200 protein-coding genes and 1 pseudogene (1 of these 201 cut by a window edge) are annotated in these 230,686 nt (G+C 71.9%); 114 read left to right on the forward strand and 87 right to left on the reverse strand.

What is annotated here, in order from left to right; all coding sequences use genetic code 11:
* Window positions 1-212 (forward strand): ATP-binding protein (locus tag EG812_RS00005; protein ID WP_158632471.1); only part of this gene is annotated, 212 nt, incomplete at its 5' end.
* Between the two features lie 199 nt (window positions 213-411).
* The gene (locus EG812_RS00010) at window positions 412-810 is read left to right on the forward strand and encodes a hypothetical protein (protein ID WP_126710402.1); all 399 of its coding nucleotides are present in this window, start codon (window positions 412-414) and stop codon (window positions 808-810) included.
* Between the two features lie 513 nt (window positions 811-1,323).
* On the opposite strand, the gene EG812_RS00015 is transcribed toward EG812_RS00010, so the two are convergent.
* Window positions 1,324-1,677, reverse strand: coding sequence for a hypothetical protein (locus EG812_RS00015; RefSeq protein WP_126710403.1), 354 nt, complete (start codon window positions 1,675-1,677; stop codon window positions 1,324-1,326).
* A gap of 107 nt (window positions 1,678-1,784) precedes the next feature.
* Window positions 1,785-2,225 carry a hypothetical protein gene (locus EG812_RS00020; RefSeq protein WP_043721614.1) on the reverse strand — a complete coding sequence of 147 codons (441 nt, stop codon included), beginning with the start codon at window positions 2,223-2,225 and terminating at the stop codon, window positions 1,785-1,787.
* A gap of 200 nt (window positions 2,226-2,425) precedes the next feature.
* Between EG812_RS00020 and EG812_RS00025 the strand changes: the two genes are divergently transcribed.
* Window positions 2,426-4,270 carry a TIR domain-containing protein gene (locus tag EG812_RS00025; protein WP_081476189.1) on the forward strand — a complete coding sequence of 615 codons (1,845 nt, stop codon included), beginning with the start codon at window positions 2,426-2,428 and terminating at the stop codon, window positions 4,268-4,270.
* Window positions 4,271-4,369: 99 nt separating this feature from the next.
* Here EG812_RS00025 and EG812_RS00030 read toward each other — a convergent pair whose 3' ends face one another.
* Both EG812_RS00030 and EG812_RS00035 read right to left on the reverse strand, forming a co-directional pair.
* A complete protein-coding gene (locus EG812_RS00030; protein ID WP_233579323.1) occupies window positions 4,370-4,852 on the reverse strand; it encodes a roadblock/LC7 domain-containing protein in 483 nt (160 codons plus the stop codon).
* Entirely contained in the window at window positions 4,849-5,220 is a 372-nt protein-coding gene (locus EG812_RS00035; protein ID WP_013735237.1) for a roadblock/LC7 domain-containing protein, read from the reverse strand. The genes EG812_RS00030 and EG812_RS00035 overlap by 4 nt, the downstream gene beginning before the upstream one ends.
* A 384-nt stretch (window positions 5,221-5,604) precedes the next feature.
* Between EG812_RS00035 and EG812_RS00040 the strand changes: the two genes are divergently transcribed.
* Window positions 5,605-6,471: an AraC family transcriptional regulator gene (locus tag EG812_RS00040; protein ID WP_013735236.1), complete on the forward strand. Its 867-nt coding sequence runs from the start codon at window positions 5,605-5,607 to the stop codon at window positions 6,469-6,471.
* A gap of 17 nt (window positions 6,472-6,488) precedes the next feature.
* Here EG812_RS00040 and EG812_RS00045 read toward each other — a convergent pair whose 3' ends face one another.
* From EG812_RS00045 to EG812_RS29030, 3 genes are all read right to left on the reverse strand, one after another.
* Window positions 6,489-7,301: a nucleotidyltransferase domain-containing protein gene (locus EG812_RS00045; protein WP_233579324.1), complete on the reverse strand. Its 813-nt coding sequence runs from the start codon at window positions 7,299-7,301 to the stop codon at window positions 6,489-6,491.
* Window positions 7,282-7,791, reverse strand: coding sequence for an NUDIX hydrolase (locus EG812_RS00050; RefSeq protein WP_013735234.1), 510 nt, complete (start codon window positions 7,789-7,791; stop codon window positions 7,282-7,284). The genes EG812_RS00045 and EG812_RS00050 overlap by 20 nt, the downstream gene beginning before the upstream one ends.
* 299 nt (window positions 7,792-8,090) lie before the next feature.
* Window positions 8,091-9,248, reverse strand: coding sequence for a hypothetical protein (locus EG812_RS29030; protein WP_158632472.1), 1,158 nt, complete (start codon window positions 9,246-9,248; stop codon window positions 8,091-8,093).
* Between the two features lie 115 nt (window positions 9,249-9,363).
* Between EG812_RS29030 and EG812_RS00065 the strand changes: the two genes are divergently transcribed.
* On the forward strand, window positions 9,364-10,791 hold the full coding sequence (locus EG812_RS00065; protein WP_126710406.1) for an RNB domain-containing ribonuclease: 1,428 nt from the start codon (window positions 9,364-9,366) through the stop codon (window positions 10,789-10,791).
* 91 nt (window positions 10,792-10,882) lie between these two features.
* On the forward strand, window positions 10,883-11,581 hold the full coding sequence (npdG, locus tag EG812_RS00070) for an NADPH-dependent F420 reductase (RefSeq protein WP_126710407.1): 699 nt from the start codon (window positions 10,883-10,885) through the stop codon (window positions 11,579-11,581).
* Window positions 11,582-11,632: 51 nt separating this feature from the next.
* On the opposite strand, the gene EG812_RS00075 is transcribed toward npdG, so the two are convergent.
* The 3 genes from EG812_RS00075 to EG812_RS00085 form a co-directional block, all read right to left on the reverse strand.
* On the reverse strand, window positions 11,633-12,142 hold the full coding sequence (locus EG812_RS00075; protein WP_126710408.1) for a hypothetical protein: 510 nt from the start codon (window positions 12,140-12,142) through the stop codon (window positions 11,633-11,635).
* An 82-nt stretch (window positions 12,143-12,224) separates the two neighbouring features.
* Window positions 12,225-13,070: a 3-methyl-2-oxobutanoate hydroxymethyltransferase gene (panB, locus tag EG812_RS00080; protein ID WP_126710409.1), complete on the reverse strand. Its 846-nt coding sequence runs from the start codon at window positions 13,068-13,070 to the stop codon at window positions 12,225-12,227.
* Window positions 13,071-13,183: 113 nt separating this feature from the next.
* Entirely contained in the window at window positions 13,184-14,950 is a 1,767-nt protein-coding gene (locus tag EG812_RS00085) for an NAD+ synthase (RefSeq protein ID WP_013735228.1), read from the reverse strand.
* A gap of 212 nt (window positions 14,951-15,162) precedes the next feature.
* Between EG812_RS00085 and glnA (EG812_RS00090) the strand changes: the two genes are divergently transcribed.
* The 3 genes from glnA (EG812_RS00090) (at window position 15,163) to EG812_RS00100 (ending at window position 20,339) form a co-directional block, all read left to right on the forward strand.
* On the forward strand, window positions 15,163-16,512 hold the full coding sequence (gene glnA / locus EG812_RS00090; protein WP_013735227.1) for a type I glutamate--ammonia ligase: 1,350 nt from the start codon (window positions 15,163-15,165) through the stop codon (window positions 16,510-16,512).
* 97 nt (window positions 16,513-16,609) lie between these two features.
* Window positions 16,610-17,035 carry a DUF350 domain-containing protein gene (locus EG812_RS00095; protein ID WP_013735226.1) on the forward strand — a complete coding sequence of 142 codons (426 nt, stop codon included), beginning with the start codon at window positions 16,610-16,612 and terminating at the stop codon, window positions 17,033-17,035.
* A gap of 262 nt (window positions 17,036-17,297) precedes the next feature.
* Window positions 17,298-20,339 carry a carbohydrate binding domain-containing protein gene (locus EG812_RS00100; RefSeq protein WP_126710410.1) on the forward strand — a complete coding sequence of 1,014 codons (3,042 nt, stop codon included), beginning with the start codon at window positions 17,298-17,300 and terminating at the stop codon, window positions 20,337-20,339.
* A 100-nt stretch (window positions 20,340-20,439) separates the two neighbouring features.
* Here EG812_RS00100 and EG812_RS00105 read toward each other — a convergent pair whose 3' ends face one another.
* Both EG812_RS00105 and EG812_RS00110 read right to left on the reverse strand, forming a co-directional pair.
* Complete coding sequence (locus tag EG812_RS00105; protein ID WP_013735225.1) at window positions 20,440-20,973, reverse strand: hypothetical protein; 534 nt, start codon at window positions 20,971-20,973, stop codon at window positions 20,440-20,442.
* A gap of 150 nt (window positions 20,974-21,123) precedes the next feature.
* Window positions 21,124-21,999, reverse strand: a complete 876-nt coding sequence (locus EG812_RS00110; RefSeq protein ID WP_050814783.1) for a S66 peptidase family protein — start codon at window positions 21,997-21,999, stop codon at window positions 21,124-21,126.
* Window positions 22,000-22,125: 126 nt separating this feature from the next.
* Between EG812_RS00110 and EG812_RS00115 the strand changes: the two genes are divergently transcribed.
* Entirely contained in the window at window positions 22,126-22,893 is a 768-nt protein-coding gene (locus EG812_RS00115; RefSeq protein ID WP_126710411.1) for a type 1 glutamine amidotransferase, read from the forward strand.
* The gene (locus EG812_RS00120; RefSeq protein WP_126710412.1) at window positions 22,893-25,961 is read left to right on the forward strand and encodes a bifunctional [glutamine synthetase] adenylyltransferase/[glutamine synthetase]-adenylyl-L-tyrosine phosphorylase; all 3,069 of its coding nucleotides are present in this window, start codon (window positions 22,893-22,895) and stop codon (window positions 25,959-25,961) included. The genes EG812_RS00115 and EG812_RS00120 overlap by 1 nt, the downstream gene beginning before the upstream one ends.
* Window positions 25,962-26,042: 81 nt before the next feature.
* On the opposite strand, the gene EG812_RS00125 is transcribed toward EG812_RS00120, so the two are convergent.
* Window positions 26,043-27,710, reverse strand: a complete 1,668-nt coding sequence (locus tag EG812_RS00125) for a hypothetical protein (protein ID WP_126710413.1) — start codon at window positions 27,708-27,710, stop codon at window positions 26,043-26,045.
* 44 nt (window positions 27,711-27,754) lie between these two features.
* On the opposite strand from EG812_RS00125, the gene mptB (EG812_RS00130) reads away from it, so the two are divergent.
* Window positions 27,755-29,155: a polyprenol phosphomannose-dependent alpha 1,6 mannosyltransferase MptB gene (gene mptB / locus EG812_RS00130; RefSeq protein WP_193386268.1), complete on the forward strand. Its 1,401-nt coding sequence runs from the start codon at window positions 27,755-27,757 to the stop codon at window positions 29,153-29,155.
* A 50-nt stretch (window positions 29,156-29,205) separates the two neighbouring features.
* The gene (gene mptB, locus EG812_RS00135) at window positions 29,206-30,783 is read left to right on the forward strand and encodes a polyprenol phosphomannose-dependent alpha 1,6 mannosyltransferase MptB (RefSeq protein WP_502697176.1); all 1,578 of its coding nucleotides are present in this window, start codon (window positions 29,206-29,208) and stop codon (window positions 30,781-30,783) included.
* 7 nt (window positions 30,784-30,790) lie between these two features.
* Here mptB (EG812_RS00135) and EG812_RS00140 read toward each other — a convergent pair whose 3' ends face one another.
* The 4 genes from EG812_RS00140 to glnA (EG812_RS00155) form a co-directional block, all read right to left on the reverse strand.
* A complete protein-coding gene (locus EG812_RS00140) occupies window positions 30,791-31,774 on the reverse strand; it encodes a serine/threonine-protein kinase (RefSeq protein WP_126710414.1) in 984 nt (327 codons plus the stop codon).
* Window positions 31,771-32,130 (reverse strand): PadR family transcriptional regulator, encoded by a 360-nt coding sequence (locus EG812_RS00145; protein WP_126710415.1) that lies wholly within the window; start codon window positions 32,128-32,130, stop codon window positions 31,771-31,773. The genes EG812_RS00140 and EG812_RS00145 overlap by 4 nt, the downstream gene beginning before the upstream one ends.
* 34 nt (window positions 32,131-32,164) lie before the next feature.
* Window positions 32,165-32,719 (reverse strand): RDD family protein, encoded by a 555-nt coding sequence (locus EG812_RS00150; RefSeq protein WP_126710416.1) that lies wholly within the window; start codon window positions 32,717-32,719, stop codon window positions 32,165-32,167.
* A gap of 159 nt (window positions 32,720-32,878) precedes the next feature.
* Window positions 32,879-34,303 (reverse strand): type I glutamate--ammonia ligase, encoded by a 1,425-nt coding sequence (gene glnA / locus EG812_RS00155; RefSeq protein ID WP_013735215.1) that lies wholly within the window; start codon window positions 34,301-34,303, stop codon window positions 32,879-32,881.
* 322 nt (window positions 34,304-34,625) lie between these two features.
* On the opposite strand from glnA (EG812_RS00155), the gene EG812_RS00160 reads away from it, so the two are divergent.
* Window positions 34,626-34,961, forward strand: a complete 336-nt coding sequence (locus tag EG812_RS00160; protein ID WP_050814782.1) for an RDD family protein — start codon at window positions 34,626-34,628, stop codon at window positions 34,959-34,961.
* A 150-nt stretch (window positions 34,962-35,111) separates the two neighbouring features.
* On the opposite strand, the gene EG812_RS00165 is transcribed toward EG812_RS00160, so the two are convergent.
* From EG812_RS00165 to lipA, 3 genes are all read right to left on the reverse strand, one after another.
* Window positions 35,112-35,801: a DUF4191 domain-containing protein gene (locus tag EG812_RS00165; protein WP_013735213.1), complete on the reverse strand. Its 690-nt coding sequence runs from the start codon at window positions 35,799-35,801 to the stop codon at window positions 35,112-35,114.
* A gap of 96 nt (window positions 35,802-35,897) precedes the next feature.
* Window positions 35,898-37,565, reverse strand: a complete 1,668-nt coding sequence (locus EG812_RS00170) for a glycosyltransferase family protein (protein WP_126711050.1) — start codon at window positions 37,563-37,565, stop codon at window positions 35,898-35,900.
* 120 nt (window positions 37,566-37,685) lie between these two features.
* Window positions 37,686-38,732, reverse strand: coding sequence for a lipoyl synthase (gene lipA, locus EG812_RS00175; protein WP_126710417.1), 1,047 nt, complete (start codon window positions 38,730-38,732; stop codon window positions 37,686-37,688).
* Window positions 38,733-39,038: 306 nt separating this feature from the next.
* Between lipA and aspS the strand changes: the two genes are divergently transcribed.
* Window positions 39,039-40,325, forward strand: coding sequence for an aspartate--tRNA(Asn) ligase (gene aspS / locus EG812_RS00180; RefSeq protein WP_126710418.1), 1,287 nt, complete (start codon window positions 39,039-39,041; stop codon window positions 40,323-40,325).
* A gap of 87 nt (window positions 40,326-40,412) precedes the next feature.
* Here the strand turns inward: aspS and lipB are convergent, their stop codons facing one another.
* Window positions 40,413-41,051: a lipoyl(octanoyl) transferase LipB gene (gene lipB, locus EG812_RS00185; RefSeq protein WP_126710419.1), complete on the reverse strand. Its 639-nt coding sequence runs from the start codon at window positions 41,049-41,051 to the stop codon at window positions 40,413-40,415.
* A 58-nt stretch (window positions 41,052-41,109) separates the two neighbouring features.
* Window positions 41,110-42,927 (reverse strand): DUF6311 domain-containing protein, encoded by a 1,818-nt coding sequence (locus EG812_RS00190; protein WP_126710420.1) that lies wholly within the window; start codon window positions 42,925-42,927, stop codon window positions 41,110-41,112.
* Window positions 42,928-43,102: 175 nt separating this feature from the next.
* Between EG812_RS00190 and EG812_RS00195 the strand changes: the two genes are divergently transcribed.
* On the forward strand, window positions 43,103-44,341 hold the full coding sequence (locus EG812_RS00195) for an extracellular catalytic domain type 1 short-chain-length polyhydroxyalkanoate depolymerase (protein WP_126710421.1): 1,239 nt from the start codon (window positions 43,103-43,105) through the stop codon (window positions 44,339-44,341).
* A gap of 12 nt (window positions 44,342-44,353) precedes the next feature.
* Here the strand turns inward: EG812_RS00195 and EG812_RS00200 are convergent, their stop codons facing one another.
* A complete protein-coding gene (locus EG812_RS00200; protein ID WP_013735206.1) occupies window positions 44,354-45,253 on the reverse strand; it encodes a TIGR01777 family oxidoreductase in 900 nt (299 codons plus the stop codon).
* A 277-nt stretch (window positions 45,254-45,530) separates the two neighbouring features.
* Between EG812_RS00200 and EG812_RS00205 the strand changes: the two genes are divergently transcribed.
* Window positions 45,531-46,169 carry a DUF305 domain-containing protein gene (locus EG812_RS00205; RefSeq protein WP_158632473.1) on the forward strand — a complete coding sequence of 213 codons (639 nt, stop codon included), beginning with the start codon at window positions 45,531-45,533 and terminating at the stop codon, window positions 46,167-46,169.
* Window positions 46,170-46,319: 150 nt separating this feature from the next.
* Here EG812_RS00205 and EG812_RS00210 read toward each other — a convergent pair whose 3' ends face one another.
* From EG812_RS00210 to lpdA, 4 genes are all read right to left on the reverse strand, one after another.
* On the reverse strand, window positions 46,320-48,089 hold the full coding sequence (locus EG812_RS00210; protein WP_126710423.1) for an LVIVD repeat-containing protein: 1,770 nt from the start codon (window positions 48,087-48,089) through the stop codon (window positions 46,320-46,322).
* 252 nt (window positions 48,090-48,341) lie between these two features.
* Window positions 48,342-49,673: a low temperature requirement protein A gene (locus tag EG812_RS00215; protein WP_013735203.1), complete on the reverse strand. Its 1,332-nt coding sequence runs from the start codon at window positions 49,671-49,673 to the stop codon at window positions 48,342-48,344.
* A gap of 361 nt (window positions 49,674-50,034) precedes the next feature.
* Window positions 50,035-51,849: a 2-oxoglutarate dehydrogenase, E2 component, dihydrolipoamide succinyltransferase gene (sucB, locus tag EG812_RS00220; RefSeq protein WP_126710424.1), complete on the reverse strand. Its 1,815-nt coding sequence runs from the start codon at window positions 51,847-51,849 to the stop codon at window positions 50,035-50,037.
* Between the two features lie 73 nt (window positions 51,850-51,922).
* Window positions 51,923-53,314: a dihydrolipoyl dehydrogenase gene (gene lpdA, locus EG812_RS00225; RefSeq protein WP_013735201.1), complete on the reverse strand. Its 1,392-nt coding sequence runs from the start codon at window positions 53,312-53,314 to the stop codon at window positions 51,923-51,925.
* 180 nt (window positions 53,315-53,494) lie between these two features.
* Here lpdA and EG812_RS00230 point away from each other — a divergent pair, with 180 nt between their 5' ends.
* Entirely contained in the window at window positions 53,495-53,824 is a 330-nt protein-coding gene (locus EG812_RS00230; protein ID WP_013735200.1) for a hypothetical protein, read from the forward strand.
* A 64-nt stretch (window positions 53,825-53,888) separates the two neighbouring features.
* Here EG812_RS00230 and EG812_RS00235 read toward each other — a convergent pair whose 3' ends face one another.
* The gene (locus EG812_RS00235; RefSeq protein WP_126710425.1) at window positions 53,889-55,457 is read right to left on the reverse strand and encodes a leucyl aminopeptidase; all 1,569 of its coding nucleotides are present in this window, start codon (window positions 55,455-55,457) and stop codon (window positions 53,889-53,891) included.
* A 160-nt stretch (window positions 55,458-55,617) separates the two neighbouring features.
* Here EG812_RS00235 and gcvT point away from each other — a divergent pair, with 160 nt between their 5' ends.
* On the forward strand, window positions 55,618-56,742 hold the full coding sequence (gene gcvT, locus EG812_RS00240; protein WP_126710426.1) for a glycine cleavage system aminomethyltransferase GcvT: 1,125 nt from the start codon (window positions 55,618-55,620) through the stop codon (window positions 56,740-56,742).
* A gap of 65 nt (window positions 56,743-56,807) precedes the next feature.
* On the opposite strand, the gene EG812_RS00245 is transcribed toward gcvT, so the two are convergent.
* The 4 genes from EG812_RS00245 to EG812_RS00260 form a co-directional block, all read right to left on the reverse strand.
* Window positions 56,808-58,097 carry a DUF2314 domain-containing protein gene (locus EG812_RS00245; protein ID WP_013735197.1) on the reverse strand — a complete coding sequence of 430 codons (1,290 nt, stop codon included), beginning with the start codon at window positions 58,095-58,097 and terminating at the stop codon, window positions 56,808-56,810.
* A gap of 66 nt (window positions 58,098-58,163) precedes the next feature.
* Window positions 58,164-58,937, reverse strand: coding sequence for an adenosylcobinamide-GDP ribazoletransferase (locus EG812_RS00250; RefSeq protein ID WP_126710427.1), 774 nt, complete (start codon window positions 58,935-58,937; stop codon window positions 58,164-58,166).
* On the reverse strand, window positions 58,927-60,870 hold the full coding sequence (cobU, locus tag EG812_RS00255; protein ID WP_126710428.1) for a bifunctional adenosylcobinamide kinase/adenosylcobinamide-phosphate guanylyltransferase: 1,944 nt from the start codon (window positions 60,868-60,870) through the stop codon (window positions 58,927-58,929). Before cobU ends, EG812_RS00250 begins: the two co-directional genes overlap by 11 nt.
* Before the next feature lie 65 nt (window positions 60,871-60,935).
* A complete protein-coding gene (locus tag EG812_RS00260) occupies window positions 60,936-61,142 on the reverse strand; it encodes a hypothetical protein (protein ID WP_013735194.1) in 207 nt (68 codons plus the stop codon).
* Between the two features lie 189 nt (window positions 61,143-61,331).
* On the opposite strand from EG812_RS00260, the gene EG812_RS00265 reads away from it, so the two are divergent.
* The gene (locus tag EG812_RS00265; RefSeq protein WP_013735193.1) at window positions 61,332-61,532 is read left to right on the forward strand and encodes a hypothetical protein; all 201 of its coding nucleotides are present in this window, start codon (window positions 61,332-61,334) and stop codon (window positions 61,530-61,532) included.
* Window positions 61,532-62,320 (forward strand): site-2 protease family protein, encoded by a 789-nt coding sequence (locus EG812_RS00270; protein WP_043721586.1) that lies wholly within the window; start codon window positions 61,532-61,534, stop codon window positions 62,318-62,320. Before EG812_RS00265 ends, EG812_RS00270 begins: the two co-directional genes overlap by 1 nt.
* Window positions 62,321-62,378: 58 nt before the next feature.
* Here the strand turns inward: EG812_RS00270 and EG812_RS00275 are convergent, their stop codons facing one another.
* Together EG812_RS00275 and EG812_RS30215 are read right to left on the reverse strand one after the other, a co-directional pair.
* Window positions 62,379-63,377 carry an aldo/keto reductase family protein gene (locus EG812_RS00275; RefSeq protein WP_013735191.1) on the reverse strand — a complete coding sequence of 333 codons (999 nt, stop codon included), beginning with the start codon at window positions 63,375-63,377 and terminating at the stop codon, window positions 62,379-62,381.
* Between the two features lie 129 nt (window positions 63,378-63,506).
* Window positions 63,507-66,032, reverse strand: coding sequence for a WG repeat-containing protein (locus EG812_RS30215; protein WP_126711051.1), 2,526 nt, complete (start codon window positions 66,030-66,032; stop codon window positions 63,507-63,509).
* Between the two features lie 609 nt (window positions 66,033-66,641).
* On the opposite strand from EG812_RS30215, the gene EG812_RS29195 reads away from it, so the two are divergent.
* Window positions 66,642-67,796: a hypothetical protein gene (locus tag EG812_RS29195; RefSeq protein WP_199743826.1), complete on the forward strand. Its 1,155-nt coding sequence runs from the start codon at window positions 66,642-66,644 to the stop codon at window positions 67,794-67,796.
* A gap of 796 nt (window positions 67,797-68,592) precedes the next feature.
* Here EG812_RS29195 and EG812_RS00285 read toward each other — a convergent pair.
* On the reverse strand, window positions 68,593-69,153 hold the full coding sequence (locus EG812_RS00285) for a helix-turn-helix domain-containing protein (RefSeq protein WP_013735186.1): 561 nt from the start codon (window positions 69,151-69,153) through the stop codon (window positions 68,593-68,595).
* A 66-nt stretch (window positions 69,154-69,219) separates the two neighbouring features.
* On the opposite strand from EG812_RS00285, the gene EG812_RS00290 reads away from it, so the two are divergent.
* Window positions 69,220-69,978, forward strand: coding sequence for an AzlC family ABC transporter permease (locus tag EG812_RS00290; RefSeq protein ID WP_233579326.1), 759 nt, complete (start codon window positions 69,220-69,222; stop codon window positions 69,976-69,978).
* Window positions 69,972-70,280: an AzlD domain-containing protein gene (locus EG812_RS00295; protein ID WP_013735184.1), complete on the forward strand. Its 309-nt coding sequence runs from the start codon at window positions 69,972-69,974 to the stop codon at window positions 70,278-70,280. Before EG812_RS00290 ends, EG812_RS00295 begins: the two co-directional genes overlap by 7 nt.
* 29 nt (window positions 70,281-70,309) lie before the next feature.
* On the opposite strand, the gene EG812_RS00300 is transcribed toward EG812_RS00295, so the two are convergent.
* The 3 genes from EG812_RS00300 to nadA form a co-directional block, all read right to left on the reverse strand.
* Window positions 70,310-70,912: a DUF3043 domain-containing protein gene (locus EG812_RS00300; protein ID WP_013735183.1), complete on the reverse strand. Its 603-nt coding sequence runs from the start codon at window positions 70,910-70,912 to the stop codon at window positions 70,310-70,312.
* A gap of 85 nt (window positions 70,913-70,997) precedes the next feature.
* A complete protein-coding gene (gene murA, locus EG812_RS00305; protein ID WP_013735182.1) occupies window positions 70,998-72,353 on the reverse strand; it encodes a UDP-N-acetylglucosamine 1-carboxyvinyltransferase in 1,356 nt (451 codons plus the stop codon).
* Window positions 72,354-72,575: 222 nt separating this feature from the next.
* Window positions 72,576-73,751 carry a quinolinate synthase NadA gene (gene nadA, locus EG812_RS00310; protein WP_043721578.1) on the reverse strand — a complete coding sequence of 392 codons (1,176 nt, stop codon included), beginning with the start codon at window positions 73,749-73,751 and terminating at the stop codon, window positions 72,576-72,578.
* A 68-nt stretch (window positions 73,752-73,819) separates the two neighbouring features.
* Here nadA and EG812_RS00315 point away from each other — a divergent pair, with 68 nt between their 5' ends.
* The 3 genes from EG812_RS00315 to EG812_RS00325 all read left to right on the forward strand — a co-directional run bounded on the left by EG812_RS00315 (window position 73,820) and on the right by EG812_RS00325 (window position 76,715).
* Entirely contained in the window at window positions 73,820-74,959 is a 1,140-nt protein-coding gene (locus EG812_RS00315) for a glycerate kinase family protein (protein ID WP_126710429.1), read from the forward strand.
* A 183-nt stretch (window positions 74,960-75,142) separates the two neighbouring features.
* The gene (gene erpA / locus EG812_RS00320; RefSeq protein WP_013735179.1) at window positions 75,143-75,511 is read left to right on the forward strand and encodes an iron-sulfur cluster insertion protein ErpA; all 369 of its coding nucleotides are present in this window, start codon (window positions 75,143-75,145) and stop codon (window positions 75,509-75,511) included.
* Between the two features lie 226 nt (window positions 75,512-75,737).
* Window positions 75,738-76,715: a carbohydrate kinase family protein gene (locus tag EG812_RS00325; protein ID WP_013735178.1), complete on the forward strand. Its 978-nt coding sequence runs from the start codon at window positions 75,738-75,740 to the stop codon at window positions 76,713-76,715.
* A 336-nt stretch (window positions 76,716-77,051) separates the two neighbouring features.
* On the opposite strand, the gene EG812_RS00330 is transcribed toward EG812_RS00325, so the two are convergent.
* Both EG812_RS00330 and EG812_RS00335 read right to left on the reverse strand, forming a co-directional pair.
* Window positions 77,052-77,276: a sulfurtransferase TusA family protein gene (locus EG812_RS00330; protein ID WP_013735176.1), complete on the reverse strand. Its 225-nt coding sequence runs from the start codon at window positions 77,274-77,276 to the stop codon at window positions 77,052-77,054.
* Window positions 77,273-78,424, reverse strand: coding sequence for a cysteine desulfurase family protein (locus EG812_RS00335; RefSeq protein WP_126710430.1), 1,152 nt, complete (start codon window positions 78,422-78,424; stop codon window positions 77,273-77,275). Before EG812_RS00335 ends, EG812_RS00330 begins: the two co-directional genes overlap by 4 nt.
* A 193-nt stretch (window positions 78,425-78,617) precedes the next feature.
* Between EG812_RS00335 and ctaC the strand changes: the two genes are divergently transcribed.
* Window positions 78,618-79,589 carry an aa3-type cytochrome oxidase subunit II gene (ctaC, locus tag EG812_RS00340; RefSeq protein ID WP_013735174.1) on the forward strand — a complete coding sequence of 324 codons (972 nt, stop codon included), beginning with the start codon at window positions 78,618-78,620 and terminating at the stop codon, window positions 79,587-79,589.
* Between the two features lie 10 nt (window positions 79,590-79,599).
* Complete coding sequence (locus tag EG812_RS00345; RefSeq protein WP_126710431.1) at window positions 79,600-80,028, forward strand: cytochrome c oxidase subunit 4; 429 nt, start codon at window positions 79,600-79,602, stop codon at window positions 80,026-80,028.
* 256 nt (window positions 80,029-80,284) lie between these two features.
* Here EG812_RS00345 and EG812_RS00350 read toward each other — a convergent pair whose 3' ends face one another.
* The 4 genes from EG812_RS00350 to EG812_RS00365 all read right to left on the reverse strand — a co-directional run bounded on the left by EG812_RS00350 (window position 80,285) and on the right by EG812_RS00365 (window position 83,300).
* Window positions 80,285-80,473: a hypothetical protein gene (locus tag EG812_RS00350; RefSeq protein WP_013735172.1), complete on the reverse strand. Its 189-nt coding sequence runs from the start codon at window positions 80,471-80,473 to the stop codon at window positions 80,285-80,287.
* A gap of 203 nt (window positions 80,474-80,676) precedes the next feature.
* Window positions 80,677-81,732 (reverse strand): anthranilate phosphoribosyltransferase, encoded by a 1,056-nt coding sequence (gene trpD / locus EG812_RS00355; protein ID WP_126710432.1) that lies wholly within the window; start codon window positions 81,730-81,732, stop codon window positions 80,677-80,679.
* Between the two features lie 81 nt (window positions 81,733-81,813).
* Window positions 81,814-82,212 carry a response regulator gene (locus EG812_RS00360; RefSeq protein ID WP_013735170.1) on the reverse strand — a complete coding sequence of 133 codons (399 nt, stop codon included), beginning with the start codon at window positions 82,210-82,212 and terminating at the stop codon, window positions 81,814-81,816.
* A 164-nt stretch (window positions 82,213-82,376) separates the two neighbouring features.
* A complete protein-coding gene (locus EG812_RS00365; protein WP_050814780.1) occupies window positions 82,377-83,300 on the reverse strand; it encodes a cytochrome c oxidase assembly protein in 924 nt (307 codons plus the stop codon).
* Between the two features lie 167 nt (window positions 83,301-83,467).
* On the opposite strand from EG812_RS00365, the gene ctaE reads away from it, so the two are divergent.
* The 5 genes from ctaE (at window position 83,468) to EG812_RS00390 (ending at window position 88,603) form a co-directional block, all read left to right on the forward strand.
* On the forward strand, window positions 83,468-84,067 hold the full coding sequence (gene ctaE / locus EG812_RS00370) for an aa3-type cytochrome oxidase subunit III (protein WP_043721570.1): 600 nt from the start codon (window positions 83,468-83,470) through the stop codon (window positions 84,065-84,067).
* Between the two features lie 65 nt (window positions 84,068-84,132).
* Window positions 84,133-84,972: a cytochrome bc1 complex diheme cytochrome c subunit gene (gene qcrC / locus EG812_RS00375; protein WP_013735167.1), complete on the forward strand. Its 840-nt coding sequence runs from the start codon at window positions 84,133-84,135 to the stop codon at window positions 84,970-84,972.
* Window positions 84,973-85,042: 70 nt separating this feature from the next.
* Window positions 85,043-86,119, forward strand: a complete 1,077-nt coding sequence (qcrA, locus tag EG812_RS00380) for a cytochrome bc1 complex Rieske iron-sulfur subunit (protein WP_126710433.1) — start codon at window positions 85,043-85,045, stop codon at window positions 86,117-86,119.
* Window positions 86,116-87,735 carry a cytochrome bc1 complex cytochrome b subunit gene (gene qcrB / locus EG812_RS00385; RefSeq protein WP_043721568.1) on the forward strand — a complete coding sequence of 540 codons (1,620 nt, stop codon included), beginning with the start codon at window positions 86,116-86,118 and terminating at the stop codon, window positions 87,733-87,735. Before qcrA ends, qcrB begins: the two co-directional genes overlap by 4 nt.
* Before the next feature lie 169 nt (window positions 87,736-87,904).
* A complete protein-coding gene (locus tag EG812_RS00390) occupies window positions 87,905-88,603 on the forward strand; it encodes a DUF4142 domain-containing protein (protein WP_126710434.1) in 699 nt (232 codons plus the stop codon).
* A 287-nt stretch (window positions 88,604-88,890) separates the two neighbouring features.
* Here EG812_RS00390 and EG812_RS00395 read toward each other — a convergent pair whose 3' ends face one another.
* The 5 genes from EG812_RS00395 to EG812_RS00415 form a co-directional block, all read right to left on the reverse strand.
* Window positions 88,891-89,178 (reverse strand): Lrp/AsnC family transcriptional regulator, encoded by a 288-nt coding sequence (locus EG812_RS00395; RefSeq protein WP_013735163.1) that lies wholly within the window; start codon window positions 89,176-89,178, stop codon window positions 88,891-88,893.
* A gap of 99 nt (window positions 89,179-89,277) precedes the next feature.
* Entirely contained in the window at window positions 89,278-90,129 is an 852-nt protein-coding gene (locus tag EG812_RS00400) for a nucleotidyltransferase family protein (RefSeq protein WP_126710435.1), read from the reverse strand.
* A 50-nt stretch (window positions 90,130-90,179) separates the two neighbouring features.
* Window positions 90,180-90,722 carry an NUDIX hydrolase gene (locus EG812_RS00405; protein WP_013735161.1) on the reverse strand — a complete coding sequence of 181 codons (543 nt, stop codon included), beginning with the start codon at window positions 90,720-90,722 and terminating at the stop codon, window positions 90,180-90,182.
* Window positions 90,723-90,792: 70 nt separating this feature from the next.
* Window positions 90,793-92,583, reverse strand: a complete 1,791-nt coding sequence (locus EG812_RS00410) for a RelA/SpoT family protein (protein ID WP_013735160.1) — start codon at window positions 92,581-92,583, stop codon at window positions 90,793-90,795.
* 129 nt (window positions 92,584-92,712) lie between these two features.
* Entirely contained in the window at window positions 92,713-94,467 is a 1,755-nt protein-coding gene (locus tag EG812_RS00415) for a DEDD exonuclease domain-containing protein (RefSeq protein WP_126710436.1), read from the reverse strand.
* Between the two features lie 127 nt (window positions 94,468-94,594).
* On the opposite strand from EG812_RS00415, the gene EG812_RS00420 reads away from it, so the two are divergent.
* From EG812_RS00420 to EG812_RS00430, 3 genes are all read left to right on the forward strand, one after another.
* A complete protein-coding gene (locus EG812_RS00420; RefSeq protein WP_126710437.1) occupies window positions 94,595-96,097 on the forward strand; it encodes an NYN domain-containing protein in 1,503 nt (500 codons plus the stop codon).
* Window positions 96,098-96,253: 156 nt separating this feature from the next.
* On the forward strand, window positions 96,254-97,510 hold the full coding sequence (locus EG812_RS00425) for a M48 family metallopeptidase (protein WP_126710438.1): 1,257 nt from the start codon (window positions 96,254-96,256) through the stop codon (window positions 97,508-97,510).
* Window positions 97,510-98,634 carry a glycosyltransferase family 4 protein gene (locus tag EG812_RS00430; RefSeq protein ID WP_126710439.1) on the forward strand — a complete coding sequence of 375 codons (1,125 nt, stop codon included), beginning with the start codon at window positions 97,510-97,512 and terminating at the stop codon, window positions 98,632-98,634. Before EG812_RS00425 ends, EG812_RS00430 begins: the two co-directional genes overlap by 1 nt.
* 59 nt (window positions 98,635-98,693) lie before the next feature.
* Here the strand turns inward: EG812_RS00430 and EG812_RS00435 are convergent, their stop codons facing one another.
* The 5 genes from EG812_RS00435 to EG812_RS00455 form a co-directional block, all read right to left on the reverse strand.
* Window positions 98,694-100,346, reverse strand: coding sequence for a putative bifunctional diguanylate cyclase/phosphodiesterase (locus EG812_RS00435; RefSeq protein ID WP_233579399.1), 1,653 nt, complete (start codon window positions 100,344-100,346; stop codon window positions 98,694-98,696).
* 79 nt (window positions 100,347-100,425) lie between these two features.
* Window positions 100,426-101,235: an SAM-dependent methyltransferase gene (locus EG812_RS00440; RefSeq protein WP_013735150.1), complete on the reverse strand. Its 810-nt coding sequence runs from the start codon at window positions 101,233-101,235 to the stop codon at window positions 100,426-100,428.
* Window positions 101,236-101,397: 162 nt separating this feature from the next.
* The gene (locus tag EG812_RS00445) at window positions 101,398-102,066 is read right to left on the reverse strand and encodes a response regulator transcription factor (protein ID WP_007072219.1); all 669 of its coding nucleotides are present in this window, start codon (window positions 102,064-102,066) and stop codon (window positions 101,398-101,400) included.
* 7 nt (window positions 102,067-102,073) lie between these two features.
* Entirely contained in the window at window positions 102,074-103,768 is a 1,695-nt protein-coding gene (locus EG812_RS00450; protein ID WP_013735149.1) for a GAF domain-containing sensor histidine kinase, read from the reverse strand.
* A 14-nt stretch (window positions 103,769-103,782) separates the two neighbouring features.
* Complete coding sequence (locus EG812_RS00455; protein ID WP_126711053.1) at window positions 103,783-105,582, reverse strand: AMP-dependent synthetase/ligase; 1,800 nt, start codon at window positions 105,580-105,582, stop codon at window positions 103,783-103,785.
* A 146-nt stretch (window positions 105,583-105,728) separates the two neighbouring features.
* Between EG812_RS00455 and EG812_RS00460 the strand changes: the two genes are divergently transcribed.
* The 6 genes from EG812_RS00460 to EG812_RS00485 all read left to right on the forward strand — a co-directional run bounded on the left by EG812_RS00460 (window position 105,729) and on the right by EG812_RS00485 (window position 110,959).
* Window positions 105,729-106,184 carry an SRPBCC family protein gene (locus EG812_RS00460; RefSeq protein ID WP_102659485.1) on the forward strand — a complete coding sequence of 152 codons (456 nt, stop codon included), beginning with the start codon at window positions 105,729-105,731 and terminating at the stop codon, window positions 106,182-106,184.
* A gap of 40 nt (window positions 106,185-106,224) precedes the next feature.
* On the forward strand, window positions 106,225-106,899 hold the full coding sequence (locus EG812_RS00465) for a hypothetical protein (protein WP_126710441.1): 675 nt from the start codon (window positions 106,225-106,227) through the stop codon (window positions 106,897-106,899).
* 70 nt (window positions 106,900-106,969) lie between these two features.
* Window positions 106,970-107,917, forward strand: a complete 948-nt coding sequence (locus EG812_RS00470; protein ID WP_013735145.1) for an ROK family glucokinase — start codon at window positions 106,970-106,972, stop codon at window positions 107,915-107,917.
* A gap of 1 nt (window position 107,918) precedes the next feature.
* The gene (locus EG812_RS00475; RefSeq protein ID WP_013735144.1) at window positions 107,919-108,629 is read left to right on the forward strand and encodes an endonuclease/exonuclease/phosphatase family protein; all 711 of its coding nucleotides are present in this window, start codon (window positions 107,919-107,921) and stop codon (window positions 108,627-108,629) included.
* A 93-nt stretch (window positions 108,630-108,722) separates the two neighbouring features.
* Window positions 108,723-110,129 carry a flavin-containing monooxygenase gene (locus tag EG812_RS00480; protein ID WP_126710442.1) on the forward strand — a complete coding sequence of 469 codons (1,407 nt, stop codon included), beginning with the start codon at window positions 108,723-108,725 and terminating at the stop codon, window positions 110,127-110,129.
* A gap of 5 nt (window positions 110,130-110,134) precedes the next feature.
* Window positions 110,135-110,959, forward strand: a complete 825-nt coding sequence (locus tag EG812_RS00485; protein ID WP_126710443.1) for an alpha/beta hydrolase — start codon at window positions 110,135-110,137, stop codon at window positions 110,957-110,959.
* Window positions 110,960-111,031: 72 nt separating this feature from the next.
* Here the strand turns inward: EG812_RS00485 and EG812_RS00490 are convergent, their stop codons facing one another.
* The 4 genes from EG812_RS00490 to EG812_RS00505 all read right to left on the reverse strand — a co-directional run bounded on the left by EG812_RS00490 (window position 111,032) and on the right by EG812_RS00505 (window position 118,791).
* Window positions 111,032-112,444, reverse strand: a complete 1,413-nt coding sequence (locus EG812_RS00490; protein ID WP_043725346.1) for an alpha,alpha-trehalose-phosphate synthase (UDP-forming) — start codon at window positions 112,442-112,444, stop codon at window positions 111,032-111,034.
* A 177-nt stretch (window positions 112,445-112,621) separates the two neighbouring features.
* Complete coding sequence (locus EG812_RS00495) at window positions 112,622-113,470, reverse strand: DUF308 domain-containing protein (RefSeq protein WP_126710444.1); 849 nt, start codon at window positions 113,468-113,470, stop codon at window positions 112,622-112,624.
* A gap of 208 nt (window positions 113,471-113,678) precedes the next feature.
* Entirely contained in the window at window positions 113,679-115,100 is a 1,422-nt protein-coding gene (locus EG812_RS00500) for a serine hydrolase domain-containing protein (RefSeq protein ID WP_233579327.1), read from the reverse strand.
* A gap of 64 nt (window positions 115,101-115,164) precedes the next feature.
* The gene (locus EG812_RS00505; RefSeq protein WP_013735138.1) at window positions 115,165-118,791 is read right to left on the reverse strand and encodes an ATP-binding protein; all 3,627 of its coding nucleotides are present in this window, start codon (window positions 118,789-118,791) and stop codon (window positions 115,165-115,167) included.
* Window positions 118,792-118,968: 177 nt separating this feature from the next.
* Between EG812_RS00505 and EG812_RS00510 the strand changes: the two genes are divergently transcribed.
* Window positions 118,969-119,166 carry a hypothetical protein gene (locus tag EG812_RS00510; protein WP_162097625.1) on the forward strand — a complete coding sequence of 66 codons (198 nt, stop codon included), beginning with the start codon at window positions 118,969-118,971 and terminating at the stop codon, window positions 119,164-119,166.
* A gap of 87 nt (window positions 119,167-119,253) precedes the next feature.
* Here the strand turns inward: EG812_RS00510 and EG812_RS00515 are convergent, their stop codons facing one another.
* A complete protein-coding gene (locus tag EG812_RS00515; RefSeq protein WP_013735136.1) occupies window positions 119,254-119,946 on the reverse strand; it encodes a Crp/Fnr family transcriptional regulator in 693 nt (230 codons plus the stop codon).
* 259 nt (window positions 119,947-120,205) lie between these two features.
* Here EG812_RS00515 and EG812_RS00520 point away from each other — a divergent pair, with 259 nt between their 5' ends.
* The 8 genes from EG812_RS00520 (at window position 120,206) to EG812_RS00560 (ending at window position 126,917) form a co-directional block, all read left to right on the forward strand.
* Window positions 120,206-120,703, forward strand: coding sequence for a polyadenylate-specific 3'-exoribonuclease AS (locus tag EG812_RS00520; protein ID WP_013735135.1), 498 nt, complete (start codon window positions 120,206-120,208; stop codon window positions 120,701-120,703).
* An 81-nt stretch (window positions 120,704-120,784) separates the two neighbouring features.
* The gene (locus EG812_RS00525; RefSeq protein WP_013735134.1) at window positions 120,785-121,315 is read left to right on the forward strand and encodes a pyridoxamine 5'-phosphate oxidase family protein; all 531 of its coding nucleotides are present in this window, start codon (window positions 120,785-120,787) and stop codon (window positions 121,313-121,315) included.
* Between the two features lie 147 nt (window positions 121,316-121,462).
* A complete protein-coding gene (locus tag EG812_RS00530; protein WP_013735133.1) occupies window positions 121,463-122,491 on the forward strand; it encodes a 6-phosphofructokinase in 1,029 nt (342 codons plus the stop codon).
* Between the two features lie 69 nt (window positions 122,492-122,560).
* On the forward strand, window positions 122,561-123,379 hold the full coding sequence (proC, locus tag EG812_RS00535) for a pyrroline-5-carboxylate reductase (RefSeq protein ID WP_043721554.1): 819 nt from the start codon (window positions 122,561-122,563) through the stop codon (window positions 123,377-123,379).
* 156 nt (window positions 123,380-123,535) lie between these two features.
* Window positions 123,536-123,886, forward strand: coding sequence for a DUF2203 domain-containing protein (locus EG812_RS00540; protein WP_043721551.1), 351 nt, complete (start codon window positions 123,536-123,538; stop codon window positions 123,884-123,886).
* A gap of 113 nt (window positions 123,887-123,999) precedes the next feature.
* The gene (locus EG812_RS00545) at window positions 124,000-124,593 is read left to right on the forward strand and encodes a GNAT family N-acetyltransferase (protein ID WP_013735130.1); all 594 of its coding nucleotides are present in this window, start codon (window positions 124,000-124,002) and stop codon (window positions 124,591-124,593) included.
* 3 nt (window positions 124,594-124,596) lie between these two features.
* A complete protein-coding gene (locus tag EG812_RS29410; protein WP_232510844.1) occupies window positions 124,597-126,087 on the forward strand; it encodes a helix-turn-helix transcriptional regulator in 1,491 nt (496 codons plus the stop codon).
* Between the two features lie 95 nt (window positions 126,088-126,182).
* Window positions 126,183-126,917, forward strand: a complete 735-nt coding sequence (locus tag EG812_RS00560; RefSeq protein ID WP_013735128.1) for a hypothetical protein — start codon at window positions 126,183-126,185, stop codon at window positions 126,915-126,917.
* A 52-nt stretch (window positions 126,918-126,969) separates the two neighbouring features.
* Here EG812_RS00560 and EG812_RS00565 read toward each other — a convergent pair whose 3' ends face one another.
* Together EG812_RS00565 and EG812_RS00570 are read right to left on the reverse strand one after the other, a co-directional pair.
* Complete coding sequence (locus EG812_RS00565) at window positions 126,970-127,659, reverse strand: NADPH-dependent F420 reductase (protein ID WP_223165716.1); 690 nt, start codon at window positions 127,657-127,659, stop codon at window positions 126,970-126,972.
* 193 nt (window positions 127,660-127,852) lie between these two features.
* Entirely contained in the window at window positions 127,853-128,338 is a 486-nt protein-coding gene (locus EG812_RS00570; RefSeq protein WP_013735126.1) for a glutathione peroxidase, read from the reverse strand.
* 202 nt (window positions 128,339-128,540) lie between these two features.
* Here EG812_RS00570 and EG812_RS00575 point away from each other — a divergent pair, with 202 nt between their 5' ends.
* The 4 genes from EG812_RS00575 to EG812_RS00590 all read left to right on the forward strand — a co-directional run bounded on the left by EG812_RS00575 (window position 128,541) and on the right by EG812_RS00590 (window position 133,450).
* A complete protein-coding gene (locus EG812_RS00575) occupies window positions 128,541-130,148 on the forward strand; it encodes a glycosyl hydrolase family 18 protein (RefSeq protein WP_013735125.1) in 1,608 nt (535 codons plus the stop codon).
* 202 nt (window positions 130,149-130,350) lie between these two features.
* Window positions 130,351-130,830: a hypothetical protein gene (locus tag EG812_RS00580; RefSeq protein ID WP_013735124.1), complete on the forward strand. Its 480-nt coding sequence runs from the start codon at window positions 130,351-130,353 to the stop codon at window positions 130,828-130,830.
* Between the two features lie 86 nt (window positions 130,831-130,916).
* Window positions 130,917-132,323 carry a class II 3-deoxy-7-phosphoheptulonate synthase gene (locus EG812_RS00585; RefSeq protein WP_126710446.1) on the forward strand — a complete coding sequence of 469 codons (1,407 nt, stop codon included), beginning with the start codon at window positions 130,917-130,919 and terminating at the stop codon, window positions 132,321-132,323.
* Between the two features lie 104 nt (window positions 132,324-132,427).
* Window positions 132,428-133,450: a threonine aldolase family protein gene (locus tag EG812_RS00590; RefSeq protein ID WP_126710447.1), complete on the forward strand. Its 1,023-nt coding sequence runs from the start codon at window positions 132,428-132,430 to the stop codon at window positions 133,448-133,450.
* A gap of 274 nt (window positions 133,451-133,724) precedes the next feature.
* On the opposite strand, the gene EG812_RS00595 is transcribed toward EG812_RS00590, so the two are convergent.
* Both EG812_RS00595 and pknB read right to left on the reverse strand, forming a co-directional pair.
* Entirely contained in the window at window positions 133,725-134,597 is an 873-nt protein-coding gene (locus EG812_RS00595) for a deoxyribonuclease IV (RefSeq protein WP_013735121.1), read from the reverse strand.
* A complete protein-coding gene (pknB, locus tag EG812_RS00600) occupies window positions 134,597-136,585 on the reverse strand; it encodes a Stk1 family PASTA domain-containing Ser/Thr kinase (RefSeq protein WP_126710448.1) in 1,989 nt (662 codons plus the stop codon). The genes EG812_RS00595 and pknB overlap by 1 nt, the downstream gene beginning before the upstream one ends.
* Before the next feature lie 164 nt (window positions 136,586-136,749).
* On the opposite strand from pknB, the gene EG812_RS00605 reads away from it, so the two are divergent.
* Complete coding sequence (locus EG812_RS00605) at window positions 136,750-137,127, forward strand: Rv2175c family DNA-binding protein (RefSeq protein ID WP_013735119.1); 378 nt, start codon at window positions 136,750-136,752, stop codon at window positions 137,125-137,127.
* A gap of 221 nt (window positions 137,128-137,348) precedes the next feature.
* Here EG812_RS00605 and EG812_RS00610 read toward each other — a convergent pair whose 3' ends face one another.
* Window positions 137,349-138,431 carry a polyprenyl synthetase family protein gene (locus tag EG812_RS00610; protein WP_043721542.1) on the reverse strand — a complete coding sequence of 361 codons (1,083 nt, stop codon included), beginning with the start codon at window positions 138,429-138,431 and terminating at the stop codon, window positions 137,349-137,351.
* Window positions 138,432-139,185: 754 nt separating this feature from the next.
* On the opposite strand from EG812_RS00610, the gene metF reads away from it, so the two are divergent.
* Both metF and EG812_RS00625 read left to right on the forward strand, forming a co-directional pair.
* Window positions 139,186-140,103 (forward strand): methylenetetrahydrofolate reductase [NAD(P)H], encoded by a 918-nt coding sequence (gene metF / locus EG812_RS00620; RefSeq protein WP_013735117.1) that lies wholly within the window; start codon window positions 139,186-139,188, stop codon window positions 140,101-140,103.
* A 43-nt stretch (window positions 140,104-140,146) separates the two neighbouring features.
* Complete coding sequence (locus tag EG812_RS00625) at window positions 140,147-140,836, forward strand: CDP-alcohol phosphatidyltransferase family protein (protein WP_013735116.1); 690 nt, start codon at window positions 140,147-140,149, stop codon at window positions 140,834-140,836.
* An 84-nt stretch (window positions 140,837-140,920) separates the two neighbouring features.
* Here the strand turns inward: EG812_RS00625 and EG812_RS00630 are convergent, their stop codons facing one another.
* From EG812_RS00630 to EG812_RS00655, 6 genes are all read right to left on the reverse strand, one after another.
* A complete protein-coding gene (locus EG812_RS00630) occupies window positions 140,921-142,408 on the reverse strand; it encodes a phytoene desaturase family protein (protein ID WP_013735115.1) in 1,488 nt (495 codons plus the stop codon).
* A gap of 55 nt (window positions 142,409-142,463) precedes the next feature.
* Window positions 142,464-143,591 (reverse strand): glycosyltransferase family 2 protein, encoded by a 1,128-nt coding sequence (locus tag EG812_RS00635; RefSeq protein ID WP_013735114.1) that lies wholly within the window; start codon window positions 143,589-143,591, stop codon window positions 142,464-142,466.
* The gene (locus EG812_RS00640) at window positions 143,588-144,445 is read right to left on the reverse strand and encodes a carotenoid biosynthesis protein (protein ID WP_126710450.1); all 858 of its coding nucleotides are present in this window, start codon (window positions 144,443-144,445) and stop codon (window positions 143,588-143,590) included. Before EG812_RS00640 ends, EG812_RS00635 begins: the two co-directional genes overlap by 4 nt.
* Window positions 144,442-145,005, reverse strand: a complete 564-nt coding sequence (locus EG812_RS00645; RefSeq protein ID WP_013735112.1) for a GNAT family N-acetyltransferase — start codon at window positions 145,003-145,005, stop codon at window positions 144,442-144,444. Before EG812_RS00645 ends, EG812_RS00640 begins: the two co-directional genes overlap by 4 nt.
* Window positions 145,002-145,739: a monooxygenase gene (locus EG812_RS00650; RefSeq protein ID WP_126710451.1), complete on the reverse strand. Its 738-nt coding sequence runs from the start codon at window positions 145,737-145,739 to the stop codon at window positions 145,002-145,004. The genes EG812_RS00645 and EG812_RS00650 overlap by 4 nt, the downstream gene beginning before the upstream one ends.
* 76 nt (window positions 145,740-145,815) lie before the next feature.
* Window positions 145,816-146,304, reverse strand: coding sequence for a YbaK/EbsC family protein (locus EG812_RS00655; RefSeq protein WP_043725335.1), 489 nt, complete (start codon window positions 146,302-146,304; stop codon window positions 145,816-145,818).
* 532 nt (window positions 146,305-146,836) lie between these two features.
* Between EG812_RS00655 and EG812_RS00660 the strand changes: the two genes are divergently transcribed.
* The 8 genes from EG812_RS00660 (at window position 146,837) to EG812_RS00695 (ending at window position 157,245) form a co-directional block, all read left to right on the forward strand.
* Window positions 146,837-147,286, forward strand: a complete 450-nt coding sequence (locus EG812_RS00660) for an SAV_6107 family HEPN domain-containing protein (protein ID WP_013735109.1) — start codon at window positions 146,837-146,839, stop codon at window positions 147,284-147,286.
* Window positions 147,287-147,444: 158 nt separating this feature from the next.
* Window positions 147,445-148,167 (forward strand): DnaE2-dependent mutagenesis accessory factor ImuA', encoded by a 723-nt coding sequence (gene imuA', locus EG812_RS00665; RefSeq protein ID WP_126710452.1) that lies wholly within the window; start codon window positions 147,445-147,447, stop codon window positions 148,165-148,167.
* Window positions 148,168-148,225: 58 nt separating this feature from the next.
* A complete protein-coding gene (locus EG812_RS00670; protein WP_126710453.1) occupies window positions 148,226-149,893 on the forward strand; it encodes a DNA polymerase Y family protein in 1,668 nt (555 codons plus the stop codon).
* 72 nt (window positions 149,894-149,965) lie between these two features.
* Window positions 149,966-153,349, forward strand: a complete 3,384-nt coding sequence (locus EG812_RS00675) for an error-prone DNA polymerase (RefSeq protein ID WP_126710454.1) — start codon at window positions 149,966-149,968, stop codon at window positions 153,347-153,349.
* A 51-nt stretch (window positions 153,350-153,400) separates the two neighbouring features.
* Window positions 153,401-154,207, forward strand: a complete 807-nt coding sequence (locus EG812_RS00680; RefSeq protein WP_050814641.1) for a methyltransferase domain-containing protein — start codon at window positions 153,401-153,403, stop codon at window positions 154,205-154,207.
* An 83-nt stretch (window positions 154,208-154,290) separates the two neighbouring features.
* Window positions 154,291-155,421, forward strand: coding sequence for an alkaline phosphatase family protein (locus tag EG812_RS00685; protein WP_233579400.1), 1,131 nt, complete (start codon window positions 154,291-154,293; stop codon window positions 155,419-155,421).
* A 53-nt stretch (window positions 155,422-155,474) separates the two neighbouring features.
* Window positions 155,475-156,734, forward strand: a complete 1,260-nt coding sequence (locus tag EG812_RS00690; RefSeq protein ID WP_126710456.1) for a DNA polymerase IV — start codon at window positions 155,475-155,477, stop codon at window positions 156,732-156,734.
* Window positions 156,735-156,849: 115 nt separating this feature from the next.
* Entirely contained in the window at window positions 156,850-157,245 is a 396-nt protein-coding gene (locus tag EG812_RS00695; protein WP_013735102.1) for an SCO2097 family morphological protein, read from the forward strand.
* A gap of 607 nt (window positions 157,246-157,852) precedes the next feature.
* Here EG812_RS00695 and EG812_RS00705 read toward each other — a convergent pair.
* The 3 genes from EG812_RS00705 to EG812_RS00715 are packed head-to-tail and all read right to left on the reverse strand — an operon-like array spanning window position 157,853 to window position 162,690.
* Window positions 157,853-160,324 (reverse strand): transglutaminase TgpA family protein, encoded by a 2,472-nt coding sequence (locus EG812_RS00705; RefSeq protein WP_126710457.1) that lies wholly within the window; start codon window positions 160,322-160,324, stop codon window positions 157,853-157,855.
* Between the two features lie 16 nt (window positions 160,325-160,340).
* Window positions 160,341-161,636: a DUF58 domain-containing protein gene (locus EG812_RS00710; protein WP_126710458.1), complete on the reverse strand. Its 1,296-nt coding sequence runs from the start codon at window positions 161,634-161,636 to the stop codon at window positions 160,341-160,343.
* 1 nt (window position 161,637) lies between these two features.
* A complete protein-coding gene (locus EG812_RS00715; RefSeq protein ID WP_013735099.1) occupies window positions 161,638-162,690 on the reverse strand; it encodes an AAA family ATPase in 1,053 nt (350 codons plus the stop codon).
* A 456-nt stretch (window positions 162,691-163,146) separates the two neighbouring features.
* Between EG812_RS00715 and leuS the strand changes: the two genes are divergently transcribed.
* The gene (leuS, locus tag EG812_RS00720; protein WP_126710459.1) at window positions 163,147-166,005 is read left to right on the forward strand and encodes a leucine--tRNA ligase; all 2,859 of its coding nucleotides are present in this window, start codon (window positions 163,147-163,149) and stop codon (window positions 166,003-166,005) included.
* Between the two features lie 215 nt (window positions 166,006-166,220).
* On the opposite strand, the gene EG812_RS00725 is transcribed toward leuS, so the two are convergent.
* From EG812_RS00725 to EG812_RS00735, 3 genes are all read right to left on the reverse strand, one after another.
* A complete protein-coding gene (locus EG812_RS00725; protein WP_233579401.1) occupies window positions 166,221-166,856 on the reverse strand; it encodes a TVP38/TMEM64 family protein in 636 nt (211 codons plus the stop codon).
* A 149-nt stretch (window positions 166,857-167,005) separates the two neighbouring features.
* Window positions 167,006-167,728 (reverse strand): type 1 glutamine amidotransferase, encoded by a 723-nt coding sequence (locus EG812_RS00730; RefSeq protein ID WP_013735094.1) that lies wholly within the window; start codon window positions 167,726-167,728, stop codon window positions 167,006-167,008.
* The gene (locus EG812_RS00735; protein ID WP_043721531.1) at window positions 167,718-168,965 is read right to left on the reverse strand and encodes a Mur ligase family protein; all 1,248 of its coding nucleotides are present in this window, start codon (window positions 168,963-168,965) and stop codon (window positions 167,718-167,720) included. The genes EG812_RS00730 and EG812_RS00735 overlap by 11 nt, the downstream gene beginning before the upstream one ends.
* 345 nt (window positions 168,966-169,310) lie before the next feature.
* Between EG812_RS00735 and mraZ the strand changes: the two genes are divergently transcribed.
* The 24 genes from mraZ to EG812_RS30015 all read left to right on the forward strand — a co-directional run bounded on the left by mraZ (window position 169,311) and on the right by EG812_RS30015 (window position 194,682).
* Window positions 169,311-169,742: a division/cell wall cluster transcriptional repressor MraZ gene (mraZ, locus tag EG812_RS00740; protein WP_013735092.1), complete on the forward strand. Its 432-nt coding sequence runs from the start codon at window positions 169,311-169,313 to the stop codon at window positions 169,740-169,742.
* 209 nt (window positions 169,743-169,951) lie between these two features.
* Window positions 169,952-171,052: a 16S rRNA (cytosine(1402)-N(4))-methyltransferase RsmH gene (rsmH, locus tag EG812_RS00745; protein WP_126711054.1), complete on the forward strand. Its 1,101-nt coding sequence runs from the start codon at window positions 169,952-169,954 to the stop codon at window positions 171,050-171,052.
* The gene (gene ftsL / locus EG812_RS00750; RefSeq protein ID WP_126710461.1) at window positions 171,049-171,657 is read left to right on the forward strand and encodes a cell division protein FtsL; all 609 of its coding nucleotides are present in this window, start codon (window positions 171,049-171,051) and stop codon (window positions 171,655-171,657) included. The genes rsmH and ftsL overlap by 4 nt, the downstream gene beginning before the upstream one ends.
* A gap of 3 nt (window positions 171,658-171,660) precedes the next feature.
* Window positions 171,661-173,877: a peptidoglycan D,D-transpeptidase FtsI family protein gene (locus EG812_RS00755; RefSeq protein WP_126710462.1), complete on the forward strand. Its 2,217-nt coding sequence runs from the start codon at window positions 171,661-171,663 to the stop codon at window positions 173,875-173,877.
* Between the two features lie 159 nt (window positions 173,878-174,036).
* Window positions 174,037-175,557 (forward strand): UDP-N-acetylmuramoyl-L-alanyl-D-glutamate--2,6-diaminopimelate ligase, encoded by a 1,521-nt coding sequence (locus tag EG812_RS00760; RefSeq protein WP_126710463.1) that lies wholly within the window; start codon window positions 174,037-174,039, stop codon window positions 175,555-175,557.
* Window positions 175,554-176,978, forward strand: coding sequence for a UDP-N-acetylmuramoyl-tripeptide--D-alanyl-D-alanine ligase (locus EG812_RS00765; RefSeq protein ID WP_013735087.1), 1,425 nt, complete (start codon window positions 175,554-175,556; stop codon window positions 176,976-176,978). The genes EG812_RS00760 and EG812_RS00765 overlap by 4 nt, the downstream gene beginning before the upstream one ends.
* Window positions 176,975-178,108, forward strand: coding sequence for a phospho-N-acetylmuramoyl-pentapeptide-transferase (mraY, locus tag EG812_RS00770; protein ID WP_013735086.1), 1,134 nt, complete (start codon window positions 176,975-176,977; stop codon window positions 178,106-178,108). Before EG812_RS00765 ends, mraY begins: the two co-directional genes overlap by 4 nt.
* A 415-nt stretch (window positions 178,109-178,523) precedes the next feature.
* Window positions 178,524-179,936, forward strand: a complete 1,413-nt coding sequence (locus EG812_RS00775; protein ID WP_233579402.1) for an FtsW/RodA/SpoVE family cell cycle protein — start codon at window positions 178,524-178,526, stop codon at window positions 179,934-179,936.
* Complete coding sequence (gene murG, locus EG812_RS00780) at window positions 179,936-181,042, forward strand: undecaprenyldiphospho-muramoylpentapeptide beta-N-acetylglucosaminyltransferase (protein WP_013735084.1); 1,107 nt, start codon at window positions 179,936-179,938, stop codon at window positions 181,040-181,042. Before EG812_RS00775 ends, murG begins: the two co-directional genes overlap by 1 nt.
* A 241-nt stretch (window positions 181,043-181,283) precedes the next feature.
* Window positions 181,284-182,816 (forward strand): UDP-N-acetylmuramate--L-alanine ligase, encoded by a 1,533-nt coding sequence (gene murC, locus EG812_RS00785; protein ID WP_126710464.1) that lies wholly within the window; start codon window positions 181,284-181,286, stop codon window positions 182,814-182,816.
* A complete protein-coding gene (locus tag EG812_RS00790) occupies window positions 182,813-183,628 on the forward strand; it encodes a cell division protein FtsQ/DivIB (protein WP_013735082.1) in 816 nt (271 codons plus the stop codon). The genes murC and EG812_RS00790 overlap by 4 nt, the downstream gene beginning before the upstream one ends.
* A gap of 242 nt (window positions 183,629-183,870) precedes the next feature.
* The gene (ftsZ, locus tag EG812_RS00795) at window positions 183,871-184,986 is read left to right on the forward strand and encodes a cell division protein FtsZ (RefSeq protein WP_013735081.1); all 1,116 of its coding nucleotides are present in this window, start codon (window positions 183,871-183,873) and stop codon (window positions 184,984-184,986) included.
* A 9-nt stretch (window positions 184,987-184,995) separates the two neighbouring features.
* The gene (locus EG812_RS00800; protein WP_126710465.1) at window positions 184,996-185,742 is read left to right on the forward strand and encodes a YggS family pyridoxal phosphate-dependent enzyme; all 747 of its coding nucleotides are present in this window, start codon (window positions 184,996-184,998) and stop codon (window positions 185,740-185,742) included.
* A gap of 195 nt (window positions 185,743-185,937) precedes the next feature.
* On the forward strand, window positions 185,938-186,630 hold the full coding sequence (locus EG812_RS00805; RefSeq protein ID WP_013735079.1) for a cell division protein SepF: 693 nt from the start codon (window positions 185,938-185,940) through the stop codon (window positions 186,628-186,630).
* 29 nt (window positions 186,631-186,659) lie between these two features.
* Window positions 186,660-186,965: a YggT family protein gene (locus tag EG812_RS00810; protein ID WP_013735078.1), complete on the forward strand. Its 306-nt coding sequence runs from the start codon at window positions 186,660-186,662 to the stop codon at window positions 186,963-186,965.
* Window positions 186,966-187,009: 44 nt separating this feature from the next.
* Window positions 187,010-187,810 (forward strand): DivIVA domain-containing protein, encoded by an 801-nt coding sequence (locus tag EG812_RS00815; RefSeq protein ID WP_013735077.1) that lies wholly within the window; start codon window positions 187,010-187,012, stop codon window positions 187,808-187,810.
* Between the two features lie 68 nt (window positions 187,811-187,878).
* Window positions 187,879-188,433 carry a hypothetical protein gene (locus tag EG812_RS00820; RefSeq protein ID WP_013735076.1) on the forward strand — a complete coding sequence of 185 codons (555 nt, stop codon included), beginning with the start codon at window positions 187,879-187,881 and terminating at the stop codon, window positions 188,431-188,433.
* A gap of 9 nt (window positions 188,434-188,442) precedes the next feature.
* Entirely contained in the window at window positions 188,443-188,739 is a 297-nt protein-coding gene (locus EG812_RS00825; protein ID WP_126710466.1) for a DUF167 domain-containing protein, read from the forward strand.
* 331 nt (window positions 188,740-189,070) lie between these two features.
* Window positions 189,071-189,490 carry a TraR/DksA family transcriptional regulator gene (locus tag EG812_RS00830; protein ID WP_043725316.1) on the forward strand — a complete coding sequence of 140 codons (420 nt, stop codon included), beginning with the start codon at window positions 189,071-189,073 and terminating at the stop codon, window positions 189,488-189,490.
* Window positions 189,491-189,558: 68 nt separating this feature from the next.
* Window positions 189,559-190,194 carry a signal peptidase II gene (gene lspA, locus EG812_RS00835; protein WP_126710467.1) on the forward strand — a complete coding sequence of 212 codons (636 nt, stop codon included), beginning with the start codon at window positions 189,559-189,561 and terminating at the stop codon, window positions 190,192-190,194.
* Window positions 190,191-191,135, forward strand: coding sequence for an RluA family pseudouridine synthase (locus EG812_RS00840; RefSeq protein ID WP_013735072.1), 945 nt, complete (start codon window positions 190,191-190,193; stop codon window positions 191,133-191,135). Before lspA ends, EG812_RS00840 begins: the two co-directional genes overlap by 4 nt.
* Window positions 191,136-191,177: 42 nt before the next feature.
* The gene (locus EG812_RS00845; protein WP_126710468.1) at window positions 191,178-192,215 is read left to right on the forward strand and encodes a hypothetical protein; all 1,038 of its coding nucleotides are present in this window, start codon (window positions 191,178-191,180) and stop codon (window positions 192,213-192,215) included.
* 96 nt (window positions 192,216-192,311) lie between these two features.
* Window positions 192,312-193,742, forward strand: a complete 1,431-nt coding sequence (locus EG812_RS00850; protein WP_013735070.1) for a MinD/ParA family ATP-binding protein — start codon at window positions 192,312-192,314, stop codon at window positions 193,740-193,742.
* Window positions 193,743-193,791: 49 nt separating this feature from the next.
* Window positions 193,792-194,682, forward strand: a complete 891-nt coding sequence (locus EG812_RS30015; protein WP_013735069.1) for a DUF2567 domain-containing protein — start codon at window positions 193,792-193,794, stop codon at window positions 194,680-194,682.
* Here EG812_RS30015 and EG812_RS00860 read toward each other — a convergent pair.
* Complete coding sequence (locus EG812_RS00860) at window positions 194,594-195,295, reverse strand: LON peptidase substrate-binding domain-containing protein (protein ID WP_013735068.1); 702 nt, start codon at window positions 195,293-195,295, stop codon at window positions 194,594-194,596. The genes EG812_RS30015 and EG812_RS00860 overlap by 89 nt on opposite strands.
* Window positions 195,296-195,402: 107 nt before the next feature.
* Between EG812_RS00860 and hisD the strand changes: the two genes are divergently transcribed.
* Genes hisD through hisF form a run of 8 tightly spaced genes read left to right on the forward strand, consistent with a single transcriptional unit; the run spans window position 195,403 to window position 201,201 of the window.
* Window positions 195,403-196,722, forward strand: coding sequence for a histidinol dehydrogenase (gene hisD / locus EG812_RS00865; protein WP_126710469.1), 1,320 nt, complete (start codon window positions 195,403-195,405; stop codon window positions 196,720-196,722).
* Window positions 196,719-197,834: a histidinol-phosphate transaminase gene (locus EG812_RS00870; RefSeq protein WP_126710470.1), complete on the forward strand. Its 1,116-nt coding sequence runs from the start codon at window positions 196,719-196,721 to the stop codon at window positions 197,832-197,834. Before hisD ends, EG812_RS00870 begins: the two co-directional genes overlap by 4 nt.
* Window positions 197,834-198,445 carry an imidazoleglycerol-phosphate dehydratase HisB gene (gene hisB / locus EG812_RS00875; protein WP_013735065.1) on the forward strand — a complete coding sequence of 204 codons (612 nt, stop codon included), beginning with the start codon at window positions 197,834-197,836 and terminating at the stop codon, window positions 198,443-198,445. The genes EG812_RS00870 and hisB overlap by 1 nt, the downstream gene beginning before the upstream one ends.
* Before the next feature lie 34 nt (window positions 198,446-198,479).
* Window positions 198,480-198,653, forward strand: a complete 174-nt coding sequence (locus tag EG812_RS29205; protein ID WP_013735064.1) for a CG2302 family histidine operon protein — start codon at window positions 198,480-198,482, stop codon at window positions 198,651-198,653.
* On the forward strand, window positions 198,650-199,303 hold the full coding sequence (gene hisH / locus EG812_RS00880; RefSeq protein ID WP_013735063.1) for an imidazole glycerol phosphate synthase subunit HisH: 654 nt from the start codon (window positions 198,650-198,652) through the stop codon (window positions 199,301-199,303). Before EG812_RS29205 ends, hisH begins: the two co-directional genes overlap by 4 nt.
* 51 nt (window positions 199,304-199,354) lie before the next feature.
* Window positions 199,355-199,678 (forward strand): hypothetical protein, encoded by a 324-nt coding sequence (locus tag EG812_RS00885; RefSeq protein WP_102659150.1) that lies wholly within the window; start codon window positions 199,355-199,357, stop codon window positions 199,676-199,678.
* 19 nt (window positions 199,679-199,697) lie between these two features.
* On the forward strand, window positions 199,698-200,423 hold the full coding sequence (priA, locus tag EG812_RS00890) for a bifunctional 1-(5-phosphoribosyl)-5-((5-phosphoribosylamino)methylideneamino)imidazole-4-carboxamide isomerase/phosphoribosylanthranilate isomerase PriA (RefSeq protein WP_126710471.1): 726 nt from the start codon (window positions 199,698-199,700) through the stop codon (window positions 200,421-200,423).
* A gap of 10 nt (window positions 200,424-200,433) precedes the next feature.
* Window positions 200,434-201,201 carry an imidazole glycerol phosphate synthase subunit HisF gene (gene hisF / locus EG812_RS00895; RefSeq protein WP_013735060.1) on the forward strand — a complete coding sequence of 256 codons (768 nt, stop codon included), beginning with the start codon at window positions 200,434-200,436 and terminating at the stop codon, window positions 201,199-201,201.
* Window positions 201,202-201,213: 12 nt separating this feature from the next.
* On the opposite strand, the gene EG812_RS00900 is transcribed toward hisF, so the two are convergent.
* Together EG812_RS00900 and yczE are read right to left on the reverse strand one after the other, a co-directional pair.
* The gene (locus EG812_RS00900; protein WP_013735059.1) at window positions 201,214-201,675 is read right to left on the reverse strand and encodes a hypothetical protein; all 462 of its coding nucleotides are present in this window, start codon (window positions 201,673-201,675) and stop codon (window positions 201,214-201,216) included.
* 143 nt (window positions 201,676-201,818) lie between these two features.
* Window positions 201,819-202,475 carry a membrane protein YczE gene (yczE, locus tag EG812_RS00905; protein ID WP_126710472.1) on the reverse strand — a complete coding sequence of 219 codons (657 nt, stop codon included), beginning with the start codon at window positions 202,473-202,475 and terminating at the stop codon, window positions 201,819-201,821.
* Window positions 202,476-202,533: 58 nt separating this feature from the next.
* Between yczE and yczR the strand changes: the two genes are divergently transcribed.
* Together yczR and EG812_RS00915 are read left to right on the forward strand one after the other, a co-directional pair.
* Window positions 202,534-203,991, forward strand: coding sequence for a MocR-like transcription factor YczR (yczR, locus tag EG812_RS00910; protein WP_043721521.1), 1,458 nt, complete (start codon window positions 202,534-202,536; stop codon window positions 203,989-203,991).
* Between the two features lie 56 nt (window positions 203,992-204,047).
* A complete protein-coding gene (locus tag EG812_RS00915) occupies window positions 204,048-205,346 on the forward strand; it encodes a low temperature requirement protein A (RefSeq protein ID WP_233579328.1) in 1,299 nt (432 codons plus the stop codon).
* A 75-nt stretch (window positions 205,347-205,421) separates the two neighbouring features.
* Here EG812_RS00915 and EG812_RS00920 read toward each other — a convergent pair whose 3' ends face one another.
* The 3 genes from EG812_RS00920 to EG812_RS00930 all read right to left on the reverse strand — a co-directional run bounded on the left by EG812_RS00920 (window position 205,422) and on the right by EG812_RS00930 (window position 209,073).
* Window positions 205,422-207,245: an AMP-dependent synthetase/ligase gene (locus tag EG812_RS00920; protein WP_013735056.1), complete on the reverse strand. Its 1,824-nt coding sequence runs from the start codon at window positions 207,243-207,245 to the stop codon at window positions 205,422-205,424.
* Window positions 207,246-207,385: 140 nt separating this feature from the next.
* Window positions 207,386-208,318 (reverse strand): terpene synthase family protein, encoded by a 933-nt coding sequence (locus EG812_RS00925; protein ID WP_126710473.1) that lies wholly within the window; start codon window positions 208,316-208,318, stop codon window positions 207,386-207,388.
* Window positions 208,319-208,443: 125 nt separating this feature from the next.
* Entirely contained in the window at window positions 208,444-209,073 is a 630-nt protein-coding gene (locus EG812_RS00930) for a TIGR03085 family metal-binding protein (protein ID WP_126710474.1), read from the reverse strand.
* A gap of 160 nt (window positions 209,074-209,233) precedes the next feature.
* Between EG812_RS00930 and EG812_RS00935 the strand changes: the two genes are divergently transcribed.
* Window positions 209,234-211,102 (forward strand): ABC transporter ATP-binding protein, encoded by a 1,869-nt coding sequence (locus tag EG812_RS00935; protein ID WP_050814640.1) that lies wholly within the window; start codon window positions 209,234-209,236, stop codon window positions 211,100-211,102.
* A gap of 91 nt (window positions 211,103-211,193) precedes the next feature.
* The gene (locus EG812_RS00940; protein WP_126710475.1) at window positions 211,194-212,963 is read left to right on the forward strand and encodes an ABC transporter ATP-binding protein; all 1,770 of its coding nucleotides are present in this window, start codon (window positions 211,194-211,196) and stop codon (window positions 212,961-212,963) included.
* Here the strand turns inward: EG812_RS00940 and EG812_RS00945 are convergent, their stop codons facing one another.
* From EG812_RS00945 to EG812_RS00955, 3 genes are all read right to left on the reverse strand, one after another.
* A complete protein-coding gene (locus EG812_RS00945; RefSeq protein WP_013735051.1) occupies window positions 212,964-213,554 on the reverse strand; it encodes a TetR/AcrR family transcriptional regulator in 591 nt (196 codons plus the stop codon). It lies immediately after the preceding gene.
* Window positions 213,555-213,626: 72 nt separating this feature from the next.
* Entirely contained in the window at window positions 213,627-214,382 is a 756-nt protein-coding gene (locus EG812_RS00950; protein WP_126710476.1) for an ABC transporter permease, read from the reverse strand.
* Window positions 214,382-215,113 (reverse strand): ABC transporter ATP-binding protein, encoded by a 732-nt coding sequence (locus EG812_RS00955; RefSeq protein WP_013735049.1) that lies wholly within the window; start codon window positions 215,111-215,113, stop codon window positions 214,382-214,384. The genes EG812_RS00950 and EG812_RS00955 overlap by 1 nt, the downstream gene beginning before the upstream one ends.
* Window positions 215,114-215,693: 580 nt before the next feature.
* Here EG812_RS00955 and EG812_RS29420 point away from each other — a divergent pair.
* From EG812_RS29420 to EG812_RS00970, 4 genes and pseudogenes are all read left to right on the forward strand, one after another.
* A pseudogene (locus EG812_RS29420) lies at window positions 215,694-215,927 on the forward strand (phosphoribosyl-AMP cyclohydrolase); the annotation flags it as partial.
* Window positions 215,928-216,221: 294 nt separating this feature from the next.
* Entirely contained in the window at window positions 216,222-216,650 is a 429-nt protein-coding gene (gene hisI / locus EG812_RS29425; RefSeq protein WP_126711057.1) for a phosphoribosyl-AMP cyclohydrolase, read from the forward strand.
* On the forward strand, window positions 216,647-218,200 hold the full coding sequence (locus tag EG812_RS00965) for an anthranilate synthase component I (RefSeq protein WP_126710477.1): 1,554 nt from the start codon (window positions 216,647-216,649) through the stop codon (window positions 218,198-218,200). Before hisI ends, EG812_RS00965 begins: the two co-directional genes overlap by 4 nt.
* Window positions 218,197-218,724, forward strand: coding sequence for a Trp biosynthesis-associated membrane protein (locus EG812_RS00970; protein ID WP_126710478.1), 528 nt, complete (start codon window positions 218,197-218,199; stop codon window positions 218,722-218,724). The genes EG812_RS00965 and EG812_RS00970 overlap by 4 nt, the downstream gene beginning before the upstream one ends.
* 112 nt (window positions 218,725-218,836) lie before the next feature.
* Here the strand turns inward: EG812_RS00970 and EG812_RS00975 are convergent, their stop codons facing one another.
* Window positions 218,837-219,088, reverse strand: a complete 252-nt coding sequence (locus tag EG812_RS00975; protein ID WP_043721515.1) for a hypothetical protein — start codon at window positions 219,086-219,088, stop codon at window positions 218,837-218,839.
* A 441-nt stretch (window positions 219,089-219,529) separates the two neighbouring features.
* On the opposite strand from EG812_RS00975, the gene trpC reads away from it, so the two are divergent.
* The 5 genes from trpC to EG812_RS01000 all read left to right on the forward strand — a co-directional run bounded on the left by trpC (window position 219,530) and on the right by EG812_RS01000 (window position 225,060).
* Window positions 219,530-220,333 (forward strand): indole-3-glycerol phosphate synthase TrpC, encoded by an 804-nt coding sequence (gene trpC / locus EG812_RS00980; protein WP_013735045.1) that lies wholly within the window; start codon window positions 219,530-219,532, stop codon window positions 220,331-220,333.
* 37 nt (window positions 220,334-220,370) lie between these two features.
* The gene (gene trpB / locus EG812_RS00985; protein ID WP_013735044.1) at window positions 220,371-221,630 is read left to right on the forward strand and encodes a tryptophan synthase subunit beta; all 1,260 of its coding nucleotides are present in this window, start codon (window positions 220,371-220,373) and stop codon (window positions 221,628-221,630) included.
* On the forward strand, window positions 221,627-222,445 hold the full coding sequence (gene trpA, locus EG812_RS00990) for a tryptophan synthase subunit alpha (RefSeq protein WP_013735043.1): 819 nt from the start codon (window positions 221,627-221,629) through the stop codon (window positions 222,443-222,445). The genes trpB and trpA overlap by 4 nt, the downstream gene beginning before the upstream one ends.
* A gap of 172 nt (window positions 222,446-222,617) precedes the next feature.
* Window positions 222,618-223,862, forward strand: a complete 1,245-nt coding sequence (gene lgt, locus EG812_RS00995) for a prolipoprotein diacylglyceryl transferase (protein ID WP_126710479.1) — start codon at window positions 222,618-222,620, stop codon at window positions 223,860-223,862.
* A 13-nt stretch (window positions 223,863-223,875) separates the two neighbouring features.
* Window positions 223,876-225,060 carry an FAD-dependent oxidoreductase gene (locus EG812_RS01000; RefSeq protein ID WP_013735041.1) on the forward strand — a complete coding sequence of 395 codons (1,185 nt, stop codon included), beginning with the start codon at window positions 223,876-223,878 and terminating at the stop codon, window positions 225,058-225,060.
* Window positions 225,061-225,610: 550 nt separating this feature from the next.
* Here the strand turns inward: EG812_RS01000 and EG812_RS01005 are convergent.
* The gene (locus EG812_RS01005; protein WP_233579329.1) at window positions 225,611-226,405 is read right to left on the reverse strand and encodes a GNAT family N-acetyltransferase; all 795 of its coding nucleotides are present in this window, start codon (window positions 226,403-226,405) and stop codon (window positions 225,611-225,613) included.
* A 202-nt stretch (window positions 226,406-226,607) separates the two neighbouring features.
* Here EG812_RS01005 and gltB point away from each other — a divergent pair, with 202 nt between their 5' ends.
* On the forward strand, window positions 226,608-230,686 hold the 5' portion of the coding sequence (gene gltB / locus EG812_RS01010) for a glutamate synthase large subunit (protein ID WP_126710481.1). Its footprint extends 661 nt past the window's final position; only the first 4,079 of its 4,740 coding nucleotides appear in the window; it begins with the start codon at window positions 226,608-226,610; its stop codon lies off the right edge, out of view.

The following is a 230,686-nucleotide window of genomic DNA, read 5'->3' on the forward strand; positions in this document are numbered from 1 at the left end:
TCTCCAACCGCTACGAACGAGCCTCGCTGATCGTCACCAGCAACAAACCCTTCGGCAGGTGGGGCGAAGTGTTCGGCGACGACGTCGTCGCCGCGGCCATGATCGACCGCCTCGTCCACCACGCCGAAGTCATCTCGATGAAGGGCGACAGCTACCGGCTCAAAGACCGCGACCTCGGCCGCGTCCCCGCAGCCACCAAGACCAACGACTGAACATCAACAACCAGCGAGGGGGTCAAAATTCAGCCGGAACAAAGGGGTCAAAATTCAGCCGGCGTTGACACCTTGTCAGCTTTGTCGGCGTTTGACGGCCTGATCTTGAACTGCGGGAGCGTCAGCCCAGAAGGGCCTGCTGCAGAGACCACGAACGCCCCTGCGTCGGCGATTGCTGCTGGCTCGTATCCTGCGGGCGATGCCCGACAATTCGCTCAGCTCGCGCCCACCTGTCAGGCGAACGCCCCGTACGTTCATCACCGCACTGCTGGTGTTCGGCGTGGTGGTGCCATCCATCATCATCCGTGAGCTGATCGAAGGCGCGATGGGCAGTGGCCCGCTCGCGGACCTCGGCTGGATCGCAGTTCCGATGGCGGCCACAGCCTGGCTTGCGCCGCGTGCCTCCTACCGTCGCCGCGACGCACTGTGGTGGCTCGCAGGCGGGTTCGGCCTCTACATCTTTGTGGTGATCGCTTGGCGGGTGGCCTTCCTGCCCTACCGCGACTGGCCGCCTCGACCCGATGAGGCATCTCGAATCCGATGGCTGTGTGACAGGCAACAGGCCGGGTTGTGGTACCTGTCCGGGGGCGCAAAGTAGGTGGTGGCGGCCGAGTGGGTGAGGGCGGATCTCCTCGTCGGGCGGTCGTAGACCGTCCGGAGATGCTGGTAGCACCTGAGGTGCCTGGCGAGGGATCCGGCGGGGGCATCTCTGAGGAGGGTCGGGGTTCGAGGCAAGGCCCTGATATGGGCGGGTCGCTAAGCGATGACCTGATAGCGGGCAAGCATCGACATGATGGTTTCGATGCGGGCTTTCAGTAGTTCGTCAGGAGCGTGATGAACCTGAACCGTCGTGATGAGAGAGCCGGGATCGTTCGCCAGTTCCAGACGGAGCGTGGTGATGGTCCCGACGAGTGGGTAGTCGTACCATCCGTGCGGGTCGTCGGCGTCGGTGCCGCTCAGCCCGGTTTCGGTAGCGTCCCAGTCCCAGCCGTCGGCCTCGTAATCGACCAGGGCTGCCAGTGACTCGACCAGTGGGCGGACTCACGCCGACGAGGCTAGGGCCTGTCACACGCAGCGCGTCGATCGGTGGTGCGGGGGTGAGGGGCAGCAGCTACCCGAACTCGTGGACGACCTCGATCTGGCCGACGATGTGACTGTTGAACTCGTCCAGCTCCTCGGCGGGCACCCACAGCTCCAGGATGGTGTCGCCACCAACCTGGCGGACCGGGTAGCGGCTGAGGAAGTTCGTCTCGACGTGGAAGCGGGTCACGTACCCGGCCCCGGAGGCGGGGACGTTCCAGTCCCGGGCGATCTTGATCGCGTAGTCCTCGTTCAGCACGGGGTAGAAGATCGGCTGGTCGGGCAGGCGAGGCGGCCATGCGCGCCACCCGGACGCGCGGACCAGCTCCCGCTCCCGCGGCCCGGTCGGGCGCCACAACACGGTCGTGCTCACGTCGTCGCTCATCCTGACCCCGCTGCTTCCGTCGATCGTGAGCCCGGACAGTATCGGCTCGTCCACGACGGACACCACCGCATTCACCGCGCGGCAGCGGGTGAGCCAGGGCTCGCCGATCACTGCGGGGTGGCCTCGTGGCCGGCCATGCCATGGGTACGGCGGCGCTGCTTCATCTCCGCCTCGTAGATGTGCCGCCGGCCGTCGGCCAGGGTGTCCCGGGCGTACCGTTCGATCTCCTGGAATGCGGCGTAGTAGCCGTCGTCGAACTCCTCCATGATCTGGAAGGTCCAGCGGCCGGGTAGCACGTTGCGGCCGAGCAGTTCGTGCTCGACCCGGTCGGCGACGGCGTCGTGGCCCGCCTCGCGCAGGAGGGTCACCACCCGGTCGAGGGTCAGGTCGGCGCCGCCGACGAGTTGGTGCGCCGAGTAGAGATGTCCGCGTACCCGGTGGATGGTTTCCAGGGCTTTGCTCAGCTCGCCCAGGGCCTCGACGGTGGTGTCGTCGACGCCGGTCGGGCGGGAGTGCTCGTCGTCCACCGATCTGTTGTCAGCTGCCATGGCCGCTCAGTACCCAGGCTCGCGGCCACCACGCACAATGCCTCACCTCGGGCGATCTGATCGGTGCCCAGTTGACGATTCACGGTCCTTGTCGAGGTCCTTATAGTCAAGGCGGGTGCAAGGCGACGTCATGTTGTCTCGCAGTGTCGGGGACGACAGTCGCCGTGGCCGCAGGTGGACGACCGATCGAGGGAGCCCCGATGAGTTTCGTATTCGTAGCTTCCTCGGTCGAGGGGAAGCCCTATGCGGAGGTGGTCGCGCGTCTTATCGCGGGGCATGGTGGTCGACCGTTGCTCTGGTGGAGCCAAACCGCATTTCCGGTCGGTGTCACCCTGGTAGAGTCCCTGTTTGAGATCAGTAGCAGAGTGGACAGCGCGATAATCGTGATGACCCCGGACGACGAGACCCTCCGCAGAGGCGTCAAATCCTACAGCCCGGGTCAGAATGTTTTGCTTGAGTACGGTTTGTTTGCCGGGCGCTTGGGTCGATCACGTGTCGCGGTCGTCACTATCGGTGATCCCAGGATGCCCTCCGATCTGGAAGGTGTCCACCATGTGCGTCTGCCTCCGCTGCCGCCGGATTCGGACGTGGAATCGTACTCGGCAATTGAGGCGGCACCCCGGATCATTCCGTGGTTACAGGCGCTGGACGCCGGCAGTAGTGACGGCATGAGGATCGCCAGCCTGGTCAGCCGACTGGCGCCGGGCGCGAAGCCCGCGCACCGGATCCGGATCAAGAGTCGGATCCTGTGCGAGCAGGTGGACCCGGACGACTTTCCCCGGCTGACCGCCGAGCATCTTGAGCATCTCCTGCTCAAGTACACGTACCGCCCGGACGACCACCAGGAGGTCGGCTACTCGAAGCGGACGAACGTGTCGGCGTACCTCGATCTCTCCGGTCTGCCGGCCGGCTCGCCCGACGAGCGGGATCTTGCCGGGCATCTCGCCCGGTACGTGGCGGAGTTGATCTCGGATGGCGGCCTGCGGCCGACGGTGATCGCCATCTCGAAACTCGCCTCCCAGGGGCTGCTGCGGACTGCGGCCCAGCGGTTGTCGATCCCACTGATCATGGTCAGTCCGTACGGCCCGAACGCCGACGCCCCGATCGAGGGATTCTTCGAACCGGGGGACAGGGCGATCCTGCTGCACGATGTCGCGCTCAGTGGCCAGCATCTGGTCGACTGCATCGTCACGCTACGATCCCACGGCCTCACGGCGAACGATCTGGTCACCCTGACCCGACATCGTGCGGCCGACGGTAGTCTGCCGGCACTCATGCGAGAAAATCGGATAAACGTGCACTGTGCCTCTTTGCTCCTGCCGGAAAAGGGCAGGGTCTTGTCGGGAATGCCGAGCGTCGACAATGCCTCACCGGCAGTGATTCCCTGTGTTCTCTGTGATGTCATCCAGAACAAGGACGGCGTACCGGTCCGGGCGATGTTCGATCGCGACGAGTTGCCGACCGAGATCCTCCGGGAAACCCAGAACTTCGCGCTGATCGCAGATGTCGCGCCACTGATGCCGGGGCACGCGTTGCTGGTGTCGAAACGTCACGCCATCTCGATGTCGAAGTGCTCGCCGCAGGAGCTTGCCGAACTCGACCTGTTCCGGCGGGAAGCCGCGGAGATACTCGCCGCCGCCTACTCACGTGACGTCGTCGCCTTCGAGCATGGTCTGTGCAACCGGTCGAAGATGGCCAACTGCGGCATCGACCACGCCCACATGCATCTCGTTCCGCTGGGGTTCTCGCTGCTGCCGATGCTCACCCAGGATTTCGCGCCCAGACAGCTGCGGTCGCTCGAATCGCTGCCGGAGGCCGCCGCCCGGCGGGACGAATACCTGCTGCTCATCGAAGATGCCGACGTGGTGCAGCTGGTCTTCACGGAGACTCCGACGCGGCAGTACTTCCGTCGGGTGGTGTCCGCGATCACCGGGCGCGACGTGTGGAACTGGAACGACGAGGTCCTGCTGCGGGAGAACCGGGAGGCACGCGACTGGATCCTCGGCGTCCACCAGGTCTTCAACGGCTCGGCCGGGCAGACCTGAGCGGCAGCGCCCCGGAAAGGGGCGAGCGCACCGCCGTCGCGTAGCGAGGAACACGCAGGCGGGGAGCCGCGTGGCGTACGCGATGGCGGTGCGCTCGGGTCAGCGGGTGCCGACTGCCGGGGCGAGCATCGTGGCCAGGCGGTCGGCGACCGGTGGGGCGTGCAGGTGCAGTCGGGCCACGTTGATCGTGTCGGTGCCGACCACGGAGAGCAGGGCGTGTGCACCCACTGCATACACAGCGAAGTAGCCGCCGTCGTTGCGGACGGTGGACTGACGGAAGTCGCCCTGACCGAGCCGGTGGCTGGCCTGGCGGCCGAGGCCGAAGGCCGTCGCCGCCATCGCGGCCAGGTCGTCCGGGTTCAGCGGGGCCGGCAGGTCGTGGGCGATGCGCAGGCCGTCCACGCCGCCGAGGACGCTGCCCCGTACGCCGGGGATCTGCAGGCGCAGCTCGGTCAGCTCGGTCCCGATCGCCGGGTACGGCAGGGACGGGTTGCCGGCCAGCGACGGCGGGAGCTTGGGTGGGGGCGGACCGGCGGGGGGCGCGGCGGTGCGGCGGGGCAGCATGGTGTCTCGATCGCTCACAGTTCCAGCTGCTCCTCGATGGTGCGCAGCTGGTGCCGGGCGAGCGCCAGGTTGGACCGGGTCTTGCTGAGCATCAGGTAGAGGAACAGACCCTTGCCGGTGGGGCCGGTCAGCGGCCGGATGATGTGGTACTGCCCGCCCAGGGTGATCAGCATGTCCTCGATGTCGTCGTTGAGCTTGAGCATCTCGATGGTGCGCATCTTGGCGCGGACCACGTCGGTGTTGCCGGCCGCCGCGACGGTCAGGTCGATCTCCGGGGTCCCGCCGGCCACGCCGAGCGTCATTCCGCTTGTGTAGTCGACGAGCGCGACGCCGATCGCACCATCGATGCTCATGGCGTCCTTGAGTGCGGTGTCGAGGTTGGCCACGGTTCCTCCAGGTCCGACTGACGCGGCTACCCACGCCAGCGCAAGGTCTTCCGAAAGATTGATCTCGACGAAGAAATCTCGCACGAGAGTGGCACACGTCCCGTCATGGCTGCACCCCGAGCAGCGTGAACGGACTGAGCGGGCGATCCGGGTTGGCCGCCGGGCCGAGGGAGATCGACGCTGCGGCGGATGTCTGCTGGCTCACATCGCTGCTACCTACTCCATCCGTGAGCTGGGATGTCTGCCAACGATGATCTGCTATCGGACATCGGCGAGTAATCGCCGACGACTCCGGCAGCAGACCCGACCTGACCGGGCACAGCATGTCGGGTCGCCGAGCCCGACGCGGCCATAGCGTGGATCGCACAAGGGAGGGAGATCCGGGTGCTGGAGCGGTTGAACCAGGCGATGGAACACCTCGAACAGCATCTCGACCGGCCGGTCGAGATCGCCGAACTGGCGCGGATCGCGGTCACGTCGGAGTACCACTTCCGGCGGCTGTTCTCCGCACTGGCCGGCATACCGCTGTCCGAGTACGTGCGCCGCCGTCGACTGACCATGGCAGCGGCGGAGGTGGTCTCAGGGGAACGCACCCTGCTCGACATCGCGATCCGCTGGGGGTACGGCTCGGCCGAGGCCTTCGCCCGTGCGTTCAAGGCCGTGCACGGCGTCGGCCCGGGCGAGGCCCGGCGTACGAAGAGCCCACTGCACGCCCAGCCCCGGGTGTCCTTCCGACTCGTCGTCGAAGGGAGTAGCAGCATGCGATACCGCATCGTCCGCAAGGACGCGTTCCAACTCGCCGGCCGTAAGGCGCGGATGCCGCTGGTGCACGAGGGCATGAACCCGGCGGTCGTCGCCTTCGTCAAGAGCATCGAGCCGGCGACCCGGGAACGGATCGAGGCGTTGTCCGACCAGGAACCGGCGGGAATCGTCAACGTCAGCGACGGGCTGACCGGCAACCGCGAGGAGGGCACCGAACTGGACTACTGGTACGGCGTCGTCACCGGTGCCGACGTGCCGGGTGACCTCGACGTGTTGCCGGTGCCGGCGGGTGACTGGGCGGTGTTCGAGGTGGCCGGGGAGTTCCCCGCCGCCGTGCAGTACCTGTGGCGGGACGTGTTCACCCAGTGGTTCCCGTCCAACCCGTACCGTTCCCGTCCCGGGCCGGAGATCTCGCGTACCACGGTGTCGGCCGACGGCACCCACGCGGAGGCCGAACTGTGGATCCCGGTCGAGCCGGTGCCCGCCTGAGCCCCGATCAGCCGGGATCAGTACGCCCCGTCCTCGTTACCGAGGGCGGCGAGGACCCGGCGCTGAAACCCGCGGGCCCGCGGGCCGGTCGGCGGGGTGCCGCCGGTGCGGGCGGCGATCGACTGCTCGACCAGGTCGACGGTGTCGGCGTCGACAAGTGGCCCGGCCTCGTCGAGCAACCGGCGGCCGGCAGCCACCTTGGGCAGCCACACCCCGTGGCGTAGCCGCACCCACGATCGGCAGGCGCCGAGAACGGCGTCCTCGGCGCCGGGTGCCGGATGACCACCGGGGGGAACCGGCCGATCGAGCCACCACCGCAACGCGTCGCGCACCAGCCGGCGCAGGTCGCTCGGAGCCAGGTCGGCGAAGGCCTCGGCGGCGGGCGGGCCGAACAGGGCCCGTCCGCTCTGGTGCAGGATGCTGCGGTCCAGGCCGTACCAGAACAGGCCGTCGGCGGCCGGACGGTCCGCAGGCGTGTACGACACCCGGAAGTCCATCCCCGCGCCGGTGTTCAGCTCGACCTCGAACCCCGGCTCGCCGGTGCCGGAACGGGCCACCTCCCGCCGGTACACCACCAGCTCCAGACCCCGCGCCGGGCAGGGCAAGGCTTCGTGGCGCAGCCGGGCCACCAGCTCACTCGCGACCGCCCGGTCCAGCCGGTCGGCGCAGACCAGGGCCACGTCCACATCGCTGCGGCCCGGCTGGTAGGCCGCCAACCCCACCGAACCCGCCGCGTACGCACCGCACAACCGATCGCCGAGCACCTCACCGGCGACCGCGACGAGCGTGGCCAGGTACCGCCGCAGCGGCTCATCCATGCGCAGGCTCACCGGGCTCGCCCCACAACGTGCCCGGCGGCAGGAAGAATGCCACCGCCTCCGGACCGAGGGCGTGCCGGATGACCAGCCGGGAATGCTCGTCCAACTCGGGCAACCGGCCCGGCGGGAACCAGCCCACCGCCAGCGACTCATCGTCGTTGACCCGCGCCTGCCCACCCAGCAGCCGGCAGTGGAACCCGAGGTTGAGGTATTCGCACAGGTCCCCGTTCGGGTAGCGGTGCGGGTGCGAGACGGCGCTGCTGAGCCGCAGCGGCTCGACCGCCAGGCCGGTCTCCTCCAGCACCTCACGCACCACGGCGGTCGCCGGCTGCTCACCCGGCTCGACGAAGCCGCTCACCACCGCCCAACGTCCGTCGTCGGCACGCTGACCCAACAGCAGTTCACCCGCCTCGTTGCGGACCACCGCACTCACGCTCGGCAGCCAGAGCAGGTCATGTCCGACGTGCTTACGCATCCGCAGGATGTAGTCCGGTACGCCCACCCGCCGACCTTAGCCCCGCCTCGTACGCCCCTGCCGCCCGGCACTGGGTCTGCACCCGCCCCGCCGATTGTCGCGTCGTCGGCGGATCGGCCGGTTTCGGCCCACCGGCCCCGCCAGCCGGTCTACTGTGGAAACGGCTGGTGACTTGTGCTGTTCCGGTGGCGGGCCGCCGCATACCGGTGCACAGTGATCCCATGAGCGACAGCGGACGTGGACGCTACTACTGGTGTACGCGACACCACCGGGTCGAGACCGAGGCCAACATGTGTGCGGCCCGGCACGTTCTCGGACCGTACGCCTCAGCCGCCGATGCGGAGAACGCCCTGCAGCAGGTGCAGGAGCGCAACGAAGCGTGGGAGGCCGAGGACGCTCGCTGGGTCGGGGAGGACAAGGAGTAGACGACGCGGGACGCCTCCCGCGTCGAGAGCACCGCGTGCGCCGCGAGGGCGGTGACACGTCCCCAAGGAGGGAACCGAGATGGCCGAAGCACAGCAGGCCACCCGCCCGGCCGCGAAGCGTACCCCCGCGCGGAGAACCGCCGCGACGGAACGTACCGCGGGCATGACCCGCACCCCGTCCAGTCGCCGGGCCGACGGCACCGCGCCGGCCGTCCGGACGACGGCTGGCGCGCGTGCCTCGGCGACCACGAGCACCGCCGCCACGACACCGGTGAAGAAGGCACCCACGAAGACGACCGCCGCGAGAAAGACCACGGCGAAGACGACCGCAGCGAGCAAGGCACCCGCGAACAAGGCGGCGAGCAGGGCACCTGCGAAGAAGGCCACCACGGCGAGGAGCACGGCGACGGCGAGCAGGCCGACGACGACCGGTACGTCCACGGCAGCGGCCCGCAAGACGACGGCGACCAGGGCGAGTGGGACCAGGGCAAGTGGGACCAGGGCAGCCGCGAGCAAGGCACCTGCCACGGCGACCGCGACCAAGACGACCTCGACCAAGGCACCTGCGAAGAGGGTGACCGCCGCGAAGAAGGCGACCTCGACCCGGCCGACGACCAGCGCGCGGAAGACCACCGCGAAGAAGGCGCCCGCGACGAAGACCGCCGCGAAGAAGGCCCCCGCGACGAAGACCGCCGCGAAGAAGGCGCCTGCGACGAAGACCGCCGCGAAGAAGGCCGCGACCCGGAAGGCGACCACCGCTGCGGCGGCCCGCAAGACGGCGCCGGCCCGCAAGACGGTGTCCGCGACGAAGGCACCGGCCCGAAAGGCGGTGTCGGCGTCGACCGCGAAGAAGGCACCCACCAGCGCGACCGCGAAGAAGACGGCGGCGAAGAAGGCCCCGGCGAAGAAGGCGACCGCAACCAGGACGACCTCGACCAGGGCGTCCGCGACCAAGGCGTCCGCGACCAGGGCCCCGGCGAAGAAGACGGCGGCGGCGAAGAAGGCGACCTCGGCCCGGCCGACGGCGACCGCGCGGAAGACCACGGCGCGGAAGGCCACGGCGCGGAAAGCGTCCGCGAAGTAAGCCGCCAGCAGCGCCGGCTGACCTGGCGTACGCCAGAGGGCCCGTCGGTCGGGGGAGGGCGCGACGGGCGCGACCTGTCAGGATTGGCCCATGGTCATCCGACGCGTCCTCGCACCGCGTATCGACTTCGGGGCCCTGCGCCGTGAGTTGGGGTTGCCCGACGACTACCCGCAGGAGGCGCGGCGGGAGGCCGACGAGGCCGCCGCCGCGCCACCCCGCCCGGCCGTCGACCGCACCGACATCCCGCTTGTCACAGTCGACCCGCCCGGCTCGCGGGACCTCGACCAGGCGATGCACCTGAGCCGCCGCGCCGGTGGCGGCTTCCGGGTGCGGTACGCGATAGCCGACGTCGCCGCCCACGTACGCCCGGGTGGTGCCCTGGAGGAGGAGACCTGGCAGCGGGGGCAGACCGTCTACCTGCCCGACGGCAACGTGCCGCTGCACCCGCACAGCCTCGGTGAGGGCGCGGCCAGTCTGCTGCCCGACGTCGACCGGGCGGCCGTGCTGTGGACCATCGACCTGGACGCCGACGGTGCCACCACCGCTGTGCGGTTGGAACGCGCCCTGGTGCGCAGCCGAGCCCAGCTGGACTATCCGACGGTGCAGGTCGACGCCGACGCGGGTCGGTTGCCGGAGCCGATCGCCCTGCTGCCCGAGATCGGGGCGCTGCTCACCGCCCGGGGGCTGCGCCGCGGGGCGATCAACCTGCCCATCCCCGAGCAGGACGTGCAGGCCGACGGCGACGGCTGGCGGTTGGTGCTGCGGGCCCCGGTGCCGATGGAGGAACACAACGCGCAGATCTCCCTGCTGACCGGGATGGCCGCCGCCGACCTGATGCTGGCCGGCGGGATCGGCCTGCTGCGGACGATGCCCGCGCCGAAACCGGAGGCCGTGCAGCGGTTGCGGGCGGCGGCCGCCCCGCTGGGCGTGCACTGGCCGGACGAGGTCAGCGTCGGTGAGTTGCTGCTCGGGTTGGATCCCGGGCAGCCCCGGGACGCGGCCTTCGTGGACCAGGCGGCCGAGTTGATGCGGTCGGCCGCGTACACCGCCTTCGACGGCGAGCTGCCGGAGCAGTCGACGCACGGCGGGGTCGCGGCCGCGTACGCCCATGTCACGGCCCCGCTGCGGCGACTGGCCGACAGGTACGCCACCGAGGTCTGCCTGGCCCTGCACGACGGCCGGGCGGTGCCCGACTGGGCCCGCGCGGCGCTGCCCCGGCTGCCTGCGGCGATGGCCGCCACCGACCGGGTCGCGTCGACGGCCAGCCGGGGCGCGATCGACCTGGCCGAGGCGGTCCTGTTGCAGCATCGGGTGGGTCAGACGTTCGACGCCGCCGTGCTGGACGTGACCGCGCCCTCGAACGGTCGGGGGAACCGGCCGCCCGGCGGCACTGTCGCGCTTGACGATCCGCCGGTACGGGCCCGCTGCCTCGGCGAGTTGACGCTGGGTACCCGGGTGCGGGTCCGGTTGGTGACCGCCGACCCGGCCACCCGGTCGGTCGCCTTCGAGCTCGCCTGACACTGCCCGTCGTGCCGTCGCCGCGCGCAGCGTGCGATGTCACAACGGCAGTCGGTGCTGTCAGCCGGGTGCGACTGAAAGGATGACGACCATGGCATACGACCCCAGTGACCTGCCCGACGTCTCCGGGCTCACGGTCGGCATCATCGGCGGCACCGGCGACCAGGGCCGGGGGCTGGCCTACCGCTTCGCCCGCGCCGGTCAGACCGTGCTGATCGGCTCCCGTTCCGCTCAACGGGCCGCGCAGTCGGCCGAGGAGATCGCCGCGCTGCCCGGCGTGCCGGCCGACGGCAGCGTCACCGGGGCGGACAACGACGAGGTGGCCCGGCGCAGCGACGTGGTGATCATCGCGGTGCCCTGGGACGGGCACGCCGCCACCGTCGCCGCGCTCGCCGAGCCCCTGGCCGGCAAGATCGTGGTCGACTGCGTCAACCCGCTCGGCTTCGACAAGCAGGGCCCGTACGCGCTGCCGGTGCCCGAGGGCAGTGCGGTCCAGCAGGCCGCCGCGCTGCTGCCCGACTCCCGGGTCTGCGCGGCGTTCAACCACGTCAGCGCGCCGCTGCTGGCCGACCCGCAGATCGACCGGATCGACCTGGACGTGTTGATCTGCACCGAGGACCGGGACCTGGCCGGTGTCGTCGCCGCCCTCGCCGCCCGGATCCCCGGCATGCGGGGCGTCTACGCCGGGCGGCTGCGCAACGCCCATCAGATCGAGGCGTTCACCGCGAACCTGATCGCGATCAACCGCCGGTACAAGACCCACGCCGGAGTGCGTGTCACCGATCTCTGACCAGACAATGGTGTGGCCCGGCCCTCAGGGCCGGGCCACACCAGGAAACGGTCAGAAGTTGATGTCGACGCCGGTTTCCTTGCAGGCCGCCGTGAGGTTCGCGGCGGTCTTCTGGAAGGCAGGCTTGTCACCGGCCGCGACCGGGTCGGACGACTCGGCGACCTCCGTCACCGCGGTCTGGAACTCCTTCACCGCGGTGGCCACCTTGCTGTCCGTGCTTGCGGCGTCGGCGGCCTTGCCGAGTGCCGCGGCCATGTCGGTGTAGGTCTCCGACAGCATCTTGACGGTCGGCTCCTTGCCGGCCTGGAGCGCGTCGAACAGCACCTGCTTCGACTCGTCCCCGGCCTCCTTCACGGCCTCACAGACCTGCTTGTCGCCAGCGGCATCCGCTGCGGCCGGTGCCGACGAGGCATCCGGGGTGGGTGCGGCGCTGGTGGCTGCGGGCGCGGTGGTGGCCGAAGCGGACGTGGCTGGCGCATCGGTGTCGTCCCCGCCGCAGGCGGTGAGGGTGAAGGCCGTGACCCCGGCCAGGGCGAGTGCGAAGAGACGATTACGTTTCACGGTCGCGAAGCGTAGTGGCCCCTGTCCAGCGGCCTGTTTCCCGGGCCGCCGACATCCGATCTTGAGGTGCCCCGGTGCGCCGTCAGAAGGTGTGTTCGGCGGCCGGGAACTCGCCACCACGGACCTCGTCGGCGAAGCGGCGGGTCGCCTCGCCCAGCGCGCCGGCCAGGTCGGCGTAGCGCTTCACGAACCGCGGCGCGCGGCCGGTCCGCAGGCCGGCCATGTCCTGCCAGACGAGCACCTGGGCGTCGGTCTCCGGCCCGGCGCCGATCCCCACCGTGGGGATGCTCAACTCGCCGGTGATCCGCTTGGCGACCGCACCCGGCACCATCTCCAACACCACCGCGAAGGCGCCCGCCTCGGCGACCGCCCGGGCGTCGGCGATCACCTCCTCGGCGGCGTCACCCCGGCCCTGCACCCGGTATCCGCCGAGGTTGTGCTCGCTCTGCGGGGTGAAGCCGATGTGCGCCATCACCGGGATGCCGGCGCCGACGATGGCGGCGATCTGGTCGGCGCAGCGCCGGCCGCCCTCCAGCTTCACCGCGTGGCAGCCGCCCTCCTTCATGAACCGTACGGCGGTGCGCAGCGCCTGCGTCGGCCCCTCCTCGTACGAGCCGAAGGGCAGGTCGCCGACGACGAGCGTCTGCCGGGTGGCCCGGACCACCGCCCGGACCAAGGGCAGCAGCTCCTCGGCGGTCACCGGCAGAGTCGTCTCGTAGCCGAACACGTTGTTCGCCGCCGAGTCACCGACGAGCAGCACCGGGATGCCGGCGGCGTCGAAGATCGACGCCGTGTACTGGTCGTACGAGGTGAGCATCGCCCACTTCTCGCCGCGCTCCTTGGCGGCGATCAGGTCGCGGGTGCGGACCCGACGGGTGGCCGGGCCGCCGTAGAGGGCGGTCACCTCGGCCGGAGTGGATTCCACCATGACGCATCTCCTTTCCTCGAGGCCGCGTACGCGGTCCCCGGGCACTGCGGCGATCGTCGCACCGTCGGCTCCGCTCGCGACAGGTCGCAGTGGAGGAATTCACTCCCCGGCGCTCAACCGTCCTCGCGCCACCGGTTGGTGATCGGCAGCCGTCGGTCGCGGCCGAACGCCTTCATGGAGATCTTCGTACCGGGCGCGGACTGGCGTCGCTTGTACTCGGCGGTATCCACCATCCGCAGCACCTTGTCCACGACCGCCGCGTCGTGGCCGGAGGCCACCAGGCCGTCGCGGCCCAGGTCACCGTCGACGTAGCCGATCAGGATCGGGTCGAGCACGTCGTAGTCGGGCAGCGTGTCGCTGTCCAGCTGGCCCGGGCTCAACTCGGCGCTCGGCGGCTTGCCGATCGAGTTCTCCGGGATCGGCGGCGTACCGCCCAGCCGGGCCGCCTCGGCGTTGCGCCACTTGGCCAGCCGCCACACAAGCGTCTTCCACACGTCCTTGATCGGGTTGAAGCCGCCGACCGAGTCGCCGTAGAGGGTGGAGTAGCCGACCGCCAGTTCGCTCTTGTTGCCGGTGGTGAGCACCAGGTGGCCCTCCTGGTTCGACAGGGCCATCAGGATCACCCCGCGTACCCGGGCCTGGAGGTTCTCCACCGCCACCCCGGACAGCGACAGGTTCGCCAGGAAGGTGTCCACCATCGGTTGGATCGGCTCGATCCGGTAGTCCAACCCGGTGCGCTTGGCCAGGTCGGCCGCGTCCTCCCGGCTGTGCTCGGAGGAGTGCTGGCTGGGCAGCGAGACGCCGACCACCCGGTCGGGACCGAGCGCGTCCACCGCGATGGCCGCCACCACCGCCGAGTCGATACCGCCGGAGAGGCCCAGCACCACCGACGGGAAGCGGTTCTTGTTCACGTAGTCGCGCAGCCCGAGCACCAGCGCCTGCCACACCTCCGCCTCGTCGGCGACCGGCTCGATGACCCCGCCGAGCGCCGCCGGGCCGTCCGGGGTGGGCGGGAGGCCCTCGACCGTACGCCGGACCAGCCGCAACCCGTCGCCCACCCGGTCGCCGTCGGCGACCTCGCTCGCGTCGACGGCCGGCGGCACCTGCACGTCGTGGACGAGCAGGTGCTCGACGAACTGCGGCGCCCGGGCCAGCAGCGTGCCGTCCGGCGCGACGATCATCGAGTCGCCCTCGAAGACCAGCTCGTCCTGCCCGCCGACCATGTTGACGTAGGCGATGGTGGCCTGGGACTCGGCGGCCCGGCGGCGCACCACCGGCAGCCGCAGGTCGTCCTTGTTCAGCTCGTACGGCGAGCCGTTGATGCTGACCACCAGTCCGACGTCGGCCTGCCGGGCGGCGGCGAACGGCCCACCGGCCTGCCACAGGTCCTCGCAGATGGTCAGCGCCACGTCCACGCCGCCGAGCCGTACGACGGTGAGCGTGTCCCCGGGCACGAAATAGCGGTCCTCGTCGAAGACGCCGTAGTTGGGCAGGTGATGCTTGAAGTAGGTGATCCGCACCTCACCCCGGTGCAGCAGCGCGGCGGCGTTGCGGGCCCCGCGGCCCGGCTCGGCGTCCCCGCTGACCTGCGGCGGCCCGTCGGCGTCCAGGTAGCCCACCACGATCGGCACCGCACCGAGGCCGTCGGCGGCGAGGTCGGTGGCGAGCCGGTCCAGTGCCGCCTTCGACGCGGCGACGAAGGACCGCCGGAAGACCAGGTCCTCCACCGGGTAGCCGGTCAGCACCATCTCGGGGAAGAGCACCAGCTGGGCGCCGGCGTCGGCGGCGCGGCGGGACCAGGCGCGGACGATGTCGGCGTTGCCGGTGAGGTCGCCGACGCTGGGGTTGACCTGGCACAGGGCGAGACGCAGGGTGGGCATGTCCTCATCTTGCCCCAGCGGGATGAGGTCGACACGTCGGCGTGGGCAGCCGATGCCCTCCGGTCCGGGCCGCCGACCGTACGTCGGGACTGCGCGGGACGCGGCGTCGGCGGTTCGCGTAACGTCTGCGTAATCGGGCCGGTGAAGACTGGTCGGTCAGGTCGGGTAAAGCCCGGTCGAAGGCGGACATAGAGTCGCGGAAGGTTGAGGCAGTGGACCGTCAGCAGGAGTTCGTCCTCCGTACGCTGGAAGAGCGGGACATCCGCTTCGTCCGGCTCTGGTTCACCGACGTGCTCGGCACGCTCAAGAGCGTCTCGGTCGCCCCCGCCGAGTTGGAGGCCGCCTTCGACGAGGGCATCGGGTTCGACGGCTCGGCGATCGAGGGCTTCGCCCGGGTCTTCGAGTCGGACATGGTGGCCATGCCCGACCCGACGACGTTCCAGGTGTTCCCCTTCGAGGGTGGGGTCAGCGGCGAGAGCGCCCGGATGTTCTGCGACATCCTGCTGCCCGACGGCAGCCCGTCCTGGGCCGATCCGCGGCACGTGCTGCGTCGGGCGCTGTCCCGGGCGGCGGAGAAGGGCTTCACCTTCTACACCCACCCCGAGATCGAGTTCTTCCTGCTGGAGAACGGGCCGGCGGACGGCTCGGTGCCGATCCCGGTGGACACCGGCGGCTACTTCGAGCACACCACCCATGCGGTGGCCCGCGACTTCCGCCGTCAGGCCGTGCTGGCGCTGGAGCGCATCGGCATCTCGGTGGAGTACAGCCACCACGAGGTGGCCCCCGGCCAGCAGGAGATCGACCTGCGCTACGCCGACGCGCTGACCACCGCCGACAACATCATGACCTTCCGGCACGTGGTCAAGGAGGTGGCGCTCTCCACCGGGGTGCAGGCGACCTTCATGCCCAAGCCCTTCACCGACCAGCCGGGCAGCGGCATGCACACCCACCTGTCGCTGTTCGAGGGGGAGCGCAACGCGTTCCACGACCCCAGCGACCCGATGAAGCTGTCCAAGGTGGCCCGCGCGTTCATCGCCGGGCTGCTGGCGCACGCACGGGAGTACACCGCGGTCACCAACCAGTGGGTGAACTCCTACAAGCGGCTGTTCCCGCAGGCGCTGCCGGACCGGGTCACCGAGAGCCCGGCGTACGTCTGCTGGGGGCACCTGAACCGTTCCGCGCTGGTCCGCGTCCCGGCGTACGGCAAGCCGAACTCGGCCCGGGTGGAGATCCGCTCGCCCGACTCGGCGGCCAACCCGTACCTCGCCTTCGCGGTGCTGCTCGGCGCCGGCATGAAGGGCATCGAGGAGGGGTACGAGCTGCCGCCGGGCGCCGAGGACGACGTCTGGGCGCTGAGCAGCGCCGAACGGCGGGCCATGGGGTACGAGCCGTTGCCGGAGAACCTGGCCGAGGCGATCGACGTGATGGCCGGCTCGGAACTGGTCGCCGAGGTGCTCGGCGAGCACGTCTTCGACTTCTTCCTGCGCAACAAGCGCTCCGAGTGGGAGCAGTACCGTCGCGAGGTCACCCCGTACGAGCGTCAGCACTACCTGTCGCTGTAACCCGACCACCGCTGCCGGCCATTGCGGCCTGCCGCTATCGTCTCGATCACCGTGCCGGCGCCCTGCCGGTCGGAGATGACGGTCGGGGAGGCAGTCGGTGTTGGAGGATCTGCTCAGCGGAGCCTGGCAGAGTGTGGTGTTCGGTGTCGTGGGCGTCGGTCTGATGGCCGCCGGCTTCGGGCTGGTCGACCTGCTCACCCCCGGCAAGCTGCGGGACCTGATCTGGGTGCGTCGTAACGCCAACGCCGGGTTGCTGCTCGCCGCCAACCAGCTCGGCGTCGCGGGGATCGTGTTCACCGCGATCCTGACCAGCTACCACGACTTCGCCAAGGGGCTGGCGTCCACGGTGCTGTTCGGACTGATCGGTCTCGGCATCATGGCGCTGGCCTTCGTCGTGCTGGACCTGCTCACCCCAGGCAAGCTCGGCGAGGTGGTCTGCTCCGACGAGCCGCACCCGGTGGCGAAGGTCAGCGCCGCCAGCCACTTCGGTGCCGCGCTGATCGTCTGCGCCTGCATCGCCTGAGCTGATCGAGCGTCCACCCCGGTCGGGCACCTGCCCGACCGGGGTGTGTCGTGTCCGGGGACGCTTTCGGCTGGATGCCCCTGGAATTCTTGCGAACCATTTCCATGCCCTCCACCAGCGGAAGTCCATCGATAACCAAAACTGTCTCTGGTGGAAAGCGGATACCTGCTGGTAACTTCCTCGCAACCTTTGCTGCAAGGGCTTGCAACACCTTTCGCGTTGTTGCGCCGGGCTGAGCCCGACGCGGGGTGTCAGGAGAGCCATGGAACACCGTTCGACGAGCCGTACGGGCACGCGCGGCCGATGGCGGGGACGGTGGGCAGTTCTCGCCCTCGCCGCCGCCCTCGTGGTCAGTCTGCTGCCGGTGACGCCAGCCGCCGCTGCCAACACGATCACGGTCTACTACCAGCCACCGGCCGCCTGGGGCGGCTCGGTCAACGTCCACTACGGCGTCGACGGTGCCGCCTGGACCCCCGTGCCCGGCGTCGCCATGGAGCCGGCCTGCACCGGCTGGCGACGCAAGAGCATCGACCTGGGTGCCGCCACCGGCCTGCAGGTGGTCTTCACCAACGGCACGGGAACCTGGGACAACAACAACGGGGCCAACTACCGGCTCGGCACTGGCTCGGCGACCGTCTCCGGCGGGCGGATCGGCAGCGGCGACCCGTGCGCCGCAAGCAGCCCTTCGCCGACACCGAGCGGTACCCCTGGCGGAGCGACCGCCGAGGTCTACTACCGGCTCACCACCCGTGGCTGGAGCGCCGCGAACATCCACTACCGCCCGACCGGCGGCGCCTGGACGACCGTGCCGGGGACGGCCATGGAGGTGGCCTGCGCCGGGTGGGCCCGCAAGGTGCTCGACCTGGGATCGGCCGGCGGCCTCACCGCAGCCTTCAACAACGGTGCCGGCCAGTGGGACAACAACAACGGCGCGGACTACGCGATCGGCACCGGCCGCAGCACCGTCTCCGGCGGCGTGGTCACCCCGGCCGCAGCGGACCCGTGCGGCCCGCCCGCCCCTCCGGACACCACCGCGCCGTCCGTCCCGACCGGACTCACCGCCACAGTGGACAACGTCCAGGTCACTCTGACGTGGACGGCGTCGACCGACGACCGGGCGGTGACCGGGTACGAGGTGACTCGCACCGGCGGCACGACGGAACCGGTGACGGTGACCACCACCGGCACCCGCCACGTGGCCAACGGTCTGTCGCCGCTTACCGCGTACCGGTGGACGGTGCGGGCACGCGACGAGGCCGGCAACCGGTCGGCGGCGAGCGAGCCGGTCACCGCGATCACCGGCGACGCGCCACCCGCGCCGGCCGGCGGCAGCCCGCTCGGCGGTGACCCCCGCGAGGACACCATCTACTTCGTGATGACCGCCCGGTTCGCCGACGGCGATCCGAGCAACAACCGGGGCGGCAGCCAGCACGTGCGCTCCGGCAACGCGGCCAACGACGACCCGATGTTCCGGGGCGACTTCCAAGGGCTGATCGACAAGCTCGACTACATCAAGGCGCTCGGCTTCTCCGCACTGTGGATCACCCCGGTGGTGCTGAACCGCTCCGACTACGACTTCCACGGCTACCACGGCTGGGACTTCCACCGGGTCGACCCGCGTCTGGAGAGCCCCGGCGCGAGCTACCAGGATCTGATCAACGCCGCGCACGGCAAGGGCATCAAGATCTTCCAGGACGTGGTCTACAACCACAGCTCACGGTGGGGGGCCAAGGGCCTGTTCACCCCCACCGTGTACGGCGTCCGCGACGAGCAGTGGAAGTGGTACTACGACCAGCCGCAGCCCGGCCGGGAGTACGACCCGATGGACGAACACGACGGTGCCGACCCGACGCTGACCGCCGCGCAGAACGCCCAGGCCAAGGGCCGCCCGTACAACGGTGACCTGTGGTCGTCGTCGGCACCCGAGGGTAACCGCTGCCTTCGCTGGGGCACCCCGAACGGCGCGTACAGCCGGGAGGGCTACACCGTTTACCACTGCCAGTGGCCCGCGCCGACCAGCGGCCTGTTCCCCGCCGACCTCTACCACCAGTGCTGGATCGGCAACTGGGAGGGCGAGGATTCGCGCAGTTGCTGGCTGCACGAGGACCTGGCCGACTTCAACACCGAGAACGAGCGGGTACAGCAGTACCTGATCGACGTCTACAACAAGTACATCGACATGGGCGTGGACGGCTTCCGGATCGACACCGCCGTACACATCCCCCGGGTCACCTGGAACCGCCGCTTCCTGCCCGCCATCCAGCAGCACGCGGTGGCCCGGCACGGCGAGAAGGGCAGGGACTTCTACGTCTTCGGCGAGGTGGCCGCCTTCGTCAACGATAAGTGGAACCGTGGCTCGGTCAACCACTCCGCCCAGTTCTTCACCTGGAAGGAACGCCGCGACTACAGCCCGGACGACGTCCGCGCCGCCATCGAGCAGTACGAGTACGAGCAACTGCTCGGCACCGGCAACCAGCCGACCAGCGACAACGCCTTCCTGCGCGGCAACGATTACCACACGCCCGACCACTCGCGCTTCTCCGGCATGAACGTCATCGACATGCGGATGCACATGAACTTCGGCGATGCGAACAACGCCTTCGGCAACGGGCGGGACTCCGACGACAGCTACAACGACGCCACCTACAACGTGGTCTACGTCGACAGTCACGACTACGGGCCGAACAAGTCCTCGGTGCGCTACACCGGCGGCACCGACGCGTGGGCGGAGAACATGAGCCTGATGTGGACGTTCCGGGGCATCCCGACGCTCTACTACGGCTCGGAGATCGAGTTCCAGAAGGGCGCGCCGATCGACTGCGGCCCGAGTTGCCCGCTGGCCACCACGGGCCGGGCCTACTACGGCGGTCATCTGGCCGGCAGCGTCACTGCCGCCGACTTCGGCGTGGTCGCCAGCGCCTCCGGCACCGTCGCCCAGACCCTGGACAAGCCACTGGTCAAGCACGTGCAGCGGCTCAACCAGATCCGCCGGGCCATCCCCGCGCTGCAGAAGGGGCAGTACTCGACGGCCGGGATCAGCGGTAACCAGATGGCGTACAAGCGCCGCTTCACCGAGGGCGGGGTGGACAGCTTCGCGCTGGTCACCGTCTCCGGCAGCGCCACGTTCACCGGCGTACCCAACGGCACCTACACCGACGCGGTGACCGGGGACGTCAAGGTCGTCACGAACGGCACCCTGACCGCTTCGGTCAGCGGGAAGGGCAACCTGCGGGTGTACGTGCTCAGCCTGCCCGGCAATCCGGCGCCCGGGAAGGTCGGTGCGACCGGCCCGTACCTGAGGTGATCCTCGGAGTGTGAAACGCCGGCGGGGGCGGCATCCGGTTCTCGGATGCCGCCCCCGTCCTGCCCGGTGTCACCGAGCTGGCACGTACCCGTGCCGGGTGTCACTTGCCGGCGGTGTCGTCCTGACCGGCCTTGTCGCCCTTGGCGCCGGGGCCACCGAAGACGCCGGCCTCGACGGCCGCGGTGATCGCGTCGGCCTGCTCCTGGGTGAGCTTGCCCTCCTCGACCGCCTTGGCGAGCCGCTCGGCCATGGCCTCCTTGCGGTCCTCGGGGGAGTGCTGCGGCCCGCGGTCGCCACCGCGCTTGTGCTCGCCGCCACGGTGCTGGTCGCCACCGCGACCCTCGGGACGCTCGCCTTCCGGCTTGCCCTGCGGCTTGTGCTGCTCGCGGAGCTTCTCCAGGGCCTCGGTCACCTTGTCGGCGGGCACGCCCAACTCCTCGGCAAGCGCCTCGGCGAACGCCTGGTGGCGCTCCCCGCGCTCGTCCTTGCGGTCCTCGGTGCTCGTGCTGGCGCTCGGGCTCGGGGTGGCCTTGTCGTCGGCGAGCGCCACGGTGGGAGCGGCGATCCCCACGGCGAGCACACCCGCGGCAGCCAGTCCGCCCAGCAGGTGCTTCTTCGAAATCGTGCGGGACATCGGTCCTCCAACTCGTAGGTGATGCGATGACGTCACCGACAGTGACCCGCCAGTCTGGGTGAGGCCCATGCCGAACCTGTCAGCGAGCTGGCAGTTCGGCCGAAATAATCGGACATGCCCGCCCTCGGGGATCGGTACCGGGACAGACGGTCAGCGAACGGCGGGGGCCACGGTGAGGGTGCCGGCGTCCGCGTCGAGGGTGGCCAGGGTGCCCACCGGGACGGAGAGTTGACCGGGGCCGTGGCCGATCGGCAGCCCGCCCAGCACCGGTACGCCCAGGTCGCCGAGGCGTTCGGTGAGCACGTCGGCCACGCTGACCTCCCAGCCGTCCGCGCAGTCGGTGAACTGGCCCACCGCCACCCCGGCCAGCCCGTCCAGCGCACCGGCGCGACGCAACTGGGTCAGCATCCGATCGACCTTGTACGGCGGCTCCTGCACGTCCTCCAGCAACAGCACCGCCCCGGTCAGGTCCGGCATGTCCGGGGTGCCCAGCGAGGCCACGATCAGGCAGAGGTTGCCGCCCAGCAGCCGACCCACCGCCCGCCCCGGCACCCGTACGGCGAAGGTCTCCTCGGCCTCGACGGCGCGCACGGTGACCGGTTCGGTACGGGTCAGCGCGGCGTGCAGCGACTCGGCGGAGGCCAGCGGGGTGCGCTCGTCGCGCCAGGCCGCCCCCGGTCCGTGCACCCCGGCCAGCCGGGCACCCCGCCACAGCGCCAGTTGCAGGGCGGTGATGTCGGAGAAGCCGGCCACCACCTTCGGGTCCCGGCGCACCGCCGCCATGTCGATCGCGTCCACCACCCGCTGCGCCCCGTAGCCGCCCCGGGTGCAGATGACCCCGCGTACCTGCGGGTCGGCGAAGGCGGCGTTCAGGTCGGCCGCGCGCAGCGCGTCGACCCCGGCCAGGTAGCCCTGTCGGGCGTACACGTTGCGGGCGAGCACGGGCCGCAGACCCCAGCCGGTGAGCAGTTCGATGCCCCGCGCCACCCGCTCCGGGCGGGTCGGCCCGGAGGGGGACACCAGCATCACCGTGTCGCCCTCGCGCAGGGCCGGCGGGCGTACGACGTGGTCAGCAGCGGTGTGGTCGGACACAGCCGGAGAGCCTAGTCCCGCGCGCGGCCCCGATCGGCCCGACCGGATAGCCTCGACGACGTGGGAACTGCGTTGGTGATCGAGAACGACCCGACCGACGATGCGCGGCGGTTGGGGGAATGGCTGACCGAGGCGGGGCTGGAGCTGTCCGTGGTTCGCCCGCACGTCGGCGACGAACTCCCCGCCGACCTCGCGGGCTACGCCGCGCTGGTGGTGCTCGGCGGCGATCAGCAGGCCTACCCGACAACCGACGGGACGCCGTCGGCTGCCTGGTTCCCCGACGTGGAGGCGCTGCTGCGTAAGGCGGTCCGGCACCGACTGCCGACCCTGGGCATCTGCCTCGGCGCGCAACTGCTCGCCACCGCCCACGCCGGCACCGTCGAGCGCAGCCCCGCCGGGCCCGAGGTCGGCCCGGCCGTGGTCGGCCGGCGCGACGCCGCCGAGAACGATCCGCTGTTCCGGTACGTGCCGCTGATCCCGGACGTGTTGCAGTGGCACGCCGACGAGATCACCGAGCTGCCCGTCGGCGCGACCCTGCTGGCCGCCTCCACCCGCTATCCGCATCAGGCGTTCCGCCTCGGCGACCGGGCCTGGGGTCTGCAGTTCCACATCGAGTGCGACACGGCGATGGTCGCCGACTGGGCCACCGACTCGGCGTTGCTTGCCGAGCTGGGCTACGACCGGGACCTCGTGGTCGCCGCCTGCGACGCGGTGATGGTCGACGTGGAAGAGGTCTGGCAACCGTTCGCCGCCCGGTTCGCCGCGCTGGCCCTCGGCGAACTGGACGACGACGGGCCGCGCCGCACTCTGCCGCTGCTCGGGCACTGATGGGCCGGCCGACCAGCGCCACCGGCCGGCTCGCCCGGTACGGCTTCGACATCACCGACTCCGACGGCGGTGCCCGCGCCGCCGACCTGCTCGGCCCGACCGGCCTGGACCTGTGGCGACCGCAGACCCAGGAACCCAGTGGCGAGGCGGCCCAGGAGTTGCTCACCGCGCTGTCCCGGGCCGCCGACCCGGACCTGGCGCTGCGCCAACTGCACCGCCTCGTCGAGGCGGAACGCCGCGCCCAGACCGGCGGCAACGGCACGGCCGCCGGTACGGACACGTCCGGGGCCGGCGGCTCGGGTGGTATCGGGGCCGGCTCTGCCCTGCTCGCGGCCCTGCACGACGATCCGGGGCTGCGCCGCCGGCTGATCGCCGTGCTGGGGGCCTCCTCGGCGTTGGGCGATCATCTCGTCGCCAACCCCGACCAGTGGGCGGTGCTGCGTACCGAGCCGGACGGGCTCGCTCCGACCGCCGACGGGCGGCTCGACGCGACAGGCGACGGCAATCCGGTGGCGGTGCTGCGTCGGGCGTACCGGCTGGCGTTGTTGCGGATCGCGGCGGCCGACCTGACCGGCGGGCGCGGCCTGGAGCAGACAATGGTCGCCCTCTCCGCGCTGGCCGACGCCACCTTGTCCGCCGCCTACGACATCGCCGTGAGCGAGCTGCCCGAGGGCACCGCAGTGCCCCGGTTGGCCGTGGTGGCGATGGGCAAGTGCGGTGGCGGCGAACTCAACTACGTCTCCGACGTAGACGTGATCTTCGTGGCGGCCGAGGACGACGACCTCGCCGCGGCCACCACAGTGGCCACCCGGCTGATCCACATCTGCGGGTTGGTGGCCTGGCCGGTCGACGCCGCGTTGCGTCCCGAGGGCAACCGGGGTCCGCTGGTGCGCACCCTGGCCAGCCACCTGGCGTACTACCGCCGCTGGGCCCGCACCTGGGAGTTCCAGGCCCTGCTCAAGGCCCGACCGGCCGCCGGTGACCTGGCGCTGGGTCAGGAGTGGATCGACACGCTGGCCCCGCTGCTCTGGCAGGCGGCCGAGCGTCCGGAAGCGGTCGAGGACGTCCGGGCCATGCGTCGCAAGATCATCGACCACATTCCGCCGAAGGAGTTGGAGCGCGAGATCAAACGCGGCCCCGGCGGGCTGCGGGACATCGAGTTCGCGGTGCAACTGCTCCAACTGGTGCACGGGCGCGGCGACGAGTCGCTGCGTACCCCCGGCACCATCCCCGCCCTGCGCGCGCTGGTCACCGGCGGCTACGTCGGCCGGGCCGACGGGGAGGCGCTGCTGCGCGGCTACCGTTTCCTGCGCGGCGTCGAGCACCGTCTGCAACTACAGGGCCTGCGGCGAACCCACACCGTGCCCACCGATCCGGACGCGCTGAAGTGGCTGGCCACCGCCCTCGGATACGCCGCCAGCCCGGGACGCAGCGCCGTCGAGGCCTTCCGCGCCGAGTGGAACACCCACGCCACCGAGGTACGCCGGCTGCACGCCAAGCTGCTCTACCGCCCGTTGCTGGAGTCGGTGGCCCGGGTGCCGGCCGACGGTCTGCGGCTGACCCCCGAGGCGGCCCGCAACCGGCTGGAGATCCTCGGCTTCGCCGACCCCGCCGGGGCGCTGCGTCACCTCCAGGCCCTCACCGGCGGGGTGAGCCGCACCGCCGCGATCCAGCGCACCCTGCTGCCGGTGCTGCTCAGCGAGTTCGCCGACGCCCCCGAACCGGACCGGGGGCTGCTCAATTACCGTCAGGTCTCCGACTCCCTCGGCAGCACCCCCTGGTACCTGCGGCTGCTGCGCGACTCCGGGCCGGTGGCCCGCCGCCTGGCCCGGGTGCTCTCCTCCTCCCGGTACGCGGCCGACCTGCTCGCCCGCGAGCCGGAGGCGTTGCGCATGCTGGCCGAGGAGAGCGAACTGCGGCCCCGGCCCCGCGACGTGCTCTGCGACGGGTTCGCCGCCGCAGCGGGCCGGCACACCGACCCGGTCGAGGCCATCCGGGCGGTCCGCGCGCTGCGTCGCCGGGAACTGCTCCGCCTCGCGTGCGCCGACGTGCTCAGCCGGGCCGGTTCGCTGGCACCCTCGCGGGGCGACGGCGAACGGGCCACCCCCGGACTGGCCGACATCACCGCCGTCGGCACCGCCCTCTCCGACGTCACCGACGCCACCCTCGCCGCCGCGCTGCGCACCGCCCGGGCCGCCCAGCCGCCGATGCCGGGCCTGAAATTCGCGGTGATCGGCATGGGCCGACTCGGCGGGTACGAGTCCAACTACCTCTCCGACGCCGACGTGCTGTTCGTCTACGAGCCGCCCGAAGGCGTCAGCGAGAGCGCCGCCAGCGCCGCCGCCCAGGCCATCGCCGAGGAGCTGCGCCGACTGCTCGGCATGCCCGCCCCCGATCCGCCGCTCGGCGTCGACGCCGACCTGCGCCCGGAGGGCCGGCAGGGGCCACTGGTCCGCAGCCTCGCCGCCTACCAGCAGTACTACGCCCGCTGGTCGAGGGTGTGGGAGGCCCAGGCGCTGCTACGCGCCCGCTGCGTCTGCGGCGACGCCGACCTGGGCACCCGGTTCGAACAGCTCGTCGACCCGGTCCGGTACCCGGCCGACGGGCTGACCCGGGAACAGATCATCGAGATCCGCCGGATCAAGGCACGGGTGGAGACCGAGCGGCTGCCCCGGGGCGCCGACCCGGCCACCCACACCAAACTGGGTCGGGGCGGCCTGGCCGACGTCGAGTGGGCGGTGCAACTGCTCCAACTGCGCCACGCCGGGGCGTACCCGGCGCTGCGCGGCACCCGTACCCTCGACGCCCTCACCGCCGCCCGTGACCTGGGCCTGGTCGACCCGGCGGACGCCGAGGCGATGGCGGCCGGCTGGACCCTCGCGGCGCAGGTCCGCAACGCGCTGATGCTGGTCCGGGGCCGGGCCGGCGACCAGTTGCCCCGGCACGGCGTGGAACTGGCCGGGGTGGTGCGGCTGCTCGGTGCCGAGGACCCCGGTGAGTTCCTCGACGAATACCTGCGCACCGGCCGCCGCTCCCGCACCGCCGCCGAACGCGTCCTGGAGATGTAAGGAAGGGCACCTTATTAACGCCTGCGGTAGAGGAAGGGCCCCTTGTTAACGCCGGTAACGGTTGTGGGCGGGGGAGCCGGATCAACTGCCGAGGGTGTACGTGCCGGCGCGCGGCACCGTGACCGCCGTCCAGTCCCCGTCGGCGGCGACGGTGGCGTCGCCGGAGGCGGTCAACCAGCGGCTGTGCCGGACCCGCACCGGCACTGTCGCGGCACCTGTGGTGCCGAACGCGACCGAAGCGCCGTCGGCGTGCAGCAGTTCGCCGGGCGCCCCGACCAGGGGGGTGGGGTCGGTCACCGCGTACAGCCGCCAGTGCCGGTCGGACCAGACCTCGGTCAGGTACGGCAGGCCGCCGTCGACCAGTTCTGCCTCCGCTCGGCCGACCCAGGACAGCGGGGCGTCCGGCACCGCGACGTACTGCACCGCGTTGTCGTCCAGCCAGGCCCGGTAGCTGTCGACGGTCAGCGGCACGCCGGTGCCGGTCGCGCCGGGCACGGTGGTGAAGAACAGCGGGTTGCGGTCGATGTCGGCCTGCCGCAGCCAACCTCGGGCCAGCGGCACCTCGCCCAGCCGGGCGGCCTCCCAGTAGTTGCGGGTCGGCGGCACCTCCAGCCGACCGGTGAGCCCGCGCCGCTCCAGTTCGGCGCGCAGCGGGGCGAAGTAGCCGGGAGCGCTTGTCGGATCGCCGATGCTGCGCAGGTCGGCGGGGACCACCGGCGGCTGCCACCAGCACACCACCGCCAGCAGCACAGCCAACGCGACCGCCCCGACCCGCCGTGGCATCGCGCCCACCGACGGCGGCCGGGCAGGCGGGACCGGCGGTGGCTGGGCTGCCGGGGGGCCCGTCCGCCGGGCCGATCCGAGCCAGGCGGGGCGGTGGGCGGCGGCGGCCAGCAACGGCAGCGCGAACATGGTCGCCAGGCGGGTGGCGTTCAGGCCGACCGGGGTGTGCACCAGCGCCGCCGCGACCACCCCACCGGCGGCCAGCAGCGCCCCGACCCGCACCGGCCGGTACCCGACCAGCGCGGCCACCAGCAGGGCCGTCACCGTCGCCCGGATCGTGTCGGTACGGCTGATGTTCATCCAGCCGCCGTCGCTGAACAGCAGCGCGGTCACGCCCAACGGCAACGCGGCGGTCACCGCCAGGGTCAGCCCGTCGGCGTACCGGCGCGACAGCAGCAGGGCGACACCGGCCAGACCGACGAAGAGACCGGCCACCGGACTGGTCGCCGAGGCCAGCAGCGCCCCGACCCCGGCCAGCACGAGCGGCCACCGACCGCCGGAGCGGACGTGTCGAACGGTGGTTGCTGCCGGTGACAGCGTGGGTCGCCAGGTGAGGGCGAGCAGGGCGGCCAGGCCGAAGGCCACCCCCAGGCCGTACGTGATCCGGCCGGAGAGCAGGTTGCCGGCGATGGTGACCACCCCGACCAGACTGCCGAGCAGCGGCCGGGGCACCCGGGCACGGACCAGCAGGGCGGCCAGCGCGGTCGCCGCCGCGACCAGGGCGACGACGCCGGTGAGGCGTACCCCGAGCAGGGCCATCACCGGCTGGGCGAGCAGGCTGTAGCCGAACTGCTGGACCCCGCCGTACCAGCGAAGGTCGACCGGGGTCGGCCCGTGCGCGACGAAGAAGTCGGCCCGGGCCACCTGCGCCGCCAGGTCCGAACCCATCGCCGGGAGGATGAGGTACGCCACACCGAGCGCACCGGCACACGCGGCGGCCAGCGCCACCACCCGAGAGCCCCGCATGCCCACCTCCGCCCCGCGCTCACGGTACTGGCAGCATGGCGGGCGTGCCCCATCACCTCGTGCGCTGGACTGGACTAGCCGGATCGATCATGTTGGCGGTGGCTGCCTTCCTCGGTGGAGCCCTGCCCGACGGGGACCTGCGACCCGACCCGGTGAAGATCTGGCTCGGCCCGAACGGGCCGTGGATCATCGGGTTGTGGCTGTTCGGCACCATCGCCATGGCGGTGGCCTGGTGGGTGCTGCGGGACCGGGTGCCGTCGGCCCGCTGGGCGTTGACCACCGCCGCCCTGTGGATCCTGCCCTTCCTGGTCACCCCACCGCTGGGCAGCCGCGACGCGTACGCGTACGCCTGCCAGGGGGCGAGCTACGCCAACGGCATCAGCCCGTACGAGTACGGCGTCTCCACCCTGCCCTGCCCCTGGCTGGACACCATGTCGTACATCTGGCGGGACACCCCGGCGCCGTACGGTCCGCTGTTCGTGGTGATCTCCGGCGCGGTGGTCGCCGCGACCGGGTCGCTGCTCGGCAGCATCGCGTTGTTCCGGGTGCTCGCGGTGGCCGGCGTGGTGCTGACGGCGGCCTGCCTGCCGGTGCTGGCCCGCCGCTGCGGCGTGCCGGTCGGTCGGGCGCTCTGGCTGGCCCTGGCCAGCCCGCTGGTGGGGGTGCACCTGATCTCCGGCGTGCACAACGACGCGATGATGGTCGGGCTGATGGTGGCCGGACTGGCCATCGTGGTCACCTGGCCGGGCCGTACCTGGCACCTGCTGGCCGGGGGAGTGGTGCTCGGCCTGGCCGCCGGGATCAAGGTCACCGCGCTGGTGGTGGTCCCCTTCGCGGCGCTCGCCGCGATCCCGAACGGCTTCTCGCTGCGCGGCCTGCTGCGCGACGGTACGCCGGTGGTCGGTGGCGCGGTGGCCACCCTGTTCGGGGTGACCCTCGCCGCCGGACTGGACCTCGGCTGGATCACCGGGCTCTCGCACGGCAACGAGGTGATCGCCTGGACCTCGCCACCGACCGCCGTCGGACAGACCATCGGCTACCTGGCGTTGCCCTTCGGCCTGCACATCGACGCGCTGCCGGTGACCCGCGGCATCGCCATGGTGGTGCTGGCGGCGCTGCTGGTCTGGCTGTGGTTCCGGGCCCGCTACCGCGAACCGCTGTGGCACGCCGCGCTGGCCCTGACCGCGGCGGTGGCGCTGGCCCCGCTGTTCCACCCCTGGTACTGGTTCTGGCCGCTGGTCCTGCTCGCCGCCACCGCCCACCGCACCTGGTGGTTCAGCGCGGTGACCGTGTACTCGGCGTTCCACGTGCTCGCCGACGGCACCGGGCTGCCCCGGCACACCAAGACGATAGGTGCGCCGCTGATGACCCTGTTCGTGATCGTGGTGGCGGTTCGCTTGGTACGGTCGGCTCGGGCGACTCGCCGACCCGTTCCCGTGGACTGAGGAGAGGTACGCCGGTGACCGAACCCGGCGCCCCCCACCCCGACGCCTCGATCACCGAGGCCGGCTCGACCACCGGCCGCGAGGGCGGCTCGACCGCCGATCGCGAGGCCGGTTCGGTCACCGGCCGTGACCGGGTGGCCCGGTGGATCGGGTTGGCCGGAGCGGTGCTGCTGGCCACCGCCTCCTTCCTGGGCGGTGCGCTGCCGGAGCGGACCACCAACCCTGCGGTCGACGGTCCGTTGACCGTGATCCTCTGGCTGGCCGGCACCACCGCCATGGTCGGTGCCTGGTGGGCGCTGCGTGGTGGTGCGCCGTCGGCGGCCTGGGCGTACCGGACTGCCGGGTTGTGGGCGCTGCCGCTGCTGTTCAGCGCCCCGCTGGGCAGCCGGGACGTCTACTCGTACGCCTGCCAGGGTTGGGTGTACGCCGATGGTGGTGACCCGTACGCCACCGGGGTGGCTGCGGCCGGCTGCCCCTGGCTGGACGCGGTCGCGCCGGTCTGGCGGGACACGGCCGCCCCGTACGGCCCGTTCTTCGTGCTGCTCGGTGCCCTGGCCGTGGTGCTCGGTGGTGGCCTGGTCGGCACGGTGGCGCTGCTGCGGGTGCTGGCGGTGGCCGGGTTGCTGGTGGCGGCGCTCTGCCTGCCCGGGCTGGCCCGGGCGGCCGGCGTGCCGACCCGACGGGCGACCTGGCTGGTGCTGGCCTGCCCGCTGGTCGGCGTGCACCTGGTGGCCGGTGCGCACAACGACGCGGTGATGCTCGGCCTGCTCCTGCCCGGCCTCCTGCTCCTGGTCCGTCCTCCCGGCCGGCTGCTGTCGGGCCGAAAGGGGGTGCCGGCGGTTGCCGGGCTGCTGGCCGCCGGGGTGCTGCTCGGGCTGGCGGTGTCGGTGAAGGCCACCGCCGTGGTGGTGCTGCCGTTCGCGGCGCTGGCCGCGGTACGCGGTCGACACACGGTCGCGGCGCTGCTGCGCGACGGCGGGCTCCTCGCCGTCGGGGTGGTCGGCGCGCTGGTGGTGACGTCGCTGCTGTCCGGTCTCGGGCTGGGCTGGATCGGTGGGCTGGGCAGCAGCGGGGACACCGTGCAGTGGACCTCGCCGCCGACGGCGGTCGGCATGGTCGTGGACTACGTCGGCAGGTTGGTCGGCCGGCCACCCGGCGCGGTGCCGGTGACCCGTGTCGTCGGCCTGGTGGTGCTGGCCGCGTTCCTCGTCCTGCTCTGGTGCCGAACCTGGTCCGCCCTGCGCACCCCGGCCGCCCGGTCCGACGGAGCCGGAGGGTGGGTCATCAGGTTGGCCGCACGGGCCGGCGTGGTGCGTCCCGCTGATCCGAGGACGCCGCCGGGGGAGCGACGGTTGATCCTCGGTGCCGCCGGCATGGCGTTGGTGGCGACGGTGGTTCTCGCGCCGGTGTTCCACCCCTGGTACGCGACCTGGCCGCTGGCGCTGCTCGCGGTGACGGCGACGCGTACGGCCTGGTTCGCGCTGCCCTGCGCGGCGGCGTCCTTCCTCGCCCTGCCCGACGGCAGCAACGTGGCCCGGCTGGTGAAGGCACCCGGCGCGGTGGCGATGACCCTGCTGGTGCTGGCCGTGGTGCTCCGCGCACCCTCCTGGCTACGACGCCCTCCCTGACCGCCGGTCAGCGGCGGCTGCCGCAGGTGGGGCAGGCAGCGGCGGCGGACGGGGTGCCCAGGCGGCGGCGCAGGGCGACGGCGGCCGGCAGCAGGGCCGGTCCGAGCAGGGCGACGGCGAGCGCAACGCCGACCATCGTCGGGTACGTGGGGCGTGGGGCACCACTGGCGAGACCGTCCACCGCCCCGGCCAGCAGGTGCACGTTGAGCAGGCCGACCGGGGTGAGCAGGGCCATCGCGGCCCAGCCGCCCCGCGCGTCCCGCCGCATGCCCAGTCCGATCGCCAGCAGGAGCACGACCAGCAGCAGCACCGTGCCGATGGGCGGCTGGAACTCTCCGCCCCCACCACGGTAGGCGCTCCAGTACGCACCGACCCCCATCGCGTACGAGAGGAGACCACCGCTGACCGCCGCCGTCACCGGCAGAACTCGGGCCGGCACCGGCAGGCCGTCATCGACCGCGAGCGCCAGCACGCCGAGCGCGACCATCGGGGCCACCACCAGCAGCGGTGGCCGTGGCACACCGGCGAGCACGCTCACCGCCGGCACCGCTGCGGTCATCAGCAACGCCACGCCGATCGCCACTCGGGCGGGTCGGCCCGGTGCGACGGCGACGACAAGCGCGGCGATCAGCCAACCGCACCATGCGACGATGCCGACCGAGACGAATGGGCCGAACACCGGCACCCCTGCCTCGGCGGGCGGCAGTTGCTGCTCGGCGAACACCCAGAAGCCGGCGAGGAAGGCGGCGGTGGTCAGGGCGAGCAGCCCGGCCAGGCGTACCCCGGGAATCAGGTCGGTGGCGCCGGCGGCGCGCAGCCGCTGACGCAGACCGCCGCGCCCGAGGTCCGCGGCCTCCGCGAGGGAGGGCCAGCGCCGATCCGGTCCGGCCAGGTCGAGGTACGTCCCGATGATCTCGTCGCCGCGTTCGCGTCGGTAGTCCGGCGGGTACGCCCGCAGCAGGCGTCGGTAGCGTCGCTCCAACTCGTTCATGCCAACCCCCCGGCCGTACGCGGAGTCAGCGCCTGGGCCTTGCGGGCGCGCAGCCGAGCGGTGGCCGCTTCGACGTTGCGCCGCAGTCGTTCGGTCTCGGCGGCGAGGATGCTCGCCCCGCTGGGGGAGAGGCGGTAGTAGCGGCGCAGCCGCCCGTCGACTGTCTCCTCGCGGTCGAGTTCCACCAGCCCGGCGTCGGTGAGCCGGTCCAGCGCACCGTAGAGGGTGCCGGGGCGCAGCGAGAGCCGTCCGTCGGAGAGAGCGGCGACCTCGCCGATGATCGCGTAACCGTGCATCGGCTCGCGAGCGAGCGCGGTGAGGATGAGGTAGGTCGGTTCGCGTAGCGGCGTATCCATGGCCCGAATATATCGGACGCGAAGGTATTGGGAGTCACCGGATGCCGGCGGCGTGCAGGTGTCGGGTGGCGGCGCGGTCGATGCTGGTCCGCGCCAGGGAACCGGCCACCCCCAACCCGGTCGCCGCGCTCAGCACCACGATGCCGAACACGATCGGCATGAACACCGTCCGGACCACCATGGCCCAGCAGCCCTTCAGGCCGATGCGTCCGCCGTCCTTGGCCCGTACCAGCTGCGTACCGGTGAGGACCGCACCGAGCGCGCGGCCGTTGCCGTAGCAGAGGCCGTACAGCATCGGCACCACGAAGTACGACGCGATCGCCAGCACGGCGACGGCGTCGATGGAGAGGCCCTGCCCACCGTCATGCAGCAGCGCCAGCGCGACGACACAGACCCCCACCCCGAACAGGCACACCACCGTGTCGACGAACCAGGTCAGGAACCGCGCCACCGCCCCCGCCCGCACGTACGGGGTGCCGTTGTCGAATGTGGCCACCCGTTTGGCGCTGCCCGTTCCCCAGACCTGCTCCGCGTACGCCTTGGCGGCCTCCAGTCGGGTCGGCGGCCGGTCGAATCCGCGGACGGTCATGGCACTCTCCTGTCGATCTTCTGTCACGTTGCCGGCATAGTCTGCGGCAGCTTCGACAGGGTGCCCGGACAGGGGTGACGCAGCAGTGCTCGGGTGGCCCCAACACGTTCGGGCCGGCCCCGCGAACGCGGAGCCGGCCCGAACGAGAGCTGATCGTGATCAGCAGTCGAAGTACATGGCGAACTCGTGCGGGGTCGGGCGCAGACGCACCGGGTCGACCTCGTTGGCCCGCTTCCAGTCGATCCAGGTGGAGATCAGGTCCGGCGTGAAGACGCCGCCGTCGAGCAGGTAGTCGTGGTCGGCCTCCAGCGAGTCCAGCACCGCCGGCAGCGAGCCCGGCACCTGCTTGACGTCGCCCCACTCCTCCGGCGGGAGGTCGTAGAGGTCCTTGTCGATCGGGGCCGGCGGCTCGATCTTGTTCTTGATGCCGTCCAGGCCGGCCATCAGCATCGCCGAGAAGGCGAGGTAGACGTTGGCCGACGGGTCCGGCACGCGGAACTCGACGCGCTTGGCCTTCGGGTTGCTGCCGGTGACCGGGATGCGGGTGCAGGCGGAGCGGTTGCGCTGCGAGTAGACCAGGTTGACCGGCGCCTCGAAGCCCGGCACCAGACGACGGTACGAGTTGACCGTCGGGTTGGTGAAGGCCAGCAGCGACGGGGCGTGGTGCAGCAGACCGCCGATGTACCAGCGGGCGGTCTCCGACAGGCCGGCGTAACCGGTCTCGTCGTAGAACAGCGGCTCACCGTTGAGCCAGAGGCTCTGGTGGGTGTGCATGCCCGAGCCGTTGTCGCCGAAGAGCGGCTTCGGCATGAAGGTCGCGGTCTTGCCGGCGGCCCAGGCCTGGTTCTTGACGATGTACTTGAACAGCTGCATCTGGTCGCCGGCGTGCAGCAGGGTGGAGAACTTGTAGTTGATCTCCGCCTGGCCGGCGGTGCCGACCTCGTGGTGCGAGCGCTCGACGGTGAAGCCGGTGTCGATCAGGCGCCGCACGATCGAGTCGCGCAGGTCGGCGTAGTGGTCCACCGGCGGCACCGGGAAGTAACCACCCTTGTACGCGGTCTTGTAGCCGCGGTTGCCGCCCTCTTCCTCGCGGCCGGTGTTCCAGGCGCCCTCGATCGAGTCGATGTAGTAGAACGACTGGTGCGCCGAGGTCTCGTGGCGGATCGAGTCGAAGATGTAGAACTCCGCCTCGGCACCGAAGTACGCGGTGTCCGCGATGCCGCTGGCGGCGAGGTACGCCTCGGCCTTCTTCGCCACGTTGCGCGGGTCGCGGGAGTACGCCTCGCGCGTGAACGGGTCGTGGATGAAGAAGTTCAGCGCGAGGGTCTTCTGCGCGCGGAAGGGGTCGATGAAGGCGGTCGCGACGTCCGGGAGAAGGAGCATGTCCGACTCGTGGATCGCCTGGAAACCGCGGATCGACGATCCGTCGAAGGCGAGACCGTCGGTGAAGAAACCCTCGTCGACAGACTCCACCGGCAGGTTGAAGTGCTGCATGACGCCGGGTAGGTCACAGAAACGAACGTCGACGAACTTTACGTCCTCGTTCTTGAGGTAACGCAGGAGTTCCTCGGGATTGGCGAACACTAGTCCTCCTGGCACGTCCACGGGTAGCTCGGCTCCTGGCGACGCTATGGCCGTGGGGTTGCCCGGCCATGTCTCCAGTGTTTCTGCCGTGTTACGTCCCTCGCGGTGTGTCACGGCTGACAGGATGTGGACGCCGAAACCGGAGGGACTGGTCCGGCTGTGCCAGTCTAGTGAAACTTCCTGCTATTGGTCCGATTCCACGCCACGCGCACGGACCTGTTCCGGGCCGGTAGGGCAGCGCTGAGTAATCTTGGCCGCTGTGACAACCCAGCCGCACGCTTCGACGCCGCCCGCAGCCGACCCCGACTTCGTACCGGCCGAACTGGGCCGCCGCTTCGGAGCGCTGATCATCGACTGGGTGCTCTGCCTGCTCGCCGCCGGCCTGTTCGCCAGCCCGACACGTGACGGCTGGGCACCGGTGCTCGTGCTGATCGTCGAGTACGCCATCTTCCTCGGCCTGTTCGCCCAGACCCCCGGCATGTACCTGACCCGGATCCGCTGTGTCGCCTGGTCCGACGGCGGCCGCATCGGCCTGCTGCGTGCCCTGCTGCGCGGCGTGCTCCTGGCCCTGGTGGTTCCCGCCCTCCTCATGGACCACAACCGCCGCGGCCTGCACGACCGCCTCACCAACTCCGTCATCACCCCCGCCCCCCGCTGACCCGCACCCCGACGTTCCCGCGATCTTGCACTTCTTGACCCCGCACAGCGTCTCAATCCCGGCATAACGGCGACCAGAAGTGCATGATCGCCGGGGCGGGGCGGGGCGGGGCGGGGCGGGGCGGGGCGGGGCGGGGCGGGGCGGGGGGGGTTAGCGGCCGCGCATTTGGCGGAAGGCGCCTCGGGGTGGGCGGAGATTCTTGGGTACGGCGCCCTTGGGCATCTGCGGGCGGGCGGTGAGCGCCTTGAGCCGCTTGTCCAGGGAGTTGACGTCCTTGCCGCTCAGGTTGCGAGGCAGTCGCATCAGCGTCATCCGCAGCTTACGGATGGGCAGTTCGCCCTCTTCCTGACCGATGACGTAGTCGTAGAGCGGGGCGTTGCCGATCACCTTGGCGAGCCGGCGCTTCTCCTGGCTGAGCAGGCTGCGTACCCGCTGCGGGTTGCCCTCGGCCAGCAGGATCACCCCGGGGCGGCCGATGACCAGGTGGACCATGTCCATCTGGGTGGTCGAGCTGACCGCGGGGGAGACCCGCCAGTCGCCGCGCATGCTCTCCATGATCTGGGCGGCGGCACCCGGCTGGCCCTCGGCGGCGTTCATCATCGCCCGGTTGGACCGCAGGTTGAGCACGATCAGCAGGCAGAGCAGGGCGAACAGGATGCCCAGCGGCAGCCACAGCCAGCCCCAGAGCACGATCGCGACGACGGTCAGCGCGAGTGGGATCAGCACCGCGCCGGCGGCCAGCGGCGCGAACCACTTGTCCTGCTTGGCGGTGAACCGGAACACCAACCCGATCTGCTTCAGCCGCTGGCCGAACGAGACCTTCTCCTGGGGCTTTGCCATGGCGTCGAGTCTAGTGGTCGCGCGCCGCGCCGTTGATCGGCGTCCGGTCCCGGTCGGTCCACTCGGTTGATCATCGGGTTGACCGGGGCTGCTGGGTCAGCCGCGGGGCAGGTAGACGTGCCAGCCGTCGACGGTGAACCGGTCGAGGGAGTCGAGTCGCTGGTCGAGGCGGGCCGCGAGCGGGGACCCGTCGGGCGCGATCCAGGCCGCCCCGGCCGCCGCGTGGACGGCCGTCCGGTACGGGCGGTAACGGTCGTGGCCGGGACGCAACTCGTCGTCGACGACCGCGCAGATCACGTCCTCCCCGCTGGCGAAGGTGAGCCGGTTGCAGGTCCAGTAGGTGCCGTAGACGTGCCGTACGCCCTGTTCGCGTAGCGCAGCGACCAGCGCGACGTGCCGCCCTTCGTCGGAGTGCACGGCGGGCACCCGACCCACCGCACCCGCCGTCGCGACGATCGCGGTGCTCAGCGTCGCCGTCAGCACCAGCACCGCCGCTACCCGCGTGGTAGCGGAAGATCGCCCGCCGAGCCGGTGGTCCGCCGCGTCGCCGGCGGGCAGGCGTCGCCGGCGGGTCGCCCTCCACCCGGGCCACAACAGCACCGGTACGGAGATCAGCAGGCAGGACAGGTAGCGGGAGCTTTCCACAGGCGTCCGCCCGGCCGCACTGCTGACCGTGTACGCGGCAATGGTCGCCACCGCCGCCCCGACCAATGCCGACGTCACCGCCGCACCCACCCGTGCCGCCGTACCGCCACCCGCTTCGCCCCCCGGATCCGCTGCTCCGGTGGCAGCCGTGGCAGTTCCAGCCGGGGTAGGGGAGGTGGGTGGGTGGCGGAGGGTGTGCCAGGCGGTCAGGGCGGCGGCGGCCAGCAGCACCGGCAGTGCCACCGCCCACCAGAGCTGCCAGCCCGCACACCGGCCCGGGTCACAGAAGCCCATGCCGAGCGCCGGGCCGAGCACCAGCCCGCCGTACAGCCGGTCGAGCCAGCCGGCGGGCTGCTCGGCGCCGCTGGCGGTGAGTACCGCCGTGAGCGGGTTGCGGACGGCCACCAGGCTGTCCACCAGCAGCGGTGCCGCGCCGACCAGGGCGCCGAAGGTGAGCAGCCCGCCCGCTCGGCCACGCAGCTCACGCCAGCGGAACGCGACGAGCACCAGCCCGGTGCCGGCGACGTACGGCAGCACCAGCGGGTCGACCCAGAGCATCAGCCCGGCGAGGAAACCCCACGCCGTCCAGCGGGGCAGCCGTCGACCGGGACGCCCGACCGCCAGGTCGTACGCCAGCAGGGCCAGTGCCGCCCCGGCAACGTTCATCTCCGGGTAGCCGCCACCGGCGATCAGCTGGTTCTTGACGATCCGGTCCGAGCCGAGGGCGAGCAGGCCGACCACCAGCAGAGCGAACCAGTGGTCCCCGGTCAACCGCAGCGTCAGACGCCAGATCAGCAGCACGAACAGCGCGTACATCGCCAGGGTCGGCAGCCGCAGCACGAACGTCGACGGGCCGGCCACGGCGAACAGCGGCGCGGCCAGCCACGCTTCGAGGGTGCCCATGTACGTCTGGCCGTAGAACCAGACGGGGAACTCCTGGCCCCGCGAGATGTGCAGCGCGGCCAGGCCCATGGTGGCCTCGTCGCTGTTGGTGGGCGGCGCGTCGAACAGCATCAGCCCGAGGCGGTAACCCACCCCGGCGAGGAACGCGAGCACGGTGAGCAGCACCGGCAGCCGGGGGCTACGCGGCAGCCGGAGCGAATCGGGAAGCGTCCGCAGGGTTGCCGGGAGCGCGCGCAGCGCGGGTCGTGGCTCTCGGCGTACCTCGGTCACCTGCCGATCATGGCACCCGGCCGCCGCCTGCCGACGGCGCTCGCGCGGCGCGGCGGCCGGGAAACCTCAGCCGGCGACGGCGACGCCCTCGCGGGCGGCGAGAGCCTGCTGGTAGAGCCGGCCGGCCCGGTACGACGAGCGCACCAGCGGCCCGCTCATCACCCCGGCGAAGCCGATCTCCTCGGCCTCGGCGCTGAGCTCGACGAACTCTTCCGGCTTGACCCAGCGCTCCACCGGGTGGTGCCGGGGCGTGGGGCGGAGGTACTGGGTGATGGTGATCAGCTCGCAACCGGCGTCGTGCAGGTCGCGCAGCGCCTGGGAGATCTCGGCGCGCTCCTCGCCCATGCCCAGGATCAGGTTGCTCTTGGTCACCAGGCCGGCGGCGCGGGCCTGCCGGATCACGTCCAGGGACCGCTCGTAGCGGAACGCCGGCCGGATCCGCTTGAAGATCCGCGGCACCGTCTCCACGTTGTGCGCGAGCACCTCGGGGCGGGCGCTGAAGACCTCGGCGAGCTGCTCCGGTACGGCGTTGAAGTCGGGGATCAGCAGCTCCACACCGCAGCCGGGCTGCAGGGCGTGGATCTGCCGGACCGTCTCGGCGTACAGCCAGGCGCCGCCGTCGGGCAGGTCGTCACGGGCCACGCCGGTGATGGTGGCGTACCGCAGGCCCATCGACACCACGGACTCGGCCACCCGGCGCGGCTCGTCGGCGTCGAACTCGGCCGGCTTGCCGGTGTCGATCTGGCAGAAGTCGCAGCGGCGGGTGCACTGGTCACCGCCGATGAGGAAGGTGGCCTCCCGGTCCTCCCAGCATTCGTAGATGTTGGGGCAGCCGGCCTCCTGGCACACGGTGTGCAGCCCTTCGCGGGAGACCAGCCCGCGCAGTTGGGTGTACTCCGGGCCCATCTTGGCCTTGACCTTGATCCACGGCGGTTTGCGTTCGATCGGCGTCTCGGCGTTGCGGGCCTCGATCCGCAGCAGCCGCCGCCCCTCGGGGGCGGGCGTCGCGGTGCGCGTGGCCTGGCCGGTCGTCGGTGCGGTGTGCTCGATCGTCACAAAAACGAGCCTACGCCGGATGGTGGCTGTCGATGAACAGCGGGCGACCGCCGTCACCCCGCAAATCCTGTGACGCCGGACACCGGGGACGGGAAAAACGGGTAACACGGCGACGGTGGGTGCTGCTAGCGTCGCTCGCACGAAGCGACGACGGTGAAAGGAAGGGCACCCTTTTAACGCCTCCGGTAGAGGAAGGGCCCCTTCTTAACAGCCGAGCCCAGTATAGCCCGCCCGGCTGGCCCCGGTGAAAAGGCGACGAACGAGGCTTCCGCTGCGGCGGGAGCGAAGGTGTGGTGGCACCGCGAGGTTCCCGCTCGCCCACACCTCCCGGGGATCGCGTTGCGATTGATCGAGGAGGTAGCCGTGCAACGCATCCTGTCCGACCAGCTCACCCGGCACACCGGCGGTACCGTCCGGATCGCCGGCTGGGTGCACCGCCGCCGACTGCTCAAGTCGGTGGCCTTCCTGATCGTCCGCGACGCCGCCGGCCTCGCCCAGGTCGTGGTCACCGACCCGGCGGTACGCGCCGAGATCGAGGCGTTGCCCGAGGAGACCGTCGTCGAGGTGGTGGCCACGGTGGCGGCGAACCCGGCCGCGCCCGCCGGGGTCGAGCTGACCGACCCGACCGTACGCCCGCTCGGCCCGCCCGCCGTACCGCCGCCGTTCGACCTGTACCGGCCCACCCTCACCGCCAGCCTGCCCACCCAGCTCGACCACGCACCGGTCGCGCTGCGCCACCCGAGCCGCTCGGCGGCGGTGCGGGTGTCGGCGGCGGCGGTCGCCGGGTTCCGGGCCACGCTGGACGCCCACCGGTTCGTGGAGATCCACACGCCGAAGGTGGTCGCCTCGTCCACCGAGAGCGGGGCGAACGTGTTCGCGCTGGACTGGTTCGGCCGGCCCGCGTACCTGGCGCAGTCACCACAGTTCTACAAGCAGCTCATGGTCGGTGTGGTCGAACGGGTCTACGAGGTCGGGCCGGTGTTCCGGGCCGAGCCGCACGACACCGTACGGCACCTGGCCCAGTACACCTCGCTCGACGCCGAACTGGGCTTCATCACCGACCACCGGGACGTGATGGCGGTGCTGCGGAACACCCTGGCCGGGACGCTGGACACCGTCGTAGACATGGCCGGTGCCGCACTGGCCACCCTCGGCGTGACACCACCGCAGGTGCCGGCGCAGATTCCGCAAGTCCACTTCACCGAGGCGCTGCGGATCGCCGGCGCTCCCGCCGACGAACCGGACCTGGCGCCCACGCACGAACGGGCGTTGGGCGAGTGGGCGCGGCGGGAACACGGCTCGGACTTCGTCTTCGTCACCGGCTACCCGATGGCGAAACGCCCCTTCTACACCCATCCCGACCCGGCCCGGCCGGACTACTCGAACGGCTTCGACCTGCTGTTCCGTGGCCTGGAGCTGGTCACCGGCGGCCAGCGCCTACACCGCCACGCCGACTACCTGACCGCCCTCGCCGCCCGCGGCGAGCCGGTCGAACCGTACGCGGGCTACGTCGACGCCTTCCGCCACGGCATGCCCCCGCACGGCGGCTTCGCCATCGGCCTGGAACGCTTCGTCGCCCGCCTCACCGGCACCCCCAACATCCGCGAAGTGACCCCCTTCCCCCGTGACCTCCACCGCCTGACCCCCTGAACCTTCCAGGAGTTGATCAAGAGGTTTGCGTCGGCGACAGCACGATTCCTGACGCAAACCTCTTGAGCAACGGGGCGGAGTGGTGAGTCAGGGGGTGATGGCGGGGAGGTGGGTTTCGACTACCGGGAGGACGTCGGTGACGGGGATGGGGCGGTTCAGTTCGGCGGAGAGAGAGGTGACGCCGGCGTCGCGGATTCCGCACGGCACGATCTTGTCGAAGTGCGTCAGGTCGCAGTCGCAGTTGATCGAGAAGCCGTGCAGGGTGACGCCCTGGGCGACCCGGATGCCGATGGCGGCCACCTTGCGGGCCGGGCCCCGGTCGTCCTCCGGCACCCAGACGCCGCTGCGCCCCTCGACCCGGCCGGCGGTCAGACCGAACTCGGCGCACACGTCGATCAGCATCTGCTCGACCCGCCGCACGTACGCGACCACGTCGATCGGATCGGGCAGGCGCAGGATCGGGTAGCCGACCAGCTGCCCCGGACCATGCCAGGTGATCTTGCCGCCCCGGTCCACGTCGACCACCGGAGTGCCGTCCATCGGGCGGTCCCACGGCTCGGTGCGCTTGCCGGCGGTGTAGACGCTCGGGTGCTCCAGCAGCAGCACGGTGTCGCCGGACTCACCGGAAACCACCGCGTCGTGCAGGCGGCGCTGCTCGTCCCAGGCGGCGGTGTAGTCGAGGACACCGGCGCGTACGGCCGTCAGGCCGGAGGTCGTCGTGGTCACGCGTTCCAGCCTAGACCCGTACTCGCTGGTCACCTGGGGTGAGCCGGCTCACCCGCAGTCAGTCCTCGCGGACCCGCCAGAGCCAGACGTCCTCGACCCGCTCTGGCTCGCCGAGCAGCATGGTCAGCGTGCGGCGCAGCGCCTCCTCGTCGACCGGCCACTTGGCACCGTGCACCTCGTCGGGGAGCACCACCGTCTCGATGCGCCAATGCTCCAGATCCGCCCGGACCTCCTCGCGGGTGCCCTCGGTGACGATCGGCGGCAGGCCGGTGCGGGCGGCCTGGTCGAGCAGGGCGCTGAAGGGCCGGGGCACCGGCCCGATCCGGCCCCGGCCGTCGGGACCGCCGGGGCCGAGGAAGAACCCGGACGGGATGGCGAACTCACCCTGCCGGTTGGCCAGGGCGTACGCCTGCCAGCGTTGACCGTCGGGGTAGACGTCCAGGGCCAGCGGGGCGGGGGTCAGCGTGCCGCCGGGGGAGACGTACTCGCGCCAGGCACCCGAGGTGATGAAACGGGGGATCGGCTCCCGTTCGATGGTCAGCAGCGGCGTCGGGAACAGCGGCAGCAACGCCGCCACGAACCCGAGCGTCCAGGCCACCGCCGCCGCCCGGCGCGGTGGTCGCTGCCGCAACTGGTCGATGGCGTACGCCAGCAGCACGCCGATCACCGGCGTCACCACCAGCGCGAGTCGGGCGGGCAGCGCGGCGTTCACCACCGGCAGCTGCCCGAGCAGGTCGAACGGCATCGGCAGGTCGGTACGCCGACCGTCCACCTTCGCCACCGGCCCGAAGGAGAGCACGGTGAAGACCACCGCCAGGACACCCAGGGCCCACAGGGTGGCCCGGCGATGCGGATCGGCGCGTCGCCACAGCAGCACGAAGCAGCAGAGTGTCAGCACCAGCAGCGGCCACCCGAAGAAGGAGTTCTCCTCGGTCGGGTTCGGTGCCAGCGTGGTCCGCAGACCCGCCTCCCCGGCCAGCGAGCGGCGCGGGAACGCCGCGTACGCGGCGATGTCCTCCGAGTGGATCACCGGGTCGAAGCCGGTGCCGTGGAAGCGCTGCGGCCCGGCGAAGTGCAACCACAACGGGTACGCCAGCAGCACCCCGGCGACCACCGCGGTCACCGCGAGGCCACGCAGGAACGACGGCAGCACCGCCCGCGCCTGCGCCCGGTTGGCCGGGTGCAGCGCCCACACCGCCACGAAGAGACCGAGCGCCAGGGCGGTGAAGAACAGCCCTTCGGCGGCGATCGAGAAGGAGATCGCGACGAGCACGCCCAGGATCACGCCGTCGCGCAGCCAGTGCCCCGGGCGGCGCAACGCGAACAGCCGCCACACCAGCAGCGGCACCAGCCAGCCGGCGGTCCAGTTCAGGTGGGCGTTGGCATGCGAGACCATGCCGGGGGAGAAGCCGATGAACAGCCCACCGACGGCGGCGGCGAGCGGACTGCGGACCAGGTGCCGGGAGAGCAGCCAGTACCAGGCGACGGCGGTCGCGGCCAGGTTCAGGGTGAGGATCACCAGAAAGGTGGCCGGCGGCCCGATCAGGTACGTCAGCGGGGCGAAGACCACCGCGTACACCGTGATGGAGGTGTTGACCGCGAGGTTCACCCCGTCCGGGACGTTGATCAGATACGTGTAGAGCGGGTTGTCCCCGTGGCTGACCGCGTGTCCGCCGAAGGCCAGCAGCCATTCGAACAGTGCCTGGTCGCTGGAGTTGACGGTGATCGCGCGACCGTTGGGGTCGCGCCACAGCCCGCTTGTCACCCAGACGGCGAGCGCCAGCGCGACGAGTGTCACGATCAGGTCGGCGCGTCGCTCACGGGTGACACGTACAGGCGAGGTGGGCGCGGACGCCACGGACGGCGAGGTGGGCACCTAGCGGACGTTACCAACCGCACCCGGACAGGCCGGCACTTCCGGGTGCAAGTCAGGGGCCCACACCCGGACATCGACGAATGTGTGCATCCTCGCCATGTCATCGTCCGGACGCAGCTGCGTAACCTCGCGGCAATCATCGGTGACCCAGCTCACACCGTCCCCTGGAGGTCCCGTGCGCCGCATCCGTACCCGTTCCGGCCGGTCAGCCGGCGTACTGGCCGGTCTGGTCGTGGCCGCCGCCGCGCTGGTGGCCGTCGCCACCCCCGCCCAGGCGGCGTCCCTGACCCAGGTCGCCAGCTTCGGCTCCAACCCCGGCAACCTCGCCATGTACGCGTACCGCCCGGACAACCTGCCGTCCGGCGCGCCGGCGGTGGTCCTGCTGCACGGCTGCGCCCAGGACGCGGCCGGCTACTTCGCCAACTCCGGCTGGCGCAAGTACGCCGACCAGTGGAGGTTCGCGGTGATCGTGCCCGAGCAGCGGTCGGCCAACAACTCCAGCGCCTGCTTCAACTGGTTCGAGACCGGCGACACCAGCCGGGGCCAGGGCGAGGCGCTGTCCATCAAGCAGATGGTCGACCACGGCCGGTCCGCCTTCGGCACGGCCGCCAACCGGGTGTACGTCAGCGGTCTGTCCGGTGGCGGTGCGATGAGCGCGACCATGCTCGCCACCTACCCGGACGTGTTCGCCGCCGGCTCGGTGATCGCCGGTATCCCGTACCGCTGCGCCACCGGGATGGTCAACGCCTTCTCCTGCATGAGCCCCGGGGTGGACAAGACCCCGGCGCAGTGGGGTGACCTGGTGCGCGCGGCGTACCCCGGCTACACCGGGCCACGGCCCAGGGTGGCGATCTGGCACGGCACCGCCGACTACACCGTGGTGCCGGCCAACGCCGTCGAGTCCCGCGACCAGTGGACGAACGTGCTCGGCGTGTCGCAGACCCCGACCAGCACCGCGGCACTGCCCGGCGGCACCAGCCTGGAGGTGTACGGCAACGACGCGGTACGCCTCTACCGGGTCTCCGGCATGGGCCACGGCACCCCGGTCAACCCCGGCTCGGGCGTGGACCAGTGCGGCACCGCCGCCGCGTACTTCCTGAACACCATCTGTTCGGCGTACCGGGACGCGCTCTTCTTCGGTCTGGACGGTGGTGGCACGCCCTCGCCCACCCCGAGCCAGACGGTGTCCCCGAGCCCGACCGGGTCGCCGAGCCCGACGGTCTCACCGAGCCCGACGGGTGCCCCGATCTGCGTCACCGCCAGCAACTACGCGCACGTGATCGCGGGCCGCGCCTACCACTCCGGCGGCTACGCCTACGCCAACGGCTCGAATCAGCGAATGGGTCTCTACAACACCTTCTACACCACCGCCCTGCGCCAGATCGCCGTCAACCACTGGACCATCGGCTGCTGAGCGGGGCCGGGATCAGTCCTGCAGCGCGGCCGCCAGGGCGCTGGGCAGGTCGGGGTGGCGGAAGGTGAAGGAGGCGCGGGCCAGCACGCCGGGTAGCACCCGGGTGCTGGTCAGCGCCTCCTGGGCGAAGCCACCCAGGGCCACCTTCAGGGCCAGTCCCGGGATCGGGATGACGGCGGGGCGGTGCAGCTGACGGGCCAGTTCCCTGGTGAACTCGGCGTTGGTGACCGGCGCCGGGCCGACCACGTTCACCGGCCCGGCCAGGTCGGCGCGGGCGAGCAGGTAGGTGGTGGCGTTCAGCCAGTCGACCATCGAGATCCACGGAATCCACTGCCGGCCGCTGCCCAGCCGCCCGGCGATGCCGAGCTTGAACGGCAGCAGCATCGGCTTGAGCAGCCCCCCGTCGCGATGCAGTGGCAGGCCGGTGCGCAGCCGCACCACCCGTACCCCGGCGTCCTCGGCCGGTCGGGTCGCCGCCTCCCACACCCGGGCCACGTCGGCCAGGAAGCCCTCCCCGGCCGGCGCATCCTCCTCGACCACCCGGTCGCCGGTGTTGCCGTACCAGCCGATCGCCGAGGCGTTCAGCAGCACCTCCGGCCGATCCGCGGCCGGCAGCCCGGCGATGGTGATGGCCAGGGTGCTTGTGGTGTCCACCCGGCTGGAGCGGATCAGCTGCTTGTACCTGTCGTTCCAGCGGCGGTCACCCACCCCGGCACCGGCCAGGTTGACCACCGCGTCCGCCTCGGCGACCAGGGCCGGGTCCAGCTGCGCCGCCGACGGCGACCACTGCCGCTCGTCGGGGGTACGCGGTGGCCGCCGGACCAGCCGGGTCACCTGGTGCCCGTCGGCGACGAGCAGGTCGACCAGTTGGGTGCCGAGGAAGCCGGAAGCGCCGGCCATGAGGATCCGCATGCTCATATCTTCGGGTACGCGCGAGCGCCAGGCCGAGTCAGCCCGCCGGAGTTCTCGTCGTCGACCTTCGTCGGCGGCCGGCTCACCGCGTCACTCGATGGGCCGTTCGTCCGATCTGCTCAACCGTCCGGGTGGCCGGGGTGGATCAACCGGCAACCGCCCGGTCCCTGGTGACGGCGTAAGGCATGAGGCACTATGGCCTTCGCATCTGTGCAGCTCAAGCTTCAGATTGGGTACAAGAGTCATGCCGCTGTCTCGTCGTATGATCATTTCGGCTGTGGCCGTCACGGCCGTGGTCGGTTCGGGGGTGGCGTATGCCGCCTGGCCGGACAGCGAACCCCCGCCGTACCAGCCGCCGAGCTCGCACGTGGTCCAGCCGGGTGCTCCGGGTCAGTCCGGCAAGACCCTTTCGGAGGACGAGGTGGCAAAGATTTCGCCGCCCAAGTTCACCGCGGCCGACACGATGTTCATCCAGGGCATGATCCCGCACCACCAGCAGGCGCTGACGATGACGGCGCTGGTGACGGACCGTACGAAGAATGCCGACATCAGGCTGCTCGCCAAGCGGATCGACGTCTCGCAGCGTGACGAGATCTCGCTGATGCAGCAGTGGCTCACGGAGCGCAACGTGCCGACAAGCGGGCCGAACGCTGGTCACGCCGGGCACGAGCTGATGCCGGGGATGCTCACCCCCGAGCAGCTCGACCAGCTCAAGCAGGCCCGGGACGCGGAGTTCGACAAGCTCTTCCTCACCCTGATGATCCGTCACCACGAGGGGGCGGTGTCGATGGTGGAGGAGCTGTACGCCTCCGGTGGCGGGCTGGAGCCGGCCGCCGACCAGTTCGCCCGGGAGTTCGAGGCCGACCAGAGCATCGAGATCGCCCGGATGCAGAAGATGCTGGCCGCGATGCGCTGAAGCGGGTCGCCGTGGTCCTGCTGTCCGAGCAGAACCACGGCGTGCCGTCAGGTCGGCTTCGGTCGGGACCACGGCGAACTACCGCAAAGGCGAGGGGCACCTCGACTCGAATGGTGTCGAGTCGAGGTGCCCCTCTACTTCAGGAACGGATCAGAGCGAGGCGCGCAGGTCCAGGATCGCCTGCTTCAGCGCCTGGTGCTCAGCACCACTGATCTGGTTGGAGATGGCACCGAGCTGGGCCACCGCCGCGGAACGCTTGCCCTCGGCAGCGAACTTCTCAGCCCGCTCGAGGAACTTGTCCACCTGGGACGTCATCTGCTTACCCAGGGTGTTGGCACGGACCGCCTGGTCGTAGTGGGCCCGGGCAACCGCGAAGCTCGGGGTCCATTCGATCTTCGGCTGGTGCTGGGCGTTGAACTCGGCGAGCTTGACCTGCGAGGCCGCCGTGATCTCCGCCGCCGACAGGTGCTGGCTGGGCTTCAGCGCGAAGACGTCGAGGCCACGAGCCATCTCGTTGCCGTACAGGTTGCCGTTGTACCAGTACACCGACCAGTAGCCACCGCTGACGATCCGGTCCGGGGCGATCGGGCCGCGGTCGAAGAACGCGATCTCACGCGGGTTGGTGGAGTCGGTGAAGTCGAACACCGACAGGCCGCCCTGGTACCAGGCCTGGACCATGATGTCACGGCCGGGGACCGGGATCAGCGAGCCGTTGTGCGCAACGCAGTTCTCCGCGGTGGTCTGCGGAGCCGGCAGCTTGTAGTAGCTGCGGAACTCCATCTTGCCGTCGACGATGTCGAAGATGGCGTTCGCGCCCCACTCCGGCTGGTCGATGTCGCGGCAGCGAGCACCGCTACCGCCGCCCCACTCGTCGGTGAAGATGACCTTGGTGCCGTCGTTGTTGAACGTCGCCGAGTGCCAGTACGCGAAGTTCGGGTCGGAGACCTCGTCGATCCGGACCGGGTTCGCCGGGTCCGAGATGTCGACCAGGATGCCGTTGCCCTGGCACGCGCCAGCGGCCAGCCCGATCTCCGGGTAGGCGGTGATGTCGTGGCAGGTGTTGGTGTTCGGCGACGGCGACCAGGTGCCACCGGACGGGTGACGCGGCGTGGTCGGGCCGTTCTGCAGGCCGTCGATCCGGCCGGTCGTCGGGTCGGCGAACAGGCGCGCCGCGTTCACCACGGCGGCCTGGTGCGGAGCGGCCAGCGGAACCTTGATGACCTCGATGCGCCAGCGCGAGGGGTTGTCGCCGTCGGCCGGGTTGTTGTTGCAACCCTCCATCGTGTTCGCCGGCCGCACCCCGGCGGTACCCGAGTTGTAGATGTAGACGTGGTTCTTGTCCTTCGGGTCAGTCACCACGGTGTGCGTGTGCGAACCGCGGCAGAGCTGCACCGCGGCGACCTGGACCGGGTTGCGCACGTCGCTGATGTCGAAGATCCGGACGCCCTGGAAACGGGTGCCGACGCTGCTGTTGGTGCCACAGTCGACGCGTCCGCGGGTCTCCTCGACCGACATGAAGACCAGGTTGCCGAAGACCGAGGGGTCACCCTGGCCACCCGGGCAGACCACGCTGGTGACCAGCGTCGGGTCGGCCGGCTTCGAGATGTCGACGATGTTGAAACCGTTGTAGTTGCCCAGGACGGCGTACTTGTCGCCGAAACCGAGGTCCGAGGCGATGAACGAGCCGGCACCCGGGTTGTTGGGGTCGACGAAGCCAGCCGGCTTGGGCCGGTTGGCCAGGTGCTCCAGGTTGCTGATCGCCGTTTCAGCGTCGAGCCAGCCGGCACCGAGCCCGACTCGCGGGTCGGGCTCCGCCGCCGATGCGGTGCCCGGCAGGGCACCGGCAAGAAGCAGCCCGGCGGCGATCACGCCGAGGGCTTGCCGGCCCCGGCGGGGCCGAGAGGGGGTTCGAACTGTCATTGCCTGCCTTTCGGTGGAACGACCGACGCGGGGGGTTCCATCAGGAAGGACGCGTCGTGTGCGTAGGACCGTACCGACGACGGCACTTCTGGCGTCTCCGCCGAACGGGTGAAGAAAAAGCCAGGTGGGAGCGGAGGGCGGCGGCTTTCGTCAGGTACCGGAAACAACCTGGTTGATCTTGGTTGATCATCCGCCATTCGTCGAATGATCACCTGCGCGTTGCCCGGACGGTCGCGAGTGGAGGGTGATTCGTCAGGGTGTCATCGTGTCGGGCGGATCCTCGTGCCAGCGGGCCCGGTAGGCGGCCTCGTGGGCCTCGTGCGCGGTCCGCTCCTCGTAGACCGCCGCGCGCAGCGCCCGCCGACCCTCCGACATCAGCACCACCTCGGCGGTGATCAGGCCGACGCAGATGGCGGTGAGCAGACCCATGGTGACCAGTCCGGGCAGCACCATGGCGACCGGGATGCAGGCCGCGAGCACCCCCAGCGTGCCGAGCCGCAGCCAGGACAGGGTGTGCAGGGTACGCAACTGGAACAGCATGTTCCCGGCCAGATAGAAGATCACCCCGCCGAACAGCAGCGGTACGTCCGGCCCGTGTGCCGGCTCGCTGAACGGTACGCCCGGTTCGGCGATGTCGTGCACGATGCCCTCGGCGCCGAGGGCGAACAGGATGATCCCGGCGATCATCGGCAGGTAGAGGTACGCGTACGCGTCGCGGGCCATCAGCACCCGCGGCCGACCGAGAGTGGCGTGCAGGGCGATCCGGGCGGCCGGTCCGATCACGTCGTAGTGCACCCACCACAGGGCGGCGGTGAAGACGATCCCCAGCACCGCCGCGGTCACCCCGGGCCAGGTGGGCGGCTGGCCGATCAGGTTGCTGCCCAGGCCGACGGAGATCACCGACTCACCGAGCGCGATGATCAGAATCAGGTCGTACCGTTCGGTCCAGTGCTCCGCGGAGGTCACCTCCCAGCCCCACGTGCTGGCGAGCAGACCGGTGCCGTACTGGAGCAGGATGACGCTGACCCACAGCCCGTCGCGGATCACCTCGGCCGTCCCCGTGTCGGTGAGCTTGCCGGGCAACAGCGCCGACACCAGCAGCAGTACGGTGCTCAGGGTCAACTCGGGGGCGTACCGCATCAACTGCCGGCGTTCCGTCGGGTTGTCCCGGACGATGTGTAGGAACAACGCCAGGTGCACGGCTCGGATGACCACGTAGCTGATCGCCACCACGACCGGCCCGGCGTGGGTGCCTTGCGAGTCCTGGAACGCCTGCGGCAGGGCGAGGGCGAACGAGAACAGCGCCGCCATGCCGGCCACCATCAGCACTGGTACGAAGCCTTCGCCGATGCGTACCCGGGTCGCCACCACCGTGTGCACCACCCAGCACCACCAGAGCACGGACAGCACCAGCAGGGCGTGGAACAGACTCCGCCCGGTGATCTCCGTGGCGGTGGTGCGGGCGATGTTGAAGAACGAGAAGACGAAGACCAGGTCGAAGAAGATCTCGAACTTGTCGACCCGGGCGCCCGGCGCGACCCCGACGGCCGGTCCCAGCCGTCCGCGCCAGCCCTTCTCACTCACCGCCTGAGTTTCCCAAGCTCAGGACAGGGAGGGGCGAATTTCGCCCCCAGCCCACCCACCGAGCCCGCCGAGCCTCCCAGCCCTCCCCGCCCTCCCAGCCCTCCCCGCCCTCCCCGCCCTCCCAGCCCTCCATCCACCCCACCCTCCCGCCCACCCCGCTACGTCCCCGCCCACCACCCCGACCACTCACCCCGCCGATCATGGACTTTTGGTCGGCGTATAAGGGGTGCATTAGGGCAAATCGGCGACCGAAACTGCATGATCGACGGGGTTAGGGGTCGGGGTGGGGGGAGAGGGGTGGGGTGGGGGAACGCGAAGGGCGCCCCCGGAGACGGGGGCGCCCTTCGTGGTGTTCGGGGTGTTACAGGCCGAGTTCGGCCTCGAAGTTGCCGGCCTCGAGCCGCTCCCTGACCGCGGTCAGGAAGCGGGCCGCGTCGGCACCGTCGATGATGCGGTGGTCGTACGACATGGCCAGGTAGACCATCGAGCGGACCGCGATGACCTCGCCCAGTTCGGGGTCGTTGACCACGACCGGGCGCTTGACCACGGCACCCGTGCCGAGCATCGCCGACTGCGGCGACGGCACGATCGGGGTGTCGAACAGCGCGCCCCGGCTGCCGGTGTTGGTCAGCGTGAAGGTCGCACCGGCGATCTCGTCCGGGCTGATCTTGTTGGTGCGGGTGCGCTCGGCCAGGTCGGCGACGCGCTTGGCGATGCCGCCAAGGTTGAGGTCACCGGCGTTGTGGATGACCGGCACCAGCAGGCCCCGCTCGGTGTCCACCGCGATGCCGAGGTTCTCGGCGTCCGGGTAGGTGATCGTGCCGGCGTCGAGGTCCATCCGGGCCTGCACGATCGGGTACGTCTGGAGCGCCTCGATGGCCGCCAGGGCGAAGAACGGCAGGAACGACAGCTTGACGCCGTGCCGCTGCAGGAACGAGTCCTTGGCCCGGGCCCGCAGCTTGGCGACCTTGGTGACGTCCACCTCGACGACCGTGGTCAGCTGCGCGGTCTCCTGAAGCGACTGGTGCATCCGCTTGGCGATGGCGGCGCGGATGCGCGGCAGCTTCTCGGTGGTGCCACGCTTGGCGCTCGGCTGCGGCTTGGCGGCCGGCTGTGCCTGCGCCGCCGGCTGTGCTGCGGCCGGGGCGGGCGCGGCCTTGGCGGCGCGGGCCTTCTCCGCCGCGTCCAGCACGTCCTGCTTGCGGATCCGGCCACCGACACCGGTGCCGTTGACCGAGGCCAGGTCCACGCCGTGCTCACTGGCCAGCTTGCGTACCAGCGGAGTCACGTAACCGGCCGCCTCGCCGTTGGCACTGGGTGCGGCAGCGGGCTGCGCGGTCGGGGCCGGGGGAACGGCGGCCTGCTCGGTCTTGGTCGGCTCCGGCGAGGTCTCCGCCTCCGCGGCCGGCTCGTTGTATGACGTGCCGGGCGTCGGCTCGGAGACCTGCGGCTCCGGCTTGGCCTCGGGCTTCGGCTCCGGCTTGGCTTCCGCCTGCGGCTTCGGCTCGGGCTTGGCCTCGGCCGGGACGGCACCGGCAGCGCCGATGACGGCCAGCGTGGCGCCGACCTCGGCGGTCTCGTCCTCGGGGACCTTGATCTCCAGGACGGTGCCGGCCACCGGCGAGGGGATCTCCGTGTCGACCTTGTCGGTGGAGACCTCCAGCAGCGGCTCGTCCACCTCGACGGTCTCGCCGACCTGCTTGAGCCAGCGGGTGACCGTACCCTCGGTGACGCTCTCGCCCAGCGCGGGCATCTGCACCGGGGTGCCCTCGCCCGACGGCGCGGCGGCCGGGGCCGGCTGCTCGGCCGGCTCCTGGACGGCCGACTGCTCCGCCTCGGCCTGCGGCTGCGCGGCCGCCTCGGCGGCCTGCTCGGCGGGCGGTGACTCCTGGTGCTCGGCGGGGGCCTGCCGCTCGGACGGGCCGCCGGCCGACTCGCCCTCGCCGGAGATGACCGCCAGCTCGCTGCCGACCTCTGCCGTCTCGTCCTCGCCCACCACGATGCGGGTCAGCACGCCGGCCGCCGGGGACGGGATCTCGGTGTCGACCTTGTCCGTGGACACCTCGAGCAGGGGCTCGTCGACCTCGACGGTGTCACCCTCCTGCTTGAGCCAGCGCGTGACGGTGCCCTCGGTGACGCTCTCGCCGAGCCGGGGCATGGTGACCGATACCGGCATGTTCTCCAGACTCCTTCATTTCCCTGGTGGGGGGATCATCGCCCGTCGCCGGACGCCGCGGGTACGTCGTGGGTCAGGCGTGCGCGTGCAACGGCTTGCCGGCGAGGGCCAGGTGTGCCTCGCCCAGGGCCTCGTTCTGCGTCGGGTGAGCGTGCACCAGCTGCGCGACCTCGCCCGGGTACGCCTCCCAGTTGTAGATCAGCTGCGCCTCGCCGATCAGCTCGCCGACCCGGGCGCCGACCATGTGCACGCCGACCACCGGGCCGTCCTCGACGCGTACCAGCTTGACGAAACCGGTCGTCTTGAGGATCTGGCTCTTGCCGTTGCCGCCGAGGTTGTAGTTGTAAGTCTTGATCTTGTCGGCGCCGTACTGCTCCTTGGCCTTCGCCTCGGTCAGGCCGACCGAGGCCAGCTCCGGGTCGCAGTAGGTGACGCGCGGGATGCCCGCCTCGTCGATCACCGCGGGGTTCTGCCCGGCGATCTGCTCGGCGACGAAGATGCCCTGCTGGAAGCCGCGGTGGGCGAGCTGGAGGCCGGGCACGATGTCGCCGACCGCGTAGACGTTCGGCACGCTGGTGCGCAGCCGCTCGTCGGTCAGCACGTAGCCGCGGTCCATCTTGACGCCCTGCTCCTCGTACCCGAGGTTGGCGGTGTTCGGACCCCGGCCGACGGCGACCAGCAGCAGCTCGGCCTCGACGGTCTCGCCGCCGGCGATTGTCACCTTGACGCCGCTGTCGGTCGTCTCGACCTTCTCGAACGGCTTGCCGACCTTGAAGTTGATCTTCCGCTTGCGGAACGCCCGCTCCAGCGCCTTCGACGACTCCTCGTCCTCGGCGGCGACCAGGCGGGGCAGCGCCTCGATGATGGTCACGTCCACCCCGAAGGACTTCCACACGCTGGCGAACTCGACGCCGATCACGCCGCCACCCAGCACGATCGCGGAACCGGGCACCCGGTCCAGGACCAGGGCGTGGTCACTGGTGATCACCCGCTCGCCGTCGACCTCCAGGCCCGGCAGGCTCTTGGCGTACGACCCGGAGGCCAGCACGATGTTGCGGCCGGTGTACCGCTTGCCGTCGACCTCGACCACGTTCGGCGCGACCAGCTTGCCGGCGCCCGCCACGAAGGTGATGGCCTTGTTGCCGGTGACCAGGCCCTGCAGGCCCTTGTAGAGCCGGGAGATCACGCCGTCCTTGTACGAGTTGACCGCCGCCATGTCGATGCCGACCAGCTCGGCCTTCACGCCGAACTGCTCGGACTCGCGGGTCTGGTCGGCGATCTCGGCGGCGTGCAGCAGCGCCTTGGTGGGGATGCAGCCGTTGTGCAGGCAGGTGCCGCCGAGCTTGCCCTTCTCCACGAGTGCGACCGACAGCCCCAGTTGGGCGGCGCGCAGGGCGGTCGCGTAGCCGCCGCTACCACCTCCGAGGATGACGATGTCGAAGGTTGCGTCGTTCGGCTCGCTCACGTCCAACTCCCAGGTCGCTTCGCTGCATCGGGGGTCACGGCGGGGTAACAGGGACACACCCCACCTCGGCCATCTTGTCACCACCGCGTCGCGAGCGCGTACCGAGGTGCCCAATGACACGTTGTCGCCACGTACCCTTGGCACTGCCTTCGATGACGCGACAGGTGGGGAGACGGCTCAGTGGGACTGTTCCGGCGACGCAAGCGGGCACGCGCGGCCGAACCTGACCGTACGGCCAATCGCGCCGATCTGGAGCACCTTGAGAATTTTGTCCGCACCCGAAAGGGTGTCGAGGCGTACATCGAGCCGCGTACCACGGTCACCGAGACCACGGTGATCCTGATCGCCGACGACGGCGAGTGGACGCGGCGGCGCATCAACGGGCCGGATGGGGCGCGGCGCTTCGCCTACCGGTTGAGCATCCCGATCTACGACGTGGCGCTGATGGGCTATCCGCAGCGCATGCGCGACTACAACGAGCGCCGCAAGCGCCGCCCGGAGCTGTACTGAGCGACGTGTTAAGAAGGGCCCCCTGCTATACGCGAGGCGTTAACAGGGGGCCCTTCCTTACCTGTCAGCCGTTGGCGGCGACGTCCTCGATCAGGTGCAGCAGGGTGCGCACCGGCACGCCGGTGCCGCCCTTGGTCAGGTAGCCGGTCGCCTCACCCGAGTGGTAGGCCGGGCCGGCGACGTCGATGTGCGCCCAGGCGACGTCGTCGGTGACGAACTCGCTCAGGAACACCCCGCCCTGCAACATGTGCCCGGCCCGCTCCATGCCCGCGTTGACCTGCGAGATGTCGGCCACCTCGGAGTTCATGCCCTTGCGTACGTCGTCCGGCATCGGCATCGGCCAGGCCGGCTCGCCGACCGCGTCGCCGGCGGTGCGGACCCGCTCGCACAGCTCGGGCGTACCCATCACCCCGGAGATCCGCTTGCCCAGCGAGATCACCTGACCGCCGGTCAGCGTGGAGGTCTCGAAGAGGTAGTCGGTGCCGTCGGCGCAGGCGCGGGCCATCGCGTCGCCGAGGATCATCCGGCCTTCGGCGTCGGTGTTGAGCACCTCCACCTTCTTGCCGTTGAACATGGTGATCACGTCACCCGGCCGGTACGAGCTGCCCGACGGCATGTTCTCCGCGATCGGCACGTACGCGGTCACCGCCACCGGCGGCTTCAGGTCGGCCACCGCCAGCATGGTCGCGGCCACCGCCGCCGCCCCGGCCATGTCGGACTTCATCTCCCACATGCCCTGCGACGGCTTGATCGAGATGCCGCCGGTGTCGAAGGTGATGCCCTTGCCGACCAGCGCCACCCGCTTGCCGGTGCCACCCTCGGCGGGGGTGTACGTCAGCTTGACCAGCCGCGGCGGGGCCTCCGAGCCCTGCCCGACGGCGATGATGCCGCCGTAGCCGCCTTCGCGGAGCGCGACCTCATCGAGCACCTCCACCCCGAGGCCCGCCGTCCGGGCGGCCTCGGCGACGGCGTCGGCGAAGACCGGCGGACGCTGCTCGTTCGGGGCGATGTTGACCCAGTCCCGGGTCAGCCGTACGGCGGCGGTCACCGCCATGGCCCGGTTCACCTCGTTCCGCGCACCGGTGTCCGCGGCGTCCGGCACGGCGATCAGCACCTCGGCCACCGGATCGCGCCGGGTCGGCTGCGGCCGGGTCTTGTAACCGGCGAACCGGTACCCGCCGAGCAGCGCACCCTCGGCGACGGCACGCAGCGCGGTGCACGCGTCGGCGTCGTCGGGCAGCGGCAGTGCCAGCGCCACCCGGGCCGAGCCGGCCAGCGACCGTACCGCAGCCCCGGCACCCCGACGCAGGGTTTCCGGGGCGGGCGCGGCGCCGCTGGGCTCCGGGCCGAGGCCAACCGCGGCGATCATCGGGGCGGTGATCGTGCCCAGGGTCGCCAACTTGATCACCTCGCCCGCTCCGCCGGTCGCGCCGAGCAGCGCCAGCGTCTCGGTCAACGCGCCGTCGAAGGCGGCGGCGATGCTCTCCGCGCCGCTGGCGAGCAGCAGGCTGCCGCCGCGGCCGCTGGTGGCATCCTCGCCGGCCGTACTGTGCACACCGATCACGATCGCGTCGACGGCGAGTTCGGCGGGGTCGGTGTCGACCAGGCTCAAGTTGGTGCTGGACGATGTCACGGAAGCTGCTCCCGGGCAGGCCGGGCCGGTCGCATGGTGGCGTACCGGCGATGGAGTTGGCGGCGAGTGGTTACCCGCCGGGCGTTGATGCTGCCCCGCCGAATCCCGGGGGGTCCCGCCGATGCTAACCAGACCGTCGGGTCCCGGTAAGTTGCGACCCATGACCGACGTGAGCATCGACGCCGCCGAGACCCGGCTGCGGCGTACCCCGCTGGCCGAGCGGCACACCGCCCTCGGCGCAAAATTCGCCCCCTTCGGTGGCTGGGAGATGCCGCTGGAGTACGCCGGTGGCGGGGTGCTGCGGGAGCACACGGCGGTCCGCACCGACGTCGGCGTGTTCGACGTCTCGCACCTGGGCAAGGTGCGGGTGACCGGGCCGGGGGCGGCGGAGTTCGTCAACGCCTGCCTCAGCAACGACCTGGGCCGCATCGAGCCGGGTCGGGCGCAGTACACCCTCTGCTGCGACGAGGCCACCGGCGGCGTGGTCGACGACATCATCGCCTACCTCTACGCCGACGACCACGTTTTCCTGATCCCGAACGCCGCGAACACCGCCGAGGTGGTGCGCCGGCTGCGCGCCGCCGCCCCGCCGCAGGTCACGGTCACCGACGAGCACGAGGCGTACGCGGTCCTGGCCGTGCAGGGGCCGCGCTCGGCGGACCTGCTGGACGCGCTGGGCCTGCCCACCGGGCACGAGTACATGAGCTTCTCGCCGGCCACCCTCGACGGCGTCGAGTTGACCGTGTGCCGGACCGGCTACACCGGCGAGCGCGGCTACGAACTGGTGGTCGGAGCCGCTGACGCGGTCACGGTCTGGGACGCGCTGTTCGCCGCCGAGCCGACGCCGCAGGCCTGCGGGCTGGCCGCCCGGGACACGCTGCGCACCGAGATGGGGTACCCGCTGCACGGGCAGGACCTGTCGTTGGAGATCAGCCCGGTGCAGGCCCGTACGGGCTGGGCGGTGGGCTGGGACAAGCCGGCGTTCTGGGGCCGCGACGCGCTGCTCGCGGAGAAGGCCGCCGGCCCGACGCGTACGCTGCGCGGCCTGACCGTCGCCGGTCGGGGCATCCCCCGCCCCGGCATGGCCGTCTTCCACGGCGACACCCAGGTCGGCACCGTCACCAGCGGCACCTTCAGCCCCACCAACAAGCAGGGCATCGCCCTGGCCCTCATCGACACCGCCCCCGCCCTGCCCGACGGCACCGAACTCCAGATCGACATCCGAGGCCGCCACACCCCCGCCCACCTCACCCGCCCCCCCTTCACCCACCCCTCCGTCAAATAACCCCACCCACGCCACTGCCGCGCTGCCGCACTGTTGATCAAGAAGATCAACAGGGATATCGGCGGTCAGGGAGTGGGTTTTTCGCCGGCGTCGAGGACGGCCTGGGTCCAGCCGCCTTCGATGACGCCGGTGGAGTCGAGCAGGGCCCAGTCGACGATGTCGGTGGCTTCGATCACCACAGGGGAACCGATGCGTACGGTCGGGTCGGTGTTGGCGTCGCTGGCGCTGGCGCCGACGATGCGCTCCGGGGTCTCCCAGGAGGTCACGCCCGCCCAGACGTACTCGGGTCCGTCGTCGCCGGGCAGCCCGTACTTGACCACCAGTTGGGTGTCCGGTGGCAGGTGGCCGGCGTTGAAGCGGGCCCGGATGTCGCCCAGACCGGCGCGGGCGGTGGCGATCGCCCGGCTCATCGCGTCACCCGAGCGGGCGTACCGCACGTCGGGCTGGATGCCGGCGAAGAGGGTGGCGCAGGCGGCGGCGAAGTAGCGTCCGTCCGGGCCGGGGTGCCCGGCCGGCGGGCGCAGGCTGAGGAACGAGTCGGCGTCCGGGTCGGTGGCCGGGTCGAGTTCCAGCCGCAGCAGCACCGGTGCCGTCGCCCCGTGCTGCTCCGGATTGCCGTACGCCACCGCAATGTCGTGCCCGGTCACCGTGGCCAGTACGGGTAGCTGCACGAACGCGGGCACTTCCTCGCCGGTCAGTCCGTCGGTCCAGTCCCGCAGCAGCCGGCGGGCGGCCCCGGTCATCACCGCACCCCAGGCCCGGGTGAGATGGTCCGGTACCCCCTGGGCCTGCAACTCCAGCAGACCGAAGCGGCGCAGTCCCTTGGTGGTGAACCACAGCCCCTCGGCGTCGGAGGAGTAGGGCACCAGCACCCAGTCGATGAGTCGGACCCGGCCCCGGTCGTCCGGCAGCGACCGCAACGCCGCCGCCGGGTCCAGGAACTGCAGGCCGAACACGTCGACCACGTCCCCGCCGACCGCCTCGGCGATGGCCGCGGCCACCGCCCGGGCCGCCCACTCGTGCGCCGGTGGCCAGCCCGGCCGGTACTCGGCCTGCACCACCACCAGGTGGCTGGCGGCGGCCAGCCGATCCAACTGCGCCTCGCTGGCGCCGAACGCGGTGAGCAGGTCCGGCGGCAGCTCGGGGAACTCGCCGATCGGGCGTACGTCGACGCTCATCAGTGGACTGTCCAGCATCTGCTTGGCCAGCCCGTGCACCGGCTCGGCCAGTCGACCGGCCAGACCCCGCACCGCCGTACGGGCGCTCACCGCCGGCAGCCCGGTCGTCGGCACCAGGTACGTCGCGCTGAGCGATTCCGGGACCGGTACGGGCAGGAAGTCGTCGGTGATGAGCATGAGTTCCCCCGCAAGGCCGTGCCGGTGCTGTCGTGCAAGAACGCTACCCGCCGCCCGTGGTCCCGTTCAGCCGGACAGCACCAGACCCAGGTAGACCAGCGTGGTGACCAGTTCGACGCCGGCACCGAGCACGTCGCCGGTGATCCCGCCGAGCCTGCGTACCACGTGTCGCAGCAGCGCGGCGGCGACGGCGAGTGCGGTGAGTACGGCCAGCGGCCCCTGCCAGGGCCGGTCCGGCACCGCCGGCACCGCCAGCAGCATGACCGCCGCGATGCCGGCGGCCAGGGCGACCGGGCCGACGGTGCCGGCCACCAACGCGCCGAGCCCTTCCGGGCGCGCGGCCGGAACACCCCGTCGACAGGCCAGCGTCACGCCGAGCCGGCCGGCCGCGCTGGCCGTGACGACCGCCGCGAGTACGGCCGAACCCGGCCCGTCGACCAGCTCAGCCAGGGCCGCCACCTGCATCAGCAGGACGAGCACCAGCGCGACCACACCGAACGGTCCGACATCCGGCTTCTTCATGATCTCCAGCGCCGCCGGTCCCCGCCGGTACGACCCCAGCGCGTCCACCGTGTCGGCCAGCCCGTCGAGGTGCAGGCCCCGGGTGAGCAGGGCGCTGACCGTGACGGCCACGGCGGCGGCGACAAGTGGTGCGGTGAGCGAGCCGAGCAGCAGCAGTACCCCGGCGACCGGTACGGCCAGCAGCGCGCCGACCAGCGGGGCCAGCGCCATCGCCGTACCGGCCGTGGCCCGGTCGACCCGGCCGGGGCGTACCGGTGCCACGGTGAAGGTGGTCAGGGCCAGCCTGGCCCCGGCACCGAGCCGGCGATCAGCCGGCACGCGAGCCGGAGTGGTCCGCCGGCGCGGGCTGCGTGCTGGTCGGGCCCGGCCCGTCGGGCTCGGGTTCCCGGAAGTCCGGCTCGCTCTCGGCGTCCGGTTCCGGTGCCTCGTCGGCCTGCGGCGAGCCGCTGTCGTCGGGACCGGTGTCGTTGCGGCTGGTGTCGTCGGGGCCGGCACCTGCGGTGCGGTCCGGGCGGGACGGCAGCGCGGCGGCCAGCGTCAGCGCCGAGCGCAGCACCGGCAGCACGGTGAGCGCATTCGCCCCCTCGCCGAGGTCCAGCTTCAGCTGTGCCAGCGGGGTCAGACCGAGCACGTCCGCGGCGAGCCGGACGGCAGGTTGGTCGCCGTCGTCGGCCAGCAGGCACCAGTGCCGGGCCTGACCGGCGAGATCCCGGCTGACCAGCGCGGCGGCCACGCCGACCGGCCCGTCCAGCAGCACCGGGGTGCGACGTGCGGTGGCACCCAGCAGGACGCCGGTGGCCACCGCGATGTCGCCGCCGCCGAGCTGGGCCAGCACCTCCTTGGCGTCCCGGGCGACGCCCCGGGTGCGGTGCAGGGCGTCGCGGATCGCCGCGCAGCGGATCATCCAGGACGCGTCGTTGAACTCGCCGCTCTCGTTGATCACCCGGGCGAGCACAGCGGGCGCCTCGGCCCCGGCGGTCGCCGCGAGCACGGCAGCCGCCGCAGCCTCGGTGCCCGCGCCGCACGCGGCCAGCACCAGCAGTTGTACGCCCGCGTCGGAGGCCTCCTCGGCCAGCTGCCAGCCGTAGCTCAGCGCCGACTCGACCTGCTCGGCGGTGAGCGCCGGCTCGTGTTCGATCGGCGCGGCCGTCGGCGCCTCGATCACCTGCAGACCCGCTGCGCCTTCGGCGGCGAGCCGAGCGAGTACGCCCTGACCGGCGCGGGCCTGGTCGGCGCGGCGGCCCGACTCGCCGGGCAGGGTGCCCGCCGCGGCGCCGCCCTGGTGGTCACCGTGCAGCAGCAGCACCCGTACCGATCGCCAGGGCTGCGGGGTCGACGTGCCCTGGGTGCCGGCGGCGAACGAGACCACCTGCGCCAGGACGCCGAACCCACGACCCGGCACGTCCAGGGTGGCCAGTCGCTCCACGGCCTGCGGCCCGGCGTACTCGTCGGGCATGGGTAGTTCCAGCCCGGGCTCGATGGCCGGCCCACCGGCGGCCACCGGCTCGACGATTGTCGGTGTCGGCGCGGCGTACGCCGACCCGGCCGGCGGCAGGGGAGTCGTCACCGGCGGGGAGACCGGGGTCGGCACAGCGGCCATGACCGGCCCGGCCTGCGTCGGCACTGTCGCACCGGTGGCAGGGACGGCTGCGCCGGTGGCGGTGACCTCGGTGGCAGTGACCTCGGTGGCGGTGGACAACGCGGGCGCGGTGGCCGGCTTGAGCTGGCACGGCTGCCCGGCGACCACCAGGAGCACCACGTCGCAGACGTCCGCCACGGCCCGGTTGACCACGCCCAGCGCGTCGGTGAACGCCCGGCCCAGCGGCGTCGTCGGCACCAGGGAGAGCCCGACCTCGGGGCTGACCAGCACCAGTCGTGCCGCACACCCGCGTACGGCGGTGATCAGCTCGTCGATCGTGACGGTGTCGTCGGCGGGCTGGTGGGCGGGGTCGAGCAGCACCGTCACCCAGCCACCGAGGTCGTCGACGAGCAGCGTCTCGTCCGGCCGGGCAGCGGAGATCACGTCGGCGAGCCGGCGTGGGTCGCTCGCGGTCTCCTCGGTGCTCCAACCGGCCGGTCGGCGGGCGCGGTGCGCGGCCAGCCGGGCCGCCCATTCCGCGTCGTCGTCACCGGCGGCAGTGGCCACGTACCGTACCGTGGCCGCGTCAGCCACCAGGGACTCGGCGAACTCCGACTTGCCGGAGCGGATGCCGCCCAGCACCAGGACCCGGTTCCACCCGTCGAGGGACATGCTCGTACCTTACGACCAGCCGACCGACGCGGGCATCGCAGGTGCGCCGCGCGGTCCGAGGCCGCTCACCGCTCGCCGGGAGGCTGGTAGAAGTAGTCGTTCGGGTTGACGTCGGCAGGCTTGGTGTCCTCCTGCCAGGCCCCTTCACCCGGACGCGCGACCAGGGCGTCGATCAGTGCCTCCCGGTCCATCTCGCGCGCACCCTCGATGCCACCGCGTACCGCGATGTCCCGTAGCTCCGCGGTGTCCATCTTCGGTATCGGCTTGGTCATCGCCCCTCCTGTGCCGCTTCGGTTGCCAGCGGCATACCCGGCGGTGAGCAGGTGAACCGTCGTGACCTGGCGTCGCCGGAGCCGCGCCGGGGCCGCCTGCCGGCAATCGCCCGATGCCCGTGACAAGGTCGACTCATCCACGGGCGACTACGCTGGCACGGGACATCAGCGGTGAGGGGAGACGCGCACATGGCGTGGAGCTGGCGGTACGAGGGCGCGAACGGCGAGTCGGTCGAAGGGCCCGCCGAGTCGTTCGGCAGCCAGGCGGACGCCGAGTCCTGGATCGGCCAGACCTGGCGCGAGCTCGCGGCGTCCGGCGTCACCTCGGTCACGCTCGTCGAGGACGACCGGGTGGAGTACCGGATGAGCCTGCTGCCCGTGGCCGAGTGATGGGCCCCCGGGACGCCGAGCCGCTGGTGCTCGGGGTGCCCCGGGCGGCCTTCCGGCCCAGCCCCATCTTCCTCGCCCTGGTCGCCCTGCTGATCACCTGCGGCGTGCTGACCTGGCACGGCATCGGCAACGTCCGGCTCGCCGTCTTCGGGTTCGTGGTGACCGGCTGGGTGGTCTCGCTCTGCCTGCACGAGTACGCGCACGCGCTGGTGGCCTACCGGTTCGGCGATCGTGGGGTGGCCCACCGCGGCTACCTGACGCTGAACCCGCTCAAGTACAGCCACCCGCTGCTGTCGATCGCGCTGCCGGTGGTCGTGGTGCTGCTCGGCGGCATCGGCCTGCCCGGCGGTGCGGTCTGGGTGGACCGGCACGTGATCGCGGGCCGACTGCGCCACACCCTGGTCAGCCTCGCCGGTCCCGCCACCAACGTGGTGTTCGCCCTGGTGCTGGTGGCGGTGCTGCGCCTCGGCGCAGCCGGGGGCGGGCCGGTGGAGTTCTGGGCGGCGGTGGCCCTGCTCGGCTTCCTCCAGCTGACCGCGAGCGTGCTCAACCTGCTGCCGGTGCCCGGTCTGGACGGCGGCAACATGATCCAGCCGTGGCTGGACCCGCAGTGGCGGCGGATGTACGACCTGTTCGCCCCGTACGGTTTCATCCTGCTTTTCGCGCTGCTGTGGAACCCGCGCATCGGTGGGTGGTTCTTCTCGGCGGTCTTCGCGGTCGCCGACTTCCTCGGCCTGCCGCCCTGGCTCTACGCCACCGGCCTGGAGCTGGTCCGCTTCTGGAGCTAGCTCCGACGTGACCGTGACCGGGCCGGTCGACCTGACAGGGCGACCGGCCCGGAATCGTTCAGGGCCGTTCGGCCGGGGATTCGGTACGGGCCGGGTCCCGTTCGGTCACCGGCTCGACGATCTCGTCGATGGCCTTGAGCAGACCGGCGTCGAGCTTGACGCCCGCCGCCTTGACATTGTCGTGCACCTGCTCGGGGCGGGACGCGCCGATGATGGCCGAGGAGACGTTCGGGTTCTGCAACACCCACGCGATGGCGAGCTGAGCCATGCTCAACCCGGCCTGGTCGGCCAGCGGCCGCAGCTGCTGGACGCGGGTCAGCACATCGTCGGTCAGGAACTTGGCGATGAAGTTCGCGCCCGACTTCTCGTCGGTGGCCCGGGAACCGGCGGGCGGCGGCTGACCGGGGAGGTACTTGCCGCTCAGCACGCCCTGCGCCATCGGCGACCAGACGATCTGCCCGACGCCCAGCTCCTCGCTGGTGGGCACGACCTCGCTCTCGATGACCCGCCAGAGCATCGAGTACTGCGGCTGGTTGGAGACCAGCGGGATGCGCAGCTCGCGAGCCAGCGCGTGGGCCTCGCGGATCTGCGACGCCTTCCACTCGGAGACGCCGATGTAGTGCGCCTTGCCGGAGTGCACGACGTCGGCGAACGCCTCCATCGTCTCCTCGAGCGGGGTGTGGTAGTCGTACCGGTGGGCCTGGTAGAGGTCCACGTAGTCGGTCCGCAGTCGGCGCAACGAACCGTTGATCGACTCCATGATGTGCTTGCGGGACAGGCCCCGGTCGTTGCGGCCCGGGCCGGTGGGCCAGTACACCTTGGTGAAGATCTCCAGGCCTTCCCGCCGTTCGCCTTCCAGCGCCCGACCGAGCACGTCCTCGGCCCGGGTGCCGGCGTAGACGTCGGCGGTGTCGAAGGTGGTGATGCCGGCGTCCAGGGCGGCTCGGACGCAGGCGAACGCCGCATCCTCCTCGACCTGCGAGCCATGGGTGATCCAGTTGCCGTACGAGATCTCGCTGACCATCAGGCCGGAACGGCCCAGGTGTCGGAATTCCATTCCCTGAGCCTAGTCCGCACCCCCACCCTCCGCGCTCCCTCCACTTCTCAGGTTGATCAAGAGGTTTGCGTCACCGAACCCCGCATGCGACGACACAAACCTCTTGATCGACTTTGCCCTGGGATGAGGTCAGAGGAGGGGGGTGGTGTCGGTCAGGAGGGATTCGATCTGGGTGATGACGTCGTTCGGGTGGGCGAAGACCGGGTCGATGAGGGGGGCGCCTCGGCGGTCGAGGGCGCCCCAGCGGCCGACGCCGTTGGTGGCGAGGAAGGCCACCGGGTGGATGAGTAGCGCGGGGTGTGCGGGTGCGACGATCACCTGACCGGTCCGGTCCACCACGCCCTTGCGTCCGGCCAGGTCCACGACGGCCAGACCCTCGTCGGTGAAACCGTCGACGTACCGGCCGTCGGCCAGCCTGGTGTGGAACCCGTGGTAGCGGGTCGGCAGCACGATCTGACCGGCCGCGTCGACCGCACCCCAGCCCTCCCGGCGTACGGCCGCCACCCCCTTGCGGAACGGCCGCACGTCGCCGAAGCCCGGCGGTACGACCACCTCACCCGTGGTGTTCACGGCGAGCCAACCGCTGTCGTCGCGTACCACCCAGGCCAGGCCGTCGGAGAACGGCTGGGCGGCGAGGTACGTCGGACCGACCACGACCTCACCGGTCGGGCCGATCAACGACCAGCGGTCCGACTCCGGGCCACGCACCCAGGCGAGACCGTCGGAGAACGGCTGCGCCTCGGTGTAGCGCGCCGGCACGACCATGTCACCGGCGGCGTCCGCGTAACCCCACAGACCCTGACCACCGTCGCGGGCGGGCACCGGGCTGCGGTCGCGGTCCAACACCTCGTCCCACCCCCGGGGGTACGGCCCGAAGCCACGTTCCGCGGCGCGTGCCGCCACCGCGTCCAGCCCGATCCGAACCCGGGCGAGCAGTTCGGCGTCACCCTCGCCGCGCAGGTCGAGAGCCCGTTCGAAGTGGTGACACGCCTCCATCAACCGGCCCTGGTCGTAGCAGGACCGCGCGGCGTGTTCGTGCAGGGCCGCCCGCAACCGGTCCGGCAACTCGGCCGAGTTCGCCTCCGCGAACAGCCGGTCGGCCTCGGTGAAGTCACCACGCCAGCGCAGCACATGCGCCAACCGTGCCTGGGCCAGCGCAACCCGACGCAACTCCCCGGTCGCCTCGGCGTAGGTCAGGGCCATCCGCCCGTCGTCCAGCGCGTCGTCGAGGTCGCCGAGCACCCGGGAAGCCACCGCCCGCAGGCTCAGCAGGCGGGCTCGGGAGCGGTTGTCAAGGGCCGAGGCGAGCTTGTCGGTCAACCGCTGCCGTACCGTCCGCAGTTCCTCCGGGTCGTCCACGACCTCGCGCAGGTCCTCCGGGTCCAACCGCCAGCGGTAACTGGCCAGCACCTGTTCAGGATCGGCCGGCGGCTCCGGCTCCTCATCTACCGCCACCGCATCCTCAACCGGCGGCGCGGAGACCGGGGTGAGCGCTTGGTCTGCTGGCGGCGCGGAGACCGGGGTGAGTGCTTCGTCTGCTGGCGGCGCGGAGACCAGGGTGAGTGCTTCCTCTGCTGGTGGCGCGGAGATCGGAGCGAGCGTTTCGTCTGCTGGTGGTGCGGAGACCGGTGCTGCCGCAACCGGCGGGGCGGAGTCCGGGCTGGCGGTGAGCGGTGGTGTCGAGTCGGGACTGGTGGTGGCCGGCGGTGTCGAGTCCAGGCTGGTGGTGAGTGGTGGTGTCGAGTCCAGGCCGGCGGGAATCGGTGACGTGAGGCCCGGGCTGGTGGCAGGTGGTGTGGAGTCCGGGCCGGCCGTGGCTGGCGATGCGGAGTCCGGGGTGGACGTGATCGGTGGCGCGGTGATCGGTGGCGCGGGCTGCGGTGAAGTTGGCGGTGCGGACACTGGCACCGCCGTTGGCGTGGGTGTTGACGGCAGGGCAGCGTCTGGTGTCGGCATGGCCGGCGAAGCGGTCTCCTGCGGCGCGGAGGGCAGCCGCGCCGGTTCCGCCGTGGCCGGGGAAAGGGTGTCCGGGGTGGACGTGACCGGTGGTGCGGAGACCGGCGTCTGCCATGGCGGTGCGGACGTGACTGGCGGTGCCGAGACCGGCGTCTGCCATGGCGGTGCCGATGTCGGATCGGCCGGTGGTGCGGAGACTGGCGCGTGCCATGGCGGAGCTGGCGTCGGATCGGCCGGTGGTGCGGAGACCGGCCGTGCGATGGGTGGCGGTGCGGTGGTCCCGTGGCTCGGTGGCGCGGAGGTCGGCGAGAGGGCCGACGTCTGGCGGGACGTCGCCGTGAGAGGCGGTACCGGGTCCGGTTCGCTGGCGATCGACGGTGCCGAGACCGGCCGGGTGTCCTCCGTGTCGTCGGGCCAGCTCACCGGCTCTGATCCGCCGACTGCCGTGGCGCTGCCGGGCGACTCGTCGAACCGGGTGGGAGTCACATGCTCGCGCCCGGAGGTGGGGGCCGGGCTGGGCGCGGGCGACCCGAACCATGCCTGCGGTCCGTCGGACGGCGGGCCGACCCGTGTCGAGGTCTGCGGCACCGGCGGGACATAACGGGTAGGTGGCGGAGGCGTCGCGGTGGACCCAGGACCGGCGACGGGCGGTGCGGCCGGGACACCGGACGTCGGCGGACCCGAGACCGGCGACGGCATCGGCGGCGTGGCGACCGACCCGTAGGCGGGCGGCGTGGAAACGGGCCGGTGAACAGGCGGCCCAGCGGTCGGGGGCGCGGCGGTCGGGGGCGCGGAGACGGGCCGGTGGGTTGGTGGCGCGGCGGTCGGGGGCGCGGAGACGGGCCGGTGGGTTGGCGGCGCGGTGGCCGGGGGCGCTGACACGACCACGGGGGTCGGGACCGGCGGTGGAGTGGCCACCACCGGTTGGTCGTGCAGCGGCGCGGGTCGCACCTGGTGTTCGTGCAGTGGTGCCGGGCGTACCTCGTGCTGGTGCAGCGGGGCGGGTCGAACCGTCTCCCCACCCCCTGCCCGGTCGGCTCCCGAGGCGGCGGGCCGCTCGTGGATCGGCCCCGGACGTTCCGGTCGCTCCTGGTTCGGCCCGGGGCGCTCCGGCCGTGCCTGGCTCGGTCCGGGGCGCTCGGGCGCCTCGTGGATCGGCCGGGAACGGTCGGGCCAGGGCTGGTCGGCGCGGTGCGGGTGCGGGTCGGGCCGGTGTTGGTCGGAGCGCGGGGCCCTGGGACGGTCCGGCACCGGGCCTGCGCCCTCGGGCCAGTCGCGTGCCACTGCCGGGACTGAAGGCCGATCGCGGTGCGGGTCGACGGTGCCAGGCCGATCGCGGTGCGGGTCGACGGTGCCGGGCCGGTCGCGGTGGGGGTGGATGTGGTCTGGCTGGCCCTGCTGTGGGGCGGGGGAGACCGGGCGGGCACGCCCGGCGGCCGGGGAGACGGGCTGCTCGGGCACCACCGACAGGTGACGGCGGGGCGGGTCGTGGTCGGGGGCGGGCGAGACGGGACGGTCGGCGTCGGGCCGTTGCGCGGCCGGCCGGTCCAGGTGGCGCTCCGACCCGGGCCGGGCAGGGGCGGCAGGTCGCCGGTCCTCGCGTCCGGGGCGGTCGCCGGTGTCGGGTACGACGGGACGCTGGTACTCCCGGTGGTCTCGACCGGCGCTCGGGCGCAGCGGCCCCGGCTCGGGCCAGGGGAGGTCGCGGCGCGGCGGTTCGGCGTACCGCTGGGGGTCTCGGACAGCCGGCTCGGTGCGGGAGAGCTCCGGCGACCAGTCGGGGCGGGCCTGCTCGTCGTGCGGCCGACGGGCTGGCTCGTCGTCGACGTAACCGTCGGGGTACGGGGCAGCATCGGGGTCACCGACGGTGAACTGCTCCCGATAGCCGTCCACCCGCGGCCCGTCGTCGTAGCTGGGTTGACCGGGGTGGCTGCTCCACTGGTAGCGGGGACGCCGCGAGTCGTCGGCGGGGGAGCGGCGGTCGGCGTCATCGACGGGTCGGTGCATGGCGGGGCGGCGGGCTTCCCCGCCGGGCTCGGGTGCCCAACCGCGCTCCGGTCGCCCGGCCGGCGACCCGGGCGCGCCACGCCGGTACGGATCGCCGTCGGTCGGCTCGGGTCGACGTGGGCGTTGGGCATGCCGGTCGGCATCGCGGTCGCGCCACTGCGGATCGTGGTGCGGATAGCGGTCGGGCCCACGTGGGTCAGGCTGGCGGCGGTCGGGCTCGCCTCGGTCGGGTTGCCGCCGGGCGTACCGGTCGGGGGCGTGTCGCTCGGGCGGCTCGAAGCCGCCACGGTCCCGGCGATCCCGGTGCGGCGGGTACCCGTCGACGTCGGGCTGGGCGTACCGCTCACCGACGCGCTGGTCGCGCTGGACCGGCGCGCCGGTGACACCGGTCGCCTGTGGACCGGCGTCGGACCAGGTGACACCGTCGCGTCCGCGTACCGGCTCGACGGGCGGTGACCACCGGCCGTCCGGCCGCCCCGGCTGGTTGCCCGGATACGGGGGCTGGTCGTACGGGCGTCCGCCGTTGCCGCCGTCGGGACGCCGCTGAGCAGGCCCGTCCGGGCGACCCGGCCCGTCCTGGCGGCCCGGCCAGCCGTCCGGCTCGTCGTTCCAGGAACGACCCACGTACGTACCGTCGGGCCGGGTGGGTGCCAGCGGTGGCACCTCGGCCCGGCCGATCGCGCTCGCCCGACCCCACGCCCGTGGCTGCTGATGGTCCTGACCGTCGTCGCCCGGGTAGCGCTGGCCCGGGAACTGGGGCTGCCATTCGGTCGTCGGCTCGACGACCCAGGACGGCTCGGCGGGATCGTGCCACCGGTCGGCGTAGCCGCGACTCATCCGCCGGACCCGTCGTGCCGCCCAGGACGTGGGCGGCGGGTCGGGTGACGCTCCGGGACGACCGGGTCGGGCAGCCCGGACTCAGCCATGCGCAGCCCGCGGATCGGCGTCCGCTCGCTCACGGCCGCGCCCCGATGGTCGGCTCGCGTCCGCTCGCTCACGGCGAATGTCACCTCGTCGGAAATGGTCGCTGGGCACCCGCCCGGAATCGGCCAAACTCGCTCGTCCCGGCACCGAATGGCTGCGCAAGGAGGGTAGCGGCGTGGGCTCGGTCGACGCCACTGTGGCACTCGCGACGGACCCAAACGTTATCCAGTTGATCCGGACATTTGGGTCTTCGGTCGAATCGGACTTCCGACGACGAACCCGGCGGGCTGCGTACGCCGTCCGGTCGCCGGCCCCCACCGGGCGCGACTCAGGAATGCTCCATGATCAGTACGAAGAAGGTGCCCGGTTCGAGGGCCTCGTACCGGTGCGGCGCGTCACCGGCGAAGGTGGCGTAGTCGCCCGGGCCGAGTTCCACCTGCTCGTGTTCCGGGCCACAGCGCATCCGGCCGGTCCCCACCACCAGGTGTTCGACAGTGCGTGGCGTGTGTGGCTCCGCGTTGCGGATCCGCCCCGGCTCCAACTCGATCAGGTAGACGTCCCGGCGGGCGTGCGCGGTGCCGGCGGTCAACAGCGTGCCGGTGAAGTCGGCGTGCTCGGAGCGCACCCGGGGGCCGTCGCCGGCCCGGATCACCCGTACCGAGTTCGCCGGTGGCTCGACCAGCCGACTGAACGGTATGTCGAGCGCCACACACAGGGCCCAGAGCGTCTCCATGCTCGGGTTGCCCAGGCCGGCCTCAAGTTGCGACAGGGTCGACTTGGCGATCCCGGCCCGGCGGGCGAGTTCGGTCAACGAGATGCCGACGCGCTGCCTTTCCTGGCGGAGGGCAGCGGCGATGGTGGCCAGCGGGGGCGAAGGATCCGGGGGCATTGTTCGCTCCGTCGTTCACATTGTTCTATTTGACGAACATGAAGGGCCTGTTCATCATGATGAACCATGCGTACGCCAGAACGAACAGCGGGTGCCGGCATGCTCCGCGACGTCGCCGCCATCGGCGCGGCGATAGTGGCCGTCGGCGCCTCGTTCGGTGCGGTGGCGGTCGCCGCGGGGCTGCCCGTCTGGGCCGTCGTCGCCATGTCCCTGTTCGTCTACGCGGGTGGCGCGCAGTTCATGGCGGTCGGACTGGCGGCTGCCGGTAACCCGATGGCCGCCGTGCTGGCCGGACTGCTGCTCAACGCCCGACACCTGCCGTTCGGGCTGACCCTCGGCGACAGCCTCGGTCGCCGACTCTGGCAACGACTGCTCGGCAGCCACCTGATGACCGACGAGGCGACCGCCTTCGCGCTCGCCCGTCCGGCCGGTGAGGTGCGACACCGCGCGTTCTGGCTGGCCGGCACGCTGCTCTTCGTGGCCTGGAATGCCGGCACGGTGCTCGGCGTACTGGCCGGTGGGGTGGCCGGAGACCCGGCCACGCTCGGGCTGGACGCCGCCTTCCCCGCCGGTCTGATCGCCCTGCTGCTGCCCACCCTGCGCGACCCGGACACCCGACGTGCCGCGCTGGGTGGCGCGGTGCTGGCGGTGCTGACCACGCCGGTGCTGCCGGCCGGTCTGCCGGTGCTGCTGGCGCTGGCCGGGCCGGCGTTGCTGGCCGTGCACCGGCTCAGGCGGCCACCGGCAGCCCCGACCGCACAGGTCGTCGAGCCCGCGGACGAGGTCCACGCGGTGCCGGTCGGCCGGAAGGAGTCGTCGTGCTGATCGCGGTGATCGTGGCGCTGGCCGTCGGGACGTACGCCTTCCGGGTTTCCGGGGTGCTGCTGCGTGACCGGCTCGACCTGCCGACGTGGGCGCGGCAACTGCTGCCGGTCGCCGCGGCGGCCCTGCTGGCGGCGTTGGCGGCGACCGCGGCGTTGACCGAGGGTGCCGGGTTCGCCGGCTGGGCCCGGCCGACCGGGGTGCTGGTGGGCGTGGTGCTGGCGTGGCGGCGAGCGCCGTTCGTGCTCGTGGTCGTCGCCGCAGCCGGCACCACGGCGCTGCTGCGCCTGCTCGGCGTGCCCTGAGCTGCCCTGCTCGGCGTGCCCTGAGCTGCTCAGACGGGGTCGCCGATGGTGACCTTGGGCTCCGGGGTACGCAGCTTCCGGAAGGTGATCGCCCGCATGATCGCGTAGAGGTACAGCGATCCCATCCGCTGGGTGGACTGCGGGAAGCGGGTCCGGACCAGCTTCTTGATCTTGCGAGAGATCAGCACCGAGTCGATCACCACGCCGATGGCCAGAGCACCCCACAGCAGGTTGGAGGCCAGCCGGACCGCCGGGGGCATCGCCTGGTTCGAGCCGATCAGCACGATCAGCGCACCACCGAAGAACCAGGTGCCGACCGTACGCCGGGCGTCGACCACGTTGCGGGCGAGCAGGCGCTCGGGACCCCGGTCGCGGGGGCCGCCCTCACGCCGGAACTCCGCGGCCGCCTCGGCCCGCCGCTGCCGCCGAAGGGCCTTCGCCTCCTCCTTGCTCAGCGGCTTGGTCGTGCCCGGTGGGCGACGGCCACTGGTGGGGCGCTTCGGCGTCTCACGTCCCTTGCTCGGGGTGTAACCACGCGGACGATTGGCCTCGGCCTCCTCCTCGGCCGGGGTCAGCGGCTCGGTGGCGGGGTCGGCGAGGTCGGCGGACTTGCGACGAAACAGCGACGGCACGCGGCAAGGGTAGCCAACGCCACGTGGCCGTTGCACATCGCGGGTGTGACGGCCACGTGGCGGACAACTGGTGGTGTGGTCGGGATTACGGCCGCTCGACGTGCGCGCCGAGGTCGGCGAGCTTGGCCTCGAAGTCCTCGTAGCCCCGGTTGATCAGGTCTACGCCGTACACCCGGGAGGTGCCCTCGGCGGCCAACGCCGCGATCAGGTGGCTGAAGCCGGCCCGCAGGTCGGGGATGACCAGGTCGGCAGCGTGCAGCTTGCTCGGCCCGGCGATCACCGCCGAGTGCTTGAAGTTGCGCCGGCCGAAGCGGCACGGGGTGCCGCCCAGGCAGTCCCGGTAGACCTGGATGTTGGCGCCCATCGAGTTGAGCGCCTCGGTGTAGCCCAGCCGCTGCTCGTAGACCGTCTCGTGCACGATCGACAGGCCCCGGGCCTGGGTCAGCGCCACCACCAGCGGCTGCTGCCAGTCGGTCATGAAGCCCGGGTGCACGTCGGTCTCCAGCGCGGTGGCCTGGAGTTCGCCGCCCGGGTGCCAGAAGCGGATGCCGCCCTCCTGGCCCGGCTGCCCCGGGCGCGGGGGACGGGTGTCGGTGACCTCGTACTCGCCGCCGATCGAGCGGAACACGTTCAGGAAGGTCATCATGTCGGCCTGCTCGGCGCCGAGCACCTCCACGTGACCGCGGGTGGCCAGTGCCGCCGCCGCCCAGCTCGCCGCCTCGATCCGATCCGGGATCGGCCGGTGGGTGTAGCCGTGGAGTTTCGGTACGCCCTGGATCTCGATCACCCGGTCGGTGTGCACCTTGATGATCGCGCCCATCTTCTGCAGGACGCAGATCAGGTCGATGATCTCCGGCTCCACGGCGGCGTTGCGCAGCTCGGTGACGCCCTCGGCCATCACCGCGGTGAGCAGCACCTGCTCGGTCGCGCCCACACTCGGGTAGGGCAGCGCGAACTTGGTGCCGTGCAGGCCGTTCGGCGCGGACAGGTGCAGCCCTTCCGGGGTCTTCTCGACCGTCGCACCGAACTCGCGCAGCGCCTGGAGGTGGAAGTCGATCGGCCGGGGCCCGATGTGGCAGCCGCCCAGGTCCGGTATGAAGGCGTGGCCGAGACGGTGCAGCAGCGGCCCGCAGAACAGGATCGGAATCCGGCTGGAGCCGGCGTGCACGTTGATCTGGTCGGTGCTGGCGCTCTCCACGTTCGCCGGGTCGAAGACCAGCTCGCCGTCCTCGACGCCGTCGCTGACCTTGACACCGTGCAGGCCGAGCAGCCCTCGGACAACCTCCACATCACGGATCTTGGGTACGTCGAAGAGCCGGCTCGGGCTGTCACCGAGCAGGGCGGCGACCATTGCCTTGGAAACCAGGTTCTTCGCACCACGCACGCGGATCCGCCCCTGTAGCGGGGTGCCTCCGTGTACGACCAGAACGTCGTCGGTCAACGCAACCTCCAGCGCGTGCGTGCTGCCGTTTCGATGTGGGGACACCACCGGTCGCTACCCGGGAAGCGGTCGCGCTCAAACGCACGCGCCGCGGGTGCCATCGCCCGGCAGCATAGCCCTCCGTGATGAGAATGGATTCGGTCACACCGCATTGGAGGGCATTTATCGGTGATCCGGCACTTTCGCGTACAAGTGTTGTTACCGAGAGTGATTGCTGTCCGGTCAAGCGCCGGGCAGCGCGAGCATCTGATCCAGGGCCACCCGGGCGTGGTGCGCGGTGTCGGCGTCGACGGTGATCTGGTTGACCACCCGGCCCGCCACCAGCTCCTCCAGAGCCCAGACCAGGTGCGGCAGATCGATGCGGTTCATCGTCGAGCAGTAGCAGACCGCCCGGTCGAGGAACATGATCTGCTTGTCCGGATGGGCCAGCGCGAGCCGGCGTACCAGATTCAGTTCGGTGCCGATCGCCCACGCGGAACCGGCCGGCGCCGCCTCGATGGTCCGGATGATGTACTCGGTCGAACCCACCAGATCGGCGGCGTTGACCACCTCGTGCCGACATTCCGGGTGCACCAGCACATTGACCCCGGGCACCCGCTCCCGGACGTCGTTCACACTGTCCAGGGTGAATCGCCCGTGCACCGAACAGTGCCCGCGCCAGAGGATCATGCGGGCGTCGCGCAGCTGCTCGGGGGTGAGCCCGCCGCCCGGCTTGTGCGGGTCGTAGAGCACGCAGTCGTCAAGCGAGAAGCCCATCTCCAGCACCGCCGTGTTGCGGCCCAGGTGCTGGTCGGGCAGGAAGAGCACCTTCTCACCCTGCTGGTAGGCCCACTCCAGGGCCCGCTTCGCGTTCGACGAGGTGCAGACCACCCCGCCGTTGCGGCCGACGAAACCCTTGATGTCGGCCGAGGAGTTCATGTACGTCACCGGCACGGTTTGTGCCGCGATGCCCAACTCGGTGAGCACGTCCCAGGCATTCTCGACCTGCGGCAGCGCCGCCATGTCCGCCATCGAGCAGCCGGCCGCCAGGTCGGGCAGGACGACCCGCTGCGTGTCGGAGGTGAGGATGTCGGCGCTCTCGGCCATGAAGTGCACACCGCAGAAGACGATGAACTCGGCATCCGGCCGGGCGGCGGCCTCGCGGGCCAGCTTGAACGAGTCGCCGGTCACGTCGGCGAACTGGATCACCTCGTCGCGCTGGTAGTGGTGGCCCAGCACGAAGACCTTGTCGCCGAGGGCGGCCTTCGCCGCTCTGGCCCGGGCCACCAGGTCGGGGTCGCTCGGCGCCGGCAGGTCACCCGGACACTCCACGCCACGTTCGGTGGCGGGGTCGCTGCCGCGGCCGAGGAGCAGCAACGCAGTGGCGGTGTTTGAGGGCTCAACCCAGGTCGACGTCACGCCCTCCATGGTCCCACAGCGAGGCACGTGCGCCGCCCTCGCCGCTGTGGGCTGCCACACTGCCAGGCATGCGCGTACTGCTCTGTCCGGACAAGTTCGCCGGCACGTTGTCGGCACCTCAGGTGGCCGCCGCAGTGGCCGACGGCTGGCGGGAGATCGCCCCCGACGACGATCTGCTGGTCAGGCCGTTGGCCGACGGGGGACCCGGGTTCATCGACGTGCTCGCCGCGGCGCTGCCCGGTCGGCGGATCCCGGTGGCCACCGTCGACCCGCTGGGCCGTCCGGTCCCCGGTGAGATCCTGCTCACCGACGACGGGGCGACCGCCTGGCTGGAGAGCGCACAGGCGTGCGGGCTGCACCTGCTCGACGCGGGCGAGCGCGACCCGAGGACCACCACCTCGTACGGGCTGGGGCTGCTGATCACGGCCGCGGTGGAGGCCGGTGCCCGCACAGTGGTGGTCGGGCTGGGCGGTTCGGCGACAAACGACGGCGGCGCGGGGATGCTCGCCGCGCTGGGCGCCGTCGCGCTGGACGACACCGGGACGGCCCTGCCGTACGGTGGCGCCGCGCTGACCGCCGTGGCCACCCTCGACGGGGCACCCCGGCTGCGCGACGTACGGCTGATCGCCGCCACCGACGTCGACAACCCGCTGCTCGGGCTGCACGGGGCGAGCAACGTCTTCGGGCCGCAGAAGGGCGCCGACCGGGCCGACGTGCTGCTGCTCGACGCCGCCCTGCAACGCTGGGCCGAGGTGCTCCAGCAGCAGGTACCCGGCTGCCCCAGCGGCCTGGGTGCGCTGCCGGGCGGGGGCGCGGCCGGCGGCATCGGGGCGGCGTTGCTGGCCCTCGGTGGCCGCTGTGAGTCCGGGATCGGGCTGGTCAGCCGGGCCGTCGGCCTGAACGCCGCGCTCGACGGTGTCGACCTGGTCATCACCGGGGAGGGCAAGTTCGACCACCAGTCGCTGCGCGGCAAGGTGGTCGCGGGCGTCGCCGGGGCAGCGCGTGACCAGGGCGTACCGTGCGTCGTGCTGGCCGGTCAGGTGAGCACCGGACGGCGGGAGGCCGCCTCGGTCGGGGTCACCGAGGCGTACAGCCTGGTGGAACACTTCGGTGGGGAGGAGCGCGGCGGCCTGACCGCGGCCCTGGAACGCCCGGGGGAGGGGCTTCGGGCGCTCGGTGCCCGGTTGGCCCGCCAGTGGAGCCGCTGACGCTGCTGGAGGCCCCGGTTTGGCCGCTGGCCGCGGTCCCCGGCAGAGCGGCTGGTCACGCCATCGGGTGACAGGGCCGTCGGCGGCCTACAATCGAGAACTGGACCACTGTGGGAATCGCTGACCGGCGACTGATGTTGGCCAGGGGAAGACCACACCGAACGCGCGCAGGGAGAATTCCACGTGACCACGCCAGCGCAGACCGAGTCGACCGAGGCCAAGGCCCCCACGTCCGTCGTCCTCACCGACGTCGCGGCGCAGAAGGTCAAGGCCCTGATCGAGCAGGAAGGCCGCGACGACCTGCGGCTCCGGGTCGCCGTGCAGCCGGGCGGCTGCTCCGGCCTGCGATACCAGCTTTTCTTCGACGAGCGTTCCCTCGACGGTGACGTCGTCACCGACTACGACGGTGTCGAGGTCGTCGTCGACCGGATGAGCGCTCCGTACCTGGCCGGCGCCACCATCGACTTCGCCGACCGGATCGACGCCCAGGGCTTCACCATCGACAACCCCAACGCGGGCAACTCCTGCGCCTGCGGTGACTCGTTCAGCTGACCCAGCTGATCACTCCACGACGAAGGGGACGGCCGAAGGCCGTCCCCTTCGTCGTCCCCCCACCAGCCACTGCCCCTTGTTGATCAAGAGGTTTTGGTCGGATAGTCGCCGACATCCGACCAAACCTCTTGATCGATAAGGCGGGTGGGGTGGGGGTGGATGGGTGTGGGGCGGTGGGCGGGGGCGGTAGGCTGTTCGGGCTCTGTTATCGACCCTGAGGGCTGCCATGAAGATCGCCGTAACCGGCTCGATCGCTACCGATCACCTGATGAGCTTTCCGGGTCGGTTCGCTGACCAGTTGATCGCCGACCAGCTGCACCAGGTGTCGCTCTCCTTCCTGGTGGACGACCTGGTGCTGCGTCGCGGCGGGGTGGCGGCCAACATCGCGTTCGGCATGGGGCAGCTCGGGCTGCGGCCGGTGCTGCTCGGCGCCGTCGGCGCCGACTTCGCCGACTACCGTTCCTGGCTGGAACGGCACGGGGTGGACTGTGACTCGGTGCACGTCAGCGAGGTGGCCCACACCGCGCGTTTCGTCTGCACCACCGACACCGACATGTGCCAGATCGCCTCGTTCTACGCGGGCGCGATGAGCGAGGCCCGCAACATCGAGTTGCAGCCGGTCGCCGAGCGCCTCGGCGGGCTCGACCTGGTGCTGGTCGGCGCCAACGACCCGGAGGCGATGCTGCGCCACTCCGCGGAGTGCCGGGAGCGCGGTTACCCGTTCGCCGCCGACCCGTCGCAGCAGCTCGCCCGGATGGACGGCACGGACGTGGTCGGGCTGGTCGACGGCGCCGACTACCTGATGACCAACGACTACGAGAAGTCGCTGCTGCAGAGCAAGGCCGGGCTGAGCGACGATCAACTGCTGGACCGGGTCAAGATCCGGGTTACCACGCTGGGCAAGCGCGGGGTGGAGATCGTGGGGCGGGACATCGACCCGATCCACGTACCGATCGCCCGGGAGGCGCAGGCGGTCGACCCCACCGGGGTCGGTGACGGCTTCCGTGCCGGCTTCTTCACCGCGCTGTCCTGGGGCGTCGGGCTGGAACGCGCCGCCCAGGTCGGCTCGCTGCTCGCCACGCTGGTGCTGGAGACCGTCGGCACCCAGGAGTACCAGGTGCGGCGGGACCTGTTCGTCAAGCGCCTCGCCGAGTCGTACGGCGACGAGGCCGCCGACGAGATCCGGCCGCACCTGCTGCCCTGACCGTCGCCGGCACGCGTCCGGTTGGTCTCGTACTTCTAGACTCCCGCCTGCTTCTGGACTCCCGCCTGTACGACTTCGACTGGCGACAGCGGGAGTAGCTGTTGTCGTCCTCGGTGCGGCGGCGGTGACCGGGATGCGCTGGTCGACGGCCGGCGAGCCGGTTTCCGTCGCGGCACCGTCGGCGGCATCGACGGTGTTGCCCTAGGGCGCCAGCTACGAGACGGTCGTCGATACCCGGGCTGCCACGGTCTACACCGATCTGCACAATCAGCGGGCATCACGTTGTTAACAGGGGGCCCCGCCTATGCGCGAGGCGTTAACAAGGTGCCCTTCCTTTCACTGTCGGCGGCGGACGTGGTGGGCGGTGCCGGTGGTGCCGAGGAACTCCTGGTCACGCATCCGGCACCAGGCCGGAATGTCCACCGCCGCCGCCGGATCGTCAGCCAGCACCCGCAGCACCGCGCCGACCGGAAGCGCCGGCAGCCGGCGGGCCAGCGCGATCACCGGCAGCGGGCAGCGCTGACCGAGACAGTCGAGGACCTCGTCCGGTTCGGCGGTCACAGCCCGACCACCCCGGCCTGGGCCCGCAGGTCGGCGACGATGCCGGGCAGTTCGGCGAGGAACCGTTCCACGTCCGCCTCGGTGCTGCCGGAGTGCAGCGAGACCCGGACGTTGCCGTGCGAGAGCACCCCCATCGCCTCCAGCACGTGCGACGGGCGCAGCGTCGAGGAGGTGCAGGAGGAGCCCGACGAGACCGCGAAGCCACGCCGGTCCAGCGCGTGCAGCAGCGCCTCGCCGTCGACGTACAGGCAGGAGAAGGTCACCAGGTGCGGCAACCGGTGCTCGGGATCACCGACCACCTCCACGTCGGGCACCTCGGCCGCCACCCGGGCCCGGATCCGGTCCACCAGGGGCGTCAACCGGGCCGCCTCAGCCGCCGCGTCGGCCGCCGCCGCGCGCAGGCTCGCCGCCGCCGCGACCACCGCCGGCAGGTTCACCGTGCCGGGCGTACGCCCCGACTCACGCTCGTCGGCCGGCCAGGGCGACTCCCAGCGGGTGCCCTTGCGCACCACCAGCAGCCCCACGCCGGGCGGGCCACCCCACTTGCGGGCGCTCGCGGTCAGCACCGACCAGCCCGGCGGCACCGGCATCCGCCCCACCGACTGGGCGGCGTCGACGTACAGCGGCACCCCCGCAGCGGCGCAGACCGCCGCCGCTGCCTCCACCGGCTGGAGCGTGCCCACCTCGTGACTGGCCGCGATCAGGGCGGCCAGCGCCACCCCCGAGCCGGTGACCGCCGCCGACCAGGCGTCCAGGTCCAGCCGGCCGAGCCGGTCGACCGGCACCTCGACGGCCGTACCACCGCCCGCCGTGTGCTGCTGCGCCGCATGCAGCACCGCGGAGTGCTCGATCGCCGAATGCACAAGCACGGCACCGGCACGTCGTCGTCCTCGCAGGCCGCCGAGCACGGCGGAGTGGGCTGCGGTCGTACCGCTGCTGGTGAAGGAGAGCTCGTCGGGGCGTACGCCCAGGGTTTGTGCGGCGGCCTCGCGCGCGGCGTCGAGCAACTGGCGCGCCCGCCGGGCGGAGGTGTAGAGCCGGTCGGGGTCGGCCCAACCGTCGTCGAGGGCGGCCAGCAGCGCCTGCCGCGCTACCGGGTGCAGCGGCGCGGCGGTGGCGGCGTCCAGGTAGACCGAGGATGGAATCACATCTACCCACGCTATCGCCCTGCACCGCGACAAGATCCCCCGTCGGGGGCGGACACTGACCCCAACCGGGTCGAGCCCGTCATGGTCGAGTAATCTGCGACCGTCGGTGACGCCTTTGCCGCTGGTGTGGCGGCTCCGCTCGGCGGAGCCGGCCAGATGAAGACACCGCGGCGCGCTAGGGAGGCAGGACCAGGTGGTCGCAAGGAGTTCGGAGGTACGGCCGACGGCCGTACGGCACAACGCATCCCCGGGAGCCGGTGCTCGGCGGGGGCGTCGTGCCGGGCGTCTCGCCGGGCTCGGATTCGGTGGGGCGGCGCTGCTGGTCCTGCTCACGGGCTGTGACGTCGGCGCGGCGTTCGGGGGCTTCGGCTGGCCGCAGGGTGGCATCACCCCGGAGGCCCGGCGGATGTACGACCTGTGGATCGCCTCGTGCATCGCGGCGCTCGCGGTCGGTGTCTTCGTCTGGGGCCTGATCTTCTGGTGCGTGGTGCGGTACCGCAAGCGCGGCAACGAGCTGCCCGTGCAGACCCGCTACAACCTGCCGATGGAGTTCCTCTACACCATCGCGCCGGTGCTGATCGTCGCCGTGCTCTTCTACTACACCGCGATCGTGCAGACCGACGTGGTGAAGACCACCCGCAACCCCGACGTGACGGTCGAGGTGGTCGCCTTCAAGTGGAACTGGCAGTTCAACTACCGCGACGGCCAGGGCGTCGACGCCAACACCACCGCCTCGGTGCTGGGCACCAGCGAGGTCATCCCGATCCTGGTGCTGCCGAGCAACCGGTCCATCCGGTTCGAGGAGACCAGCAAGGACGTCATCCACTCGTTCTGGGTGCCGGAGATGCTGTTCAAGCGGGACGTCATGCCCGGCAGCATCCGCAACGTCTTCGAGGTCTCCTCGCTGGAGTCCGAGGGCGCCTACGTGGGCCGCTGCGCCGAGCTGTGCGGCAGCTACCACGCCTTCATGAACTTCGAGCTGCGGGTCGTCTCGCCGGAGAACTTCGACCGCTTCCTCGCGGCCAAGCAGGACGGTGCCTCGACCCAGGAGGCGTTGACCGCGATCGGTGAGGAGCCGTACGCGATCACCACCAAGCCGTTCGAGACGCGGCGTACCCAGGACAACTTCAACCAGGGCAGCGCGCCCGTCGGCGCGGGAAGCTGAGGCAACGGGCATGAAGACCGAGTGGCGCATCTTCCTGACCATTGCCGCGTTCCTGCTCTTCGCGGCCGTCCTGTACGGCGGCTGGACCTGGGCCGACTCCGGCGGTCGCGTCGAGTGGATCGGCACGGTGGCCCTGCTGCTGTCGTTCCTGCTCTGCTCGATGTGCGGCGGCTTCTTCTGGTTCGTCTCGCGGCGCATCGACCTGCGTCCGGAGGACCGGCCGGACGGTGAGATCGCCGACGGTGCGGGCGAGATCGGCTTCTTCAGCCCGGGCAGCTACTGGCCGTTCGGGCTGGCGCTGGCCGCCACGATCGCCGGTCTGGGTCTGGTCTTCTGGCAGATGTGGCTGCTCGGCCTCGGTGCCGTCGCGGTCATCTTCGCCGCCTGCGGCCTGCTGTTCGAGTACTACACCGGCACCCGCCGCACCGCCGAACACTGACCCACCCACCCCGACACCCACGAAGGCCCGCCTCCTTCAGGAGGCGGGCCTTCGCGCATTCCCACCCCGCGCGCCCCGACCCGCGCCCCTCACCCTGCACGTCCCCGCCCCTTGCGCGTCCCTCGCGCGCCCCTGCGCGTCGATCTTGCAGTTTCGGTCGCGCTTTTGTCAGGGATGTGGCGTTTTGCGGGGACGGAAAGTGCAAGATCGACGCGGAAAGGGGGCGTGGGAGAGGGAGAGGGGGGAGAGGGGAGGGTTAGGCGGCGCGGCGGGGGGTGGGGAGGGGGTGGCGGAGGGGAGTGGGGGTGGGGGCGAGGAAGAGGGCGGTGCCGCAGCGGGTGCAGGCCAGTTCGGGGCAGGTGGGGCCGTGGCCGTCGAGGCAGGGCGGCACCTCGAACAGTTGCGGGCCTTCGCAGGTGTCGCAGTGCAGCTCGCGCTCGGCCATATAGACCTCCTCCTGCTGCTCGGCCCTGGTCGCGGCGGCGCTTGCCGGCCGGCGGGGGCACCGGGGTGGCCGTCGTAGCGTGGGACCGCTGCGTTCCGACTCGACGGTGCGGGGCCGAGGGACGATCGTAGGAATTACTCACCTGTAGTTTCCCACGTCGCTCCGACACTTCTGCCGCCCCCACTGGGGGCGAGCGGGGTTGGTCAGGAGGTCTGGATGCTCTGGGCGACCTTGATCCAGTGGTCCAGGGTGCGGGCGGCGGCGCCGGAGTCGATCGACTCGGCGGCGCGGTCCAGGCCGGCGCGGAGCGCGGTGGTGAGGTCGCCGTCCAGCGGGCCCTGGGTGGCCAGCGCCGCGGCGGCGTTGACCAGGACGGCGTCGCGGACCGGGCCGGTCTCACCGGCGAGCAGACGGTGGGCCACCTGCGCGTTGTACGCGGCGTCACCGCCCCGCAGGTCAGCGAGGGTGGCCCGGGGTACCCCGAGGTCGGTCGCGTCGACCAGGGCTTCCCTGACGGTGCCGCCCTGGGCGACCCAGAAGCGGGTCGGCGCGGCGGTACTGAACTCGTCCAGGCCGTCCTCGCCGCGCATCACCAGCACCGAGTCGCCTCGGGCGGCGAACACGGCGGCCATCACCGGAGCCATGGTGGCGTCGAAGCAGCCGACCGCGCCAGCGCGGGGACGCGCCGGATTGGTCAGCGGGCCGAGGAAGTTGAACGCGGTCGGCACGCCCAGCTCCCGGCGGACCGGGCCGGCGTGGCGCATGCCGGGGTGGAACCGGGCGGCGAAGCAGAATCCGATGCCCGCCTCGGCCACACACCGGGCCACCTGCTCGGGGCCGAGATCCAACGGTACGCCGAGGAACTCCAGCAGGTCGGCGGTGCCGCAGGAGGAGGACGCGGCCCGGTTGCCGTGCTTGACGACGCGTACCCCGGCACCGGCGACGACCAGGGCGGTCATGGTGGAGATGTTCACCGTGTGGGCGAGGTCTCCGCCGGTGCCGACCACGTCCAGCGCGCTGGCGCGTACCTGCTCGGGGAGGACGACCGGGACGGCGCGGCTGAGCATCGCCTCCACCAGCCCGCCCAACTCCGCCGGTGTCTCGCCCTTGGCGCGCAGCGCCACGGCGAAGCCGGCGATCTGCACCGGCGCCGCCGCGCCGGACATGATCTCGCCCATCGCCCAGGCGGTGTCGGCGGCGGAGAGTTCCTCCCCGCGCAGCAGCGCGGTGAGCAGGTGCGGCCAGGTCCGTTCGCCCATTGCGGGCCTCCCGAGCAGACGAGTGCGGGTGGGGACCGGCGCCGGCTCGTCCCGGCGCCGTGGCGGTGCCGGTGCGGAACGTCAGGCGGCGGGCGCGTGCGTCCGCAGCAGCTCGGTCACGGTGGCGGCGGCCGTCACCGGGTCGAGCGGGTGAACCAGGGTGGCGTCGACCTCGGCGTACGCGGCGAGCCAGCGGTCAGCGGCCCGGGCGATCACCACACAGGTCGGGGGCGCCTCGTCGAAGTCGTCCTTGATCTGCCGGGCGATGCCGATGCCGCCACCGGGGGAGGCCTCGCCGTCGAGCAGCATCAGGTCGATCTCGTAGTCGTCGACCAGCCGGACACACTCGGCGTAGGTGGACGCCTCGACGAACTCGATGCGCAGGTCGGCCGCGGGGCGGGTGCCGACGGCGAGCCGCATCCGGTCCCGTACCTGCGGGTCGTCGCTGTAGAGCAGGACGGTGCACAGACGATCGCTCATGCCGACACTCCGCTTCGCTTCCTGCCGCTCGCCACCGAGGATCGCGGCGAGCCGGATGACCCGCCCGCTGATGGCTTCGAGACGGCTTTCACCTCGTAGCTGCGTGGCCGATCGTACCGGTCGGTGTGCCCTGCGCCGCACGCCCCCCGTGACGGTCGGCGAGGTCAGCCGGTGGCCTCGGCGGCGCGCTGGCGAGCCTCCTGGCGGTCGAGTTCGCGGTCGACCCGGCGGGCCTCCCGTTCGGCGTGGCGCATCCACTGCACGACCAGGACGGCGAGCATGGTCACACTGACGAACTCGCCACCGGCCCACAGGATGCCGCCGGCGAGCACCTGGTCCTCCCGCGGATCGGCCCAGCTCAGACCCAGCGAGGGGTACCAGTCGCCGCCGAAGAGGGTGCTGCTCTGCATGATGGTCAGCCCGAGCACGGTGTGGAACGGCACCGACAGCAGCATCAGCAGCGCCCGGGCGGGGTGCGGCCAGCGGCCCGGCAGCGGGTCCAGGCCGAGCAGCGGCCAGAAGAACACGCAGCCGGTCATGATGAAGTGCGCGTGCACCAGCTCGTGCGCCCAGCCGTGTTCCAGCGTGTAGCGGTACAGGTCGGTGAAGTAGAGCGCGAACGGGTTGACCACGAAGATGGCGAACGCCACCAGCGGGAAGCTGTAGATCCGGGCGATCCGGCTGTGCACCACCGCGAGCAGGCGCTTGCGCGGGCTGGGCGGCAGCGTCCGCAGGGCCAGGGTCACCGGTGCGCCCAATGCCAGGAAGATCGGCGACACCATGGACAGCACCATGTGCTGGACCATGTGCACCGACAGCAGCGTGGTGTCGTACGCGCCCAGGCCGGTGAGGGTGACCGAGGCGATGCCGCCGAGGCCGGGCCCCAGGAAGAAGACCGTACGTGCGACCGGCCAGCGGTCGCCGCGTACCCGCAGGCGGTTCACTCCGTAGAGGTAGAGACCGGCGGCGAGCACCAGGACGACGGCGAGCCAGTTGTCCAGCCGGGCCTCGGTGACCACTGTGGTCACCGAGAACGGTGGCAGGGCGCCCTCGGCCGCCAGCACCGAGGCGCCGCCGGGGCCGGGCAGGCCCGCCGTGAGCTGCGGCGCGGCCGGTGCGGCCAGGAAGATCGGATCGACGTGCAGCACGCCAATCAGCCTAGGTCAGGCGAACCGGACGGTACCGATCGGGCCATCTGCCCCTGGGTTTGGCCCCCCGCTGATCGCCGGCCGTGGTCAAGGGCAATAATGACCGCGTGACTGCGGCCCCAGCCATTGACAAGAGCCGGATCCACTCTCTGACGCGTCCCAACATGGTCAGCGTCGGGACGATCGTCTGGCTCTCCAGCGAACTCATGTTCTTCGCGGCGCTGTTCGCGATGTACTTCTCCATCCGCGCGGCGGCGCCGGAGCAGTGGGAGAAGCACACCGCGGTACTCAACGTCCCGTACGCGACGACCTTCACGCTGATCCTGGTGCTCTCCTCGATCACCTGCCAGATCGGCGTGTTCGCGGCGGAGCGAGGTGACGTGCACGCGCTGCGGCGCTGGTTCACGATCACCTTCGTGATGGGCCTGATCTTCGTGATGGGTCAGGCGAACGAGTACCGCGAGCTGGTGCACCACGGCATCAAGATCAACGAAGACGGTTACGGCTCGATGTTCTACCTCACCACCGGCTTCCACGGCCTGCACGTGATCGGTGGTCTGATCGCCTTCGTGATCTTCATGATCCGTACCACGATGGGCCGGTTCACCCCGGCGCAGGCCACCTCGGCGATCGTCGTGTCGTACTACTGGCACTTCGTCGATGTCGTGTGGATCGGGCTCTACGCCATGATCTACTGGCTCCAGTGATCTTGGCGCCCGCGCGCCGTCGCTCCACCCCCTGAGACAGGTCCAACCGGTTAAGGACACAGCTCATGACTTCTGACAACGACCGCCGACGCGGTCTGCTCGCGCGGCTGCGCGGGCGGCCCGTGGCACGCAGCAGGGGCCGCCGCCGGCTGGGTGCCGCGGTCCGGCTGGTCGCCGCGTTGATGCTGGCCGGCGGCGCGTACACGCTTCTGGCTCCGAGCGCGTCGGCGCAGGACAACCCGCCGTTGAGCGGGGCCGCCGCCGACGGCAAGGCGCTGTTCGACGTGAGTTGTGTGACCTGCCACGGTCGCAACGCGCAGGGGGTCGAGGGGCGCGGGCCGAGCCTCATCGGCGTCGGCGCGGCCTCGGTCGAGTTCCAGGTCAGCACGGGCCGGATGCCGATGGCGCGGCAGGAGGCCCAGGCGCAGCGCAAGCCCGAGGTGTTCAGCCCCGACGAGATCGACCAGTTGGCCGCGTACATCCAGCAGTTGGGTGGCGGCCCGGTCGTGCCGGCCGGTGACAACCTGCACGCCGACGGCAACGTCGCGGTGGGCGGTGAGCTCTACCGGATCAACTGCTCCCAGTGCCACGCGTTCAGCGGCGGCGGCGGTGCCCTCTCCTCCGGCAAGTACGCGCCGAGCCTCTCGCCGGCCACCGACCGGCAGATCTACGCGGCGATGCTGAGCGGACCGCAGAACATGCCGGTGTTCGGCGACAACCAGATCACGCCGGAGCAGAAGGCGGACATCATCGCCTACATCCAGCAGTCGCTGAAGCACGACAGCGACCCGGGCGGCGTGTTCAACCTGGGCCGCTACGGCCCGTCGACCGAGGGTGTGGCGATCTTCCTGATCGGCATCGTCGCGCTGGTCTTCACCAGCCTGTGGATCGCAGGCAAGTCGTGACCGAACTGATCTCCCGAGTCAGTGCTGTGGTGCCGCCACGTGCCGGCGCCGAGCGGAGCGAGGTGGCGGCATGAGCACCCACACGGCCCACCCGGGCCACGAGCAGGTAGACGTGAACGACCCCCGGCTGAGCCAGTTCGACATCGTCCGTGAGGGCGCTCGCCGGGACGACATCGAGATCGTGCACTACGAGCCGCAGGTCACGCCGGGCAGCAAGGCCGAGCGCCGGCTGGTCCGTACGGTGGCCGCGATGTTCCTGCTCACCGGCCTGGCCGCGACGGCCTTCCTGGTGGTCTACATCTGGTGGCCGTGGGAGTACGAGATGGGTCGCGGCGGCGACAAGCTCTACACCCCGCTGCTCGGCCTCACCCTCGGAGTCGCCCTGCTGGGCCTCGGCTTCGGCATCCTCACCTGGGGCAAGAAGTTGCTGCCCAAGGAGGTGTCGATCCAGGACCGGCACGAGGGCGCGGTGTCCGCCGACGACCAGCGGATCACCGGACAGACCATGGCGTACATGGCCGACGAGCTGGGCGTGAAGCGCCGTCCGCTGCTCGGCGTCTCGCTGCTGGCCGGCCTGGCACCGGTCGGCGCGGTCGCCGCGGCGCCGCTGGTGGGTGGGTTGATCTCCAACCCGCACAAGAACAACCAGATGATGACCACCGGCTTCAGCCCTCAGGAGGGCCGGAAGATCCGACTGGTCCGCGAGGACGGCCGGCCGATCCGACCGGCAGACATCAGCTCGGGTGGCCAGATCACCGTCTTCCCCGGCATCGAGCACGGCGTGAGCAACCTGCACGCCGACTCGCCCACCCTGCTGATCCACCTGCGCGAGGCCGACGCCGAGGAGTCGCGTCGCAACAACGAGCGGGTCGGCCACGGCGACTACATGTGGGGCAACTACGCCGCGTACTCGAAGATCTGCACGCACGCCGGCTGCCCCGCGAGCCTGTACGAGCAGCAGACCAACCGGCTGCTCTGCCCGTGCCACCAGTCGCAGTTCCTGATCACCGACAACGCGAAGCCCATCTTCGGTCCGGCCAGCCGGCGACTGCCGCAGTTGCCGATCGAAGTGGACGCTGAGGGCTACTTCGTGGCGAAGTCCGACTACACCGAGGCTGTCGGGCCCGACTTCTGGGAGCGGCCGTGAAGCGGCGCAAGTTTGACATGGCGGCGATGCCCGCCAAGACCGGCCGCGCCGTCGACGAGCGCTTCCAGGTAGCGACCCCGCTGCGCCGGCTGCTGAACAAGGTCTTCCCGGACCACTGGTCGTTCCTGCTGGGCGAGATCGCGCTCTTCTCGTTCATCGTCCTGCTGCTGACCGGTGTCTTCCTGACGTTCTTCTTCGAGCCGGCGATGACCGAGGTCATCTACAACGGCAGCTACGCCCCGCTGCGGGGCACGCCGATGTCGGCCGCGTACGCCTCGACCCTGGACATCTCGTTCGACGTCCGGGGTGGCCTGATCATGCGGCAGATGCACCACTGGTCCGCGCTGCTGTTCATGGCCGCGATCGTGGTGCACATGCTCCGGATCTTCTTCACCGGCGCGTTCCGTAAGCCGCGGGAGACCAACTGGATCATCGGCTCGCTGCTGTTCTGGGTCGGCTTCCTGGCCGGCTTCACCGGCTACTCGCTGCCGGACGACGGCCTCTCCGGCACCGGCCTGCGGATCGCCTCGGCGATCATGCTCTCCATCCCGGTGATCGGCTCCTGGGTGACCTCCTCGGTCTTCAACGGCGAGTTCCCCGGCACGATCATCATCAGCCGGTTCTTCATCGCGCACGTGCTGCTCATCCCCGGCCTGCTGGTCGCGCTGATCAGCGTCCACCTCGGGCTGGTCTTCAAGCAGAAGCACACCCAGTGGCCGGGCCCGGGCCGGACCAACGGCAACGTCGTGGGCGAGCGGATGTTCCCCCGGTACGCGATCAAGCAGGGCGGCTTCTTCATGGTCGTCTTCGGCGTGATCGCGCTGATGGGCGGTCTGTTCCAGATCAACCCGGTCTGGCTGTTCGGCCCGTACGAGGCGTGGGTCGTCTCCGCGGCCAGCCAGCCCGACTGGTACGTCATGTTCCTGGACGGCTCGACCCGGTTGATGCCGGACTGGGAGATCTTCATCCCGATCGGCGACGGCTATGTGATTCCGCCGTTGTTCTGGCCGACAGTGGTGCTACCCGGCATCCTGGTCATGCTCTCCCTGTTCTATCCGTTCATGGAGGCTCGCTACCTGAAGGACTACCGGAGCCACAACCTGCTCCAGCGTCCCCGCGACGTCCCGTTCCGTACCGCCCTGGGCATGATGGCCATCACGTTCTACGTGATCCTGACGCTCACCGGTGCGAACGACGTCATCGCCGACAAGTTCCACATCAGCCTGAACGCGATGACCTGGGCCGGCCGGATCGGTCTGCTGGTCCTGCCGCCGGTGGCGTACTACATCACCTACCGGATCTGCCTCGGCCTGCAGCAGCACGACCGGGAGGTGCTGGCCCACGGTGTGGAGACCGGCATCATCCGACGGCTGCCCGACGGCCGGTTCGTCGAGGTGCACCAGCCGCTCAGCTCGGGTGGTGAGCACGGCGAGCTGCCGTACGCCGGTTGGGTCGTGCCGAAGAAGATGAACCGGCTCGGGGCGCTCGGCCCGGCCATCCGGGGCTTCTTCTACCCGATCGAGAAGCCGGCCGAAGCGCCGGTCTCGCCGGGGCACCCGCCGGTCGAGCCCCGCGCCGAGCGGGAGGAGATCAGCAGCGGAGACAGCCGCAGCTGAGTCGACTCGCACAGTCGGACGTGGCGCCCGCCGGAGTGATCCGGCGGGCGCCACGCCCTTTTCCCGCCCTTCGCCGCCCCGTCGGAGCTTCCCGCCCGTCACCGGATCGTAGGAATAACCCCGGTCAGCCGGGTATCCGTGCGGTCCAACGTCTCAACGGGGAGGAAGCATGTTGGGTATCAAACGCCTCGGCCTGCTGGCCGCACTGGTGCTGGTGGGTGTCGCACCCGCCGCAGCAGCGCAGGCGGCGGCGCAGCCGTCGGAGCAGGACACCCAGTACCTGCAAGCGATCCACCAGGTCAACCTCTACGAGGTCAAGGCCGGCCAGTTGGCCGAGAAGAAGGCGCAGAACCAACAGCTCAAGGATCTCGCGCAGATGATCGTCACCGATCACCAGGACCTGGACAAGCAGGTGAAGGACCTGGCCGGGCAGCTCAACGTCCAGTTGCCGAACGAGCCCACTCCTGATCAGCGGACGGCTCTCGACCAGCTGAACAACGCCAGTGGTGAGGAGTTCGACCGGCTCTGGGTGACCCAGGGGCTGGCCGGCCACCTCCAGGCCATCCAGGCCACCCAGACGGAGATCTCGCAGGGTACCGAGACTCAGGTGGTCCAGCTGGCGCAGACCGCTCTGCCGGTCCTGCAGGCGCACTACGACGCTCTGGTGCAGTTGGCTGAGGAACTCGGCATCCCGGTGCCCGAGGCCAGCGCGAGCGGCACGCCCAGCCCGGGCGGTACCGTCCCGGCTCCGGGTGGCACCACGCCGGCCCCGAGCGGCACCACGCCGGCTCCGGGTGGCACCTCCACCGAGGAGGCCCCGGCTCCGGGCAGCACCATCACCGAAAGCCCGGCGCCCCAGCAGAGCTGACCAACAGCACAACCAGCCGGCCCAGCCCACCCAGGCTGGGCCGGCTCTCACCCACCCCCACCCCTCTCCCCGCGCTCTCCCCGCGCGCTCTCCCCGCGCGCTCTCCCCGCGCGCGCTCTCTCCCCGCGCCGATCTTGCACTTTGGGTCGAGGCATTCATCGCAAAAGGTGCAATTAGGTGACCGAAAGTGCAAGATCGACGAGCTGGGGGCGGACGGTGCGCGCGGCAGGGCAGGGTGGGGCGGTGGGTGGGGTGGGGTGGGGTGGGGGTGGGGGTGGGGGTGGGGGTTAGTCGGCGCCGGCTAGGCCGATGGCGAAGGCTTCTTCGAGGTCGTGGCGGGAGTAGGCGCGGAAGGCGATGTGGGACTCGGTGTTGAGGACGCCCGGCACCTTGGAGATGCTGCCCGCGATCACCCGGGCGATCTCGTCGAACTCGCGGACCCGGACCATGGCGATCAGATCCACGTGTCCCGCCACCGAGTAGACCTCGCTCACCCCGGGCAGGTTGGCCAGGGCCTCGGCCACCTCAGGAATCGCGTCGGTGGCGCAGTCGATCAGCACGATCGCGGTGATCACTGGAGGTTCTCCGTTCGTCGGTCTTCCCCGCCCATGCTAGGGCCCGCCGACGGAATCGGGGCTGCTGGGACGGTCAAAGCCCGGGGGCTCCGAAGCGGGTCAGGATGTTGGGACGGTGAGGTTTTCGTCGACTCGGATCACGTCGTGGAGATTCTCGTCCGCGTGGACTGTGGCACCGGGCCAGAGCACACAGCGGGTCACCGTGCCGCGTACGGTGGCGCCTGCGCCGATCACCGAGTGGTGGCAGTGACCGGTGACCGTGGCGGTCGGATCGACCAGGCTGTCGTCGCCGGCGGCGTGCAGGTTGGCGGTGAGGTAGTCGGCGGGGGTGCCGGTGTCGTAGAAGATGCCCGGGTAGGGGACCACGGTCAGTCGACCGGCCGCCTCGGCGGGGCGCCACACTGCCCGCACCAGGTCACCGAAGGTCGGTGGCAGTTCCCGGACCAGCCGCCAGGGCAGCAGCGAGAAGCCGGTGAACAGGTGCCCGTCGAAGGTGCCTGGTGCCGTCGGGTCGGGTGCCGGCTGGCCGAGCAGGCGTACGGATTCGCCGTCCCAGTCGTGCAGCAGCGCGGCGATGTCCGGCCCGGGCTGCGACGTCGGGTCAGCGAGGTACGCGTCGGCGTTGCCCACCAGTACGCCCCGACCGGCGATCCAGTCTCGCAGGTTGCCGATTCCACCGGCGGTGCCGAGCGGAGTGCCCTGCTCCACCGAGAGGTGGGCTCGGGTGCCGACCTGCTCGACCACTTGGTCACCGAGGTAGCAGGCGTTGACGGCGACCTGCTGCGGCCCGGTCAGGCCGAGCCCGGCGAGCCGGGCCAGCGCGCGATCCAACAATGACACGTTGCCTACCGGGCAGAGCGCCTTGGGCAGCCGTTCGGTCAGCGGGCGCAGTCGGGTGCCCTCCCCGGCGGCGAGCACCACCGCGCACAGGCCACCGTCGAGGCTGGCCACGGCCCCCTCCCCAGGCCCGCCCGAGGACGTCGGTGCTGGCGGTGGGCTGGTCATGGCAGGGTGTCGGGTAGTGGTGGCGGGAACTGCCCGGCCAGTGGACCGATGTCGTAGTAGGCGAGCAGCCGTGCGGTGGGCCAGGTCAGCTTGGGCAGGTCGTCCAGCGGGTGCCAGGCGGCCTCGAAGACCTCGGCCCCGTCCACGGTCAGCGTGGTGCTCGACGCCGGCACCTTGGCGGTGAAGACCACGTCCACCCAGCCTTTGGCGTGGACGACCGCGTTGGGGGTCGCCGGGGTCAACTGGGTGGGGGAGAGGCGTACGCCCGACTCCTCGTGCAACTCGCGGGCCGCGCCCACGGCCGGGTTCTCGCCGCGTTGCAGCAGACCGGCCGGCAGCGACCAGCCTCGGCCGGGTGGCTGGCGCAGCAGCAGCAGTCGACCCGCGCCCGCTGCCTCGCTGTCGTGCACCAGGGTGACCGCGCCGACGATGTACTTCGGCACGGCCAGCCGCACCAGCCGACGCCGTACCGACGGCGGAAGCCGATAGAAGACCTGGTATGCGACGGCGCGTCCGATGCGGCGCGAGCGGGGGGTCATGGCTTCAGGCTAGTGGCCGCGAGACGCGCTCGCGCCCGAGGAACGCGGTGCGTCACTGCCGGTGGTCGCCTTACTGCCGATGGTCGACGAGGTCGATGAGTTGGCGTACGACGGCGTCCGGTTCGAGCACCCGGTCGAAGACCGCGACCAGCAGGGTTTCCAGGTCGGGGTAGCCGAGTTCCTCCGACAGCCGCAGCAGCGGCAGGTCGCTGGCCAGCCCTCGGTTGTGTTGGCGCAGGGCGAGCCCGATGGTGGCCCGGCCCAGCCGGACCTTGTCGCTGATCGAGATGCCGGGCTCGCTGTGCTCGGCGAACCAGCGGTTGATCTGCATCTGCGCGTGCGGCGACTTGACGAAGCCGAGCCACTCGCGGCGCGGGCCGCGCGGGGCGACTTCGGCGTCGAGGGAGCACTCCTCGTCGGTCTCGGTGAAGATCTCGACCACGTCGCCCTCCTCCAACTCGGAGGAGAGCGGGACCAGTCGACCGTTGATCCGGGCGGCGAGACATCGCTCGCCCCGGTCGGTGCCCAGCTCGTAGGCCAGGTCGACAGGGGTCGCGCCGGCCGGCAGGACGATCTGCCGACCGTCGGCGACCACCTGGATCTGTGCCTCGGCCAGGTCGCAGCGCAGCGATTGGAGGAACTGCGCCGGGTCGGCGGCGTCCTGCTCCCAGTCCAGCACCCGACGCAACCAGTCGAGCTGTTCGGTGCGGGCCGCCGGCGCGCCGCTGGCGCGGGGGAAGCGGAAGTCGGCGGCCACCCCGTACTCGGCCGAGCGGTGCATCTCCTCGGTGCGGATCAGCACCTCCACCGTGCGGTCGCGGGGGCCGCAGACGCTTGTGTGCAGGGAGCGGTAGAGGTTGTTCTTCGGCGAGGCGATGAAGTCCTTGAACCGGCCGGGCACCGGTCGCCACAGCCCGTGGATGGCGCCGAGGGCCGCGTAGCAGTCGGTGGCCGGGCCGTCCACCACGACGGTGATGCGGGGCAGGTCGTACGGCACGGTGTGGCCGCCGGCGACCGTGTCCTTCCAGATCGAGTAGAGGTGCCGGGGTCGGGGCGCGACCTGGGCGTCGACCCGGCTTCGCCGCAGCGCCACCTTGGCCTGGGCCACCACGTCGTTGAGGTAGCTGTCCCAGCCGGGGCGGTCGTGCACGTGGCGGGCGATGCGGGCGTGCTCGTCCGGCTCCAGGTGCAGCAGCACCACGTCGTCCAGTTCCCGTTTGAGGGTCTGGATGCCCAGCCGGTCGCAGAGGGGTACCAGCACCTCGAGGGTCTTGCGGGCGATGCGTTCCCGCGAGGCCGCCGAGCGTACGCCCAGGGTGCGCATGTTGTGCAGCCGGTCGGCCAGCTTGATGATCAGCACCCGGACGTCCTTGCCGGCTGCGATGATCATCTTGCGGATGGTCTCCGCCTCGGCGGCCTGACCGTAGAACGCCTTGTCGAACTTGGTCACCCCGTCGACCAGGTGGGCCACCTCGTGGCCGAAATCCTCGGCGAGGGCCTGCAACGTGTAGCGGGTGTCCTCCACGGTGTCGTGCAGCAGCGCCGCGACCAGCGTGGTGGTGTCCATGCCCAGCTCGGCGCAGATCTGCGCGACCGCGAGCGGGTGGGTGATGTACGGCTCCCCGCTCTTGCGGAACTGGCCGCGATGCATGTTCTCGGCGATCGTGTACGACCGGCGCAGCACCGCGGGATCGGCACCCGAATGGATGCTGCGGTGGGTGCGGACGAGCTGCCCCACCGGCTCGGTGTCGGTGGTCGGCCAGCTCAGCAGCGACCGGAGTCGGCGGGCGAGCGGTAGTTCGCCTGGCTGGGCGGGAAGTGCGCCCCGCAGGGCGCCGCCGCGTCCGGCGTCGACGTCCACGTGGGACACCCCCTCACTTCCGCACCGGCGCGCCAGCGGATCGGCAACCGGGAGCAGAACCTCGAAACGGGCAGGACTGCACTCCCTTAACAGACTAAGTGAGTCGACGTAGTCCGATCGGACAGTTGCTCATGAGCGTTCGGACCAGAGTTGATGGGACGCCGCGTTCTCGGCCTTGGTCAACAGGTCACGGAAGCGCCCCGCGCCGGACACCGGAGAGGCCCAACCGGCCGACATCTCCACCAGCCGGGTCTCCGGCCGTTCCAACCAGGACAGGATCCGTTCCGACTCCTCCGGGGTGGCCGCCGGGACCGGGCCGTGCCCGGCCGACACCGTCTCGGCGGTGGCGCGGATGGTGGCCAGGGTCGGTCGCGGGTGGACCCCGGGCGGGCTGACCCCCGCGCCGGCGAGCCGACCGTGCCGCACCAGCGCCAGCTCCCAGCCGCCGTGTTCGGCGGGCCGGGCGGCGGCCACCTCGGCGATGCTGGTCAGCGCGGCCAGCCGCTGCATGCGTACGGTCGCCCGCAGCACCGCCGCCAGCCGTGACCGGAGCACCGCCGCCTCCTCGTAGCGCTGACCGGCGGCCAGCGCCTCGATCCTGGCCAGCAGGGCGTCCACCACCGGCTTGGCGTCGCCGGTGGTGGCCTCGGCGAACGGCGTCACCGCGACCGCGTCGTACTCCTGGGGGGTGATCCGGTGCTCGCAGGGTGCCAGGCAGCGACCCAGCTCGGCCAGCGCGCAGGCCGGCGTGACGGTGCGCAGCGACAGCCGGTGGGTGCACTGGCGCAGGGGGACCGCGTCGTGGAAGCCGGCGGCGGCCAGCTCCGCGGCCCGTCGCGAGGAGAACGGCCCGAGGTAGGCGCGGTCGTCGGGGGAGATCTCCCGCACCACCGACAACCGGGGGTACGGCCCGTCGGTCAGCTTCAGCCAGACCACCCGCTCCGGATATTTCGACCGCCGGTTGTACGGCGGCGCGTGCGCCCCGATCAGCCGCAGCTCCCGGACCTCCGCCTCCAGCGAGTGGGCGCACTCCAGCGCCTCGACCCGCTCGGCGGCGGCCAGCATCTCCGAGATCCGGGCGCGCTTCTCCGCGGCGGTGAAGTAGCTGCGGACCCGGGTGGCGATGTCGCGCGAGGTGCCGACGTACAGCGGTCGGTCGTCGGCGGCCCGGAAGATGTAGACCCCGGGGGAGCGGGGCAGCCCGTCGGCCAGGTGCCGTTTGCGGCGTTGCGTCGGGGTGACCGCCCGGGCGAACTCGATGGCCTCGCCGATGGTGTCGACCCGGTGCCCGCCGAGCCGCCCGATCAGCCCGTGCAGCACGTCCACGGTCGCCCGGGCGTCGTCCAACGCCCGGTGCGTCGGGGTGGTGGCGGCCCGGAAGTAGGCCGCCAGGGTGCCGAGTTTGCGGTTGGGCACCTCGTCGCGCAGCAGCACCCGCCGGGCCAGCGCGGCGGTGTCCAACACCCGGGGGTTGGGCCAGCGGTAGCCGTGCCGGGCGCAGGCGGCCTTGAGAAAACCGACATCGTACGGGGCGTTGTGCGCGACCAGCACGGCATCGGAGACGAACTCCAGGAAGCTCGGCAGCACCTGCTCGATGGAAGGCGCGGGCAGCAGCATCGCCTCGGTGATACCGGTCAGCACGGTGATGAACGGTGGAATCGGCACACCGGGGTTGACCAGGGTGGCCAGCACCCCCAGCTCCTCGCCACCGCGCACCTTCACCGCGCCGATCTCGGTGATGCCGCCGCCGTCCGGTGCCCCACCGGTGGTCTCCAGGTCGACGACCACGAACGTCGTCGCATACAGCGGCAGCGCCGGGTCGACGCCGTCGACGGCCGGGTCGAGCCCGGCCAGCGCCGGCTGGAGGTACTCCTGTGCTGCCATCGGCGGCACGGTAACCGTCCGGTCCGACACTCCCGCCCCACCGGTCCCATTCGCCACCACCGGTCTAGGATGAGAGATCGGCTCACTCACCGGGCGGTGGGCCCGGTCGCGGTGGGAGACTTGCCACATGCCCCTCACCGAGCCGCACGATGACAACCTCTCCCAGGAGGAGCAGGTCGTCGCGGTGCCGGCTGCCGGTGACCTCGCCGATGTCGCCGCCGCCGGGGGGTTGGGGGACCCGCAGACTTCCGCCGAGGGCGGTGCCGACGCCGGGACCGCCGACGAGCAGACCGCCGCCGATCCGGATGCCGAGCAGACACCCGAGCCGGAGCCGAGCCTGCCCGAGCCGGTCCGGCAGCGGATCGTCTCACTCACCGCCGCCGTGCTGCCCGGCCTGCCCGGCGACGAGGTGCCCGTGCCGCTGCGTCGGGTCGCCAAGTTCGCCCCCAACCGGCGGGCCCGCCTCGGCGCGCCGGTGATCGCCGCCCAACTCGCCGCCGACCCGCTGTTCCGTCAGCGGGTCACCGCCCGGGTGCTGGCCGACGCCGGTGACCTGGGTGCCGCCGTGGTCGACGGGACGGCACCCGCCGCCGCCGACCCGGTCGAGGTGGCCGCCCTGGCCTACCTGGCCCGGCCGCGCGGGTGGCGGCAGCTGATCGACGCCAGCGGCGCGGCCGTACGCGCCGAGGCCGACACCGCCGTGGTGGCCGAACTGGTCCGCCAGGCCGAGCAGCGGGCCAACCGGGCCGACCACGACCGCGCGGTGGCCCGGGTCGAGGCCGACAAACTGCGCGACGAACTGGCCCGGGTCCGCGAGGAACTGGGTCAACTGCGCGAGGAATCCCGCCAGCTGGCCCGGACGCTGCGGGAGAGCCAGGCCCGCGAACGCCGGGCGAGCGAACTGCTGGCCACCGAGCGGGGCCGGGCCGCGCGGGCGGCGGCCGACGCGGACGCCGAACTGCGCCGAGCCCGGGCTCGACTGGCCGAAGCCGAGGCGGCGGCCGGGGTCGCCCGGGCCAGCGCCAAGGAGGCCCGGTCGGTCGACGACGCCCGCCTGTGGCTGCTGCTGGAGACCATCGGGCAGGCCGCCGTCGGGCTGCGCCGGGAGTTGGCCCTGGACCCGGTGGAGAAGTTGCCCGCCGACTTCGTCGCCGACTCCTTCGCCGACTCCTCGACGGCCACCTCCACCCCGGCCGCGGCCCGGGCCCGGGACACCGACGACCCGGCCCGACTGGACCAGCTGCTCGCCCTGCCCCGCGCCCACCTGGTGGTCGACGGCTACAACGTGACCAAGCGGGGCTTCGGGGAGATGTCGCTGGAACAGCAGCGCAAGCGGCTGATCACCGGCCTGGGCGGGATCGCCGCGCAGACCGGTGACGAGGTCACCGTGGTCTTCGACGGCGCCGAACGGATGCACGGGCTGCCGCCCACCCCCCGCGGCGTACGGGTGCTCTTCTCCCGCAAGGGCGAGACCGCCGACGAACTGATCCGCCGGCTGGTCCGCGCCGAGCCACCGGGGCGTCCGGTGGTGGTGGTCTCCTCCGACCGCGAGGTCGCCGACGGGGTACGCCGACACGGCGCCTACCCGTTGGGCGCGGACTCGCTGCTGCGCCGCCTGTCCCGCTCCTGACCGGACCGGCTGCGCTCCACGCGCGTGGGGACACCCCGGGCCGGGCAATAGGATTGGCGCCCATGGCGACAGGAGCGACGGTATGAGAGGCAGAGCGGACGGCCGGTCCGATACCGGTCGCTGCGCCGGGTCGCCGCACTCGGGTCGGGTGGCCCGGTGAGCCCGCGCGGTTGGGCCGTGCTCACCCTGGCCGGGCTCGGCCTCGCGGTGCTGGTGGCGGCCCTGGTGCTGATCCCGTGGAACCGTCCGCCCGCGCCCCGCGCCGACCAGCTCGCCGCGCTCCGGGACCTCCCCGCCGACCAGGTGGAACGGGCCCGACAGTTCCGCTCCGCGCTGCGCCCCGGCAGTTGGGCGGCGCTCGGCGTCGGGCTGCTGGTGGCGCTCGCGCTCGGGCTCACCCCGCTGGGCAGCCGCCTGATCGAACTGGCCGGGCGCCCCTTCGGTGACCACTGGACGGCGCAGGCGATCCTCGGCGGGCTCGCCGTGGTGCTCGTGGCCGACCTGGTCACCTTGCCCTTCGCCGCCTGGCGGCACAGCGTGCTCACCCGGTGGGGACTGGCCACCAACGGCTGGGCCGGCTGGGCCGTCGACCTGCTCAAGTCGTACGCCGTCAGTGCCGTCATCGGCGCGGTGGCCCTGCTCGGCTTCTACACCGTCGTGCGACTCGCCCCCCGCTGGTGGTGGGCGTTCGGCGCGGCGGGCGCGGCGACCCTGGTGGTGCTGCTGTCGTTCGTGCTGCCGGTGCTGGTGGAGCCGGTGTTCAACCGGTTCAGCCCGATGGAGCCGGGGCCGCTGCGCACCCAGCTGATGGACCTGGCCGCCCGCGACGGCGTACCGGTGCGCGACGTGCTGGTCGCCGACGCGTCCCGGCGCACCCGGGCGGTCAACGCCTACGTCTCGGGATTCGGCCCGACCCGCCGCGTGGTGGTCTACGACAACCTGCTGCGGGAGGCGACCGACGCCGAGGTGACCGCCGTGGTGGCCCACGAACTCGGCCACGCCAAGGACCGGGACGTGCCGGTCGGTACGCTCACCGGCGCGCTCGGCGCGGCAGCCGCCGTGGTGGCGCTCTACCTGATCGGCTCCTGGCCGCCGCTGCTGCGCCTGGCCGGTGTCGGCTCGGTCGCCGAGCCGCGTGCGTTCGGGCTGCTGCTCGCCCTGGTCACGGTGGCCGGGCTGGTCTTCGCGCCGGCACAGGCGTTGATGTCGCGCCGGGTCGAGGCCCGCGCCGACGCGCACGCGCTCGCGCTCACCGGTGACCCGGCCGCCTTCGAGTCGATGCAGCGGCGACTGTCCTCGGTCAACCTCTCCGACCCGGATCCGCCCCGCTGGGAGTACCTCTACTCGGCCTCCCACCCCTCCACCGTGGAGCGGATCGCCGCCGCCCGCGCGTACGCCAGAAAGGCCGGTTGATGGGTCGCACGTTGCTGGTCACGAACGACTTCCCGCCGCGTCCCGGCGGCATCCAGTCGTTCGTCCACAACCTGGCGGTACGCCAGCCCGCCGGATCGGTGGTGGTGTACGCGTCGAGTTGGCCGGGTGCCGACAAGTTCGACGCCGACCAGCCGTTCGAGGTGGTCCGCGAGCGCACCCGGATGCTGCTGCCGACCCCGCTGGTGGCCCGCCGTGCTGCCCGGCTGGCCCGGGCCTACGACTGCGACAAGGTCTGGTTCGGGGCGGCCGCCCCGCTGGGCCTGCTCGCCGCGGGGCTGCGCCGTCGGGCCGACGTACGCCGGGTGGTCGCCCTCACCCACGGACACGAGGTGGGCTGGGCGGCGCTGCCGCTGGCCCGGACCGCCCTGCGGCGCATCGGTCGGGGCACGGACGTGGTCACCTACCTCGGGGAGTACACCCGCAACCGGCTGGCCCGCGCCCTGGACGGGCTGACCGAGCTGCGGCAACTCGCCCCGGGCGTGGACACCGAGCTGTATCACCCGGCCGTCGACGGCACGGAGGTGCGACGCCGGCTGGGGCTGGCCGACCGGCCGGTGGTGGTCTGCGTCTCGCGGCTGGTGCCCCGCAAGGGCCAGGACATGCTGATCCGGGCGATGCCGCTGATCCAGCGTCGGGTGCCCGACGCGGCGCTGCTGGTGGTCGGCGGCGGACCGTACCGGGCGACGCTGACCCGGCTGGCCCGCCAGGTCGGCGTCGAGCGCGAGGTGGTCTTCACCGGCTCGGTGCCCGCGGAGGAACTACCCGCCCACTACGCCGCCGGTGACGTGTACGCGATGCCCTGCCGGACCCGCAACCGTGGGCTGGACGTGGAGGGGCTCGGCATCGTCTACCTGGAGGCGTCGGCGACCGGCCTGCCGGTGGTGGCAGGTGACTCCGGCGGTGCACCGGACGCGGTGCGGCAGGGGGAGACCGGCTACGTCGTCAACGGCCGGGATCTCACTGAACTCGCCGACCGGGTGGGCACCCTGCTGGCCGACCGGGACCTGGCGCGTACCTTCGGCGCGGCCGGTCGGGCCTGGGTGGAACGGGAGTGGCGCTGGGAGACCCAGGCCGACCGTCTGACGGCTCTGTTGACGGGCTGACTGTTAACAGGGGTCCCCTGCTCTACCGCAGGCGTTAACAAGGTGCCCTTCCTTACACCTCAGCGGAGCCGGGCGAGGATGTGATCGGCGGGGGCGGGACGGCCGAAGTGCCAGCCCTGGCCGGCGTCGCAACCGATCGCGCGCAGCCGTTCGGCCTGCCCGACGGTCTCCACGCCCTCGGCGGTCACCGTCAGGTCCAGCGCGTGGGCCAGCGAGACCAGCGAGGCGAGGATCCGCTCGTCGGCGGCCTCCGGGGCGCGCAGGCCCCGGACGAACTCGCCGGCCACCTTCAGCTCGGTCACGGGCAGGTCCCGCAGGTAGGCCAGGTTGCTGTAGCCGGTGCCGAAGTCGTCGATGGCGATGCGTACCCCGAGGTCGGCAAGCGCCCGTAGGGCCCGCACCGGCTCCTCGGCGCTGCTCATCATCATACTCTCGGTGATCTCCAGCTGGAGCCGGTTCGGTGGCAGGCCGGTGCGCCGCAGCAGGCCGCACACCTCCTGCACCAGGTCGGGGCGGCGCAGCTGACGTACGGCCAGGTTGACGCTGACGTACGGCGGTTCGCCGGTGGCGGCCGACCAGCCGACCGCCTCGCGGCAGGCCTCGGCGAGCACCCAGGAGCCGAGCGGCACGATCAGCCCGGTCTCCTCGGCCAGCCCGATGAAGCTGTCCGGACGCAGCACCCCCAACTGCGGATGCTGCCAACGCACCAACGCCTCGACCCCGAGCACCGAACCGTCCTGCAACGAGGTCAACGGCTGGTAGTCGAGGTAGAACTCGCCCCGCTCCAGCCCGCCGGGGATGGCCGCGCTGAGCGCCTGCCGAGCCTGTTCCCGGCTGTCGCGTTCGGCGTCGTACAGCGCCCAGCCCGCACCGCCGGCGCTCTTGGCCCAGTGCAGCGTGCTGCCGGCGGCCCGCCACAGGTCGTCCGGTGTGGTGCCGGTGACCTGGCGTTCCACCACGCCGACACTCGCGGTGACCGTGACGTCGTGCCCGTCGACCAGCACCGGCTCGGCGAGGGCGGCCAGCGCCGACTCGGCGACCGCCACCACGTCCCCGGTGCCGGTGGAGCGTTCGACGAGGATCATGAAGGCGTCCCCGCCGAGGCGGGCCACCAGGTGAGGTTCCACGGCGCGGCTGAGCCGGTGAGCCGCCGCCACCAACGCCCGGTCGCCGATCTGGTGCCCGTACGAGTCGTTGATCCGTTTGAACCGGTCGATGTCGAGGAAGCACAGCCCGACCCGGTGGACGTCGTCGCGGTGCTCGGTGCAGACCGCGGCGAGCCGTTCGGCGAACAGCGTCCGATTGGGCAGGTCGGTGAGTGGGTCGTGGGTGGCCTGGTGCCGGAAGCGTGCCTCGCTGGCCCGCAGCGCCCGCTCCGCGTCGGCCCGGGCGATCAGGGCGGCCCGCCGGATCGCCTCCTGCTCGTCCAACGTCCGGTCGCGCAGCGCGCGGGCGTAGCCGGTGGCGATCGCGGCGAGCAGCCGGGCCATCCGGTCGGCGATGTCGTCGGCGACCAGGTCCAGGTCGCGTACCAGCCGGAGTTGAATCACCTCGACGGTACGACCGAGCGCCTCGGCGGAGGCGATGTGCGAGGCGACCAGTTCGGTGGCCACCCGGTGCCCGGCGCGCAGGTCGAGCGGTTCCGTGCGCAGGGCCGCGGCCAGCTGGTCGGTGAGCCGCTGCAACAGCGTCTCCAGCTGGGCGTGTGTCATCGGGAAATAGCTGGTGCCCGCCAACGCCTTGGCCCACGCCCGAGCGAACGCGCCGGGGCGGGCGGGACCGTCCGGAGGCTCACCCACCGAGTCGCCCGACCCCACCGAGGAAGACGGCCCGCTCGGCGTCCTCGGCGCTGTCCGGGGTCTCCGGACGCCACTGCGGCACCCACACCACCCCGGGCTCGACCAGTTCGAAGCCGTCGAAGAACGCGGTCAGCTCGGCCCGACTGCGGACCCACAGCGGGTTGTCGGTGCGCTGGTAGACCTTCTGCGCCTCGGCCCGCTCGGCTTCGCTGCGACCGTCGTCGCTGGCCTGCGACAGCACCAGGTAGCTGCCCGGGGCCAACGCCGCCCGCAGGGTGCGCAGCACCTCGGCCGGCCGGTCGTGCTCACCGACGAAATGCAGCACCGCCACGACCAGGACGGCGACCGGCTGCGAGAAGTCGATCATCGCGCGGACGTCCGGGTGGGCGAGGATGCGCTCGGGGTGGCGGAGGTCCTCCTGGACGACCGCGGCGCTCTCGTTGCCGGCCAGGATCTCCCGGCTGTGCGCCACCGCGACCGGGTCCACGTCGACGTAGACCACCCGGGAGTCGGGGGCGTGCCGCTGGGCGATCTCGTGCACGTTGCCGACGGTCGGGATGCCCGAACCGATGTCCAGGAACTGGCGGATCCCCGCCTCGCAGAGGAACTGCACGGCCCGGCGCAGGAAGGCGCGGTTGGCCTGGGCCATCAGCGGAGCCTCCGGAACCGCGGCCACCATGGCCTGGGCCGCCGCCCGGTCCACCGCGAAGTTGTGCGATCCGCCGAGGTAGTAGTCGTACATCCGAGCGACGCTGGGCCGCTCGACATCGATCGTCTCGGGTGCCCAGTCCGGCCGCTGCAATGTCTCACTCCTCCGCACACGGTGTAGGCGTCAATGCCCCGGCGGGTATTCTGCCCCGCTTTCATCACCGAGACCATAGTGCGTCCGCAAACGCAGGTCGATACGAAAGATCCGTGCCCGCGCGGTGGCGGACACGGATCCCTTTGTCGACGTGGGTGTTGCTCAGAACTTGGGCGCGTCCGGGGCTTCGAGCAGGCCGAGCCGCAGCGCGGTCATCAGCGCCTGGGCCCGGTTGGCCGCGCCGAGCTTCTCGTAGAGCTTGGAGATGTGCGTCTTGGCGGTCGACTCGCTGACGAACAGCTGCTTGGCGATGCCGGCCACGCTCATGCCGTCGGCGAGCAGCCGCAGCACCTGGCCCTCGCGCGGCGACAGCTGCGGCCCGGACGGGGCGAGCCGGCGCTTCATCGCCTCGGCCAGGTCGGCGGCGGTGAAGGCGCTGGGGGAGGAGGCGGCGTGCCGGGCGGCGGCGACGACCTCGTCGGCCGGCGCGGTCTTCGGCACGAACGCGCTCGCCCCGGCCTCCAGGGCACCGAAGAGCTGGTCGTCGCCCGCGTACATGGTGAGCACCACGATGCCCATCGACGCGCTGGACTTGCGCAGTGCGCGGGTGGCCTCCAGGCCGCTGCCGTCGGGCAGCCGCAGGTCCATGATCACCACGTCCGGCTGCAGCGCGCCGGCCTGCCGTACGCCCTCCGCCGCCGTGGCGGCCTCGCCGACGACCTCGAACTGCCGGTCGCGCTCGAAGGCGTGCCGCAGGCCCTTACGGATCAAGTCGTGGTCGTCGACAAGGAGGACCTTGGTACGGGTAGCCGGTGTCGGACTTGTGGTCATCCTCGGGTTACTCCCCTTCTGCTGCGGCGGCGCTACCGCGAAGGTTATCGCGCCGGGGCGACGAGCCGACCACCACCGCCACGGTCGTCCCGCTGGGCTGACGTGGTCTGATCTCCAACCGGCCCCGGATACGTTCCGCCCTCTCGGCCATGATCGCAAGCCCATAGTGCCCGTCGGAACGTTTGTCACCTATGCCGTGACCGTCATCCGACACTTCGATCTGGGCGTACGGGGGATCCACCTCGCAGGTGACCCAGAGGTTGGTCGCCCCGGCGTGCTTACGGGCGTTGGTCACCGCCTCCTGGGCGATGCGCAGCAACTCGGCCTCGGTGGCGGCGGGCAGCCGGGCGGTGGACTCGTCCAGCGACAGGTGCACCCGCAGCCCACCGGAGGCCCCGACGGTACGGGCGTACTCGGCGATCGCGGCGGCCAGACCGCCGTGCCGGTCCACCTCGCTGCGCAGCTCGAACAGGCTCAGCCGCAGCTCGGTGATGACCCGGGTGACCTCCTGACGCAGGGTCCGCAGGCTCTCGGCGGTCTCCTCGGCGTCCTCGTGCACGGTGGCCAGCGCGTTGTCGATGCCGTAGCCGACCATCACCAGTTCCTGGGCCACCCCGTCGTGGATCTCCCGGGCCAGTCGCTGCCGCTCCTCGTTGGTGGCCAGCGACCGCACCTCGTCGAAGAGCAGGGCGGCCTCCAGCCGCAGCGCCGCCGGCCCGGTCAGCCCGGTCACCTCGGCCGTCACCGCGGACGGGTAGGCGTGCGCGGCGTCGGCCTCCAGCACCACCAGGCCGACCGTGCGGACCCCGGCGACCAGCGGCACGATCAACGCCGACACGTCCCCGCCACGGTGCGAGCGGGACTGGGAACGGGCCGCGGTCTGCGGCTGCTGACTGGCCCAGGCGTCGGCGATGGCCGAGTCGGCGTCGAGGGTGGTCTCCCAGTCGACCCGGTCCGCGCCGATCTGGGCGAGCACCACCAGTCGCCCGCCGCCGCTGGCGGAGAGCACGGCTCCCCGGTCGGTGCGGGCCACCGTGCGCAACTCCTCCAGCAGGTGCTCGGAGATCCCACCGGGGTCCAGCGTCGCGCCGGGCAGTTGGCGGGCGACGGTACGCAGTTGGGTCAGCAGCCGGGTCGCCTCCGCGTACGGCTGGGGTTTGGTGTCCTGTCGCAGTTGCATCACCCGGTGCAGCGTCTGCGCCGCGTAGAGACCGAGCACGGCCAGGATCAGCCACTGGGCGCAGACCGCGAGGTAGCCCGTCTGGGTCATCTGTCGCGCTCCGCCGACCTCGGTGAACGCGCCGGTGATCAGCAGGGTGCCGGCGACCGTCGCGATGAGCAGGGCGCCCTCGCGGAACCGGCGTCGCAGTGCGGTGACCGTCACCGGCACCGCCAGGTACGGCAGCACCGCGGAGGCGCCCAGCCCGTCGATGTGCCCGCCGATGGTGGCGACCGCTGCGACCTGACTCGCCGCCAGGCCGAGCACCACCACCTCCGCCATCCGGCTGATCGGCCCGATCAGCCAGTGCTCGGGGGCCATCGACGCGGGCAGGCCGGCGACCGCGAGCAGGACGATCCACCAGAGCTGGGTCAGGTCACGGGTGGCGAGCAGGGTGAGGACGGCGACCAGGGCGAGCACGACCACCCGGGTCGCCGAGGCGAGCGGATGGGAGCGGGCCAGGGCGGTTGTCGAGGCGGACACGTGACGGATGGTAGTCAGCCGCGGTAGATGTCTGCGATTTCCGCCGCGTACGTCTTGTGGACAACTTGACGCTTGACCTTCATCGACGGGGTCAATTCGCCGGTGGCCTCGGTGAAGTCCTGAGGCAGGATACGCCACACCTTGATCGCCTCGGCCTTGGAGACCGACTGGTTGGCCAGGTCCACCGCGCTCTGGATCTCCGCCCGCAGTCCCTCGTGCTCGCGCAGCGTCTCGGCGCTGGTGTCGGCGGGCAGGCCGACCGACTCCAACCAGGCCGGTAGCGCCTCCTCGTCGAGGGTGATCAACGCGGCGATGAACGGCTGCCGGTCGCCCACCACGACGCACTGGCTGATCAGCTGGTGGGCTCGTACCTGGTCCTCCAGCACGGCCGGGGCGACGTTCTTGCCGCTGGCCGTCACGATGATCTCCTTCTTCCGGCCGGTGATGGTCAGGTAGCCGTCACCGTCCAGCGATCCGAGGTCTCCGGTGCGGAACCAGCCGTCGGAGCTGATCGCCTCGGCGGTCGCCTCGTCGTTGCGCCAGTACCCCTGGAAGACGATGTCACCGGCGATGAGCACCTCGCCGTCGTCGGCGATCCGGATGGTCACCCCGGGCAGCGGCCGACCGACCGTACCGATGCGGGTGAAGCCCGGCAGGTTCGCCGACGCCGCCGGGGAGGTCTCGGTCAGGCCGTACCCCTCGCAGACCGGCACGCCGACGCCCCGGAAGAAGTGGCCCAACCGGGCGCCGAGCGGTGCCCCACCGGAGATCGCGTCCCGGCAGCGTCCGCCGAGCGCTGCCCGCAGCTTGCCGTAGACCAGCTTGTCGAAGAGTGCGTGCTGGACCCGCAGCGCCAGACCCGGCCCGGCGGAGGTCTCCAGCGCCTCGCTGTAGGCGATGGCGACCGCCTCGGCCCGGGCGAAGATCTTGCCCTTGCCGGCGGCCTCGGCCTTCTGCTTCGCGCCGTTGTAGACCTTTTCGAAGACCCGGGGTACGGACAGCACGAAGGTGGGTTTGATCTCTTGCAGCTCGGGGACCAGGTTCTTGACGTCCGAGCAGTGCGCCATGGTGGCCCGGGCCTGCACCACGCCGATCTGGATGAGCCGGGCGAAGGCGTGCGCCAGCGGCAGGAAGAGCAGCGTGGAGGCGTTCGGGCCGAACAGGTTCGGCAGTACCGGCACCGCGTTGGCGATGTCGGAGTACATGTTGCGGTGGGTGAGCACGCAACCCTTGGGGCGGCCGGTGGTGCCGCTGGTGTAGATGATTGTCGCGATGTCCACCGACCGCAGCCCGGCGCGCCGCTGCTCGATCTCGGCGGGCTCCACCGTGCTGCCCGTGGTCATCAGCTCGTCGATCCCGCCGAGGTCGATCTGCCACAGGTGTGCCAGCTCGGGCAGCCGGTCGCGGACGCCGGCCACCAGGGTGGCGTGCGCGGTCGACTCCACCACGGCGGCCACCGCGCCGGAGTCGGCCAGGATCCAGGCGGCCTGTTCGGCGCTGGAGGTCTCGTAGACCGGCACGGTGACCGCACCGGCGGCCCAGATCGCGTAGTCGACAAGGGTCCACTCGTAGCGGGTCCGGCTCATCAGCGCGACCCGGTCACCGGGCCGGACGCCGGCGGCGACCAGGCCGCGGGCGACCGCGACGACCTCGTCGCGGAACTGGCGGCAGGTGACGTCCACCAGGCCGCCCTGGGAGTCGCGGCGGATGAACTGCACCGCGTCCGGCGCGACCTCGGCGTTCTCCCAGACGGGATCGGTGAGGTTGGCCGAGTCGCCGACGGTGACGATCGGCGGGACGGAGAACTCGCGCACCTGCACTCCCTCGTGCTTGCACTGGCCGGTCCGGGTGCCACCGGCGGGTCTGCTCATCTCGAAACCTACCTGCCCCGCCGCTGGCGAGCACATCGCAGGTGGGGCGGCGCGGCACGACCGGCTCCCGGGGCGGGTAGCCTCCCCCCATGGCGGACTCCTCCACCCAGTCGATCACCATTGCCGCGTCACCGGACCAGGTGGCGGCGGTCATCTGTGACTTCCCGAGCTATCCCCGGTGGACCGACGCGATGCGCGAGGTCGAGGTCATCGAGGAGTACGAGGACGGTTACGCCAGCCAGGTCCGTTTCGTCCTGGACGCCGGCGTGCTGGCCGACGAGTACGTGCTGGAGTACGCCTACGCCGAGGACCTGTCCCGCATCGAGTGGCACCTGGTGACACCGTCGAAGATGCAGAGGCTCCAGCGCGGGTCGTACGACCTGGTCGGTAATGCCGACGGGAGCACCACCGTGACCTACACCCTGGAGGTGGAACTCGCGGTCGGGATGCTCGGAATGTTCCGGCGCAAGGCCGAGAAGATGATCATGGATACCGCGTTGAAGCAGCTCAAGCGCCGGGTAGAAGCAACTGGTTCGGCGCAGTGACGCGTCCGGCGGCGCGGTCGCCACGGTAGAGGAGCCCACGATGGGTGCAACGGATCCGGGTTCGGCCCGACAGGAGGCGGAGCGGCTGGTCGCCACTCTGCTGGCCAGCGCGCGGTTGGCCGCCGGCAACCCCGGCACAGGGCCGCTGGGCTCACTGAGCGGGATCATGACCAGTGTCCTCGGTCACAACGACTCGTCCGAGGAGCCCGGGGGCGCAACCGGCCCGGGTTTCGCCACTGGTGCGCCGGAATGCTGTGTCTGCCCGGTCTGCCGGGGAATCGCCGCGTTACGCGATCCGAGTCCGGAATTCGCCGAGAGGTTGGCCACCGGCGCGGGCGATCTGGCCGCCGGACTGGCGAGCTTTCTGCGGGCCTTCGCCCCGCCCGAGACGCCCGACGACCCCTCCAGCGGCCCGGGCGGGGACCCGGACAGCGACCACGTGTGGCGCGAGGCGACCCGTACCGGGCATGATTCTCAGCCGGCACCGGATCGGCACGTCTGGACCGCCGCGACGCGAGCGGAAGAGGGTGCCGTCCCGGCCGTCCCGCCCGTCGATGCCGCCGGGCCGGTCGCGGACGCCGTAGGCCCGACGCCGGAGACCGGCCGCCCGGTGGTGCCCGCCTCACGGACGCCGGACGGCGAGCGCCGGACCGCGTCGGAGGCCGCGGCGCCCACCAGCGCCGAGCAGCAGGGCGCAGCAGGCGACGAAGCCTGATCTCAGGACGACCCGCACCACCGGCCAGGGCGCAGGTACGCGCGGGGCACAGCAGAGGGGAGTGGCAGCGGTGACGCTGACCATCGGAGTCGACGTGGGTGGCACGAAGGTGGCCGGCGGTGTCGTCGACGACACCGGCACGGTGCTGGTGCAGACCCGACGGGACACCCCCGCCGACGACGTGGGCAAGACCCGCGACGTCATCACCGAACTGGTCGCCGAACTGGCCGCCGGACACGACATCCAGGCGGTCGGCATCGGCGCGGCCGGGTGGATCGACGCCAGCCGCTCGACCGTGCTGTTCGCCCCGAACCTGGCCTGGCGGGACGAGCCGCTGCGGGCGTACGTCAGCGCGGCGGTCGGCCTGCCGGTGATCGTCGAGAACGACGGCAACGTGGCCGCCTGGGCGGAGTTCCGCTACGGCGCGGCCCGCAACGCCGACGACTCGATGGTCATGTTCACCATCGGCACCGGCGTCGGCGGCGGCATCGTGCTCGGCGGTGACCTGGTCCGGGGTGCCAACGGCATCGCCGCCGAACTGGGTCACATGCTCACCGTCCCGGACGGGCACCAGTGCGGCTGCGGTCGGCTCGGCTGCATCGAGCAGTACGCCAGCGGCAGCGCCCTGGTGCGCTTCGCCCGCGCTGCGGCCCGGCAGGAGCCGCAGCGGGCCACCGCGCTGCTGGAACTCGCCGACGGCGAGGCCGAGGCGATCACCGGCCCGATGGTGACCGCCGCGGCCAAGAGCGGCGACCCGGTCTCCGCCGAGGCGTTCGCCCAGGTCGGGCGCTGGCTCGGCACCAGCATGGCGGACATGGCGCAGATGCTCGACCCGCAGGTGCTGGTCGTCGGCGGTGGCGTCATCGACGCCGGTGAGCTGCTGATGGGCCCGACCCGGCGGTCGTACGCCGAGTCGCTCGCCCAGCGCAGCCGGTTGCCGGTGGCCGAGATCCGCCCTGCGGAGTTGGGTAACGCGGCCGGGGTGATCGGCGCGGCCGACCTGGCCCGGCGGATCTGAGGTGGCCGACGCCTCCTGCGGCGTGCCGCTGCGCGTCGTGTCGTACAACGTGCACGGCCAGCGTGACGACGTCGCCGCGCTGGCCACGGTCGTCCGCCAGCTGGCACCCGACGTCCTGATCGTGCAGGAGGGGCCGCGCCGGTTCGGTTGGCGCGCGAAGTCGGCCACGCTGGCCGCCTCGTTCGGTCTCGTGGTCGCCGCCGGCGGGTTGCCGGCGCTGGGCAACCTGCTCCTGGTCAGCCTGCGGGTACGGGTGACCGGGGTGCGGCATCAGCGCTTCCCGCTGACCCCCGGCCGGCACATGCGCGGTGCCGCGTACGCCGACTGCGTGGTGGGTGGCCCGGCCCGCTTCACGGTGGCCGGCTCACACCTGGCCACCGACCCGGTCGAACGGCCCGACCAGGCGAAACTGTTCAAGCGCGAGTTGGACGTCGCGCCGTTGCCGGTGATCGCGGCGGCCGACCTCAACGAGGAACCGGACGGCCCGGCCTGGTGCACCGTCGCGCACGGACTGACCGACGCGGCGGTGGCGGCGGACCGGGCCGACCGGCTCACCTACTCCTGCGCGGACCCCCGGCGACGCATCGACGGGGTCTTCGTCGACCCCCGGATCACCGTGGTCGACTACGACGTGCTGGACACCCCGCTGAGCCGCCGCGCCAGCGACCATTTTCCGATCGTCGTCGACCTGCTCCTACCCGTCGCCGACTGAGCTGCGGCGCTCGGACGGGCTGGACATACCGCGCGGATGTGGAGAGGATTTCGCGCGACCCGGCAGGCGTGCCGAGACGAAGGAGATCCCCCGGTGCCCACCCCCACCGAGCACGGCCGGCCCGATGCGGAGACGACCACACTGGCGCGCAGCCACGACGGTCGCCCGATCGCCGACCGGGGCGACACCGTCTGCGTCATCGGCGCCGGAGCCAGCGGCCTGACCGCCATCAAGAACCTCGCCGAGCACGGCTTCGGTGTCGACTGCTACGAGCGGGAGACCGGCATCGGCGGTGCCTGGAACTGGCGGCACGACCGTAGCCCGGTGTACGCCAGCACCCACCTGATCTCGTCGCGGCCGTTCACCCAGTTCCCCGACTTCCCGATGCCGGACGACTGGCCGGACTATCCGCACCACAGCCAGCTGCTGTCCTATTTCGAGCGCTACGCCGACCACTTCGACCTGCGCCGACACATCTGGTTCGGCACCGAGGTGGTGCGCATCGAGCCGGTAGCCGGTGACCGGTGGGACGTCACCACCCGCAGCACCGGCGGCTACGGCCCCGAACGCACCTCCCGGTACGCCGCCGTGCTGATCGCCAACGGGCACAACTGGTCGCCGAAGCTGCCCCGCTACGACGGGTTGGAGCAGTTCCGGGGCGAGGTCATGCATGCCTCGTCCTACAAGGACCCGGCGCAGTTGCGCGGCAAGCGGGTGCTGGTGGTGGGTGCCGGCAACACCGGCTGCGACATCGCCGTGGAGGCCGCTCAGCAGGCCTCACACTGCTGGCACTCCACCCGCCGGGGCTACTGGTACGCCCCCAAGTACGTCTTCGGTCGTCCGGCCGACCAGGTCAACGACACCCTGCTGGCGCTGCGGGTGCCACTGCGACTGCGCCAGTGGCTCTACCACCGCACGTTGCGGCTGACCGTCGGTGACCTGACCCGCTTCGGTCTGCCCGCACCGGACCACCGGGTGTACGAGACCCACCCGATCGCCAACAGCCAGCTGGTCTACCACGTCGGCCACGGCGCGATCACCCCGGTGCCGGACGTCGCGCGGCTGCATCCGCACTCGGTGGAGTTGACCGACGGTCGGCAGATCGACCCGGAGCTGGTCGTCTTCGCCACCGGCTACCTGCCGCGCTTCGAGTTCCTGGACGCGAAGATCCTCGGTGACGACGAGGGCGTGGGACGCCCCCGGTTGTGGCTCAACGCGTTCGTGCCGAACCATCCGACCCTCGCCGTCGCCGGCCTGCTCCAGCCGGACTCCGGCCTGTTCCCGCTGGTGCACTGGCAGGCGGTGCTGTTCGCCCGGCTGTTGCAGGCCCGCATCAACCGTCCGGACCGGGCCGACGCCTTCGCGGGCCGGGTCTCGGCGGGCGCGGGTGAGCGCTACTCGGGACGGGTCAAGGACTCGACCCGGCACTGGTTCGAGGTCGGCCACGTCGACTACCTGCGCGCCCTGGAGCGTGCGCTGCGTGACCTGGAGGGCAAGTGACGCAGGTGAGCGAGCGGCCGCGGATCGTGCGCGGCTGGGAGTGGGCCCGTCCGGTCCGGCCGGTACGGCGGGAGGTGCTCAGCGCCGCCCCCGAACTGGAGGAGGGGCAGCCGCCGCTGTTGTTCGTACCGGGCTTCGGGCACGGCGCCTGGGCGTATGCCGAGCACTGGCTCGGGCACACCGCCTCCCGGGGATTCCCGGCGTACGCGGTGAGCCTGCGCGGGCACGGCGGCAGCGGCCCGGCGCCGGAGGCGGACCTGCGGGCGTACGCACACGACGTGGTCCAGGCGGCGGCGGGCCTGCCGCGCCAGGCGGTGCTTGTGGGGCACGGCGCCGGGGCGCTTGTGGTGGCGCACGCCCTGGCCCGCTACCCGGCCCGGGCGGCGGTGCTGGTGGCCCCGGTGTTCGGTGGCTGGGCGGGCCTGGGCGCGGCGCTGCGCCGCAACCCGGTCGGCACCCTGCCGGCGGTGTTCGGCGGCGGCCTGCGGCCCCGTCGAAGCCAGCTGTTCAGCCGGGAACTGCCCGAGGCCGAGGCCCGGCGGTACACCGCCCGGCTGGGTCGGGCCGCCCGACGTGCCCAGTGGCAACTGCTCACCGGTGCCGACCCGGAACCGCCGGTGGGCCGCCCGCCGGTGCTGGTGCTGGGCAGCCCCGACGACCGGGTGGTGCCGGCGACGGCGCTGACCCGCGCGGCCCGGCGTTACGGCTCGGCCCCGCTGCTCTTTCCGGGCATGGGACACGACCTGATGCTGGACGCCCGGTGGCAGGAGCCGATCGACGCCATCCTCGACTGGCTGCGCAAACACCCCGGCCGCACCGGCCGACCCTGATCGGGCCGTCGGGTCCGCCCTGATCGGGGCGGCGGGCCGACCCACGCAGTCGGGTCGGCCCGGTGGCTCGGCCTAGCCGCCGAGCCGGGTGAGCAGCAACCCGGTCTGGTCCAGGGTGGACAGGTAGGAACGGGCCCAGGCGCGGATGTCGTGCTCCCGCAGGTGCGCGCGCATGGCCTGCATCCGCGCCCGCACGTCGGCCGGCTCGGCGCGCAGCGCCGCGAGCAACCCCTGCTTGAGCCCCTCCAGGTCGTGCGGGTTGACCAGGTACGCCTGCGACAGTTCGGCGGCGGCCCCGGCGAACTCGCTGAGCAGCAACGCGCCGGCGTCGTCCACCCGGGCGGCCACGTACTCCTTGGCGACCAGGTTCATCCCGTCCCGCAGCGGGGTCACCGCCATCACGTCCGCGATCCGGTAGAGCGCGGCCAGTTCGGTCCGGTCGAACGGCTGGGTGAGGTAGTGGATCGCCGGCTCGCCCACCCGGCCGAACTCGCCGTTGATCCGTCCGACCTCGCGTTCGACCCGGTCGCGGAGGATCTGGTACTGACCGACCCGTTCCCGGCTGGGCACCGCCACCTGCACCAGGACCGTGTCGCGGACCTTGACGTGTCCACCTTCGAGCAACTCGCTGTACGCCTTGAGTCGCTGCTCGATGCCCTTGGTGTAGTCCATCCGGTCGACACTGAGGATGACCTGGTCCGGGCTGCCGAGGTCGTGCCGCAGCCGGCGGGCCCGGTCGACCACCTCGGGTCGGCCGGCGAGCGCCGCCATCTCGGCGGTGTCGATGGAGACCGGAAACGCTCCGATGCGGACGATCCGGTCCTCGACCGCGATCCGTCGGTCGGTGGCCGGCAGACCAAGCACCTTGGTCACCAGTTGGGCGAAGTTGTGCGCGGCCTGAGCCCGCTGGAAGCCGACCAGATCCGCGCCGAGCATCCCGTGCAGCAGTTCGGCGCGGCGCGGCAACTGCATGAACAGCTCCGGCGGCGGAAACGGCACGTGCAGGAAGAAACCGATGCGCAGGTCGGGCCGCAGGGCGCGGAGCAGGCCCGGCACCAGTTGCAGGTGGTAGTCCTGCACCCAGACCACCGCGCCCTTCTCGGCGACCTGGGCGGTGGCCTCGGCGAAGCGCTGGTTGACCCGCTGGTACGCGTCCCACCAGCGCCGGTGGTGCTCGGGTTGCTCCACCGCGTCGTGGTAGATCGGCCAGAGGGTCGCGTTCGCGAAACCCTCGTAGTGATCGCGCAGGTCTTCGCTGCTCAACGGCACGGTGTGCATGCGTACCCCGTCGACGTCGGGCAGGGTGGGCGCGGGACCGGTCCCGCCGGCCCAACCGACCCAGGTCGCCGGGGTGTGTCTCAACAGGGGGTGCAGGGCGCTCACCAGGCCACCAGGACTGCGTCGCCACTCGCAGGCGCCGTCGAGCGCCACGTTGTCGTTGATGGGGAGGCGGTTGGCCACCACCACGAGGGAGCTCTGTCGCATCTCGGGCATTCCGATCAGCAGGGGAGTGACCGCCACGAGAAAAGGAACAACCGGGCAGTCGGAGGGTGACGTGACGTACTGTCGGTATTCCTACTGACAGTAAGTTACACCACTGTTACATCCCTGCGCGTAGGCGGTCTGCGTCCCGGTATCCGGGCGGCTACCGGCTCGGCGGGCTCAGACGACCGCCCCGTCGTCGGGATCGCGTTCCTCGTCGCCGGGACGCAGCCGCCACACAAGCGTGACGAACCCGGCGAGGATGCCGGTGAATCCGAGCAGCGTCACCACGCCCCGGTCGGCGGGGACCAGGTCGGGGAAGAGGAACAGCACGAACCCGAGCAGTACGGCGAGCACACCGGCCACCGCGAACTTCGACACCCGGGGCAGCGGTGGGGGCGGGGGCGGCACGTAACGCTCGTCGGCGTCCGGGTCGTCGGGCAGGTCCGCGCCGAAGGTGTCCAGGCCGTCCAGCAGGGAGGGGCCGTCGCCGTCGCGTGGGCCACGGCCCACCGAGACACCGGAGATGTCCGCCGCGTACGGCAACCGGCGTACGCCGGTCGCGGTCGGCCCGGCCGGCTCGTCGGGGCTCGGCAGGGTCGCGGTCGTGGTGGTGCCCGCTCGGCCCGGCGGCTCGTCCACGTCCTCCGCGGCCGGCCAGGGATGCGCCCCGGCGGCCGGGGAGGCGTTGAACCCGGCGACGATCTGAGCCCATTCGGCGTCGATGTCCGGTTCCTCGTTGACCCGCCCCGAGGTGCCCTCGTCGGACAGTTGGTTGAGGTAGTCCCGGGCCGTGCTCAGGTGCGAGCGGTCCACGTAGAGCCGGTCGACCGGCCGAGGCGGGACGGTGGTGGTGCGGGTGACCGGATTCAGATCCGCCGACGGTTGCAGGTACGCGGCGATGCCGCCGGCCGCCAGCACGTCGAGCAGGTGCTCGCCGACGCGCGGATCGACGTCGCCGGCCACGGCGTACTCGTTCGCGTCGATCCCGTTGTCCCGCCGTCCCCGACGGGCTCCACCCGCTGACACCGGACCATCCTCCTCATCGCGCCGCCGGCGCGCCCCGCGTCCAGCCCCTGGGCGCCACCCACACGCCGTGCTCTGAATCGTGACACGTCCGGACCGGGTTCGGGGAGTGCCTTGTGGCGTGGGGTACCCGGGCGCGTCCTGCGTCGCTGGTCGACACGCGGCTCTTTGTCCTTTTGTGCGGCGCGTGCCAGGCGATCCGGCGGGACGGTCAGGCGCAGAGGTTCGCCACGGCGACCCGGACCGGGTCGGGGTTGGCCCAGCTCCAGTTGGGGTGCGCGCGGTTGGTGAGCAGGACGAGCACGATCCGGCGGCCGGGGTGCACGAGAAGCGAGGTGCCGGTGAAGCCGGTGTGTCCGAAGGTGCGACTGGTGGCGAGTTTGCCCATGAACCAGGGCTGGTGCAGCACCACCCCCAGACCATGGTCGGAGGTGCGGTCGGGACGTTCGGCGTCGACGGCGGGCAGGCCGGCGTTGACATTTGTCAGCATCCTCGCGGTGGTCTCCGCAGAGAGGATCCGGGTGCCGCGGTAGGTGCCGCCGTCCAGCAGCAGCTGCCCGATGACGGTGAGGTCGGCGGCGGTGGAGAAGATGCCGGCGTGCCCGGCGATCCCGCCCAGGTGGTTGGCGACGTCGTCGTGCACGGTGCCACGCAGCAGCCCCCGGCTGGAGCGGGCGTCGGTGGCGACGAGTCGGGCGGCCTGGTCGGCGCTGCTGAGCCAGGTCCTGGGGTTGAAACCGGTGTCGCGCAGACCGAGCGGGCCGGTGATGCCGGACTTGAGCGCCTTGTCGAGCCGTTGGCCGGTGACGTGCTCGACGAGTTGGGCGGCGACCATGAGACCGACGCTGGAGTAGCGGAAGACCGTGCCGGGGGTGGCGCCCTTGATCAGCGGGGTGGCCAGCACGGCGGCCCGCCGGGCGGCGTCGTCGGGCAGGCCGGTGACCTTGGCACCGACGGGCAGCCCGCTGGTGTGCGCCAACAGCATGCCGACGGTGACCTTGCTCTTGCCGGTGCCGGTGAAGCCGGGCAGATACTCCACCACGGGGGCGTCGAGGGCGATCCGGCCGGCGTCGACCTGCTGCAAGGTCAGGATGGCGGTGAACACCTTGGTCAGCGAGGCGGTGTCGAAGATCGAGTCGTGGCGCATGGCGACCTGCTTCGACTCGGGCAGCAGCACCGGGCCGGCACCGTAGCGCAGCGCCTTGCCGACCACGGCCCGGGCGACGAGCTTGCCGTCGACCTGCACGTACGCCACCGCGCCCGCGTACGCGGGATGGTTCGGGTTGTGTGCCGTGGGCTTCAGGTGCCGGGTCAGCTCCATGGTCAGGGCCCGACTCAACGGTGACGGCGTGCCGATGCCGGCCTGCCCGCTCAGGCTGCCGTCGGCCGCCGCCTCGGCCGAGCTGCCCGGTGCCGCGCCGAGCGCCTCGCCGGCCGCCGCCGAGGGCGTCGCCGTGGGCGGCGCACTCGACGCCCCGGCGCGGGGACGGTGTGTCGCGGCGGGGCCGGTGGGGGACCCGGTGGCGGCAGCGGCGTCCGGCGTGGACGGCGACGCCGGCTGGCGGCAGCCGGCGACGGCGGCGGTGACCGCGGCCAGGCCGAGCCCGAGCACGGTACGACGGTGCACAGACATGCGCCGCATCATGACAGGCGTGGATCGTCCGACAAAGCCCATCGGCAAGGTCTGGGCAGCCCGGTCAGCTGGCGAGCGGCTGCGCGCCGACCGGGGGGTGGGCCAGGGCGAGCAGGCCCGGTGCGGCGTTGCGGTGGGCGAAGGCGCGTAGCTCGCTCAACAGCGGGCCGGCCGCGGCCGGATCGTCGCCCGCCGTCAACTCCCGTATCGCGAAGGTCAGCGACAACATGCGGTCGGTGACGTCGGGGATGCCGGCGTAGATCTCGGCGGCGGCCAGGTGCAGCTCGGCGGCGTGCCGGTGGTCGCCGTCGGCACCGGTCAGAGCGGCCGTCACGGTCCGCAACGCCGCCTCCGACCAGGGCGTACGGTGACCGACCTGGTCGAGCATGGCGCGTACCCGGGCGGCGGACCGGCGACCGGCGAGGGTGGCCGCCCAACCGACCGCGGCGATCCACTCGCCGCTGGCCAACGCCGGGATCTTCGTCCACGCCTCGGCCAGCTCGTCGACCAGGGCGGCGGCTTCGGCGGTGCGCCCCTGCACCGCCCGGCACAGTGCGCCCATCGCCAGCATCGTCCAGTGCAGCCGGTGGAAGCCGCTGCGCCGGGCGGTGTCCAGCGCGGCCGCCACATCGTCGTACGGTGGCGAGGGCTGTCCCGCCGAGAGCGGTGTGGGGTCGGCGACGTCGGACGCTGAGGCTGCGGCACCGGCAGCCCGCTGCGTCTGCGCCTGCGGCGTGGCGGCCGGCGGCACCGGCTGGCCACGCAGTACCAGCAGGCACGACCGCAGCCCACGGACCTGCATGTCCCAGCTGCCGGTCGGGGTGTCCACGAACGCCTCGGCGGCGGCGAGCAGCCGACCGAAATCGCCCTCGAACCAGGCCCGCATCGCCTCGCCCGAGTAGCTGGTGGTCAGCGTCTGCCCGCTCGCGGTACGGGCCGGGGCGGCCGAGAGCAGCGCGTCGGAGCGCAGCCAGTCGCCCTCCTCCCGCACCGCGTACGCGAGGTTCTGGGTGGCCCGGGGCAGCGCCAGCAGCTGCCGGCCCCGGCTGAACTCGACGATGGCGTACAACTCGTCCAGGCCGGAGCGGTCGCCGGCCTGGTAGCGGGCGGTGGCGGCGGTGATCCGGGCGTTGGTGCGGATCTCGGTCAACCCGAGCCGCTCGCCGATCTCGGCCGCGGTGTCGGCGGCTGTCACCGCCGCGTCCCGCTCGTAGTTGAGCATGTGCAGCCGACCCAGCTCGGCGTAGGCGTCCGCCTTCTGGGCGCTGTCCGGCAGCGGCTCGAACAGCCGTACGGCGTGGTCCAGGCAGGCCAGCGCGGCCTGCCGGTCGGCGCGCAGCCACGCCGCCTGACCCAGCAGCGTCCAGGCCCGCGCCGCGCACGCCTCGTCGCCGTGCGCCAGCAGTCGGTCGGCCAGCGTCTGCACCTGCTCGGGCCCACCACCGGAGAGGAACGCGTTGCCGTCGCGGTAGAACGAGATCTCCGTGCTCAGCAGCTCCAGCTGGAGCCGGCCCACCGGGTCGGAGTCGTCGGCCAGCCCGAGTGCCCGGCCCGCGTGCCCGGCGGCGGCGTCCAACCCGTGCAGGGCGTACGCCCGGCGGGCCGCCCGGTGCAGCGCGGCCCGTGCCGGGCCGGCGTACCGGGTGGTGTCCATGCCCAGCGACCGGGCGATCTCGTGCGCCGCCCAGCGATGATGAGCCAGCACCTCGGCCAGGTCGGTGTCCCGGCTCTGCGACAGCGTGTCCAGCCAGTCCGCCGTGCGCTCGTGCCGGGCCACCCGCTCGGTACGCGGCAACCGCTGGTAACAGACGTCGCGCACCAGCACGTGCCGGAACCGGTACTCCGGCTGGCCGGCCATGGTGGACGCACCCTGCTCGTGCACGAAGTCCCGCTGCTCCAGCCGGCGCAGGGCCCGCTCGACCGCCTCGACCGACTGGCCGACCGCCGCCGCCACCGCGCCCGGCCAGAACTGCACCCCGACCACGGCCGCCGCCAGCAGCACCGCCCGTTCCTTCGCGTCGAGCAGGTCGACCCGGTTGGCGATGACCGCGTGCACGCTCTCCGGCATCGGCAGGTCGAGGTGCTTCTCCAGCGACCAGCCCCGCCCCGACTGGCGCAACGCGCCCTGCTCGATCAGCATCCGGACGTACTCGTGGGCGTAGAGCGGGTTGCCGCCGGCCACCTCGATCAGCGGGGTGAGCAGGTCGGCGGAGAAGGCGGCCTGGCCGAACATGTGCGCGTACAACGCGGCGATGCCGGTGTCGCGCAACGGCGGCAGGGTGATCGTCACCGAGCCGGTGATCGTCCCCGCCCAGCTCGGGTCCCGGTCGACCAGCTCGGGACGGGCGGTGCAGAGTAGCAGCAGCGGCACGTCCCGGGCCGCCGCGCCGAGCAGTTCCACGAAGCGCAGCATCGCGTCGTCGGCCCAGTGCAGATCCTCGAAGACCAGCACGGTGGGACGGCGGGCGGCCAGCGCCAACAGGAACCGCCGCCACGCCGACTCCGCCTCCTCGGCCGGCAGCGGGGTGCCCGCCAGGCCGACCAGCGGGCGCAGCGCGTCCGCTACCCGGTCTCGCTCGCCGGGGCCGACCAGCTCGCCGACGGCCGCGGCGAGCCGCTGCGCGGCGGTCCCGGCCGGGTCGGTGTCGAGGATGCCCGCCTCGGCCTTGACGATGTCGGCCAGCGCGGCGAACGTGACGTTCTCGCCGAACGGTGGGCAGCGCCCGATCCGCCAGGTCAACGGCTCGTCCACCAGTCGGTCGGTGTGCCGGTGCAGCTCCCGGACCAGCCGGCTCTTGCCGATGCCGGCCCGTCCGAAGACGGTCACCACCTGGGGTCGGCGGTCGCGCAGACTGCGGTGCAGCGCGTTGACCAGCATGCCCAGCTCATGTTCGCGGTCGATAAGCGGGGTGGCGTCCGGTTCCCGGTCGGCGGGCTGCTGGCGTACCGCGGCCAGGGCCAGCCACACCTCGGTCGGTGCGCTGCGCCCGCGCAGGGTGACCGGCGGCTGCTCCGCGTAGCGGATGGTGTCGCGGGTCAGCGCGTGCGTGGTGCCGTCGACCAGCACCCCGCCCGGCGGTGCCACGGACTGCAACCGGGAGGCGGTGTTGACCACGTCGCCGGCCACGATCGCCTGCCCACCGTCGCGGGCGGCGGCCACGTCGACAAGCGCCTCGCCGGTGGCCACCCCCACCCGGAAGCGCAGCCCGTCGGTGCCGGTGGGCGTGAAACGGGTGAGCACCCGTTGCAACTCCAGGCCGGCCCGGACGCACCGCAGCGCGTCGGTCTCGGTGGCCACCGGCGCGCCGAACAGCGCCATCACCGCGTCGCCGATGTACTTCTCCACCACTCCGCCGTACTGGCCGACCACTCGCCGGGCGGCGGAGAAGAACCCGGTCTGCATGCCCCGGACCAGCTCCGGGTCGGCCCGCTCGACGTACGGGGTGAAGTCGATCAGGTCGACGAAGAGCACGCTGACCCGGCGGCGGTCCTCCTGCGGGATCGCCGGGGCACGATCGTTGCCGGCCCGGGGCGCCCCGCAGGAGGTGCAGAACGCCACGTCGGGCGCGAGTGGGCGCAGGCAGTGCGGGCAGACGGCACCGAGCTCCGCGCCGCAGCCACCGCAGAAGCGGTCACCGTCGGCGGCGGTGCGTCCACAGCGATCACACTGAGTGGCGATGACACCCTCCACTGGTGAGCCCCGACGCGGGGCGCACGACCGAGTATCGCTGCCCAGCCCAGTGTCGGGTACCGGGCTGTTGGCTTGTGGACACTCCACCGGGCAGTGCGCTCCGTGGCGCAACGGCTAGATTCAGGCAACCGATTCGTTGATCGTTATCAGAGGGGGGACAGCCTCATGGTGTACGTCATGTTGAGCAGCGACTGGACCGACGGTAACGGCGTCACCCACTTGGCCGGGGACACGGTGGATGTGGACGCCGCGACCCTCGCTCAGCTTCAGGCCCAGGGCATCGTCGGTGAGGTGCCGGGCAAGGGCAAGGACGGCACGGACTGGGCCGGGCCGGGCGGCACCGACTGGGCCGGGCCCGGGAGCACCAAGCCCTGACCGAGCTGACACACGGGCGGCGTCGGGACCTGTTCCCGGCGCCGCCTTCGTGTTCCGGCTTCGGTGATCAGTGCGCGCGGCTGCCGGTCAGCGGTCGCTCATGCCGGCGCGGCGGCGCAGCGCCGGCACGTCGGTGACCACGATCCGGCGGCCCTCGGTACGCAGCCAGCCCCGGTTGGCGAACGATCCGATCGCCTGGTTGACGCTCTGCCGGGAACCGCCGGCCATCTCCGCGAGCTGGCTCTGGTTCAGCTCGATGGTGATCATCGGGGCCTGGCTCTCGCCGGCGAGCCGCACCAACGTCTTGGCGACCCGGCCGGGCAGGTCGAGGAAGACATGGTCGGCGTTCTGCTCGGTCAGCCGGCGGATGAGCGCGCCGAGGGACCGCATCACCGCGTCGAGGATGCGCGGGTTCGAGTGCACCAACTCCATGAAGGCGCCCCGGGACAGGGCCAGGGCGGTGCAGTCCTCGATCGCCTCGGCCGAGGCGGACCGGGTGGAGGCGTCCAGCAGCGAGACCTCACCGAGCACGTCCGGTGGTCGGATCACCGACAACACGGCCCGTTCGCCGGTCGGCGCGGTGCGGAACACCGCCACCGCACCCCTGCGCAGCACGATCAGCGACTCGCCCGGGTCGTTCTCCACGAACAGCAACTGACCCTTGCGATATGTCCGGGGCACCGCGGCGGCGATCACACGCTGGCGTACCTCGGGTTCCAGCCCGGCGAACATCTCCACACCGGTGAGAGCGTCGCCCGGCTCTGGCAGGCGCATCTCCACGGCCCCACCCCTCCCCGGTCAAGGACCCAACTCGCTCACCGGGTGAGCCTGGCGGCCCTGACAAGGCGGACTGACACCCGATCGGCGTCCGGCAGCGGTACACATCAGATCATGACGGTCCGGTCGCGTGGTGTACACCCCTCAAGTCGCTTGTGTGACAGCTTCAGCTGCGATGTCACCGTTGCGGGTGGCGTGGAAGCGCTCCCGGTGTCTCGCCCCGCTCGTCAGCGCGGTTCGGGCGTCGGCGAGGATGGCGGGGATGGTCTACCGCTATTTCTACGACTGCGAATTCATCGAGGACGGCCGCACGGTCGAACTGGTGTCGATCGGCATGGTCGACGAGTACGGCCGCGAGTTCTACGCGGTCTCCACCGAGTTCGACGCGTCCCGAGCCGTGCCCTGGGTCCGCCGCAACGTCCTGGACAAACTGCCCTCGCCGGCGGATCGGGCCTGGCGTTCCCGCGAGCGCATCCGCGACGAGTTGTACGACTTCCTCGTCGAGCCGCTGCGCGCCGGCAACGGCGAGGAGTTGGAGCTGTGGGCCTGGTACGCCGCGTACGACCACGTGGCGCTGGCCCAGCTCTGGGGTGCCATGCCGGCGCTGCCCCGGGAGATCCCCCGGTTCACCAAGGACCTGCGACAGCTGTGGGACGACCGGGGTCGCCCGCGGCTGCCGAACGCCGACTCGGCGCGGCACGACGCCCTGGTCGACGCCCGGCACAACCTGGCCCGGTGGCGGGCGATGACCGGGTCGTAGGTTTGGCTGGTTCCGTCCGGGGCACCGGTTCGGCCTGACGGGGGTCGACGTGAGGGAGCACCGCCATGAGCGAGCGCCAGCATGACTGACGAGGCGATGGCCGTCGGCGCGGCCCGGGAGCGGATCACCGAGCTGATCCGGGCGGCGGGCAGTTGCACGCTCACCACCATCTCGCTCGACGGTCGGCTGGTGGGCCGCCCGATGCTCCTGCAACGGGCGGCGTTCGACGGCGAGCTGTGGTTCTTCGGGTACGCCCGGTCGGCGACGGTGCGTCAGCTGCGGGTCAACCCGGAGGTCGAGGTGAGCTTCGCCGACCCGGAGGATCAGGTCCTGGTGTCGCTCTCCGGCACCGCGCGCGACGACCACGACCCGACCCGGGCAGCGCAGCTCTGGCGTCCGGAACTGGCGACCTGGTTCCCGGACGGGCCGGCCACGCCCGGCCTGATGCTGATCGCCGTGCACGTCACCGCAGCCCGCTGCTGGGAGCGCACCGGCCGTCGACAGGATCTGCTCGGTGGTGCCGGATCCGCGCCACCTGGTGCGTCGGTGTTCGCGCCGGGCGGTGCGTCGGTCGCGGCCGGTGCACCTCGTGATCACGCTACTGAGCGGTAGCGGGTCGCGGTGTCCGGTCGGACCAGCGGCGACTACAGTCGCAGTGACGGCCCGCCCCGGGCCGGCAACGGCGCCGAAGGTCTGACGTGACGCATATCCTGGGGCTTGATCGGGCTTGACCAGATGCTCCCAGGAGGATGAGCGATCATGCGTATCGGCGTGCTCACCGGCGGCGGCGACTGCCCCGGTCTCAACGCGGTCATCCGGGCGGTGGTCCGTAAGGGCGTCGCCAGCTACGGCCATGAGTTCGTGGGTTTCCGGGACGGTTGGAAGGGCCCGCTGGAGGGTCTGTCCCGCCCGCTGGGCATCGCGGAGGTCCGGGGGATCCTGCCGCGCGGCGGCACCATCCTCGGCTCCTCGCGGACCAACCCCTTCAAGATCGAGAACGGCGTCGAGCGGATCAAGGAGAACCTGGCCGCCCAGGGCGTCGACGCGTTGATCGCCATCGGCGGTGAGGACACCCTCGGTGTCGCCACCAAGCTGCACGAGCTGGGCGTCCACGTCATCGGCGTGCCGAAGACCATCGACAACGACCTCGGCGCCACCGACTACACCTTCGGCTTCGACACCGCGGTCAACATCGCGATGGAGGCCATCGACCGGCTGCACACCACCGCCGAGAGCCACCACCGCACCCTGGTGGTCGAGGTGATGGGCCGGCACGCCGGCTGGATCGCGCTGCACGCCGGCCTGGCCGGCGGCGCGAACGTGATCCTGCTGCCGGAGCGGGCCTTCGACGTCGAGCAGGTGGCCGGCTACGTCGAGAAGCGCTTCCAGCACCAGTACGCGCCGATCGTCGTGGTCGCCGAGGGCGCCCAGCCGCTGGAGGGCCAGATGGTCCTGCAGAACCAGGAACTGGACGCGTTCGGCCACGTCCGGCTCGGTGGCATCGGCCAGTGGCTGGCCGAGCAACTGGAGGCCAAGACCGGCAAGGAGGCCCGTACCGTCGTGCTCGGGCACATCCAGCGCGGCGGTACCCCGACCGCGTTCGACCGGGTGCTGGCCACCCGGCTCGGCCTGCAGGCCATCGACGCCGCGCACGAGGGCGACTGGGGCAAGATGGTCGCGATGCAGAGCACCGACATCGTCCGCGTCCCGCTCGCCGACGCCACCCGGGAGCTCAAGACCGTCCCGCTGGAGCGCTACGCCGAGGCCGAGGTCTTCTTCGGCAGCTGATCGTGGTTCCGACGTCGCGGCGGGCCGCCCGGTCCGCCGCGACGCCGCTTCCCAGAGGGGGTACGTCAGGTGTCAGCCGGAGTGCGCACCGTCGCGGTGATCGGCGCGGGCAAGATCGGCGAGTTGATGCTGTCCGGGCTGCTGCGCTCGGGCTGGCCGGTGGACCGCCTGCTGGCCACCGCCCGCCGCCCGGCCCGCGCCGAGGAGTTGACCGCCCGCTACGGCGTACGGGTGGTGGACAATCTCACCGCGGTCGACGAGGCCGACGTGCTGGCCGTGTCGGTCAAGCCGCAGGACGCGGCGGTACTGCTTGACGAGATAGGGCCGAAGGTGCCCGGCGGCAAGCTGGTCATCTCCCTCTGCGCCGGCCTGCCCAGCAGCTTCTTCAGCCGCCGGCTGCCCGAGGGCACCCCGGTCGTACGGGTCATGACCAACACCCCCGCCCTGGTGGACGAGGCGATGACCGCCATCTCCGCCGGCGCGCACGCCACCGGGGAACACCTGGCGCTGGCCGAGGAGATGTTCAAGCCACTCGGCTCCACCATCCGCGTGCCGGAGAGCCAGCAGGACGCGGTGACCGCCCTGTCCGGCTCCGGTCCGGCCTACTTCTACCTGCTGGTCGAGGCGATGACCGACGCCGGCATCCTGCTCGGCCTGCCTCGCCAGGTGGCGCACGACCTGATCGTGCAGACCGCGATCGGCTCGGCGGTGATGCTGCGCGACTCCGGCGAACACCCGGTGAAGCTGCGCGAGGCGGTCACCTCGCCCGCCGGCACCACCATCTCCGCCGTCCGCGAGCTGGAGAATCACGGCGTACGCGCGGCACTGCTGGCCGCCCTGGAAGCGGCCCGCGACCGGGCCCGCGAACTCGCCGCCCAGGCCGAGTAAACCCCGCCGCAACCAACTCATGATCCACTCCGTTGCGCCGATGTGGCGGTATTCCCGGGCCGGTGATGCCGCCACATCGGCGCAACGGAGTCGATCACCGCTCGGGCGGCCCCGAGCCGGTACCCGAGGAATGTCCGGGTGACGCATACTGGCGCGGTGTTCACTCTCGCTCAGGCCCGGCACCTGGTGGCCACCCTGCAACCTCGGATCGACGAGCTGATCCGGGTCCGCGCCGACCTGACCGAGTTGCAGGTCGATCTGGCCAACCACGGGCTCAGCGCACTCGGCGGACGGCCCGAGCTCAAGGGACTGGAAGCGCGCCTGCACGCGATCTGCGACGAGATCGGGCAGCACGGCATCGAGATCAAGAGCGTCGCGCCGGTGCTGCTCGACTTCCCCGGCGAACGCGAGGGCCGACAGGTGCTCTGGTGCTGGCTGGAAGGGGACGCCGACGTGCGCTGGTACCACCGCGCCGACTGCGGCTTCGCCGGCCGCCGCCCTCTCTGATCTCCACTGAACTCCGCGCCGGACCGTAGTTCGATGTGGAGACCGCGTCGATCCGATGGCGACACTCGCTACGGTGGGCGTGGATCATGCTGACCAACGGAGGAGGGCACTGAATGTTCGCCGTACGGTTGACCGCCGATGCCGAGCTGCGTCCGCTCAATCCGTGGCACGCGGAGGAGTTCCTGGCCAACCTGGACCGGGCCCGGAAGAACATGACGCCCTGGGTGTCGCCGGCCTTCGTGGCCACCGACCTGGACGGGGCACGGCTCGTGCTGCAGCGTTACGCCGACCGGTGGGCCCGCGACGACGGCGGCATCTGGGGCATCTGGTCCGACGGGACGCTTGTCGGTGGGGTGCTGCTGGTGTCACTGAACGCCGGGACGGGAGTCTGCGAGGCGGGCTGCTGGCTGGAGCCGGCCGCCGAGGGACGCGGGCTGGTGACCCACGCGGTCAGCCGGCTCATCGACTGGGCGGTCGACGAGCGCGGCCTGCACCGGGTCGAGTGGCGTGTCCTCAGCGGCAACGTCCGCAGCATCGCGGTGGCCCGTCGGCTCGGCATGCGTCGCGACGGCGTACTGCGTGAGGTGGTTGCGGGTCCGGACGGGCGGTCCGACCTGGAGATCTGGTCGCTGCTTGCCCCGGAGTGGCGCGCCCACCGCGCCGGTGCGCCGCGCGGTACGGATGGCGGCGAGCGACTAGAACAGTAGGGTATGGCGCGCCCGACCACTCTCGTCCGACCTGCACCGGCCCGACAGGTTCTGCCCGTCGTCGCCGCGAGCACGGCGGGGGCGAGTGTGGTCGCGCTCGCCGCCCTGGGAGCGGCCGGCCACGGCGGCTACGCGAGCGATCCGGTCGGCGCTGTGGCCCTGGCTGCGGCGGCGACGGTCAGCATCGTCGTGGCTGCCCGGCTGGGTCGGTCGGGCCACCGCACCGCGGGCCGGCTGGCCGCCGGGTTGGCCGGGTCCCTGCTCGCCTACCTCCTGCTCACCGTCCTGGCGGTGGCCGCAGTCGCGGCCGGACAGCCATGGGCCGCAGTGACTGTCGCGGCGTGGAACTCGGCCTGGATCCCGCCGCTCGCGCTGATGCAGCTCACCGCCTCGGCGGCCGTCCGCACCAGCGGTGCCACCCCCTGGACGCACCGGGTCGTGGGCCTCACGTTGGGCGCGGTCACACTGGTCAACGCGGTACTGACCACGGCGAGCGAACCGTTCGCGGGGCTCCCGACGATCGCCGGGGAGTCGTGGCGTACCGCGCTCGCGCCGGTCGGCGCCACCGCCACCCTGCTGGGGATGGGTGCGCTGCTCGTGCTGCCGGTGACGCTCTGGCGAGCCGCCCTCGGTTCGCACGAGACCGTCCGGGCACGGCTCGGCATCGTCGCCGCGGCGACCACCGCGGCACCGCTGACCGTCGCCTTCTGTCTGCTCCTCGCCGTCGCCCGGGCACCCGGCGGCGTCGAACCCTCGCTGGGCTCGGTGGCCTTCCTGGTGGCGCTCTCGGGGGCCGCCGCGTTCGCTGCCGGCTGCGCACTCGCCGCCGCCCGGGGTGCCGCCGAACCTCGTCAGGTCACCGTCGTGGTCCGCATCGCCGGTCTGACCGCCGCGGCCCTGATCATCACCGGCATCGGCACGATCGTGGCCGCTCCCGGCTCGTCGCTCGGCCCGACCACGGTAGCCCTGCTCGTCTCGGCGCTGACCGTCCTCGTCGGCGGCGCGGCCTGGGCCGGCACGGGCCTGCTGGCCCGAACCCTCACGCCCCCGCCGCCCTCAGGACCGGTCGGTCCGGAGACGACGCCACGAGTTGAGGCGACGATCGCACCGACACACGTCGGAGCCCCGCACCTCCCGCCGGCCGACACGCCGTCCGGAGCCGAGGGCCCGGTCGGGGCGGCGGATGCGGTCGCCGGTCCCACGGCGGCTGGGGCATCGGGCGCGGCCGAGGGATCGGGCGGGGTCGGGGTGGTGCCGGAGGTCGGGTCGGCGGCGGTCGGTGGGTTGACGGCGCGGGAGCGGGAGGTGCTCGCCGCGCTTGCCGAGGGGGCCAGCAACGCCGGGATCGCGGCGCAACTGGTGGTGTCCGAGCGGACGGTCGACGCACACCTGCGGGCGATCTTCATGAAGCTCGCCCTGACGGCCGACGGCACCACCAACCGGCGGGTGCAGGCGGCACGGATCTGGCTGGAGCACACCCGACAACGCTCCTGAGCAGGGGATTGCTGAAGATAGGTGTTGAGGCCGATGCCCGTGACGGCGGCCTCGGGGCACGGTGAGCCATCACTCGATCAACGGAGGCTTGCACCGTGTCCGTCCCGTACCTGCGCCGCGTCGCGCTCGTCGCCCTCTTCGTACTGCTGCTCGTCTCGCTGGTCGGCCGGACCGTGTTCATGCTCTGGGAGCCACCGTTCGACGGCACGATCCGGTACGACGACATTCGCGAACTGGGTTCCGCGTACTGGCCGATGAACCTCTACCTGGGCGGCCCGGCGTACGCGGTGTCCTGGGTCGCCGCCGCGGTCTTCATCGTCCGGCTCGGCAGGGGCCGGGCCGGGTTGCTGAACCTGGTCGGCGCGTTCCTGGTCGGTCTCGGTGGCGTGGTGTTCGCGCTGACGATCACCGCGGAGGTGCTCCCGTTCGCCTACGCGGCCGACCCGGCCGTGCTGCCCGAGGCGCAGGGACGCGCCCTGTTCGACGTGCTGAACGACCGGCTGGACTGGGTGATCCCGGCCATCATCGGCAGCCAGCTGGCGATCGTCGTGGGCATGCTCCTGGCCCTGGTCGGTGCGCTGATCGCGCGGACCATGCCCCGGCCGCTGACCATCGCCGCCCTGGTCTACGCGGTGCTCTTCGTGGCGCTCCCGCTGGCGCAGTTCGGTCGCGCCGTCGTCATCGTCGACTACCTGCTCCAGGTGGCCCTGGTCGCCGCGATCGGCTGGTACGGGCTGCGAGCCGTCGACCGCGAGGCGCGGGACAGCGCCACGCCGGCAGTCGACGATCGCTCCACCGCCGCCCCGCACACGGACCCCGCCGTCGCGTGACACGGGCCGGGCGGGCCGGCGGAGAACCGACCCGCTCGCCGACGGCGTCCGGTCAGCTCCGTTCGGCCTTGGCCAGTGCGGCACGTACCTTGTCGGCGTCGCCGGGGGCCTCCTGCTCCCAGTTGGCCGGGTCGGCGGAGTAGATGGTGCCGTACGCCGGGGTGTCCGGCTGGAACCGCCAGCTGTCGGCCAGCGTGCCGGCGTCCACCGCGTCGTAGCCGATTCGGTCGAGGAAGGCGGTGACGACGGCCTTGGCCTCGGCGTCGTCACCGGCGATCGGCAGCGCACTGCGGTCCGCCGCGCCGGCGGGCCGGGCCAGGGCGAGCAGGTGCCGGAAGAAGATGTTGTTGAACACCTTCACCACCCGAGCCTCGGGCAGGTGCTGTTGCAGCAGCTCACTGCTGGTGACGGTGTCCTCGTCCAGCTCGGGGATCTGGCCGTCGCGCTGCGGGTAGTAGTTGTTGGTGTCGATGACGACCTTGCCGGCCAGCGGCTGCGCCGGCACGGCCCGGTACGACTTCAGCGGGATGCTGACCACCACCAGGTCACCGGCGCGGGCCGCGGCGTCGACGGTGCCCGCGCTCGCTCCCGGCCCCAACTCGTCAACCAGGTCGGACAGCGTCTCCGGCCCCCGCGAGTTGCTCAGCACCACCTCGTACCCGGCCGCCACCGCCAACCGCGCGACGGTGCCTCCGATGTGTCCACTTCCGATCAACCCCACGACCGACACGTCAACTCCCATCGACTCGGCTCTCCCGTCGAACCTACTCGCCCGCCGGACACTTCCGGCCGATCCGGGGTGATCTCCGCCCGATGGACATGCGGAGGCGACGGAACCCGATCAGACATGCGGAGGCGACGGAACCCGATCAGACATGCGGAGGCGACGGCACCCGGAACGTCGGGCGCCGTCGCCGGTGAGTCAGGCAGCGAGGTCAGGGCAGGGTCTTCTCCACGGTGGCGCGCAGCGTGGGGTCGTCGGGGGTGACCGTCGGGGCGAAGCGGGCGGCCACGGTCCCGTCCGGGGCGACCAGGAACTTCTCGAAGTTCCAACGGACGTCACCGGTGTGGCCGTCGGCGTCGGGGGTGTCCACCAGGGCGGCGTAGAGCGGATGACGGTCGGGGCCGTTCACCGCGACCTTCTCCGTCAGCGGGAAGGTGACGCCGTAGTTGACCTGGCAGAACTCGCTGATCTCCGCAGCGCTACCGGGTTCCTGGCCGGCGAACTGGTTGCACGGGACGCCGAGTACCACCAGCCCGCGGTCGGCGTACTCGTCCTGAAGGGCCTGCAGGCCGGCGTACTGCGGGGTGAGGCCGCAGCGGGAGGCGACGTTGACCACCAGCAGGGCGCGCCCGCGGTACTGCGCGAGATCGGCGGGGCCGCCGGTGAGGGAGTTGATCGTGGTGTCGAAGACGGACATGGCGTGAGGGTATCGCCGAACGTCGGTTGGTGGCGCGCCGTCTACCGCCGGGTAATGGCCATCCACCGGCGAAGACCCGGCGGGCGGCGCGGGTTTCGCCCGAGCCGACAAATCGATACATCGACATCTTGACGAAGTGGGGTCGTGTGAGTAGCGTCTCATCAACATTTTGGAAAGTTTCCTAACTGTTTGGAGACGCCACATGAAGAGATCGCTCCGCCGGGCCCTCTGGGTCGGCGCCGTGGTCGCGGTGACCGTTGCCTCGGTCCCGATGGCCACGGCGTTCGGTGCCGGAAGTGTGACCACCTCGTTCACCCGGGTGCAGGACTGGGGGACCGGTCACGAAACGAGGGTCACCATCACCAACGGTTCCAGCGCCAGCGTCAGCACCTGGCGCATCGAGTTCGAGCTGCCCTCGGGCACCAGCATCAGCAGCTCCTGGGACGCCGACGTCACCCGCAACGGCAACCGGTACGTGGCGGTCAAGAAGAGCTGGGCCGGCGCGCTCGCGCCCGGCGCCTCCTTCAGCTGGGGCTACAACGGCACCGGTGCGTACCGGGCGCCGTTGAACTGCACCGTCAACGGCGCGGCCTGCGGCGGTGGCACCCCGCCCCCGACGAGCCCACCACCGCCGACCACTACCGCACCGCCGCCGCCGACCTCGCCGCCCCCGACCACGCCGCCGCCCCCGCCGGGTGGACAGAAGGTGGTCGGCTACTTCGCCCAGTGGGGCGTCTACGCCCGCAACTACCACGTCAAGAACATCCACACCAGCGGCTCGGCGTCCAAGCTGACCCACATCCTGTACGCCTTCGGCAACACCACCGGCGGTCGGTGCACCATCGGTGACAGCTACGCCGACTACGAGAAGGCGTACACCGCGGCGGAGAGCGTCGACGGCGTCGCCGACACCTGGGACCAGCCGCTGCGCGGCACCTTCAACCAGCTGCGCAAGCTCAAGCGGATGTACCCGCACATCAAGGTGATCTGGTCGTTCGGCGGCTGGACCTGGTCCGGTGGCTTCACCCAGGCCGCGCAGAACCCGACCGCCTTCGCCGAGAGCTGCTACAACCTGGTCGAGGACCCGCGCTGGGCGGACGTCTTCGACGGCATCGACATCGACTGGGAGTACCCCAACGCCTGCGGTCTGACCTGTGACGCCAGCGGCCCGAACGCGTTCAAGAACGTGGCCGGCGCGCTGCGTACCCGGTTCGGCTCGTCGGCGCTGGTCACCGCCGCGATCACCGCCGACGGCAGCAACGGTGGCAAGATCGACGCGACCGACTACGCCGGTGCCGCCACGCACCTCAACTGGATCATGCCGATGACGTACGACTACTTCGGCGCCTTCAACGCGCAGGGCCCCACCGCCCCGCACTCGCCGCTCTACTCGTACTCCGGCATCCCGCAGCAGGGCTTCTGGTCGGACGCGGCCATCCAGAAGCTCAAGAGCAAGGGCATCCCGGCCAACAAGCTGCTGCTCGGCGTCGGCTTCTACGGTCGGGGCTGGACCGGGGTCACCCAGTCCGCGCCGGGCGGCAGCGCGACCGGCCCCGCGCCGGGCACCTACGAGCAGGGCATCGAGGACTACAAGGTCCTCAAGAACACCTGCCCGGCGACCGGCACCATCGGTGGCACGGCGTACGCCAAGTGCGGCAGCAACTGGTGGAGCTACGACACCCCGTCGACCATCGGCGGCAAGATGACGTACGCGAAGAACCAGGGCCTCGGTGGCGCCTTCTTCTGGGAACTCTCCGGTGACACCAGCAACGGAGAGCTGATCAGCGCCATCCGCAACGGCCTCGGCTAGGTGTAAGGAAGGGCCCCCTGTTAACGCCTCCGGTAGAGCACGGGCCCCCTGTTAACACTCCGGCAGCTCGATCTTGCCGCGTGTTAACAGGGGGCCCTTCCTATGCAAAAGGCGATAACAAGGGGCCCTTCCTTGTATCAGGGCGGGGTGTGACAGACTCGCCGGTCGGAACGGTGCGATATGTGTAGATGGGGAGGTAGCGATGCGGGTGTACCAGCGCAGCGCCGCCCTCGTCGTGCTCACGACCGTGTCACTCACGCTGGTCGGCTGCGGACTGATCGGCGGCGACAAGGAGCCGGCGGAGCAGCCCGGTCGGGCACCGGCCGACGAGGCCCTGGCGAAGTCCCGCGAGCGGGTGCAGGCGTACCTCGACGCGATGACCGCCAAGGACGTCGCGGCCGGCCGCAGCCAACTCTGCACGGTGCTGCACGAGTCGTTCGACGCGGCGGCGACCGGGCCGAACGGCGACTTCGCCGACCACTTCACGGTGACGCAGACCGAGATCGTCGACATCCGCCCGGGACCGGTCGGGCAGGAGGTCAGCACTGTGGTCACCGTCACGGTGGGTAAGCGCGAGGCCAGCCGGTCGCTGCTGTTCACGGTCACCCGCGACGGGCTGGACTGGTGCATTTCGGGCGAGCGGCCCGGTGGGCACAGTCCGTCTCCGACGCCGACGCCCTGACCTGCGGCAGCGCACCGCGTCGTCCATCTGCCGGAACCCGGCCCCTCACTGGTCGGTCACCCGGTCGGCCGCCGTAGGCTTTCGTCATGCGCCATGAGTGGCATCAGTTGAGTCATCCGGCGGTGGGCAGCCCGGTGTTGCAGACCAGCCGTCCGACCGTCGACTCCGCCGAGGACGAGGCCCTCGGTCTGGACCGCTGGCGGGAACTGCCCCGCGCCCAGACCCCGCCCTGGGAGGACCCGGCCCAGGTCGCCGAGGTCTGCAAGGTCCTCGACCGGGTTCCGTCGGTGGTCGCCCCGTACGAGGTCGACCAGTTGCGTCAGCGTCTCGCGCTGGTCTGCGAGGGCAAGGCGTTCCTGTTGCAGGGCGGTGACTGCGCGGAGACCTTCGCCGACAACACCGAGAGTCATCTGCTGGCCAACGCCCGCACGCTGCTGCAGATGGCGATCGTGCTCACCTACGGCGCGTCGCTGCCGGTGGTGAAGGTGGCCCGGGTCGCCGGGCAGTACACCAAGCCCCGGTCGCTGCCGACCGACGCGCGGGGCCTGCCCGCCTACCGCGGCGACATGATCAACTCGCTGGAGGCCACCCCGGAGGCGCGGGTCGCCGACCCGCAGCGCATGATCCGGGCGTACGCGAACTCCGCCGCCGCGATGAACATGCTGCGCGCCTACCTCGCCGGTGGGCTGGCCGACCTGCACGCGGTGCACGACTGGAACAAGGGATTCGTGCGCAACTCCCCGGCCGGCGAGCGGTACGAGGCGATCGCCCGCGAGATCGACCGGGCCCTGGCGTTCATCCGGGCCTGCGGGATGACCGACGACGAGGCGCTGCGTACGGTCACCCTCTACTGCTCCCACGAGGCCCTGGCGCTGGAGTACGACCGGGCGTTGACCCGGGTCTCCGACCGCCGGGCGTACGGGCTGTCCGGGCACTTCCTGTGGATCGGCGAGCGCACCCGGCAGATCGACGGCGCGCACATCGACTTCATCTCCCGCATCGCCAACCCGATCGGGGTCAAGCTCGGCCCGACCACCACGCCGGACGAGGCGATCGAGCTGTGCGAGAAGCTGAACCCGGAGAACATCCCCGGTCGGCTCACCCTGATCAGCCGGATGGGCAACCACAAGGTACGCGACGCGCTGCCGCCGATCGTGGCCAAGGTGACCGCCGCCGGGGCGAAGGTGGTGTGGCAGTGCGACCCGATGCACGGCAACACCCACGAGTCGTCCAACGGCTACAAGACCCGCCACTTCGACCGGATCGTCGACGAGGTGCTGGGCTACTTCGAGGTGCACCGGAGCCTGGAGACCCACCCCGGTGGCCTGCACGTCGAGCTGACCGGTGAAGATGTCACCGAGTGCCTCGGTGGTGCCCAGAACATCGCCGATCTCGACCTGCCCGACCGCTACGAGACCGCCTGTGACCCGCGCCTGAACACCCAGCAGTCGCTGGAACTGGCCTTCCTCGTAGCGGAGATGCTCCGTGGCTGACGCGTGATCGGCTGGCATGACTGTGGCGGGCGCGAGGAGTGACCTTGCGAGCCCCACAGTCGGCAGCTGTCCGGCCTGCTGTGGCTGACGGGATGGAGCGTGACATGCCGATTGATCTGCGTTCGGACACGGTGACCCGGCCCACCCCCGGGATGCGGGAGGCGATGGCCGCCGCCGAGGTCGGCGACGACGTCTACGGCGAGGACCCGACGGTCAACGCGCTGGAGGCCGAGGTCGCCGCGCTGTTCGGGCACGAGGCGGCGCTGTTCTGCCCGACCGGCTCGATGGCCAACCAGATCGCCCTGCAACTGTCGGTACCGCCCGGTGCGGAGTTGCTCTGCGACGCCGACGCGCACGTGATCACGTACGAGATGGGGGCCGCTGCCGCGTACGGCGGCATCACCTCGCGGACCTGGCCTGCGGTGGGCGCGGACGTGGACCCCGACGTGGTCGCCGGCATGATCCGTCCCGACGGCTACTGGGCGGTGCCCACCGCCGCGATCGCGGTGGAGCAGACCCACAATCGCGGCGGTGGCGGGGTGATTCCCCTCGACACGCTGCGCCAGTTGCGTCGGGTCGCCGACGAGGCGCAGGTGGCGCTGCACTGCGACGGGGCGCGGATCTGGCACGCCCACGTCGCCGACGGGGTGCCGCTGGCCAGCTACGGCGCGCTGTTCGACACCCTCTCGGTCTGCCTCTCCAAGGGGCTCGGCGCGCCGGTCGGCTCGCTGGTCGTCGGTGCCGCCGACAAGATCGAGCGGGCGCGGATGATCCGTAAGCGGATGGGCGGCGGGATGCGTCAGGCCGGTGTCCTCGCCGCTGCCGGCCGGTACGCCCTGGCCCACCACATCGAGCGGCTCGCCGAGGACCACGCGAAGGCGGTCCGGCTGGCCGAGGCGATCGCCCCGTTCGGAGTGCTGGCCGCGCCGGTACGCACCAACCTGGTCCCGCTGGACCTGACCAAGGCACCTATGGACGCGCACGCGCTGGCCGCGGCGGCCCGTGCCGAAGGCGTACTCATCTCGGTGCTCGGACCCCGCATCGCCCGCCTGGTCACCCACATGGACGTCACCGACACCGCCGTCGACCAGGCCGCCACCACCCTCACCCACATCCTCCGCGCCTGACCCCACTCCCACCCCGGGCCGCGCTCCTACCCCGCGCCCCGCGCGCTCCCACCCCAGGCCGCGCTCCCACCCCCCGCCCTGCGCCCGCGATCTTGCACTTTTGGTCGCTGAAATGCCTCTTGTGCGGCTTATGCGGCGACAAGAAGTGCAAGATCGCGGGCGCAGGGCGCAGGGCGCAGGGCGCAGGGCGCAGGGCGCAGGGCGCAGGGCGCAGGGCGCGTGGCGCGTGGGGAGCGAGAGGGAGGGAGGGGAGGGTATGTGGGGTGAGGGGGAGTTAGGGGTGGAGGCGGCGGAGGGTGGCGATGTCGGCGGCGTGACCTTCGTGGCGGTCGGTGGGGGTCTCCACGAGGATGGGGACGCCGGCGGTGGCGGGGTGGCGCATCAGTTCGGCGAAGGCGGGCTCGCCGATGCTGCCCTTGCCGATGTTCTCGTGCCGGTCACGGGTGGAGCCGCACAGGTCCTTCGAGTCGTTGGCGTGCACCAGCTGGAGCCGATCCGCGCCGACGGTCGCCACCAGGGTGTCCAGCGTCTCGGTCATGCCGCCTTCGGCGGCCAGGTCGTGCCCGGCCGCCCAGGCGTGGCAGGTGTCGAAGCAGACGCCCAGCCAGGGGTGCCGGTCCACCGCGTCCAGGTAGGGGCCGAGCTGCTCCACCCGGCAGGCCAGCGACCGGCCGCCACCGGCGCTCGGCTCGACCAGCAGCATCGGCCCGCCGCTGTCGGCGGCCGAGTCCAGCAGCGGCAGCAGGGATTCGCGTACCTGCCGCATGGCCGCCTCGGCGTGCCCGGCGTCCACCGCGCTGCCGGCGTGGAACACCACCGCGCGGGCGCCGATCGCGGCGCCCCGGCGTAGCGCGTGGGCCAGGGTCTGCTGCGATCGTTCCACCGTGGCCGGGGTCGGCGAACCCAGGTTGACCAGCAGTGACGCGTGAATGTAGGCGGCGACTCCCCGTTCGGCGCAGCCGTCGCGGAACAGGGCGTCCTGCACCGGGTCACCGGCCGGCATCGCCCACCCTCGGGAGTTGCCGACGTAGACCTGCGCCACCTCGGAGCCGGCGGCGTCGAGGTACGGCAGCGCCGCCTTCGCCAGCCCACCGGAGGTGGGCGTGTGCGAGCCGATCGGCCGGTGGCCGGGTTGGGTAGCCGTCATCAGAAACACCCGATGGTGATCTGGGTGCCCGGTGCCACCTGCGCGTTCTCGTTCGGGTTCTGGAACCGGGCCACGGCCTCCGGGTTGAACTGCACGGCCACCGGGAAGCCCTGACTCTCCAGCACCTGCTTGGCCTGCTGGCACGGCAGGTCGATGACCCGGGGTACGGTCACCAGCGGTGGACCCTCGCTGACCTCCAGCCGGATCTGGGCACCCTTCTCGACCCCGCTGCCGTCGGCCGGGCTCTGCCCGAGCACCTCGTCGCGAGGCTTGTCGGACTGCTTGTAGGTCGGTTCCACCAGGACCAGGCCGAGCTGGGCGATCTGCGTACGGGCGTCGTTGAGGCTCTTGCCGACCAGGTTCGGCACGGTGATCGGGGCGCGGCCCTTGCTCAGGATGACGGTGATCTCGTCGCCCGGCTCGACCTCCTTGCCGGCCTCCGGCTTGGTGGCCACCACGACGCCCTCGGGCAGGCCGTCGTCGTACCGGGCGGTGCCCTTGACGACCTTCAGCTGGGCGTTGACCAGGTCGGCCTCGGCCAGGTCGAACTCCTTGCCCACCACGTCGGGCATCGGGAACCGGGCCGGCCCCAAGGACAGGGTCAGGGTGATGGTGCCGCCCTTGAGGATCCGGGCGGCCGAGGCGGGCTGCTGCGCCACCACGCCGTCACGCGGGATCTGCTCGTCGTGGCGTGGATCGGCGTACTGCAGGGTGAAGCCGCCCTGCGCGGCCTGCGCCTCCGCCTGGGTCTTGGTCATGCTGACCAGCTGCGGGGTGGTGGTGTAGCGGCCGACGCCGAACCACCATCCGCCGAGAGCAGCCACCAGGCCCAGCACCACCACGACGGCGGCGACCGCGAGGCGGCTGCTCGAATCGCCGAACAGCCGGGCACGCCACCCGGCAAGCTGGGAGAACCGGTGCACGTCCTCGTCCGGAACCGCCCGACGACGCCCCCGGGTGGGTGTGCCACCCTCCGGCAGCCGGGCCCAGGTCGGCCGTTCGGCGGGGCGGACCGCTGCCACCACCATGGTCGGCTGGGCGACCGCCGGGCCGTCGGACACCGCAGACAGCATGGCGGTCTGGGCGTTCGCGTTACCGAGCCCGTCCCGGGCGACCTGCACCTCGGCCAGCAGGGTCCCGGCGTCGGCCGGACGGCCCGCCGGGTCGCGGCGGGTGGCTCGGGTGACCAGATCGTCGAGGGCCTTCGGCAGGCCGGGCACCAGGGTCGACGGCGCCGGTACGTCCCGATCGACGTGTTGCCAGGCGATGTCGATCGGACGATCACCGTCGTACGGCACCCGGCCGGTGAGCATCTCGAACAGCACGATGCCGCTGGAGTAGACATCGGTACGGGCGTCGGCGCGGCCGGTGGTGACCAGCTCCGGGGCGACGTACGCCACGGTCGCCATCAGTTGGTTGCCGCTGTCGTGATCGGTGCTCGCCTCCACGGCCCGCGCCAACCCGAAGTCGGTGACCTTCACGACGCTGTCGACGAGGTTGGCCGGGCCGCCGCTGGGCGCCTCGGCGACGAGCACGTTCTCCGGCTTGACGTCGCGGTGCACCAGCCCGGCCCGGTGGGCGGTGGCGAGCGCGGCGAGTATCTGCTCGGTGATGGCCAGCGCCTCGTCCGGGTTGAGTCGGCGCCGCTCGGTCAGCACCTCACGCAGGGTGCGCCCGCGGACATACTCCATGACCAGGTACGGCCGACCACCATGGGTGCCCTGGTCGTAGACCGCCACCACGTTGGGATGGGTCAGCCGGGCGATGGTCTTGGCCTCGTCGGTGAACCGCTCGACGAAGCCGGCCAGGCCGGCCCGATCGGTCGGCCCCTGCGACGAGTGAATGATTTTGACCGCCACGGTGCGTTCGAGTCGCTCGTCGGTGGCGGTGTACACGGTCGCCATGCCGCCACGGGCGACGCGACCGCGGATGCGGTAACGCCCGTCGATCAGCGAGCCCAGCAACGTGTCGGCGACCTGTGTGTCCATCGGCAGGCAGTCTATGTGTCGGGGGATGAAGGTTGAACAGGATGCTACCGCCGAGCGGACCTTCTCGGGCCCGCCGTGGCGTGACAGGCTGTGGTCGATCCTGGTCAGGGTGGGTGCCGGGAGGCTGTTGACCTGGTGCCGGGAGGACGTGGCAGGGTGGTCGAGTGACCGACTCCGTACCCACCGACAACGCCGCGCCGGGGACCACCGGGCCGACGGACTGGCTGACCCTGCCGGACGTCGCCGAGCGGCTCGACCTGACGATCAGCAAGGTGCACCAGAAGATCAGGGATCGGGAACTGATCGCGGTACGCCGCGACGGTGTCCGCCGGATTCCGGCCGACCTGGTGGCCAACGGCACCGTACTCAAGCACCTGCCCGGCGTACTCAACCTGCTGGCCGACGCCGGCTACGACGACGAGGCGGCGCTGCGCTGGCTCTACGAGCCCGACCCGACGCTGCCGGGTGGCACCCCTGCCACCGCCCTCGCCGGCGACCAGGCCCGCGAAATCAAACGCCGCGCCCAAGCCCTCGGCTTCTAACAGCCCCGTACTCCACCCTTGCCACCCCCACCCTTGTCACCCACCCTCGCCGCCCCCGCCACCCTCTCGCCCCGTCGATCTTGCACTTTGTGTCCCCGCGAATGGTGTAAATCACCCATAAGTGCGACCAAAACTGCAAGATCGACGGGGCGAGGGCGGCGGGGCGAGGGCGGGGGGGTGGGGTGAGGGCAGGGTGCGGCGCGGCTGGGGGTGGGAGGGGGTTAGTCGGTGCGGCGGGTGGCGGCTATGGCTAGGTCGACGAGGGACTGGCGGGCCTCGGTGTCCAGGTCGACGGCGGTCAGCGCGGCGAGTGCGGCGTCGGTGAGCGTGACGATGCGCTGCTCGGTACGGGCCAGTGCGCCGGTGCTGGTGATCACGTCCCGTAGTCGGGCCACTCCGGCCGCGTCCAGGGTGGGATCGCCGAGCCCGGCGAGCACCACCTCCCGCCCGGCCTCGTCAGCCACCTCCAGGGCCGCTGCCACCAGGTAGGTCCGCTTGCCCTCGCGTAGGTCGTCGCCGGCCGGCTTGCCGGTCTGGGCAGGGTCGCCGAAGACTCCCAGCACGTCGTCGCGCAGCTGGAACGCCTCGCCCAACGGCAGCCCGTACGCCGAGTAGGCGACCCGTATGTCCGCAGGGGCGTCGGCCAGCGCCGCGCCCAGCAGCAGCGGTCGTTCGACCGTGTACTTCGCCGACTTGTAGCGGGCGATCTTGCTGGCCCGTTCCAGCGAGGCGTCCCCGGTGGCCTGGGTCACCACGTCGAGGTACTGCCCGACGGTGACCTCGGTGCGCATCTCGTCGAAGTCCGGCCGGGCCCGGGCGACGGTGCGGGGATCCAGCCCGGCAGAGTGCAGCAACTCGTCGGACCAGACCAGGCACAGGTCGCCCAGCAGGATCGCCGCCGCGTCGCCGAAGCCGTCCGGGTTGCCGCCCCAGCCGGCCGCACGGTGCCGGGCGGCGAATCGCCGGTGCACCGCCGGCTCGCCGCGCCGGGTGTCCGAACGGTCCATCAGGTCGTCGTGGATCAGGGCGCTGGCCTGGACGAACTCCAGTGCCGCGAGGGCGGTCACCACGGCGTCGGTGTCCACTCCGCCGGCACCTCGGTAGCCCCAGTAGGCGAAGGCGGGCCGTAGGCGCTTGCCCCCGCCGAGCACGAACGCCTCGATCGCCTCGGCGACCGGCACCAGTGCGTCATCGAGGTCGGTCATCCACAACCGGCGACCGGCGAGGAAGTCGGACAGGGCCTGGTCCACCCGTTGGCGGAGGCCGGCCCGGTCGACGGGAGAGACAGGAGCAGCGTGGGTCACGTCCCGACGCTAATAGGTCAGGTCGCCGCATGCTGACCCACCCACGTTCCGGCGCGTCGCGGATCGCCCGGTAAGCCGCGTCGGTGGGCGTGCCGAAGCCGGTCGGCAGCGGCCGACACGCCGGTCACGGTCGCCCTTCGGACATTTCGCGTCACCATCGGTGAGTACAGTCCTGCCTGCTGGCGGGCGGGTTGGCGACGTGCCCGATGAATCGGGCGGCGATCCGGCCGGCGCGCCGAGGACGATGGCCAACCAGGCGTGCCAGTAGCGGCCGGGTGTGCGCCGCTGGCGTTCCCAGCGGGATATCTCGTGCCGACTGAGTGTCGGCACCCCGGCGGCGGCGCACAGTTCGGCGGCGAGCCGGGACTGGCTCCAACCTCGGGCGAGGCGTAACCGGGTCAGCGGCGGCCCGGACAGCGGATCGGGCGGGTGCGGGGGCATCGGTCCTCCGGAGGTCGGCGCGCGCTGGTGACCGGCCCGGAACCCGGACCGCCCACCGGTGGATCGTGACCCCCGCGCGGCCCCCTGCGGTCGTCGACCGCCCGCGCTGGGTCATGGTTATCGCAGGGGTCCGACGTTTCCGCCCGCGAACCCCAGGACACCGACGTACGGCACCGGCCCGCCCGCGATTGCTCAGGACACCGACCTGCGGCACAGGCGCGACCGGGTCGTCGAGTCGAGAACGATGTGGGCAGTGATCCCTGGCTGTGGGAAGAAGATGGGGATACGCGGCCGGTCCGGCTAGAGTCGACGCGTGGCGCTCGGTCTACCGTCGATCCTCCCCAATCCGCAACCTGCGATCGGGGAGCTGGTCCGTGACCGCCAGCCGACCTTCTCCTTCGAGTTCATGCCGCCGAAGACGGAGCAGGGCGAGCGGCAGCTCTGGCAGGCCATCCGCGAGCTGGAGCCGTTGCAGCCGTCGTTCGTCTCGATCACCTACGGTGCCGGCGGAACCACGCGGGACACCACGGTCGCGGTCACCGAACGGGTGGCCACCGAGACCACCCTGCTGCCGATGGCCCACCTGACCGCGGTCAACCATTCGGTGGCCGAGTTGCGGCACGTGATCGGGCGGCTGGCCGGCGCCGGGGTGCGCAACGTGCTGGCGGTGCGGGGCGACCCGCCCGGTGATCCGACCGGCGAGTGGGTGCGGCACCCCGACGGCATCGACTACGCCGAGGATCTCGTGCGCCTGGTCCGCCGTTCGGGTGACTTCAGCGTCGGTGTGGCCGCCTTCCCGTACCGGCATCCGCGCTCGCCGGACATCGCCAGCGACACCGAGTATTTCGTCCGTAAGTGCCGGGCCGGCGCCGAGTTCGCCATCACCCAGATGTTCTTCGACGCCGACGAGTACCTCCGCCTGCGCGACCGGGTGGCCGCCGCCGGCTGTGACACCCCGATCCTGGCCGGGGTGATGCCGGTGATCCGCATCGGCACCATCGAACGCTCCGTGCAACTGTCCGGGGCACCCTTCCCGCCGGCGCTGGCCGCCCGGTTCGAGCGGGTCGCCGACGACCCGGAGGCGGTCCGCCGGCTCGGCATCGAGCAGGCCAGCGAGATGTGTCAGCGGCTGCTCGACGAGGGTGTGCCGGGGATTCACTTCATCACCTTCAACCGGTCCACCGCGACCCGGGAGATCTGGCAGAACCTGCGGGTGGGCGCTTCGACGTGAGCGTGCCGGCGCGATACCTCAGCGCCGCCGTGACGGTTGAACCGTGGTGGGCAGACAGCTGAACTGGAACGAGTACGCCACCGCGTGGGCCCGGCTGCACGGTGGGTTCGACCCTCGGGCGGCCACTCCGGTGGTACGCGCCTGGCTGCGCCTGTCGTACCATCTCGGGTTCCTGCTGGGCCGGCTGCGGGTCGGCCCGACCGCGGTGACGGCGGTCGGCGTGCTGCTCTGCCTCTGCGTGCCGTTGTTCGCGGTCCGGGCGGGTGACGGCCCGTTCCTCGGTGCCCTGTTCGTGTTGCTCGCCTCGGTGGCCGACAGCGTCGACGGGGCGGTGGCGGTGGCCACCGGCCGCACGACGCGACTCGGCTACGTCTACGACTCGCTTGCCGACCGGATCGGTGAGGTCGCCTGGCTGGTGGCGTTCTGGCTGGTCGGCGCGCCCGGCGCGCTGGTCGCCGCGGCCGGCGCGCTGTCCTGGTTGCACGAGTACGTCCGGGCCCGGGCGGTCGCCGCCGGGATGCGGGAGATCGGCGCGGTGACGGTGGGGGAGCGGCCCACCCGGGTCTGCGTGGCCCTGGTGGGACTGCTGCTGGCCGGCCTGACCGGGCTGATCCAGCCGGATCTGGCGGCCGGCACCATCACCATGGCGACCGCGGTGTGGGTGCTGCTGGCCGCGTTCGGGCTGGGGCAGCTGCTCTCCGCCGTACGCCGGGCACTGATCGACGCAGAGTGATCGGCCCGCCGACATCGTGGCGGCGCGGGACGTGGTGCTCCTGGGACCGATCTGATCAACCCGCCTCGCCACGGGTAGGCACGCCTACCAGGCGGGACCGACGGCGTCGGCGACGATCTGCGCGGACAGGGTCACCATCGGCAGTCCGCCGCCCGGATGGCTGGAGCCGCCGACCAGCCACAGACCGCGCGCCGGCCCCCGGTTGGCCGGACGCAGCAGACCACCGGCGGTGCCGTAGATGGTGCCGCCCGGGGCGCCGGTGGCGGTGGCCAGGTCGGCCGGGGTCCGGATGTCGCGGAACACCAGCCGGTCGCGGACGTCCACGCCGCGTTCGGCGAGCACGTCGAGAATCCGATCGGCGTACGCCTGCGCCAGCCCCGGCCGACGCCAGTCGACCGCACCCGGTGCGGTGCCCTGCCGGGCGGCGTTGACAAGCACGAACCACGCCTCGTGGCCGTCCGGGCGGACCGCCGGATCGTCGGCCACCGTGACGAAGATCGTCGGGTCGGCGGCCGGCCGGGCCCGTACCCCCCGACCCGGGTCGCCGAAGACCGCGTCGAACTCGGCGTCGTAGTCGCGGGGGAAGAACACGTTGTGGTGGGCCAGCCCACTCTCGCCGCGTACGCCGAGCAGCAGCACGAAACCGGCCAGGCTGCGGTCGGTGAGCCCGGCCAGCCGGCGCGCGTCGGGCAGCAGGTCACGGTAGACGGTCAGCGCGTCGACGTTCGCCACCACCACGTCGGCGGGGATCGGGGCGCGCTGGTCGGCGACGCGTACCCCGTGCACCCGACCGCCGGTGGCGTCGATCCGGGTGACAGTGGTGCCGGTGCGCACCACCACCCCCAGGTCCAGGCAGCGCGACAGCAGCGCGTCGGCGAGGGTGCCCAGCCCGCCACGCAGGTACCAGCCGCCGAAGGTCAACTCGGCGTAGGGGACCGCGACCAGGGCGGCCGGGGCGCGCCGCGGATCCGCGCCGGTGTAGGTGGCGTACCGGTCCAGCAGCATCCGCAGCCGAGGATCGGACAGGTGCGACCGGCCCAGTCCACGCAGACTCTGCCCGGGCCGGATGGCAGCCAGGTCGCCCAGCCGCCAGGCCAGTCGGGCCAGGTCCCGGGGCGAGTCGACGCGGCGACGCAGGATGTCGTGTTCGCTGGCCCGCCACACCCGGGCCGCGCGCCGCCACAACCGTTGCCAGTCGGCGGCGGCCCGGTCACCGAGGGCCGCGCCGATGCGGGCGGTGAACTCCGCCGGGTCGGCGCAGGAGTCGAGCACCGCGGCACCGTCGTCGAAGACGTGCCGCACGATCGGGTCCAGCGGCACCAGGTCGAGATATTCGTCCAGCTTCGCCCCGGTCGCCTCGAACAGCTCGTGGAAGACCTCGGGGAGAGTGATCAGGCTGGGCCCGGTGTCGAAGTGGAACGAGCCCGCCTCGGTGTCGCGGGTGTGCCGCCCGAGCTTGCCACCGACCGTGTCGGCCTGTTCCAGGACGGTCACCTGGTGCCCGGTGACGGCCAGCCGGGCAGCGGTGGCCAACCCGCCCACCCCGGCGCCGACGACCACGATCCGCGCCATGCCGCGTCCTCCTAGACCGTGTCGAAGTCCTCGCTCCGGCCCGCCGCAGGCGGATCTAGCCGACCGGACGGCCGCGCCAGGACAGGCGCCGCCGCTTGCGCAGATGGTACGACCGTAGGGTCAGCCAACCGAGGACCGCGACCGACACGGGGTGGCTCAGCGCGTCGGGCCAGGCCCGTCCGCCGGTGGCGCGGGCGCTGACCACCCGTCCCACCACCCCCGCCAGGTACGTCAGGGCGGCCACCCCGGCCAGGGCCGGTGCCCCGGCCAGCAGGGCGGCCACGGCGACCAGCGGCGGCGCGGTGTAGAGCAGGAGCAGCAGACCGACCACCAGCGCGGCGGCCAGCGGATGACCGAACGTGGCCCACAGCGACTTGGTGTAGCCGTCGCGCAGCTGCGGCCAGCTGTCGTACATCCGGCAGGAGGCCAGCCGGGAGCCGTCGGCCAGGGCGATCCGACCACCGGCACGTTTCACCGCGCGGGCCAGCTCGATGTCCTCCAGCACCCGGTCGGCGACCGCCGCGTGCCCCCCGGCCCGCAGGTAGCCGACCCGGTCGACGACCAGGAACTGCCCACCGGCCGCGGCCAGCGACGGCCGCTGCGAGCGTTCCATCGCCCGCAGCGGCAGGAAGGTCAGCCACAACCACTGCAACAACGGCTGCACCAACCGGTCGGTCACCGTCCGCACCACGATCTTCGGGTACGGCGACAGCAGCTCAGCCCCGGCGGCGCGCAGTTCGGTGACCGCCGCCGCCACGGCGTACGGGCCGAGCACCACGTCGGCGTCGACGAACACCAGCGCGTCGGCCGAGGTCTCGACGCGGCTGGCCAACTGCCAGCAGGCGTACGGCTTGCCCAGCCAGCCCGGCGGCGGGGCGACCCCGGTGCGCAGGGTGACCCGCGGATCGTCGCCGACCACCGCACGGACCACCTCGGCGGTGCCGTCGGTGGAGCCGTCGTCGAGCACCACGATCCGCAGCCCGGGTACGCCGCGCTGGGCGAGCAGCGCCCGCAGGCACGGGGTGACCCGGTCGGCCTCGTCGCGCAGCGGCAGCAGCACGCTCACCCGCTCGTCGGTCTGCACCGGCCGGTCCGCCGGGCGGCGCAACCACCGGCCGGCGTTGACCAGGGTGTGCGCGGTCAACGCGACGACGACGAGCAGGACGACGAGCGGCCCGGTCATGCCGCGACGTCGGCCCTGGTGCGCTCCGCGCCGGCGTGGTCGTCGCCGGTCCGGCGGGCCCGCAGCAGCGTCACCGCCAGCGGCACCGCGATCACCGCCATGCCGACCCCGCCCCACAGGGCGGAGGCGGGCAGGTCCAGGAAGACCGCGTGGGCCAGCACACTGGAGGCGTACGTCCACAGGTAGAGCGCGTACATCGGCCGGTCGCGGGCGTCGGTGTCGGCCACGGCGGCACCGGCGAGCGGCCGCAGCGCGGTCATCACCAGCACCCCGAACAGCAGCCAGCCCAGGTAGTTGCTGACCGGGATGCCGGCCAGCCCGGGCAGTGCCGGGGTGGCGTCGCGCCACACCCAGTGCCCCTCGGCGACCATCTGCGGGTCGAGGAAGAGGTCCCAGGTGGCCAGGCCGAGGGTGGCCAGCCCGATCCGCGCCGGCCACCGCCACCACTCGCGTGCCGTGCCGCCGCCGATGAGTCGGGTCGCCACCAGCCAGGCCGGCCAGGTCATCCAGGTCCAGGCCAGCGGGATGATCAGCGGCACCCCGGCCAGTTTCGGGCCGAGCTGGCCGGAGTAGTCGTAACTGCCGAACGGGAATCCGGTGGCCACCCCGAGTGCCTCGATGGCGAAACCACCGCCGCTGGCCAATGCGATCAGCGCGAACGCCGTACGCGGGCCCCGGCTGAGCAGGGCGTGGCCGACCGAGAGCAGGTAGCCGAGCACCACGGTGGCGACGGTCAGCCGGGCCCGGGTCGTCCCGCTGGTCAGCGGGTAGCAGATCTGCGCCAGCACCAGCAGGGCGAGCATTCCCCAGGCGTACGCCCGGGTCACCGGCCGGGCCGATGGTCCGCCTCTCATGATCGCGGCGGCTGCGCGGGCGCGGGCAGGGGCAGGTCCCGGCCGAGCACCCCGAACGGGCGTTCGTCGCCGGGGAAGTGAAAGTCGCGCAGCAGGTCGACGAAGCCGAACCGGCGGTACAACCGCCAGGCGCGGGAGGTCTGCTCGTCGGCCTCCGGGGTGGACAGCAGCGTGGTCGCGCCCTCGGCCATGGTGAGCAGCGCCCGCAGTTGCCCGGCGCCCAGGCCGTGTCCCTGCGCCGGTGGGCGTACGTGCAACTCGACCACCTCGAAGCAGTCGGTCAGCCAGCGTCGTCGGGCGTCCGGGTCTAGTGCCCGCCAGACCTGGTCGTGCCACCACTGGCCGGGGCCGCCGAGGTAGCCGTAGCCGAACCCGGCCAGGTGCCCCTCGGCGGTCAGGCTGGCGACGGCCCGGAAGCCGGGACGGCGTACGTGGGTGGCGATGTAGCCACGGCGGGCCTCCAGCAGGTCGGCGCGGTAACCCATGGCCTCGCCGTAGACGGCCACCACGTCGTCCAGCCGTCGGAGGAGATCGTCCGGTGTCCACCGCACCAACCTCATGCCCGTCCACCCTTCGCCGGGTCGCCGTCGACCCACCCCAGTACCGTCCGGTCACCGATCACGTCACGCACCTCGAACCGGGTGAAGAGTTCCTCCGCGTACCACCGCGCGGTCTCCGTCCGGGTGATCGCGGCCCGGTGCTCCGGGTGACGGTACGCGAACCCCACCAGGTCTGTCGGATCACGCCACACACTCACCGTGCCCTGCCAGCCCAGCGGGGCCTCGCCGACGCCGAAGCGGGCCAGCAGGCCGGGCGCGGCGTGCACGGCGGCGGCCACCGGCGGGATCGCCCGCCAGAAGGTGAGCGCGCGGGTCGGTCGCAGCCGGGCCCGGGTCAGGGCCAGCACCGGCCCGCTGACCCGGCCACCGGTCGGCTCGCCGAACGGCCGCCGGCCGGACCACTCGCCCCGGCTGCTCAGTGGCCGCAGGTCGAGCCGGACGCCGGCCACGGCGATGCGGGACCAGGCCCGACCCACCGATGATTCGGCGAACCGGGTGGCCGCGGCGGGGGAGTCCCACACCGTCAACGCCGCCCAGCGGGTCAGGTCGGCGTCACCCGGCCCGAAGCCGGTGCCGGTCCCGGTGCCGAGCAGCTTGCCGAACCGTACGCCGGGCAGGGCGCGCAACCGGCGCGGATCCCGCGCCATCCGGACCAGCGCCCGGCCCACGGCGGCCCGGGGAATCCGCCACACATGCAGGGTGACCAGCTCCGGAACGTGCTCTGGCTCGCTCACGCCGCCGCCTCGCTGCGCTCGCCGCCGGCGCGAGGCACCACGCTGCTGTGCTTGATGGTTCGCTCGCTTCGCTCGTTCACGCCACGTCGGTCGGGGTTCCGCCGGTGATCCGCAGCAGTTCGGCGTACGTGGTGGGAAAGACCGCCTGCGGTACGCCACCGGCGGCCCAGACCTCGTCGTACTTGTCCAGGGCGTTGTCCACCAGGGTGCGCAGCGGCTGCGGATGGCCCACCGGGGCGACCCCGCCGATCACCTGGCCGGTGTGCTCCTTGACGAACTGCGGGGTGGCCCGGCGCAGCCGGGTGATGCCGAGCCGGGCGGCCAGGCCGGTGGTGTCCACCCGGTGCGCGCCGGAGGTCAGCACCAGCAACGGGGCTCCGTCGGCGTCGAAGACGAGCGAGTTGGCGATGGCCCCCACGTCGACGCCGAGCGCCTCGGCGGCGGCTGCGGCGGTGTGCACGGCGTCGGGCAACAGGCGGACCGTGGCCGGTGCGGCGGAACCGTTGCGCGCCTGTGCGGCGTCGAGCGCGTCCTGCACCGCCCGGACGTTCGGGTGTGACTGCATCCCGCCATTCTTCCCGGTGCACGGCCGGACGGTGCAGCCGGAGTCGGTGGCCAGCCGTCGCTGACGGCCGTCGGGACTGCCGGGGCTGCCGGGCTCGGGGCGGAGCGGGGAAATCGGTGACCGGAGGATGCCGGTGCGCGCCACACGTTGCATTTTCGTCGGGGGGAGGGTGTACTGTCAGCAGCAGTTAGAACGGATGTTCGATTGAGTCGAACGTTCGTTCCAACCCCCCTCGGGGCGGGTGTTTCGCGGCATCCGGCTCCGAGAGAGGTGCGGTACCGCGGACCGCACCGGGCTTCGGGCAGTCGCGAGTCCGAACCCATCAGGCAGGAACGTCGCTCGCCGCCCACGACCCCCGGGCGGCGAGCGACGGACCCGCCGGTACGCCGGCCGGGTGTGGTGTGGGGAAGCTCCACACCCGGCCCGGCCACCCATCTGGTGCGTCTTCCTCCGCACCGCCCGCCGCGGGTGTCCCGCGCCGACGGATCTCCTCCGTCGGGCGATCGCCCGCCCCGGTCCGCCTGGAGGAGACATGCCGACCAGCCCGGCCCAGGTGCCGACGGTGCCCGCGCACGTGCTGCCGCACCGCACTCCCGCCCAACTGCTGGCGGTGGCGCGGCAAGGGCTCGCCGAAGCCGCTCGGACGAGTCCCGACGGTCTCCGGTACGCCACCGCCCACCTCGCGGCCCTGCGTGCCGCCGCCGCGGTGCTCGCCGCCCGCGCCCGCCCCGCGCCCACCCGCCGCAGCCGGATCACCAGTGTCTGGGTCCTGCTCGCCAGCGTCGCCCCCGAGCTGAACGAGTGGGCCAACTACTTCGCCGTCGCCGCCGGCAAGCGGGCCGCCGCCGAGGCCGGCATACCTCGGGTGGTCACCGCCCGGGAGGCCGACGACCTGCTCCGTGCCGCCGGGGATTTCGTCACGGTGGTCGAGTCCGCACTCGGCATGGCCCATCAGCCGGCGATCGAAGGGCTCGTCGCCTGAGTCTCGGCGTCCGGTCACCACCGGCGGGACCCAGGGTGACCGGACGCCGTCCGACAACGCGCCGACCTGACCATGCCGTGTCGGCACGTCCTCATCCGAAGCAACGACAGCACCATCCTCGGGCCGGGGCCCGGGGCGATCCGACGGGGGTAGATCCGATGGCGGGCCGCATGGTCGTCGGTTCTGCCGCGCTGGCCGCGCTGGTGCGTCCGGCCAGCGCCCCCGATCCGGCGGGCGGCCACCGGATGCTGCCGGTACGGCCCGAGCTCAGTGGGTTGCTGCCCGGCCGCGGGTTGCGGCGCGGCAGCACCATCGCGGTCGGCGTCGGGCAGCCCCGGCACAGCGGCACCACATCGCTGCTGCTCGCCCTGCTCGCCGAGGCGTCCCGCGCCGGCTCCTGGTGTGCGGTGGTCGGGATGCCGACCTTCGGCCCCGGTGCGGCGGCCGAGGCGGGAATCGCCCTGGATCGGCTCGCCCTGGTGCCGCAGCCCGGTCCGGAATGGCCCACCGTGGTCGCCGCGCTCATCGACGGGGTCGACGTGGTGGTCACCGCCGTGCCGGCCACCGTCTCCGCCTCCGTCGCCGGCCGACTGGCCGCCCGGGCCCGGCAACGCGGCAGCGTGCTGGTGCCGTACGGCCGGTGGGACGGCGCGGATGTGACGCTTCAGGTGGTACGCGGGGTGTGGGAAGGGCTCGGGTCGGGGCGAGGGCGGCTGCGTCGCCGCGAGGTGACCATCTCGGCGCGCGGCCGAGGTGCCGCCGCCCGGCCCAAGGAACTCACGGTGTGGCTGCCCGGTGCCGAACTGACCCGGGTCATCCCCCGGTCGTCCGCTCCCCGCGACAACCACGCCGCGATCATGCACTTGCGGTCGGCGAAATGAGCGTCTCGCGGCTTATGCGGCGACGCAAAGTGCAAGATCGCGGGTGGGTGAGGGTGGCGTGAGTGCGGCCACGCGGACCTTGCTGCTCTGGTGCCCGGACTGGCCGGTGCTCGCCGCCGAGATCATCGACGGGGTGCCGGCCACCGGGCCGGTGGCGGTGCTGCACGCCAACCGGGTCCTCGCCTGCTCCGAGCAGGCCAGAGCCGAGGGGGTACGCCGAGGGCTGCGCCGGCGGGAGGCGCAGGGGCGCTGCCCGGGGCTGACCGTCGTCGACCACGATCCCGGGCGGGACGCGCGGGCCTTCGAGCCGGTGGTGGCCGCGGTCGAGGAGGTGGCGGCCGGGGTCGAGGTGGTCCGCCCCGGCGCCTGCGCGTTGCCCGCCCGGGGGCCGAGCCGCTACCTCGGCGGTGAGGAGGCGGCGGCCGAACGGATCGTCGAGCACGTCGCGCAGAGTTGCGCGGTGGAGAGTCAGGTCGGCGTCGCCGACGGGGTCTTCGCCGCCGGGTTGGCCGCCCGACAGGGGCGGATCGTGCCGCCCGGTGGGACGCCGGAGTTCCTGGCCGCCCAGCCCGTCGAGGCGCTCGGCCGGCCCGCCCTGGCCGACCTGCTGCGCCGGCTCGGAGTGCGTACCCTCGGTGACTTCGCCGCGCTGTCCGCCGGTGACGTGTTGGCCCGGTTCGGTTTCGACGGGGCGCTGGCCCACCGGATGGCCGCCGGGCGGGACGACCGCCCGCTCGCGGTCCGGCGTCCCCCGGTCGACCTGACGGTCACCACCGACCTCGACGAGCCGATCGAGCGGGTCGACGTCGCGGCGTTCGCCGCCCGGACGCTGGCCGAACGGTTGCACGAGCGGCTCGCCGGGCACGGGCTGGCCTGCACCCGGCTCGGCATCGAGGCGGTCACCGCGCACGGCCAGGAGTTGCACCGGGTCTGGCGGCACGACGGTCTGCTGAGCGCGGCGGCGATCGCCGACCGGGTCCGTTGGCAACTGGACGGCTGGCTCACCGGCGCCCGCCGGGGCGGCCCGGCCCGGCCCACCGCCGGGATCATCCGGCTGCGGTTGGTGCCGGACGGGCTGCTGGCCCAGGCCGGCCTGCAACCGGGGCTGTGGGGCGAGACCGGCGAGGAGCGCGAGCGGGCGCATCGGGCGCTGAGCCGGGTGCAGGGACTGCTCGGCCCCGAGGCGGTGGTCACCGCCGTGCTCGGTGGCGGGCGGTCCCCGGCCGACCAGGTACGGCTGGTCCCATGGGGCGACGAACGGCTACCCGCCCGTCCCGGCGCTGCACCGTTGTCTGCCCGTCCTGGGGACGCGCCGTCGGCTGCTCGTTCCGGTGCTGTTCCGCTGGCTGACCGCCCGGATGCGCCGCTGCCGTCCTGGCCGGGGCGGCTGCCGCCGCCCTCGCCGGCGGTGGTGCTGCCCACTGCGCTCGCCGTGCAGGTGTGGGATGCCGCTGGTGGGCCGGTGACGGTGAGCGCCCGGCTGGCGATGAGCGCCCCGCCGGCCCGGCTGAACATCGATGCGACGGCCGAAGCCCCGGTCCCGGTCGGCGTGGGCAGGGGAGCCGAGATCGTCGGCTGGGCCGGTCCGTGGCCGGTCGACGAGCGGTGGTGGGCCCCGGCCGAGGCCCGTCGCCGAGCCCGCTTCCAGGTCTGCCTGGCCGACGGCACCGCACTGCTGCTCGCCGTCGAGCACGGCCGATGGCTGCTGGAGGCGATCTATGACTGACGTGAATCTTGGTACGAAACGGCCCTCCTGGGGGCCGGAACGCACCAAGATCGTGGCGGCGAGGTGGGGACGATGAGTTTCCACAATCCACGGCTGCCGTGGTCGGAGCTGGAGCGGGTGCTCTCCGGTCGGCCGGGCAAGGGGAGAGGTCGGGGGAGGGAGAAGGGGGACGGGGAGCGGCATCTGCATGTGGTGGATCCGCTCGCCGTCGACGCCGACGGGGGTGACTCGCCGGCCTGGAGCCGGCGGCGGGAGCACTACAGTCCACCGGAGCTGACCCGACCCGACGGCGTGCTGCCGTACGCGGAACTGCACGCGCACACCAACTTCAGCTTCCTCGACGGCGCCAGCCACCCGGAGGAACTGGTCGAGGAGGCGACCCGGCTGGGGCTCACCGCGCTCGCCGTCACCGACCACGACGGCTTCTACGGCGTGGTGCGCTTCGCCGAGGCGGCCCGCGCCCTGCACCTGCCGACGATCTTCGGGGCGGAGCTGACCCTCGGCCTGCCCGGCCCGCAGAACGGGGTACCCGACCCGCACGGCAAGCACCTGCTGGTGCTGGCCCACGGCCACGAGGGGTACGCCCGGCTGGCCACCACCATCGCCCGCGCCCACCTGCGGGGCGGCGAGAAGGGCCGCCCGGTCTACGGTGAGCTGGAGGAGATCGCCGCCGACCTTCGCGATCACGTGCTGGTGCTGACCGGCTGCCGCAAGGGGCACGTGCCGGCCGCCCTGCTCACCGAGGGGGTCGACGCGGCGGCCCGCGAGCTGGACCGGCTCACCACGCTGTTCGGCGCGGAGACGGTGGCGGTGGAGCTGACCGATCACGGGCATCCGATCGACGGCGATCGCAACGATGCCCTGGCCGAGTTGGCCACCGCCGCCGGGCTGCCCACCGTGGCCACCGGCAACGTCCACTACGCCACGCCGGGGCGACGTCGACTGGCCACCACCCTGGCCGCCGTACGGGCCCGGCGCAGTCTGGACGAGATGGACGGCTGGCTGCCCGCCGCCGGCACCGCCCACCTGCGCTCCGGTGCCGAGATGGCGGCCCGGTTCGCGGCGTACCCGGGTGCGGTGGCCCGGGCCGCCGAGTTCGGCGCGGAACTCGCCTTCGACCTGCAACTCGTCGCACCGCAGCTGCCGGCGTACCCGGTGCCGCCGGGGCACACCGAGATGAGTTGGCTGCGGCAGCTCACCGAGGCCGGCGCGCGGGAACGCTACGGCCCGCGCGAGGCGCACCCGCAGGCGTACGCGCAACTCGACCACGAGCTGAACATGATCGAGGCGCTGGGCTTCCCGGGCTACTTCCTGGTGGTCTACGACATCGTCGAGTTCTGCCGCCGGGCCGACATCTACTGCCAGGGCCGGGGCTCGGCGGCCAACTCGGCGGTCTGCTACGCACTGCGGATCACCAACGTGGACGCGGTCCGGCACCGGCTGCTGTTCGAACGCTTCCTGGCCCCCGAACGCGACGGCCCGCCCGACATCGACGTGGACATCGAGTCCGACCGTCGGGAGGAGGTCATCCAGCACGTCTACGCCCGCTACGGCCGGGAGCACACCGCCCAGGTGGCCAACGTGATCTCGTACCGGCCCCGGTCGGCGGTACGGGACGTGGCCAAGGCGTTCGGTTTCTCGCCCGGCCAGCAGGACGCCTGGAGCAAGCAGATCGACCGCTGGGGTGACGTGGCGGCGGTGGACGTGCCGGAGATCCCCGAGCAGGTGATCGTGTACGCCAACGAGGTGCAGACCTTTCCCCGGCACCTGGGCATCCACTCCGGCGGCATGGTGATCTGCGACCGGCCGGTGATCGAGGTGTGTCCGGTGGAGTGGGGCCGGATGCCCGGCCGCAGCGTGCTCCAGTGGGACAAGGACGACTGCGCCGCCGTCGGCCTGGTCAAGTTCGACCTGCTCGGCCTGGGCATGCTCTCGGCGCTGCACTACGGCTACGACATGATCGGGATGAGCCTGGATCTGGGCGAGGAGACGCTCGACGACCCCGAGGTCTACGACATGCTCTGCCGGGCCGACTCGGTCGGGGTGTTCCAGGTGGAGAGCCGGGCCCAGATGGCCACCCTGCCCCGGCTCAAGCCGCGCGAGTTCTATGACCTGGTGGTCGAGGTGGCGCTGATCCGCCCCGGCCCGATCCAGGGCGGCTCGGTGCACCCGTACATCCGGCGCAAGAACGGGCAGGAGCCGGTGACGTACGCCCATCCGCTGATGCGCAATGCCCTGGAGAAGACCCTCGGCGTGCCGCTGTTCCAGGAGCAGTTGATGCAGCTCGCCATCGACCTGGCCGGCTTCGACGCGGCCGAGGCCGACCAGCTGCGCCGGGCGATGGGAGCCAAGCGTTCGGTGGAGCGGATGGCACGCATCGCCGACCGGCTCTACGCCGGCATGGCGCAGCGGGGCATCACCGGCGAGTTGGCCGACGACGTCTACCGCAAGCTCACCGCGTTCGCCAGCTACGGCTTCCCGGAGAGCCACGCGATGAGCTTCGCCTACCTGGTGTACGCCAGCTCCTGGCTCAAGCGCTACCACCCGGGTCCGTTCCTGGCCGCGCTGCTCAGCGCCCAGCCGATGGGCTTCTACTCGCCGCAGACCCTTGTCGACGACGCCCGCCGGCACGGCGTGCAGGTACGCCGCCCGGACGTCAACGCCAGCGGGGTGAAACCGGTGCTGGAGTCCACAGCGGAGACCCGGTGGGGCAGCCAACCCGGGGAGCCACCGCACGCCTGGGGGCTGGGTGGCCCGGCCGTACGGCTCGGGCTGTCGGGTGTGCGTACCCTCGGCGAGCCGGTGGCGCAGCGGATCGTGGCGGAGCGGTCGGCGCACGGGCCGTACCGGGACATGCCGGATCTGGCCCGGCGGGTCGGTCTGACCGCCGCCCAGTTGGAGGCCCTGGCCACCGCGGACGCCTTCGCCTGCTTCGGACTGACCCGGCGGCAGGCGTTGTGGGCGGCGGGCGCGGCGGCGCAGGACCGACCGGACCGGCTGCCCGGCACGGTGACCGGCGCGGCCGCGCCCACCCTGCCCGGAATGGAGGCGGTGGACCGGCTGGTGGCCGACGTGTGGGCCACCGGGTTGTCCCCGGAGAACCATCCGGCCCGCTTCATCCGCCCGCAGTTGGAGGCGATGGGTGCGGTGCCGATCGACCGGCTGGGCCGGGTCGAGCCGGGTCGGCGGATCCGGGTCGGCGGGATCGTCACCCACCGGCAGCGGCCGGCGACCGCGGGCGGAGTCACCTTCCTCAACCTGGAGGACGAGACCGGCATGCTCAACGTGACCTGCTCACCGGGGTTGTGGCAGCGCCAGCGGCGGGTGGCCCGGACCAGCGCGGCGCTTGTGGTACGGGGAAGGCTGCAACGACACGAGGGGGTGACCAACCTGGTCGCCGACCGGTTGGAGGCCATCGAGCCGCCGGTCCGGCCGGCCTCCCGCGATTTCCGCTGACGACGGTGGGCAACACCGCTGCGGCGGACCCGACCGGGGTGACCGGGGCCGATGCCCGGTGGACTCAACCTCGGCTGCAGGGCCGGCGGGGCAGGCCCTAGGCTCGACCGGGTGGAACAGACCCCAGGCGCGGCCGGGCCGCCGTTGACCCCCCGTACCGCCGTGGTCTGGTCGGTGCTGCGCGCCGAGCTGGACCGTCGGCCCTCCGCCGAACTGACCGTGCTGGACGTGGGTGGCGGCACGGGTGGCTTCGCCGTGCCGCTGGCCCAGGCCGGGCATCGGGTCACCGTGGTCGACGCCAGTCCGGACGCGCTCGCCGCGCTCAGCCGCCGGGCCGCCGAGGCCGGGGTGGCCGACCGGGTACGCGCGGTGCAGGGTGACGGTGACGCGCTCGCCGGGCTGGTCGAGCCGGACAGCGTCGACCTGGTGCTCTGTCATGCCGTACTGGAGGTGGTCGACGAGCCGGCGTCGGTGGTGGCCGCGCTGGCCACCGCGCTGCGTCCCGGCGGCGCGGCGAGCGTGCTGGTCGCCGGCCGGTCGGCGGCGGTGCTCGGCCGGGCCATGAACGGGCACCTCGACGTGGCCGCCACACTGGCCACCGACCCCACCGGCACCGCCGGGCCCCGGGACACGTTGCGCCGCCGCTTCGACGCCGAGAGCGCCGCCGCGCTGTTGACCGCCGCCGGTCTCACCGTCGAGGAGATCCACGGCGTACGCGTCCTCGCCGACCTGCTGCCCGCGGCCGTGGCAGACGGTCAACAGGGTGCCCTTGTCGAGTTGGAGCGGGCGCTGGCCGCCCGCTCGCCCTGGCGGGACCTCGCCGTGCAACTGCACCTGTTCGCCCGCCGCCCGGCATGACCGACACCACCGCCACGCCCGGCGTCACCGCCGTGCCGCATCCGGGAGGCAGCGAACGCGTCCAGGGCTCCCTCCTCGCACCGATGACGCCGGAGTACGGCGGGAGAAGCCTGGCGGACGTGCTGCCCAGCGCACTGGCGGTGCTCGGCGTGCCCGGCGGCACCGACCTGCTCGGGCTCGCCGACGAACTGGCCGGGGTGCGCCGCGTCGCGGTGCTGCTGGTCGACGGGCTCGGCTGGCACCAGCTCCCGATCGCCGCGCCGTACGCGCCGACCCTGGCCGGGTTGACCGCCACCACGGGACGACCGCTCACCTGCGGATTCCCCTCCACCACCCCGACCAGCCTGGTCACCCTGGGCACCGGTACGGCCTCCGGCGCGCACGGCGTGCTCGGTTTCACCCTGCGGGTGCCGGGCACCGACCGGGTGCTCAACCACATCGAGTGGACCGACGACCCGCCACCGATGCGCTGGCAGCCGGTCACCACCGCGCTGGGGCGGGCCCGGGCCGCCGGTGTCGCGGTGACCGTGGTAAGCCGGCCGGAGTTCGGTGGCAGCGGCCTGACCGTGGCCGCCAACCGGGGAGGCGACTACCGGGGCGCCGCCGGGGTCGACGCGCTGGCCGCCACGATGCTGGCCGCCCTGGCCGCCGGGACCGGACCCACCCTGGTCTCCGGCTATCACCCGGACGTCGACCGGCACGGCCACCTCAGCGGCGTCGACTCGGTGCCCTGGCGGACCGCCGTCACCGACCTGGACGCGCTGTTGGCCCGGCTGGTGGACGGGTTGCCGTCGGACGCGGCGCTGCTGGTCACCGCCGACCACGGGCAGTTGAACGTGCCGGCCGAGCACCGGTTCGACCTGGACACCGACCCCCGGTTGACCGCCGGGTTGCAGGTGGTCGCGGGGGAACCCCGGGTGCGCTACCTGCACGTCGTCCCGGGGGCCACCGAAGACGTACGGGCCGCCTGGTCGCAGGTGCTGGGCCCGGCCGCCCGGGTGCTGACCCGCGACGAGGCGGTGGCCACCGGCTGGTTCGGGCCGGTACCCGAGGAGCACTTGCGCCGCATCGGCGACGTGGTGGTGGTCTGCAACGACACGTACGCCGTGCTGGCCAGCCGGTCGGAGAGCCCGATGCTGTCCCGGCTGGTGGGTTTCCACGGCGCGGACACGGCGGCCGAGATGACCATCCCACTGCTTGTCGTACGGGGCTGACCGGCCTGGATGTCGGTGCCGGGGATGTCGGTGTCGGGGGCTAACCTGCCCGGGTGGGCCGCAGCCAGTCGTTACCTCGGGGCGGTGATCCCCGCTTCGGGCCGGACGCCGACGACACCGGCTGCCCGATCCTGCACGTCGACATGGACGCCTTCTACGCCTCGGTGGAGGTGCGGCACCGGCCGGAGTTGCGCGGCCGGGCCGTCGTGGTCGGCGGAGTCGGGCCGCGCGGGGTGGTCAGCTCCGCCAGCTACGAGGCCCGACAGTACGGCGTACGCAGCGCGATGCCCATGATGCGGGCCCGCGCCCTCTGCCCGCACGCGATCTTCCTGCCGCCGGATTTCACCCGCTACACGGCCGCCTCCCGAGCGGTCATGCAGATCTTCCGGGACGTCACTCCGCTGGTCGAGCCGCTCTCGCTGGACGAGGCGTTCCTCGACGTCGCGGGGGCCCGGCGGCTGTTCGGCTCACCGGCGACGATCGGCCGCCGCATCCGTGAACGGGTCGCGGCCGAACAGGGACTGACCTGTTCGGTGGGGGTGGGGCCGAGCAAGTTCGTCGCCAAGCTCGGCTCGACCCGGGCCAAACCCGACGGGCTGCTCGTCGTACCGGCCGCCCAGGTGCTCGACTTCCTCCACCCGTTGCCGGTGTCGGCGCTGTGGGGGGTGGGGGAGCGTTCCGCTGAGGCGCTGCTGCGGCTCGGTCTGCGTACCGTCGGTGACCTCGCCCAGGCGCCGATCGGCATGCTGCGTACCGCGCTGGGTCAGGCCGCCGCCGCGCACCTGCACGAGCTGGCCTGGGGGCGGGATCCGCGCCGGGTCAGCCCCGAGCAGGTGGAAAAGTCGATCGGTGCGGAAGTCACCTTCGACGTCGACGTCGACGACCCGGAACACCTCCGCCGGACGTTCCTCGCGCTGGCCGAGAAGGTCGGTGCTCGACTGCGCGATGCCGAACAGGTCGGGCGGACCGTGTCGATTAAAGTGCGGATGTCGGATTTCCGCACCATCAGTCGATCGCGCACTCTGGAAGTACCCACCGACGTCGCTCGGGAGATCTTCGACATAGCGTGGTCCTTGTTCGCCGCCCTGCCGTCCGGCGAGCAAATCCGTCTTGTCGGAGTACGAGCGGAAGGACTGCACCGGGCGGACGCCACACCCCGGCAGCTCACCCTTGGTGAACCGGAGCGCGGATGGCGGGAGGCGGAGGTCGCCGCCGACGCGGCGGCTGCCCGATTCGGGCGGTCCGTCATAGGCCCGGCGAGTCTTCTCAGCGGCCGAGATACGCGACGAAAGGAAAATCCGACGCGGCCATAGGTCGTCCCGCTTTCCGACGCGCGAGCCCCCTCGTAGACTTGCGGGTAAGCAGCCGGTTGGCTGCCACGGTCTGTCGGCCCGACCGGACCGACCAACGTGACCGGGGAGGAGTGCCGTGCCGCTCTCGGAGCACGAGCAGCGGCTGTTCGAGCAGATCGAGCGGTCGCTTGCCGAGGACCCCAAATTCGCCTCGGCCGTGCGCGCCAGCGATCCGCGCTTCCACGCGCGGCGTCGCCTGCTCGTCGCTGCCGGCCTGATCATCGCCGGCTTGGCGTTGTTGGTATATGGCGCGGTGATCAAAACTCCGCCGCTGGCAGTGGCGGGATTCGTTGTCATGCTGGCCTCGGCCGCGTTCGCGGTGCAGTCGCACCGTCGATCGCAGTCGCCGGACCTGCACGTGGTCGGGGGCACGGCGAGTCGTCGCCGATCCCGCGGTCGTGCCGGCCGGCGGCCGGGCTTCATCGACCGGATGGAGGACCGGTGGCGGCAGCGCCCGGAGGGGCACCGCTGACCCGGTGATCCGGCCCATGCAGCCTTAGGCGGCGGATCGCGTCACCGGGCCCACCCCGGGGCGCACACCTGAGCTCGATCGACCCCCGGTCGATCGAGCCATCCGCCTGCCCCACCCCACCCTCCACCCCCCTAACCCCACCTCGCGCTCACCCATCCCCCATGGTCGGGCGTCCTCGACACCCGGTCCCGTGTGACCCTGCGCCCTCGTGGGCCTCCGCGCCCGCCACCCCGCGCCCCGCGCCCCCGCGCCCCGCGATCTTGCGCCCCCGCGCCCCCGCGCCCCCGCGCTCCTGCGCCCCCGCGCTCCTGCGCCCCGCGATCTTGCACCTTTGGTCGGGATTTACTGGGGCAAGACGGGCATTTAGGCGACCAAAACTGCAAGATCGTGGGCGTGAGGATCCCGTGCCCGCGTCGCGCACCGTCCCGTCCCGTCCTGCGTCCCGCCCGCCCCCGTACCCCCGCGATCTTGCACTTTCGGCCGGGACTTATTGCAGCGAAACGGTCATTCGGGCGACCGAAACTGCAAGATCGCGGGGGCGGGGTACGGGTACGGGGCCGGGCGGGGTGCGGGGCCGGGCGGGCGGGGGCGGGGTGGGGGTGGGGGGTTAGCGGGTGGTGCGGGTGGCTAGTAGGCGGCGGGGGTTGAAGCGTAGGAGTCGGGAGCGGAGTTGTCCGCCGGAGGTGACCAGGCGGGCGGAGGTGTCCGCGACGGCGGTACGCCAACGGCCCAGCACCGAGGGCGGCAATGCGGCCGCCAGCAGGCGGGTACGGCGGTCGGCCTGCCCGGCGAGGGCGCTGCGCACCGTGCGCAGTGCGGCTGGCAGGGGCTCGCCGGTCAACGGGTCGCGCGCGTAGCGGGCCCGCTCCTCGGCCCGCCCGAGCAGGCGTACGGCCGTACCGGCGTCGGTGTCGGTGCCGATCGACTCCCGGGCCAGCCGGTCGGCGGTCGCCCGGGGGGTCTCCGTCGGGTCCACCCGGACCCGGTAGTCGACAAGTGTGTCGATCAGCTCGTCCCAGGCGGCGTGGGCGTCCGCGCGGGCCCGGTCCGGATCGGTGCTGACCGTTACCCGTGGTTGACCAGTGGTGGTCGAGTCCGCGGTCGACGGGTCGAGTGTCCGGGCGACCGGGGCGAGTCGACCGCGTCGTCGCCGCAGGGCGAGTCGGCGCAGCGCCGGTACGGCGAGCAGGGCGAGCAGCGCCAGCAGGCCGGCGGCGGTCAGCCAGGGCCAGGTCGACGTAGGGCTGGCCGGGGTGTTCGGGCCGGCGCCCGCGCCGGTGTCGACACCTTCCTCGAACTGGTTGGGGCCGCGATCCGGTGTCTCCGTGGTGTCGGTGTCGTCGGGCGTGTCCGACGTGTCGGTCTGCGGCGTGGTCTCCTCCGGGGCGTCGACGTCCGGTGCCCAGGCGGAGCGGGTCGAGCCGGGCACCCCGTAGGTCGGGGTGGCGTCGAACGGCACCCAGCCGATCTGGTCGAAGTAGACCTCGGTCCAGGCGTGCAGGTTCCGGTTGGTCAGGGTCAGCGTGTCACCGCTGCGCCGGTTGCCGTTGGTGAAGCCGAACGCGACCCGGGCCGGGATGCCGGCGTCGCGCACCATCCAGGCCAGTGCGGCGGCGTACTGCTGGCAGTAGCCGGCCTTGTTCTCCAGGAAGTCGAGGATCTGCTGGCCGCTGGTGCCCTCCGCGGTGCTCAGCTGATAGGTGAAGCCGTTGTCCTCGGAGAAGTAGTCGTAGAGGGCGCGCACCTTGTCGTACTCGGTGCGCTTGTCCTGGGTCAGCTCCGCGACGAGGGCCCGCACCTCGGGCACGTCGGGGGTGACGGTCTGTTGCCGACGCAACGGCAGGTCGGCCGGCAGCGGCTGCGCCGAGCGCAGGGCTTGCGGGGTGTACGTCGAACGCACGTAGTCGAACGAGAACTTCTTGCCCCGGGAGTTGTCCCGGTTGGAGAAGAGCACCTGCAGGTTGGGGTCGTAGAACCAGTTGTTGCCGAGGTCGGAGAAGTTGACCGGCTCGGTGTAGAACGGCAGCAGCGGCATGTTCAGCTCGCGGGACACCTCCACGGTGGCCCGGTGCTGCGTACGCTCGACGCCGGGTCGTTGCCCGCCCGGGTCGGGCAGGTCCCCGGTGGCTCGCTGACCGTTGGGGCCGCGGACCCGGAAGCCGTCCGCGCGCAGGTCGTCGGCGACGCCGAAGCGCAGGTAGAAGGGCTCCTCCTCGGTGGTGGTGACCTTGACCAGGTCGGTCACCTGCGACTGGTTGAGTTCACCGCTGAGCGCGGCGAACAGGTCCACCCGACCGGGGGAACCGCCCAGCCCTGTGCCGCCGAGGCCGGAACCGGCACCGGAGTTCAGCGAGTTCATCAGGCCGACGGTCATCCCCGGCACGGCCAGCGGCACCAGTACCGCCAGCGCGAGGCCCAGCACGGCCAGCCGTCGGCCCGCGGCGGCCAACGGGGAGGCCTCCCACACGTCGACGTCGCGACCGTCGCCGGTGAACCGGCGGCCGAACCGGCGGACCCGGTCCACGTTGTCGGTGACGAGCAGCCAGAGGAAACCGGCGGCGCCGATGGCGAACGGCAGCGGAGGGACGCTGTCCACGTAGACCGCCACCGGCACCGAGTAGATGGCCAACATCGGCAGTCCGGCCAGGGCCGGGCGGCGCATCCCGACGCAGAGCACGTCCACCAGCATCGCCACCGCGCCGATGCCGAGCACGGTGACGAACAGCAGCGGATCGGTGTCGGGAACCTTTACCCCGTAGGAGCGCATGTCGTCGACCGAGCCGGTGAGCAGCTCGGCGAAGTGCCCGAAGGTGCCCGGTGCGGGCAGCACGGCCAGCAACTCGGAACCGCTGGGGAACAGCCAGGTCAGGGCGAGCACGAGGCCACCCAGCATGGCCAGCACCTGGGCCCAGAGCGGGGCCCGGCCGAGCCGGGCCAGCGCTGCCGCGGCGGCCACCGCGGCCACCGCGATGACGGCCTGCACGAACCACGTCCAGCGTTCGAAGATGGCCGACAGGGGCGCGGCGGCGAGCAGCGTCGCTGCGGCGGCCACCAGGCCCAGGTTCCGGTGGGCGATCATGAGGGGGACCTTCCGTTCATCGCACGCCGCCGGCCACCGTCTCGGCCATCGCCGCGCGCAGGGCGAACCCTTGTGAGCCGCGGCCGGCCTGCGGCCAGAGCGCCGGCAGTCGCGCGCCGTGGTCGACGCCGATGACCCGCCAGCCGGCCTGGAGGAGGACCAGGGCGGCGGCGTCGTGTGCCTGGTCGGCCTCGGCCCGGGCGGGTGCGGGCAGGTTGAGCCAGGCGGAGCTGTCCAGCAGGAAACACACGCAGGTGGCGTTGTTGGCCCGGAGGCCGGCCAGCAACTCCGCCTCGGCGGTGCTCAGCGTTCCGAACAGGCCGATGACCAGGCCGCCGTCGGCGCGTTGCCGGACGTGCTGCATCAGGGTGGTGATCTCGACCCGCTGGTCCGGCCGGACCTCCGCGAGATGGTCGAGCAGCAGCCCGTCGCCGCCCTCGCCCGCGTCGACGTCCGCACCGCCCCCGGTGACCAGGCGCAGCTTGTAGCCGGCCTGGCGCAGGTGGACGGCGATGCTTGCCGCCCCCGAGACGGCCCATTCGAAGCTGGCCGTCGGCCCGTCACCGTGGTGGCCGTACGCCCGGGTGTCCAGCACGACGGTGGCCCGGCTCTCCCAGGGCTGCTCCTCGCGCCGCACCATCAGCTCACCCGTGCGGGCGGTCGACTTCCAGTGCACCCGGCGCAGATCGTCGCCGCGGCGGTACTCACGGGTCGCCGCGTCGTCCTCGCCGTGCACCGCGACCGAGCGGGCCCGGCTCTCCCCGCTGCCGGTGTACTCCCCGGGCAGCCGCACCGACGGCAGGGGCACCACCTGCGGGATGACCGTGAGCCGGTCGGTGCCGGGGAAGGCCCGGGTCAGTTCACACAACCCGAACGGGTCGGTCAACCGGACCACCAGCGGACCCACCTCGTACCGGCCGCGTACGTCGGCCCGCACGGTGTACGCCACCGAGCTGGCCTGGTGCGCGCCGAGGCGTTCCAGCACCACCCGGGGGCGGCTGCCCAGCGCGTACGGCAGGCGGTCCTCCAGCAGCAGGGTGCCGGTGGGCAGCCGGGACATGTTCTGCAACCGCAGCACCACCCGGGCGTTCGCGCCGACCGGTATCCGGTGCGGCTCAAGCGACCGGTGACAGGCCAGCTTGTACCGGCTACGGCCGACGTAGAGGGCGGCCAGCAGGGGCAGGACGGCCAGCAGCACGGCCACCCGCAGCAGATCCTTCTCGCCGAGGATGCCGGCGGAGATGGCTGCCGCCACCGCGGCGGCCAGGAACGAGCGGCCACGGGTGGTCAGTCCGCGCAGACCGTCACGCACGTCACGGCCTCCGCGGCTCGAAGGGGGGCCGGCCGTTGCCGGTCGGCGGCCGGTTGTCGTACGGCGAGCGCTTACGGTCGTGCGGCAGCGGCAACCGGTGCACCAGGTCGGCGATGATCGCGTCGGTGGTGCGGCGGGCGAGCTGGGCGTCGGCGGTCGGGATGAGCCGGTGTGCCAGCACGGGCACGGCGAGCACCTGAAGATCGTCCGGCAGCACGTAGTCGCGCCCGTCGAGGGCGGCCACCGCCCGCGCGGTACGCAGCAGTTGCAGCGTGCACCGGGGGGACGCGCCGAGCCGCAGGTCGGGCGACTCGCGAGTCGCCGTGACCAGGTCGATGGCGTACTGCTTGACCGCGTCGGCGACGTGCACCTGCCGGACGTGGCCGATCAGCCGGCGTACCGTTTCGGCGTCGGAGACCGGCCGCAGCGCCGCCAGCGGATCCACCGCGCCGTGCGCGTCGAGCATGGCCAGCTCGGCGGTCGGGTCCGGGTAGCCCATCGCGATCCGGGCGGTGAAGCGGTCCCGCTGCGCCTCCGGCAGGGGGTACGTCCCCTCCATCTCGATCGGGTTCTGAGTGGCGATCACCATGAACGGCGTCTGCAGCTGGTAGGTCACCCCGTCGACGGTGACCTGGCGTTCCTCCATGCACTCCAACAGGGCGGACTGGGTCTTCGGCGAGGCCCGGTTGATCTCGTCGCCGACGACCAGGTTGGCGAAGACGGCACCCGGCCGGAACTCGAAGTCGTGCGTCTCCTGGTTGTAGACGCTGACCCCGGTGACGTCGCTGGGCAGCAGGTCGGGGGTGAACTGGATGCGCCGTACCGAGCAGTCGATCGACCGGGCCAGGGCCTTGGCCAACTTCGTCTTGCCGACCCCCGGCACATCCTCGATGAGCAGGTGACCTTCGGCGAGCAGGACGGCCAGGGCGAGCCGCACGGTGGCGGTCTTGCCCTCGATTACCTGTTCGATGTTGGCCACGATGGCGTCGCTCGCGGCGCGGAACTCGTCGAACGGCAACAGGCCGCCAACCTCGTCCCAGGTCTGCTGTGTCACGGGCCTCCTCCTCGTCGCCATCACGGCAGCTCTGTTGTAAGAGCACCTGGCCCCGCCGTTGGGTTCGCGACGTGCAAGCCTCGTCTGCCGCAACAATCTCACTGGCCTCTCAGGCTAACCATGTTTGTCGCCGACGCCGACCTGCGCAGCTGTTTGAGTGCTTACGCACCGGTTTGTCACTCACGCAGCGCATGTCGCTGGTTCTTGTCGGGTGATGGGGGTCCGGGTGGGTGGTGCACGACGCGGTCGTACCGGTTGGCGGTACACTGCCGGACATGGCCGGAGTCTTCCTGCTTACCCAGCCGTGCTGATGCGCTGAAGGCGCGACAGCACGGCGGCCCCTCCTGCGTGAGGGGCTTTTTCGTGCCCGCCGCCGGGTCGGGGCGGGCCGCCGAGACAGATCCGAGACCAGCCAGCACTCCGACAGACTCCGCCGAGCGATGCGAGGAGAAGGCCATGAGCGAGCGGCAACGAGCGAGCGAGGCAGCCACCCCGACGAGCGACACCCCACCGTTCCGGTACACCGCGACGCTGGCCGACGAGATCGAACGCCGCTGGCAGGACGTCTGGGAACGCGACGGCACCTTCCACGCGCCGAACCCGTCCGGCCCGCTGGCCGACCCGGGCCACCCGCGCTCCGGCGCCGAGAAGCTGTACGTGCTGGACATGTTCCCGTACCCGTCCGGCGCGGGTCTGCACGTCGGGCACCCGCTGGGCTACATCGGCACCGACTGCTTCGCCCGCTACCAGCGGATGGCCGGGCGCAACGTGCTGCACGCGATGGGCTTCGACGCGTTCGGCCTGCCCGCCGAGCAGTACGCGGTGCAGACCGGCACCCACCCGCGGACCACCACCGAGGCCAACATCGAGCGGTACCGGGAGCAGTTGCGCCGGCTGGGCCTGGCCCACGACCAGCGGCGTTCGGTGGCCACCATCGACACCGACTTCTACCGCTGGACCCAGTGGATCTTCCTGCAGATCTTCAACTCCTGGTACGACCGCGACGCCGGTCGGGCCCGCCCGATCAGCGAGCTGACCGCCGAGTTCGCCGGTGGTACCCGACGCACCCCGGACGGACGCCCGTGGGGTGAGCTGTCCGCCGCCGAGCAGCGGGCGATCATCGACGACCACCGCCTGGCGTACGTGTCGCAGGCGCCGGTGAACTGGTGCCCCGGCCTGGGCACCGTGCTGGCCAACGAGGAGGTCACCGCCGACGGCCGCTCCGAGCGGGGCAACTTCCCGGTCTTCAAGCGCAACCTGAAGCAGTGGATGATGCGGATCACCGCGTACGGCGACCGGCTGCTGGACGACCTGGACAAGCTGGACTGGCCCGAGCCGATCAAGCTGATGCAGCGCAACTGGATCGGCCGCTCCACCGGTGCGCACATCGACTTCCCGACGGCGACCGCCCCGATCCGGGTGTTCACGACCCGGCCGGACACCGTCTTCGGGGCCACCTACATGGTGCTGGCGCCCGAGCACGAGCTGGTCGACGCGCTGGTGCCGGGCGCCTGGCCGGAGGGGACCAGGGACGCGTGGACCGGCGGGCACGCCAGCCCCCGGGCCGCCGTCGAGGCGTACCGCAAGGCGGCGGCGGCCAAGACCGACGTGGAGCGGCAGGCCGACACCAAGGAGAAGACCGGCGTCTTCACCGGCGCGTACGCCACCAACCCGGTCACCGGCGGGCAGATCCCGATCTTCATCGCCGACTACGTGCTGGCCGGCTACGGCACCGGCGCGATCATGGCGGTGCCCGCCCAGGACGAGCGGGACTGGGACTTCGCCGAGGTCTTCGAGCTGCCGATCGTGCGTACCGTGGCGCCGCCGGAAGGCTTCGACGGCAAGGCGTACACCGGGGACGGGCCGGCGATCAACAGCGCCGCGCCCGACCGCGGCCTGGACCTGAGCGGCCTGGGGGTGGCCGACGCGAAGGCCCGGATCATCGCCTGGCTGGAGGAGACCGGCAACGGTCAGGGCGCGACCACCTACCGGCTGCGGGACTGGCTGTTCAGCCGGCAGCGCTACTGGGGCGAGCCGTTCCCGATCGTGTACGACGCCGACGGCACCGCCATCGCGCTACCGGAGGAGATGCTGCCGGTCGAGCTGCCCGAGGTGGACGACTTCTCCCCGCGCACCTTCGACCCGTCCGACGCCGACAGCGACCCGGAGACGCCGCTGTCGCGCCGCCGTGACTGGGTCGAGGTGGAGCTGGACCTGGGCGACGGGCCCAAGCGGTACACCCGCGAGACGAACGTCATGCCGCAGTGGGCCGGCTCCTGCTGGTACGAACTGCGCTACCTGGACCCGACCAACGAGGGACGGTTCGTCGACGCCGACAACGAGCGCTACTGGATGGGCCCGCGCAGCGAGGGCGACTGCGGCGGCGTGGACCTGTACGTCGGCGGTGCCGAGCACGCCGTGCTGCACCTGCTGTACGCCCGGTTCTGGCACAAGGTGCTGTACGACCTGGGCCACGTTTCCAGCTTCGAGCCGTTCCGCAAGCTGTTCAACCAGGGCTACATCCAGGCGTACGCGTACACCGACGCCCGGGGCGCGTACGTGCCCGCCGAGGAGGTCGTCGAACGCGACGGCGGCTTCTACCTGGGCGACGTCCAGGTCAACCGCGAGTACGGCAAGATGGGCAAGTCCCTGAAGAACGTGGTCACCCCGGACGAGATGTGCGCCGCCTACGGCGCCGACACCTTCCGGGTGTACGAGATGTCGATGGGGCCGCTGGAGGTGTCCCGCCCGTGGGAGACCCGGGCGGTGGTCGGCTCGTACCGGTTCCTGCAGCGCGTCTGGCGGGCCATCGTCGACGAGCAGACCGGCGCGTCCCGGGTGGTCGACACCCCGGCCGACGAGGCGACCCGGCGACTGCTGCACAAGGTGATCGACGGCGTCCGGGGCGACATGGAGGCGATCCGGTTCAACACCGCGATCGCCAAGCTGATCGAGCTGACCAACGGGGTGACCCGGTTGCCGGCCACCCCGCGCGAGGTGGCCGAGCCGCTGGTGCTGATGCTGGCCCCGGTCGCCCCGCACATCGCCGAGGAGCTGTGGCGGCGACTGGGTCACGACACCTCGCTGACCTACGCGGACTTCCCGGTCGCCGACCCGGCCCTGCTGGTCGCCGAGTCGGTCACCTACCCGGTGCAGGTCAACGGCAAGGTCCGGGGCCGCATCGAGGTCCCCGCCGACGCGACCGAGGAGAGCGTGCGGGAACAGGCGCTGGAGGCGGTGGCCGCCGTACTGGCCGGCAAGGACCCCCGCAAGGTCATCGTGATCCCCGGCCGCATGGTCTCCGTGGTGCTGTGAAAGGAAGGTGCCCTTCCTAACGCCTCGTGTAGAGGAAGGGCCCCTTCTTAACATGCACCGACTGGCATCTCGCCCTCTTGAGTGGCGGGGCCGCGGGATCACGCTCGATGTGGGATCGAGTCGCCTTGCCGTGCTGCGAGACCACTCGATCCCACATCGAGCGTGACCATGAAGTGCGGGCGATCCTCTCGCACGACGTGGCGCGTGGCGGAGGCTTACTTGAGGGGGAGGGTGGCGCGGGTTCGGCGTTCGGCGCGCCACCAGCGGGTGAGCAGTACTGCGCTGGCGATGAAGCCCAGGGCGGCGGGGGCGGCGGCGTACCAGTTGATCCCGTCGGGGGAGGTGACGGCGGCACCGAGGGCCGCGTAGCCGAACGCGGTCGGCGCGGAGGCGATGACGCTGCCGGTGAGGAAGGGCAGCAGTCGCGCGCCGGTGGTGCCGTAGCCGTAGCTGACCAGGCCGAACCCGGAGATGGGCAGCAGCCGTACGGTCATCACCCCGAAGACGCTCTGCCGGGTGAACCAGCGGTCCAACCGGGCCAGCCGGCCGCGTACCCGCTCGGCGACGAAGTCCCGGCCGAGCAGCCGGCCGACGGCGAAACCGACCGCCGCCGCGAGCAGCGCGGCACCCAACGCGTACAGGGCGCCGGGCAGCATTCCGAAGATCGCGCCGGCGGCGAGCGTGATGAAGGTACGCGGCACCAGCGCGACCAGCAGCAGCGCACCGCCGAGGACCGCCGCGACCGGGGCGAACCCGCCCAGCCGGTCGGCCAGGTGTGGCAGCGTCGCCGGGTCGGGCAGCGGCGTGAGCAGCAGCATCACCCCGAATCCGGCGAGCAGGAACAGCAGCATGCCGAACCGCAGCGCCGACGACGTCGCGACGACGCGCCACACCCGTCGTCCCGCGCCGCGGGCCGAAGCGCCGCCGCCAGAAGCGCCGCCGGACGGAGGGCCGGCGGGGTTTGGTGACCGGCGGCCGAGCAGCCGCCGGACGGCCGGGATCATGGCCGGGCGGCAGCTGCCACCGCGGTTCGACGCTCGGCGCGCAGCCGGTCGGCCCAGGTGTCGTCCAGCGGCGGCAACTGCTGGGCGCCGGTGGCCCAGCGCAGCAGCAGGTCGGCCAGGGCCGGGTTACGGGCCAGCGCGGGCCCGTGGGAGTACGTGCCGAGCAGCTTGCCCCGCCAGGCTCCCTCGGTGGCGCCGTCGTTGCCGACTCCGGCGGTGACCCGGGCCAGCGGGGACACCCCGGGGCCGAGCTGGGTGCGACCGCCGTGGTTCTCGAAGCCGGTCAGCGGCGGCAGGCCCAGCCGGGCGTCGATGTCCCCGGCCAGCTCGCCGACCGCCCGGCTGGCGCCCCGGTCCGAGCTGAGGTCGAGCAGTTCCAGGCCGCGGTACTGGGTGCCCTTGGCGAAGAACGAGGTGCCGAGCAGTTGGTAGCCGGCGCAGACCCCGAACACCACCGAGCCCTGGGCCACGGCCCGGTGCAGGCCGCCGTCGGCGAGCAGTCGCTGTGCGCCGAGCGCCTGCGGCCCGTCCTCGCCGCCACCGATGAGGTAGATGTCGGCGGTGGTCGGCAGCGGCTGGTCGGAGCGGACCTCCAGCACCTCGACCGGGAACCCGCGTTGGCGTGCCCGCCGGGCCAGGATCAGCGCGTTGCCCCGATCGCCGTAGGTGGACAGCAGGTCGGGGTAGATCCAGACGATGCGCAGGGTCTCAGTTGACACGGTCCAACTCCGCTCGGATGTCCTGGAACGCGGTGTAGTTCGCGATGACCTCCAGCCGCCCCGGCGGTACCGCCCGCACGGCGTCGTCGAACGTGCGTACGTGCTGGAACGGCACGTCGTTGACGTCGAGGCGGACCGCCAGGTCGTACGCCCGGTCGCCGGTGATCAGCACCTGGCGTCCGCGCAGCGGGGCGAAGTCGACGTCGAACAACCATGAGGTGTCCAACCCGTCGGGATCCCGCGCGTTGATGGACAGCAGTGTCGGCGCCAGCTCGGCCATGTCGAACGCCTCCAGCCAACTGGCCGGGTTCTTGGCCAGCAGCAGGCGGACCGTACGCCCGTCCCGGACGACCTGGGCGTAGCGTCCGGCGACCGAGGTGACATCGGCCAGGCGCGGAACGGCGTCGAACGGGCGTACGCCGAACTCGGCGGCGACGGCCAGCGCGGTGGCCGCGTTGCCGACGTTGACCTTGCCCGGAAGCTGGAGCTTGACCTTGTACCAGGCGCCGGTCGGGTCGAGGACGCCCTGGTCGTCGACGGTCCACTGCGGCTGCGGCCGGCGCAGCGGGCAGCCGGTGCACCACCACTGCTCACCCGAGCGCTGGATGGTGGACCCGCACTCGGGGCAGACCCAGGAGTCGTCGTGCCAGCGCTGCCCGGCGGAGAACCAGGTGACGTGCGGCGGCGTGATCCGCTGATCGTGGGTGGCCGGCGGGGTGGCCGCCCAGACCACCATCGGGTCGTCGGCGTTGGCGACGATGCGGATGTCGGGGTGCCGGACCAGCGCCGCGCGCCAGAGCTGCGCCATCATGGCGACCTCCTTGGCCCGGTCCAGCTGGTCGCGGGAGAGGTTGAGCAGCGCCACCACGTGCGGCTCGGTCGCCTCGATCACCTGCGCGAGGTAGTGCTCGTCGACCTCCAGCACGGCGTACGGGGTGCTGCCCGCCTTCGCCAGCGCCGAGGTGTGGCCGGTGGGCATGTTGGCGCCGAACGAGTTGGTGGCGACCCGACCGAGCACGCCGACGGCCGCGGCGGCCAGTCGGGTGGTGGTTGTCTTGCCGTTGGTGCCGGAGATCAGCGCGATGGCCCGACCGGCGGAGAGGTGGGCCAACAGGTCCGGGTCGATCTTCAAGCCGATCCAGCCGCCGATCACCGAACCGTCGCCACGGCCCGCGGCCCGCGACAGCGCCGCGGCGGTCCGTGACACGGAACTGGCCACCTTTGCCCGAAGGGGCATCTTTGCGTCCGTCACGCGAGCGAGGTTACCGGACCATGGCAGGGCTCAGATTGCCGATCCGTTCGGGTGGGCTTTGTCGGCGATGTGGTCGGTGGCGGCTGGCCGGCCGGAGTCGATCTATGTCGGATAGCGGACCGGGCCGCGGAGGCCGCTGCGCCCTCCACTCCGCCCCACCCCGACTGACGTGCGCTTTTGTGGTCCAACGTGGCGCGCCACGCGGTCCAATCTGGTTGCGGGTGGAGGGAAGTGGAGTAGAGTGGGGCGCATTGGTGAGGCCGGGAGGGCCCACCGGCCCGGGGGGTCAGCGGCGCGCGAACGCCGCTAGAAGGGCGAGGGGGTTGGGCCGTGTTTCTCGGCACCCACACTCCGCGCCTGGACGACAAGGGCCGGTTGATCCTTCCGGCGAAGTTCCGGGATGAGCTGGCGGGGGGTGTCGTGATCACCAAAGGGCAGGAGCGCTGCCTCTACGTCTTCCCGACGCCTGAGTTCCAGCGCATCGCGGATCAGTTGCGTGCGCAGCCGATGACACACAAGGCGGCCCGGGCCTACAGCCGTGTCTTCTTCGCCAGCGCACACGACGAAGTGCCCGACAAGCAGGGCCGGGTGACCATCCCGGCACACCTGCGCAGCTACGCGGGGCTCGACCGGGACCTGGTGGTCATCGGCGCGAGCACCCGGGTGGAGATCTGGGACAAGGTCGCCTGGGAGACCTACCTCGCCGAGAGCGAAGACGACTTCGCCGACATCGAGGAAGGGGTGCTGCCCGGCGGTCTGTAGGGCGTGACGACGCCCGACGTACTGCGAGATCTCCAGCCGCTTTCGAGTTCCTGGCATCCCTTCCCCGGTGCCAGGCGCACGATCCGACACGGAGGGCTGTGGCCCGACGGGCGGGCGGGGAGCGGATGGGGATCTGGCGGTACGACGGCACGGCGTCGTCCGACGAGCAGGACGCAGAAGAAAACAAGGTCAAGCCAGTGGGGGTCGACATGGGGGAGCTACGCGGCACGCATGTGCCGGTGCTGCTTGAGCGGTGTCTCGAGCTGCTGGCCCCCGCACTGGGCCGCGGCGGGCGCACCGTGCACGTCGACGCGACACTGGGTCTGGCCGGCCATGCCGAGGCGGTCCTGCAGGCGCATCCGGAGACGATCCTGGTGGGCCTGGACCGGGACACCGAGGCGCTTGAGCACGCTCGGGTGCGGCTGGCCCGCTTCGCCGACCGGGTCCACCTGGAGCACGCCGTCTACGACGAGCTGCCCGAGGTGCTCGACCGGCTGGGCTATCCGACCGTCGACGGGATCCTGTTCGACCTCGGCGTCTCCTCGCTGCAACTCGACGCGCCCGACCGCGGGTTCGCGTACGCGCAGGACGCGCCGCTGGACATGCGGATGGACCAGACCCGGGGGGTGACCGCCGAAGAGGTGGTCAACACGTACACCCATCCGGAGCTGGCCCGGGTGCTGCGGGTGTACGGCGAGGAGAAGTTCGCCGGCCGGATCGCCTCGGCGATCATCCGGGAACGGGAACGCGCCCGGATCACCTCGTCGGCGCGGCTGGCCGAGCTGGTCCGGGAGTCGATTCCGGCACCAGCCCGACGAACGGGTGGACACCCGGCAAAGAGAACGTTTCAGGCTTTGAGGATCGAGGTAAACAGGGAACTGGCAGTGCTGGAGACGGCGCTGCCGGCCGCCCTGGACCGACTCTCCGTCGGCGGTCGCCTGGTGGTCCTGTCCTACCACTCGCTGGAGGACCGGCTCACCAAACAGGCGCTCGCCGACCGGGTCCGCAGCACCGGCCCGATCGACCTCCCGGTCGAACTACCCGGGTCGGAGCCGACGTTCCGGCTGCTCAGCCGGGGTGCGGAGCTGCCCGGGGAGGCGGAGGTCGCCGCCAACCCGCGAGCCGCCTCAGTGCGGCTGCGGGCGGCGGAACGGATCGACCCGCAGGCCCGGCAGCAGGGGCGTACCGACCGCGAACGGTACCGCCGCCGGGTCAAGGCGATGCACCAACCGGGGACGGGATCGGCCGTCGGATCCGAATCGGGTCCGCGGCCGGGGGAGACGACGGACGAAGAGGGGGAGGGAACATGAGCGTCGACAAGCGCCGGAACATCACCGGCGCCGGGCAGCGCGTACCGCGGTCGGGGGGCCGGATCGCGGCGGAGCGGGTTCGGGGGACCGGGGACACCACCCGGCGTACGGAGCGGATGAGCCCGCTGGAGCAGACTCGCGCCCGGGGGGCGCGCGAGTTCCGCACCGAGGGCAGCGCCGCGTTGCGGCCGGTCGAGCGGGCCGGTGTCAGTGAGCCGCAGCGGGAGGCGGCACCGCGACTGCGGGTCGCTCCGCCGCCGCCGGTGCGGGTGCCTCGGGCGCCGTTCGCGGCGCTGGTCGTGATGCTTGTCGTCGGCGGGGTGCTGGGCATCCTGGCGGTCAACACGAAGATCAACGAGAACGCCTTCCGGTTGCTGGAGTTGCAGGAGCAGCAGGCCAAGCTCGACGTGGAGCAGCAGCAGCTGACCAAGCAGATCGCCGACGCCGAGGCGCCGGGCAACCTGGCCGCCCAGGCCCGCAAGCTGGGGCTGGTCGAGTCGGGGGAGCCGGCTCTGATCCGGCTGCCCGACGGCAAGCTGATCGGCGTGCCGCAGCCGGCCGGTGGGCAGGCGTCGATCACGAGCACCCAGGGCGCGGAGGGGTAGACCGTGCCATCGAGGTCGGAGGAACCGCGCCGGGACGCCACAGGCTCCCGGCGCGGTTCGTCGCGTGGTGCATCGGATCGGGGGGTACCGCCGCGCGCCACCGGGGAGCGCGGTGGCGAGCCGGGCATCGGTGGCATCTCCGACGCCCGGGCGTACACCCCGCGGGGCCGCACCATCCGGGAAGGCGGCGGCACCCCGGCGGCCGGGCGGCCCGAGCAGCGGCGTACCCCGCGCAGCAGTAGGTCGCAGGATCCGTTCCGGCCGGCCCTGCAGGTGCTCGACGGTGGTCGGGCGGCGGCGACCCGCGCCGGTGGCCGGCCGGGCGGTCCGACCCGTCGGGACGGCGGCACCGGCCGGACCCCGGTGGTGCGTACCGTCACGGCCCGCACCCCGGGTGGCGAGGCGGTCGAGCCGCCACGTCGGCGGGTCGGTGGCCGGGACCCGCGCCGCGAGGAGCGGGCGGCCCCGCGCCGCCCGGCCCGCAAGCCGCCCCGCCCGCCGAGGCTCGCCGATCCGGTGCGCCGGCTACGGCTGGGCACCGCGTTGGTGATGGCCATGTTCGTCGCGATCGGCATCCGGCTCGTCGTGCTCCAGGCGGTGGACACGCCCGCGTACGCCGACGGCGGGGTGGCCGACCGGCTGCGGACCGTGCAGCTACCCGCGCCGCGTGGGGCGATCTACGACCGGGACGGCGCGGCCCTGGCGCACAGCGTCGAGGCCCGCTACGTCTACGCCGACCCCACCCGGGTCGAGGACATCGAGTCCACCGCCCGGACGCTCTCCCCGCTGCTCGGCATCCCCGCCTCGGAACTGGCTGAGAAGATGCGACCCCGCAAGCGGTACGGCGTCGACTCGCGGTTCGAGTACCTGGCCCGGGGGGTGGACATCGACCGGGCCCGCGAGATCATGAAGCTTGAACTGTCCGGCATCTACACCCAACGCGACGAGCGACGCGAGGTGCCCGGCGGTGACCTGGCCGCCAACCTGATCGGCTTCACCAGCATCGACATGGCCGGGCTGGAAGGGCTGGAGGCGCGCTACGACGACCTGCTGCACGGCGAGGACGGCGAACGGACCTTCGAGATCGGCCTCGGTGCGCCCATCCCCGGCGGCTACAGCCGCACCACCCCGGCCAAACCGGGCAGTTCGATGGTGCTGACCATCGACCGGGACCTGCAGTTCATGTGCCAGCGGATCCTCAGCGAGCAGGCCAAGGCGGCGCAGGCCAGCACCGCCGCGGCGGTGGTGATCGACGTGCGTACCGGGGAGGTGCTGGCGCAGGCCAGCGAGCCGACCTACAACGCGGCGCGGCCGCAGCACAGCGACCCGACCGACCGGGAGGACGCGGCCACCAGTTTCGTGGTCGATCCGGGCTCGGTGCACAAGGCGATCACCTTCGGGGCGGCGCTCCAGGAGGGGGTGATCACCCCCGACACGTCGTTCCCGGTGTCCAACGCCATCCGCAAGGGCGACACCTGGTTCCCGGACACGCACTTCGCCAACGGTCGCCGGATGAGCGTGGCCGGAATGATGGCCTACTCCTCAAACGTCGGCACCATCCAGATCGCCGACAAGCTCGGCCCGGAACGCCTGATCGACTACCAGCGCCGCTTCGGCCTGGGCAAGCCGACCGGTGTCGGCATGCCGGGGGAGGCCAGCGGCCGGCTGCTGCCGTTGTCCGAGTGGAGCGACTCGTCGCACGGGTCGGTGCCGATCGGGCACAGCGTGGACGCCACCCCGTTGCAGATGGCCGCCGCGTACGCCGCCATCGCCAACGACGGCACGTACGTCCAGCCGCACCTGGTCAAGGAGACGATCGACCCGCAGGGCAACCGGACCCCGGCCGAGCCGCCGGCGACCCGTCCGGTGCTCAGCCCTGACAACGCCAAGGCGCTGCGGACCATCATGGAGGCGGTCACCACCGTGGAGAACGCCACCGGGCTGGCCGCCGCCGTCCCCGGCTATCGGGTGGCCGGCAAGACCGGCACCGGCTGGCGGCTGGTCGACGGCAAGAAGCAGCCCGGCGACGTGGCCTCGTTCATCGGGATGGCACCGGCGGAGAACCCGCGCTACGTGATCGCGGTCTTCGTGCACAGCCCGAGCGGTGGTGGCGGAAAGGTCGCAGCTCCGGCATTCCGGGACATGATGACCTTCACCCTGCGGCACTTCAAGGTGCCGCCGTCGAGCGAGGCGCCGCCGAAGTTCACCGTCTTCCCGTAGGCCGGAGTGCGCCACGGTCGACCCGCCGGCACACCCGGCCGGCGGGTCGACCCCGCCTTCGGTTCGCCGGTCGCTCACGACCTGCGGTTCGACTCCCTGTGGCGGAGATTCAGGCGCGCCGTGCGGCCATCAGCGGGCGACCGGGTAGGGTCTGACGCCGTGCGCGGCAATCCTCGTCCCCGTACCGTGACCGGAATCCGGCTCGGTGACCTAGCCGCCCGGCTCGCCGTGGCGCCCCCCACCACCGTCGATGCGACGGTGACCGGGGTGACCCACGCCAGCGGTGAGGTCCACCCCGGCGACCTGTACGCGGCCCTGCCCGGCGCCCGACGCCACGGCGCGGAGTTCGTCGCCGACGCGGCGGCGGCCGGCGCGGTCGCCGTGCTCACCGATGCGGCCGGTGCCGAACTGGCCGCCGGGCACGGACTGCCGACCCTGGTGGTGGCCGACCCGCGTGCGGTGCTCGGCACGCTCGCCTCGGCCGTCTACGGCGACCCGACCGAGAAGTTGACGGTGATCGGGGTGACCGGCACGGCCGGCAAGACCTCCACCGCGTACCTCGTCGAGTCGGGGTTGCGGGCCGCCGGTCACACCACCGGCCTGATCGGCACCGTGGAGACCCGCCTCGGCGATCTGGTGCTGGACAGCGTACGGACCACGCCGGAGGCCACCGACCTGCACGCGATGCTCGCTGCCGCGCTCGAACGCGGCGTCACCGCGGTGGTCATGGAGGTGTCCAGCCACGCCCTGGCGATGGGGCGGGTCGGCGGGGTGCGCTTCGACGTGGGTGGCTGGACCAACTTCGGCTCCGACCACCTCGACTTCCACGCCGACGCCGACGACTACTTCGCGGCCAAGGCCCGACTGTTCGACGGCCGCTGCGCCCACGAGGTGCTCAACCATGACGACCCGGCGCTGAAGGCCCTGTTCAAGCCCGCCACGATCAGCTACTCGGCCGCCGGTGACCCCTCCGCCACCTGGTGGGCGGAGGACGTCGACGGCGAGGGGTACGCCCAGCGGTTCACCCTGCACGGCCCGGACGGGCTGGTCCTCGACGCCGGGGTGGCGCTGCCCGGACGGCACAACGTGGCGAACGCCCTGCTGGCCGTCGCCGTGCTGGTCGCCGCCGGGGTGGATGCGGCCACCGCGGCGCGGGGGGTGGCCGCCTGCGGCGGCGTACCGGGGCGGCTGGAGTCGGTGGGCGTGGCCGGCGGGGTACGCGGCGTCGTCGACTACGCGCACAAGACCGACGCGGTGGTGGCCGTCCTGGCCGCCCTGCGGGAACTGAGCAGCGGCCGGCTGATCTGCGTGATCGGCGCGGGCGGTGACCGGGACCGGGGCAAGCGGCCGGCGATGGGCGCGGCCGCCGCAAAGGGAGCCGACGTGGTGCTGGTGACCGACGACAACCCGCGCACCGAGGACCCGGCGACGATCCGCGCCGAGGTGCTCGCCGGGGCGTACGACGCCGGGACACGGACCCGGATCGTCGAGGTGGCCGGGCGGCGCGCGGCCATCGACGAGGCGGTCCGCCAGGCCGAACCCGGCGATGTGGTGGCGGTGCTCGGCAAGGGCCATGAACGTGGTCAGGAGATCGCCGGTGAGGTGTTTCCGTTCGACGACGTGACCGAACTGGCCGACGCGCTGCGGGCCCGCTTCGGCAGCCTGGGAGGCCAGCGATGATCGCATTGAGTCTGGCCGAGATCGCGTCGGCCGTCGACGGACGGCTGGTGGCCGCCGACCCGACCGCACAGGTCACCGGCAGCGTGGAGTTCGACTCCCGCAAGGTCACCTCCGGCGGGCTCTTCGTCGCCTTCGACGGGGAGAAGGTGGACGGGCACGACTACGCCGCCGCAGCGGTGCAGGCCGGCGCGGCGGCGGTGCTGGGTACCCGTGAGGTGCCCGGGGTGCCGATGGTCGTCGTCGCCGACGCGTTGACCGCGATGGCCCGGCTGGCGCGTGCCGTGGTGGACCGGCTGCCGCAGCTGACCGTGATCGGGCTGACCGGTTCGTCCGGCAAGACCACCACCAAGGACCTGATCGCCCAGCTGACCGCGCGGCTGGGGGAGACGGTGGCGCCGCCCGGGTCGTTCAACAACGAGCTGGGTCACCCGTACACGGCGTTGCAGGCGGTGCCCTCGACGCGTTACCTGGTGCTGGAGAAGGGTGCCCGGGGCATCGGGCACGTGCGGTACCTGTGCGAGGTGGCGCCGCCGCGCATCTCCGTGGTGCTCAACGTCGGGGTCTCGCACATCGGCGAGTTCGGCTCGCAGGAGAACATCGCGCTGGCCAAGGGTGAACTCGTCGAGGCGCTGCCGGCGGACGGCCTGGCGGTGCTCAACGCCGACGATCCGCTTGTCGACGCGATGGCCGGCCGTACGACCGCCCGGGTCGTCCGCTACGGCGAGGCGGCGCACGCCGACGTGCGGGCGGTGGACGTGACGCTGGACGAGCGGGGGCGGCCCGCGTACACCCTGGTGACGCCGGAGGGCAGCGCGACGGTGCGGCTCGCGCTGACCGGGCGGCATCAGGTCTGGAACACTCTCGCCGCCGCGGCGGTGGCGCGGGAACTCGGCATGCCGTTGGTCGAGATCGCGGTCGCGCTGGGCGAGCTCGGGCTGGTCTCGACCCGCCGGATGGACGTCTTCGAGCGCACCGACGGCGTGACGGTGATCGACGACTCGTACAACGCCAACCCGGCGTCGATGTCGGTGGCGTTGCGGGCGCTGGCCGGCGTCGGAGCGGGACGGCGCACCTTCGCGGTGCTCGGATACATGGCCGAGTTGGGCGAGTTCGAGGCGCAGGGACATACCGAGGTGGGCCGGCTCGCGGCCGAATTGGGCGTCGACCGGCTGCTCGTGGTTGGCGAGGCGGCGGCGCCGATCCACCACGGGGCGACATCGGTAGGTGACTGGGGAGGAGAATCGGTGCTGCTCACCGATCAGGCGGCGGCCGTTCAGGTGCTGCGCAGCGAGCTACGACCGGGGGACGTGGTCCTGGTGAAGGGGTCCCGGTACCGGACCTGGGAGGTGGCCGACGCGCTGCGTGCCGACGCCGTCGCCACCGGCCCGGCTGATCCGGCGGCCGGAGGTGGCGCCGCGTGAGGGCCGTCATCGTGGCCATCGGGGTGGCCTTCCTGGTCTCGCTGTTCTGCACCCCGATCGCGATCCGGGTCTTCACCCGGCTGAAGGCGGGCCAGCCCATCCGGGCCGAGGGCCCGCAGATGCACCAGGGCAAGAAGGGCACGCCGACGATGGGCGGCGTGGTGTTCATCCTCGCCACCGTGATCGCGTACGTCGCCGGGCACCTGGCCCTGACCACCCTGCCGGACGCGCAGATCGCCCAGGTCGAGCCGACTATCACCGCGCTGGTGCTGCTGGGGCTGATGGTCTTCGCCGGTGCGGTCGGCTTCATCGACGACTTCCTCAAGGTGCGCAAGCGGCACAGCGGCGGTCTGAGCGCCCGGGGCAAGCTGCTCGGGCAGATCCTGGTCGGCGCGGTGTTCGGCGTGGTGGCGCTCTACTTCCCGTCCACGATGACCGACGCCACCGGCGCGCAGACCAACACCGAGACCGTCGGCAGCACCACGCTGAGCTTCATCCGGGACATTCCGGCGCTGGACGTCACCAAGATCGGCGCGGTGATCATCTTCATCTTCGTGGTGATGGCGGCGACCAACGGGGTGAACCTCACCGACGGCCTCGACGGCCTGGCCACCGGCGCGTCGGTGATGGTGCTCGGCGCGTACGCGGTGATCGCGTTCTGGCAGTACCGGCACTGGTGTGCCGACCCGGCGTACACCGCCAACCCGAACAACTACTGCTACACCGTCCGGGATCCGCTGGAGATCGCGTTGATCGCCGGAGCGGCGGCCGGCGCCTGTGTGGGCTTCCTCTGGTGGAACACCTCGCCCGCCCGGATCTTCATGGGCGACACCGGCGCACTCGGCCTGGGCGGTCTGATCGCCGGCATGGCGATGTCCACCCGCACCATCCTGCTGTTGCCGATCATCGGCGGCCTGTTCGTGATCATCACCATGTCGGTGGTCATCCAGATCATCTCCTTCAAGACCACCGGCAAGCGCGTCTTCCGAATGTCCCCCCTCCAGCACCACTTCGAACTGGCCGGCTGGAGCGAGGTCAACATCGTGGTCCGCTTCTGGATCATCGCCGGCATCGGCGTAGCCATCGCCCTGGGCCTCTTCTACAGCGACTTCCTAGCCAACATGGGCTGACCCCCTCACCCCCCGGGCTCCCCGGTTGATCAAGAAGTTTGCGTCTCCGGACAGCGGATTCCTGACGCAGACCTCTTGATCAACGCGGAGAACGAGGGGTGGGGTGGGAGGGGTGCGACACGCCGAGTGGGGGATACCGGGGGTGTGGGGTGGTGGCAGCGGCGATGATGGCGCTGTGGGGGAGGCGTGGGGAGACAGCGGCACGGCGGACGGCGGTCGGCGGCGGCGGGCCGGTGGTGCGGCTAAGGCGGACGCGGCGGTGGATGCTGGGCGGGTGGCTGAGGCCGAACGGACCGGGGACACGGTACGGGCGGCGGGATCGACCACCAGCGGTGCCGGGCGTACGGCCGGGGCGGGTGCGCCGGGGCCGGTGACGCCCGGTGGGCCGTGGCGTGGGCTTGACGCGTTGGGCGGCCTGGCCGCGTTGCAGGGCCTGCTGGCCCGGCCGCTGGCCTCGTACCATCTGCTGCTGGCCAGCACGGGGCTGCTGCTGCTGATCGGCCTGACCATGGTCTTCTCGGCCACCAGCGTGCGCGACTACGCGGCGGGCGGCAACGCCTCGGCCTCGCTGGTCAAGCAGGCGATCTTCGCGGTGATCGGCATCGTGGCGTTCTGGGTCTGCCAGCGCCTGCCGGCCCGCACCTACCGGGCGTTGGGGCGGCCGGTGCTGGCCATCGCGGTGGGGCTGCTGTTGCTGCTGAACGCGTTGGTGGCCTACGGGCGGCTGACCGGCGCGCCGGCGAGGATCGGGCCGATGGAGGCCGAGCTGCTCGGGCTGTACGTCGGTGGTATCGGGGTGCAGCCCTCGGAGGTGGCGAAGTTCGCGCTGGTGCTGTGGGGGGCGTACGTGCTGGCCCGCAAGGGCGCGGCGCTGGGCTGGTGGCGGGAGTTGGCCACCCCGCTGTTCCCGGTGGTGGGCCTGATGTTCGTCCTGGTCGGCTACAACGACCTGGGCAGCATGCTCTGTCTGATGGCGCTGGTGATCGGCCTGCTCTGGGCGGCCGGGGTGCGGCTGCGGGTCTTCGCCACGCTCAGCGCGATCGGTCTGGCCGGCATCGGCCTGCTGGTGGCGGTGGCCTCCCTCGGCGCCGGTTCCGGGGTCCGGGGGGAGGACAACTACCGGCTGCAACGACTGACCATGTTCGTCAGCCCGCCGCCGCTGGAGCAGTGCCGGGAGGAACTCTGCTACCAGATGGTGCAGGCCCGGTACGCCATCGCCAACGGGGGCTGGTTCGGCACCGGCCTGGGCCAGGGGCGCAGCAAGTGGGACTGGCTGCCGGCGGCGGAGAACGACTTCATCTTCGCGGTGATCGCCGAGGAACTCGGCGTGGTCGGCTGTGCCGTGGTGGTCACCCTGTTCGCCGTGCTGGCCTACACCGGCCTGCGGATCGCCCGGCGGGTCGACGATCCGTTCCGACGGCTGGCGGCAGCGGGCGTCACCGCCTGGCTGATCGGGCAGGCCTTCATCAACATCGGCGGCGTGATCGGCCTGCTGCCATTGACCGGCGTACCGCTGCCGTTCATCTCGGTCGGTGGTAGCGCGCTGGTCGTCACCCTCGCGGCGGTCGGCATGCTGGCGTCCTTCGCCCGTGCGGAACCCGATGCGGCCCGGGCCCTGCATGCCCGCCCGCCCGCCCGATGGGTCCGACTAGTGTGGGCTCCGTTGCCGCCGCTTCCCGGCCGGCGTCGCCGTGCGGCGTCGCCGTCGGCTGCCCGAGGATCCGTGCCCCGGGCCCGTAAGCGGCGTGCGGACGACCAGGCCGCACCGCGTGGCGCCCGGGACGGCCGGGGTCGCAGTGGGTCGGTGGCGAGCGAGAGGAGACGTTGATGGGTCCGCTGCGTTCGGTGGTGCTCGCGGGCGGTGGCACCGGGGGACACATCTACCCGTTGCTCGCCTTCGCCGACTGCCTACGCCGACACGACCCCGGCGTCCGGATCACCTGTCTCGGCACACCCAAGGGCCTGGAGAATCAGCTGATCCCGCCCGCCGGCTACGACCTGCGCAACATCCCGGCGTACCAGCTCCCTCGGTCGATCAACATGAACCTGGTCCGTACCCCGGGCCGGATGTGGACCGCGGCCCGCGCCGCAGGCAAGATCATCGACGAGGTACGCGCCGACGTGGTGGTCGGCTTCGGCGGGTACGTCTCGGTGCCGGCGTACCTGGCCGCCTGGCGGCGGGAGCTGCCGATCGTGATCCACGAGGTGAACGTGCCGCCGGGGGTGGCCAACCGGCTCGGCATGAGGTTCACCAAGCATGTGGCGGTGGGCTTCCCGCACCAGCCCGCCCAGGCCGAGTCGTTGCGGGAGGCGCGGGTGGTCGGCGTGCCGCTGCGGCGCAACATCGCCGGGCTGGACCGGGTGGCCATGCGCGGCGCGGCCCGCGCCCACTTCGGGCTCCGCCCGGATCTGCCGGTGCTCTTCGTCGCGGGCGGCTCGCAGGGCGCCCGGTCGATCAACCTCGCGGTGGCCGGTGCGGCCAAGGAACTGGCCCGCAACGGCATCCAGGTGTTGCACGTGATGGGGGCCCGCAACGAGCCGGTGCCGATCCCCACCGACCTGCCGGTGCCGTACGTGACGCTGCCGTACCTGTCCGACATGGATGCCGGGTACGCCGCCGCCGACCTGATGCTCGGCCGGGGCGGCGCGATGACCTGCGCGGAGGTGGCGGCCATCGGCCTGCCCACCATCTACGTGCCGTACCCGCACAGCAACCAGGAGCAGAAGCGCAACGCGCTGCCGGTGGTCGAGGCCGGCGGCGGCCTGCTGGTCGACGACAGCGAGCTCACCCCGGACTGGCTGGAGCGTACGGTGATCCCGCTGATCCGCGACCCGCAGCGGCTGCACGCCATGGGCACCGCCGCCGCGGCCTACGGCCGACGCGACGGCGACGAGGCCCTGCTCAACTTCGTCTACGAGGCGGTCTCCCAGTGAGCGCGAGGAGTGAGCCGGGTCTGCGAGCCCCGCAGTCGCGAACAAAAGCCGGCTCAGTGAGCGCGAGGAGTGAGCCGGGTCTGCGAGCCCCGCAGTCGCGAACAAAAGCCGGCTCAGTGAGCGCGAGGAGTGAGCCGGGTCTGCGAGCCCCGCAGTCGCGAACAAAAGCCGGCTCAGTGAGCGCGAGGAGTGAGCCGGGTCTGCGAGCCCCGCAGTCGCGAACGAAAGAAGGTGCGGCCCAATGAGAACGTTCAGTCCGGCGGGTACGGTGACGGCGGAGGATCTGGGTCACATCCACCTGATCGGGGTGGGTGGGGTCGGCATGAGCGGCCTGGCCCGACTGTTCCTCACCCGGGGCCTGCCGGTCTCCGGCAGCGAACTGCGCGAGTGGCCGTCGCTGGCCGGGCTGCGGGCGCTCGGCGGGACCATCCACATGACGCACGAGCCGGCCAATCTCGACGGTGTCGACACGGTGGTCTACTCCTCGGCCATCCCGGCCGATCACCTGGAGATGGTCGAGGCGCGTCAGCGTGGCCTGCGGGTCCTGCACCGTTCGGAGGCCCTGGCCGCCGCGATGACCGGCCGGCGTACGGTGGCGGTCGCCGGCACGCACGGCAAGACGAGCACCACCTCAATGGTCACCATGGTGTTCCAGCAGGCGGGCGCCGATCCGTCCTTCGTGATCGGTGGCGAAATCTCCGAGGTGGGTTCGGGTGCGCATCACGGCACCGGCGAGTACTTCGTGGTCGAGGCGGACGAGAGCGACAGGTCCTTCCTCATCTACCGTCCGTTCGTCTCGATTGTCACGAACATCGAGGCGGATCACCTGAACACCTACGGCGACCTGGCCAACCTGGAGGCCACCTTCGCCGAGTTCGCCCGGCTCACCGACCCGGACGGCTTCATCATCACCTGCGCCGACGACGCGGGCGGGCAGCGGCTGGCCGCCACGCTGCGGGCGGAGGGGCGTCGGGTCTACACCTACGGCGAGTCCGCCGACGCCGACCTGCGGCTCAGTGAGATGGCCTCCTCTGCGCGGGGTGTGCGTTACCTGGCCCACATCGACGGCCGCTCGCTCGGTGAGTTCCGGATGCCGGTGCCCGGCCGGCACATGGCTCTCAACAGCGCCTCGGCGGTGCTGGCCGCGTACCTGCTGGAATTGCCGCTGCAGGCGGCGGAGGCGGCGCTGGCCGCGTTCCCCGGGGTGCGTCGGCGGTTCGAGCGCAAGGGCGTCGCCGACGGTGTCCTCGTCTACGACGAGTACGCCTACCATCCGACCTCGATGACCCTGGCGCTGCAGACGCTGCGCGAGGTGGCCGGCGAGGGTCGGCTGCTTGTCGTCTTCCAGCCCTACCGGCTCTACCGGACCCGCGACCTGCAGTCGGAGATCGCCGAGGCGTTGGCGATCGCCGACGAACTGGTGCTGCTGGAGGTCTTCGGCCCGGGTGAGCAGCGTGGCCCGGGGGAGGGGTCGGCGGCGCTGATCGAGGCGGTGGCGTTGCCGGCGGAGCGGAAGGTCTTCGTCGACTCCTGGGACGCCGCGCCGGCGGAGGTGGCCCGTCGGGCCCGCTCCGGCGACGTCGTGGTGACCATGGGTGCTCCGCCGATCTCGCTGATGGGTGACGAGTTGCTGGCCGCGTTGACCGCGCGTACCGCCGATCCGCAGCAGGCGGCCGGCACGGTGGCCGGTGGTCTGGCCGGCGGGTCGACGAGCATCGGCGGGACCGTTCCCGACGCCGCCGCGCGCAACGGTGCGGCGCCCGTGGCGGAATGAGTCCCGGTCCGGCGCGCGGGCGCGGTACCGGCGTCGACGGCGGCGGAGGGTGGCGTCCGGCCCGTCAGTGGCAGTTGGTGCGTGCCGGCCGGGACGCGGTGCCCGCCTCCACCCGACGGTTCATGGCGCGGGCCCGGCGTCGTCGGATGCGGGCGGCGCTGCCGTGGGCGGTGGTCGGCGGAATGCTCGCCGTGGCTGCTCTGGTGGCGTGGGTGCTGCTGGGCACCGGTCTGTTCGGCGTACGCGAGGTGCGGGTGGAAGGCGCCGAGCTGGTGAGCGCGGTGCAGGTACGCAACGCCGCCGGGGTGCTCGACGGTGCTCCGCTGGCCCGGGTGGATCTGGCCGAGCTGGCCGACCGGATCGGCACCCTGCCGCCGGTGGAGCGGGTGACGGTGCACCGCGACTGGCCGGACGCGCTGGTCGTGCGGCTCACGGAACGTACCCCGGTGGCGGTGGTGCCACGCGGGGAGCAGTTCGTGGTGGTCGACGCCGCCGGGGTGGCGTTCCGTACGGTGTCGGAGCGCCCGGCGGGTCTTCCGATGATCCGGTTGGCCGAGCCGGGCCCGGACGATCCGGCGACGGACGCCGGTCTGGAGGTGCTCGGCGCGCTCACCCCCGAGTTGCGCGAGCAACTGGTCGAGATCACCGTCGAGGGTCTGGCCCGGATCAGTGTACGGCTGCGGGGCGATCTGACGGTTTTCTGGGGAGATGCGACCCGGGGTACGGACAAGGCTCGGGTCGCCACCGCCCTGCTCGATCAGGACGCCACCCGCATCGACGTCAGCGCGCCGGACGTGGTGACATTCCGGTGAGCCGTTGATCAGGTTGTGACGCTTGGCGCTCCCTCCGGCGACACGCCGGTAAGGTCCTTGGCTCATCGCTCGGCTGCGCCTACGTTGCCCGAAAGAGGATCAGTGGTTGACATAACTGTAACCCTCTAGTAGAGGGTGAGGGTTTACCCCCTCGACCTCGCTGGTGACAGTCGCGTCGACCATGGGTCTGGCCGCGCCGTAACCGGTCGGGGAGTAGCCAATCTCGAAGGGAAGGACCGGAGATGACACCTCCGCACAACTACCTGGCGGTCATCAAGGTCGTCGGCATCGGGGGCGGCGGCGTCAACGCCGTCAACCGGATGATCGAGGTTGGGCTCAAGGGCGTCGAGTTCATCGCGATCAACACGGACGCGCAGGCGCTGCTGATGAGCGATGCCGACGTCAAGCTCGATGTCGGCCGTGAACTGACCCGGGGGTTGGGCGCGGGCGCCAACCCGGACGTCGGCAAGAACGCCGCCGAGGACCACCGCGACGAGATCGAGGAGGTGCTCAAGGGCGCCGACATGGTCTTCGTGACCTGCGGCGAGGGTGGTGGCACCGGCACCGGCGGCGCGCCCGTGGTGGCCAACATCGCCCGTAAGCTGGGCGCGCTGACCATCGGCGTGGTGACCCGTCCGTTCTCCTTCGAGGGCAAGCGGCGGCAGGTGCAGGCCGAGGCGGGCATCGACGAGCTGCGTAACCAGTGCGACACGCTGATCGTCATCCCGAACGATCGGCTGCTGGCGCTCGGGGACCGCAACATCAGCATGATGGACGCCTTCCGTACCGCCGACCAGGTCCTGCTCTCCGGTGTCCAGGGCATCACCGACCTGATCACCACCCCGGGTCTGATCAACCTGGACTTCGCCGACGTCAAGAGCGTGATGAGCGGCGCGGGCAGCGCGTTGATGGGCATCGGCAGCGCCCGCGGGGAGAACCGGGCCGTCGAGGCGGCCGAGGCGGCCATCTCCAGCCCGCTGCTGGAGCAGAGCATGGACGGTGCCCGTGGGGTGCTGCTCTCCATCGCCGGTGGCTCCGACCTGGGTCTGTTCGAGATCAACGACGCGGCACAGTTGGTCACGGACGCGGCGCACCCGGACGCCAACATCATCTTCGGTGCGGTCATCGACGACGCGCTCGGCGACGAGGTGCGGGTGACCGTGATCGCGGCGGGCTTCGACGGTGGCACGCCCGCCTACAAGGCGGCCGAGCCGGCCCGCAAGACCAACCAGAACCAGCCCGCGCAGCCGAGCACGCCGGTCGTGCCGTCGCCCGCCACCCCCGTGACGCCGCAGTCGCCACGCCGGGTGCTCTTCGACGACGTCGACGTGCCCGACTTTCTCAAGAACGGCTCCTGAGTACCGACCATGACCGACAGCGCCTCTCTGGTGCGTCCCGACCGGCGTGCCGAACTGGCCGCCGGGCTGGCGCGCGTACGGACCCGGATCGCCGACGCCTGCGTCGCGGTCGGCCGGGACCGGACCGAGGTGACCATGATCGCGGTCACCAAGACCTACCCGGCGGCCGACGTGATCGCGTTGGCCGGGCTCGGGGTGACCGACGTCGGGGAGAACCGCGACCAGGAGGCGGCGCCGAAGGCCGAGCAGGTCGCCCTGGCCGGGGTCGCCCCGCGCTGGCACTTCATCGGCCGGCTGCAACGCAACAAGGTCAAGTCGGTGGTCCGGTACGCCGACGTGGTCCAGTCCGTCGACAGCGTCCGGTTGGCGTCCGCCCTGGACGCGGCCACGACCGGCCGTCGGGACCGGCCGCTGGAAGTGTTCGTGCAGGTCAGCATCGACGGCGACCCGAGCCGGGGCGGGTCGGTGCCGGACTCGGCCGACCCGGACATCGGGCTGGGGCCGGTCACCGCCGCAGTGGCCGCCTCGGCGGGACTGCGACTGGCCGGGTTGATGGCGGTGGCACCGCTGGGCTGGGAGCCGGAGCGTGCCTTCGCGCGCCTGGCCGCCATCGCCGAGACGGTGCGCGCCGAGCATCCGCAGGCCGTCGCGCTGTCGGCCGGCATGAGCGGTGATCTGGAGGCGGCGATCGGCCACGGCGCGACACATGTCCGCGTCGGCAGCGCGTTGCTCGGAATGCGTCCCACGCTGCGGTAGCCTGGCCGCGAGGGAAGCAAATTACATCAGTGTTGTTTGTGGGAGCGGCCTTACCGGCGACCGGGGGGCGTGACGTGCAACGCGAATTGTGCGTCAGGGGATTGCCGTTCCGGTCCGGTGGGCAGGAGTGGTCCACTCGCGACAGGCGACACGTACGGGGGCGTGTGCCGCACGGCGGACGGGAAGGGCGCGGGGATGGGTGCACTGCGCAAGGCGGGGGTCTGGCTCGGACTGGTCGAAGAGGACGACGAGCGGGCCTATGACGACGGTGGCTACGACAAGGGTGGCTACCGCGAGTCGCGCTACCGGCAGAGCCGGTATGCCGAGGAGTTCGCCGACGAGGTGGACGACGAGGTGGATGAGCCGCCCGCGCCTCGTCCGCGCCTCGGCGACCGGGGGCGGCTCGGCGAGCGCTCCGGCGGTCGGCTGAGCGAGTCCGAGCGGCTGGACTCCGAGCGCCCGGAGCGGGTCGAGCGGTCCAGCGTACGTTCGATCACCCGGTCGACGGGGGAGCAGTCCGGCGCTCTGACCTACCACACCCGGGACAACCTGGCGTTGGCGCCGCAGGCGCAGCCCCGCGAGCGGGCGGTGGTCCAGGAGGAGGAGCAGCGTTACCAGATCACCACGCTGCACCCCACCACCTACCGCGAGGCCCGCACCATCGGCGAGCACTTCCGGGACGGCGTTCCCGTGATCATCAACCTCACCGAGATGGATGAGGCGGATGCCCGCCGACTGGTTGACTTCGCCGCCGGGCTGGCGTTCGGGCTGCGCGGTACGATCGAGCGCGTGACCAACCGGGTGTTCCTGCTCTCGCCGGCCAATGTCCAGGTCACCGCGGAGGACAAGGCCAAGATCGCCGAGGGCGGGTTCTTCAGCCTGAGTTGACCCGCCCGACCCGAGGGACGTCGCCTGCCGTGTTGTCGATCTTGCTCCAGGTGCTCTACCTGATCACCTATCTCTTCCTGATCATTCTCCTTGCCCGGTTCGTCCTGAGCGCGGTCCTGCAGTACGGGCGGCGCTGGCAGCCTGGTCGCGGAGCATCGGCCGGACTGGAATCCGTGTGGAGCGTCACTGATCCCCCGCTCTGGGCGTTGAGGCGTGTGATCCCTCCGCTGCGAATTGGTACCGTGAGCATCGACCTGGCCTCCCTTGTGCTCCTGGTTATCCTGTTCGTGCTGATGAGGTTTGTGTTAGAGCCGGCGATCTTCAGGACCGCCTGATGACCGACGCGCTATCGCGGCCGCAACTGACCCGAGGAGTTTCGATGCCGCTGACCCCGGCCGACGTCCACAACGTCGCCTTCAAGAAGCCGCCGATCGGTAAGCGGGGCTACGACGAGGAGGAGGTCGACGCCTTCCTGGACGAGGTCGAGCGCGAACTCGCCCGTCTGATCGAGGAGAACAACGAACTGCGCGCCCAGGTGGAGCGCGGGGGACGGGGCGGTGCCCCCGCCGGTCCCGGCGGTGACGCCCGTCTGGCGGCCGAGCTCAACGACGTCAAGGCCCAGCTCGACCGGGTGCAGCGTGACAAGGCCGCCGCCGAGCAGGCCGCTCGCGCGATGCAGGCCGAGCTGGAGCAGGTGCGCGCCGCGACCGGTGGCGCCGTGCCGGGCGGTGACGGCGAGCAGCAGGCGCTGCGGGTGCTGATGATGGCCCAGCGGACCGCCGACGACCACGTCTCCGACGCGCGCCGCGAGGCCGACCAGCTGCTCTCCGAGGCCCGTTCCAAGGCCGAGGAGGTCACCCGCGAGGCCCGCGCCAAGGCCGACGCGCTGGAGCGGGACGCCCGGCAGCGGCACCAGGAAGCCATGGGTGGCCTCGACGCCAAGCGCACCGCGCTGCAGAAGCACATCGAGGAGCTCAAGCAGTTCGAGCGCGAGTACCGTACCCGTCTCAAGGCCTACCTGGAGAGCCAGCTGCGCGACCTCGACGGTCGTGGCCAGGGCCTGGAGGCGGAGATGACCCGTGGGGAAGGCACCCGCGCGGCCGGCAACGGCCTGGCCGCCGCAGGTCTCGCCGGCTCCTACGGCGGGGGTCGCTCCGGGGCACTCGAGGCCGGTCGCTGAACCGGGCGGCGGCCGTCACGGCGGTCGCTCGCCCTGCCTCATCGTCTACGACGCGACGGGGGTGAGCCGTGATAGTCATCAGTCTCGCGCTCATCCTCGTCGCGGTGGCGCTCCTGGTGCTCGGGCTGGCCAGCGGATCCAGCCTGTTGCTTGTCGTCTCGATCGGGGCCAGCCTGCTGGCTGCGGTGGCGCTGGTCGCCGGCGCCCGCCAGGCGGCTGCCGCCCGGTCCACGACCCAGCGGGATACCGCTGGTGGCCGATCGGTCACCATCCCGGCGCAGCATGTCCCACCGACCACGAACGACGGCGCATCCGGGTGGCGGCAACCACCCGGCCCGCCGGCGGGGGCGGCGCCGGGGACCAACGCCGGCACGGCGGAGGCGTACGACGACGAACCCCCCGCGCAGGAGGTCACCCCGGAGCAGGCCGTCCTGGTGTCCCGGCTGTCCGACGAGGTCCGGGTGGTCGACGGTCGGCCCCGCTATCACCTGGACGAGTGTGCGCACCTGGTCGGGCGGGACCACGAGCCGCTGCCGGTTGCCGAGGCGGTCGAGTTGGGCTTCACCCCGTGCGCGACCTGCGCGCCCGACACCACGTTGTTGTCGCAGTCCGGTCGGCGCTGACCTGATCCGATGGCCGACGACACGCTCACTGTCGCCGTCCGGGTGAAGCCGGGGGCGTCCCGTGCCCGGGTGGGTGGCCGGTACGACGGCCCGCACGGCCCAGCCCTGGTCATCGCGGTCAACGCCCCCGCCGTCGACGGCCGGGCCACCGAGGCCGCCCGCCGCGCCCTGGCCGAGGCGCTCGGCGTCCGCCCCGCCACAGTCTCCCTCCGCACGGGTGCCAGCAGCCGCGACAAACTCTTCCAAATCACCCCCGCTTCCCCCACCCTCACCGCCCAGCTGACCCACCTCCTCACCACCCCCTGACCCGCCCCCGCCAAGCCCCACCCCAGGTTGATCAAGAGGTTTGCGTCTCGGATCCGGCCGAGGATGACGCAACTTCTTTGATCAACCTGCGGGACGGTAGGGGGTAGGGGGTAGGGGTCTGTTACGGTCGTTCCGGTTTGGGGTGAATCGGGGTGGGACGGGCGTTTCGGTGCGGCACGTTGTCGGACGCCTTTACGTTCCGTATCCTTGCGAACCTCCGGAGTGCGCGGCCACAGGGCCGCGCGCCCGTTTTGTACCTGGGGTGACCGATGCTGGTGGCCCCGGTCCAGGCACCGCGGACGTCCGCGGTTCCGTGGCATAGGGAGTGATGATGGCCAAACCAGCCGACACCAGGACCGCTGGGCGCAAGCCCGCGATGAAGTCCACCCGCAGTGCCGCGGAGACCGACAAGATCCGTGCCGCCCTGGCAGCACGGCATGACGAGTTGCGCGCCGAGTACGATCAGACGCTGAGCGAGATCACCGAGCTGCAGCGCGAGCGCCTCACCGACTCGGCCGGGGACGACCAGGCCGACACCGGCACGAAGACGTTCGAACGGGAGCAGGAGATCTCTCTCGCCAACAGCATCTTGGAACGGATCACGCAGGTCGAGCGGGCTCTGGAGCGCCTCGACGAAGGTGGTTACGGCTGGTGCGAGCGGTGCGGCAACCCCATCCCGGTGGAGCGGCTGGCCGCCTTCCCGTCGGCCACCCTCTGTGTGACCTGCAAACAGCTGGCGGAGCGACGCTGACGGCGGGCTCCCCGGCGCTGGTGCACGGCGGTGCCACGGCACCGCCGTGATACGTCGATGGGGAGCAGATGAGCGCAGTACCGCCCGCTGAATCCGGCACCGCCGAGCCGGGCACCGCCACGAGATCGCGGCGTACACCCGTCACGATCCTGCTCGGCCTCGCGGCGTTCGCGGTGGTGGTCGACGTGCTCACCAAGCACCTGGCGTTGGTCGAACTGAGCGACCGTGAGCCGGTACGGCTGCTGGGCGGGGCCGTCTACCTCTCCCTGACCCGCAACAGCGGGGCCGCGTGGAGCCTCGGCAAGGACTACACCTGGATCTTCCCGTTGATCGCGATCGGCGTGCTGGCCTGGATCGCCTGGATGGGACGGACCCTGCGGTCGGTGCCCTGGGCGATCTCGCTGGGCCTGGTGGTCGGCGGCGTCACCGGCAACCTGATCGACCGGATCTTCCGGGCGCCGGGCTGGTTCGTCGGCCACGTGGTCGACATGATCAGCGTGTTCGACCCGTACGGTCAGGTGTTTCCGATCTTCAACATCGCGGACAGCGCCCTGGTCTGCGGCGTGATCCTGGCGATCGGCCTGGAGTTCACCGGCCGTCAGCGCGACGGCACCCGGCTGGTCGGCGACGACCGCAAGGGCGCCGGGCGGGCTGCGGAGACCACGGCGGAGAACGCGGACGACGAGCGGCGGGAGCGGGCATGACGGGCACCTTCGCCGCCGGCGGCGACCACCGCAGCCTGCCGGTCCCCGACGGCCTCGACGGCATGCGGCTGGACCAGGCGGTCGCCCGGCTGTTCGGGCTGTCCCGGACGGCCGCCGCCGCCCTCGTCGACGCCGGTGAGGCGCTCGTCGACGGCGCGGTGCGGCCCAACTCGCACAAGGTCCGGGCGGGTGCCTGGCTGGAGGTGACGCTGCCCGCGCCGGCCGCCGCGCCGGTGGTGGTGCCCCAGGCGGTACCGGGACTGCGGGTGGTCTACGCCGACGACGACATCGTGGTGGTCGACAAGCCGGTCGGGGTGGCCGCCCATCCCAGCCCCGGCTGGACCGGCCCGACGGTGATCGGCGGGCTGGCCGCGATCGGTCACACCATCGCCACCAGCGGTGCCGCCGAGCGTCAGGGCGTGGTACACCGGCTCGACGTCGGCACCACCGGGGTCATGGTGGTGGCCAAGAGCGAGCAGGCGTACAGCGCGCTCAAGCGGGCCTTCAAGTACCGCGAGGTGGAGAAGCGCTACCACGCGGTGGTGCAGGGGCACCTCGATCCGCTGCGCGGCACCATCGACGCCCCGATCGACAGGCACCCGCACCACGACTACCGCTGGGCGGTGGTCTCCGACGGTAAGCCGAGCATCACCCACTACGACACGCTTGAGGCGTTCCCGTCGGCGAGTCTGGTCGACGTCCGGCTGGAAACCGGTCGTACGCACCAGATCCGGGTGCACTTCTCCACCCTGCGCCACCCCTGTGTGGGTGACCTGACGTACGGCGCCGACCCGACTCTTTCCGCCCGGCTCAAGCTGGATCGGCAGTGGTTGCACGCCAGAGAGTTGAGTTTCGAGCACCCCCGTACGGGGGACGAGGTCCGCTTCGTCAGCGACTACCCTGACGATCTGGGACGCGCGCTGGAGATTCTCCGCGACTGACGCGCCCCGCCCGTCCCGACCGAACGACGAGGGGGCCCGCCCGTGCGCGCCGGCGATCTGCTGCGGCAGCTGGACCAGCGACTGCTGCCCCGCCTCGCCACCGTGTTGACCCGGCTCGACCAGAAGACGGCCCGGGCCTCGCTGCTCAGCTGGGTGGCGGTGCTGTCCTGCGCCGCCGTGCTGTTCACCGCGGTCTTCGCCACCGGCGGCCCACCGTTGCCCGACCGTACGGTCGGCGAGGTGACCCGGGTGGGGATCGCCGACGGTGACTCGATCCCCAGCTACGAGCGCACCGCCGCGGCGGACCTGGCCGGCCTGGCGCGCAGCGCGTCGCTGGCCGAGGGCACCTACGCCCTGGTCTCGCTCTCGGAGTACGTCACCCCGCAGTCGCTCGCGGCCGTGGTCGGAGACGTCGGAGTGTCCTTCGTGTTCGGGCGGGTGCCGCTGCCGGACCGGCAGACCGAGATCGTGCGTATTCCGGCCCAGCGGCTGCCCGACGACGTCACGGCCGGCATGGCGGACCTGGCCGCCCGCAAGGCGCGCGAGGCCGCCGACTACCGGTCCCGGGCCGCCGCGCTGGTCGGCGGCGACCCGCAGGAGCGCGAGCTGCGCCAGCTGTACGTCAGTGGGGCGCGCCTGGCGGAGCGGGAGGCCGCCGCCTACCGGACAGGCTGCGCCTGCGTCTACGCCGTGGTGGTCCGGGCCGAACCAGCGGTGCTGCGTGGTGTGGCGGCCCGTCCCGGGGTGCGGGTGGTCGATCCGGCGCCGGAGGTCCGGCGACTGGAACGAACCGTGTTCACGCCGCCCCTGCCGGAACAGCGCGACGTGGCCCGCCCGCCGATCGACCGGGATCTGCTGCCCAGCCCGTCGCCCAGTGCGAAGTCCCCGGCGCCGTCGCCGGAGGCGCCCGAGAGTCGTGTGCCGCAGACGCCGGAAGTGACGGATTCGTCACCAGCGCCGGTTCCTTCCCGACCGGCCCCGACATCCGCCGCCCCGTCGGCGGCTCCCACCTCGACAGATTCGCTGCAGGACGGCGACGTGGACGCTCAGCTGGAGGGTGGTGCGGAGCTGACATCGTGACGGTCGCAGACACATCGGTGGGTGTCCCGGTGTGGCTTCCAAACGGTTTCGTTCGTAGCCTGTCAGACGGAGACCGAGGCGCTGGGGAGGCGAGCCGTGGACGGCAGCGAGACCGGTTGGGGACGGCCCGCTGAGCCGGCACCGCGGTGGCGGGCCCTGCTCGACCGAGCCCGCCTCGGCGGTCGCGGCGCTGAGCAGGCATCGACCGAGCGGCAGGCCGACGAGCCGCCACCGCCGACCGAGCCGCTACCGCGCCGCACGTCGGGCTCCGGCTACTCGGGGCGCGCCACGGCCGCAGGTCCGCCGATGGATCGGGCGTACGGTGCCGAACCGGGCTATCGCGCCGAGGCGAGCTACCGGCTCGACGCCGCCCGCCCGGCACCACAGACGTACCGCGGTCAACCCGGATACCAGCCGGAGCAGCCGGCCTATCCCCAGGTGCCGGAGCCACGTCGACCGGAGCCGGTGGAGTCGCGGTACACCCTGCTGGACAACGGTTACCGGCATGCCGCCCCGCCGATCGACTCCCGCTACGCCCTGCTGGACAACGGCTACCAGCCGCCCGCCCCGGCACCCCCGCCGCCGCTGCTGCCCGGTCCACCCGCGCATCCAGGGCCTGCTGCGCCGCAAGGGCCTCCAGCGCCCCCGGCGGCGGTCGCGTCGGCCACGGTGGCCGGGCGCCCCGGGCGGATCGAGTGGCGGGCGCAGAGCGTCGAGAACGAGTGGGATCGCGCCGCCGCCGTGCTGCGCAAGGACCTGGGCACGCCGCGGGTGATCGCCTTCGCCAATCCCAAGGGCGGCGTGCACAAGACCACCGCCACCGTGCTGGGCGCGGCAACCATCGGCAGCGTACGCGGACGCGGCGTGCTGGCCTGGGACGACAACGAGTTGCGCGGCACCCTCGGGCTGCGCGCCGGCAGCGCCCGCCACGCCCGGACCATCCGGCATCTGGTCTCCGACCTCGTGCAGATCGAGATCCGGGAGGGCAACGACCTGCTGGAGGCCCTCGACGACTACCTGCGGCACGCCTCCGACGGGTCGTACGACGTGCTCGCCGGTGAGGAGAGCCCGCGGTTCGCCCAGCGACTGGACCAGTTCACCGTCAAGCGGGTGCTGGAGCTGCTCCGGCGCACCCACGACGTGATCTGCGTGGACACCGGCAACAACGTGGAGAGCCCGAACTGGCGTACGGTGATGCACGCCGCCGACCAGCTGGTGGTCACCACGGTGCCACGGGAGGACGCCGCGTTCAGCGCGGACTGGATGCTCGATCTGCTGCACTCCGAGGGCATGGGTGAGCTGGCCGACAACGCGGTCACCCTGATCTCCTGCCCCACGCCGGGGCGGCTGCCGTTGCAGAACGACCTGGAGAAGCACTTCGCCACCCGGACCCGTGCGGTGGCCGTGGTGCCCTACGACCCGGCCCTGGAGACCGGCTCCTCGATCGAGTATCACCAGCTCCAGGCCGAGACCCGACAGGCGTGGATGCGGGCCGCAGCGGTGATGCTGGAGCCGTTCGCCCGTTGAGGCGACCACACCGTGTACACCTCGCGTCGGAAACTGCGAGGATCATCGGGTGAGCCCGGAGATCCCCGCCGTCGAACCGCCCGCAGCTGCCTGGCCGACCGACCCGCAGGCCCGCGTCGACCCACCCCGCCGGAATCTGGCGGTCGGCGGGGCGGTCGTGCTCTGCCTGACCCTGCTCGGTGTGCCGTTGGGGCTGCTGTGGGCGGCGATCTCCCCGGCCACCCCGGTGATCAAGACCGCTGACGGCGCGGTCTACGGCCAGCCTCAGCCGGAGCAGCCGGTCGCCGCTGACGGCTGGTTCAGCCTGCTCGGCCTGGCCTTCGGGGTGCTCGCCGGGCTCGCCGTGTGGTTCGTGCTGCGCCGTCGCCGGGGCCCGGTCGGGCTGTTCGCGGTGGTGGTCGGCGCGTTGGCCGCCGCGGTGGTCGCCTGGCAGGTCGGTCGCCGGGTCGGGCTGAGCACATACGAGCGTCTGCTGGACACCGCGCCGGCGGGCACCGCCTTCACCAAGCCTGCCGACCTGCGGGCCGGTGGGATCGAGCTGTTCCTCGGCGTGCTGCCGGTGCCGCACGGCAACCTGCTCCTGCCCGCGTTCGGCGCCGCGGTGACGTACACCCTGCTGGCTGGTTGGTCGCGGTGGCCCTCGCTGCGCCCCGAGCCGGAGCCCGACGTGGCCCTGCTGTACCCGGCGGCCGGCTACCCGCCGGGCGTACCCGGACCGGCACCCTGGCCGGCCGTGCCGGGCGCGGGCGGTGGCTACCCGCCCGCCGGACCCGGCGTCGGACCGGCCGGCCCGTTCCCGGGGGCGGTCGGGCCGAACGGGTTCGGTCCGGAGTCGGCCGCGCCGGGCGGGGTCAGTTCGGGCCAGGCGGGGGCGTGGCCAGCTCCGCCAGCGGCACCGGAACCGCCCGCACCTGGCGCAGCAGAGCCGCCTCGCGGTTGAGCAGGGTCAGCTCGGCGCGCAGCCGGGCCGCCGTGTCGTCGATCGCGAGCAGCCGCTGCCGGTCCGCCACGCTCAGCGCCGCGGTCGCGGCCACCAGGTGGGAGAGCACGGTCGGATCCTCCGGCAGCTGTTCGGTCAGCTGACCGGCCTCGGGACGCATCAGGCCGAGGTACTGCCGGAAGACGGCGATCACCCGCGCCGCCAACAGGTTGGCCGACTCGTCCGGACCGGTCGGCTCGGGCAGCCAGCTCACCTCGGCGGTCAGGTACGGCGCGGCCTGCCGGTCGAGCTGTTCTACCCGGAACCGGCGTCGCCCCACGGTGACGATGTCGAAGCCACCGTCGGCCAACTCGGTGACCTGCCGCAGCTCGGCGGTGCAGCCCACCTCGTGCAGCGTCACCTCCCCGTTGCCCGCGACGACCCGGCCGGGGGCGGGCGCCACCTCCCAGCCGCTGCGGATGGCCACCACCCCGAACTCGCGTGGCGCCCCCTCGGGCAGCTGCATCAGGTGCCGGACCAGGGCGCGGTAGCGCTCCTCGAAGATGTGCAGTGGCAGCACCAGCCCGGGAAAGAGCACCGTGGCGAGCGGGAACACCGGCAGCCGTGCGGTCACGGAATCGAGGGTAGCCGCACCGGCCGCGTGACGAGTGTCCCGGCTCACCGTCCCGGCGTACGGGCGGCGCGGGTCGCTTCCGCACAGGGCCGCCTAGACTCGCAGGGGTGTTGAACCGTATCGACCTGCGCGGCGGTGTGTCCGACCCGCGTGACCTGCTGCCTCGTGCCCAGCTCGACGTCTCGGTGGCCGTCGAGCAGATCCGTCCGCTCGTGACGGCGGTCCGTGAGCATGGTTACTCGGCGGTCCGCGAGGCCAGCGAGCGGTTCGACGGGGTGGCGCCGGAGGTGCTGCGGGTGCCCGTCGAGGCCATCGCGGCGGCGGAGAGCACGCTCGACCCACAGGTGCGGGCCGCGTTGCTGGAGGCGATCGCCCGGGTCCGCAAGGTGCACGCCGATCAGCGTCGCGTCGATCACACCACCACGGTGGTGCCGGGCGGCACGGTCACCGAACGCTGGGTCCCGGTCGACCGGGTCGGTCTCTACGTCCCCGGTGGCCTGGCGATGTATCCGTCGACCGTGGTGATGAACGTGGTGCCCGCCCAGGAAGCCGGGGTCCGGTCGCTGGTGGTGGCGAGCCCGCCGCAGAAGGACAACGACGGGCTGCCCGATGCGCGGGTGCTGGCCGCCTGCGCCCTGCTCGGCGTCGACGAGGTCTACGCCGTCGGCGGCGCCCAGGCGGTGGCCATGCTGGCGTACGGCTGTGCGGTCGACGCCGCCGGCAGCGCGCACTGCGCACCCGTCGACATGATCACCGGACCGGGCAACATCTGGGTCACCGCGGCCAAGCGGCTGCTGCGCGGCGTGGTGGGCATCGACGCCGAGGCGGGCCCCACCGAGATCGCGATCCTGGCCGACGACAGCGCCGACCCGGTGCACGTCGCCGCCGACCTGATCAGCCAGGCCGAGCACGACCCACTGGCGGCCAGCGTGCTGGTCACGCCGTCGGTGGCGCTGGCCGACGCGGTGGACCGGGAACTGGTCCGGCAGGTGTCGGCCACCAAGCACGCCGAGCGGGTCGACACCGCGCTGCGCGGACCGCAGAGCGGCATCGTGCTGGTCGACGACCTGGCGGCCGGGCTGCGGGTGGTCGACGCGTACGCGGCGGAGCACCTGGAGATCCAGACGGTCGACGCCCGGGAGTGGGCGATGCGGGTACGCAACGCCGGGGCGATCTTCGTGGGCGCGTACTCGCCGGTGTCGCTTGGTGACTACTGCGCCGGCTCCAACCACGTGCTGCCCACCGGCGGTTGTGCCCGACACTCGTCCGGGTTGTCGGTGCAGTCCTTCCTACGCGGCATCCACCTGGTGGAGTACACCGAGGCGGCGCTGCGGGAGGTCGCACCGCACGTGGTCACCCTGGCCACCGTCGAGGATCTGCCGGCGCACGGCCAAGCGGTCAGCCTCCGCTTCCCGGAGATGTCATGACCCGGCTGGAGGACCTGCCGATCCGGGACGACCTGCGCGGCCGGTCGCCGTACGGCGCTCCGCAGTTGGACGTGCCGGTGCGGCTGAACACCAACGAGAACTCCTACCCGGTGCCCGACGAGGTGGTCGAGGCGATCGGCAAGGCGGTCGCGGCCGAGTTGCGGGACCTCAACCGCTATCCGGATCGCGACGCGCTGGCGTTGCGCGCCGACCTGGCCGCCTACCTCGGTCACGGGCTCACCGCCGAGGGGGTGTGGGCGGCCAACGGCTCCAACGAGATCCAGCAGCAGCTGCTCCAGGCGTTCGGTGGCCCGGGGCGGGTCGCGCTGGGCTTCGTTCCGGCGTACTCGATGCATCCGTTGCTGGCGCTGGGCACCGGCACCCGCTGGGTGCCGGCCCACCGGGGCGTCGACTTCGGTCTGACCGTCGGCGAGGCGGTGGCCCAGGTCCGCGAACACCGCCCGGACGTGGTCTTCCTCTGCTCGCCGAACAACCCCACCGGTACCGCGCTCGACCCGGCGGTGATCTCCGCCGTGCTGGACGTCGCACCGGGAATGGTGGTGGTCGACGAGGCGTACGCCGAGTTCGCCCGCCCGGGGACGGTCAGCGCGCTGGCGGTGCTGCCCGGTCACCCGCGGCTGGTGGTCACCCGCACGATGAGCAAGGCGTTCGGGTTCGCCGGTGGCCGGCTGGGCTACCTGGCGGCCGATCCTGCGGTGGTGGACGCGGTGCAGCTGGTCCGCCTGCCGTACCACCTCTCCGCGCTCACCCAGGCTGCCGCCCGGGCCGCGCTGGCGCACCGCGACGCCCTGCTCGGCACGGTCGCCGCGATCATGCAGCAGCGCGACCGGATCGTCACCGAGCTGCGTCGTCGTGGTCTGCGGGTGGCCGACAGCGACGCCAACTTCGTGCTGTACGCCGTCGGCGGTGACCAGACCCTGGCCTGGCAGGCGATGCTGGATCATGGTGTGCTGGTCCGCGACGTCGGGCTGCCCGGCTGGCTGCGGGTGACCGCGGGCACGCCCGCCGAGACCGACGCCTTCCTGGCAGCCATCGATCAGATCCAGCGCGCGGGCCTGCCAGCCCCGCAGCCGCGACCGAAAGGCACATGATGAGCCGGACCGCCCGGGTGGAGCGGATCACCAAGGAGACCAAGGTCCTGGTCGAGATCGACCTGGACGGCGCCGGAGCGGCGGAGATCAGCACCGGGGTCGGCTTCTACGACCACATGCTGCACCAGATCGCCCGGCACGGCGGCTTCGACCTGACCGTCCAGACCGTGGGTGACCTGGAGATCGACGCGCACCACACGATGGAGGACACCGCGCTGGCGCTCGGCGCCGCGTTCGACCAGGCGCTGGGGGACAAGGCCGGCATCCGCCGGTACGGCTCGGCCACCGTCCCGATGGACGAGGTGCTGGTCCGGGCCGCCGTCGACCTGTCCGGTCGGCCGTACGTGGTGCACGACGAGCCGCTGCTGACCCCGTACATCGGGCCGGTCTACCCGACCAGCATGACCCGGCACATCTGGGAGTCCTTCGGCCAGGCTGCCCGGATCACCCTGCACGTGGACGTGCTGCGGGCGGCCCGTCCGGGCGGTCACCCGGACGCCCACCACGTGGTGGAGGCGCAGTTCAAGGCGGTGTCCAGGGCCCTGCGGGAGGCCACCGCGATCGATCCGCGCTCGGCCGGGGTCATCCCCAGCACGAAGGGTGCGCTGTGATGGCCGCCGGGCGGTACGGGCGGGGGTGGCGGCGATGAGCTCGATCCTGCCGACCCTGCTGTTGATCTTCGCCGGTGTGCTGGTGGGTGGGACCTGGTCCCTGCACCGGCAGGGTGCCCCGCGCGGGGCCGTCGTGGTCACCGCCCTGCTGGCGGTGCTGGCCACCGTGGCCGGGGTGCTGTGGCTGCTGCCCGGGGAGGGATCGTGACGGACCGCGACACCCCCCGGCCCCGGGTGGTGGTGCTCGACTACGGCTCGGGCAACCTGCGTTCCGCCGAGCGGGCCCTGGCCGCCGCCGGTGCCGACGTCACGGTCACCGACGACCTGGTCGCCGCGGCCGACGCCGACGGTCTGGTGGTGCCCGGCGTCGGTGCCTTCGCCGCCTGCATGGCCGGCATCGAGGCGCTCGGCGCCGGCCCGGTGATCGCCGGGCGGGTCGCCGCCGGCCGTCCGGTGCTGGGCATCTGCGTGGGCATGCAGATCCTCTTCGAGTCCGGCGACGAACACGGCGTGATCACCAAGGGGCTGGGTCTGCTGCCGGGCAACGTGACGCGGTTGCCCGCCGCCCGGCTGCCGCACATGGGCTGGAACACCGTCGCGCCGCCGGTCGGCTCGGTGCTGTTCGCCGGTTTGCCGGCCGACAGCCGGTTCTACTTCGTGCACTCGTACGCCGTCTGCGACCCCACCGCACTTCTCGCGGCCGGCGCCCGGGTCACCACCGCCCACCACGACGCCGATTTCGTCGCCGCGGTGGAGCGGGGGCCCCTGTCGGCCGCCCAGTTCCACCCGGAGAAGTCCGCCGACACCGGTGCCACGTTGCTGCGCAACTGGCTGGCCACCGTACCCACCGATGGCTGAACCGAACGGCCGGCCGGTCGGGTCCGACGGCCGGGTGTCGTGGAGGCCGCGGTGAGCAAGGAGCGAGCCCGCCGCCGTGCGGCCCGGGAGGCGGAGGCGGCGCGCCGACGGGTGGCCCGGGAACGGGCGCTGGCCCGCCGGGCCCGACGCCGGGCGCTGATCCGGCGGATGGTGCCGACCGTACGACGGGGTCGGACGGGACGTCTGTTGAGGTACTCGCGCCGCGAACGGGCCACCATCGTGGCGCTGACCCTGGCGGCGATCGCGCTGATCTGGGTGCTCGTGCCCGACCTGGCGCTGCGCGTCGTGTTGATCGTGCTGTTGCTGCTCGTACTGCCGGTGATCGTGGTGGTCGCCCTGGACCGCCGTTCCTGATCTGGAAGGACAAAGACACGTGAGCCTCACTCTGTTGCCCGCCGTGGACGTCGCCGACGGCCAGGCCGTCCGGCTCGTACAGGGCGCTGCCGGCAGCGAGACCACCTACGGCGACCCGCTGGAGGCCGCCCTGGCGTGGCAGCGGGACGGGGCCGAGTGGATTCACCTGGTCGACCTGGATGCGGCGTTCGGCCGGGGTTCCAACGCCGCACTGCTCGCCGAGGTGGTGCGCCGTCTCGACGTGCAGGTGGAGTTGTCCGGTGGCATCCGCGACGACGCCTCCCTGCATGCCGCCTTGGCCACCGGCGCGACCCGGGTGAACATCGGCACCGCCGCCCTGGAGGATCCGCAGTGGTGTGACCGGATCTGCGGCGAGTACGGCGACCGGGTCGCGATCGGCCTGGACGTGCGGGGCCGTACCCTCGCGGCCCGGGGCTGGACCCGCGACGGCGGCGACCTGTACGAGGTGCTGGAGCGGCTCGACAAGGCCGGTGCCGCCCGGTACGTGGTGACCGACATCACCAAGGACGGCACCATGCGCGGGCCGAACCTGGACCTGCTGCGGGAGGTGTGCGCCCGCACCGACGCGCCGGTGATCGCCTCCGGCGGTGTCTCGACGCTTGACGACCTGCGTGCGCTGGCCACCCTGGAACCGATCGGCGTCGAGGGCGTGATCGCCGGGAAGGCGCTCTACGCCGGCGCCTTCACCGTCGCGGAGGCCCTCCAGGCCCTCGCCGAGCAGTGAGGATCTGGTCATGACGGTGGCGGTACGGGTGATCCCCTGTCTCGACGTGGACGCGGGTCGGGTGGTCAAGGGCGTCAACTTCCTCGACCTGCGTGACGCCGGTGACCCGGTCGAGTTGGCGGCGGCCTACGACCGGGCCGGCGCGGACGAGTTGACCTTCCTCGACGTGACCGCCTCGTCCAGTGACCGGGGCACCATGCTGGACGTGGTGCGGCGTACCGCCGAGTCGGTCTTCATTCCGTTGACCGTCGGCGGTGGTGTGCGGGCGGTCGCGGACGTGGACACCCTGCTGCGTGCCGGTGCGGACAAGGTCGGGGTGAACACCGCGGCGATCGCCCGGCCCGAGTTGATCGCCGAGATCGCCGACCGGTTCGGTCGGCAGGTGCTGGTGCTCTCGCTGGACGTGCGCCGGGCCCCGGCCGGCACCACCCCGAGCGGCTTCGAGGTCACCACGCACGGCGGCCGGCGCGGCACCGGGCTGGACGCCGTGCAGTGGGCGCAGCGGGTCGCGGAGTTGGGCGCCGGTGAGATCCTGCTCAACTCCATGGACGCCGACGGCACCAAGGCCGGCTTCGACCTCGAACTGATCGGCGCGGTACGCCGGGTGGTGGACGTGCCCGTGGTGGCCAGCGGCGGCGCGGGCGAGGTGGCGCACTTCCCGCCGGCGATCGGCGCCGGGGCCGACGCGGTGCTGGCCGCCAGCGTCTTCCACTTCGGTGAGCTGACCGTCGGCGAGGTCAAGGACGCGCTGCGGACGGCAGGTCACCCCGTTCGCTGACGCCCTGCGCGGTCAGCTGCGCCCGGAGTGCCCTTCGGGGGACTGCCGGGGCATCGGGATGGTCCGCACCAGATATTCCTGCACGGCGGCGGCGTGCTCGGCCTCATCCAGGTGCCATTCGGCGGTGCCCGGCGCGTGCCGGCGGTCGAGCACGCTCTGCACGGTGTCGACAGTGGTGGCCAGCCCGGCGGTGGGTCGGGAGCGCCAGAGCCGCTCCCCGGCCGGGGTGATCCGGAACCAGCCGTCGGCGACGTCGACCAGGCCGGCGCCGAGCAGCCGCCGGATCGCCTCTTCGATGTCGTGCCGTTCGGGGATGCTCTGGTCGAGATGGTCGGCCGTGGAGAGCACGTCGGCCAGGCGTACGCCCTCGGGGCGGCGGGTGGTCGGAGACCGCCGGTGCCGCCCCGCGCCGCTGGCGATCACCAACGAGACGAAGATCCATGCATCGGTCCGACGCCAGGCGTTCTCCCCCATGTGAAGATTCTGCCGTCCGATCGGTGCCATGAAAACACCACCCACCCATGCGTTACGCCACGTAATGTGCGGGCTCGAATGGTCGACGTTGACCTGGCTCTCGTTCGCGGACGCGCGGCGACGATGGTTGCGTTGAGTGATTGTCAGGCGGTCGGGGCCGTCTCGATCCGCGGTGTCGTCGTCCCGGGGTGCGGCTCCGGCACGTCGAACCGGGGCAGGAAGAACTGCGCCAGCGGCCCGATGGCCAGCGCGTAGGCGATCGTGCCGACGCCGAGTTTGCCGCCCAGCAGCGCGCCCACGGCCAGCACCACGACCTCCATGACGGTACGGACCAGGCGCAGCGACCTTCCGGGTCGGCGGGCGGTGAAGCCGGTCATCAGCCCGTCGCGGGGGCCGGGCCCGAGGCGGGCGCCGAGGTAGAGGGCGGTGGCCATACCGTTGCCCACGATCCCGGCAGTGAGCAGGGCGATCTGGGCGGCGAGCGGTTCCACCGGTGGCAGCAGGGCCAGGGTCAGGTCGACCGCCAGGCCGACCACGACGGCATTGGCGAGGGTGCCGATGCCGGGCCGTTGCCGCAGCGGGATCCAGGCCAGCAGGACCAGCAGGCCGACGGCGATGACCACCGTGCCCATGCTGAGGCCGGTGAGTCGGGACACGCCCTGGTGGAACACGTCCCACGGGTTCAGGCCGAGTTCGGAGCGGACCATCAAAGCCATGCTGGCGCCGTAGAGGAGCAGCCCGCCGAAGAGTTGCACCAGGCGCCGGACCGGACGGTGGCGCAGGTTGCCAATGAGCATCACGCATGCCACCCTAGGGGCCAATTCGCGCCTTTGAAGAGCCAATATTCGGGGAGTGGCTGTGACAAGTCAGGTGCGGGGAGCCCAATTGGCCCGCCTGCTCGGGCAATGGCATGCGCTCCCGGGTCGTCGACGCAGTCCGGACTACGCCGCGCTGGCCGGTGCCGTACGGGGCCTGCTCGCCGACGGGCGGCTACCGCTGGGCGTACGCCTGCCGGCCGAGCGGGACCTGGCCGAGGCGTTGCAGATCAGCCGTACCACCGTCACCGCCGCCTACCGCGAGTTGCGCGACAGCGGGCACCTGGCCAGCCGGCGCGGCGCGGGCAGTTGGACGATGCTGCCCGGGACGCACCGGGTGGCCAGCAACGGGCTGTGGATCCCGCTGGACGACCGGGAGATGCTCGACCTCGGCGTGGCGGCGTTGGCCGCACCGCCGGAGCTGCTGCCGGCCGCCCGTGCGGCGGCCGAGGACCTGCCGCGCTACCTCGGCGGGGCCGGCTACCACCCGATCGGGATCATCGAGCTGCGGGAGGCGGTGGCACAGGCGTACGTCGACCGTGGGCTGCCCACCTCACCGGACCAGATCATGGTCACCAACGGCACCCAGCACGCGCTGGACCTGGTGCTGCGGCTGGCACTGGCCCCCGGTGGCAGCGTGCTTGTCGAGTCGCCGAGCTACCCCAACGCGCTGGCCGCGCTCGCCGCCCGACGGGCCCGGATCACCACCCACGGCCTGTCCGCCGAGCTCGACGGCTGGGACGCCGACCTGATGCTCGGCTCGCTGCGCCAGGTGCGCCCGCGCGTCGCGTACCTGATCCCCGACTTCCAGAACCCGACCGGCCACCTGATGCCGGCCGAGCTGCGGGAACGACTGGTGGCCACCGCCCACGCGGTCGGCACCGACCTGGTGATCGACGAGTCGTTCGTGGACCTGTCGCTGGACGACGCCGTGCTGCCGCCGCCGACCGCCAGCTTCGACAGGCACTCCCGGGTCGTCAGCATCGGCGGCATGAGCAAACCGTTCTGGGGCGGACTGCGGATCGGCTGGATCCGTGCCTCCGCCCCGCAGGTGCAGCGGCTGGCCGCCGCCCGGGTGGGCGTCGACATGGCGAGCCCGGTGCTGGACCAACTGGTCGCCGTGCACCTGATGGCCGCCGCGCCGGCCATCGTGGCCGCCCGGCGGGCGCAGCTGACCGAACAACGCGACGCGTTGCTCGGCGCGCTGGCCGCGCGGCTGCCGGAGTGGCGGGTGAGCGTGCCGCGCGGTGGCGTCACGCTCTGGGCCGAGCTGGACGGGCCGATCTCCAGCGCCCTGGCGCGGGCGGCCGAGGAGGTCGGCGTACGGCTGGCGCCCGGTCCCCGCTTCGGCCTGGACGGCACCCTGGAGCGTTTCCTGCGGCTGCCGTTCACCCTGCCGTCGGCCGACCTGGTCGAGGCGGTCGGACGGATCGCCGCGGTCCGCTACGACCTGGACCGGGGCGGGGCGCCCCGCTGGCGGGAGCCGAGCGTCATCGCCTGAACCGGCACCTGTCGATTCGACCCCGCCGCAGCGGTGCTGGCGGGCAGACTGCCGAGGTGGGCGATGTCGGGCGGGTGCACTGGTCGCGAGGGGTGTGGCCGAACGCGCCCGGTTCCCGCGTCACCCGCCTGGAACTCTTCTACGACCTGGTCTTCGTCTTCGCCTTCATCCGGGTCACCACGCTCACCGCGGAGACGCCCACCGCCCGCGGACTGGTGCAGTGCCTGATCGTGCTGGCGCTGCTCTGGTGGGCGTGGACCGGCTTCGCGGTGGTCGGCAACGTGGTCCGTACCGACCAGGGCGTCCTGCCGTTCCTCACGTTCGCCACGACGGCCGCGGCCTTCGTGTTCACCCTCGCCATGTCGCAGGCGTTCCGGGACCGGCCCGGCGACCTTTCCGGCCCGCTGGTCTTCGCCGTCTGCTACTTCGCGGTGCGGGCCAGCCAGGTGGCCATCCTCGGGTGGCTGGCTCACGGCGATCCGGAGTTGCGCCGCCGTTTCCTGCTCGTGGCCGGGCGTGGACTGCTCGTCGGGGTGCTGGTGCTGGCCGCCGCGCTGCTGCCGCAGTCGTTGACCACCGAGACGGGCGAGATCAGTCTGCGGCTGACGCTGTGGATCGTCGCGCTGGCCGTGGAGTACGGCGCCGGGTTGTTGTTGCGGGGCAGCGGCTGGACGGTGCTGTCGGCCGGTCACTGGGCGGAACGGCACGCGCTGATCGTGCTGGTGGCGCTCGGCGAGACGATCATCGCCCTCGGGTTGGGCGGCGGAGTCGACACCGAGTCGCCGTTGACCTGGCGGGTGGTCGTCGCGGCGTTGCTCGCCGTGGCGGTGGTCAGCTCGTGGTGGTGGGCGTACTTCGACACCATGGCGTTGGCCATGGAGCAGGTGCTGCACCGCACCCGGGACCGGCTGGCCCGGGCCGTGCTGGCCCGGGATGCGTACACCTATCTGCATCTGCTGCTGGTCGCCGGCCCGATCCTGTTCGCCCTGGGACTCAAGGGCCTGATCGGCGGGCGGGGCACCCCGGGCGGCGAGTTGCCCGTCTTCGATCTGGCGGTGCTCTTTGGCGGGGCGGCGACCTACCTGGTCGGGTTGGTGGCGCTCGGCTGGCGGGTGTTGCGCCTGGTGCGGTGGCCGAGCCTGGCCGCGGTGGCCGGGTTGGCGCTGCTGGCGCCGGTCGCCGCGCGGCTGCCGGCGGTGACGGCGCTGGCGCTGCTCACCGGGATCATGCTGGTGGCGACGGTGGTGCAGACGTGGGTGGACGCACCGCTGCGCCGCGAGGTGCGCGAGACGGCGTGGGCCGAGCAGGTCGCCGCCGAGGCCGAGCAGTCCGAGTGGCGTCGACGGCACCTGTGAGCGGCCCGACCTGGCTGCGCGCCGAGCCGGCCCCGCGGGCGGGGCCGGCTCGGCCAGGTGCGCGCGGGCGTGCCGTCAGAGCTCGACGACGGTGCCGGTGTACATCTTGTCGATCTCGGTGGAGAAGTTGCTCTCCACCCCGCGACGCTTGATCTTCAACGACGGGGTGATCTCGCCGTCCTCGATGGTCAGGTCACGCGGCAGAATGGTGACCCGCTTGATGGTCTCCCAGCGGTTGAGCTTGCTGTTCAGTTGCGCGACGTACTCCTCGACCATCGCCTTCGCCTCCGGCGAGGCGACGATCTCGGCGTACGGCCGACCCTCCAGCGGCGTGCCCGCCGCCCAGCCGGCGATGGCGTCCGGGTCGAGCGTGACAAGCATGGTGCAGTAGTTGCGGGCCTGGCCGATGACGACGGCCTGCGAGGTGTACGGGCAGGTCGCCTTGAACATGCCTTCGATGTACGACGGGGCGACGTACTTGCCGCCGGAGGTCTTGACCAGGTCCTTCTTCCGGTCGGTGATGCGCAGGTAGCCGTCGGCGTCGAGGTCGCCGATGTCGCCGGTGCGGAAGAATCCGTCCTCGGTGAAGGCGGCGGCGGTCTCCTCGGGCAGGTTGTGGTAGCCACGCATCACCGGTCGACCCTTGATCAGGATCTCGCCGTCAGAGTCGATGCGGCACTCCAGGTCGCCCATCGCCTTGCCCACCGTGCCGATGCGCAGCCCGTCCGGCGGATTGACGAAGTTGCCGGCGCTGGACTCGGTGAGCCCGTAGCCCTCGGAGATCGGCAGGTTCGCGGCGGCGAAGAAGGTGGCGATCTCCGGGCTGAGCGGGGCGGCCCCCGACACCAGGACCCGGATCCGGCCACCGAGGCGGGCCTGGAGCTTGCTGAAGACCAGCTTCTCGGCCAGCGCGTACTTGAACTTCAGCCCGCCGGGCAGCGGCTTGCCGGCCTGCTCCAGGGCGACCTTCTCCTTGCCGACCCCGACCGCCCAGGCGAAGATCTTCGCCTTCGCGCCACCGGCGTCCTGCGCGGTGGTCACCGACTTGTTGTAGACCTTCTCGAAGACCCGGGGCGCACCGCACATCAGCGTCGGCCGGACCACCGAGAGCAACTCGACAAGCTTGTCGACCCGACCGTCGACGTACGTCGGCAGGCCCACGTGGGTGGCGCCGCAGAGCAACGTCTTGCCGAACGAGTGCGACAGCGGCAGCCAGAGGTACTGCAGGTCGTCGTCGCGCAGCAGCCCGACCGCCTCCTGCGCGACACCCTCCCAGCACCAGCCGCCGTGCAGCAACTCGACGCCCTTGGGTCGGCCGGTGGTGCCGGAGGTGTAGATCAGGGTGGCCAGGTGGTCGGGACCGATCTTGGCGACCAGGCGTTCGACCAGTTCCGGATCGTCGGCGAGCCGCTCGGCGCCCTGCTGTTCGAGCTGAGCGAGGGTCAGCTGGGGGATGGCCGCCGACGGGTCCGGCTCACCATCGATGAGGACCACGTGGGTCAGCGCGGGCAGCTGCGCACCGGCGATCTTCGCCGCCTGTCCCGGATCCTCGGCGAACAGCACCTTCGAACCGGAGTCGGAGATGATGTAGGTGGCGTCGTCGGGTTCGGTGGTCGGGTAGACCGTGGTCGTCGCGCCACCGGCACACATGATGCCGAAATCGGCGATGATCCAGTCGAGTCGCGTGTTCGCCAGGATCGCCACCGGATCCTCCTGGCCGACACCCAGACCGTGCAGACCGGCGGCGACCGCCTTGGCCCGCTCGGCGACCTGGGACCAGGTCAGCCAGACCGGGGCGTTGTCCGGACCGGGGCGACCGAAAGCGTGACGATCCGGGGTGGCTGCCACGCGCTTGAGGAACATGTCAGGAATGGAGCGGTACGGTACATCGAGAGCCATCGCTGTAGCCGCCTTCAGGGGGGTGGAGGCGTGACCATCGTCACGGCCGGTGTTGGTTACCGAAGGGTATTGCCTGTGCGGGGCATCGGCTAGACCTCCGGATCATCCACCAGGCCCGTTTCCCGTGCCGAATGCCTGTCTCAGGCGTACCGCTCCGCTGCCAGGGACCAGTCGTAGGTGGCCCGGATCCAGTTCCGTCGCGTCGTCAACGCCGGTCGTACCGCGTCGCCGTGCTGCGCCAGCAGGTTGCTCTCGGTGCTCAGATAGGTGCCGAGTTCGTGGTTGAAGCGAGCCGCGGCGGCCCGCATCGCCGCCCGCTCGTCCCCGGTCTCCCGGCTCAGCACGGTGACCAGGTTGTGCGCGTCCGGGCCGGTCCGGTGCTCCTTGCGGTACGAGAAGACGTCGTTGCACCAGCAGATCAGGTTGGCGGCGATCAACTCCAGGGCGGCCCACTGCGGGTCGGCCCGGCGTTCGGCCGGCGGCAGACCGTCCAGGGCCAGGTCGGTCAGGGCGAGGCTGGGGAACACGCCGCCGGTGTGCCGGCGCATCTGCACGTACTCGTGCACCGGAGGCACCCGGTCGTGCTCCCGGTTGGCCGCCTCCCACAGCAGCGCGAGCAGGTATTCCCGCATGGCGGCGGTGAACCGCAGCATTACGGCCGGCCGTCCGTAGGCGCGCACCCGCCGGCACAGGTCGGCCAACGCCAGCCCCAGCGGGCCGGCGGCCGGTACGGTGCCCGGCCCACCGTGCAGGTCCAGCACGTCCAGCAGGGCCGCCGCGGTGGGCGAGAGACGCGTCGGATCATTGCCCAGACCGTCCTCGTCGCAGGCGTCGTCCATCACGAACAGCCAGGTGATCAGGTCGGAGAGCAGGCGCAGGCGGTCACGGGGTGCCTGTGGGCAGGCCCGGCTGGCGAGCCCGGCGGCGTCGGCCCGATGCAGTCGCTGTCCGTTACTGATCAGCCCTAGCTCTTGTGCCCAGGTTGCGCTTTCCCGAGCCACCACTTCGGTGTCGCTGTGCTGGGTCGTGGTGAAGGGGGGCTCGTGCAGTACCGAGAGCGCTAAGGTTCGCATGGAGTTCCTTGTTCCGCCGCCCCCGGAGCGGAGCGGCGCGGCCAGAGTACGGGAGCCTCGATCAACGCAGGGTGTTGGCTGTATAACGTTTCGATTCTGTTCACTGGCTGCTTCTGCACATTTGGCTAAAAGCCCAGCTTGGCGTCGCGTAGCCGATCCGCCAGGCCAGGGGCGCCGTCGATCTCCACTTGCGCCACCCGCTGCCGACCGGACAGGAACAGGATCAGCTCGCCCGGCGCGCCCACCAGCCGCAGCGGTTCACCGCCCCGGCCGGTGGCCACCTCGCCGTGCCCCGGCGCGGCGACTGTCAACTGGGCCGGGAACCGGCGTAGCGCCATCCGCGCCAGGGTGGAGCTGCGCCGCCACAGTGCCTGGTCCAGTTCGGCCGGCAACTGGCGCGGCTGCCACTGCGGCTGGGCCCGGCGTACGTCCTCGTGATGGATGAAGAACTCCATCATGTTGGCCAACTCGTCGGTCAACGGGTTGCTCATCGGGCTCCACACCGGAGGGTGGCGTACCTGGTCGAGCAGTTGCGCCCAGTCGCCCGCCGCGACCTGCCGGCGGATCCGCTCGCCGCGATCGCGCAGCGGGGCGAGCACGAGGCCGGCGGCGGCGTCCGGTCGACGCTCGCGTACCACGAGGTGTGCGGCGAGGTCGCGAACCGTCCAACCCTCGTTGATGGTGGGGGCGTCCGGTCCCAACCCTGACATCAGATCGGTGAGCGCTTGGCGTTCGGATCGGGCGTACCGCGGCATGACTGCGATGGTAGGTGCAACTGACCGGTCCTGCCGGGTTCGCCGGTGCGCCGGTTGCTCCGGCCGGAGGTGACGTCGGACATATCACCCGGGGTCGGCGGGACGAGCGGGCAACGGTAAGGATGAGAGAGGATACTGGCGGCTTACGGCGGGGGAGACAGTGGCGAGCGGGACAAGTCGGGACGTGCTCGGTCGCGGGCTGGGCGTCCTGGGACGGGCCATCCGCGAACAGCCGAGGATCTTCGCGGTCGCGGTCAGCGGCAGCGTGCTGTTCGGCGCGATGGTGGTGGCCAGCGCATTCGTGGTCGGTCGGGTGGTCGGCGACGTGGTGGTCCCGGCGATCGAGCGCGGCTCGGTCGGGGTGAGCGCCCTGGCCATCGCGGCCACCGCGCTGTTCGGGCTCAGCGTGCTGCGGGTGGTCGGCATCTTCGGTCGGCGACTCGGCGCGGGATACATGCAGTACCGCCTCCAGGCCGATTACCGGCGTCGGGTCACCCGCCGCTACCTCGACCTGCCGTTGTCCTGGCACCACCGCAACGCCACCGGCACCCTGCTGTCCAACGCGAACTCCGACGTGGAGGCGGCCTGGCAACCGATCGCCCCGCTGCCCTTCGCGGTCGGCACGCTGGTGATGCTGGTCGGCGCGGTGTCGTCGCTCTTCTTCACCGACTGGGCGCTGGCCCTGGTCGGGCTGGCGGTGTTCCCGGCACTGTTCGCGCTCAACGTCGCCTACTCCCGGCGGATGGCACCGCGGCAGGCCCGCGCCCAGCGGCTGCGGGCCGAGGTCAGCGGGATCGCCCACGAGAGCTTCGACGGCGCGCTGGTGGTCAAGACGATGGGCCGGGAGAGTCAGGAGACCGCCCGGTTCGCCGACCGGACCGGACAGCTGCGCGACGCGTTGATCTCCGTGGGCCGGCTGCGCGGCATCTTCGATCCGATGCTGGAGACCCTGCCCAGCCTCGGCACCCTGGCGGTGCTGGTGGTCGGTGCGTACCGCCTGCGCCAGGGGGCCATCGACGTGGCGGAGCTGGTCAGCGTGGCCTTCCTCTTCACCGTGCTGGCGTTTCCGGTGCGGGCGATCGGCTGGGTGCTGGCCGAACTGCCGCGCAGCGTCGCCGGCTGGGACCGGGTCAGCCGGGTGCTCGACGCCACCGGCGAGATGCCGTACGGCGAGCAGCGGCTCGCCCCCACCGCCGCGCCGGCCTCGCTCACCTTCACCGACGTCGGCTTCGCCTACGAGCCCGCCGAAGCGCACCTGCCCGGCGCGCAGGTGCTCGGCGAGGTCTCCTTCACCGTCGAGCCCGGCAGGACCGTCGCCCTGGTCGGGCCGACCGGCTCCGGCAAATCGACAATCGCTTCGCTGGCCGTGCGGCTGGTGGACCCGCTGGCCGGCGCGGTCCGCATCGACGGGGTCGACGTGCGGCAGTTGACCGCGGATTCGCTCGCCGCCAACGCCGCCCTGGTCGCGCAGGTGCCGTTCATCTTCGACGACACGATCCGGGCGAACGTCTCGCTGGACCGGCCGGGCATCGACGACGAGGTGGTCTGGAGCGCGTTGCGGTTGGCCGAGGCCGACGGCTTCGTCGCCGCCCTGCCCGACGGACTGGACACCATGGTCGGCGAGCGGGGCACCTCGCTCTCCGGCGGCCAACGGCAGCGCCTCACCCTGGCCCGGGCGTTGGCCGGGCGACCCCGGCTGCTGGTGCTCGACGACGCGACAAGCGCGGTCGACCCTCGGGTGGAGGCCGCCATCCTGGCCGGGCTGCGCTCGTCGGCGACCGGTGGTCCCGGCGCGTCGATCCTGGTGGTGGCGTACCGCCGGGCCACCATCGCGCTCGCCGACGAGGTCATCTACCTGGAGCAGGGCCGGGTGCTCGCCCGCGGCACCCACTCGACGTTGCTGGCCACCGTGCCGGGCTACGCCGACCTGGTCACCGCCTACGAACAGGCCGAGGTCGACCCCGAGAGCACAGCGCAGGACTACGACGAGGTGGCCCCCCTGCCCTCCGGCCTGGAGGTGGACCGGTGACCGCGAGGAAGGTAGGGAACGAAGGGTGGGTCCGGTGAGCGCGAGGAACGCGGCGCAGCGCAGTCCCGCGGTCGGGAACGAAGGTGGACCGGTGAACGCGGCGTCGGAACGGGTCGAGTCGACCTGGGCGACGCTGCGCCGGGGCCTGGCCCTGTCCCCGGAGTTGCGGGTGGGCCTGGCCGGCACGCTCGGTCTGGCGTTGGTCTACATGCTCGGCCGGGTGGCCGTACCGGTGGCCGTGCAGCAGGGCATCGACCGGGGCATCGTCGGTGGGCTCGACCTGAACGCCCTGTTCGTCGTGGTGGCGGTGACCGCTGCCGTGCTGGTGGTGACCACCGCCTGCGGCTACCTGATGATGCGACGACTGTTCACCGTCAGCGAGACCGCGCTGGCCGGCGTACGGGTGCGGGCCTTCCGGCACGTGCACGACCTGTCGATGTTGCACCAGCAGTCCGAGCGGCGGGGTTCGCTGGTGTCCCGGGTGACCAGCGACGTCGACCAGATCACCCAGTTCCTCCAGTGGGGTGGCGTGATCCTGCTGGTCAACCTGGGGCAGTTGGCGGTCACCACAGTGGTGATGCTGGCGTACTCCTGGCAGTTGACCCTGGTGGTCTTCGCCGCCTTCGTACCGGCGGTCCTGGTGATCCGGCTGCTGCAGCGCCGACTGGCCGCCGCGTACGGGGTGGTCCGGCAGCGGACCGGCGCGTTGCTCGGCGCGGTCGGTGAGAGCGTGGTGGGTGCGCCGGTGATCCGGGCGTACGGCATCGCCGGGCGCACCGCCCGGCGACTGGACCAGGCGATCGACAGTCAACGGCAGGCCCAGCAGAAGGCGATCCGGATCAGCATTCTGGGCAGTTCGGTCGGCGAGCTGGCCGCCGGGGTGGCGCTGGCCGGGGTGGTGGTCGTCGGTGTGCTTCTCGGCGCCGACCAGACGCTGAGCATCGGTGAGGTCACCGCGTTCCTGTTCCTCGTGACGTTGTTCATCCAGCCCGTGCAGATCGCCACGGAGGTGCTCAACGAGGCGCAGAACGCGATCGCCGGCTGGCGTCGGGTGCTGGATGTGCTGGACGTGTCCCCGGACGTGGCCGACCCGGGCGAGCAGGGGCGGGAGTTGCCGCCCGGCCCGCTGGACATCCGGTTCGCCGGGGTGAGTTTCGCCTACCCGAACGGCCCGACGGTGCTGCACGACGTCAGCCTGGAGATCCCGGCGAAGAGCCGGGTGGCGGTGGTCGGCGAGACCGGCAGCGGCAAGACCACCTTCGCCAAGCTGCTCACCCGACTGATGGACCCGACCCAGGGCGACGTGCTGCTCTCCGGGGTGCCACTGACCGACGTCCGGTTCGACTCGCTGCGTTCCCGGGTGGTGATGGTGCCGCAGGACGGCTTCCTGTTCGACGCCACCGTCGCCGACAACGTCCGCTTCGGTCGCCCCGAGTTGACCGACGAGCAGCTCACCGCCGCCTTCACCGAGTTGGGGCTGAGTGACTGGCTGGACGGTCTGCCGGCCGGGTTGGCCACCGGGGTCGGCGAGCGTGGTGAGGCGTTGAGCGTGGGGGAGCGGCAGTTGGTCGCGTTGGCCCGGGCGTACGTCGCCGATCCGGACCTGCTGGTGCTGGACGAGGCGACAAGCGCCGTCGACCCGGCCACGGAGGTCCGGCTGCAACGGACCCTGGACGCGGTGACCCGGGGCCGGACCACCCTGGCCATCGCGCACCGGCTCTCCACGGCGCAGAGCGCCGACGAGGTGATCATGGTGGACCGGGGCCGGATCGTGCAGCGCGGTCCGCACGACGAGTTGGTCGCCGACCCGGATTCGGTCTACGGCCTGCTCTACGCCTCCTGGCTGGAACAGACCCGCTGATCAGAGTGGGGCGGTGAGGTAGCGCCCGATGGTGGGGGCGATCGCGGCGACCAGGACCTCGGGATCGGCGGTGGCGATCGGCTCCAGCCGGATCACGTGCCGCATCACCGCCAGCCCGACCAGTTGGCTGGCCAGCAGTGACCCGCGTAGCGGCACCTCCGCCGGGTCGACGTCGACGTGGTCGAGGATCGGGCGCAGCACGTGGATGGTGACGAACTCGCGCAGCAGCCGGGCGGTCCATTCGTTGCTGACCGCGGAGCGCAGCATGGCGATCCCGGCGGTGCCGGCGGGGGAGTCCCACACCGAGAGGAAGGTCCGCACGATCCGTTCGCCGAGGCCCGCGCGGTCGCCGGCGAGCACCGCGGGCAGCACCTCCCGGGGGTCGAACGGCGCCTGCATGGCGGCCAGGAAGAGCTGGTCCTTGCTGCCGAAGTAGTGGTGCACCAGGGCCGGGTCCACTCCGGCGGCGGCGGCGATGGCCCGGATCGTGCTGCCGTCGTACCCCCGCTGCCCGAAGGTGGCCCGGGCCGCGTCGAGGATCGCCTCGCGGGTCGCCGGGTTGCCGGGGCGTCGACCGGTCCGCCGTGCCATCGTCCTCCTTCCGCTCGGTGCCACGCCGCGTCCGGGCCGCCGACGTGTCAGCCGGCGGCCCGGACGCGGGTGTCAGCTGCTGCGTCGTCGCAGGGTGGCCGCGGCGAGCAGCAGCGCCAGCACCGCCACGGCGGCGACCACGGCCACGTCGCGCCACATCGTGGCGGTCGGCTCGGCGTGCGCGCCCACCTCCTGCAGAGCCTCGACGGCGTACGTCAGGGGCAGCGCGTCGCTTACCGCCTGCAACCAGCCGGCCATCTGCTCCCTCGGTACGAACAGCCCGCAGAGCAGCAGCTGCGGCGCGACCACGACCGGCATGAACTGTACGGCCTGGAATTCGGTGCGGGCGAAGGCGCTGCACAGCAGGCCGAGCGCGACGGCGAGCACCGCGTTCAACGCGGCGATCATGATCACCAACCCGCTGCTGCCGGCGGTGTGCAGGCCGAAGACCCAGTACGCCACGGCCGAGGCGATGGTGGCCTGTACCGCGCCGGCCAGCCCGAAGGCGATGCCGTACCCGAAGAGCAGGTCGGCCTTGGCCAGCGGCGTGGTCAGCAGTCGTTCCAGCGTGCCGCTGGTCCGCTCGCGGAGCATGGCGATGCTTGTCACCAGGAACATGATGATGAACGGGAAGAAGCCGAGCATGACCAGCGCGATCCGGTCGAAGGCGGACGACGTTCCCGGCACGCTGGGCTGGTCGGCGTACATGTAGTAGACAAGCGTGAGCAGCACGGTGGGCACCACCACGAGCAGGGCCACCGTACGCCGGTCGTGGCGCAGTTGACGCAGGATGCGCCCGACGGTGGCGACGAGAATCCGGCTGTTCATCACGCCTCCCCGGCCTGCGTCGTCTCGGCCGCCCTGATCAGCCGCAGGAACGCCTCGTCGAGGTCGTCCACCCCGGCGGCGGACCGGACGGCGTCCGGCGTGTCGTCGGCGACCAGCCGTCCGGCGCGGATCAGCAGCAGCCGGTCGCAGCGGGCCGCCTCGTCCATCACGTGACTCGACACCAGCAGCGTCGTCCCGGCCGCGGCCAGTTCGTGGAAGCGGGCCCAGAGGTCGGCGCGCAGCACCGGATCCTGACCGACAGTCGGTTCGTCGAGCACGATCAACTCCGGGTCACCGACAAGTACGCAGGCCAGTGATGCCCGGCTGCGCTGCCCACCGGAGAGGTTGCCCACCAACTGTCGTGCCGCGGCGGCCAGACCCACGTCGGCCACAGCCCGGTCCGCCTCGTCCGCGCCCCGGCCGTGGAGGGTGGCGAAGTAGCGGGCGTTCTCCCGGACCGTGAGGTCGGCGTAGACGCTCGGCGCCTGGGTCAGGTAGCCGACCCGGTGCCGCAGACCCGCCGAGCCGGCCGGCTGACCCAGCACCGTCACCGCGCCGGCCGTGATCACCTGCACTCCGACGATCGCCCGCATCAGCGTGGTCTTGCCGCTTCCGCTCGGCCCGAGCAGCCCGGTGACCGAGCCGCCGGGAACGACGGCGTCGATGCCGTCCAGAACTCGCCGTCCGCCCCGGTCCACGACCAGGCCCCGGACGGCGATCGCGTCGACCATCGTCCACCTCCCAACAAACTCATCAACTGTTGAAATCAACGCTAGTTGAATTAGGTCGACCGGGAAAGGCCGGAAGTGAATCGCGGGCTGATACCACGGGCAACTAATGATTTAACGGACACAGAGTCCGTCATCGGGCATTGCGCCTAGATCGGACCTGCGGCAGGATGGCGCAGTGGATCACGCTCCGTCATCGGACAGCCGATTCTTCGACGACTGGACCGCACGGCTGCGGGCGAGCGCCGACCGACCCGTGGTGGGCATTCTGCTCCGCGGCAGCCACGCCCGTCGGGCCGCCACCGCCCACAGCGACGTCGACGTCGACGTTCTGGTCGGCGGTGGTGCGCCGTACGCGGCCCGCCGGGCCTACATCGCGGAGCATTCCGGCCGGCTGACCCACGTCTCGGTCGCGGCTCGGGACATCCGGTCGTGGGTGACCCGACTGGGCGAACCGGCCGACTGGGCGTTCGGCCTGCCCGTGACGGCCCCCGCCCGGCTGCTGTGGGCGGATCCGCGCTGGCGGGCCCGGATCGACCTGCCGGTGCTCTGCCAGCCTGCCGACGAGCCACGGCTGGAGGAAATGATCGCCAGCCTCGGCAAGGTGGCCTCGGCCCGGGACGCCGACGACCGGCTCGGGGTCCGGCTGGCCGCCGCCGACCTGGCGCGGCTCTGCCCCTCGGTGCTGCGACTGGCCAATCCCTCCGTACGGGTGGTGTCCCGCCGGTCGGCGTTCACCGCCGCGCTCGACCTGCCGGTGGCACCCGCCGGCTACCGCGAGGCCATGCTGCGCTGTCTCGGGTTGCGGCCCGGCTCGACCCGCCAACTGTGGGCCGCCGCGGCCCGCCTGGTGGCCGGCACCCTCCCGTTGATCCGCCCGTACGCCGCCGAGGTGGCGGAGGTCGGCGGCGCGGACCTCGCCGCCGCCCTGCTCGACGGCCGGCTGGACCGCTACGTGGCCCAGCTGGGCCACCCCGTGGTCCCGCCCCAGCACACCGGCCAGGAGTCCGCCGCCGTGCCGTCGCCAGGTCGCGAGTCGACCGGGGCGGTGCCGTCCGACGGTCGGGAGGCCGCTGGGGTACCCGCTCCGCGTGCGGAACAATGGCTAACTGTGCCCGTACCTGACGCGCCGGTGACCGGCGCCCACCGCGAAGCGTCGCCCCCGCCCGGCGGCCCGGACCGGCCGTCCCGGCTCGACCCGGCGATCGCCGCCCGGCTGCGCCGGACCCCCGACGGCCTGGTGGCCGCCGTGGTCCGTCAGCACGACAGCGGTGAGGTGCTGATGGTCGCCTGGATGGACGACGAGGCCCTGCACCGCACCCTGACCACCGGCCGGGCCACCTACTGGTCGCGCAGCCGCCGGGAGTACTGGGTCAAGGGCGCCACGTCGGGCCACCACCAGTACGTCCGCTCGGTCGCGCTGGACTGTGACGGCGATGCCGTGCTGGTCAGCGTCGACCAGGTGGGTGCCGCCTGCCACACCGGGCAGCGCACCTGCTTCCACACCGAGCTTCCGGTCACCGGCGAGGTGACCTCGTGACCGACGGTCGGGTGAGCCCCGACGAGACCACCTTCACCGAACTGGCGGCCCGCTGGCGGGTGGTGCCGGTGACCCGCCGGCTGCTCGCCGACGCGGAGACGCCGGTCGGGGTCTACCGCAAGCTCGCCGGTGGCCCCGGCACCTTCCTGCTGGAATCCGCCGAACAGGGCGTCGGCTCGGCGGGGCTGGCCTGGGCCCGGTACTCCTTCGTCGGCGTACGCAGCAGCGCCACCCTTGTCGAACGGGACGGCGCGGCGGCCTGGCTCGGCACGCCCCCGGCCGGACTGCCGATCACCGGCGACCCGGTCGAGGTGCTGCGGGCCACGGTGGCCGCGCTGGCCGGCCCACCCGGCGACCCGCAGGGCGGGATGCCGCCGCTGACCGGGGGCATGGTCGGCTACCTCGGTTACGACCTGATCCGGCGCTTCGAGCGGCTGCCCGCGCTCACCGAGGACGACCTGGCCGTACCCGAACTGGGCATGATGCTCGCCACCGACCTGGTGGTGCTCGACCACTTCGACGGCTCGGCGATCCTGGTCGCCAACGCGATCCTGCCCCCGCAGGACGAGCCGGGCCGCGAAGCGCTGGTCGCCGCCGCGTACCACCACGCGGTGGGTCGGCTGGACGCGATGACCACCGCGCTGTCGCGGCCCATCCCGCCGATGGTCTCCACGGTGCACCGCCCACCCGTCGGCGAGGTACGCAGCCGTACCCCCGACGGCGGCTACCCCAAGGCGGTCGAGGCGGCCAAGGAGGCGATCCGGGCCGGCGAGTGCTTCCAGATCGTGCTGGCCCAACGCTTCGAACGGGACACTGCCGCCGACCCGCTGGACGTCTACCGGGTGCTGCGTACCACCAACCCCAGCCCCTACATGTACCTTTTGCGCTTCGACGACTTCGACATCGTCGGTTCGTCGCCCGAGGCGCACCTGAAGGTGACGATCGAGGAGAGCGGCGAGCGGCGCGCCCTGCTGCACCCGATCGCCGGCACCCGCCCGCGCGGCGCGACCCCGGAGGCCGACGCCCGCCTCGCCGCCGAACTGCTCGCCGACCCGAAGGAACGGGCCGAGCACGTCATGCTCGTCGACCTGGGCCGCAACGACCTGGGTCGGGTCTGCCGGCCCGGCACCGTCGAGGTGCCGGAGTTCGCCACCATCGAGCGGTACAGCCACGTCATGCACATCGTCTCGACCGTGGTCGGCACCCTGCGCGAGGACCGTACGGCCTTCGACGCGCTGGCCGCGACGTTCCCGGCGGGCACCCTCTCCGGCGCCCCCAAGGTGCGTGCCATGGAGATCATCGAGGAACTCGAACCGGTACGCCGGGGCCTCTACGGCGGCACGGTCGGCTACTTCGGCTTCGGCGGCGACCTCGACATGGCCATCGCGATCCGGACCGCCCTGATGCGCGCCGGCCGCGCCTACGTCCAGGCCGGTGCCGGCGTGGTGGCCGACTCCGACCCGGCCGCCGAGGACCAGGAGACCCGCAACAAGGCCGCCGCGGTACTGGCAGCCATCGCCGCCGCCGAAACCCTGAGAGCAGCCCGATGACCGACCGACGTGAGTTGGCGTACGCCGTGCTGCTCTGCCTGGCGGGCGCGGGGCTGGCGCTCTGGGCGGTGACCCGCACCTGGGTGGTGGACTCCACCACGTCGTCCGCCCTCGACGAAGGAGGTACCGGCGCCCGACTGCTGCCCTGGCTGCCGGCGCTCGCCCTGGTAGGGCTGGCCGGCGGGGGAGCGGTGCTGGCCACCGGAGGTTGGCTGCGCCGGGTGCTCGGCGCGCTGCTGGCGCTGTTCGGCCTCGCCCTGGCCGGCGGTGGTGGCTACGGGCTGCTGGCGGACCTCGGTGACCAGGTCAGTTCGCAGTGGCCCGCGCTCACCCTGCTCGGTGGCCTGATGGCGACGGCCGGCGGGGCGCTGACCGCGCTGCGCGGAAACCGTTGGCCGGCGATGAGCGCCCGCTACGAACGCCGATCGCGGCGGGACGCCGACACGTCCGGCCCCATCCAGGGTGCCGGCACCGTGGACGCCTGGGAAGCACTGGACCGGGGCGAAGACCCCACGGTGCGCTGAGCGCGGTCAGGCCCTGCGGGCGTCAGGCCACTCGATCCCAGATCGAGCGTGACCAGGGGAAGCTGCCGCGGTCGGGTGGGCGACGTTTGAGTGGCGGGTGCGGCCGGGCTGGTCAGCTGACGGGTTGCCGGTCGCGGGTACGGGCGGCGGCGAGTTCGGCGACCAGCTGGTCGAGGGCGGCGCGCTGGTCGGCGCGGGCACGGTCGGCGCAGATGGCTTCCCAGGCGTTGCCCTGTGCGGTCCGGATCCGGGTCGGACCGACCACGGCGCGCTCGACCGTGTGGACGACACCGACGGCGAGCGACGCGACGGTACGCGAGATGGTGGTGAGTCCGATGGTCTGGTGCGGCGCGGAGGAACTCATGAGAACCCCGAAGAGATCGTCGTGGTAGAGGGGCAAGCGCGTCATTGAGTCTGCCCGAGAACGATGCTGCGCGGCTCACGTTTCGTAGTGATGACTGCAACGTCAACTCTGCGGTAGCTGCCCTGACCAGGCAAAGGGCCGTTCGTCCTTGAGGTAGCTCACAGCATCGACGGCGGTCATCGCGGGTGGTGGGTTCCCGTCGGCCGAGCCTGCGCATGGGCATCTGTCGATGTGGTGGTGACGTAGAGTCACGGTACGTTTGCGCAAGTCGGCCATTATGCCCGAGCCATTTCGTGAGGAGCGCCATACCCCCGGCGGGCGGTGCCTGGCAGAGCCACCTAGCATCGGCCCATGACACCCGGAGAGGGGAGTCCGTTGGTGACTGCTGAGCATGCGCACGCGGAGGGGGACAAAGCCGGTTCTCCGGCCGCCCCGACAAGCGTGCTCGACGAGATCCTGGCCGGCGTCCGCGAGGACGTGGCCCGGCGGCAGGAGCAGGTTCCGCTGGAGCGGATCCGCGAACTCGCCGCCGCCGCCCCACCGCCGTTGGACGCGTACGCGGCCCTGCGGCGGCCGGGCGTCGCCGTCATCGCCGAGGTGAAGCGCTCATCGCCGTCCAAGGGCCAGTTGGCGGAGATCGCCGACCCGGCCGAGCTGGCCGGCGAGTACGCCGCCGGTGGGGCCCGGGCGATCAGTGTGCTCACCGAAGGGCGCTGGTTCGGTGGCTCGCTGGACGACCTCGCCTCGGTGCGGGCCGCGGTGAACATCCCGGTGCTCCGTAAGGACTTCGTGGTCTCCAGCTATCAGGTGCACGAGGCCCGTGCGCACGGCGCGGACCTGGTGCTGCTGATCGTCGCCGCGCTGGAGCAGAACGTGCTGGTCGGCCTGCTGGAGCGGATCGAGTCGCTGGGCATGACCGCGCTGGTCGAGGTGCACGACGAGGAGGAGGCCGACCGGGCTCTGGAGGCCGGTGCGCAGGTGATCGGCGTCAACGCCCGCGACCTGCGTACCTTGGAGGTCGACCGGTCGGTGTTCGAGCGGATCGCACCGGGGCTGCCGAGCAGCGTCGTCAAGATCGCCGAGTCCGGCGTACGCGGTCCGCACGACCTGATCCGGTACGCCTCCGCGGGTGCCGACGCGGTCCTGGTCGGTGAGGGCCTGGTCACCAAAAAGAGTCCCCGCGAGGCGGTGGCCGAACTGGTCAACGCCGGAAACCACCCCGCCACGCCCCGTCCGGTGCGCTGACGTCGTACCGGTTGTCCTTCGAGGGGGAGGTTCCCCGATGAGCGCAGGTCACGGCAGGAGCACCGCGGAGTCGGCCGGCCCGGCGGCGCAGTTCCCGGACGCCGCCGGTCACTTCGGTCGTTTCGGCGGGCGGTTCGTGCCGGAGGCGCTGGTCGCGGCCCTGGAGGAACTGGACGTCGCACACCGTACGGCGATGGCCGACGAGGCGTTCCGCGCCGAGTTCGGCGCGCTGCTGCGCGACTACGCGGGCACCCCGTCGCTGCTGTACGAGGCCCGCCGCTTCTCCGCCCGCGCCGGTGCCCGGGTGCTGCTCAAGCGCGAGGACCTCAACCACACCGGCGCGCACAAGGTCCGCAACGTGCTCGGCCAGGCGTTGCTCACCCGGCGGATGGGCAAGAAGCGGGTGATCGCCGAGACCGGCGCCGGTCAGCACGGCGTCGCCACCGCCACCGCGGCCGCCCTGTTCGACCTCGACTGCGTGGTGTACATGGGTCAGGTCGACACCGAGCGGCAGGCGCTGAACGTGGCCCGGATGCGGATGCTCGGCGCCACCGTCGTCCCGGTCACCACCGGCAGCCGTACGCTCAAGGACGCGATGAACGAGGCGATGCGCGACTGGGTCGCGAACGTCGACGACACGCACTACCTGATCGGCACCGCCGCCGGCCCGCACCCGTTCCCGGCGCTGGTCCGCGACTTCGTCCGGGGTATCGGCGACGAGGCCCGGCAGCAGTGCCTCGACCTGACCGGCGCGCTGCCGGACGCAGTGACCGCCTGTGTCGGCGGCGGCTCCAACGCGCTGGGCATCTTCCACGCCTTCGTCGACGACCCGCAGGTGCGGCTGTACGGCTTCGAGGCCGGCGGCGAGGGGGTGGCCAGCGGCCGGCACGCGGCCAGCATCACCGGTGGCTCCGCGGGCGTCCTGCACGGCACCCGCACCTACGTGCTCCAGGACGCCGACGGGCAGACGGTCGAGTCGCACTCGATCTCCGCCGGCCTGGACTATCCGGGTGTCGGCCCGGAGCACGCCTGGTTGCACGACACCGGGCGGGCCAGCTACCTGCCGATCACCGACGACGAGGCGATGGCGGCGTTCGAGCTGCTCTGCCGTACCGAGGGCATCATTCCGGCGATCGAGAGCTCGCACGCGCTCGCCGGCACCCTGGCCATCGCCGGGAAGCTCGCCGCCGAGTTGGGTCGGCAGCCCACCATCGTGGTCAACCTCTCCGGCCGGGGCGACAAGGACGTGCACACCGCCGGCGGGTACTTCGGCATCCTGGACGGGGAGTCGGCATGAGTGAGCAGCAGAGCCGGATCGGGGTGGTCTTCGACAAGGCGCGGGCGGAGGGCCGGGCGGTGCTGATCGGCTGCATGCCGGCCGGATTCCCGACCGTCGAGGGCAGCATCACGGCGATGAAGGCGATGGTGGCGGCCGGGGTCGACGTGATCGAGCTGGAGATCCCGTACTCCGACCCGGTGATGGACGGCCCGGTCATCCAGCGGGCCAGCGACATCGCGCTGGCCGGGGGCGTACGCACCCGGGACGCGTTGCGGATCATCGAGGAGGTCACGGCCACCGGCGCGCCGGTGGTCACGATGACCTACTGGAACCCGATCGAGCAGTACGGCGTGGACGCGTTCGCCCGGGATCTCGCCTCGGCCGGTGGCACCGGACTGATCACGCCCGACCTGATTCCCGAGGAAGCCGGCGAGTGGCTCGCCGCCTCGGACGCCCACGGGCTGGACCGTACGTTCCTGGTCGCGCCCTCGTCGACGGACGAGCGGCTGGCGATGACTGTCGAACACTGCCGCGGTTTCGTCTACGCCACCGCGCTGATGGGTGTGACCGGTGCCCGGACGCAGACCTCGGAGGCGGCGCCCGTGCTGGTGTCCCGGGTCCGCAAGGTGACCGACCTGCCCGTCGGCGTCGGCCTCGGGGTGGGCACCGGCGCCCAGGCGGCCACCGTCGCCGGCTACGCCGACGGCGTGATCGTCGGCAGCGCCCTGATCCGTTGCCTCCTCGACACCCCCGACGAACCCACCGCCCTCACGGCCCTGACCACCCTCACCACCGCCCTGGCCACCGGCGTCCGCCACCCCGCCACCCCCTAACCCCGCACCCCTTTTCTCGCCGATCATGCACTTTTGGTCGCACATATGCCTGAAATGTCAGGGTTTGTGGAGGCGGGAAGTGCAAGATCGCGGGGAGTGGGGTGGGTGTGGGGGTGGTCGGGGTGGTGGGCCGGGGTGACGGGGGAGGGGTTGGCAGCGGTAGGGTGCGCGCGTGAGTCTCGCCTCGCCGACGTACCTTGCCGCCATCCCCAGCCCGAGCACCGCCGTGTGGCACCTCGGGCCGATTCCCCTGCGGGCGTACGCGCTGTGCATCATCGCCGGCATCGTGGTGGCCTGCTGGGTCACCGACCGGCGACTGCGCCAGCGTGGGGTCGCTCCCGGCGCGGTGCTGGACATCGCCCTGTGGGCGGTGCCGGCCGGCATCATCGGCGCCCGGATCTACCACGTGATCACCTCACCCGCGGCGTACTTCGGCACCGGCGGTGACCCGATCAAGGTCTTCTACATCCACGAGGGTGGGCTCGGGATCTGGGGCGCGGTCGCCGGTGGCGCGGTCGGCGCCTGGCTGGCCGCCCGGCAGTTGGGCATCCCCTTCGCGGTGGTCGCCGACGCGCTGGCACCCGGCCTGCCCCTGGCGCAGGCGGTCGGCCGGCTCGGCAACTGGTTCAACAACGAGCTCTACGGCAGCCGGACCGACCTGCCGTGGGGCCTGGAGATCCACCGGATGGACGGCGGGCAGGCGCTGCGCGACGAGGCGGGCCGGCCGATCCTGGAGGAAGGGCTCTACCACCCGACCTTCGCCTACGAGGCGCTGTGGAACGTCGGCGTCGCGGCGCTTGTCTTCTTCCTCGACCGCAAGCTGCGGCTCGGCCGAGGCCGGGCGTTCGCGCTGTACGTGATGGGCTACACCGCCGGCCGCTTCTGGATCGAGATGATGCGCACCGACGAGGCGAACACCATCCTCGGCGTACGCCTCAACGTCTGGACCGCCGCGCTGGTCTTCCTCGGCGCGCTGGCGTACTTCCTGCTGGTCCGCGGCCCGCGCCAGTACCTGATCCCGATCGGCGCCTCCGTCGCGACCTCGACGGCGGCCTCCGACGTCTCCCAGGTGGACCTGTCCGCCCGGCAGGCGGGCGAGCAGCCGGTCGCGCCGGAGGGCTACCGGGTGGTCAGCGAGGAGCAGTTCCGCCACTGGCAGGAAACCGGCGAGGCGCCACCCGAGCCCACCGGCACCGACGATCCCGCTACGGGCACCACCACCGACGCTTCCGGAACGAGCACCACCACCGGTACTTCCGGGACGGGCACCGCCTCGACCGGCGATGCCGCGACGGGTGAGTCGGTGACCGCCGCGGGCCGGTCCGACGATGCGGCCACGGCCGAGGAGCGGCCAGGCGACGCGGCCACCGACGGTGGTGCGGCCGCGTCGGCTCGGCCCGCCGAGCGCGACAGCTGAACGAGGGGGCGGTATGCGGACCGCGGTGGTGGTCGGCGGCGGGTTGGGTGGCCTCGCGGTCTCGGGTGCGCTGGCCCGATCCGGCTGGCAGGTCACCCTGCTGGAGCAGGCCGACCGGATCCGCCCGGAACCGACAGCCGTCGTGCTCTGGCCGAACGGGGTCCGCGCCCTCCGTGCCCTCGATCTCGGTGCCGGCCTGGACGCGGTCGCCACGGCGCTGCCCGATGGTGGGGTACGCCGTCCCGACGGTCACTGGCTGGTCCAGCCGCGTCCGGTTCCGGTCGAGCGGCTGCCCGTCGTGGTGCACCGGGAGGACCTGCACGACGCGTTGATCGCAGGGCTGGGTGACCGGGTCGAACTGCGGACCGGGGTGACCGTACGAACGGTACGAGCGGCACCCGGTGCCCGCCCGGCGGTCGGCGACGGCCGGCACCTGTACGAAGCCGACCTGGTGGTGGCGGCGGACGGCGTCGACAGCGTGATCCGTCGTCAGCTCGCCCCCGGAGCCAACGTGGTCAGCTCCGGATGCGCCGCCTGGCGGGCGGTGATCCCCTGGTACCGGGCACCCAACCTGTCCGAGTCGGTCAGCGGCGAGATCCTCGGCGCGGGTTACCGGTTCGTGGCCGCCTCGCTGGGTGAGCGGGGCTCCTCCGGCGCTTCCAGTCGGGGCGGCATCTACTGGATGGCCACCGCCGCGGGCGCTGCCCGACCCGAGCCGCCGCAGACCCAGTTGGCGCTGCTGCGCCGTTGGTACGCCGGCTGGCCCGGGCCTGTCGAGGAGTTGCTGGCCGCCACCGAGCCCGACGACCTGGTGCAGCAGGAGATCCGTGAGCTGCGCCCGTTGCCGAAGGCGTACGGCTTCCCGCTCGGACCGGGCGGGGTGGTGCTGCTCGGCGACGCGGCCCACGCCATGCCGCCGCATCTCGGCCAGGGAGCGTGCCTCGCCTTCGAGGACGCCGCGACGCTCGCCGCATTGCTACGTGAGTCCACGCTGCCCGACGCGGTGCTCGCGTACGACCGGGCGCGTCGCCCCCGCGCGGCCGCCGTGGTCCGTCAGACCCGTCGGATGTCCGCCGTGCTGCAGACCCGGGGCCGACTGGCCCTGCGCGCCCGCGACGTCGCCCTCAACACCATCACCCCGCGCATCCTCGGCACCGCCGCCACCGTAGCCGCCCAGTGGCGCCCCCCACCCCCCTAACCCCACCCTTCCCCTCCCGTCCCTCCCCTCCCGTCCCTCCCTTCCCTTCCCTTCCCTCCCCGCTCGCCGCCGCCCCGCACCCTCGCCCCTCTCGCGGCGTCGATCATGCAGTTCTGGTCGGCACAAAGGGTGGCAGAACGGGATGAAGGGGTGACTGAAAGTCCATGATCGCGGGGGTGTGGCGGGCTCGCGGCGGATTGCGTCCGCTCACCCGCACCCTGACCGCTCGTGCGGCGTCGATCATGCGGTTTTGGTCGGCACAAAGGGTGGCAGAACGGGATGAAGGGGCGACCGAGAGTCCATGATCGTGGGGGCGTGGCGGGCTCGCGGCGGACTGCGTCCGCTCACCCGCACCCTGACCCCTCTCGCGGCGTCGATCATGCGGTTTTGGTCGGTGCAAAGGGTGGCAGAAGGGGATGAAGGGGCGACCGAAAGTCCATGATCGCGGAGTGCGGCGGGGCTGGGGTGGCGCGGGAGGGAGCGTGGGGAGGGGGCGTGGGGAGGGGGCGCGGGGCGGGAGGGCGGGGGAGGGAGGGCGGCGGGGTGGGGGTCAGGGTGGGGGGATGGTGGGGGGTTCGGCTATGCAGGCGGTGCCTATGCGGCGGAAGCCGGCGCGGAGGTAGACGCGGGCTATCTCGTCGCTGCCGGCGGAGAGGAAGATCACCTCGACACCCTCGGTGAGCAGGGCATGGGACAGGGCGGCGGTGACGGCGGCGGCCAGTCCGCGGCGGCGGGCGCTGGGCAGGGTGGCGACTCCGGCGATCTCGGCGACGTCGTCGACGCGCATGGCCATGCCGCTGGCGAGGGCCCCGTCCTCGGGCGTCTCGGCGAGGGCGGCGAGGCGGCTGCCGTCGGCGATGCGGGTCAGCTCCTCGTCCAGGGCCGCGACCTCCAGGCCGTACAGCGCGGTGTCGCGCTGGGCCGGTCCGGCTTCGCCGCGGCTCGTGCCGGGGGCGGCGAAGCCGATCGCGGCGACGGCCCGGCGGGCGGCCACGTCGGCGGCGGTGGGCGGTGTCGAGGCGGTCAGGAGTCGCACCGGTACGTCGGTGAAGGTGGTCGGGTCGGCCAGGGTGGTCGGGTCGAGCACCAGCAGCGGGGCCTCCAGCACGGCGAGGCCGGCCGAGCGGGCCACCGTGAGCAGGTCGGGGTTGATCTCGTGCACCCATTCCAGGGTTTCGGGCAGGCCCAGTTGGCGTTGTCGGGCGCGAACCGCGGTCAGATCGGCCAGCGACGGGGACCGGTCCGCGCCGCGACGAGGGCGGGCGTAGAACGGCCATCCACTGCCTTCGCGGACGAACAGGACGCAACTACCGTGATCCTCCGCGCGAGCGGCGTCTCGCGGCACAGCGTCATAAAATTGTTCCAATCGGCCCAGCAGGTCAGCGTGGTCTGCATCCACCCGGCGAGACTACCTGTCCCAGAGTCTGGACGGTGTGATCAATCTGCACTGGCCCTGCGTACCCAGCCCTAACGTAGACTCAGAAGTCCGTGTAGAGGGCCGACGTCGTCCCGACCATGATCCACCCTGAGTGACGACAGGAGGCCCGGTGGCCTTTGCGTACCCACACCGCCCCCAGCCGGCACCGCAACACCCCCAGGTGACGTCCCCCGCCGGCCTTTACGACGCCGCCCACGAGCACGACGCCTGCGGTGTTGCCTTCGTGGCCGACCTGCACGGTCGACGCTCCCATACGGTGGTCGCCAACGGTCTCGGCGCCCTGTGCCGGTTGGACCACCGGGGTGCCCGCGGTGCGGAACCGAACACCGGTGACGGCGCGGGCATCATGATCCAGGTGCCGGACGCGTTCCTGCGCGCGGTGGTGGACTTCCCGCTGCCTCCGGCCGGCGAGTACGCCACCGGTCTGGTCTTCCTGCCCGACGACGACGCCGGCGAGGCCCGTGCCCGTCAGGTCGTCGAGAAGTACGCCCTGGTCGAGGGGGCGGAGCTGCTCGGCTGGCGGGACGTGCCGGTCGACCCGTCCGACCTAGGTGCCACGGCGCTGGCGGCGATGCCCCGGGTGCGGCAGCTGTTCCTCGCCGCCCGTCGGCTCACCGACACCCCGGCCGGCCCGGCCGGCTCCCCGCTGCGCGGTCTGGAGCTGGAGCGGGTCGCCTTCTGCGTACGCAAGCAGGCCGAGCGGGAGTCCGCCGAGCGCGGCGTGCCGGCGTACTTCCCGTCGCTGTCCGGGCGGACCATGGTCTACAAGGGCATGCTCACCCCGGACCAGCTGCCCGCCTACTATCCGGACCTGACCGACGAGCGGGTGGACAGCGCCATCGCCCTGGTGCACTCGCGCTTCTCCACCAACACGTTCCCGTCCTGGCCGCTGGCGCATCCGTACCGGTTCATCGCCCACAACGGTGAGATCAACACGATCCGGGGCAACCGGAACTGGATGCAGGCCCGCGAGGCGTTGCTGCGTACCCCGGAACTGTCCGGCAACATCCGTCGGGTCTTCCCGATCTGCACCCCGGCCGCCTCCGACTCGGCCAACTTCGACGAGGTCCTGGAGCTGCTGCACCTGGCCGGGCGGAGCCTTCCGCACGCGGTGCTGATGATGATCCCGGAGGCCTGGGAGAACGACCCGGACATGGCCGCCGACAAGCGGGCCTTCTACCGGTTCCACGCCAGCCTGATGGAGCCCTGGGACGGGCCGGCCTCGGTCGCCTTCACCGACGGCGAGATCGTCGGCGCGGTGCTCGACCGTAACGGCCTGCGGCCGGGCCGCTGGTGGCAGACCGCCGACGGGCTCGTCGTGCTGGGCAGCGAGGCGGGCGTGCTCGACCTCGACCAGGCCACCGTGGTCGCCAAGGGTCGCCTCCAGCCCGGCAAGATGTTCCTGGTCGACACCACCGCCGGTCGGATCGTGCACGACGACGAGATCAAGACCGAGTTGGCCGCTGCCGAGCCGTACGCCGACTGGCTGCACGCCGGGCTGATCGAGCTGGACGACCTGCCGGCCCGCGAGCACCAGGTCTACACCCACGATTCGGTACGCCGCCGCCAGCTGACCTTCGGTTACACCGAGGAGGAGCTGAAGATCCTGCTCGCCCCGATGGCCCGTACCGGCGCGGAGCCGATCGGCTCGATGGGCACCGACACCCCGATCGCCCCGCTGTCCACCCGGCCCCGGCTGCTCTACGACTACTTCCACCAGCTCTTCGCCCAGGTCACCAACCCGCCGCTGGACGCCATCCGGGAAGAGCTGGTGACCAGCCTGGCCATGACCATCGGCCCGGAAGGCAACCTGCTCGACCCGGGTCCGGCGAGCTGCCGGCAGATCGTGCTGCCCTACCCGGTGATCGACAACGACGAGCTGGCCAAGATCCTCAGCATCGACGAGGACGGCGACCTGCCCGGCTTCAAAGCGGTACGGGTCTCCGGGCTCTACCGCATCCGCGACGGCGGCGCCGGGATCAAGGCCCGGCTGACCGAGATCTGCCGGCACGTCTCCGAGGCCATCGAGGACGGCGTACGCATCCTGGTGCTCTCCGACCGGGACTCCAACGCCGACCTGGCCCCGATCCCGTCGCTGCTGCTCACCGCGGCGGTGCACCAGCACCTGGTCCGCGAGCAGACCCGCACCCAGGTGGCGCTGATCGTGGAGTCGGGCGACTGCCGCGAGGTGCACCACGCGGCGGTGCTGATCGGCTACGGCGCGGCGGCGGTCAACCCGTACCTGGCCTTCGAGTCGGTCGAGGACATGATCTCCACGGGCGCGCTGGCCGGCGTCGAGCCGCGCGCCGCGATCCGCAACTACGTCAAGGCGCTCGGCAAGGGCGTCCTGAAGATCATGTCGAAGATGGGCATCTCGACGGTGTCGTCGTACTGCGGCGCGCAGGTCTTCGAGGCGGTCGGGCTGGACACCCGCCTGATCGAGCGCTACTTCCGGGGCACCCCGAGCACGATCAGCGGCGTCGGTCTGGACGGCATCCACGCCGAGGTGGCCGCCCGGCACGCGCTGGCCTGGCCGGCACCCGGCCTCACCGCCAGCGACCGGCTGCCGGTGGGCGGGGAGTACCAGTGGCGTCGCGAGGGTGAACTGCACCTGTTCAACCCGGAGACGGTCTTCCTGCTCCAGCACGCCACCCGCAGCCGCCAGTACGACGTGTTCCGCAGCTACACCGCCAAGGTCGACGAGTTGGCCGCGAAGGCCGGTTCGTTGCGCGGGCTGTTCCGGCTGCGTACCGGCGAACTGCCGCCGGTGCCGATCGAGGAGGTGGAGCCGGCCAGCGAGATCGTCAAGCGGTTCGCCACCGGCGCCATGTCGTACGGGTCGATCTCGGCCGAGTCGCACGAGACCCTGGCGATCGCGATGAACCGCCTCGGCGGCAAGTCCAACACCGGTGAGGGCGGCGAGGACGTCGACCGGCTGCACGACCCGCTGCGTCGCTCGTCGGTCAAGCAGATCGCCAGTGGCCGGTTCGGGGTGACGAGCGAGTACCTGGTCAACGCCGACGACCTGCAGATCAAGATGGCGCAGGGCGCGAAGCCCGGCGAGGGTGGGCAGCTGCCCGGCAACAAGGTGTGGCCGTGGATCGCCCGGACCCGGCACGCCACCCCCGGCGTCGGTCTGATCTCCCCGCCGCCGCACCACGACATCTACTCCATCGAGGACCTCGCCCAGCTGGTGCACGACCTCAAGTGCGTCAACCCGGCCGCCCGGGTGCACGTCAAGCTGGTCAGCGAGGTCGGTGTCGGCACGGTCGCCGCCGGCGTGGCCAAGCTCAAGGCCGACGTCATCCTGATCTCCGGCCACGACGGCGGCACCGGCGCGTCCCCGCTGAACTCACTCAAGCACGCCGGCACCCCGTGGGAGCTGGGCCTGGCCGAGGCGCAGCAGACGCTGCTGCTCAACAAGCTGCGCGACCGGGTCACCGTGCAGGTCGACGGCCAGCTCAAGACCGGTCGGGACGTGATCGTCGCGGCGCTGCTCGGTGCCGAGGAGTTCGGCTTCGCCACCGCCCCGCTGATCGTCTCCGGCTGCATCATGATGCGCGTCTGTCACCTGGACACCTGTCCGGTCGGCATCGCCACCCAGAACCCGGTGCTGCGGGAGCGGTTCACCGGCAAGCCGGAGTTCGTGGAGAACTTCTTCCTCTTCCTCGCCGAGGAGATCCGCGGCTACCTGGCCGAGCTGGGTCTGCGCAGCATCGACGAGGCGATCGGCCGCACCGAGCTGCTCGACGTGGCACCGGCGATCGAGCACTGGAAGGCCGGCGGGCTCGACCTGCACCGGGTGCTGCACCTGCCGCAGCTGCCCGATCAGACGGCGCGTCGGGGCGTACGCGCTCAGGACCATGGCCTGGAGCTGGCGCTGGACAACCAGCTCATCGCGCTGGCGGAGCCGGCGCTGCACGGCGACGGCGCGCCGGTGCGGGCCGAGGTGACGATCCGCAACGAGCACCGCAGCGTCGGCGCGATGCTCGGTGGCGAGGTCACCCGCCGCTACGGCGGTGCCGGGCTGCCCACCGACACCATCGAGTTCACCCTGCACGGCACCGCCGGGCAGTCCTTCGGGGCGTTCCTGCCCCGCGGGGTCACCCTGCGGTTGTACGGCGACGCCAACGACTACGTCGGCAAGGGACTCTCCGGCGGGCGGCTGATCGTCCGGCCGGCACCGAC

The organism is Verrucosispora sp. FIM060022, assembly GCF_003977705.1.
GTDB classification, from domain to species: Bacteria; Actinomycetota; Actinomycetes; order Mycobacteriales; family Micromonosporaceae; genus Micromonospora; species Micromonospora gifhornensis.

What these genes read in the sequence shown, in the direction of transcription:
- EG812_RS00010 (WP_126710402.1), top strand. Translation starts at nt 412, where the DNA reads ATGCCCGACAATTCGCTCAGCTCGCGCCCACCTGTCAGGCGAACGCCC.
- EG812_RS00015 (WP_126710403.1), bottom strand. Translation starts at nt 1,677, where the DNA reads ATGAGCGACGACGTGAGCACGACCGTGTTGTGGCGCCCGACCGGGCCG.
- EG812_RS00020 (WP_043721614.1), bottom strand. Translation starts at nt 2,225, where the DNA reads ATGGCAGCTGACAACAGATCGGTGGACGACGAGCACTCCCGCCCGACC.
- EG812_RS00025 (WP_081476189.1), top strand. Translation starts at nt 2,426, where the DNA reads ATGAGTTTCGTATTCGTAGCTTCCTCGGTCGAGGGGAAGCCCTATGCG.
- EG812_RS00065 (WP_126710406.1), top strand. Translation starts at nt 9,364, where the DNA reads ATGGTCATCCGACGCGTCCTCGCACCGCGTATCGACTTCGGGGCCCTG.
- npdG (WP_126710407.1), top strand. Translation starts at nt 10,883, where the DNA reads ATGGCATACGACCCCAGTGACCTGCCCGACGTCTCCGGGCTCACGGTC.
- panB (WP_126710409.1), bottom strand. Translation starts at nt 13,070, where the DNA reads ATGGTGGAATCCACTCCGGCCGAGGTGACCGCCCTCTACGGCGGCCCG.
- EG812_RS00085 (WP_013735228.1), bottom strand. Translation starts at nt 14,950, where the DNA reads ATGCCCACCCTGCGTCTCGCCCTGTGCCAGGTCAACCCCAGCGTCGGC.
- EG812_RS00100 (WP_126710410.1), top strand. Translation starts at nt 17,298, where the DNA reads ATGGAACACCGTTCGACGAGCCGTACGGGCACGCGCGGCCGATGGCGG.
- EG812_RS00105 (WP_013735225.1), bottom strand. Translation starts at nt 20,973, where the DNA reads ATGTCCCGCACGATTTCGAAGAAGCACCTGCTGGGCGGACTGGCTGCC.
- EG812_RS00110 (WP_050814783.1), bottom strand. Translation starts at nt 21,999, where the DNA reads ATGCTGGTGTCCCCCTCCGGGCCGACCCGCCCGGAGCGGGTGGCGCGG.
- EG812_RS00120 (WP_126710412.1), top strand. Translation starts at nt 22,893, where the DNA reads ATGGGCCGGCCGACCAGCGCCACCGGCCGGCTCGCCCGGTACGGCTTC.
- EG812_RS00125 (WP_126710413.1), bottom strand. Translation starts at nt 27,710, where the DNA reads ATGCGGGGCTCTCGGGTGGTGGCGCTGGCCGCCGCGTGTGCCGGTGCG.
- EG812_RS00140 (WP_126710414.1), bottom strand. Translation starts at nt 31,774, where the DNA reads ATGAACGAGTTGGAGCGACGCTACCGACGCCTGCTGCGGGCGTACCCG.
- EG812_RS00145 (WP_126710415.1), bottom strand. Translation starts at nt 32,130, where the DNA reads ATGGATACGCCGCTACGCGAACCGACCTACCTCATCCTCACCGCGCTC.
- EG812_RS00150 (WP_126710416.1), bottom strand. Translation starts at nt 32,719, where the DNA reads ATGACCGTCCGCGGATTCGACCGGCCGCCGACCCGACTGGAGGCCGCC.
- EG812_RS00165 (WP_013735213.1), bottom strand. Translation starts at nt 35,801, where the DNA reads ATGGCAAAGCCCCAGGAGAAGGTCTCGTTCGGCCAGCGGCTGAAGCAG.
- EG812_RS00200 (WP_013735206.1), bottom strand. Translation starts at nt 45,253, where the DNA reads ATGCGGATCCTCATGGCCGGCGCTTCCGGCTTCCTCGGCACCCAACTG.
- EG812_RS00210 (WP_126710423.1), bottom strand. Translation starts at nt 48,089, where the DNA reads ATGACAGTTCGAACCCCCTCTCGGCCCCGCCGGGGCCGGCAAGCCCTC.
- sucB (WP_126710424.1), bottom strand. Translation starts at nt 51,849, where the DNA reads ATGCCGGTATCGGTCACCATGCCCCGGCTCGGCGAGAGCGTCACCGAG.
- gcvT (WP_126710426.1), top strand. Translation starts at nt 55,618, where the DNA reads ATGACCGACGTGAGCATCGACGCCGCCGAGACCCGGCTGCGGCGTACC.
- EG812_RS00245 (WP_013735197.1), bottom strand. Translation starts at nt 58,097, where the DNA reads ATGCTCATCACCGACGACTTCCTGCCCGTACCGGTCCCGGAATCGCTC.
- cobU (WP_126710428.1), bottom strand. Translation starts at nt 60,870, where the DNA reads ATGTCCCTCGACGGGTGGAACCGGGTCCTGGTGCTGGGCGGCATCCGC.
- EG812_RS00260 (WP_013735194.1), bottom strand. Translation starts at nt 61,142, where the DNA reads ATGACCAAGCCGATACCGAAGATGGACACCGCGGAGCTACGGGACATC.
- EG812_RS00265 (WP_013735193.1), top strand. Translation starts at nt 61,332, where the DNA reads ATGGCGTGGAGCTGGCGGTACGAGGGCGCGAACGGCGAGTCGGTCGAA.
- EG812_RS00270 (WP_043721586.1), top strand. Translation starts at nt 61,532, where the DNA reads ATGGGCCCCCGGGACGCCGAGCCGCTGGTGCTCGGGGTGCCCCGGGCG.
- EG812_RS00275 (WP_013735191.1), bottom strand. Translation starts at nt 63,377, where the DNA reads ATGGAATTCCGACACCTGGGCCGTTCCGGCCTGATGGTCAGCGAGATC.
- EG812_RS30215 (WP_126711051.1), bottom strand. Translation starts at nt 66,032, where the DNA reads ATGCCGTCGCCGGTCTCGGGTCCGCCGACGTCCGGTGTCCCGGCCGCA.
- EG812_RS00285 (WP_013735186.1), bottom strand. Translation starts at nt 69,153, where the DNA reads ATGCCCCCGGATCCTTCGCCCCCGCTGGCCACCATCGCCGCTGCCCTC.
- EG812_RS00290 (WP_233579326.1), top strand. Translation starts at nt 69,220, where the DNA reads ATGCGTACGCCAGAACGAACAGCGGGTGCCGGCATGCTCCGCGACGTC.
- EG812_RS00315 (WP_126710429.1), top strand. Translation starts at nt 73,820, where the DNA reads ATGCGCGTACTGCTCTGTCCGGACAAGTTCGCCGGCACGTTGTCGGCA.
- EG812_RS00325 (WP_013735178.1), top strand. Translation starts at nt 75,738, where the DNA reads ATGAAGATCGCCGTAACCGGCTCGATCGCTACCGATCACCTGATGAGC.
- EG812_RS00345 (WP_126710431.1), top strand. Translation starts at nt 79,600, where the DNA reads ATGAAGACCGAGTGGCGCATCTTCCTGACCATTGCCGCGTTCCTGCTC.
- EG812_RS00350 (WP_013735172.1), bottom strand. Translation starts at nt 80,473, where the DNA reads ATGGCCGAGCGCGAGCTGCACTGCGACACCTGCGAAGGCCCGCAACTG.
- trpD (WP_126710432.1), bottom strand. Translation starts at nt 81,732, where the DNA reads ATGGGCGAACGGACCTGGCCGCACCTGCTCACCGCGCTGCTGCGCGGG.
- EG812_RS00360 (WP_013735170.1), bottom strand. Translation starts at nt 82,212, where the DNA reads ATGAGCGATCGTCTGTGCACCGTCCTGCTCTACAGCGACGACCCGCAG.
- qcrC (WP_013735167.1), top strand. Translation starts at nt 84,133, where the DNA reads ATGACTTCTGACAACGACCGCCGACGCGGTCTGCTCGCGCGGCTGCGC.
- qcrA (WP_126710433.1), top strand. Translation starts at nt 85,043, where the DNA reads ATGAGCACCCACACGGCCCACCCGGGCCACGAGCAGGTAGACGTGAAC.
- EG812_RS00390 (WP_126710434.1), top strand. Translation starts at nt 87,905, where the DNA reads ATGTTGGGTATCAAACGCCTCGGCCTGCTGGCCGCACTGGTGCTGGTG.
- EG812_RS00405 (WP_013735161.1), bottom strand. Translation starts at nt 90,722, where the DNA reads ATGACCCCCCGCTCGCGCCGCATCGGACGCGCCGTCGCATACCAGGTC.
- EG812_RS00415 (WP_126710436.1), bottom strand. Translation starts at nt 94,467, where the DNA reads ATGGCAGCACAGGAGTACCTCCAGCCGGCGCTGGCCGGGCTCGACCCG.
- EG812_RS00420 (WP_126710437.1), top strand. Translation starts at nt 94,595, where the DNA reads ATGCCCCTCACCGAGCCGCACGATGACAACCTCTCCCAGGAGGAGCAG.
- EG812_RS00430 (WP_126710439.1), top strand. Translation starts at nt 97,510, where the DNA reads ATGGGTCGCACGTTGCTGGTCACGAACGACTTCCCGCCGCGTCCCGGC.
- EG812_RS00435 (WP_233579399.1), bottom strand. Translation starts at nt 100,346, where the DNA reads ATGACACACGCCCAGCTGGAGACGCTGTTGCAGCGGCTCACCGACCAG.
- EG812_RS00445 (WP_007072219.1), bottom strand. Translation starts at nt 102,066, where the DNA reads ATGACCACAAGTCCGACACCGGCTACCCGTACCAAGGTCCTCCTTGTC.
- EG812_RS00460 (WP_102659485.1), top strand. Translation starts at nt 105,729, where the DNA reads ATGGCGGACTCCTCCACCCAGTCGATCACCATTGCCGCGTCACCGGAC.
- EG812_RS00465 (WP_126710441.1), top strand. Translation starts at nt 106,225, where the DNA reads ATGGGTGCAACGGATCCGGGTTCGGCCCGACAGGAGGCGGAGCGGCTG.
- EG812_RS00490 (WP_043725346.1), bottom strand. Translation starts at nt 112,444, where the DNA reads ATGCGACAGAGCTCCCTCGTGGTGGTGGCCAACCGCCTCCCCATCAAC.
- EG812_RS00500 (WP_233579327.1), bottom strand. Translation starts at nt 115,100, where the DNA reads ATGTCTGTGCACCGTCGTACCGTGCTCGGGCTCGGCCTGGCCGCGGTC.
- EG812_RS00510 (WP_162097625.1), top strand. Translation starts at nt 118,969, where the DNA reads ATGTTGAGCAGCGACTGGACCGACGGTAACGGCGTCACCCACTTGGCC.
- EG812_RS00520 (WP_013735135.1), top strand. Translation starts at nt 120,206, where the DNA reads ATGGTCTACCGCTATTTCTACGACTGCGAATTCATCGAGGACGGCCGC.
- EG812_RS00525 (WP_013735134.1), top strand. Translation starts at nt 120,785, where the DNA reads ATGACTGACGAGGCGATGGCCGTCGGCGCGGCCCGGGAGCGGATCACC.
- EG812_RS00530 (WP_013735133.1), top strand. Translation starts at nt 121,463, where the DNA reads ATGCGTATCGGCGTGCTCACCGGCGGCGGCGACTGCCCCGGTCTCAAC.
- EG812_RS00545 (WP_013735130.1), top strand. Translation starts at nt 124,000, where the DNA reads ATGTTCGCCGTACGGTTGACCGCCGATGCCGAGCTGCGTCCGCTCAAT.
- EG812_RS29410 (WP_232510844.1), top strand. Translation starts at nt 124,597, where the DNA reads ATGGCGCGCCCGACCACTCTCGTCCGACCTGCACCGGCCCGACAGGTT.
- EG812_RS00565 (WP_223165716.1), bottom strand. Translation starts at nt 127,659, where the DNA reads ATGGGAGTTGACGTGTCGGTCGTGGGGTTGATCGGAAGTGGACACATC.
- EG812_RS00570 (WP_013735126.1), bottom strand. Translation starts at nt 128,338, where the DNA reads ATGTCCGTCTTCGACACCACGATCAACTCCCTCACCGGCGGCCCCGCC.
- EG812_RS00575 (WP_013735125.1), top strand. Translation starts at nt 128,541, where the DNA reads ATGAAGAGATCGCTCCGCCGGGCCCTCTGGGTCGGCGCCGTGGTCGCG.
- EG812_RS00580 (WP_013735124.1), top strand. Translation starts at nt 130,351, where the DNA reads ATGCGGGTGTACCAGCGCAGCGCCGCCCTCGTCGTGCTCACGACCGTG.
- EG812_RS00585 (WP_126710446.1), top strand. Translation starts at nt 130,917, where the DNA reads ATGCGCCATGAGTGGCATCAGTTGAGTCATCCGGCGGTGGGCAGCCCG.
- EG812_RS00590 (WP_126710447.1), top strand. Translation starts at nt 132,428, where the DNA reads ATGCCGATTGATCTGCGTTCGGACACGGTGACCCGGCCCACCCCCGGG.
- EG812_RS00595 (WP_013735121.1), bottom strand. Translation starts at nt 134,597, where the DNA reads ATGACGGCTACCCAACCCGGCCACCGGCCGATCGGCTCGCACACGCCC.
- pknB (WP_126710448.1), bottom strand. Translation starts at nt 136,585, where the DNA reads ATGGACACACAGGTCGCCGACACGTTGCTGGGCTCGCTGATCGACGGG.
- EG812_RS00630 (WP_013735115.1), bottom strand. Translation starts at nt 142,408, where the DNA reads ATGGCGCGGATCGTGGTCGTCGGCGCCGGGGTGGGCGGGTTGGCCACC.
- EG812_RS00635 (WP_013735114.1), bottom strand. Translation starts at nt 143,591, where the DNA reads ATGACCGGGCCGCTCGTCGTCCTGCTCGTCGTCGTCGCGTTGACCGCG.
- EG812_RS00640 (WP_126710450.1), bottom strand. Translation starts at nt 144,445, where the DNA reads ATGAGAGGCGGACCATCGGCCCGGCCGGTGACCCGGGCGTACGCCTGG.
- EG812_RS00645 (WP_013735112.1), bottom strand. Translation starts at nt 145,005, where the DNA reads ATGAGGTTGGTGCGGTGGACACCGGACGATCTCCTCCGACGGCTGGAC.
- EG812_RS00655 (WP_043725335.1), bottom strand. Translation starts at nt 146,304, where the DNA reads ATGCAGTCACACCCGAACGTCCGGGCGGTGCAGGACGCGCTCGACGCC.
- EG812_RS00660 (WP_013735109.1), top strand. Translation starts at nt 146,837, where the DNA reads ATGCCGACCAGCCCGGCCCAGGTGCCGACGGTGCCCGCGCACGTGCTG.
- imuA' (WP_126710452.1), top strand. Translation starts at nt 147,445, where the DNA reads ATGGCGGGCCGCATGGTCGTCGGTTCTGCCGCGCTGGCCGCGCTGGTG.
- EG812_RS00675 (WP_126710454.1), top strand. Translation starts at nt 149,966, where the DNA reads ATGAGTTTCCACAATCCACGGCTGCCGTGGTCGGAGCTGGAGCGGGTG.
- EG812_RS00680 (WP_050814641.1), top strand. Translation starts at nt 153,401, where the DNA reads ATGCCCGGTGGACTCAACCTCGGCTGCAGGGCCGGCGGGGCAGGCCCT.
- EG812_RS00685 (WP_233579400.1), top strand. Translation starts at nt 154,291, where the DNA reads ATGACGCCGGAGTACGGCGGGAGAAGCCTGGCGGACGTGCTGCCCAGC.
- EG812_RS00705 (WP_126710457.1), bottom strand. Translation starts at nt 160,324, where the DNA reads ATGATCGCCCACCGGAACCTGGGCCTGGTGGCCGCCGCAGCGACGCTG.
- leuS (WP_126710459.1), top strand. Translation starts at nt 163,147, where the DNA reads ATGAGCGAGCGGCAACGAGCGAGCGAGGCAGCCACCCCGACGAGCGAC.
- EG812_RS00725 (WP_233579401.1), bottom strand. Translation starts at nt 166,856, where the DNA reads ATGCTGCTGTTCCTGCTCGCCGGATTCGGGGTGATGCTGCTGCTCACG.
- EG812_RS00735 (WP_043721531.1), bottom strand. Translation starts at nt 168,965, where the DNA reads ATGCCCCTTCGGGCAAAGGTGGCCAGTTCCGTGTCACGGACCGCCGCG.
- rsmH (WP_126711054.1), top strand. Translation starts at nt 169,952, where the DNA reads ATGGGGGAGCTACGCGGCACGCATGTGCCGGTGCTGCTTGAGCGGTGT.
- ftsL (WP_126710461.1), top strand. Translation starts at nt 171,049, where the DNA reads ATGAGCGTCGACAAGCGCCGGAACATCACCGGCGCCGGGCAGCGCGTA.
- EG812_RS00765 (WP_013735087.1), top strand. Translation starts at nt 175,554, where the DNA reads ATGATCGCATTGAGTCTGGCCGAGATCGCGTCGGCCGTCGACGGACGG.
- murG (WP_013735084.1), top strand. Translation starts at nt 179,936, where the DNA reads ATGGGTCCGCTGCGTTCGGTGGTGCTCGCGGGCGGTGGCACCGGGGGA.
- murC (WP_126710464.1), top strand. Translation starts at nt 181,284, where the DNA reads ATGAGAACGTTCAGTCCGGCGGGTACGGTGACGGCGGAGGATCTGGGT.
- EG812_RS00790 (WP_013735082.1), top strand. Translation starts at nt 182,813, where the DNA reads ATGAGTCCCGGTCCGGCGCGCGGGCGCGGTACCGGCGTCGACGGCGGC.
- ftsZ (WP_013735081.1), top strand. Translation starts at nt 183,871, where the DNA reads ATGACACCTCCGCACAACTACCTGGCGGTCATCAAGGTCGTCGGCATC.
- EG812_RS00800 (WP_126710465.1), top strand. Translation starts at nt 184,996, where the DNA reads ATGACCGACAGCGCCTCTCTGGTGCGTCCCGACCGGCGTGCCGAACTG.
- EG812_RS00805 (WP_013735079.1), top strand. Translation starts at nt 185,938, where the DNA reads ATGGGTGCACTGCGCAAGGCGGGGGTCTGGCTCGGACTGGTCGAAGAG.
- EG812_RS00815 (WP_013735077.1), top strand. Translation starts at nt 187,010, where the DNA reads ATGCCGCTGACCCCGGCCGACGTCCACAACGTCGCCTTCAAGAAGCCG.
- EG812_RS00825 (WP_126710466.1), top strand. Translation starts at nt 188,443, where the DNA reads ATGGCCGACGACACGCTCACTGTCGCCGTCCGGGTGAAGCCGGGGGCG.
- EG812_RS00830 (WP_043725316.1), top strand. Translation starts at nt 189,071, where the DNA reads ATGGCCAAACCAGCCGACACCAGGACCGCTGGGCGCAAGCCCGCGATG.
- lspA (WP_126710467.1), top strand. Translation starts at nt 189,559, where the DNA reads ATGAGCGCAGTACCGCCCGCTGAATCCGGCACCGCCGAGCCGGGCACC.
- EG812_RS00840 (WP_013735072.1), top strand. Translation starts at nt 190,191, where the DNA reads ATGACGGGCACCTTCGCCGCCGGCGGCGACCACCGCAGCCTGCCGGTC.
- EG812_RS00870 (WP_126710470.1), top strand. Translation starts at nt 196,719, where the DNA reads ATGACCCGGCTGGAGGACCTGCCGATCCGGGACGACCTGCGCGGCCGG.
- hisB (WP_013735065.1), top strand. Translation starts at nt 197,834, where the DNA reads ATGAGCCGGACCGCCCGGGTGGAGCGGATCACCAAGGAGACCAAGGTC.
- EG812_RS29205 (WP_013735064.1), top strand. Translation starts at nt 198,480, where the DNA reads ATGAGCTCGATCCTGCCGACCCTGCTGTTGATCTTCGCCGGTGTGCTG.
- hisF (WP_013735060.1), top strand. Translation starts at nt 200,434, where the DNA reads ATGACGGTGGCGGTACGGGTGATCCCCTGTCTCGACGTGGACGCGGGT.
- EG812_RS00900 (WP_013735059.1), bottom strand. Translation starts at nt 201,675, where the DNA reads ATGGGGGAGAACGCCTGGCGTCGGACCGATGCATGGATCTTCGTCTCG.
- EG812_RS00920 (WP_013735056.1), bottom strand. Translation starts at nt 207,245, where the DNA reads ATGGCTCTCGATGTACCGTACCGCTCCATTCCTGACATGTTCCTCAAG.
- EG812_RS00925 (WP_126710473.1), bottom strand. Translation starts at nt 208,318, where the DNA reads ATGCGAACCTTAGCGCTCTCGGTACTGCACGAGCCCCCCTTCACCACG.
- EG812_RS00930 (WP_126710474.1), bottom strand. Translation starts at nt 209,073, where the DNA reads ATGCCGCGGTACGCCCGATCCGAACGCCAAGCGCTCACCGATCTGATG.
- EG812_RS00945 (WP_013735051.1), bottom strand. Translation starts at nt 213,554, where the DNA reads ATGGCACGGCGGACCGGTCGACGCCCCGGCAACCCGGCGACCCGCGAG.
- EG812_RS00950 (WP_126710476.1), bottom strand. Translation starts at nt 214,382, where the DNA reads ATGAACAGCCGGATTCTCGTCGCCACCGTCGGGCGCATCCTGCGTCAA.
- EG812_RS00955 (WP_013735049.1), bottom strand. Translation starts at nt 215,113, where the DNA reads ATGGTCGACGCGATCGCCGTCCGGGGCCTGGTCGTGGACCGGGGCGGA.
- EG812_RS00970 (WP_126710478.1), top strand. Translation starts at nt 218,197, where the DNA reads ATGACCGACCGACGTGAGTTGGCGTACGCCGTGCTGCTCTGCCTGGCG.
- EG812_RS00975 (WP_043721515.1), bottom strand. Translation starts at nt 219,088, where the DNA reads ATGAGTTCCTCCGCGCCGCACCAGACCATCGGACTCACCACCATCTCG.
- trpB (WP_013735044.1), top strand. Translation starts at nt 220,371, where the DNA reads ATGAGCGCAGGTCACGGCAGGAGCACCGCGGAGTCGGCCGGCCCGGCG.
- trpA (WP_013735043.1), top strand. Translation starts at nt 221,627, where the DNA reads ATGAGTGAGCAGCAGAGCCGGATCGGGGTGGTCTTCGACAAGGCGCGG.
- EG812_RS01000 (WP_013735041.1), top strand. Translation starts at nt 223,876, where the DNA reads ATGCGGACCGCGGTGGTGGTCGGCGGCGGGTTGGGTGGCCTCGCGGTC.